At 70.6% G+C, this 193,874-nt stretch carries 192 protein-coding genes and 5 tRNA genes; 119 read left to right on the forward strand and 78 right to left on the reverse strand.

Annotated elements, in window-relative coordinates:
• Nucleotides 1-140: hypothetical protein (locus tag BGO15_RS14785; protein WP_353743565.1), on the forward strand; the 140-nt coding region annotated here is incomplete at its 5' end.
• 14 nt (nt 141-154) lie between these two features.
• On the opposite strand, the gene BGO15_RS03125 is transcribed toward BGO15_RS14785, so the two are convergent.
• Nucleotides 155-856: a helix-turn-helix domain-containing protein gene (locus BGO15_RS03125; protein WP_082483256.1), complete on the reverse strand. Its 702-nt coding sequence runs from the start codon at nt 854-856 to the stop codon at nt 155-157.
• A gap of 163 nt (nt 857-1,019) precedes the next feature.
• Between BGO15_RS03125 and BGO15_RS03130 the strand changes: the two genes are divergently transcribed.
• On the forward strand, nt 1,020-2,402 hold the full coding sequence (locus tag BGO15_RS03130; RefSeq protein WP_056519155.1) for a M24 family metallopeptidase: 1,383 nt from the start codon (nt 1,020-1,022) through the stop codon (nt 2,400-2,402).
• A 3-nt stretch (nt 2,403-2,405) separates the two neighbouring features.
• Complete coding sequence (locus tag BGO15_RS03135; RefSeq protein WP_056210265.1) at nt 2,406-3,113, forward strand: SDR family NAD(P)-dependent oxidoreductase; 708 nt, start codon at nt 2,406-2,408, stop codon at nt 3,111-3,113.
• A 9-nt stretch (nt 3,114-3,122) separates the two neighbouring features.
• Here the strand turns inward: BGO15_RS03135 and BGO15_RS03140 are convergent, their stop codons facing one another.
• Genes BGO15_RS03140 through BGO15_RS03150 form a run of 3 tightly spaced genes read right to left on the reverse strand, consistent with a single transcriptional unit; the run spans nt 3,123 to nt 5,298 of the window.
• On the reverse strand, nt 3,123-3,986 hold the full coding sequence (locus BGO15_RS03140) for an NAD(P)-dependent oxidoreductase (protein WP_056210263.1): 864 nt from the start codon (nt 3,984-3,986) through the stop codon (nt 3,123-3,125).
• Nucleotides 3,987-4,043: 57 nt separating this feature from the next.
• Nucleotides 4,044-4,748, reverse strand: a complete 705-nt coding sequence (locus BGO15_RS03145) for a GntR family transcriptional regulator (RefSeq protein ID WP_056519153.1) — start codon at nt 4,746-4,748, stop codon at nt 4,044-4,046.
• A gap of 22 nt (nt 4,749-4,770) precedes the next feature.
• Nucleotides 4,771-5,298, reverse strand: a complete 528-nt coding sequence (locus BGO15_RS03150) for a VOC family protein (protein WP_056210262.1) — start codon at nt 5,296-5,298, stop codon at nt 4,771-4,773.
• A gap of 147 nt (nt 5,299-5,445) precedes the next feature.
• On the opposite strand from BGO15_RS03150, the gene BGO15_RS03155 reads away from it, so the two are divergent.
• From BGO15_RS03155 to BGO15_RS03165, 3 genes are all read left to right on the forward strand, one after another.
• A complete protein-coding gene (locus BGO15_RS03155) occupies nt 5,446-7,635 on the forward strand; it encodes an alpha-ketoacid dehydrogenase subunit alpha/beta (protein WP_056210259.1) in 2,190 nt (729 codons plus the stop codon).
• On the forward strand, nt 7,635-9,053 hold the full coding sequence (locus BGO15_RS03160) for a 2-oxo acid dehydrogenase subunit E2 (RefSeq protein ID WP_056210258.1): 1,419 nt from the start codon (nt 7,635-7,637) through the stop codon (nt 9,051-9,053). Before BGO15_RS03155 ends, BGO15_RS03160 begins: the two co-directional genes overlap by 1 nt.
• Nucleotides 9,054-9,135: 82 nt before the next feature.
• Complete coding sequence (locus BGO15_RS03165; RefSeq protein WP_056210383.1) at nt 9,136-9,774, forward strand: NAD(P)-dependent oxidoreductase; 639 nt, start codon at nt 9,136-9,138, stop codon at nt 9,772-9,774.
• 14 nt (nt 9,775-9,788) lie between these two features.
• On the opposite strand, the gene BGO15_RS03170 is transcribed toward BGO15_RS03165, so the two are convergent.
• Together BGO15_RS03170 and BGO15_RS03175 are read right to left on the reverse strand one after the other, a co-directional pair.
• The gene (locus tag BGO15_RS03170; RefSeq protein ID WP_056210255.1) at nt 9,789-11,099 is read right to left on the reverse strand and encodes a DUF4032 domain-containing protein; all 1,311 of its coding nucleotides are present in this window, start codon (nt 11,097-11,099) and stop codon (nt 9,789-9,791) included.
• Nucleotides 11,100-11,168: 69 nt separating this feature from the next.
• Entirely contained in the window at nt 11,169-12,272 is a 1,104-nt protein-coding gene (locus BGO15_RS03175; RefSeq protein WP_045246746.1) for an ABC transporter ATP-binding protein, read from the reverse strand.
• A gap of 268 nt (nt 12,273-12,540) precedes the next feature.
• On the opposite strand from BGO15_RS03175, the gene BGO15_RS03180 reads away from it, so the two are divergent.
• From BGO15_RS03180 to BGO15_RS03200, 5 genes are all read left to right on the forward strand, one after another.
• Entirely contained in the window at nt 12,541-13,485 is a 945-nt protein-coding gene (locus BGO15_RS03180; protein ID WP_045246745.1) for a DsbA family protein, read from the forward strand.
• 33 nt (nt 13,486-13,518) lie between these two features.
• Nucleotides 13,519-13,594, forward strand: a tRNA-Thr gene (locus BGO15_RS03185).
• A gap of 117 nt (nt 13,595-13,711) precedes the next feature.
• Nucleotides 13,712-15,682, forward strand: coding sequence for an alkyl/aryl-sulfatase (locus BGO15_RS03190; protein WP_056210253.1), 1,971 nt, complete (start codon nt 13,712-13,714; stop codon nt 15,680-15,682).
• A 107-nt stretch (nt 15,683-15,789) separates the two neighbouring features.
• Nucleotides 15,790-16,377 carry a DUF3558 domain-containing protein gene (locus tag BGO15_RS03195; RefSeq protein WP_056210252.1) on the forward strand — a complete coding sequence of 196 codons (588 nt, stop codon included), beginning with the start codon at nt 15,790-15,792 and terminating at the stop codon, nt 16,375-16,377.
• A 22-nt stretch (nt 16,378-16,399) separates the two neighbouring features.
• Nucleotides 16,400-17,365 carry a DMT family transporter gene (locus tag BGO15_RS03200; protein WP_442922658.1) on the forward strand — a complete coding sequence of 322 codons (966 nt, stop codon included), beginning with the start codon at nt 16,400-16,402 and terminating at the stop codon, nt 17,363-17,365.
• Here BGO15_RS03200 and BGO15_RS03205 read toward each other — a convergent pair.
• Nucleotides 17,353-17,880 (reverse strand): nitroreductase family protein, encoded by a 528-nt coding sequence (locus BGO15_RS03205; RefSeq protein ID WP_056210381.1) that lies wholly within the window; start codon nt 17,878-17,880, stop codon nt 17,353-17,355. The two genes, BGO15_RS03200 and BGO15_RS03205, sit on opposite strands and share 13 nt — an antisense overlap.
• A 14-nt stretch (nt 17,881-17,894) precedes the next feature.
• Nucleotides 17,895-18,302 (reverse strand): peptide-methionine (R)-S-oxide reductase MsrB, encoded by a 408-nt coding sequence (gene msrB, locus BGO15_RS03210; RefSeq protein ID WP_045246743.1) that lies wholly within the window; start codon nt 18,300-18,302, stop codon nt 17,895-17,897.
• Nucleotides 18,303-18,376: 74 nt separating this feature from the next.
• Between msrB and BGO15_RS03215 the strand changes: the two genes are divergently transcribed.
• From BGO15_RS03215 to groL, 5 genes are all read left to right on the forward strand, one after another.
• Nucleotides 18,377-19,378: a DUF2332 domain-containing protein gene (locus BGO15_RS03215; RefSeq protein WP_056519151.1), complete on the forward strand. Its 1,002-nt coding sequence runs from the start codon at nt 18,377-18,379 to the stop codon at nt 19,376-19,378.
• A 9-nt stretch (nt 19,379-19,387) separates the two neighbouring features.
• Nucleotides 19,388-19,639, forward strand: a complete 252-nt coding sequence (locus tag BGO15_RS03220) for a DUF3263 domain-containing protein (protein ID WP_056210249.1) — start codon at nt 19,388-19,390, stop codon at nt 19,637-19,639.
• A 56-nt stretch (nt 19,640-19,695) separates the two neighbouring features.
• Nucleotides 19,696-20,289 (forward strand): LytR C-terminal domain-containing protein, encoded by a 594-nt coding sequence (locus tag BGO15_RS03225; RefSeq protein ID WP_056210247.1) that lies wholly within the window; start codon nt 19,696-19,698, stop codon nt 20,287-20,289.
• Nucleotides 20,290-20,432: 143 nt separating this feature from the next.
• Nucleotides 20,433-20,636 carry a cold-shock protein gene (locus BGO15_RS03230; protein ID WP_045246739.1) on the forward strand — a complete coding sequence of 68 codons (204 nt, stop codon included), beginning with the start codon at nt 20,433-20,435 and terminating at the stop codon, nt 20,634-20,636.
• 185 nt (nt 20,637-20,821) lie between these two features.
• Nucleotides 20,822-22,441, forward strand: a complete 1,620-nt coding sequence (gene groL / locus BGO15_RS03235) for a chaperonin GroEL (RefSeq protein WP_045246738.1) — start codon at nt 20,822-20,824, stop codon at nt 22,439-22,441.
• Between the two features lie 97 nt (nt 22,442-22,538).
• On the opposite strand, the gene BGO15_RS03240 is transcribed toward groL, so the two are convergent.
• From BGO15_RS03240 to BGO15_RS03265, 6 genes are all read right to left on the reverse strand, one after another.
• Nucleotides 22,539-22,826, reverse strand: a complete 288-nt coding sequence (locus BGO15_RS03240; protein WP_056210245.1) for a WXG100 family type VII secretion target — start codon at nt 22,824-22,826, stop codon at nt 22,539-22,541.
• A gap of 115 nt (nt 22,827-22,941) precedes the next feature.
• Entirely contained in the window at nt 22,942-24,690 is a 1,749-nt protein-coding gene (locus BGO15_RS03245; protein ID WP_082483255.1) for a sensor histidine kinase, read from the reverse strand.
• Nucleotides 24,691-24,727: 37 nt separating this feature from the next.
• Nucleotides 24,728-25,420, reverse strand: coding sequence for a response regulator transcription factor (locus BGO15_RS03250; RefSeq protein ID WP_045246736.1), 693 nt, complete (start codon nt 25,418-25,420; stop codon nt 24,728-24,730).
• Nucleotides 25,421-25,495: 75 nt separating this feature from the next.
• The gene (locus tag BGO15_RS03255) at nt 25,496-27,148 is read right to left on the reverse strand and encodes a DNA repair helicase XPB (RefSeq protein WP_056210242.1); all 1,653 of its coding nucleotides are present in this window, start codon (nt 27,146-27,148) and stop codon (nt 25,496-25,498) included.
• Between the two features lie 42 nt (nt 27,149-27,190).
• Nucleotides 27,191-28,912, reverse strand: a complete 1,722-nt coding sequence (locus BGO15_RS03260; RefSeq protein ID WP_056210241.1) for a helicase-associated domain-containing protein — start codon at nt 28,910-28,912, stop codon at nt 27,191-27,193.
• A gap of 3 nt (nt 28,913-28,915) precedes the next feature.
• Nucleotides 28,916-29,191 (reverse strand): hypothetical protein, encoded by a 276-nt coding sequence (locus BGO15_RS03265; protein ID WP_045246733.1) that lies wholly within the window; start codon nt 29,189-29,191, stop codon nt 28,916-28,918.
• A gap of 106 nt (nt 29,192-29,297) precedes the next feature.
• On the opposite strand from BGO15_RS03265, the gene BGO15_RS03270 reads away from it, so the two are divergent.
• The 3 genes from BGO15_RS03270 to BGO15_RS03280 are packed head-to-tail and all read left to right on the forward strand — an operon-like array spanning nt 29,298 to nt 31,022.
• Nucleotides 29,298-29,681, forward strand: coding sequence for a cold-shock protein (locus BGO15_RS03270; RefSeq protein ID WP_045246732.1), 384 nt, complete (start codon nt 29,298-29,300; stop codon nt 29,679-29,681).
• Nucleotides 29,674-30,516, forward strand: coding sequence for a DUF3027 domain-containing protein (locus BGO15_RS03275; RefSeq protein WP_082483254.1), 843 nt, complete (start codon nt 29,674-29,676; stop codon nt 30,514-30,516). Before BGO15_RS03270 ends, BGO15_RS03275 begins: the two co-directional genes overlap by 8 nt.
• Nucleotides 30,517-30,560: 44 nt before the next feature.
• Entirely contained in the window at nt 30,561-31,022 is a 462-nt protein-coding gene (locus BGO15_RS03280) for an SRPBCC domain-containing protein (RefSeq protein WP_045246731.1), read from the forward strand.
• Nucleotides 31,023-31,046: 24 nt separating this feature from the next.
• On the opposite strand, the gene serC is transcribed toward BGO15_RS03280, so the two are convergent.
• Nucleotides 31,047-32,159: a phosphoserine transaminase gene (gene serC / locus BGO15_RS03285; RefSeq protein ID WP_056210239.1), complete on the reverse strand. Its 1,113-nt coding sequence runs from the start codon at nt 32,157-32,159 to the stop codon at nt 31,047-31,049.
• Between the two features lie 133 nt (nt 32,160-32,292).
• On the opposite strand from serC, the gene BGO15_RS03290 reads away from it, so the two are divergent.
• The 3 genes from BGO15_RS03290 (at nt 32,293) to BGO15_RS03300 (ending at nt 34,968) form a co-directional block, all read left to right on the forward strand.
• Entirely contained in the window at nt 32,293-32,994 is a 702-nt protein-coding gene (locus tag BGO15_RS03290; RefSeq protein ID WP_056210237.1) for an iron-dependent transcriptional repressor DtxR, read from the forward strand.
• Between the two features lie 248 nt (nt 32,995-33,242).
• On the forward strand, nt 33,243-34,145 hold the full coding sequence (locus BGO15_RS03295) for a M23 family metallopeptidase (protein WP_235557421.1): 903 nt from the start codon (nt 33,243-33,245) through the stop codon (nt 34,143-34,145).
• Nucleotides 34,146-34,470: 325 nt separating this feature from the next.
• Complete coding sequence (locus BGO15_RS03300; protein WP_045246728.1) at nt 34,471-34,968, forward strand: HNH endonuclease; 498 nt, start codon at nt 34,471-34,473, stop codon at nt 34,966-34,968.
• Between the two features lie 72 nt (nt 34,969-35,040).
• Here BGO15_RS03300 and BGO15_RS03305 read toward each other — a convergent pair whose 3' ends face one another.
• On the reverse strand, nt 35,041-35,574 hold the full coding sequence (locus BGO15_RS03305) for a MarR family winged helix-turn-helix transcriptional regulator (protein ID WP_056210236.1): 534 nt from the start codon (nt 35,572-35,574) through the stop codon (nt 35,041-35,043).
• Nucleotides 35,575-35,631: 57 nt separating this feature from the next.
• Between BGO15_RS03305 and BGO15_RS03310 the strand changes: the two genes are divergently transcribed.
• The 4 genes from BGO15_RS03310 (at nt 35,632) to BGO15_RS03325 (ending at nt 42,419) form a co-directional block, all read left to right on the forward strand.
• The gene (locus BGO15_RS03310; RefSeq protein ID WP_235557420.1) at nt 35,632-36,507 is read left to right on the forward strand and encodes a DMT family transporter; all 876 of its coding nucleotides are present in this window, start codon (nt 35,632-35,634) and stop codon (nt 36,505-36,507) included.
• Between the two features lie 124 nt (nt 36,508-36,631).
• Nucleotides 36,632-37,363 (forward strand): DnaE2-dependent mutagenesis accessory factor ImuA', encoded by a 732-nt coding sequence (gene imuA' / locus BGO15_RS03315; protein WP_200934398.1) that lies wholly within the window; start codon nt 36,632-36,634, stop codon nt 37,361-37,363.
• Entirely contained in the window at nt 37,363-38,925 is a 1,563-nt protein-coding gene (locus BGO15_RS03320; protein ID WP_056210232.1) for a DNA polymerase Y family protein, read from the forward strand. The genes imuA' and BGO15_RS03320 overlap by 1 nt, the downstream gene beginning before the upstream one ends.
• Nucleotides 38,925-42,419, forward strand: coding sequence for an error-prone DNA polymerase (locus BGO15_RS03325; RefSeq protein ID WP_056210230.1), 3,495 nt, complete (start codon nt 38,925-38,927; stop codon nt 42,417-42,419). Before BGO15_RS03320 ends, BGO15_RS03325 begins: the two co-directional genes overlap by 1 nt.
• Nucleotides 42,420-42,476: 57 nt before the next feature.
• On the opposite strand, the gene BGO15_RS03330 is transcribed toward BGO15_RS03325, so the two are convergent.
• The 3 genes from BGO15_RS03330 to BGO15_RS03340 are packed head-to-tail and all read right to left on the reverse strand — an operon-like array spanning nt 42,477 to nt 44,337.
• Nucleotides 42,477-43,208, reverse strand: coding sequence for a hypothetical protein (locus tag BGO15_RS03330; RefSeq protein WP_056519150.1), 732 nt, complete (start codon nt 43,206-43,208; stop codon nt 42,477-42,479).
• Nucleotides 43,205-43,693 (reverse strand): DUF6114 domain-containing protein, encoded by a 489-nt coding sequence (locus BGO15_RS03335; RefSeq protein WP_200930936.1) that lies wholly within the window; start codon nt 43,691-43,693, stop codon nt 43,205-43,207. Before BGO15_RS03335 ends, BGO15_RS03330 begins: the two co-directional genes overlap by 4 nt.
• A 47-nt stretch (nt 43,694-43,740) precedes the next feature.
• Complete coding sequence (locus BGO15_RS03340; RefSeq protein ID WP_045246099.1) at nt 43,741-44,337, reverse strand: DUF6230 family protein; 597 nt, start codon at nt 44,335-44,337, stop codon at nt 43,741-43,743.
• A 199-nt stretch (nt 44,338-44,536) separates the two neighbouring features.
• On the opposite strand from BGO15_RS03340, the gene BGO15_RS03345 reads away from it, so the two are divergent.
• The 3 genes from BGO15_RS03345 (at nt 44,537) to BGO15_RS03355 (ending at nt 45,710) form a co-directional block, all read left to right on the forward strand.
• Entirely contained in the window at nt 44,537-45,151 is a 615-nt protein-coding gene (locus tag BGO15_RS03345; protein ID WP_045246100.1) for a TetR/AcrR family transcriptional regulator, read from the forward strand.
• A 24-nt stretch (nt 45,152-45,175) separates the two neighbouring features.
• Nucleotides 45,176-45,247: transfer RNA gene (locus tag BGO15_RS03350), tRNA-Arg, on the forward strand.
• 19 nt (nt 45,248-45,266) lie between these two features.
• Complete coding sequence (locus tag BGO15_RS03355; protein ID WP_056210226.1) at nt 45,267-45,710, forward strand: nuclear transport factor 2 family protein; 444 nt, start codon at nt 45,267-45,269, stop codon at nt 45,708-45,710.
• 110 nt (nt 45,711-45,820) lie between these two features.
• Here the strand turns inward: BGO15_RS03355 and BGO15_RS03360 are convergent, their stop codons facing one another.
• From BGO15_RS03360 to BGO15_RS03380, 5 genes are all read right to left on the reverse strand, one after another.
• Nucleotides 45,821-46,630, reverse strand: a complete 810-nt coding sequence (locus BGO15_RS03360; RefSeq protein WP_056519148.1) for an aldo/keto reductase — start codon at nt 46,628-46,630, stop codon at nt 45,821-45,823.
• Nucleotides 46,627-47,019 (reverse strand): nuclear transport factor 2 family protein, encoded by a 393-nt coding sequence (locus tag BGO15_RS03365; protein WP_056210221.1) that lies wholly within the window; start codon nt 47,017-47,019, stop codon nt 46,627-46,629. The genes BGO15_RS03360 and BGO15_RS03365 overlap by 4 nt, the downstream gene beginning before the upstream one ends.
• A gap of 20 nt (nt 47,020-47,039) precedes the next feature.
• Nucleotides 47,040-47,870: a MoaF C-terminal domain-containing protein gene (locus BGO15_RS03370; RefSeq protein WP_056210219.1), complete on the reverse strand. Its 831-nt coding sequence runs from the start codon at nt 47,868-47,870 to the stop codon at nt 47,040-47,042.
• Complete coding sequence (locus BGO15_RS03375) at nt 47,870-49,000, reverse strand: zinc-dependent alcohol dehydrogenase (protein WP_056210217.1); 1,131 nt, start codon at nt 48,998-49,000, stop codon at nt 47,870-47,872. The genes BGO15_RS03370 and BGO15_RS03375 overlap by 1 nt, the downstream gene beginning before the upstream one ends.
• A 128-nt stretch (nt 49,001-49,128) precedes the next feature.
• On the reverse strand, nt 49,129-50,079 hold the full coding sequence (locus BGO15_RS03380) for an AraC-like ligand-binding domain-containing protein (protein ID WP_056519145.1): 951 nt from the start codon (nt 50,077-50,079) through the stop codon (nt 49,129-49,131).
• A gap of 212 nt (nt 50,080-50,291) precedes the next feature.
• Here BGO15_RS03380 and BGO15_RS03385 point away from each other — a divergent pair, with 212 nt between their 5' ends.
• The 8 genes from BGO15_RS03385 to BGO15_RS03420 are packed head-to-tail and all read left to right on the forward strand — an operon-like array spanning nt 50,292 to nt 58,665.
• Complete coding sequence (locus tag BGO15_RS03385; RefSeq protein ID WP_056519143.1) at nt 50,292-51,608, forward strand: ABC transporter substrate-binding protein; 1,317 nt, start codon at nt 50,292-50,294, stop codon at nt 51,606-51,608.
• A 7-nt stretch (nt 51,609-51,615) separates the two neighbouring features.
• A complete protein-coding gene (locus tag BGO15_RS03390) occupies nt 51,616-52,491 on the forward strand; it encodes a branched-chain amino acid ABC transporter permease (RefSeq protein ID WP_056210215.1) in 876 nt (291 codons plus the stop codon).
• Nucleotides 52,488-53,522 carry a branched-chain amino acid ABC transporter permease gene (locus BGO15_RS03395; protein ID WP_056210213.1) on the forward strand — a complete coding sequence of 345 codons (1,035 nt, stop codon included), beginning with the start codon at nt 52,488-52,490 and terminating at the stop codon, nt 53,520-53,522. Before BGO15_RS03390 ends, BGO15_RS03395 begins: the two co-directional genes overlap by 4 nt.
• Entirely contained in the window at nt 53,519-54,229 is a 711-nt protein-coding gene (locus BGO15_RS03400) for an ABC transporter ATP-binding protein (protein WP_056210211.1), read from the forward strand. The genes BGO15_RS03395 and BGO15_RS03400 overlap by 4 nt, the downstream gene beginning before the upstream one ends.
• Nucleotides 54,226-54,957 (forward strand): ABC transporter ATP-binding protein, encoded by a 732-nt coding sequence (locus tag BGO15_RS03405; protein ID WP_056519141.1) that lies wholly within the window; start codon nt 54,226-54,228, stop codon nt 54,955-54,957. The genes BGO15_RS03400 and BGO15_RS03405 overlap by 4 nt, the downstream gene beginning before the upstream one ends.
• Nucleotides 54,954-56,498, forward strand: a complete 1,545-nt coding sequence (locus BGO15_RS03410; protein WP_056519138.1) for a GMC family oxidoreductase — start codon at nt 54,954-54,956, stop codon at nt 56,496-56,498. The genes BGO15_RS03405 and BGO15_RS03410 overlap by 4 nt, the downstream gene beginning before the upstream one ends.
• 20 nt (nt 56,499-56,518) lie before the next feature.
• Nucleotides 56,519-57,925 carry an aldehyde dehydrogenase family protein gene (locus BGO15_RS03415; RefSeq protein ID WP_045248589.1) on the forward strand — a complete coding sequence of 469 codons (1,407 nt, stop codon included), beginning with the start codon at nt 56,519-56,521 and terminating at the stop codon, nt 57,923-57,925.
• A gap of 5 nt (nt 57,926-57,930) precedes the next feature.
• The gene (locus BGO15_RS03420) at nt 57,931-58,665 is read left to right on the forward strand and encodes an SDR family NAD(P)-dependent oxidoreductase (RefSeq protein ID WP_235557419.1); all 735 of its coding nucleotides are present in this window, start codon (nt 57,931-57,933) and stop codon (nt 58,663-58,665) included.
• Nucleotides 58,666-58,780: 115 nt separating this feature from the next.
• Here BGO15_RS03420 and BGO15_RS03425 read toward each other — a convergent pair whose 3' ends face one another.
• Nucleotides 58,781-59,227 carry an SRPBCC family protein gene (locus BGO15_RS03425; protein WP_056210206.1) on the reverse strand — a complete coding sequence of 149 codons (447 nt, stop codon included), beginning with the start codon at nt 59,225-59,227 and terminating at the stop codon, nt 58,781-58,783.
• Nucleotides 59,228-59,241: 14 nt separating this feature from the next.
• The gene (locus tag BGO15_RS03430) at nt 59,242-59,799 is read right to left on the reverse strand and encodes a TetR/AcrR family transcriptional regulator (protein WP_056210204.1); all 558 of its coding nucleotides are present in this window, start codon (nt 59,797-59,799) and stop codon (nt 59,242-59,244) included.
• Nucleotides 59,800-59,917: 118 nt separating this feature from the next.
• On the opposite strand from BGO15_RS03430, the gene BGO15_RS03435 reads away from it, so the two are divergent.
• The 4 genes from BGO15_RS03435 (at nt 59,918) to BGO15_RS03450 (ending at nt 63,275) form a co-directional block, all read left to right on the forward strand.
• Nucleotides 59,918-60,880, forward strand: coding sequence for an alpha/beta hydrolase (locus BGO15_RS03435; RefSeq protein WP_056210202.1), 963 nt, complete (start codon nt 59,918-59,920; stop codon nt 60,878-60,880).
• Between the two features lie 82 nt (nt 60,881-60,962).
• Nucleotides 60,963-61,931, forward strand: a complete 969-nt coding sequence (locus BGO15_RS03440; protein ID WP_056210200.1) for a hypothetical protein — start codon at nt 60,963-60,965, stop codon at nt 61,929-61,931.
• An 85-nt stretch (nt 61,932-62,016) separates the two neighbouring features.
• Complete coding sequence (locus BGO15_RS03445) at nt 62,017-62,475, forward strand: DUF6069 family protein (RefSeq protein WP_056210198.1); 459 nt, start codon at nt 62,017-62,019, stop codon at nt 62,473-62,475.
• Nucleotides 62,476-62,513: 38 nt separating this feature from the next.
• Complete coding sequence (locus BGO15_RS03450; protein ID WP_056210197.1) at nt 62,514-63,275, forward strand: potassium channel family protein; 762 nt, start codon at nt 62,514-62,516, stop codon at nt 63,273-63,275.
• A gap of 4 nt (nt 63,276-63,279) precedes the next feature.
• Here BGO15_RS03450 and BGO15_RS03455 read toward each other — a convergent pair whose 3' ends face one another.
• The 3 genes from BGO15_RS03455 to BGO15_RS03465 form a co-directional block, all read right to left on the reverse strand.
• Nucleotides 63,280-64,509: an LCP family protein gene (locus BGO15_RS03455; protein WP_056519136.1), complete on the reverse strand. Its 1,230-nt coding sequence runs from the start codon at nt 64,507-64,509 to the stop codon at nt 63,280-63,282.
• Nucleotides 64,510-64,634: 125 nt separating this feature from the next.
• Nucleotides 64,635-64,979: a histone-like nucleoid-structuring protein Lsr2 gene (locus BGO15_RS03460; RefSeq protein WP_056210377.1), complete on the reverse strand. Its 345-nt coding sequence runs from the start codon at nt 64,977-64,979 to the stop codon at nt 64,635-64,637.
• A gap of 413 nt (nt 64,980-65,392) precedes the next feature.
• Nucleotides 65,393-65,911: a methylated-DNA--[protein]-cysteine S-methyltransferase gene (locus BGO15_RS03465; RefSeq protein ID WP_056210195.1), complete on the reverse strand. Its 519-nt coding sequence runs from the start codon at nt 65,909-65,911 to the stop codon at nt 65,393-65,395.
• A gap of 130 nt (nt 65,912-66,041) precedes the next feature.
• Between BGO15_RS03465 and BGO15_RS03470 the strand changes: the two genes are divergently transcribed.
• Both BGO15_RS03470 and BGO15_RS03475 read left to right on the forward strand, forming a co-directional pair.
• A complete protein-coding gene (locus tag BGO15_RS03470; protein ID WP_416361449.1) occupies nt 66,042-69,800 on the forward strand; it encodes an AAA family ATPase in 3,759 nt (1,252 codons plus the stop codon).
• Nucleotides 69,801-69,804: 4 nt separating this feature from the next.
• A complete protein-coding gene (locus BGO15_RS03475; protein ID WP_045248597.1) occupies nt 69,805-69,993 on the forward strand; it encodes a hypothetical protein in 189 nt (62 codons plus the stop codon).
• A gap of 16 nt (nt 69,994-70,009) precedes the next feature.
• On the opposite strand, the gene mscL is transcribed toward BGO15_RS03475, so the two are convergent.
• From mscL to BGO15_RS03490, 3 genes are read right to left on the reverse strand one after another with little or no spacing between them, the layout of a single operon-like run.
• Nucleotides 70,010-70,438 carry a large conductance mechanosensitive channel protein MscL gene (mscL, locus tag BGO15_RS03480; RefSeq protein WP_045248598.1) on the reverse strand — a complete coding sequence of 143 codons (429 nt, stop codon included), beginning with the start codon at nt 70,436-70,438 and terminating at the stop codon, nt 70,010-70,012.
• 33 nt (nt 70,439-70,471) lie between these two features.
• Complete coding sequence (locus BGO15_RS03485; RefSeq protein ID WP_056210193.1) at nt 70,472-70,747, reverse strand: FmdB family zinc ribbon protein; 276 nt, start codon at nt 70,745-70,747, stop codon at nt 70,472-70,474.
• A gap of 15 nt (nt 70,748-70,762) precedes the next feature.
• Nucleotides 70,763-71,359: a 5-formyltetrahydrofolate cyclo-ligase gene (locus tag BGO15_RS03490; protein ID WP_056210192.1), complete on the reverse strand. Its 597-nt coding sequence runs from the start codon at nt 71,357-71,359 to the stop codon at nt 70,763-70,765.
• Nucleotides 71,360-71,398: 39 nt separating this feature from the next.
• Here BGO15_RS03490 and galU point away from each other — a divergent pair, with 39 nt between their 5' ends.
• From galU to BGO15_RS03515, 5 genes are all read left to right on the forward strand, one after another.
• Complete coding sequence (gene galU, locus BGO15_RS03495; protein WP_056210190.1) at nt 71,399-72,286, forward strand: UTP--glucose-1-phosphate uridylyltransferase GalU; 888 nt, start codon at nt 71,399-71,401, stop codon at nt 72,284-72,286.
• Between the two features lie 31 nt (nt 72,287-72,317).
• A complete protein-coding gene (locus tag BGO15_RS03500; RefSeq protein WP_056210188.1) occupies nt 72,318-72,947 on the forward strand; it encodes a GNAT family N-acetyltransferase in 630 nt (209 codons plus the stop codon).
• A gap of 65 nt (nt 72,948-73,012) precedes the next feature.
• The gene (locus BGO15_RS03505) at nt 73,013-73,942 is read left to right on the forward strand and encodes a hypothetical protein (RefSeq protein ID WP_056210186.1); all 930 of its coding nucleotides are present in this window, start codon (nt 73,013-73,015) and stop codon (nt 73,940-73,942) included.
• 80 nt (nt 73,943-74,022) lie between these two features.
• Nucleotides 74,023-74,098 (forward strand) — tRNA-Ala (locus tag BGO15_RS03510).
• A gap of 83 nt (nt 74,099-74,181) precedes the next feature.
• Nucleotides 74,182-75,267, forward strand: coding sequence for a zinc-binding metallopeptidase family protein (locus tag BGO15_RS03515; protein ID WP_273190474.1), 1,086 nt, complete (start codon nt 74,182-74,184; stop codon nt 75,265-75,267).
• Between the two features lie 12 nt (nt 75,268-75,279).
• On the opposite strand, the gene BGO15_RS03520 is transcribed toward BGO15_RS03515, so the two are convergent.
• Nucleotides 75,280-75,648, reverse strand: coding sequence for a response regulator (locus BGO15_RS03520; RefSeq protein WP_045248612.1), 369 nt, complete (start codon nt 75,646-75,648; stop codon nt 75,280-75,282).
• A gap of 103 nt (nt 75,649-75,751) precedes the next feature.
• Here BGO15_RS03520 and BGO15_RS03525 point away from each other — a divergent pair, with 103 nt between their 5' ends.
• Both BGO15_RS03525 and BGO15_RS03530 read left to right on the forward strand, forming a co-directional pair.
• A complete protein-coding gene (locus BGO15_RS03525) occupies nt 75,752-77,794 on the forward strand; it encodes a sensor histidine kinase (protein ID WP_056210185.1) in 2,043 nt (680 codons plus the stop codon).
• Nucleotides 77,791-78,561 carry an MBL fold metallo-hydrolase gene (locus tag BGO15_RS03530; RefSeq protein ID WP_200930933.1) on the forward strand — a complete coding sequence of 257 codons (771 nt, stop codon included), beginning with the start codon at nt 77,791-77,793 and terminating at the stop codon, nt 78,559-78,561. Before BGO15_RS03525 ends, BGO15_RS03530 begins: the two co-directional genes overlap by 4 nt.
• Nucleotides 78,562-78,579: 18 nt before the next feature.
• On the opposite strand, the gene BGO15_RS03535 is transcribed toward BGO15_RS03530, so the two are convergent.
• From BGO15_RS03535 to BGO15_RS03570, 8 genes are all read right to left on the reverse strand, one after another.
• Nucleotides 78,580-80,172: an AMP-binding protein gene (locus BGO15_RS03535; protein ID WP_056519130.1), complete on the reverse strand. Its 1,593-nt coding sequence runs from the start codon at nt 80,170-80,172 to the stop codon at nt 78,580-78,582.
• Nucleotides 80,173-80,308: 136 nt separating this feature from the next.
• Nucleotides 80,309-80,770 carry a SixA phosphatase family protein gene (locus tag BGO15_RS03540; protein WP_045248615.1) on the reverse strand — a complete coding sequence of 154 codons (462 nt, stop codon included), beginning with the start codon at nt 80,768-80,770 and terminating at the stop codon, nt 80,309-80,311.
• Entirely contained in the window at nt 80,767-81,120 is a 354-nt protein-coding gene (locus tag BGO15_RS03545; protein ID WP_137878005.1) for a gamma-glutamylcyclotransferase family protein, read from the reverse strand. Before BGO15_RS03545 ends, BGO15_RS03540 begins: the two co-directional genes overlap by 4 nt.
• A 9-nt stretch (nt 81,121-81,129) precedes the next feature.
• A complete protein-coding gene (locus BGO15_RS03550) occupies nt 81,130-82,404 on the reverse strand; it encodes a DUF445 domain-containing protein (protein ID WP_056210180.1) in 1,275 nt (424 codons plus the stop codon).
• Nucleotides 82,405-82,409: 5 nt separating this feature from the next.
• Nucleotides 82,410-83,567, reverse strand: a complete 1,158-nt coding sequence (locus BGO15_RS03555; RefSeq protein ID WP_056210178.1) for an acyl-CoA dehydrogenase family protein — start codon at nt 83,565-83,567, stop codon at nt 82,410-82,412.
• On the reverse strand, nt 83,564-84,319 hold the full coding sequence (locus BGO15_RS03560; protein ID WP_056210373.1) for an alpha/beta fold hydrolase: 756 nt from the start codon (nt 84,317-84,319) through the stop codon (nt 83,564-83,566). The genes BGO15_RS03555 and BGO15_RS03560 overlap by 4 nt, the downstream gene beginning before the upstream one ends.
• A 74-nt stretch (nt 84,320-84,393) precedes the next feature.
• Nucleotides 84,394-85,308 (reverse strand): intradiol ring-cleavage dioxygenase, encoded by a 915-nt coding sequence (locus tag BGO15_RS03565; RefSeq protein WP_235557418.1) that lies wholly within the window; start codon nt 85,306-85,308, stop codon nt 84,394-84,396.
• A gap of 88 nt (nt 85,309-85,396) precedes the next feature.
• Nucleotides 85,397-86,629: an MFS transporter gene (locus tag BGO15_RS03570; protein WP_056210176.1), complete on the reverse strand. Its 1,233-nt coding sequence runs from the start codon at nt 86,627-86,629 to the stop codon at nt 85,397-85,399.
• Nucleotides 86,630-87,044: 415 nt separating this feature from the next.
• Here BGO15_RS03570 and nrdH point away from each other — a divergent pair, with 415 nt between their 5' ends.
• From nrdH to nrdF, 4 genes are read left to right on the forward strand one after another with little or no spacing between them, the layout of a single operon-like run.
• On the forward strand, nt 87,045-87,278 hold the full coding sequence (nrdH, locus tag BGO15_RS03575; protein ID WP_045248621.1) for a glutaredoxin-like protein NrdH: 234 nt from the start codon (nt 87,045-87,047) through the stop codon (nt 87,276-87,278).
• A gap of 3 nt (nt 87,279-87,281) precedes the next feature.
• Nucleotides 87,282-87,749 (forward strand): class Ib ribonucleoside-diphosphate reductase assembly flavoprotein NrdI, encoded by a 468-nt coding sequence (nrdI, locus tag BGO15_RS03580; RefSeq protein WP_045248622.1) that lies wholly within the window; start codon nt 87,282-87,284, stop codon nt 87,747-87,749.
• Complete coding sequence (nrdE, locus tag BGO15_RS03585; RefSeq protein ID WP_056210174.1) at nt 87,731-89,887, forward strand: class 1b ribonucleoside-diphosphate reductase subunit alpha; 2,157 nt, start codon at nt 87,731-87,733, stop codon at nt 89,885-89,887. Before nrdI ends, nrdE begins: the two co-directional genes overlap by 19 nt.
• Nucleotides 89,888-89,921: 34 nt before the next feature.
• Nucleotides 89,922-90,896, forward strand: coding sequence for a class 1b ribonucleoside-diphosphate reductase subunit beta (gene nrdF / locus BGO15_RS03590; protein ID WP_045248624.1), 975 nt, complete (start codon nt 89,922-89,924; stop codon nt 90,894-90,896).
• A gap of 67 nt (nt 90,897-90,963) precedes the next feature.
• On the opposite strand, the gene BGO15_RS03595 is transcribed toward nrdF, so the two are convergent.
• On the reverse strand, nt 90,964-91,443 hold the full coding sequence (locus BGO15_RS03595) for a hypothetical protein (RefSeq protein WP_056210171.1): 480 nt from the start codon (nt 91,441-91,443) through the stop codon (nt 90,964-90,966).
• A 143-nt stretch (nt 91,444-91,586) separates the two neighbouring features.
• On the opposite strand from BGO15_RS03595, the gene BGO15_RS03600 reads away from it, so the two are divergent.
• Both BGO15_RS03600 and BGO15_RS03605 read left to right on the forward strand, forming a co-directional pair.
• On the forward strand, nt 91,587-92,015 hold the full coding sequence (locus tag BGO15_RS03600) for a MarR family winged helix-turn-helix transcriptional regulator (RefSeq protein ID WP_045248626.1): 429 nt from the start codon (nt 91,587-91,589) through the stop codon (nt 92,013-92,015).
• A gap of 64 nt (nt 92,016-92,079) precedes the next feature.
• Nucleotides 92,080-92,547 (forward strand): DUF3817 domain-containing protein, encoded by a 468-nt coding sequence (locus BGO15_RS03605; protein ID WP_056210169.1) that lies wholly within the window; start codon nt 92,080-92,082, stop codon nt 92,545-92,547.
• Between the two features lie 81 nt (nt 92,548-92,628).
• Here BGO15_RS03605 and BGO15_RS03610 read toward each other — a convergent pair whose 3' ends face one another.
• Nucleotides 92,629-92,781, reverse strand: coding sequence for a hypothetical protein (locus BGO15_RS03610; protein WP_048808808.1), 153 nt, complete (start codon nt 92,779-92,781; stop codon nt 92,629-92,631).
• Between the two features lie 84 nt (nt 92,782-92,865).
• Between BGO15_RS03610 and BGO15_RS03615 the strand changes: the two genes are divergently transcribed.
• On the forward strand, nt 92,866-93,654 hold the full coding sequence (locus BGO15_RS03615) for an LLM class flavin-dependent oxidoreductase (RefSeq protein WP_056210167.1): 789 nt from the start codon (nt 92,866-92,868) through the stop codon (nt 93,652-93,654).
• 47 nt (nt 93,655-93,701) lie between these two features.
• On the opposite strand, the gene BGO15_RS03620 is transcribed toward BGO15_RS03615, so the two are convergent.
• On the reverse strand, nt 93,702-95,069 hold the full coding sequence (locus BGO15_RS03620) for an MFS transporter (protein WP_056210165.1): 1,368 nt from the start codon (nt 95,067-95,069) through the stop codon (nt 93,702-93,704).
• A gap of 166 nt (nt 95,070-95,235) precedes the next feature.
• Here BGO15_RS03620 and BGO15_RS03625 point away from each other — a divergent pair, with 166 nt between their 5' ends.
• Complete coding sequence (locus BGO15_RS03625; protein ID WP_045248630.1) at nt 95,236-95,619, forward strand: DoxX family protein; 384 nt, start codon at nt 95,236-95,238, stop codon at nt 95,617-95,619.
• 48 nt (nt 95,620-95,667) lie between these two features.
• Here the strand turns inward: BGO15_RS03625 and BGO15_RS03630 are convergent, their stop codons facing one another.
• Complete coding sequence (locus tag BGO15_RS03630; protein WP_056210163.1) at nt 95,668-96,528, reverse strand: NYN domain-containing protein; 861 nt, start codon at nt 96,526-96,528, stop codon at nt 95,668-95,670.
• Nucleotides 96,528-97,511 carry a Gfo/Idh/MocA family protein gene (locus tag BGO15_RS03635; protein WP_056210160.1) on the reverse strand — a complete coding sequence of 328 codons (984 nt, stop codon included), beginning with the start codon at nt 97,509-97,511 and terminating at the stop codon, nt 96,528-96,530. Before BGO15_RS03635 ends, BGO15_RS03630 begins: the two co-directional genes overlap by 1 nt.
• Before the next feature lie 53 nt (nt 97,512-97,564).
• Here BGO15_RS03635 and BGO15_RS03640 point away from each other — a divergent pair, with 53 nt between their 5' ends.
• Complete coding sequence (locus tag BGO15_RS03640) at nt 97,565-98,893, forward strand: M20/M25/M40 family metallo-hydrolase (protein ID WP_056519128.1); 1,329 nt, start codon at nt 97,565-97,567, stop codon at nt 98,891-98,893.
• 78 nt (nt 98,894-98,971) lie between these two features.
• On the opposite strand, the gene BGO15_RS03645 is transcribed toward BGO15_RS03640, so the two are convergent.
• The 3 genes from BGO15_RS03645 to BGO15_RS03655 are packed head-to-tail and all read right to left on the reverse strand — an operon-like array spanning nt 98,972 to nt 104,752.
• On the reverse strand, nt 98,972-100,276 hold the full coding sequence (locus tag BGO15_RS03645) for an O-acetylhomoserine aminocarboxypropyltransferase/cysteine synthase family protein (RefSeq protein WP_056210159.1): 1,305 nt from the start codon (nt 100,274-100,276) through the stop codon (nt 98,972-98,974).
• A 54-nt stretch (nt 100,277-100,330) separates the two neighbouring features.
• The gene (gene hrpA, locus BGO15_RS03650; protein WP_056210157.1) at nt 100,331-104,245 is read right to left on the reverse strand and encodes an ATP-dependent RNA helicase HrpA; all 3,915 of its coding nucleotides are present in this window, start codon (nt 104,243-104,245) and stop codon (nt 100,331-100,333) included.
• Between the two features lie 12 nt (nt 104,246-104,257).
• Nucleotides 104,258-104,752: a MarR family transcriptional regulator gene (locus tag BGO15_RS03655; protein ID WP_056210155.1), complete on the reverse strand. Its 495-nt coding sequence runs from the start codon at nt 104,750-104,752 to the stop codon at nt 104,258-104,260.
• Nucleotides 104,753-104,845: 93 nt separating this feature from the next.
• Between BGO15_RS03655 and BGO15_RS03660 the strand changes: the two genes are divergently transcribed.
• From BGO15_RS03660 to BGO15_RS03670, 3 genes are all read left to right on the forward strand, one after another.
• Complete coding sequence (locus tag BGO15_RS03660) at nt 104,846-105,232, forward strand: DUF7882 family protein (RefSeq protein WP_048808811.1); 387 nt, start codon at nt 104,846-104,848, stop codon at nt 105,230-105,232.
• A gap of 29 nt (nt 105,233-105,261) precedes the next feature.
• Nucleotides 105,262-105,789, forward strand: a complete 528-nt coding sequence (locus BGO15_RS03665; protein ID WP_056210153.1) for a MarR family winged helix-turn-helix transcriptional regulator — start codon at nt 105,262-105,264, stop codon at nt 105,787-105,789.
• Nucleotides 105,790-105,887: 98 nt separating this feature from the next.
• A complete protein-coding gene (locus BGO15_RS03670) occupies nt 105,888-106,136 on the forward strand; it encodes a three-helix bundle dimerization domain-containing protein (RefSeq protein ID WP_056210151.1) in 249 nt (82 codons plus the stop codon).
• A gap of 60 nt (nt 106,137-106,196) precedes the next feature.
• Here the strand turns inward: BGO15_RS03670 and BGO15_RS03675 are convergent, their stop codons facing one another.
• Complete coding sequence (locus BGO15_RS03675; protein WP_045248638.1) at nt 106,197-107,738, reverse strand: dolichyl-phosphate-mannose--protein mannosyltransferase; 1,542 nt, start codon at nt 107,736-107,738, stop codon at nt 106,197-106,199.
• 23 nt (nt 107,739-107,761) lie between these two features.
• Here BGO15_RS03675 and rsmI point away from each other — a divergent pair, with 23 nt between their 5' ends.
• The 3 genes from rsmI to BGO15_RS03690 are packed head-to-tail and all read left to right on the forward strand — an operon-like array spanning nt 107,762 to nt 111,097.
• Nucleotides 107,762-108,580 carry a 16S rRNA (cytidine(1402)-2'-O)-methyltransferase gene (gene rsmI / locus BGO15_RS03680; RefSeq protein ID WP_056210149.1) on the forward strand — a complete coding sequence of 273 codons (819 nt, stop codon included), beginning with the start codon at nt 107,762-107,764 and terminating at the stop codon, nt 108,578-108,580.
• Nucleotides 108,581-108,632: 52 nt separating this feature from the next.
• A complete protein-coding gene (gene metG, locus BGO15_RS03685; protein WP_056210147.1) occupies nt 108,633-110,207 on the forward strand; it encodes a methionine--tRNA ligase in 1,575 nt (524 codons plus the stop codon).
• Nucleotides 110,204-111,097: a TatD family hydrolase gene (locus tag BGO15_RS03690; RefSeq protein WP_056210144.1), complete on the forward strand. Its 894-nt coding sequence runs from the start codon at nt 110,204-110,206 to the stop codon at nt 111,095-111,097. Before metG ends, BGO15_RS03690 begins: the two co-directional genes overlap by 4 nt.
• 37 nt (nt 111,098-111,134) lie before the next feature.
• Here the strand turns inward: BGO15_RS03690 and BGO15_RS03695 are convergent, their stop codons facing one another.
• Together BGO15_RS03695 and BGO15_RS03700 are read right to left on the reverse strand one after the other, a co-directional pair.
• Nucleotides 111,135-112,466 (reverse strand): ABC transporter ATP-binding protein, encoded by a 1,332-nt coding sequence (locus BGO15_RS03695; protein WP_056210142.1) that lies wholly within the window; start codon nt 112,464-112,466, stop codon nt 111,135-111,137.
• A 32-nt stretch (nt 112,467-112,498) separates the two neighbouring features.
• Nucleotides 112,499-114,244: an ABC transporter permease gene (locus BGO15_RS03700; RefSeq protein ID WP_056210140.1), complete on the reverse strand. Its 1,746-nt coding sequence runs from the start codon at nt 114,242-114,244 to the stop codon at nt 112,499-112,501.
• A 213-nt stretch (nt 114,245-114,457) separates the two neighbouring features.
• On the opposite strand from BGO15_RS03700, the gene BGO15_RS03705 reads away from it, so the two are divergent.
• Nucleotides 114,458-114,838 carry an ArsR/SmtB family transcription factor gene (locus BGO15_RS03705; RefSeq protein ID WP_056519125.1) on the forward strand — a complete coding sequence of 127 codons (381 nt, stop codon included), beginning with the start codon at nt 114,458-114,460 and terminating at the stop codon, nt 114,836-114,838.
• 34 nt (nt 114,839-114,872) lie between these two features.
• Here BGO15_RS03705 and BGO15_RS03710 read toward each other — a convergent pair whose 3' ends face one another.
• Nucleotides 114,873-116,318, reverse strand: coding sequence for a sugar porter family MFS transporter (locus BGO15_RS03710; RefSeq protein ID WP_056519123.1), 1,446 nt, complete (start codon nt 116,316-116,318; stop codon nt 114,873-114,875).
• Nucleotides 116,319-116,386: 68 nt separating this feature from the next.
• Between BGO15_RS03710 and rsmA the strand changes: the two genes are divergently transcribed.
• The 9 genes from rsmA (at nt 116,387) to BGO15_RS03755 (ending at nt 124,250) form a co-directional block, all read left to right on the forward strand.
• Entirely contained in the window at nt 116,387-117,244 is an 858-nt protein-coding gene (gene rsmA / locus BGO15_RS03715; protein WP_056210138.1) for a 16S rRNA (adenine(1518)-N(6)/adenine(1519)-N(6))-dimethyltransferase RsmA, read from the forward strand.
• Nucleotides 117,241-118,308: an aldo/keto reductase gene (locus BGO15_RS03720; protein WP_056210136.1), complete on the forward strand. Its 1,068-nt coding sequence runs from the start codon at nt 117,241-117,243 to the stop codon at nt 118,306-118,308. Before rsmA ends, BGO15_RS03720 begins: the two co-directional genes overlap by 4 nt.
• Nucleotides 118,296-119,234: a 4-(cytidine 5'-diphospho)-2-C-methyl-D-erythritol kinase gene (locus BGO15_RS03725; protein ID WP_056210370.1), complete on the forward strand. Its 939-nt coding sequence runs from the start codon at nt 118,296-118,298 to the stop codon at nt 119,232-119,234. Before BGO15_RS03720 ends, BGO15_RS03725 begins: the two co-directional genes overlap by 13 nt.
• 29 nt (nt 119,235-119,263) lie before the next feature.
• On the forward strand, nt 119,264-120,580 hold the full coding sequence (locus BGO15_RS03730; protein WP_056210134.1) for a GNAT family N-acetyltransferase: 1,317 nt from the start codon (nt 119,264-119,266) through the stop codon (nt 120,578-120,580).
• Between the two features lie 132 nt (nt 120,581-120,712).
• Complete coding sequence (locus BGO15_RS03735) at nt 120,713-121,015, forward strand: DUF427 domain-containing protein (RefSeq protein WP_056210132.1); 303 nt, start codon at nt 120,713-120,715, stop codon at nt 121,013-121,015.
• An 11-nt stretch (nt 121,016-121,026) separates the two neighbouring features.
• Nucleotides 121,027-121,857: an ABC transporter ATP-binding protein gene (locus tag BGO15_RS03740; protein WP_045248646.1), complete on the forward strand. Its 831-nt coding sequence runs from the start codon at nt 121,027-121,029 to the stop codon at nt 121,855-121,857.
• Nucleotides 121,854-122,540 carry an ABC transporter permease gene (locus tag BGO15_RS03745; RefSeq protein WP_056210130.1) on the forward strand — a complete coding sequence of 229 codons (687 nt, stop codon included), beginning with the start codon at nt 121,854-121,856 and terminating at the stop codon, nt 122,538-122,540. Before BGO15_RS03740 ends, BGO15_RS03745 begins: the two co-directional genes overlap by 4 nt.
• Nucleotides 122,540-123,262 carry an ABC transporter permease gene (locus tag BGO15_RS03750; protein ID WP_056210128.1) on the forward strand — a complete coding sequence of 241 codons (723 nt, stop codon included), beginning with the start codon at nt 122,540-122,542 and terminating at the stop codon, nt 123,260-123,262. Before BGO15_RS03745 ends, BGO15_RS03750 begins: the two co-directional genes overlap by 1 nt.
• Nucleotides 123,263-123,341: 79 nt before the next feature.
• Nucleotides 123,342-124,250, forward strand: a complete 909-nt coding sequence (locus BGO15_RS03755) for an ABC transporter substrate-binding protein (RefSeq protein ID WP_045248649.1) — start codon at nt 123,342-123,344, stop codon at nt 124,248-124,250.
• A 94-nt stretch (nt 124,251-124,344) separates the two neighbouring features.
• Here the strand turns inward: BGO15_RS03755 and BGO15_RS03760 are convergent, their stop codons facing one another.
• Both BGO15_RS03760 and BGO15_RS03765 read right to left on the reverse strand, forming a co-directional pair.
• A complete protein-coding gene (locus BGO15_RS03760; RefSeq protein WP_056210126.1) occupies nt 124,345-126,144 on the reverse strand; it encodes an ABC-F family ATP-binding cassette domain-containing protein in 1,800 nt (599 codons plus the stop codon).
• A gap of 31 nt (nt 126,145-126,175) precedes the next feature.
• The gene (locus BGO15_RS03765; protein ID WP_045248652.1) at nt 126,176-126,673 is read right to left on the reverse strand and encodes a MarR family winged helix-turn-helix transcriptional regulator; all 498 of its coding nucleotides are present in this window, start codon (nt 126,671-126,673) and stop codon (nt 126,176-126,178) included.
• Nucleotides 126,674-126,773: 100 nt separating this feature from the next.
• On the opposite strand from BGO15_RS03765, the gene BGO15_RS03770 reads away from it, so the two are divergent.
• The 6 genes from BGO15_RS03770 (at nt 126,774) to BGO15_RS03795 (ending at nt 132,351) form a co-directional block, all read left to right on the forward strand.
• Nucleotides 126,774-126,845: transfer RNA gene (locus BGO15_RS03770), tRNA-Gln, on the forward strand.
• 1 nt (nt 126,846) lies between these two features.
• Nucleotides 126,847-128,322: a bifunctional UDP-N-acetylglucosamine diphosphorylase/glucosamine-1-phosphate N-acetyltransferase GlmU gene (glmU, locus tag BGO15_RS03775; protein WP_056519121.1), complete on the forward strand. Its 1,476-nt coding sequence runs from the start codon at nt 126,847-126,849 to the stop codon at nt 128,320-128,322.
• Nucleotides 128,291-129,325 (forward strand): ribose-phosphate diphosphokinase, encoded by a 1,035-nt coding sequence (locus tag BGO15_RS03780; protein ID WP_056519119.1) that lies wholly within the window; start codon nt 128,291-128,293, stop codon nt 129,323-129,325. Before glmU ends, BGO15_RS03780 begins: the two co-directional genes overlap by 32 nt.
• A 130-nt stretch (nt 129,326-129,455) precedes the next feature.
• The gene (locus BGO15_RS03785) at nt 129,456-129,929 is read left to right on the forward strand and encodes an FMN-binding protein (RefSeq protein ID WP_045248654.1); all 474 of its coding nucleotides are present in this window, start codon (nt 129,456-129,458) and stop codon (nt 129,927-129,929) included.
• A complete protein-coding gene (locus BGO15_RS03790) occupies nt 129,926-130,783 on the forward strand; it encodes an FAD:protein FMN transferase (RefSeq protein ID WP_056519117.1) in 858 nt (285 codons plus the stop codon). The genes BGO15_RS03785 and BGO15_RS03790 overlap by 4 nt, the downstream gene beginning before the upstream one ends.
• 11 nt (nt 130,784-130,794) lie before the next feature.
• Entirely contained in the window at nt 130,795-132,351 is a 1,557-nt protein-coding gene (locus tag BGO15_RS03795) for an FAD-dependent oxidoreductase (protein WP_056210124.1), read from the forward strand.
• Nucleotides 132,352-132,381: 30 nt separating this feature from the next.
• Here BGO15_RS03795 and BGO15_RS03800 read toward each other — a convergent pair whose 3' ends face one another.
• Together BGO15_RS03800 and BGO15_RS03805 are read right to left on the reverse strand one after the other, a co-directional pair.
• Nucleotides 132,382-133,896, reverse strand: a complete 1,515-nt coding sequence (locus tag BGO15_RS03800; RefSeq protein ID WP_045248657.1) for a sensor histidine kinase — start codon at nt 133,894-133,896, stop codon at nt 132,382-132,384.
• Complete coding sequence (locus tag BGO15_RS03805; protein WP_045248658.1) at nt 133,896-134,633, reverse strand: response regulator transcription factor; 738 nt, start codon at nt 134,631-134,633, stop codon at nt 133,896-133,898. Before BGO15_RS03805 ends, BGO15_RS03800 begins: the two co-directional genes overlap by 1 nt.
• A 174-nt stretch (nt 134,634-134,807) precedes the next feature.
• Between BGO15_RS03805 and BGO15_RS03810 the strand changes: the two genes are divergently transcribed.
• Both BGO15_RS03810 and BGO15_RS03815 read left to right on the forward strand, forming a co-directional pair.
• The gene (locus BGO15_RS03810; RefSeq protein ID WP_045248659.1) at nt 134,808-136,283 is read left to right on the forward strand and encodes an ABC transporter permease; all 1,476 of its coding nucleotides are present in this window, start codon (nt 134,808-134,810) and stop codon (nt 136,281-136,283) included.
• 38 nt (nt 136,284-136,321) lie between these two features.
• On the forward strand, nt 136,322-137,050 hold the full coding sequence (locus tag BGO15_RS03815; protein WP_045248660.1) for an ABC transporter ATP-binding protein: 729 nt from the start codon (nt 136,322-136,324) through the stop codon (nt 137,048-137,050).
• A 66-nt stretch (nt 137,051-137,116) separates the two neighbouring features.
• On the opposite strand, the gene gnd is transcribed toward BGO15_RS03815, so the two are convergent.
• The gene (gnd, locus tag BGO15_RS03820; RefSeq protein ID WP_056210369.1) at nt 137,117-138,520 is read right to left on the reverse strand and encodes an NADP-dependent phosphogluconate dehydrogenase; all 1,404 of its coding nucleotides are present in this window, start codon (nt 138,518-138,520) and stop codon (nt 137,117-137,119) included.
• 138 nt (nt 138,521-138,658) lie between these two features.
• Between gnd and BGO15_RS03825 the strand changes: the two genes are divergently transcribed.
• Entirely contained in the window at nt 138,659-139,156 is a 498-nt protein-coding gene (locus BGO15_RS03825) for a gluconokinase (RefSeq protein WP_056210122.1), read from the forward strand.
• Here BGO15_RS03825 and BGO15_RS03830 read toward each other — a convergent pair.
• On the reverse strand, nt 139,135-140,556 hold the full coding sequence (locus BGO15_RS03830; protein ID WP_056210120.1) for a PepSY-associated TM helix domain-containing protein: 1,422 nt from the start codon (nt 140,554-140,556) through the stop codon (nt 139,135-139,137). The genes BGO15_RS03825 and BGO15_RS03830 overlap by 22 nt on opposite strands.
• A 92-nt stretch (nt 140,557-140,648) precedes the next feature.
• Here BGO15_RS03830 and BGO15_RS03835 point away from each other — a divergent pair, with 92 nt between their 5' ends.
• From BGO15_RS03835 to mfd, 4 genes are all read left to right on the forward strand, one after another.
• Nucleotides 140,649-141,248: a DUF5134 domain-containing protein gene (locus BGO15_RS03835; RefSeq protein ID WP_056519115.1), complete on the forward strand. Its 600-nt coding sequence runs from the start codon at nt 140,649-140,651 to the stop codon at nt 141,246-141,248.
• Nucleotides 141,249-141,634: 386 nt separating this feature from the next.
• Entirely contained in the window at nt 141,635-142,252 is a 618-nt protein-coding gene (locus tag BGO15_RS03840) for a 50S ribosomal protein L25/general stress protein Ctc (RefSeq protein WP_045248733.1), read from the forward strand.
• Between the two features lie 90 nt (nt 142,253-142,342).
• Nucleotides 142,343-142,927 (forward strand): aminoacyl-tRNA hydrolase, encoded by a 585-nt coding sequence (gene pth, locus BGO15_RS03845; RefSeq protein WP_056210117.1) that lies wholly within the window; start codon nt 142,343-142,345, stop codon nt 142,925-142,927.
• Between the two features lie 41 nt (nt 142,928-142,968).
• A complete protein-coding gene (mfd, locus tag BGO15_RS03850) occupies nt 142,969-146,571 on the forward strand; it encodes a transcription-repair coupling factor (RefSeq protein ID WP_056210116.1) in 3,603 nt (1,200 codons plus the stop codon).
• A gap of 46 nt (nt 146,572-146,617) precedes the next feature.
• Here mfd and BGO15_RS03855 read toward each other — a convergent pair whose 3' ends face one another.
• The gene (locus tag BGO15_RS03855) at nt 146,618-146,980 is read right to left on the reverse strand and encodes a VOC family protein (protein WP_056210368.1); all 363 of its coding nucleotides are present in this window, start codon (nt 146,978-146,980) and stop codon (nt 146,618-146,620) included.
• A gap of 88 nt (nt 146,981-147,068) precedes the next feature.
• Between BGO15_RS03855 and BGO15_RS03860 the strand changes: the two genes are divergently transcribed.
• Complete coding sequence (locus BGO15_RS03860) at nt 147,069-147,668, forward strand: gamma carbonic anhydrase family protein (protein WP_045248734.1); 600 nt, start codon at nt 147,069-147,071, stop codon at nt 147,666-147,668.
• Nucleotides 147,669-147,841: 173 nt separating this feature from the next.
• Here the strand turns inward: BGO15_RS03860 and BGO15_RS03865 are convergent, their stop codons facing one another.
• Complete coding sequence (locus BGO15_RS03865; protein WP_416361460.1) at nt 147,842-150,445, reverse strand: phosphoenolpyruvate carboxylase; 2,604 nt, start codon at nt 150,443-150,445, stop codon at nt 147,842-147,844.
• Between the two features lie 204 nt (nt 150,446-150,649).
• Here BGO15_RS03865 and BGO15_RS03870 point away from each other — a divergent pair, with 204 nt between their 5' ends.
• Genes BGO15_RS03870 through BGO15_RS03885 form a run of 4 tightly spaced genes read left to right on the forward strand, consistent with a single transcriptional unit; the run spans nt 150,650 to nt 154,649 of the window.
• Nucleotides 150,650-151,822: a Na+/H+ antiporter NhaA gene (locus tag BGO15_RS03870; protein ID WP_235557416.1), complete on the forward strand. Its 1,173-nt coding sequence runs from the start codon at nt 150,650-150,652 to the stop codon at nt 151,820-151,822.
• The gene (locus tag BGO15_RS03875) at nt 151,819-152,478 is read left to right on the forward strand and encodes a nucleoside triphosphate pyrophosphohydrolase (protein WP_045248666.1); all 660 of its coding nucleotides are present in this window, start codon (nt 151,819-151,821) and stop codon (nt 152,476-152,478) included. The genes BGO15_RS03870 and BGO15_RS03875 overlap by 4 nt, the downstream gene beginning before the upstream one ends.
• A 33-nt stretch (nt 152,479-152,511) precedes the next feature.
• Nucleotides 152,512-153,765 carry a histidine--tRNA ligase gene (locus tag BGO15_RS03880; RefSeq protein ID WP_056210366.1) on the forward strand — a complete coding sequence of 418 codons (1,254 nt, stop codon included), beginning with the start codon at nt 152,512-152,514 and terminating at the stop codon, nt 153,763-153,765.
• A 44-nt stretch (nt 153,766-153,809) separates the two neighbouring features.
• Nucleotides 153,810-154,649, forward strand: coding sequence for an SGNH/GDSL hydrolase family protein (locus tag BGO15_RS03885; protein ID WP_056210110.1), 840 nt, complete (start codon nt 153,810-153,812; stop codon nt 154,647-154,649).
• Between the two features lie 32 nt (nt 154,650-154,681).
• On the opposite strand, the gene BGO15_RS03890 is transcribed toward BGO15_RS03885, so the two are convergent.
• Both BGO15_RS03890 and BGO15_RS03895 read right to left on the reverse strand, forming a co-directional pair.
• Nucleotides 154,682-155,938 (reverse strand): APC family permease, encoded by a 1,257-nt coding sequence (locus BGO15_RS03890; RefSeq protein ID WP_056210108.1) that lies wholly within the window; start codon nt 155,936-155,938, stop codon nt 154,682-154,684.
• A gap of 99 nt (nt 155,939-156,037) precedes the next feature.
• Nucleotides 156,038-156,508, reverse strand: a complete 471-nt coding sequence (locus BGO15_RS03895; protein ID WP_156454751.1) for a DUF4442 domain-containing protein — start codon at nt 156,506-156,508, stop codon at nt 156,038-156,040.
• A gap of 131 nt (nt 156,509-156,639) precedes the next feature.
• On the opposite strand from BGO15_RS03895, the gene BGO15_RS03900 reads away from it, so the two are divergent.
• The 9 genes from BGO15_RS03900 to BGO15_RS03940 all read left to right on the forward strand — a co-directional run bounded on the left by BGO15_RS03900 (nt 156,640) and on the right by BGO15_RS03940 (nt 165,276).
• On the forward strand, nt 156,640-157,662 hold the full coding sequence (locus BGO15_RS03900) for a DUF1648 domain-containing protein (RefSeq protein WP_056210106.1): 1,023 nt from the start codon (nt 156,640-156,642) through the stop codon (nt 157,660-157,662).
• 82 nt (nt 157,663-157,744) lie between these two features.
• A complete protein-coding gene (locus BGO15_RS03905; protein WP_045248668.1) occupies nt 157,745-158,440 on the forward strand; it encodes an O-methyltransferase in 696 nt (231 codons plus the stop codon).
• 110 nt (nt 158,441-158,550) lie between these two features.
• Nucleotides 158,551-159,831, forward strand: a complete 1,281-nt coding sequence (gene eno, locus BGO15_RS03910) for a phosphopyruvate hydratase (protein ID WP_056210105.1) — start codon at nt 158,551-158,553, stop codon at nt 159,829-159,831.
• 29 nt (nt 159,832-159,860) lie between these two features.
• Entirely contained in the window at nt 159,861-160,394 is a 534-nt protein-coding gene (locus BGO15_RS03915) for an FtsB family cell division protein (RefSeq protein WP_235557415.1), read from the forward strand.
• A 41-nt stretch (nt 160,395-160,435) separates the two neighbouring features.
• A complete protein-coding gene (locus BGO15_RS03920; RefSeq protein WP_056210103.1) occupies nt 160,436-160,963 on the forward strand; it encodes a DUF501 domain-containing protein in 528 nt (175 codons plus the stop codon).
• Nucleotides 160,963-162,321, forward strand: a complete 1,359-nt coding sequence (locus BGO15_RS03925) for a S8 family serine peptidase (RefSeq protein ID WP_056210100.1) — start codon at nt 160,963-160,965, stop codon at nt 162,319-162,321. The genes BGO15_RS03920 and BGO15_RS03925 overlap by 1 nt, the downstream gene beginning before the upstream one ends.
• 4 nt (nt 162,322-162,325) lie before the next feature.
• Complete coding sequence (locus BGO15_RS03930) at nt 162,326-163,726, forward strand: NAD(P)/FAD-dependent oxidoreductase (RefSeq protein ID WP_045248672.1); 1,401 nt, start codon at nt 162,326-162,328, stop codon at nt 163,724-163,726.
• Between the two features lie 170 nt (nt 163,727-163,896).
• Entirely contained in the window at nt 163,897-165,171 is a 1,275-nt protein-coding gene (locus tag BGO15_RS03935) for an ATP-binding protein (RefSeq protein WP_045248673.1), read from the forward strand.
• Between the two features lie 32 nt (nt 165,172-165,203).
• Nucleotides 165,204-165,276: transfer RNA gene (locus BGO15_RS03940), tRNA-Leu, on the forward strand.
• Between the two features lie 82 nt (nt 165,277-165,358).
• Here the strand turns inward: BGO15_RS03940 and BGO15_RS03945 are convergent.
• Nucleotides 165,359-165,892, reverse strand: coding sequence for a DUF6328 family protein (locus BGO15_RS03945; protein ID WP_235557414.1), 534 nt, complete (start codon nt 165,890-165,892; stop codon nt 165,359-165,361).
• Between the two features lie 107 nt (nt 165,893-165,999).
• On the opposite strand from BGO15_RS03945, the gene BGO15_RS03950 reads away from it, so the two are divergent.
• The 5 genes from BGO15_RS03950 (at nt 166,000) to ilvA (ending at nt 171,440) form a co-directional block, all read left to right on the forward strand.
• Nucleotides 166,000-167,226: an alanine racemase gene (locus tag BGO15_RS03950; RefSeq protein ID WP_056210098.1), complete on the forward strand. Its 1,227-nt coding sequence runs from the start codon at nt 166,000-166,002 to the stop codon at nt 167,224-167,226.
• Nucleotides 167,223-168,536: a D-arabinono-1,4-lactone oxidase gene (locus BGO15_RS03955; protein WP_045248676.1), complete on the forward strand. Its 1,314-nt coding sequence runs from the start codon at nt 167,223-167,225 to the stop codon at nt 168,534-168,536. Before BGO15_RS03950 ends, BGO15_RS03955 begins: the two co-directional genes overlap by 4 nt.
• Nucleotides 168,537-168,617: 81 nt before the next feature.
• Nucleotides 168,618-169,184, forward strand: a complete 567-nt coding sequence (locus BGO15_RS03960; RefSeq protein ID WP_056210096.1) for a LemA family protein — start codon at nt 168,618-168,620, stop codon at nt 169,182-169,184.
• 18 nt (nt 169,185-169,202) lie between these two features.
• Nucleotides 169,203-170,096, forward strand: coding sequence for a M48 family metalloprotease (locus BGO15_RS03965; RefSeq protein ID WP_056519113.1), 894 nt, complete (start codon nt 169,203-169,205; stop codon nt 170,094-170,096).
• A 117-nt stretch (nt 170,097-170,213) separates the two neighbouring features.
• Nucleotides 170,214-171,440, forward strand: a complete 1,227-nt coding sequence (ilvA, locus tag BGO15_RS03970; RefSeq protein WP_045248679.1) for a threonine ammonia-lyase — start codon at nt 170,214-170,216, stop codon at nt 171,438-171,440.
• Nucleotides 171,441-171,492: 52 nt separating this feature from the next.
• Here ilvA and greA read toward each other — a convergent pair whose 3' ends face one another.
• Together greA and BGO15_RS03980 are read right to left on the reverse strand one after the other, a co-directional pair.
• Nucleotides 171,493-171,981 (reverse strand): transcription elongation factor GreA, encoded by a 489-nt coding sequence (greA, locus tag BGO15_RS03975; protein WP_045248680.1) that lies wholly within the window; start codon nt 171,979-171,981, stop codon nt 171,493-171,495.
• Nucleotides 171,982-172,050: 69 nt separating this feature from the next.
• Nucleotides 172,051-172,446 carry a DUF4307 domain-containing protein gene (locus BGO15_RS03980; RefSeq protein ID WP_045248740.1) on the reverse strand — a complete coding sequence of 132 codons (396 nt, stop codon included), beginning with the start codon at nt 172,444-172,446 and terminating at the stop codon, nt 172,051-172,053.
• A gap of 70 nt (nt 172,447-172,516) precedes the next feature.
• On the opposite strand from BGO15_RS03980, the gene BGO15_RS03985 reads away from it, so the two are divergent.
• Nucleotides 172,517-172,780, forward strand: coding sequence for a FeoB-associated Cys-rich membrane protein (locus BGO15_RS03985; RefSeq protein ID WP_045248681.1), 264 nt, complete (start codon nt 172,517-172,519; stop codon nt 172,778-172,780).
• Nucleotides 172,781-172,794: 14 nt separating this feature from the next.
• Here the strand turns inward: BGO15_RS03985 and trhA are convergent, their stop codons facing one another.
• Complete coding sequence (gene trhA, locus BGO15_RS03990) at nt 172,795-173,505, reverse strand: PAQR family membrane homeostasis protein TrhA (protein WP_056210092.1); 711 nt, start codon at nt 173,503-173,505, stop codon at nt 172,795-172,797.
• 80 nt (nt 173,506-173,585) lie between these two features.
• On the opposite strand from trhA, the gene BGO15_RS03995 reads away from it, so the two are divergent.
• Nucleotides 173,586-174,368 (forward strand): isoprenyl transferase, encoded by a 783-nt coding sequence (locus tag BGO15_RS03995; protein ID WP_056210090.1) that lies wholly within the window; start codon nt 173,586-173,588, stop codon nt 174,366-174,368.
• Nucleotides 174,369-174,580: 212 nt separating this feature from the next.
• Nucleotides 174,581-175,936: an RNA 5'-3' helicase PhoH2 gene (phoH2, locus tag BGO15_RS04000; RefSeq protein WP_056519110.1), complete on the forward strand. Its 1,356-nt coding sequence runs from the start codon at nt 174,581-174,583 to the stop codon at nt 175,934-175,936.
• Nucleotides 175,937-176,208: 272 nt separating this feature from the next.
• Here the strand turns inward: phoH2 and BGO15_RS04005 are convergent, their stop codons facing one another.
• The 7 genes from BGO15_RS04005 to xseA form a co-directional block, all read right to left on the reverse strand.
• On the reverse strand, nt 176,209-176,868 hold the full coding sequence (locus BGO15_RS04005) for a response regulator transcription factor (RefSeq protein ID WP_045248685.1): 660 nt from the start codon (nt 176,866-176,868) through the stop codon (nt 176,209-176,211).
• On the reverse strand, nt 176,865-178,322 hold the full coding sequence (locus tag BGO15_RS04010) for a sensor histidine kinase (RefSeq protein WP_235557413.1): 1,458 nt from the start codon (nt 178,320-178,322) through the stop codon (nt 176,865-176,867). The genes BGO15_RS04005 and BGO15_RS04010 overlap by 4 nt, the downstream gene beginning before the upstream one ends.
• 69 nt (nt 178,323-178,391) lie before the next feature.
• A complete protein-coding gene (locus tag BGO15_RS04015) occupies nt 178,392-179,786 on the reverse strand; it encodes a class II fumarate hydratase (protein ID WP_045248686.1) in 1,395 nt (464 codons plus the stop codon).
• A gap of 32 nt (nt 179,787-179,818) precedes the next feature.
• Nucleotides 179,819-180,454: a carbonic anhydrase gene (locus BGO15_RS04020; RefSeq protein ID WP_045248687.1), complete on the reverse strand. Its 636-nt coding sequence runs from the start codon at nt 180,452-180,454 to the stop codon at nt 179,819-179,821.
• Nucleotides 180,451-181,083, reverse strand: coding sequence for a DUF4245 family protein (locus tag BGO15_RS04025; protein WP_056210084.1), 633 nt, complete (start codon nt 181,081-181,083; stop codon nt 180,451-180,453). Before BGO15_RS04025 ends, BGO15_RS04020 begins: the two co-directional genes overlap by 4 nt.
• Nucleotides 181,083-181,316 carry an exodeoxyribonuclease VII small subunit gene (locus tag BGO15_RS04030; RefSeq protein WP_045248689.1) on the reverse strand — a complete coding sequence of 78 codons (234 nt, stop codon included), beginning with the start codon at nt 181,314-181,316 and terminating at the stop codon, nt 181,083-181,085. Before BGO15_RS04030 ends, BGO15_RS04025 begins: the two co-directional genes overlap by 1 nt.
• Nucleotides 181,317-181,326: 10 nt before the next feature.
• Nucleotides 181,327-182,625, reverse strand: coding sequence for an exodeoxyribonuclease VII large subunit (gene xseA, locus BGO15_RS04035; protein ID WP_045248690.1), 1,299 nt, complete (start codon nt 182,623-182,625; stop codon nt 181,327-181,329).
• Between the two features lie 73 nt (nt 182,626-182,698).
• Between xseA and BGO15_RS04040 the strand changes: the two genes are divergently transcribed.
• The 3 genes from BGO15_RS04040 to BGO15_RS04050 are packed head-to-tail and all read left to right on the forward strand — an operon-like array spanning nt 182,699 to nt 184,909.
• Nucleotides 182,699-183,736, forward strand: coding sequence for a 4-hydroxy-3-methylbut-2-enyl diphosphate reductase (locus tag BGO15_RS04040; protein WP_056210357.1), 1,038 nt, complete (start codon nt 182,699-182,701; stop codon nt 183,734-183,736).
• Nucleotides 183,729-184,325, forward strand: coding sequence for a DUF6264 family protein (locus tag BGO15_RS04045; protein WP_056210355.1), 597 nt, complete (start codon nt 183,729-183,731; stop codon nt 184,323-184,325). The genes BGO15_RS04040 and BGO15_RS04045 overlap by 8 nt, the downstream gene beginning before the upstream one ends.
• Before the next feature lie 11 nt (nt 184,326-184,336).
• Entirely contained in the window at nt 184,337-184,909 is a 573-nt protein-coding gene (locus BGO15_RS04050; protein ID WP_156454749.1) for an MOSC domain-containing protein, read from the forward strand.
• 146 nt (nt 184,910-185,055) lie between these two features.
• On the opposite strand, the gene fbaA is transcribed toward BGO15_RS04050, so the two are convergent.
• Complete coding sequence (fbaA, locus tag BGO15_RS04055) at nt 185,056-186,087, reverse strand: class II fructose-bisphosphate aldolase (RefSeq protein WP_045248692.1); 1,032 nt, start codon at nt 186,085-186,087, stop codon at nt 185,056-185,058.
• Between the two features lie 158 nt (nt 186,088-186,245).
• On the opposite strand from fbaA, the gene glpX reads away from it, so the two are divergent.
• Nucleotides 186,246-187,235, forward strand: a complete 990-nt coding sequence (glpX, locus tag BGO15_RS04060; protein ID WP_045248693.1) for a class II fructose-bisphosphatase — start codon at nt 186,246-186,248, stop codon at nt 187,233-187,235.
• Between the two features lie 111 nt (nt 187,236-187,346).
• Complete coding sequence (locus tag BGO15_RS04065; protein ID WP_045248694.1) at nt 187,347-187,568, forward strand: hypothetical protein; 222 nt, start codon at nt 187,347-187,349, stop codon at nt 187,566-187,568.
• A 45-nt stretch (nt 187,569-187,613) separates the two neighbouring features.
• Here the strand turns inward: BGO15_RS04065 and BGO15_RS04070 are convergent, their stop codons facing one another.
• Both BGO15_RS04070 and BGO15_RS04075 read right to left on the reverse strand, forming a co-directional pair.
• Nucleotides 187,614-188,798 (reverse strand): DNA recombination protein RmuC, encoded by a 1,185-nt coding sequence (locus BGO15_RS04070; RefSeq protein WP_056210082.1) that lies wholly within the window; start codon nt 188,796-188,798, stop codon nt 187,614-187,616.
• Nucleotides 188,799-188,829: 31 nt separating this feature from the next.
• Nucleotides 188,830-189,417: an exonuclease domain-containing protein gene (locus tag BGO15_RS04075; protein ID WP_056210079.1), complete on the reverse strand. Its 588-nt coding sequence runs from the start codon at nt 189,415-189,417 to the stop codon at nt 188,830-188,832.
• A 102-nt stretch (nt 189,418-189,519) separates the two neighbouring features.
• Between BGO15_RS04075 and BGO15_RS04080 the strand changes: the two genes are divergently transcribed.
• Genes BGO15_RS04080 through BGO15_RS04095 form a run of 4 tightly spaced genes read left to right on the forward strand, consistent with a single transcriptional unit; the run spans nt 189,520 to nt 192,470 of the window.
• The gene (locus BGO15_RS04080; RefSeq protein ID WP_056210077.1) at nt 189,520-190,272 is read left to right on the forward strand and encodes a class I SAM-dependent methyltransferase; all 753 of its coding nucleotides are present in this window, start codon (nt 189,520-189,522) and stop codon (nt 190,270-190,272) included.
• A gap of 7 nt (nt 190,273-190,279) precedes the next feature.
• Complete coding sequence (locus BGO15_RS04085) at nt 190,280-190,918, forward strand: dihydrofolate reductase family protein (RefSeq protein WP_056210076.1); 639 nt, start codon at nt 190,280-190,282, stop codon at nt 190,916-190,918.
• A gap of 11 nt (nt 190,919-190,929) precedes the next feature.
• Nucleotides 190,930-192,000: a redox-regulated ATPase YchF gene (gene ychF / locus BGO15_RS04090; RefSeq protein WP_056519107.1), complete on the forward strand. Its 1,071-nt coding sequence runs from the start codon at nt 190,930-190,932 to the stop codon at nt 191,998-192,000.
• A gap of 20 nt (nt 192,001-192,020) precedes the next feature.
• Nucleotides 192,021-192,470 carry a DUF4279 domain-containing protein gene (locus tag BGO15_RS04095; protein ID WP_156454748.1) on the forward strand — a complete coding sequence of 150 codons (450 nt, stop codon included), beginning with the start codon at nt 192,021-192,023 and terminating at the stop codon, nt 192,468-192,470.
• 217 nt (nt 192,471-192,687) lie between these two features.
• On the opposite strand, the gene BGO15_RS04100 is transcribed toward BGO15_RS04095, so the two are convergent.
• Complete coding sequence (locus tag BGO15_RS04100; protein WP_235557412.1) at nt 192,688-193,641, reverse strand: tyrosine-type recombinase/integrase; 954 nt, start codon at nt 193,639-193,641, stop codon at nt 192,688-192,690.
• Nucleotides 193,642-193,874 lie beyond the last annotated feature (233 nt).

Here is a 193,874-nt window from a genome sequence, read left to right on the forward strand (position 1 = left end):
CAATCACGAACGCGCTGGCCTACCTCTCGCTGGGCCTCGCCTGGCAGTACTGGGTGCAGGGCGTGTTCGTGCTGATCGCGGCGATCCTGCCGATGATCGCGCAGCTGCGCCGCCGGTCCGCCCCGCCACGGGGACTGTGATGGATGCCGCGGGCTCAGCCGTGCAGGTCGTCCATCGCCCGCAGCACGTCGACGGCCGACGCCAGCTGCTCGCCGCGCCCGGCCTCTCCGGGAGCGGTCGGCATGGCCTGGTTCTGCTGGCGTCGGCCGACGACGAACCAGATGCCGCGGGCGGGGACGTCGCCGCGGTTCGAGTAGAGGTGCGGGCGCACCGAGTCGAACTGCAACGAGTCGCCGGCGTGCAGCGTGAAGGTGTCGAAGTCGAGCTGCAGGGTGAGCTCTCCCTCGATGAGGTAGGCGTACTCGATGCCCGAGTGGCGCATCAGTTTGCCCTCGATGGAGCTGGTCGCGCCGGGTGCGTAGGTCACGAGCAGCGCGTCGGCGGGCCCGCCCTCGCCGACGGCGAGTCGCTCCCAGATGACGCCGTTCTCCATCTCGAGCACGGGGTTCTCGTCACCGCGCTGCACGGCGGGCTTGACGGTGCCGGACGGCCGGAAGATCGGCGTGACCGGAGCCTCGTCGACGGCGGTCGCGCTCACGCCGAGCAGCTCGTCCATCGAGACGCCCAGGTGGCTCACGATCGCGTAGAGGGTGGACACGCTGGGCTGGGTCTTGCCCGTCTCGACCTGCGAGATGAGAGATGCCGAGACGCCGAGGGCCTGGGCCACGCTGCGCAGGCTGAGGCCTCGTTCGAGTCGGGCGTCGCGGATCCGCGCGCCGATGTCCTCGGTGGTCATACGTCCTCCAGGGGGTGCTCATCGCGTCGGCGGTGGCCGCGGCATCCAGTCATGGCGTACACGAGCCGATGCGCCCGACAATACACCGCATAAGCGTTAACTTAAACTGCACAATGTACACTTTTACTAAACACTGTGTGTTTGCAACTGACAGGAGAACTCGATGAAGAGTACGGGCACGACGGGTACCAACGCCGTCGACTGGGAGCAGCGCGTGGACTTCGATCGGCTTCGCGACGCGCGACTCGCGCGTCTGCGCGCCGAACTCGACCGCAGCGACGTGGGTGCGGTGCTGGCGTTCGACTTCTCCAACATCCGGTACATGACCGCGACCCACATCGGCACGTGGGCCATGGACAAGCTCATCCGCTTCTCGTTGCTGACCCGCCGCACCGACCCCATCTCGTGGGACTTCGGCTCCGCCGCCAAGCACCACCAGCTCTACAACCCCTGGCTCGACGTCACGAGCATGGAGATGGACGCCGACCCCAATGCCCCGCACGAGGGTGCGAAGCGCCCGCGACTGGAGTCCGGCGCGCGCGCCGGCATCTCGACCCTGCGTGGCGCGTTCAGCCCCGATGCGGAGATCGCCGAGAAGGTCGCGAAGAAGATCAAGCGCGAGTTGGAGAAGTTCGGTCTCGCCCACGAGCCGCTCGGCGTCGACGTGATCGAGCTGCCGATCCTCTTCGCCCTCCAGCGCGAGGGCATCCAGGTCGTCGACGGGCAGCAGATCTTCATGGAGGCCCGACGGGTCAAGACGGGAGACGAGATCCGGCTCCTCACCCAGGCCGCCTCGATGGTGGATGCGGCCTACGACGAGCTGTACCGGTTCCTGCGGCCGGGCGTGCGCGAGAACGAGGCCGTCGGGCTCGTGGCGAAGACCCTCTACGACCTCGGCTCCGAGTACGTCGAGGGAGTGAACGCGATCTCGGGCGAGCGCTGCTCGCCGCACCCGCACGTCTTCTCCGACCGCATCATCCGGCCGGGCGACCCCGCCTTCTTCGACATCCTGCACAGCTTCAACGGCTACCGCACCTGCTACTACCGCACCTTCGCGGTCGGGTCGGCCTCGTCGGCGCAGCGGGATGCTTACACGCGTGCCCGGGAGTACATGGATCGCGCGATCGCCCTCGTGCGCCCGGGCGCGACCACCGCCGACATCGTGTCGGTGTGGCCGACCGCGCAGGAGTTCGGCTTCCCCGACGAAGAGGCGGCCTTCGCGCTGCAGTACGGACACGGCGTGGGGCTCTCGATCTGGGAGAAGCCGATCTTCAGCCGTCTCGTGTCGCTCGATCACCCGGAGGTGCTCGAGGAGGGGATGGTCTTCGCCCTCGAGACCTATTGGCCCTCTGCCGACGGCTGGGGTGCGGCCCGCATCGAGGAGGAGGTCGTCGTCACGGCCACCGGCTGCGAGGTCATCACGAAGTTCCCCGCGGAGGAGCTCATCGTCGCGGGCAAGCGCTACTACTCCGTCGACGGCATCCTGCCGACCGTGCGCGACCCGCAGTCGCACCTCAACACGGTGTGGGGTCGGGGAGAGGCGTAGGCGATGTCGCAGCGCACCATCCTCGTCGTCGGCGGCACCTCGGGCATCGGCCTCGAGCTCGCGCGCACCCTCCTCGCCCGCGGCGATCGCGTGATCATCACGGGGCGTGATGCGGCCCGGGCGGCCGAGATCGCCGAGGGTCTTGGACAGGATGCCTCGTCCCTCGCCCTCGACATCTCGGAGCCCGAGCAGATCGCGCCCGCGCTCGCCGGAGTCAGTGCGATCGACGGGCTCGTGCTCGCCGCGATCGAGCGCGACGCGAACACCATCGCGGACTACGACATCGCGCGGGCGCGACGCCTCGTGACCCTCAAGCTCGTCGGCTACGCGGAGACCGTGCACGCGCTGCTGGATCGGCTGACCCCGAGCGTCGGCACCGGCATCGTGCTCTTCGGCGGTCGCGCGAAGGACCTGCCCTATCCCGGCTCGACCACGGTGTCGACGATCAACGGCGGCGTCGAGGGACTCACGCACACCCTCGCTCTCGAGCTCGCCCCGATCCGTGTGAACGCGCTGCACCCGGGGATCATCGGCGACAGCCCGTTCTGGGCGGGCAAGCCCGACGGCGTTCTGGACGCCTACCGGTCACGCACGCCGGGCGGCGAGCTCGCCACGGTGGCCGACGTGGTCGGCACCGTCGAGTTCCTGCTCGACAACCGCGGGGTCTCCGGTACCAGCCTTTACGTCGATCGGGGCTGGACCCTCACCTGAACCGGGAGGTCACGCCGAGCGCGTGACCTCCGCGATCGCCGACCAGTCGAGGTCTCGCAGCGACGGGTCGGCGATCGCGCTTTCGAACACTCCGTGCAGCGCGGCCGCGGTCGGCATCTCTAACCCGACGGATGCGGCGGCGGCCTCCGCCAGGCGCAGGTCCTTGAATCCGAGCGACATGTGGAAGCCGGGCGGGGAGTAGCGGCGCTGGGCGATCACGTCGCCGTAGATCGAGTACGCGGGCGCGGCGAACAGCGAGTGGGTGAGCAGGTCGACGAACGCGGATGCCTCGACCCCGTGCCGTTCGACGAGTGCAACGGATTCGCCGATGGCCTGCATCGCATGGATGAGGTCGTAGTTGACGGCGATCTTGACGATGTTGGCGGTGCGCGGGACGGCTCCGAACTCCCAGATGCGGGCCGCGAGAGATGCGAGCGCGGGGCGGGCGGTCTCGATCGCCGCGGGATCGCCGGCCGCGAGGATGTTGAGCTGTCCCGCCGCGGCCACCGGGTAGCGTCCGAGCACGGGCGCCGACACGTAGCCGGCGCCGGCCGCTGCCGCCCGCGCCGCGAGCAGGTCGGCCGTGTCGGGGCTCAGTGAGGCGGCGTTCACGTGCACGTGGCCGCGTGCGGCGCCGAGCGCGTCTTCGGTGAGCACGGCCTCGGCGGCCGCGTCGTCGGCGAGCATCGAGATCGACACGGGGGCGCCGAGCGCCTCGGCAGGGGATGCCGCGGCCACGGCGCCGGCGGCGACGAGCTCGGCGACCGGGGCATCCGATCTGTTCCAGACGGTCACGCGGTGCCCGGTCTCGAGGAGGCGGCCGGCCATCGCGCGGCCCATCGTGCCGAGTCCGAGGAATCCGATGTCGGTCATGGTGTGCGTCTCCGTGGGCGTCGGGCGGGCGGCGCGCGACTGCGCGACCGGCCGCGGTCAGGGGGTGGGTCGGAAGATGTCGGGGGTGCGGGCGAGCTGGCGACGGGTGCGGCGGATGTGACCCGCGAGCACACGTTCGGCCTCTTCGATGTCGTCGTCGCGCAGGGCCGCCACGATCAGGTGGTGCTCCTCGTAGGCGATGCGGCGTGACTCGGGCTCCCACGACGTGACGTACGCGCGGCGGTACGGCGCCGTGGTGTTCCAGAGCTTCTGGATGAGGGCGCCGAGCTGCACGGTGTCGGCGGCCGCGTAGGTGCCGAGGTGAAAGGCGCGATCGAGTTCGAGGAACGCGTCGGTGTCGGCGCCGACCACACTGATGCGGTGGGCGAGGGCGGAGAGCTCCTCGATGGCGCCGGCGTCGAGTCGGGGCGCCGAGTACCGCAGCAGGAGGGGTTCGAGACGCTCGCGCATCTCGTACACCTCCTCGCATTCGGCGAGGGAGAGGTGGGAGACCCACGCGCCGGCGTTCGCGACGACCGTGACGAGCCCCTCGTACTCGAGCTGCTGCAGCGCCTGCCGCACCGGCACACGGCTCGCACCGAAGCGGGCGGCGAGATCCTCCTGGCGGATACGCATGCCCGGCGGATAGTCGCCGCCGACGATGCCGCCGCGGATGCTGTCGGCGATGCGCGGTCCGGCGTCTCCGTCGCGGGGGCGGGCGTGCGTGTCGTCGGCATGCGTCGACGCGGTCTGTGCGGTCATCGATGATCCCCTCGGCTCGCCTTCATTCTGCCGGGCGGGCCGGATGCCACAGGATGACGGGGGAGTCGGCCTCGTAGGCCTTGCCGTCGGGGTAGCTGACCAGTTCGAACTGCATGCCCCAGGGGGCTCGGAAGTACAGCCATCGCTGACCGGCGGCGGCACCGGCGCTCGCGATCGGGTCGCCCATGATCTCGACGTCGTACGCGCGCAGGTGGGCGATCGCGGCATCCATGTCGTCGACGTAGAGCGCGAGGTGGTGTCCGCCGATGTCGCTGTTGCGCGGGGGAGGCGACTGCCCGTCGGGCGTCTCATAGGCGAAGACCTCGAGATTGGTGCCGTTGCCGAGACGGTAGAAGCGGATCTCGGTGATCACGGCCCGGGGGTGAACCCCGAGCTGGCGCGACATCCAGTCGTCGTCGGCGCGCTTCGCGCCCAGCGTGTAGACGGGCACGGCGCCGAGCACGTCCACCAGGAAGCGCTCGGCCTCCTCGAGGTCGGGCACGGTGATGCCGAGGTGGTCGGAGCCGCGCAGACCGGGGATTCCTGTCATCGATCGACCTCCTCGTCGTCTGGATCCAGTTTCGGCTCCAGTGTGCGTCAATTCCCGGTTTGAACGCAAGAAGTTCTTGAAATTGGATCCAAACGTGCGTTACCGTGAGTGAGCGCTGACGAGCGGCGCACTGTCGAAGGAGATGGGATGCCCCAACGTCGTCGTCTGCAGACGGGAGTCGACTGGATCTCGCTGTCGACCACCGCCGCCGACTGGAAAGCCGCCGACCCGGAGCTGCTGACAGCCATGTACGGCGAGCTCCACCTCATCCGTGCCTTCGAGGAGGCCGTGCTCGACCTCGCCGCCGCCGGCCTCGTGCACGGTCCCGCGCACTCGAGCATCGGTCAGGAGGGCGGCGCCGTCGGCTCGATCATCGGCCTGCGTCCCACCGATGCCGTCAACGGCTCCCACCGCGGACACCACCAGTTCCTCGCGAAGGCGATCACCTACGTCGCCGGCGGCCGGCTCGACCTCGGTGCCCTCGTCGACCCGGCGCTGAACGCGCTGCTCCAGCGCACGCTCGCCGAGATCCTCGGCCTCGCACCGGGGTTCTCGGGCGGACGCGGCGGGTCGATGCACCTGCAGTGGCTCGAGGCGGGCGCGCTCGGAACGAACGCCATCGTCGGCGGCGGCGCCCCCATCGCCGCCGGCCACGCGTGGGCGCAGAAGCACGCCGGCACGACGGACGTCTCGGTCAACTACTTCGGCGACGGCTCGAGCCAGATCGGCTCGGTGCTCGAGTCGTTCAACCTCGCCGCGACCTGGCACCTCCCGGTCGCGTTCTTCATCGAGAACAACCTCTACGCGGTCTCGACCCATGCCTCGGAGGCCAGCGCCGACGCCCGCTTCTCGGTGCGCGGGCAGGGGTTCTCCATCCCGTCGTGGCGGGTCGACGGCATGGACCCCCTCGCCGTGCACCTCGCGATGACCGAGGCGACCGAGCGGATGCGCGCGGGCGACGGTCCTGCGATCGTCGAGGCGGAGGTCTACCGCTTCTTCCACCAGAACGGCCCCTACCCCGGGAGCGCCTTCGGCTACCGCACGAAGGACGAGGAGGCCAGCTGGCGCGAGCGCGATCCGATCGCCCTCCTCGGCGGCAGGCTCCGTTCGCTCGGCATCGCCTCCGACGCCGAGCTCGAAGCCGTGCGCGACCAGGCCGTCGCGGCGATGGTCGACGCCGTCGCGGCGCTCGTCGAGGACGACCCCGACAACGCCGGTCGTCGTCGCATCCGCCCCGAGCTCTGGCCCGACCCGGCAGTGGTCGACACCGGCATCCGCGGCGACGAGTCCGAACTCGCGGATGCCGCGGCATCCGACCCGATCGTGTTCGACGGGCCGTGGCGGGACATCCGCTTCGTCGACGCCGTCGCCGCGGTGATGGACCGGCGCATGTCCGAGGACGAGCGCATCGTCGTGCTCGGCGAGGACGTCCACCGACTCAACGGCGGTACGAACGGCGCCACGAAGGGGCTCGCGAAGGCATATGGACCCGAGCGGGTCATCGGCACCCCCATCAGCGAGAACGGGTTCTTCGGGCTCGCCGGAGGCATCGCGCTCGACGGCAGGTTCCGGCCGGTCGTCGAGTTCATGTACCCCGACTTCATGTGGGTCGCGGCCGACCAGGTGTTCAACCAGGTCGGCAAGGCCCGCCACATGTTCGGCGACAACAACACGGTGCCGCTCGTGCTGCGCACCAAGGTCGCCATGGGATCCGGCTACGGATCGCAGCACCTGATGGACCCCGCCGGCATCTTCGCGACCCAGCCCGGCTGGCGCATCGTCGCCGCCTCGACCGCGGCGGACTACGTGGGCCTCATGAACGCGGCGCTGCAACTCGATGACCCCGTGCTCGTGATCGAGCACGTCGATCTCTATGGCCAGGCCGACCGCGTGCCCGATGCGCCGCTCGACTACGTCATCCCGCCTCGCAGCGCAGCCGTGCGCCGGGAGGGCGCGGAGCTCACCGTGCTCACCTACCTCTCCATGGTGCAGTCCTCGCTTGACGCCGTCGCCGAGACCGGCGTCGATGCGGAGGTGATCGATCTGCGCTGGCTCGACCGGGCCTCCTTCGACTGGGACACGGTGGGGGAGAGCATTCGCAAGACCAACAACGTGCTCATCGTCGAGCAGGGCTCGCGCGGCCCGTCGTATGGCGCGTGGCTCGCCGACGAGATCCAGCGGCGGTTCTTCGACTGGCTGGACCAGCCCGTCGAGCGGGTCACCGGCGGCGAGGCGAGCCCGAGCATCTCCCGCATCCTCGAACGCGCCGCGATCGCGGGGACCCCCGAGATCGTCACCGAGATCGACGCCATGCGTCGCGCCTGGGGCGGTCGCTGATGGCCGCCGTGATCCGCATGCCGGAGGTCGCCACGGGCACCGGCGAGGCGGCGATTCAGACGTGGCTCGTCGAGATCGGGACGGCCGTCGCCGCCGGCCAGCCGATCGTCGAGATCGAGACCGAGAAGGCCGTCGTCGAGTACGAGACCGAGGTCGCCGGCGAGCTCGCCGCGATCCTCCTCCCGGCCGGGGAAGCGGGCGCCGTCGGTGCGCCGATCGCCGTCGTCGCCGAGGCGGCCGAGTCCCGCGCCGATGCCCTCGCCGCCGCGGAGGCGGAGGGTGTCGTCGTCGGTGGCCCGCCCGCCGACGCGGTTCCCCCTGTGCCTGCACCGACGACGCCGACGACGGCGGCCGCACCCGTCACGGCGTCCGAGGCCGCACCCGTCACGGCGTCCGAGCCCGTGCCGACGGCGGTCACCGAGCCCGTGCCGACACCGGAATCGGCTGCCGAATCGGTGCCCGCACCGCCTGCGCCCGATGCGCCGGCGGACGATGACGCAGGCCCCGATTCCTCGGCTGGGCGCGTGTTCGCCTCCCCGCTCGTGCGTCGACTCGCGGGCGAGCGCGGCATCGATCTCGCCGCCGTGCGCGGCTCGGGCCCGCGCGGTCGCGTCGTGCGGCGCGACCTCGACGATCTGCCCGCGCCGGCGCCCGTGGCCCCGGCGGCGACGGCCCCTGTCTCGACGCCCGTGCCGCCCGCCCCCGCGGGAGCTCAGGCTCCCGCACCGGCCGGCGCTGAGGACATCCCGCACACCGGCATGCGTCGCGCCATCGCGCGTCGGCTCACCGAGGCGAAGACCGAGATCCCCCACATCTACCTGCGGGCGGACTGCCGGGTGGACGCCCTCCTCGATCTGCGCGCACGCATCAACGAGGGTCGTGCCGCCGATGCGCGCGTGTCGGTCAACGACCTCGTCGTCAAGGCGGTCGCCGCCGCGCTCCTCGACGTGCCCGAGGCCAACGCCATCTGGCTCCCGGAGGTCACCCGGCGCTTCTCCGGCGTCGATCTCGCGATCGCAGTCTCGATCCCGGGCGGACTCGTGACCCCGGTCGTCCGCGGGGTCGACACGCTTCCGGTCGGGCGTCTCGGCGCGGTCATCCGCGAACTCGCCGAGCGGGCGCGGGCGGGGCGCCTCAAGCAGAGCGAGCTCGAGGGCGGATCGTTCTCGGTCTCGAACCTCGGCATGTACGGCACCGCAGAGTTCGCGGCCATCATCAATCCGCCGCACTCGGGCATCCTCGCCGTCGGCGCCGCGACGCGGCGGCCGGTCATCGACGATGACGGCGAGCTCTCGGTGGCGACGGTCATGACCGTGACGCTGTCCGCCGATCATCGCGTGCTCGACGGGGCGCTCGCCGCCCAGTGGCTCGCCGCATTCGTCCGGAGGATCGAGCACCCGCTGTCGCTGCTCGTGTGACATGCCGACGGATGCCGCGGCCCCCGGAATGATGGATCCCGCGGGCGCGTTGCGCCTGTCGAACCACACCGAAAGGAACGTCATGGCCCGCATCGCCGTCATCGGAGGAACCGGCTACGCCGGAAGTCACATCGTGCGCGAGGCGGTGAGCCGTGGACACACCGTCATCTCCGTGGCCCGCTCCGTGCCGGCCGAGCGCGTCGAGGGCGCGACCTACGTCGAAGGGACGTTGCTCGACGTGCCGTCGCTCGTCGCCGAGCTGCAGGGCGTCGACGTGGTCGTGTCGGCCGCGGCGCCGCGCGGCGACATGGCGGGCAAGCTCCGGCCCGCGACGGCCGAGCTGCTCGCGGCGCTGCCGGACTCCGTGCGGCTGGGCGTCATCGGCGGCGCGGGCGGCAGCCTCGTCGCCCCGGGTGGCCCGCGCCTGATCGACAGCGGGTTCCCCGAGGAGTACAAGGCGGAGGCGTTCGAGGCGATCGGCATCCTCGAGGACCTCCAGGCGACGGATGCCGCGAAGGACTGGTTCTTCGTGCACCCGGCTGCAGAGTTCGGCGCGTGGGCGCCGGGCGAGCGCACGGGGGCCTACCGCGACGGCGGCGACGTGCTCGTCTCGGACGAGAACGGCAAGTCGTACATCTCCGGCGCCGACCTGGGTGTCGCGGTGGTCGATGAGATCGAGACGCCGGCGCACCACCGCGGGCGCTTCACGATCGGGTACTGACCGACGCCTCCGGGTCAGACGAGGTCGCGCCAGTCGATCTCGTCTGACCCGTCGTCATCCTCATCGTCGTCGTTGAGACGGATGACGGGAAGCGACATCGTCTCCGTCGGCGGACCCATCACGGTGGCCTCGTCGCGGCGATGACGCAGCACGTCGTCGATGTACGACGACACGACCTCCGCGAGGGGGACCGACGCCCCCCGTGCCTGCGACATGTACCAGCGATGCTCGAGCACCTGGTGGAACACCTCGGCGGGCTCGAGCTTCGCGCGCAGATCGAACGGGATCGAGGTCACGACCGGCTCGAAGATGCGGGTCAGCCATTCGTGGGCGACCATGTCCTCGTCCTGCCCGGGGCGGGCGGCCCGCGCGCGGAACTCGTCGAGGTCGTTCAGCAGCCGCCGTGCCTGGTTCTCCTCGACGTCGAGGCCCGTCAGGCGCAGCAGACGCCGCTGATGGTGTCCCGCGTCCACGACCTTCGGACGGATCGCCACGCGAGTGCCGTCGCCGGTGGTCGAGATCGACATCTCTCCGATGTCGAAGCCGAGCGCGTTGAGCTTGTGCACCCGCTCGGTGATGCGCCAGGACTCGCTCGCGCTGAAGCTCTCCTGATCGGTGAGGGCGGCCCACAGCGACCGGTACGACGAGAGGATGCCATCGGCCACCGCGACCGCGTCGATGCCGCCCTCGAGCCGCCCGCCGGCGGCGAGATCCATGATCTCGCCGGCGATGTTGGTGCGCGCGACGTCGAGGTCGTGCTCGCGCTGTCCGCGGGTGAGGCCGCTCTCGTGCAGCTCGCCGGTCTCGGCGTCGACGAGATAGGCCGCGAACGCGCCCGCGTCGCGCCGGAAGAGGGTGTTCGAGAGCGACACGTCGCCCCAGAAGAAGCCGACGTTGTGCAGGCGCACGAGCAGCACGGCGAGCGCGTCGACGAGTCGTGTGGCGGTGTGCGGGCGCAGCACCTGCGTGAACAGCGCCCGGTAGGGGAGCGAGAACTTCAGATGCGCGGTCACGAGGGCGGCGGGAAGCGGTGCGCCGGCGGCATCCCGTCGCCCGCCGATCACTGCGACGCGCTCGACACAGGGCACGTCGAGCCGCGCGAGGTTGCCGAGCATGTCGTACTCGCGGCGCGCCATCCCCTCGGTGGTCTCTTTGATGGCCACGACGCGACCGGACAGGTTCGCGAACCTCACCAGGTGCCGTGAGAGGCCCTTGGGGAGGTACACGATCGAGGACGACGGCCAGTCCGACAGCGGCAGGCTCCAGGGCAGCGACAGCAGCCCCGGGTCGATGTCGCTCGCGGTGATGCTCAGGTACTCCGGCACGGATGCCCCTCAGAAACGGCAGCGGCGCGGGAGCATGCCCCCGCGCCGCTGCACTGCGGTGTGATGCGATCAGGCCGCGGCGATGGCCTTGTCGGTCAGGCGCTCGCCGGACTCCAGGTCGAACACGTGCACGTGGCCCGGAACGGGAGCGAGCACGACGGTCTCGCCGGCGTTCGGGTGACGACGTCCGTCGACGCGGGCGACGATGTCGGTGCGCTTGCCGGCGATGTCGGCGTGGCCGTACAGGTAGCCGTCGGCGCCGAGTTCCTCGACGAGGTCGACGGTGACCGACAGGCCCTTCTCGCCGGCGCCGACGATCTGGATGTCCTCGGGGCGCACCCCGATCGTCACCTCGCTGCCGTGGGCCTTGCCGATCGTGTCGGCCTCGACCGGCACCACGAGGTCGCCGAAGCGCACGCCGCCCTCGGTGAGGTCGACGGGGAACAGGTTCATCGCGGGCGAGCCGATGAAGCCGGCCACGAACACGTTGTTCGGCTTCTCGTACAGGTCGCGCGGGGTGCCGACCTGCTGCAGCAGGCCGTCCTTGAGCACGGCGATGCGGTCGCCCATCGTGAGCGCCTCGGTCTGGTCGTGGGTGACGTACACGGTGGTGACGCCGAGGCGCCGCTGCAGCGAGGCGATCTGCGTGCGGGTCTGCACACGCAGCTTCGCGTCGAGGTTCGACAGCGGCTCGTCCATGAGGAACACCTGCGGCTGGCGCACGATCGCACGGCCCATGGCGACGCGCTGACGCTGGCCACCCGAGAGGGCCTTCGGCTTGCGGGTGAGGTACTGCTCGAGGTCGAGCAGCTTCGCGGCCTCGAGCACCCGCTGCGCCCGCTCCTCCTTGCCGACGCCGGCGATCTTGAGCGCGAAGCCCATGTTCTCCGCGACGGTCATGTGGGGGTACAGGGCGTAGTTCTGGAAGACCATCGCGATGTCGCGATCCTTCGGGGGCACGTCGGTGACGTCGCGGTCGCCGATGCGGATGTGACCGGAGTTGACCTCCTCGAGGCCGGCGAGCATGCGCAGCGACGTGGACTTGCCGCATCCCGACGGGCCGACCAGCACGAGGAACTCCCCGTCGCCGATCTCGAGGTTGAGCTTGTCGACCGCGGGGCGGGTGCCTCCGGGGTACAAGCGGGTCGCGTTGTCATAGGTGACGGACGCCATGTTCTCTTCTCCTTCACCGGCAGGCACGTGCCGGACGATCCGTAGTGATGGAATGAGCGGGGGCTTGTCCCGCACGCCCTCCGTTGGGCGTGATTCGAGTATGGCACGCGACGCTTCGACCCCGCGAGGTGCGCACATAGTGCAGGATGAGCATTCGTTGGTGTTCCGTCTGGGCATTTCACAGGGTGCCTGACTAGCATCGACGAGGTCGCGAATCCCGCGTGACTGCCCCCGGTTGACGCCGGTTCTTCGTGTGTGCAGAGGTGTGATGTCCAGCAACGATTCTTCGGATGCCGCGGTGCCCGCCGATTCGTCGGTGGACCGTCGCAGCGCAGTCCGTGAGAAGGCGCAGCTGGTCCACGCCCGTCAATCCCGTGCGCGCCGGTGGCGCATCGCACTGCTCAGCGCCCTCGCCGTCGTCGTCGTCGCCGCCATCGGCGCCGGTATCGCGATCGCCCTGGTGACGCCGTCGGGCAAGCCGCAGCTCACCCCGCCGAATGCGACGGACTCCGGGTTCCGGGTGTCCGACGTCAGCGCGCGGGCGGCCATCGCCTCGACGGCCAGCCCCTCGCCCTCCACGGACGCAGCGGCCGCTGCGGCGAGCCCGTCGCCGAGCTCCTCGTCGGCGTCGAACGTCGACATCCGCATCTACATCGATTACCTGGCACCGGGGTCGAAGGAGTTCCAGCTCGCCAACGCGCAGCAGCTGTCGACCTGGGTCTCGCAGGGGGCGGCCACGCTCACCTACTACCCGGTCGCGATGCTCGCCGCGAAGTCGAACGGCACCAAGTACTCCCTCCGTGCAGCCAGCGCCGCGGTGTGCGTGGCGACGCAGCAGCCGGATTCGCTCTTCAGCTTCACCCAGAGCCTGCTGAGCCAGCAGCCGTCCGTCGACTCCGACGGACTGAGCGATCAGCAGCTCGCGAGCGTCGCCGTCGGCGCCGGATCCGACGACACCGTCAGCGACTGCATCGAGAACGAGAAGTACATGGCCTGGGTCAAGGACGCGACCGATGCCGCGTTGAAGTCGCTGCCGGCGACCGATGGACTCAAGCTCACCGCCGCGCCGACGATCCTGGTCAACGGCAAGCCGTACACCGGGGCGCTCGACGACCCGAAGGAGTTCGCGCAGTTCGTTCTGACCAGCGCGAGCGAGAAGTACTACAGCACGCCCACGCCGACACCCAGCCCGAGCTCCACGCCGCTCGACTGAGCTCGCCGGCCCCACGGATAGACTGTGGGCTCTGCCGACATGGCGCAATTGGTAGCGCACCCGACTTGTAATCGGGCGGTTGCGGGTTCAAGTCCCGCTGTCGGCTCCATTCCTGATTCCCGCACTGTTTTTCCCTGCTCCTGCGGTGGCTGTCCGTGCGCGGGTGCGCCATCATTCGGAGGGCTATCCTGCGCAGCAGGGGCTTTGTGGGAGAGGGGAACCCGACATGACGCACGACCACGCCCATCCGCGGGGAAAGCAGCCGACCGACGCGACGCTGCGCCGACGCCAAGAGGTGGCGGCACAGCTGCCGTTCGACGACGACCGCGATCTCGCGGAGGCTCGACGCGGGTTCCTCGCCGCTCCCGAGTATCGGCAGATCCTCGCCGAGGCGGGGCACGTGGCATGGAACATCGGGGACTACGACTTCCTGCTCGGCGATGAGGACTTCGCCTCCATCCACCCGTCGCTGCAGCGTCAGGCGCGGCTGAACATGGAGTACGGCCTGTTCGAGGTGGTGCCCGGCCACATCTACCAGGTGCGCGGGTTCGACCTGGCGAACATCTCGTTCATCCGCTCCGACACGGGCTGGATCGTGTTCGACCCGCTGACGGCGAAGGAGACGGCCGCCGCCGCCCTCGCTCTCGTCAACGAGCACCTAGGCGAGCGTCCGGTCGTCGCCGTGGTCTACTCCCACTCGCACGGCGACCACTTCGGCGGCGCTCATGGCGTGGTGGATGTCGCGGACGTGCACAGCGGTGCGGTACCGGTCATCGCCCCCGTCGGCTTCCTCGAGCACGCGGTCTCGGAGAACGTGTACGCGGGCAACGCCATGGTGCGGCGCATGTTCTACCAGTACGGCACGCTCCTCGAGCGCGGACCGTTCGGTCACGTCGACCAGGCGATCGGGAAGGGCGTCGCCGCGGGCACCGTCGGCCTCATCGCACCCACTGTCGACATCGTCGACGACATCCAGGAGCTCACGATCGACGGCGTGCGCATGGTGTTCCAGAACACGCCGGGCACCGAGGCTCCCGCCGAGATGAACACCTGGTTCCCCGACCTCAAGGCCTTCTGGGCGGCGGAGAACATCGTCGCCACGATCCACAACATCTACACGCTGCGCGGGGCCCTCGTGCGCGATGCGCTGGAGTGGTCGCGTCAGATCAACCGGGCGCTGCACCTGTTCGGGCAGGAGGCGGAGGTGATGTTCGCTTCCCACAGCTGGCCGCGCTGGGGCAACGAGCGCATCCAGGAGGTCATGCGCACCCAGCGCGACACGTACGCGCACCTCAACAACGGGGTCATGCACCTCGCCAACCAGGGCGTGACGATCAACGAGATCCACCGGGTCTACCAGGTGCCCGACTCGCTGCAGCGCAGTTGGGCGGCGCGCAGCTACCACGGCTCGGTGGCGCACAATGCGCGCGCGGTGGTGAACCGCTACCTCGGCTACTGGGACGGCAACCCCTCGACCCTCATCCCGCTCACGCCCCGCGAGTCCGCGCCGCTGTATGTGGAGCTCATGGGCGGTGCGGAGCGCATCCTCGCGCGCGCCCACGAGCTCATCGCCGCGGGCGACGACCTCCTGGCCGTCGAGATCCTGAACAAGCTCGTCTACGCGGAGCCGGCGAACGAGGCCGCGCGCGATCTCCTCGCCGACGCGTTCGAGCAGATCGGCTACCAGCAGGAGAGCCCGAGTGTGCGTAACAGCTTCCTGGCGGCGGCGTTCGAGCTGCGCTCGGGCATCCCCGAGGGCCAGACGGCGAACGCGACGAGCCCCGACCTCGTGCGGGCGCTCAGCACGCAGCAGTTCCTCGACTACCTCGCCATCCGACTCGACAGCACCGCGGCGGGCGAGGCTCGCGGCATCCTGAACCTGCGGGTGACCGACATCGGCGAGGAGTTCGTCGTCGAGGTGAGCAACGGCACGCTCACCAGCGTCGAGGGATTCCAGTCGGCGTCGCCGGATGCGACTCTCACGGTCACGCGCGCCGCGCTCGAGGACCTCATGGTCGGTGCCACGACCGCCCCCGAGCTGCTCGCCGCCGGTCGGGCGACGCTCGAGGGCGACCCGAGCGCGTTCCTCGCCCTGGGGGGAGCGCTCGTCGAGTTCGCTCCCGGCTTCCCGATCATGCCGGGCACCACCCCGTCGGGTCCCGCAGTGCCGGCGGACGGGTTCGGCTACCACGCGTGACCGTGCCGTCCGGGGGAGCCGGCCGGCGCAGGCCGTGCGCTCCGCCTCTTGACGGCGACAGGCGTGTCGCGCCATGATCCGAGCACCTGCACACCTCGGAGTCACCTATGCGCGCACGCAACGCCGCGGCATCCGCTGCTCTCGTCCTCATTCTCGGTCTCGCCGGATGCGGAGGGCCGAGCGGGGGCGCCGTGACGCCGACGCCGACGACGACGGCATCCGCCGGCACGTCGGCATCCGCGACCCCGAGCGCCTCGCCCACCGCGACCGCGTCCCTGCCGACCGACTGCGCGAAGGTCGGCTCCGATGCCACCCGGGCGTCGACGCTCGACCAGATGTCGCTGCAGGGCGACGGCAAGGGCTTCGTCCGCCCGGCGCCGACGGGCGCGACGCTCGCTCTCGGCTGCAACTGGATCGAGGGCGACGCGACCGGGGTGCTGCTGCTGATCAGCACGGTCGACCCGGATGCCGCCGTCTCGTATGCCCAGTCGACCCTTCCGGGGCAGGGCTACACGTGCACGGTCGGGGACGTCGGCGAAGAGGTCTGCCAGCTGTCCAAGGAGAGCACGCAGTACCCGGTCACCGTCACGCAGACCGCGTATGCGCGCGGAGACGTGTGGATCTACCTCGAGACGTCGAACGTCGTGCCCGAGCAGCTCCTCGACGACCTCGTCGCCGAGATCTGGGGCAGCTGAGCGCACCGCCTACGATCGGAGGGTGAGCGCGACGCAGCCGGTGATCCCCGAACACCGGCGGATGCCGCGGGCCGTCGCCCTCGGCGGAGCGGTCGCGGTCGGCATCCTCACGGCCCTGCAGGCCCGCGTCAACGGCTCGCTCGGTCACGAGATGGGCGACGGCTTCGTCGCCGCGTTCGTCTCGTTCTCGTCGGGGTTCGTGATCCTCGTCGTGCTCTCGCTCGCCCTCCCCGCGGGCCGTGCCGGCCTTCGGCGTCTCGCGACCGGCGTGCGACACGGTCACGTGCCCATATGGATGCTGCTCGGTGGCCTCGCCGGCGCCCTCACCGTCGCGACGCAGGGCCTCACCGTCGCGATCATCGGAGTGGCGCTGTTCACTGTCGGCGTCGTCGCGGGGCAGACGGTCAACGGACTCGTGCTCGACCGGGTCGGCTACGGTCCCGCCGGGGTCGTCCCCCTGACATGGGGGCGCATCGTCGGCGGCGCCGTCGTGCTCGCGGCGGTCGTGGTGCTGGTGAGCTCGGAGGGAACGACGGCCGTCCCCTGGTGGATGCTGCTCCTCCCGTTCGTCTCGGGCGCCGGGATCGCGTGGCAGCAGGCCACGAACGGGCGCCTCCGTCAGGCCGTGGAGTCTCCGCTCACGGCGACGCTGGTGAACTTCGCCGGCGGCACGGCCGCCCTCGCGATCGCGGGCGGCGTGCACGGGGCGCTCTCGGGGCTGCACGTCACGGTTCCCGGGGCGGGCTGGCTCTACCTCGGCGGTGCGATCGGCGTCGTCTACATCTTCCTGTCGGCCGCACTCGTGCGGCACACGGGGGTGCTGCTGCTCGGTCTCGGATCGGTCGTGGGACTGCTCGCGACATCCGTCACGCTCGATGCGATCTGGCCCCCGGAGTCGGGTCCGAACCCGGCGATCGCCCTCGCCGGTGTCGTGGTGGCTCTCGCCGGTGTCGTGATCGCCGCCGCGCGCCGCCGTCAGCGGGCCTGAGGCAGCGCGGACAGAACCTCGGCGGGGTCGACGCCCCGCTCGTGACCGGTGCGGTCACTCGCCTCGGGCTTGCCGCCGACGTACAGCCAGCCGAGCAGGTGCTCCTCGGGACCGAGCCCGTGCAGGGCCGCGACCTCCCGGGAGCGCGTGTAGCCGCCCGTGCGCCAGATGACGCCCCAGCCCGCTTCGTCGAGCAGCAGCGAGAGGGCGTGTCCGACACCGGATGCCACGGCCTCCTGCTCCCACGCCGGCACCTTCTCGCTCGCGCGCACGCTCGTCACGACCGCGACCAGCAGCGGCGCGCGCAGGGGCTTCGGCGACGGCTCGTCCGCCCCGGTCGCCGCCGCGATCGCTTCGCCCAGGCGCACACGGTCGTCGCCGCGCAGGGTCACCAGGCGCCACGGCCGCAGGGACGCGTGGTCGGCGACGCGTCCCGCGGCCGACACGAGGGCGGCCAGCTCCTCGTCGGAGGGGGCCGCCTCGGTCAGCTTCGACCAGCTGCGCCGCGCGAGCATCGCCTCGCGCGCGCTCACGCCTCCTCGGCCGGAGTGAAGTCGAGGGCGATGGAGTTCATGCAGTACCGGTCGCCGGTGGGAGTGCCGAACCCGTCGGGGAAGACGTGGCCCAGATGCGATCCGCAGTTCGCGCAGCGCACCTCGGTGCGCACCATGCCGTGGGTGCGGTCCTCGATGAGCTCGACGGCCTCGGGCCGCACGGACTCATAGAAGCTCGGCCACCCGCAGTGCGAGTCGAACTTGGTGCCGCTCTGGAAGAGCTCCGCACCGCAGGCTGCGCAGGTGTAGAGGCCGGCGCGGTCCTCGTCGAGCAGCTCGCCGGTCCACGGCCGCTCGGTCGCGGCCTGGCGCAGCACCGCGAACTGGGTGTCGCTGAGCTCCTCGCGCCACTGCGCGTCGGTCTTGTTCACGTTGTACGACATCGGGTTCTCCTTGCGTCACCTCATTCAACCGCGTCGGCGCCAGGGCTGTTCCGCGCGTGCCTGAGAATGTGACCATGTCCGACCAGACCGATGCCGTCGTCGACCGCTACGGTCGGTTCGCCCGCGACGAGGCCCCCGGCCGGTCGGCGCTGTACGAGGAGTGGGCGCGCGGCATCGCGGAGGATCGTCGTGTCGCGGCGCTGATCGCCCGCATCCGTGACACCCGTCGGCAGCCGCCGCTCGTCTTCGCCGTCTCCCGTCTGCTCGGCGCCCCCGAGTCGGGGTTCGCGTCGTGGGCTGAATGGGTGAGGGCGCACATCGAGGACCTCGTCGTGGGCTGCGAGAGCCGCAGCATCCAGACCAACGAGCCGTTGCGCTGCGCGGCGCTGCTCCCGGCCCTCAGCGCCGTCGACGGCCCCATCGCGCTTCTGGAAGTGGGGGCGAGCGCCGGGCTCTGCCTCTACCCCGACCGCTACTCCTACCGCTACGAGGCGCCCGACGGGGTTGTCGCCGTCGATCCCGCCGGCGGCGAGAGCCCCGTCCTCCTCCGCGCGTCGTGGCGGGGGAACATGCCGCGCCTGCGCCTGCCCGAGGTCGTCTGGCGGGCAGGGATCGACCTGAATCCCCTGGATCCTCGGGATACAGCCACCCGCCGCTGGCTGACCGCGCTGGTCTGGCCCGGCGAGAGCGGGCGTGCGGAGCGCATCGAGCGGTCGCTCGACATCGCCGCCGCCGATCCGCCCCTGCTGCGCGCCGCCGATGCCGCGGACGGCGCCATCGGCGAGCTGGCGGCGCTCGCGCCGACCGGTGCCACCCTCGTCGTCACGACCCCCGGGGTGCTCGCGCACGTGCCGCGCGCTCGCCGAGGTCTCGTCATCGATGCGGCTCGGGCCGCGGGCACCTGGATCACCCTCGACGACCCCGGGCTGCACGACGGCTGGAACGCGCCGATCGATCCCGCCACGTGGCCCGCCGGCCGGTTCGCGCTGTCCCGAGACGGCGAGGTGCTCGCGGCCGTCGACCCGCTCGGCGGGTTCGTGGAGTGGCGGGCGGATGCCGCGGCATCCGCGTCGTAATCTGACGCCGTGCCCCTCTCCGAACGCGACCGGTCGATCCTCGACTTCGAGGCGCGGTGGCTGCGGCACGGAGCCGGCAAAGAGGAGGCGATCCGAGCGGAGCTCTCGCTCGCCCCGGCGCGCTACTACCAACTCCTCGGGCGCCTGATCGACACCGACGACGCGATCGCCGCGGAGCCCATGCTGGTCGCCCGACTGCGGCGCCTGCGCACAGCCCGGGTCGATGCCCGGGCCCGGCGCACCTCCGGGCTGTCGGCCTGACGTTCGCACGGCGAACGTCGAGCGGAGTGAGGGCACCGTACTTGTACGATGCACTGGTGTCCAGGCAGACCTACCCTCGCGATCGCTTCGACGGCGTCTCCGCCGCGTCCGGCCGCGTCGGCGCTCACCGCGCCGAGAACCCGCGCATGCGCGCCGGCCTCGTGCTCTTCTGGGCCGCGATCGCAACGGTCGTCCTCCTGGTCGCCGGCATCTTCGCGTCGATGGTCTACACGGGCCGCATCGACCTCACGCCGCAGACCGCGCCGAGCTACTCCGACACCCCCGAGGTTCCCGCCGTGCGCGACACGTCGTACTCGATCCTGGTGCTCAACGGCACGGCCAATCCCGCTGCGTCGACGGATGCTGTCGCCCGGCTCGAGGCCGCCGGGTGGACCGCCGACAAGGTGATCGCCGGTGCCGCCTCCACGACGAGCTTCGCCACGACCACCGTCTACTACTCATCCGACGCGGACCTCGGTGCCGCCAAGGGCCTCGCCGATCTCCTCAATGCCGGCTCCATCGTGCAGAGCAACGCCTACACCGGTGCCTCCGGCACGCCGAGTCCCGGTGCGACCTCGGCGAGCACCAAGCAGCTCACGATCGTGCTCGGCGCCGATTATCAGCTCGGCACGGCCACGCCCGCGCCCTGAGGCCGTCGAGCGGCGGTTCCCGGGCCGTGTTTCCGCGGCGTAAACACTTCGATGCGCGCGTGTAAGCAGTTGCGTTCTCCGCGAATCCGCGCCTATCGGCGTGGATACGATGGCCGCGTCACACAGCTTCAGGAGTACGCATCATGGCCCATGGCACTGTCAAATGGTTCAACGCTGAGAAGGGGTACGGCTTCATCACCGTCTCCGACGGCCAGGACGTGTTCGTGCACTACTCCAACATCGAGATGAACGGGTTCCGTGTGCTCGAAGAGGGGCAGGCGGTCGAGTTCACCGTCGGTTCCGGCCAGAAGGGCCCGCAGGCGGAAGCCGTGCGCGTCGTCGCCTGAGCCGCGGCATCCCCGTCACACTTCTCACATCGACGCCGTCCTTCGGGGCGGCGTCGACGCATGTCGGGAGGTGTGACGCCCCGTTCCGACCGGCTTGCACTCCCCGGGGGCGAGTGCCAGAATGATTTAGCACTCGATCAGACTGAGTGCTAAAGACCTAGCCCGTCCGGGAGGGACGACACACAATGGCAAAGATCATTGCTTTCGACGAGGAGGCCCGCCGCGGCCTCGAGCGCGGCCTCAACACCCTGGCCGACGCCGTCAAGGTGACGCTCGGCCCCCGCGGTCGCAACGTCGTGCTCGAGAAGAAGTGGGGCGCCCCCACGATCACGAACGACGGTGTCTCGATCGCCAAGGAGATCGAGCTCGACGACCCGTACGAGAAGATCGGCGCGGAGCTCGTCAAGGAGGTCGCGAAGAAGACCGACGACGTCGCCGGTGACGGTACGACCACCGCGACCGTGCTCGCTCAGGCGCTCGTCAAGGAAGGCCTGCGCAACGTCGCGGCCGGCGCCGACCCCATCAGCCTGAAGAAGGGCATCGAGAAGGCCGTGAAGGCCGTCACCGACGCTCTGCTCGCCTCGGCCAAGGAGGTCGAGTCGAAGGAGGAGATCGCCGCCACCGCGTCGATCTCGGCCGCCGACCCGGCGATCGGCGAGCTCATCGCCGAGGCCATCGACAAGGTGGGCAAGGAGGGCGTGGTCACCGTCGAGGAGTCCAACACCTTCGGCACCGAGCTCGAGCTCACCGAGGGCATGCGCTTCGACAAGGGCTACATCAACCCCTACTTCGTCACGGACCCCGACCGCCAGGAGGCGGTCTTCGAGGACCCGTACATCCTCATCGCGAACCAGAAGATCTCGAACATCAAGGACCTTCTGCCCGTCGTCGACAAGGTGATCCAGGACGGCAAGGAGCTCCTCATCATCGCTGAGGACGTCGAGGGCGAAGCTCTCGCGACGCTCGTGCTGAACAAGATCCGCGGCATCTTCAAGTCGGCCGCCGTCAAGGCCCCCGGCTTCGGCGACCGCCGCAAGGCCCAGCTGCAGGACATCGCCATCCTCACCGGTGGCCAGGTCATCACCGAGGAGGTCGGTCTCAAGCTCGAGAACGCCACCCTCGACCTGCTCGGCCGCGCCCGCAAGGTCATCATCACCAAGGACGAGACCACCATCGTCGAGGGTGCCGGCGACCCCGCGCAGATCGAGGGCCGCGTGACCCAGATCCGTCGCGAGATCGACAACACCGACAGCGACTACGACCGCGAGAAGCTCCAGGAGCGCCTCGCCAAGCTCGCCGGCGGCGTGGCCGTCATCAAGGCGGGTGCGGCGACCGAGGTCGAGCTCAAGGAGCGTAAGCACCGTATCGAGGACGCCGTGCGCAACGCGAAGGCGGCCGGCGAGGAGGGCATCGTCCCCGGCGGCGGCGTCGCGCTCATCCAGGCCGGCAAGATCGCGTTCGCGAGCCTCGAGCTCACGGGCGACGAGGCGACCGGTGCGAACATCGTCAAGGTCGCCATCGAGGCCCCCCTCAAGCAGATCGCGCTCAATGCCGGTCTCGAGCCCGGTGTCGTCGCGAACAAGGTGGCGGAGCTCCCCACCGGTCACGGCCTCAACGCCGCGACCGGCGAGTACGGCGACCTCTTCGCGCAGGGCATCATCGACCCCGCCAAGGTGACCCGCTCGGCTCTGCAGAACGCCGCGTCGATCGCGGGCCTGTTCCTCACGACCGAGGCCGTCGTCGCCGACAAGCCCGAGAAGGTCTCCGCTCCGGCGGGCGACCCGACCGGCGGCATGGACTTCTGAGTCCTGACGCCTGCGAAACGGCGGATGCCCCGGACCTCACGGTCCGGGGCATCCGCCGTTTCGCATCGGTGGCGAGCGAATGTGGCTCGTCGCCCGCTCAGCGGAAGAGTGCGAGGTTGAGCTGTTCGGTCTGGGCGTAGGCCTGGCCGGCCTGCACGAGCGAGGCGTTGATGCCGGCGAGGCTCTCCTCCACCGTGCGGTACGTCGCTTGCCATCCATCGATGCTGCCCTGGAAAGCGAGGGCGGCCGAGCCCGTCCAGCTGGACTGCAGGTGCGTGAGCTGGGCGAGAAGCGTGGCCGCCTCGCCCTGCAGCCGGTCGATGGTGCCGCGCACGGCACCGGTGGCGGCGAGGATCTGGTCACTGTCGGCGGAGAACACGGCCATGGGAGGCTCCTTTCGTCTGGTGCCCCCACGCTAGGGCGCCGCGGCAGCGCGGCCGCTGACGGGACGACCACGCGGGGGAGAGCGCATGCGCACGCCCGCCTGGGGAGGACGCGCGTCAGTCCGCGCGGCTGAGACGGGGGAGAGGTTGGGTCTCGATCAGCAGGTGCGCCGCGACATCCTGATGCACAGCGAGCGGCAGCGACACCCGGAATGTCGCGCCCCCGCCCGCGCTGTCGCTCACCTCGACCGAGCCGTGCAGCGCATCGACGATCGACGCGACGATCGACAGTCCGAGACCCGACCCGCCGGTCTCGCGCGCGCGGGAGGTGTCGGCCCGCCAGAACCGCTGGAAGATCTGCTCGCGGATCTGCTCGGGGATGCCCTCGCCGTGGTCGATGACCTCGATCCACCCGAGGCCGGCCGTCTCGTCGGTGCCCACCCGCAGTTCGATCGGCGAGTCAGGGGCGGAGAACCTCTGCGCGTTTCCGAGCAGGTTCGCCACGACCTGTCGCACGCGATTCTCCTCGCCCATCACGATCGGCGGCATCGCGTACACCGGCTCGGTCATCACCGCGAGCTCTCCCGTGCCGACGTCCTCGCCGGTGCGGGGTCGGCGGCGCAGGCGTGCCAGCGTTCCCGCGGCTCGGGTGCGAGCGGATGCCGCAGCCCGCCCGCGCCGCTTGGCGGCGGGAGTCTCCGGCTCGGGCGCCTCGCCCGGCGTCGGATGCGCGGCATCCGGGATCCGCGTGTGCGCCGCCGTCGTGTCGATCACCGTGACCGTGCGCTGGGGGGCCGACGCCCCGACGTCGAGCGCGGCGTCGCGAGCGATCGGGCGCAGGTCGAGTGGCACCACCTCGATGTCGCGGCGCTCGTCGAGCCGGGCGAGCGCGAGGAGATCCTCGACCATGGCGCCCATGCGCATGGCCTCCTTCTCGATGCGTTCCATCGCCTGCGCGGTCGATGCTCCCTCGGGGATCGCTCCCATGCGGTAGAGCTCCGCGTAGCCGCGCACGGTCACCAGCGGAGTGCGCAGCTCATGGCTCGCGTCGCCGATGAAGCGGCGCATCTGCCGCACCGTGGCGTCGCGCTGCGACAGCGACTCGTCGACTCGGCCGAGCATGGCGTTGAGCGCGCGTTTGAGACGCCCGACCTCCGTTGTCTCCGACTCGACGTCCGACATGCGCTGGCTGAAGTCGCCGGCGGCGATGAGCTCGGCCGTGCGCTCCACGGCGCCGAGGCTTCGGAAGGTGAGGGTCACGACCCAGCGCACCAGGAACGCGCTCGCGATCACGATGAAGATCGCGAGCAGGGAGAAGATGCCGAGGTAGGTCGCCACGACACGGTCGGTCGGAGCCAGCGGCATCACGACCATCTGCGTGTAGAAGGCGCTCGTGCCGGGCACCTGGGTGACCGAGACCGTCGCGTGGAAGTGCGTGTCGTCCTCGCCGGTCAGCTCGAAGACCGTCTCCTGCTGCGTGTAGGCGGTGTCGAGCGCGAAGGTCGCCGGGAAGTTCGGCTGCGGCGCGCCGGGCTCGCCGCCGGCGGTGATGAGCCGCTCGCCCGTGCCCGGGGCGTAGATGGCGACGAAGTAGTCGGTCGCGACGGCGCTCTTGTTGCGCTCGAAGGTCGCGGCGCCGTCATCCGTCGTGACCGTGATGAGCTGGTTGACGCCGGTGGGCCCGACGAGCTGCAGCAGGGTGGTGTCGAGGTTCGTGAGCAGCGTCGTGCGCAGGAACACCATCGTGCCGAAGCCGGCGGCGACGAGCCCGATGACGAGCACGGCGACGGTGACCCCGGTCACCTTCGCCCGCAGGCTGATGTTCCGCCACCAGGCGGTGAGCGGATCCCTCTTGGCGGCGCTCATCTGACGATCACGCCGCCGCGTGCGCAGCGCGCACCGGTCAGGCCGACTTGCCGGCCTTCAGCATGTAGCCGAAGCCGCGCTTGGTCTGGATGAGCGGCTCGCTGGCGTGCGGGTCGATCTTGCGGCGCAGGTAGGAGATGTAGCTCTCCACGATGCCGGCGTCGCCGTTGAAGTCGTACTCCCACACGTGATCGAGGATCTGGGCCTTCGAGAGCACGCGGTTGGGGTTGAGCATGAGGTAGCGCAGCAGCTTGAACTCGGTGGGGCTGAGCTCGATGGTGGCGTCGCCGACGAACACGTCGTGGGTGTCCTGGTCCATGGTGATCTCCCCGGCGCGGATGACCGACTCCTCGTCGGCCTGCATCGTACGGCGCAGGATCGCCTGGATGCGCGCGACGATCTCGTCGAGAGAGAACGGCTTCGTGACGTAGTCGTCGCCGCCGACGTTGAGGCCGGTGATCTTGTCCTCGGTGTCGTCCTTGGCGGTCAGGAACAGGATGGGGGCCGTGTAGCCGGCCTCGCGCAGGCGCTTGGTGACGCTGAAGCCGTTCATGTCGGGCAGCATCACGTCGAGCACGATGAGGTCGGGCTCCTCTTCGAGGACGGCCGAGATGGTCTGCGCCCCGTTGGCGACGGCCCGGACCTGGAAGCCCGCGAAGTTCAGGCTCGTGACCAGCAGATCGCGGATGTTGGGCTCATCGTCGACGACGAGGATGCGTGCAGCAGTCATGCCCCCATTATGGTGATCTGCGCCCGTGCGGGGGCTGAGACATCCGGAAACACGCCGATGCGCGCCCCGAACGTCTCAGGCCGCGATGCCGTGGGCGTCGAGGATCGTGTAGGCGTAGCCCTGCTCGGCGAGGAAGCGCTGACGGTTCTGGGCGAAGTCCTGGTCGACCGTGTCGCGCGCGATGAGCGTGTAGAAGCTCGCCGTGTGACCGCTGGTCTTCGGGCGCAGCAGGCGGCCGAGCCGTTGGGCCTCCTCCTGGCGGGAGCCGAACGACCCCGACACCTGGATGGCGACGGATGCCTCGGGCAGATCGACCGAGAAGTTGGCGACCTTCGAGACCACGAGGAGCGGGATGCGGCCTTCGCGGAAGTCGGCGTAGAGCCGTTCGCGCTCGTCGACAGGGGTCGCGCCGGTGATCTTCGGGGCGTCGAGCGCCTCGGCGAGGGTGTCGATCTGATCGAGGTACTGACCGATCACGAGGATCTGCTCGCCCACGTGCCGGTCGGCGAGGCGACGCACGACGTCGATCTTGGCGGGCGCGGTCGCCGCGAGACGGTAGCGCTCCTCATCGGCGGCCGCCGCGTACTCGAGCCGGTCGCCTGCCGGAAGGTCGACCCGCACCTCGTAGCAGGCGGCGGGGGAGATGAAGCCCTGCGACTCGATCTCCTTCCACGGCGCATCGAAGCGCTTGGGGCCGATGAGACTGAAGACGTCGCCCTCACGGCCGTCCTCGCGCACGAGGGTGGCGGTGAGGCCGAGGCGTTTGCGGGCCTGCAGGTCGGCGGTGAGCTTGAAGACCGGGGCCGGCAGCAGGTGCACCTCGTCGTAGACGATGAGGCCCCAGTCGAGCGCATCGAGCAGGGACAGGTGGGCGTACTCGCCCTTCCGCTTCGCGGTGAGGATCTGATAGGTCGCGATCGTGATCGGCTTGACCTCCTTGACCTGCCCGGAGTACTCCCCGATCTCCTCGGCGGTGAGGGTCGTGCGCTTGAGAAGCTCGTCGCGCCACTGCCGGGCGCTGACGGCGTTCGTCACGAGGATGAGGGTGGTGGTCTTGGTCTCGGCCATCGCCGCCGCGCCGACGAGCGTCTTACCCGCGCCGCAGGGGAGCACCACGACGCCCGACCCGCCCTCGGCGAAGGTCGTGACGGCCTTGCGCTGGTAGGGGCGCAGATGCCACGGGCCCTCATCGAGGTCGATGGGATGCGGCGTGCCCGGCGTGTAGCCGGCGCGGTCCTCCGCGGGCCATCCGATCTTCAGCAGCTCCTGCTTGATGTGCCCACGCGCCCACGCGTCGATCACGTACGTGCCGGCGTCGGGGTGGGAGATCAGCAGCGGCTGGATGCGCTTGTTGCGGGCCACCTCGGTGAGCACCGCGGCATCCGTCGACCGCAGCACCAGGGCGTCCTCGTAGCCGGGCACGTCGTCACGCTCGATCACCAGGCGCCCGTAGCGCTCGACGGTCTCGCGGATGTCGGTGGACACCGACGGCGGAACCGGGAACCGCGACCAGCGGTCGAGGGTCGCGAGCATGTCGGATGCCGCGTGCCCCGCGGCGCGCGCGTTCCACAGCCCGAGGCGGGTGATGCGATAGGTGTGGATGTGCTCGGGTGCGCGTTCCAGCTCGGCGAACACCGCGAGCTCGTGCCGCGCGTCCTCCGCGGCGGGATGCGCCACTTCGAGGAGCACGGTGCGGTCGCTCTGCACGATGAGGGGGCCGTCTGACATAGCCGCTCAGTCTACCGCCCGGAGCAGGTGCGGCGGCTGCGTTCAGACGGGGCGCGCGCTGCGGATGCTCGAGACGGGAAGTGTGCGCTCGACGTCGACGGCGCGGTCGCGGCCGCGCAGCCGCCCGCCGCCGAGGCCCGTCGCCTCGATCGTGAACGAGCGCAGGTCGCCACCCGGAAGCTCGACGGCGACCTCGATCGTCGCCCGTGTCTTGACGGCCTGTTCGAGCTCGCGCTCGAGCCACGCGGCATCCGCGTTCTCGCTGTGGGCGGCGCGCAGCCGGGCGATGAGGGGCGCGTAGCGCTCGGCCGGGGCGACGGCCGCGACCGGTGCCGGGCTCGCCGTGCGGCGCCGCAACCGCTCGACATCGCCGTCAGCGTCGATCGCGGCGGCGGAGTAGCGGGCGTCGACGAGGGTCCAGAAGACGGCGTCGCGCGAGACGCGGGACACGAGCCGATCGCCGTCGCGCACGAGGCCGACCGGTCGCACCGCCTGGTCGACGGCGATGGTGGCGAGCACCTGCGGGTCGTCGGCGGAGACGATCGTGTTCCCCGACACGGGGTCGATGCCCACGCGCGCGACCGTGCGGCGGTCGGCGGCCTCGTCGATCAGGTAGTCGAGCGGCTGCGGGATGCCGGTCAACGAGATGCCGGCGATGAATGCGCGGAGGCTGTCGGCCGTCTCGCCGGCGGCGACGGCGGCACGCAGCGTCTCGGCGCTGAACCGGTAGGTCGAGGCCTGCGCGCGCGTCTCGCGGTGGGCCATGGCGCGCAGGCGCAGCTCGACGGACGGCACCAGCGTGCCGGGCGCGATCACCGACAGATCGGCTTGCACATAGACCCGGTCGATCTCCGGGGCGAGATGCTGGGCGAGTGCGGCGACGTCGGCGGGAGCGCCGGCGCGCAGCGGCGCGGCCCACGCGGGCTCCGAGCCGTCGGCGGCGATCAGCCCCCATCGGGTGGCCTGCGAGACGAGGGACGCCGCGGCGGCGGGCCAGGCGGTGTCGCGCGGGTAGGCACCCGGCCACACCGTGGATGCCGCGTATCCGCCGTCGGGTGAGCGGATGCCGCGGGGCAGGGCCCGCGCGAACGCCTCCGCCACGCGCCGCCACCGGTCGACGGTGCCGAGCTCGAGCCATTCGGCGCCGTCGGGGGTCGCGAGCCATTCGCGGTCGACGGCCGTGAGGAGACCGGCCGTCGCGCCGAGCGCGACCAGGTCGTCGAGCTCGGCGGCGTCGGTGATCGCGCCCGCCTCGATGAGTCGCTTTCGCTCCGTCGCGGTGACAGCCCCCGTCGCCGTGCGGGCCAAGGGGTTCGACGAGGACCAGACGACGAGGTCGGCGAGGGCGGCTGCGGAGGTCATCGCCTGCTCGGCCGCCGTGCCCGTCGCCAGGGCGCCGCTCGGCGCCGGTGCGTCCGTGAGGGAGAAGGGGGCGGCATCCGTCGCCTCGGCGGCCTTGGCCGCCACGGAGGAGAGCGGGGCGCCGTCGGCGTCGAGAAGGGCCAGCTCCCGCAGGCGCGGTGAGGCGGTGGTCGGCAGCGGGGAGGTGCCCGCCGCGTGGAGGTCGTGCAGTTCGGCACGGGTGAGGGCGGCGAGGGTGCGGGTCACGGCGGCGTCGTCGAGGAGGGTGTCGGCGAGGTCGAAGAAGTCGTCCCAGGACCCCGCGGCAGGCAGCTGCCGGGCGTCGAGCACAACGACCAGCTGGGCATCGGTCAGCTCTGCGAGGGCGCTCGCGAGCGCGCGTTCGTCAGAGGACCGAGGCACGGGTCACTTCCCCCGGTTGGCCCGAGCCCTCCGCACGAACGACATGATGATGACGACCATCATCAGCACGAAGGCGATCGGCAGCCCGATGAGGGGGAGGACCGCGACGACCGGCCATGCGCCCGTCAGGAAATCGGCCTGGTGCATGCCGAGCCACGTGCCGATGATCACGGCGAAGAAGCACAGGATCGACAGCACAAGGATGCCGAGCGACATGAACACAAGGACCCGGTCGATCCTGCGGACGGGGACGTCGTTCCCCTGAGTGCGATTGCTCATCGGCATCAGCCTAATGGGTACGCGTGGCCTAGGCTGAGGGGATGGCGCACCGCGCCAGCACACGTTCCCACCCCGCCCTGCGGGGCCGATTCAGCGAGGTTCTCCCATGCCCACCGGCAAGGTCAGGTTCTACGACGAGGAGAAGGGCTTCGGCTTCATCCAGACCGACGACGGTCAGGACGTCTTCCTCCACGCCACGGCGCTGCCGGCGGGTTCCGCGGCGCCCAAGACCGGCACCCGTGTCGAGTTCGGCGTCGCCGACGGCAAGCGCGGACCGCAGGCACTGTCGGTGCGTGTGCTCGAGGCTCCTGTGAGCCTCGCCAAGCGCTCGCGCAAGAACGCCGACGACATGGCGGTCATCGTCGAGGACCTCGTGAAGCTGCTCGACGGCATCGGCGCCGATCTGCGTCACGGCCGCTACCCGAGCGGCTCGCACGGCAAGAAGGTCGCCGCCGTGCTGCGCAAGGTCGCGGACGACCTCGATGCCTGACATCGAGGGCGTCGACGATCGGGATGCCCCGATCCCGACCGATGCGGTGGTCGAGCCGACCGGCGCGGCCGAGCCTGAGCTCGCGGCCGAGCCTGATGTCGTGGTCGAGCCGGAGCACAGTGCCGAGCTGGCCGCGGAGCCGGACGTCGACCCCGATCCCGAACTGCTGAACAGCGTCGAGTTGGCCCGCGCCGCGCTCGCCGAGATCACCCCGGCCGCGAACATCGGCGAGCCTGCGGGATATCGTGCGGAGCCCGGCGGCGTGATCACACTGCTGTTCACGACGACGCAGCCGGGCTATCCGGGCTGGTTCTGGAATGTGTCCCTCGCCCGCGTCGCCGACACCGAGCCGACCGTGCTCGAAGTCGAGCTGCTTCCGGGCGATGACGCGCTGCTGGCGCCCGACTGGGTGCCGTGGGCGGTGCGCCTCGCCGAGTACAAGGAGCAGCAGGCGCAGCTCGCCGCGGCATCCGATGCCGACGAGCTCGACGAGGCCGATGACGATGCCGATCTCGACGACGACCTGGATGACGACGACGACCTCGATGAGGACGCGGACGACGACGATGAGGACGACGACTTCGACGCCGACGAGTCGTTGCTGCACGCCGGCGACGTCGACGGCGTGGACATCGACGAGGACGATCTCGACACCGACGACCTCGACGGCGACGACGACCTCGAGGGCGACGACGACACCGACGAGCTCGAAGACGACACCGACGAGCTCGAAGACGACACCGACGACGATCTCGACATCGACGACGCGGATGACGCCGACGACCAGGATGACGACGCCGATGCGGCGACGTCCGCCGACGAGGGCCGCGACTAGAACGAGCTGACCCGCGGCGCGAGCGTCGCGAGTAGCCTGCGAGCATGCGGCGCACCGATCGCGCGAGCCTGCTCGTGCATGTCTCCCCGGCCGAGGCGTTCCGGGCGCTCATCGACCCCGATGCACTGCTCACCTGGCTGCCGCCGGCCGGAATGCGCGGCCGGTTCGAGCGCTTCGATCTGCGCGCCGGCGGCGGCTACCGGCTCGTGCTGACCTACGACGATCCGTCTGGCGCGCCGGGCAAGACGACGGCGGATGCCGACGTGAGCGACGTGCGCATCATCGAGGTCGTGCCCGGCGAGCGGATCGTGCAGGCGGTCACCTTCGTCGGAGACGACACGGGGATCGCCGGCGTCATGACCATGGAATGGCGCGTTCGGGACACTCCCGAGGGCGCCGAGGTCACGATCGAGGCGCGCGACGTGCCGCCCGGCATCCGCGCGCGCGACCACGCGACGGGGATCACCTCGTCGCTGGCCAACCTCGCCGCCCACCTCGAACCCTGACGTGCCGTCGGGGCACGCCCCGGATCAGAGGTGCTCGAGCGTGTAGTCGATGCTGCGGATCAACTGGCGCACGTCGTCCGGCTCGATCGAGACGAACGTCGCGATGCGCAGCTGGTTGCGGCCGAGCTTGCGGTAGGGCTCGGTGTCGACGATGCCGTTGTGGCGCAGGCTGTCGGAGATCGCCGCGGCATCCACCCCCTCGACGAAGTCGATCGTCGCCACCACCGGCGAGCGGTCGGCGGGGTTCGCGACGAACGGGGTTGCGACCTCGGATGCCTCGGCCCAGTCGTAGAGCGCCTGCGACGACTCGTGGGTGCGGGCGTCGGCCCACTGCAGCCCGCCGTTCTCGAGGATCCACTCCAGCTGGGAGTCCAGCAGCAGCAGAGTCGAGACCGCGGGGGTGTTGAGCGTCTGCTGCAGGCGCGAGTTGTCGAGTGCGTTCTTCAGGCTCAGGAACTCCGGGATGTAGCGGCCCGAGGCGGCGATGCGCTCGATGCGCTCGATCGCGGCGGGCGAGACCGCCGCGTACCAGAGCCCACCGTCGGAGCCGAGGTTCTTCTGCGGCGCGAAGTAGTAGACGTCTGCTTCGGCGACGGAGAAGTCGATGCCGCCCGCGGCGCTCGTCGCGTCGATGACGGTGAGCGCGCCCTCGTCGCCGTGCACACGACGGATCTCGGTGGCGACGCCCGTGGAGGTCTCATTGTGCGGCCACGCGTAGACGTCGACGCCCGTGACCGCCTCGGCGACGAGCGACGTGCCGGGCTCCGCCTTGCGCACATCGGGCGCCTCGAGCCACGGTGCCGCGGCGGCGCTCGCGAACTTGCCGCCGAACTCGCCGAACACGAGGTTCTGCGCCCGGCGCTCGATCAGACCGAATGCCGCGGCATCCCAGAAGGCGGTCGATCCGCCGTTGCCGAGGATGATCTCGTAGCCGGCGGGCAGGCGCAGCAGCTCCGCAAGGCGGGCGCGCGTGCTGCCGACGAGGTTCTTCACCGGCGACTTGCGGTGCGAGGTGCCGAGGATGCTCGCACCGGGGCCCACAAGGTGCTCGAGCTGGGCGGCGCGGATCTTCGACGGCCCGCAGCCGAAGCGTCCGTCGGTGGGCAGGATCTCGCGGGGCAGCACGACATGGGGCATGACACCGATCCTAAAGGCGCGACGGATGCCGCGACGCCCCCATGACGCACGCGATCGCCCCACCGCGCGGCCCGGTGTCGGCGGGGATTGGATAGGGTTTCCTCATTCCCTTCTTGCGCCCCGAGGACTCCGCATGACCGATCTCATCGACACCACCGAGATGTATCTGCGCACGATCCTCGAGCTCGAGGAGGAGAACATCATCCCGCTGCGTGCCCGCATCTCGGAGCGGCTCGGGCACTCCGGACCCACGGTCTCGCAGACGGTCGGGCGCATGGAGCGCGACGGCCTCGTCGTCGTCGCCGACGACCGGTCGCTCGAGCTCACCGGCGCGGGGCGCCAGAAGGCCGTCGACGTGATGCGCAAGCACCGTCTCGCCGAACGCCTCCTCTCCGACGTGATCGGCCTCGACTGGGCCTATGTGCACGAAGAGGCCTGCCGCTGGGAGCACGTGATGAGCGAGCAGGTCGAGCGTCGACTGGTGCAGCTGCTCGGTCACCCCACCGAGTCGCCCTACGGCAACCCGATCCCCGGCCTCGATCAGCTCGGCGACAGCCCGGCGACCACGTTCGAGCAGGGTGTGGTCGGACTCGTGCGCCGCCTCGGCGACAGCGACGAGCCCGTCACCGGCACCGTGCGCCGACTCGCCGAGCCCGCCCAGGTCGACCCCGAGCTGCTGCAGCAGTTGCGCGGCGCGGGCGTCGTGCCCGGAGCATCCGGCACCTATCGCTACAGCGAGGGCTACGTGCTCGTGCAGATGGACGGCACCGACGAGGGGCTGGAGCTGCCGATCGAGGTCGCCGCGCACATCTTCCTCGTCGACGACCGCGCCTGATCGTCGGCGCCCGGGGGCGCCGACGCCGCGGGTCGGGATGCCGCGGCATCCGCACGCGCCGTCAGATCGACGTGACATGTTCGTTACCGTCGGGTAGCCTGTCACAGTCCACAGGCGACAATCCCGCCGACGGACCCGGAGTGAATCGCCCCATCGGCTCGTCCTTCCCTCCGCGACCCGCACCACGTGCCCGAAACACACAGTGCCGACGAGCCGGGCGCACGCCGCCAGGGGCGCCGGAGGATTGAGTGACCGACAACGAGATTTCGCCTACCCCCGAGAGCGGTGAGACCGCGACGGCCCCCGCCACGAGGCGCAGCACCCGAGAGGGCGCACGTCTTGCCGCAGAGGCGGCCAAGGGAAAGGTGAAGCAGGTGGCGAGCGCCGTGCGCCCCACTTCCAGCGCTCCCCGCCGCAAGGGCGCGGCCGGCCCCGTGCGCAGCGTCGTCATCCTGACGATGGTCGGCGGTCTGGTCGCGACCGTCGCCCTCCCCGCCTACGGCGCGTTCTCCTCGGGCGATGGAACCCAGACCGTGCAGCAGCTCGCCGCCGAGAACGCCCAGTCGCTCGTGATCGCCTCGGATGCCTCGCAGTCGAGCATCACGCGTGACAGCTACTCGGCCACGACCGCCGATGAGCTCGCGAAGAAGAAGGCCGCCGAGGCGGCCGCTGCCCGCGCGAAGTCGGCGAGCGTCGTCAGCCGCGTCGCGTCGGTCAACCTGAGCCTCGTCGCCCCCGGCAGCGGGATCGTGCGCTGGCCGGTCGACATGGCGGGCACCAGGGTCGGCGACGGCTTCCTCTCGCGCGGCGGCACCCACATGGGCGTCGACCTGCTCAACGCCCAGGGCACCCCGATCTTCGCCGCCGCCGCAGGAACCGTGCGCGTCGCGGCCGCGGGCAACTACTACTACGGCTACGGACACGCGATCGTCATCGACAGCGTGATCAACGGCCAGCAGGTCAGCACCCTCTACGGCCACCTCGAGGACGGCGGCGTGCTCGTGCAGCCCGGCCAGCAGGTGCAGGTGGGACAGATCATCGGCCTCATGGGCTCCACCGGGCAGTCGACCGCCAACCACCTCCACTTCGAGGTGAAGATCAACGGCAACTACGTCGACCCGTACGCCTGGCTGCAGCAGAACGCGGGCTGAGCGAGGCATCCGCTCTCTCGTTCCCCGACACGCAACCTCGTGTTCAGGGCCGTTGTGCGCCCGGGCGTGTCGTGGTGGGTTATTCTCTGACTCGACGCCGAGAGAGATTCGGAGGAAGCCGATGGGCTGCATACCTCGCATCCGCACCACGGACGCGCTCGGTCTGCTCGTCCTTCGGCATCATGTGAGCGGATGCCACGGGGTCGCCGTGCGTCCAAGGCGCTGTCTGTGAGACAGCGCCTTTTTTCATGCCCTGAAGACTCTCCCTCGCGTCACGAATCGAATATCCGCGAAGCCGTCCCGGCGATTCGAGAGGACACGAGATATGCGCACCCTGGTGCTGAACGCCGGCTATGAGCCATTGGCCGTGGTCTCCTTCAAACGAGCCCTCGTGCTCGTGATGAACGAGAAGGCCACGGTCGTCGAACGCGTCGAAGGAGACCCCGTCGTGGGGCTGCGCGGCGCGTGCGACAGACCCGCCGTGATCATCCTGAGCCGCTATGTGCGCGTGCCCGGCGCGCGCCGGGTGCCGGTCACCCGCCGAGGCGTGCTGCGTCGCGACGGCAACCGCTGCGCCTACTGCGGGAAGGCGGCGTCGACGATCGATCACGTGCAGCCGCGGTCGCGCGGGGGCAAGGACACGTGGGAGAACCTCGTGGCCTGCTGCCTGCGGTGCAACAACGTGAAGGGCGACCGCACGCCGCAGGAGATGGCGTGGACGCTGCGCATGGAGCCGGGCGCCCCGCGCGGCGCGCAGTGGACCGTGCGCGGCACCGAGCGGGCCGATCCGCGGTGGGAGCCGTACCTGGCGCTCGCCGCGTAGCCCCGCACGGGCGGGTGCGGCCACCGGGGGTGGCCGCGTCGTCCCGCGCGCTCGGGTCAGCGTGCGCTCGGGTCAGCGTGCCGGGAGAGCGCCCGGGGTGGTCGGATCGTCGCCGCCGAGCGCGGCGAGCCAGTGCGTGAGGGCGGACTCGAGGGCCGCGGCATCCGTGTCGCTCAGCAGCTGCACGAGGCGGCGCTCGTTGTGCATGTGGTCGGTGAAGGCGGCGTTGATGAGGGCGACGCCCGCGGGGGTCAGGCGCACGAGGCGGCGGCGGGCGTCGGTGGCGGAGCCGGTGCGGGCGACGAGGCCGCGCTGCACGAGCCGGTCGACGCGCTTGGTGAGTCCGCCGGTGGTGACCATGGTGTGGGCGGCGAGCTCTCCGGCGGGCAGCTCGTAGGGGGCGCCGATGCGGCGCAGGCTCGCGAGCAGGTCGAACTCGGCCTCGGTGAGGCTGTGGGCGGCGTAGACCGGCACGAGCTCGGCGGTGAGGGCGAGCGCGAGGCGATGCAGGCGTCCGATGACTCCCTGTGGCGACGGGTCGAGATCGGGTCGCTCGCGCCGCCAGTCGGCCTGGATCTGCGCGACGCGGTCGGGGGCGGCATCCATGACGCGACCTTATCTTCCATGGAAGGGGAACGTCGAGATCGCGGTAGATTATCTTCCGTGGAAGATAAAAGATGGCGCTGGATCCTCCTGACCGCGATCGCGCCCATCGCCTGGGGGAGCACCTACGTCGTCACCCGGCATCTGCTGCCGCCCGACATCCCGCTCTGGGGCGGGGTGATCCGATGCCTCCCCGCCGGCCTCGTCGTGCTCGCGTTCGTGCGGGTGCTGCCGCGCGGCTCGTGGTGGTGGCGCTCGCTCGTGCTCGGCACCCTGACCGTCGGCGGCCTGAACGTGCTCGTCTACATCGTCGGCCAACGGCTCCCCTCGAGCCTCGCTGCGACCCTGATGTCGACGTCGGCCGCCTTCATGATCCTGCTGTCGTGGATGCTGCGGGGCCAGCGCCCCCGGGTGATCGCCGTCGTCGGCGCCCTCGTCGGCATCGTCGGCGTCGTGATCATGCTCGGGCCGGGCGGCGGCCCGGTCGACCCCTGGGGTGTGGTCGCCTCGATCGGGGCGATGCTCTCGTCGACCCTCGGATTCGTGCTGACCGCGAAATGGGGTGCGGGGGTGCCGCCGGTCACGATGACCGCCTGGCAGCTCGTGGCGGGATCCATCGTCGTGCTGCCGTTCGCGATCCTCGTCGAGGGGGCGCCGCCGGTGCTCGACCCGCCCGCCATCGCGGGCTTCGCCTACGTCATCGTGGTGGCCACCGTGCTCGCGTACGCCGCCTGGTTCACGGGGCTCGCCCGCCTGCCCGGCAGCGTCGTCGGGGTCGTGGGACTGCTCAACCCGGTGACCGGGGTCGTGCTCGGGGTGGCGCTCGCCGGCGAGGCCTTCGGCCTCGCGCAGATCGCCGGTCTCGTGCTCGTGCTGGGCGGGGTCGTGATGGGGTCGCTCCCGCCGAGACGCCGTCGTGTCCCGGCTCTGACGTAGGGTCGAGCCGCCCACGTCGGGGTCTCCTCGGGGCGCGACGCGGTGGGGCGAGCGGATGTCGGTGGTCGCTCATATCTTCGAAAACGACGTTGAAGGAATGGAACATACGTTCTAATCTGTCGGAGTGAAGGTCATCGTGCGAGAAGACGCCGCCGCCGAGGTGCTGCGGCTCCGCGCGCAACTCGACCGCATGCAGGGTCGCTCGCTCGACGCCCCGATCCTGCCCACGCATTCCGCCCTCGCCGGGCTCCTGCCCGGCGGCGGACTCCGTGCCGGCGCAGCCTATGCGCTCGGCCCCTCCACCTCACTCCTGCTCTCCCTGCTGGCCGCGCCCTCGCGGACGGGGTCATGGTGCGCGGTGGTGGGGGTTCCCGAATTGGGGGCGGAGGCGGCATCCGATCTCGGCGTCGACCTGTCGCGACTCGTGCTCGTGCCCGACCCGGGGCCGCGCTGGCTCGCCGTCGCGGCCACCCTCGCCGACGTGCTGCCGGTCGTCGCGGTGCGCCCTGCCGGGAGGGTGTCCGACGCCGACGCGTCGCGGTTCGGCGCCCGGCTGCGCGAACGCAACGCGGTGCTGCTCGTGCAGGGGGTGTGGCCGCAGGCCGCGGCATCCATCGGTCTCGAATCCCCCGAGTGGAGCGGGCTGGGTGCCGGTGACGGCTATCTGCGCTCGCGTGCGCTCACCGTGTCGGTGCAGACCCGGCAGGCGGGCGTGCCGCGGCGGGCGCGGCTGTTGCTGCCCGACCCCGCCGGCGCGCTCGCCGGCATCGCGCCCGAACGGGCGGTGGCCGCACCCGACGGGGTGGTCGCAGAGCGGGAGCCGGCGGCGGTGCCGCTGCTGCGGGCGGTGGGATGATGGCGGCCCCCGCGCGCAGCCTCGTCCTGTGGGTCCCCGACTGGCCCGTCGCCGCGCTCGCTCGCGAGGAGGGCACTCCGCCCGGGGAGGAAGGGGCCGTCGCGATCGTCGCCGGCAACCTCGTCGTCGCCTGCTCGGCGGCGGCCCGCGCCGACGGGGTGCGTCGGGGGATGAAACGGCGCGACGCCCAGGCGCGGTGCCCCGCGCTGCGGGTGGCCGCCGCCGACGACGCCCGCGACAACCGGCTGTTCCTGCCCCTCGTGAGCCGCGTCGAACAGCTCGCCCCCGGAGTGCAGATCGTGCGGGCGGGGCTGTGCGCGCTGCGCGCCCGGGGCCCCGCGCGCTACTACGAGGGCGAGGAACGGGCCGCGCAGGTGCTGCGCGCGGCCCTCGGTGAGGCGGGCGTCGCCGACGTGCGCGCCGGGGTCGCCGACGGTCCCTTCACCGCTGAGCGGGCGGCCCGCGCGGCGACCACGGCGCGCGACCCGGTGCGGGTGGTCGCCGCCGGGGCCGCCGCCGCCTTCCTCGCCCCGCTGCCCGCGACGGTGCTCGCCGACGCCGCCGACACGGGCGCCGAGATCGTGCACCTGCTCGCACGCCTCGGGGTGCACACGCTCGGAGAGTTCGCCGCGCTCGAGGTCGAGCGGGTCGCGGCACGCCTCGGTCCCGTCGGCGAGAGGCTGCACGCGCTCGCCGCCGGGCTCGACTCCCGGGTCGTGCAGCCGCGCACACCGCCCGCCGAGCTGCACGCCGAGATCGCCTTCGACCCGCCGCTCGAGATCGCCGAGCAGGTCGGCTTCGCGCTGCGCCGCACCGCCGACGCGTTCATCGCCCGCCTCGACGACCAGCGTCTCGTCTGCACCGAGCTGCGGGTCGCGCTCACCGGCGACCGCGGCGAGCACGGCGAGCGGGTGTGGCTGCACCCGGGGTCGTTCGACGCCGCGGCGGTCATCGACCGGGTGCGCTGGCAGCTCGCCGAAGACGACGCCCTCGCGAGCGGGGTCGTGCTCGTGCGGCTCGAGCCCGCCGCCGTCGAACAGGCCTCCCACCATGCGCCGCGCCTCGCCGGGTTCGGCTCGGGTCCCGACGAACGGGTGCACCACGCGCTCTCGCGCGTGCAGGCCATGCTCGGCCACCGCGGCGTGCTCACCCCGACGCTCGGCGGCGGGCGCTGGCTCGCCGAGCGCGAGGTGCTCGTGCCGTGGGGCGACCGGGTGGTGCTCGCTCGTGAACGGGGGCGCCCCTGGCCGGGGTCGCTGCCCTCGCCGCTGCCGGCGACGGTCTATCGTCCCGAGCGGGCGGCGGCCGTCGTCGACGTCGACGGTGAGACGGTCGGCGTCGACGAGCGCGGCATCCTCTCCGCCGTTCCCCACCAGCTCACGGTCGAGGGGCGCCGACTCGGAGTGACGTCGTGGGCGGGGCCGTGGCCGGTGATCGAACGCGAATGGGATGCCGCACGCCGCCGCATCGCGCACCGGTTCCAGATCGTCGACGCCCGCCAGAGCGCGTGGCTGCTGGTGTGCGAGGCGGGGGTCTGGTCGATCGAGGGGCGGTACGACTGATGGGCTGGCACAACCCGGCCGTGCCCTGGTCGGAGCTCGAGCGGGCGCTGAGCGACCGGCGGCGCCCCCGCGACACCCCGGCCGGCGCCGACGGCGGTGACAGCCCGGCGTGGTCGCACAAGCGCGGGCCCTACGTCGCCCCGCCGATCGAGCGGCCCGAGGCGGTCGTGCCCTACGCCGAGCTGCACGCGCACTCCTCCTACTCCTTCCTCGACGGCGCCTCATCGCCCGAGGAGCTCGTCGAGGAGGCGGAGCGGCTGGGGCTGCACGCGCTGGCGATCACCGACCACGACGGCTTCTACGGCATCGTGCGGTTCGCCGAGGCCGCCGAGCAGCGCAGCGTGCGCACCGTGTTCGGGGCCGAGCTGTCGCTCGAGCTCACCGCGGTGCAGAACGGTCGCGCCGACCCCGAGGGCACCCACCTGCTGGTGCTCGCGCGCGGACAGGAGGGCTACCACCGGCTCGCCGCCGCCCTCACCCACGGTCAGCTCACCGGGGCCGAGAAGGGCAAGCCCGTCTACGACCTGCCGACCCTGGCCGAGCAGGCGGACGGCGCCTGGACGATTCTGACCGGATGCCGCAAGGGCGCCGTGCGCTCCGCACTCGCCGCGGGCGGTGCACGGGCGGCGGCCGACGCCCTCGACACGCTGGTCGACCTGTTCGGCGCCGACCAGGTCGTCGTCGAGCTGCTCGACCAGGGCGGGGTGCGCGACAGCGCCGACAACGACCTGCTCGCCGCGCTCGCCGCCGACCGGTCGCTCGCGACGGTCGCGACCGGCAACGTGCACTACGCCGACCCTCGCACCCGCACCCTCGCGGCCGCCGTCGCGGCGGTGCGGGCGAACCGCAGCATGGACGAGCTCGACGGCTGGCTGCCGGCGCACGGCGGCGCGTTCCTGCGGTCGGGCGCCGAGATGGCGACCCGGTTCGCCCGGTACCCCGGTGCGGTCGCCCGCTCGGTCGTGCTCGCCGACGAGCTGGCGTTCCCGCTGCGTCGCGCGAAGCCGGCGCTGCCGAAGCTGCCGGTGCCGCCCGGACACACCCCCATGTCGTGGCTGCGGCAGCTGGTGTGGGATGCGGTGCCCGTCATCTATCCCCGGCTCGGCGACGACGACCGCCGCCGCATCGAGAACGAGCTGGCGGTCATCGAGCAGAAGGACTTCCCGGGCTACTTCCTCATCGTGCACGGCATCGTGCAGGAGGCGCGTCGCCGCGGCATCCTCTGCCAGGGTCGCGGCTCCGCGGCTAACAGCGCCGTCTGCTATCTGCTCGGCATCACCGCCGTCGACGCGATCTTCTACCGGCTGCCGTTCGAACGGTTCCTGTCGAGCCTGCGCGACGAGGAGCCCGACATCGACGTCGACTTCGACTCCGATCGGCGCGAGGAGATCATCCAGTGGGTCTACGCCACCTACGGACGTCACAACGCCGCCCAGGTCGCGAACGTCATCCAGTACCGGCCGAAGAACGCGGTGCGCGACATGGCCCGCGCCCTCGGCTACTCGCCGGGGCAGCAGGACGCCTGGTCGAAGCAGGTCGAGCGGTGGGGTGCGTCGCTCGACACCGGCGAGGGGCACGACATCCCCGATCAGGTCATCGAGTACGCCTCGGCGCTGCTGAAGGCGCCTCGCCATCTCGGCATCCACTCGGGCGGCATGGTGCTCACCGACCGTCCGGTGGGCGAGGTGGTGCCGATCGAGCATGCGCGGATGCCGGGGCGCACCGTCATCCAGTGGGACAAGGACGACGCCGCGTGGATGGGGCTCGTCAAGTTCGACCTGCTGGGGCTCGGCATGCTCGCGGCCCTGCAGTACTGCTTCGATCTGATCCGCGCCTCGACGGGGGAGGAGTGGACGCTCGCGACCCTGCCGAAAGAAGAGGCGGCGGTCTACGACATGCTGTGCCGGGCCGACTCGATCGGAGTGTTCCAGGTGGAGTCGCGGGCGCAGATGGGGCTGCTCCCGCGGCTGCAGCCGCGCTCGTTCTACGACCTCGTCGTCGAGATCGCGCTCATCCGGCCGGGGCCGATCCAGGGCGGGGCGGTGCATCCGTTCGTGCGCCGCAAGCTGGGCCGCGAGAAAGTGACCTACCCGCACCCGAAGCTCGAGCCGGTGCTCGCGCGCACGCTCGGCATCCCGATCTTCCAGGAGCAGCTCATGCAGATGGCCATGGCCGTCGGCGGGCTCACCGGCGAGGACGCCGACCTCATGCGGCGGGCGATGGGGTCGAAGCGGGGTCTCGAACGCATCGACTCGCTACGGGAGAAGCTCTACGCCGGCATGGCCGAGCACGGGCTCGTGGGCGACGATGCCGATGCGATCTACGCGAAGATCCAGGCGTTCGCGAACTTCGGGTTCGCCGAGTCGCACTCGCTGTCGTTCGGGCTGCTGGTCTACGCCAGCTCGTGGATCAAGCTGCACTACCCGGGGGCGTTCCTCGCCGGGCTGCTGCGCGCCCAGCCGATGGGGTTCTACTCGCCTGCGACCCTCACCGCCGACGCCCGGCGTCATGGCGTCGAGGTGCGCAAGCCCGACCTGCAGCTCTCGGGCGTCGAGGCAGGGCTCGAGCCGCTCGCCGGGGCGGATGCCGCGCCCGCCGCGCCCCCGGGTGACGCCGGGGCGGATGCCGCGCCCCGCCCCCTACCCGCCGACGATCGCATGCCCGCCGCACCGGCCGCGCGTCCCGCGCCGACCGGGCGCCCCGCGTGCGCCCACCGTGACCAGCCGCCGGTGGCGCCCTTCGACCCGGCGGCCCCCGATGAGAGCGCCGCTCATCGTCGCGACGGCGGGTTCGCGGTGCGGCTCGGGCTCGCGGCGATCCGCGGGATCGGCGCCGACGTCGCCGGGCGCATCGTGGCCGCCCGCGACGCCGGGGGGCTGTTCCGCGACATGCGCGACCTGGTGCGCCGCACGAGCATTACCGAGGCGCAGGTCGAGGCGCTCGCCACAGCCGACGTGTTCGCCTGCTTCGGGATGTCGCGGCGCGACGCCCTGTGGAGTGCGGGCGCCGCCGCGCAGGACCGCCCCGAGTACCTGCCCGACTCGATCGTCGCCGTGCAGCCGCCGCTGTTCTCCGACCCGTCGAGCTACGAGACGCTCGCCGCCGACCTGTGGGCGACGGGCATCTCGACCGACGACCACCCGATGACCCACTACCGTTCCGGACTCGACGCGCGCGGAGTGCTCACCTCCGCCGAGCTGCGCACCCACGAAGACGGTCGCCGAGTCGAGGTGGCGGGGCTCGTGACCCACCGGCAGCGTCCCGCGACAGCGTCGGGGGTGACCTTCCTCAACCTCGAGGACGAGCACGGCCTCGTCAACGTCATCTGCTCGGTCGGCGTCTGGAACCGTCACCGCACGCTCGCGCGCGACGCTCCCGCCCTCATCGTGCGGGGCATGCTCGAACGGTCGCCCGAGGGCGTCGCGAACATCCTCGCCGACCGTTTCGAAGACCTGAGAGTCGGCGTCGAGCATCGGTCCCGCGACTTCCGGTGACACCACGAGGGGGCGGATGCCGCGGCATCCGCCCCCTCGCGTCCCTCCCGGGGCGACTCAGCCGTCGGTCAACGACTGGTGGGTGTTGGGGTAGGTGATGTTGTGAGCCGTGGCGCCCAGCAGACCGAACGTCACCCGCAGCAGCGAGGTGATGCCGTCGGCGGGTGGCGGCGTGTCCTGCCCGATCGTGATGGCCTGACCCGTCGGCAGCACGGCCGTCAGTGAGCTCAGGTAGACCTGGGCGTCGCCGCTGAGCGTCATGCTGTCGGCGGTGGTCGCGAGCGACGGGCCGGTGAACTGGCGCACCGTGAGCGAGAAGCCCTGCACCGTGACCGAGTCGGCGCTGATGCGGATGGCCGGCTCGAGCGTTCCGTCGACCGTGCGCACCGTGACGAGTGCGATGCCCTTGAGCCCCGTGAACGAGAGACCCTGCGCGCCCAGCTGCGCCGGGTACTTCGTGAGGGTCGGTGCGCCCTGGTCGAAGATCGCCTGTCCCCATGACGCGTTGGTCTGCGTCGGGGTGGTGGGCGTGCCCGGGGAGGTCGGCGTCGTCGGTGAGGTGGATCCGCCGCCGAGACCCGGCAGTGACGGCAGACCCGGCAGCAAGCTGCCCGAGGTCTGCGACGGCGACGGGGTCGGCGTCGGCGTCGGCGTGCTGCAGTTCATCAGCAGTGGGATGCACAGGCCGGTCGGGGCTTCGGGGGAGCGGGCGGCACCGACGGTCGCGGCGCCGACCACGAGGCATCCGACCACCGCGGCGGCCGCGATGGCAAGGCGATGGCGGATCATGATGCGCTCGCCGCCGTGATCTCGTCGATCGTCAGATCGGCGGTGGCGCCGTCCGCATCGCCCTCCTCCGCCGCAGCCTCCTCGTCCTGGCGGGTGGCCCGCTTCGCCTCGCGGCGGCGCAGGCGACGCTCACCGTCGGCGGGCACCCATGACACGGCGATCACGCCACCGACGGTGGAGACCACCATCCCGATGATGAAGCCGCCGAGGTTGACGCCGACGAGTGAGTAGATCGAGATCGCCAGAGCGATCACACCGTAGAAGATGCGATGCATGGGCATCGCGACGATCAGCACGCCCAACAGCACCAGGGCGACCGGGATGATGGTCGCCTGCAGCCCCGAGAAGCCGAGCTGCACCTGGATGTTGCCGAGGTCGAGCTGACCGGAGAAGAACATCTCCACGCCGCCGACAGCGATGAGGATCGCGCCGACGAGGGGCCGCCGGCGGGACCAGGCGGCGAAGCGGGCACGTCGAGTGGACATGGCAGCAGCCTCCGATCGGGTTCGAGGAACGGTGGTCATGGGGCTGCTCAGAAGCAGCCCTTCGACCCGTCGGTGATCTGCACGTGCATGTTGGCGAGGTTGAAGACGCCCGCCTGGGTGCTCCACGCGATCTGCTGCAGGTTCTTGATCGTGATGGTGTCGGCGTCCTGGGCGAACTCGCCCGCCGTGCCCTTCGCGTTCGTGTTCACCTGCGAGGCGTCGACGCCGATGCGGATGTTGCCGAACGACGAGTCGCCCTTGAGGTCGGTCATGCCGATCTGCAGGTCGGTCGCGGTGGCAGGGGTGCCCTCGCCGCCGGCGGTGACCAGCAGGCCCACCTTGCCGAGCGGGGTGTCGGTGATGACGGCCTGGCAGAGCGCCGTGAGCGACGCCGACTTGATGTTGGCGATCGCGACGCTGTGCTGGCCGCCCTTCGCGTCGGTGGCGACGCCCGAGTACTGGGAGAAGCCAGTGCCGGCGAGCTCGGTGGCGGAGATCTGGAACGAGCTGCCCGAGACCGAGAACGAGACGGGCACCTGGCCCTGGGCGACGCCGCCGGCGAGCACCGAGGTGACGACGGCGACCGGGACGGCGACGATGGCGATACGTCCTGCGCGCGAGCGCGCGATGTTGCGGAACTTCATTGTGTCCTCCGGGGGGTGAGGTGCAGCGTCATTGCTGCGGGGTGCAGCGGCTGTGCTGCGGGTGGTTCTGACACGATGATAGACACCATTGACTAATTGTCAATAAGGTGGACACGTTGGTGAGAAAGTCCTCACAGTCCGGGTGCGACGCCGATGGCGCGCCCGGAGGAGGGGAGGTGTCGACAGTATGGTCATAGCCATGGTCGGGGTGCGTCGTACGCGGTTGACGCCCGAGGAGCGACGGGAGCAGCTCACCGCCCTCGGTGTGGCATTCCTCGCCACGCGCCCCCTCGACGAGCTGACCATCGAGGTGCTCTCGGAGCAGGCCGGCGTCTCCCGCGGCCTCGTCTTCCACTACTTCGGCTCGAAGCAGGGCCTGCACCGCGACGTCGTCACCCTCGCCCGCGACGGCATGCTGCACGCGACCACCCCGCGCCGCGACCTCGCCCCGCGGGAGCGCCTGCACGACACCCTCACCCGCATCGTCATGTTCGTGCGCGAGCACAGCGGCGTCTTCGCCTCCCTGGTGCGCGGGTCGTCGAGCCGCGACGCCGAGGCGAGCCGGGTGGTCGACGAAGCCCGCGATGCGCAGGCCGCCCGCCTGCTGGAGGTCTACGGCGAGCTCGGCTATCGCGACACCCGGATGCTGCGGGTCGCCCTCCACTCCTGGGTCGTGTTCGCCCAGGAAGTGCTCCTCGACCTCGCCCTCGGCACCGGCACCCCGGTCGAGCAGATCGTGGCGTTCCTGGAGCAGAGCGTGGAAGGCGTCGTCGCGGCCGCACAGGGGGCCGCGGCATCCGAATCCGGCGGGTGAGGCGCCGCTAGACTCGGAGGGCCAGCCTCTGTAGCTCAATGGAAGAGCAGTTCCGTCCTAAGGAAACGGTTGGGGGTTCGAGTCCCTCCAGGGGCACCGCCGAAAAGAGGTCCGCATGACCCTGCCGCACCACCACGAACCCGCCGACCGCTCGCACCCTGCGTTCCGGCCGAACGCCGATCCGTTCTACGCGGTCGTGCGGGAGGGGCTGGGTGATCTCGTCGACGGTGAGCACTTCTGCGACGCCGTGGCGGAGGACGCCGAGTTCGAGTTCCGTTACGTCTTCGCCGGGTTCGGGCCCGTCATCCGCGGGCGCGCGGCCTACATGGACTGGTTCGCCGGCTACGACATGCAGATCGAGCGGGCCGACGGGCTGCAGGTCGCGCACGACGCCGACCGTGGCGTCGTGACGCTCGAATACGAGGTGCACGGACGCACGGCGGCGGGCCGCGCGCACGACAACCGGTTCTGCTCCGTCGTCACCCTCGTCGATCGACGCATCGTCGGCTGGCGCGACTACGTGGACTCGCTCGCCGTCGTCACGGCTCTCGGCGGCTGACGCGGGGCCGCGGCATCCGCCATGGGGATGCCGCATACCTCGCGCGCTGCGGCGGGTTCACCAGCGAGGTTGCGATGCGAACCCTCACTGCGCGACGACCCCGGCGCCGCTCACCCGGCGATCGTCTCGATCCGCGACGGGCCGTCGGGGCACACGCGGTCGATGACGGCGAGCGTCGACTCCGCCAGCGGTCGATCGAGCGCGGCGAGGTTCTCGCGTTGCCGGGCCGGGAATCTCGCCGTCGGCAGCGGGATCATCCCCCGAGCCGCCGACCAGGCGATCGCCAGCTGCGCCGGGGTGAGACCCTCCTCGCGTGCGGCGCGCACGAGCACCGGATGCCGCAGCATCCCGTCTCCGAGGCCCGTCGGATGCGCGGCGAGCACCCTGACGCCTCGGCCATCGAGGTCGCGCCGCAACTCGCGCTGGGGAGCGAGCGGGTGCACGACGATCTTGTCGACGGCCGGCCGATCTCCGGTCGCCTCGAGAAGGGCGTCACTCTCCGCCGCGCCGAACCCCGCGACACCCACGCGGCTGACGAGGCCTCGCACCCGGGCCTTCGCGAGAGAGTGCCAGGCCGCCAGCGAGCGCGCCGCCCCGATCCACGGCACCAGCATGAGATCGATGTGCTCCAGCTGGGTGCGCAGCAGAAACTCCTCGACGAACTTCGTCGCCTCGTTCGCGCTCGTGCGACTCGCGGGCAGCCGGGTCGCGACCGTGACGAGATCACGCGGGACGGCTGCCGCGGCAATCGCCGCGCCGACCGTGCCGTCGTTGTCGTAGTCAGGGTCGGTGACGATCAGGCGGAAGCCGTCGTCGATCGCCGCTGAGACGACATGGATGCCGCCGCTGCCCCGCACGCCCGCGACCGCCAGTCCGATCGGGGGGATGCTCGCCGAGGCGGGACGGGCGGGTGCGCTCATGGCGTCATCGCTGTCCGAACCTGCGCGCTGTCGACGATCTGCTCGAAGCTGACCACCCGGTCGGATGCCAGCCGCCAGATGTGCGCGACCCGCGCGGTGAACGGGCGCCCCGTCTCGCGGAAGGTGCCCGAGTACGTGCCGATGCCGACCTGCACATCGCCCGCGTCGACGAGCTCGTCGAGGTCGAAGCGATAGCCGTCGAAGTCGCGGGCGAGTGCGTCGAACACGTGGACGCGCACGGCGTCGGGGCCGACGTAGGTGCCCGCACGCGGGAACCCGGCCGCCTCGGTCCAGGTCGTGTCGGGCTCGATGGGGGCGAGCATCCCGGCGAGATCGCCGCCGGCGCTGGCCTCGTAGTGTCGCGTGATGATGTCGTGAGCGCGGCTCATGCGGGTGTCCTTTCGGTGGGTCAGACGGGCTCGACGTCGGGGTACACGACGTTGCCGAGCGGATAGATGTGGCCGCCCGCGAGGCGGTGGTCGGCGCCGCCGCCGGGCGCGGTGCCGAGGAAGATCCCCGTCGTGCGCAGCGCGTAGCCGAGGTCGTGCAGCCAGACGCTCGCGACCGGGATCACGAACTCGCGGAACGTGAACAGGTAGAGGCCGGAGTCGTCGAACTTCCACACCGACGACATGTCGACGTCGCCGTGCCCGCGCTGCTCGCCGTGGAGGCACTGCCAGCAGTAGCGCTCGCTCGAGAGGAACACGTGCTCGTACAGGTGCACGGGGCTGTAGCGCACGAGCTCGCGGAAGCCGATCAGATCGCGCGACGGCGCGGGCTTCACCCCCGTCACATCTTGTCCGACGACACGCCCCGCGGCGATCGTCTGCTGCACCTGCGGCATTCCCGGTCGCGGCTCGCCGATCACGGAGTGGATGATCAGTGCGCGACCGGTCGTCTCCGACCAGAACACCGTGATCGCGTCCTGAGACCGCGACGTGAGGGGCAGGTTGAAGAACACCACGTCGTCGCGCACACGCACCGCGTCGTACGGGTCCACCGTGCCATCCGGTGTGCTCAGAAGGGCTGCCGACCGCCACCGGGCGGTGCCATCGGCCAGGACGTCCACGGCGAGACCGATGCCGCCGTCGAACTCCCAGGCGATCGATCGTCCGGCGAGGTCGGCCTGCGGCATCCGATAAGTGTCGATTCCGGTCGCGAAGTCGTCGTATGACTTCCACGTGCCCTGGTCGGCATCGTGGGTCGTGCGCGAGACGGTGACGTTCTCGGAATGGGACATCAGTGACCTCCGGTGAGAGTGGGTGAGGGGGAGGGGATGAGGAGTACGGCCTTGATCAGCCCCTCCGTACGACCGCGAACGGCGGCGAGCGCGGTGCTCGCCTCATCGAGCGGGAAGATGTGGGTGATGAGCGAGGCGAACGGGAATCGCGCCTGATCGAGCAGCGTGATGGCGCGTTCATAGCCGCCCGCGGCAAGGAACGACGGCAGGATGTCGATCTCCCGGGTGAGGAGGTCCTCATCCGGTGCGATCGTGAGCGCCGCGCCGCCGCCACATGCCCCGGCGAGCACAACCCGACCGCCGCGCCGGACCAGACGGATCGCGTCCTGCTGCGCCGTGGGATTCCCGGCGCACTCGATGACCACGTCCGGACCGCCGGGGAGCAGGTGGCGAATCCGCGAGTGGAGCTCGGCCCCGCGCTCTGCGAGGGTGTCCGTCGCGCCGAACGAGCGTGCGAGCACCCGCCGCTCGGGGCGACCGCCGACGACGATGACGTGCCGGGCACCGGCCGCCGACGCAACCGCTGCGACGAGCAGACCGATCGGGCCCGGGCCGATGATCACGACGTCGTCGCCGAGGCCGACGCGACCGCGCTCGACCGCCCGCACCGCGACCGCGAGAGGCTCGGTGAGCACCGCGACGTCGTTCTGGAGCGTGGGCGGAAGCACGTGGATGACGCCCTCAGGGGGAACCACCAGGTGGGTGCCGTACCCGCCGGTGAAGGGCGAGAGCGTGCGGGGGATGTTCACGCCCATCTGGCGCCCCGCCGCAGGTGAGACCGCGGGATCGTCCCGCTCACAGAGGTTGCGACGACCCTCGCGGCATCGCGCGCACCGCCCGCAGGCCAGCAGCATCTCCACCACGACGCGATCACCGACGCGCAACCCCGGGCGGGCCGCCTCGGTGCCGATAGAGATCACCGTTCCGACGAACTCGTGACCGGGCACCAGCGGGAACGGGTCACCGATCTCGCCGTCGAGCAGGTGCAGATCGGTTCCGCAGATGCCGACGCGGTCGACGGCGACCACGACATCGGATGCCGCGGGCACGGGTGCCGGGCCGGTGACCGTGTCGATCATGCCGGGAGCGACGAACAGGACCTGCGTCGCCGTGCCGGTCGCGTCGTTCATGCGAGTGTCCTTCCCCGCGGCGCATCGTCGTGCCGCTGTGTGAAGGCTCGCGTGCCCGGACGCGGGGCGGTTGCGTCGGAGCGCGCAGATGTTGAATCGGCGCGCAGTGTGTCCCTCCCGGGGCGACGTCAGCGGCGGGTCATCCGGGACCGGAACTCGGACGGGGTCTCGCCGTAGACAGACTTGAACGTGCGCGAGAAATGGGCCACGTCGGCGAACGACCAGCGGGCGGCGATCGCCGTCACGGTCATGTCCGCGAAGTCCGGGTCGGCGAGTTCGTCGCGGCATCGCTCGATGCGGCGCAGCCGGATGTAGGAGCCGACGCTCATCCCCTCGGACTGGAACAGCGAATGCAGATAGCGCACCGAGATGAAATGGGCGTCCGCGATGAGCGACGGCGTGACGCCCGGGTCTTCGAGCACTGCGTCGATGTACGAGTAGATCCGATCGATCAGCCGTTCGCCGCCAGCGCCCTCCGTCGCCGGCAGCGAGTCTCGCAGCAGGATATTGACGAGGTCGACCGCATTGCGCGCCAATCGCCAGCCTGTCGCGGTGCTGACCGCCTCGAGTCGCCCGGCCAGTTGCAGGAGCACGCCGCCGACCATGCTCCCCAGGTGGTCGTCCTTGCCCAGCGCAGTCGCCGTCAGCCGGGCGATGCGATCGTCGGACAGGTCGACGAGCCGCTTGGGGAACATGGCGACGATCGTGCGGATCGATGAGTCGTCGAATGCGAGCGTGTACGGACGAGTCGTGTCATAGACGGCGATGTCGCCCGGTGACAGCACGACGTCGCGGCCGTCCTGGCAGATGAAGCCGGAGCCTTCGACCATCAGGCTCACCTTGTAGCTCGGTTCGGACTCCGACTCGGCGACGAGGCGGCGTGTGCGCTCGACCACATGCGGATCGGCGGCGATCTCGACGATCTTCAGGTCGCGCAGCTCGGCGCTGCGCGCCGCGGCGTGGAAATGGTGCGGGCGCCGACTGGAAACCTGCAGGGGGACGAACGTATCGCGCACGCTCTCACGGAAGGCCGTGAACGAGTCGATGTGGTGGAGCGGGCTCGGGGTGGCGTGGAGCATTCGGGGTTACCTCCAACGAGTCGCGGTCGCCGGTGACCGCGTGGTCTGCATCGTATATGACCGACGACGTCGCGGCTACGGCGCCTGGAAGACGTTGTGCACGCACGTGCAATGCGGGTGCCTCGCCGTTCAACGGCCCCCGCGCCGGTATTGCGAGGCTGTCCGCGACGCAGCTGTCCCTCGCGTCGCATCTCGTACGAAGGAGTACACCCATGAATCGCACCATGCGGGCACTGCTCGCGGTAGCGGCGACAACAGCTGTCATCGCTCTCGCGGGATGTGTTGCCGACACCTCTGCGTCCCCCACATCCGGCGGCTCGGCGGCCGCCGGGACGGCCGCGTGCGGCCTCGGCAACGGCCAGAAGGCCACCGGAACCCCGATCAAGGTCGTCGCCATCGCCACCGAATCCGGCGGCGTCGACTTCTCGTCCTCCCCGAATTCGGCCAAGGCCTACTTCGACTGCATCAACGACAACGGCGGGATCAACGGCCGCCCGATCTCCTACCAGGTCGGAGACGACGCTCTCGACCCCACCAAGACGGCGCAGATCGCGACCGGCTATGCGTCCGACTCCTCGATCGTGGCCTCGGTGGGCGACGCCTCGTTCGTCGGCTGCCAGCAGCAGAACGACGCCTACAAAGCGGCGGGGCTCTACTCGATCCTCGGCGTCGGGGTTCCGCAGTCCTGCTTCTCGTCGTCGAACCTCGCGCCCGTCAACGCCGGACCCCGCATCTCCGCCCTCGCCACGCTGCAGTACTTCGAGCGCGCCGGGCAGGCCGGCAAGTTCTTCGCGATCGGCATCAACACCCCGGGCAACGGCGACTGGGTGGCATCCGGAATCTCGGCCTACGCGAAGTCGAAGGGTATCGATCTCGTCGGCAATGTGCTCTCCGACCCGAACGAGAGCAACTGGCTTCCGCTCGTGAGCCAGATCTCCTCGAGCGGCGCGACGAGCCTCGTCATCGCGGACCCGGCGCCGATCACCGCGTCGATCCTCACCGCGGCCGAGCAGCAGGACGCGAAGGGGTCGATCCAGTGGTCGTGCACGGCATCCTGCTACGACAAGCAGTTCGGGCAACAGATCGGCCAGTACTGGGACGGCTTCGTCGCCAACTCCGAGCTGCAGCTCGTCACGACCACGACCGGCGCCGACCAGACCCTCTGGAAGGCCGTGATGGACAAGTACGCGGCCGCCGACGCGCCGCGCGACACGTTCAGCCAGGCCGGCTTCCTCGCCGCCAAGATCTTCACCGACACCCTCATCAAGCAGTTCCCGGATCCGTCGAAGATCACCCGCGACACCGTCTCGCAGGCGCTCCTCGGAATCAAGGGCTTCTCCTCCGACCTCCTGTGCGCCCCGTGGTACTACGGCGTCGCCGACCAGCATCACGCCAACCACGCGACCCGCATGGCAAAGCTCGTCAACGGCGAGTGGCAGGAGCTCGAGGGCTGCCAGAACGTGACGGACCCCGAACTGACCTCGATCGAACAGGCCGAGCAGTCCCAGGGTCTTCTGACGGGGAACTGATCACACCATGAATCTGCTGCCCTTCCTCGTCGCCGGCCTCGTGATCGGTTCGGTGTACGCCCTGTCCGGAGTCGGGGTGCTCGTGCTCTACCGCACGACCGGCGTCCTCAACTTCGCCCACGGCGCCATCGGTGCGTTGGCCGCGATGCTGCTGTGGCAGCTGGTTCCCACCCAAGGACGTCTGCAGCCCGCGATCGGGATCGCCGTGTGCATCCTGATCGCGGCTGCGGCCGCCCTGCTGTTCGGGCTGCTCGCCGGCCCCTATCTCGCGCGCATCGACGAGCTGCGCAAGGCGATCGCCACCCTCGGTTTCGCCCTCGTCATCATCGGCGTGCTGCTGTTCACCTGGAACGACAAGGCCCGCACTCTGCGGCTCGACACCAGCTCGATCGCGATCAACGTCGGCGGCAGCCGCGTGAACCTCACGCAGATCATCTGCCTCCTGCTCGCCGTGCTCGTCGTCGTCGCCACGGTGCTGGCCTTCCGCTACACGAGCATCGGCATGTCGATGCGAGCGCTCGCCAGCGACCGCGAGCTCGCCTCGGTCGTCGGCACGAACGTGCGACTCGTCGAGAACGTCGCCTGGGCGCTGTCGGGCGCGATCGCCGGAGCCTCCGGCATCCTTCTCGCCAACCAGACCCGCCTGGAGCCCGCCTTCCTGACCTTCCTCATCATCCCCGAGCTCGCGGCCGTCGTGATCGGACGCTTCTCCTCACTGTGGCTCACGCTGGTCGGCGGACTCGTGATCGGTGTCCTGCAGACCCTCGCGTCGGCGTGGGAGCCGATCACCGCCTACGCGACGATCGTCCCCTTCCTCATCGCCACCGTCGTCATCCTCATCGGCCGACGTCGCGTGCTGACCATCGGAGTGGTGCGCTCATGATCTCCTTCCTCGCCCGCCGAAACACCCGTGTCGGCGCGATCGGCCTCCTCGTGGGCCTCGCGCTGGCGGTGGTCATCCCGTTCCTCCCCGGTATCGGCCAGGGGTCCGGCCTCTTCGCGCTCACCGCATGCGCGATCTACTCGCTCGCCGCCCTCGCCGCCGGCATCCTCTACGGGCGCCTCGGACTCGTGTCGCTCATGCAGATCGCCCTCGTCGCTGTCGGCGGATGGGTGACGCTGCGCCTCTACTACGCGACCGATCTGCCGTTCGAGCTGGTCGCGGTGGCGGCGGCCGTCGTCACGGCGCTCATCGGAACGCTCCTGAGCCTTCCCGCTCTCAAGCTCTCGGGACTCTCCCTCGCGATCGTGACCCTCATGATCGCGGGCGGCATCCAGGTCGTCATCACGGCGACCGGGTTCCCGAACGGCGGAACCGGGTTCCTCGGGCGTCTCCCCGCCGGCACGGTTCCCGACACCATGCCGCGGCCGACCTGGGGTGCCTCGGACGATGCCTACTTCCGGTATGTCGCGGTGGTCGTCGCGGTCGTGTTCCTCGCTGTCTGGTGGCTCCTGTCCTCCCGGGTGGGACGCGCCTGGGCGGCGATCCGGCAGGGTGAGGCGGGCGCCATCACCCTCGGCATCCCGGTGACGCGTTATCGCATTCTGGCCCTCCTGATCACCAGCTTCATCACCGGTCTGTCGGGGGCGCTCCTCGCGGCCAACACGGGGGTGCTCGACTCCACCGGGACGACCTTCAGCGCGCAGCAGTCCGTGCTGCTGTTCGCGACGGTGCTCATCGGCGGCACGTTCTCACTGAGCGGCGCCGTGATCGGCGGCATCTTCTTCTACGGCGTGCCCGTGCTGCTCCAGGCCTGGGGAGTGAGCGGCGATCTCGTGTTCATCATCCTGGGCCTCGGCACGATCCAGGCCATCACGACCAATCCGATCGGCATCGCCGGCTCGGTCGCCGCGCTGGCGCGTCGATGGCGAACACCGCGCCGTGCCTCACGTGCACGCGAGGTGACCGCATGAGCCGCCTCGTCATCGATCGCGTCACCGTGCGCTATGGGGGCGTCACCCCGCTCGACGCGGTCAGCCTCGAGTTCGAGGACGGCGTCTGCGGGATCATCGGACCGAACGGTGCCGGCAAGACCACGACCTTCAACGTGCTCTCCGGGTTCGCCATCCCCGCGGAGGGGAGTGTGCACATCGACGGGGAGTCGCTGCTGGCCGTGCCGCGGCATCGTCGCGCCCGCTGGGGGCTGCGCCGATCGTTCCAGCAGGAGCAGGTGATCCGGTCGTTGACCGTGCGTGAGAACCTCCTCCTCGCGGCGGAGAACTCGGGCGCGACCCGAGCGTCGGTCGACGCCGCGCTCGACTACGTGGGCCTGGATGGGCGGGACCGACTCGGGAGCGACCTCACGATCCTCGAACGGCGTCTCGTCGAGATCGCCCGCTGCGTCGTCGGCGAGCCGCGTCTCGTGCTGCTCGACGAGCCCGCCGCCGGTCTCGATCCGGCCGAGTCGGAGATGCTCCTCGGGGTGATCACCGGGATTCCGGCGACGACCGGCGCGCTGGTCCTCCTCGTCGACCACGACATGGATCTCGTGCGTGCCGCGTGCGCGACCGTCGCGGTGCTCGACTTCGGGCGCCGCATCGCGGCCGGGTCAACGGCCGAGGTGCTCACGTCCCCCGACGTCCGCAAGGCGTATCTCGGTATCGAGGAGGAGAAGGCATGAGCGAGCAGCTGGCGATCCGCGACCTCACGATCCGTCGTGGCGGGCGCGAGGTGGTGCGCGGTGTCGATCTCACCGTCCCGCGCGGCGAGGTGACGGCGCTGCTCGGGGCGAACGGGGCGGGGAAGTCCTCGCTCGTGCTGGCGGTCGCGGGGCTGCTGCGCGACATCCGCGGCGACATCGAGCTCGACGGCCGGGCGATCCGCGGGCTGCGTCCGAACCGGGTGCGGCGGGCGGGTCTCGCGACCATGCAGGAGGGCCACCGCGTCTTCACCGACATCTCGGTCGCCGACAACCTGAAGATCGCGGCTGTCCTCCTGCCGCGGCGCGACCGCGGTGCCGCCGTCGAGGAGATGCTCGACATCTTCCCCGAGATGCACGGGTTCGCCGACCGTGCGGCGGGCTCGCTCTCGGGCGGACAGCAGCAGATGCTCGCGCTCGCAAGCGCGCTCGCCGCCCGCCCCGAATACCTCGTCATCGACGAGATGTCGCTCGGACTGGCGCCGGTGATCGTCGCGCGTCTCGTACCGGTCCTGCGCAGCGTCGCCGCGCGCGGCGTCGGCATCCTTCTCATCGAGCAGTTCACCCATGTCGCGCTCGATCTCGCGACCTCGGCCGTCGTGCTCGCGCAGGGGGAGGTCACCCTCCGTGAGAGCGCGGCGACGCTGCGCGATCAGCCCGAGCAGCTCGCGGCCGCCTACCGACTCACCGAAGCAGAGGAGCAATCATGACCCACTACCCCTACATCGTCGTGGGCGCGGGGACCTCCGGATCGATCGTCGCCCGCCGACTCGCCGACGCCGGCAAGCGGGTGCTGATCGTCGAGGCGGGCCCCTCCAACCGCACCGAGCTCGTGCAGGACCTCAGTCACATCCCCGACCTCTGGCACACCGAGCGTGACTGGGACTACTACACGGCACCGCAGGCGCACGCGGCGGGCCGCCGCATCCATCTGCCGCGCGGGCGGGTGCTCGGCGGGTCCCATTCCCTGAACGCCGCGATCTGGGTGCGCTGCCTGCCGTCCGACTTCGATGGCTGGGCGGCGGACGGATGCCCCGGCTGGGCCTGGGCGGACGTCGAACCGGTCTACCGGCGCATCGAGGGCTGGCGCGGCGCGCCGGATCCCGCGCGCGGCACAGAGGGGTTGCTCCCGATCGAGGAGAACCAGCCGATGCATCCGATTCAGGAGTCGATCATCGACGCCGCCGTGGAGTGGGGGCTCGAGCGCAACCCCGACTACAACTCGGGGTCGATCGAGGGTGTCTCCCGTCAGCAGGTGACGGTCGAAGACGGCGACCGGGTGAGCACGTGGGACGCCTACGCGCACCCGGCCGTCGCTGCCGGAACGCTCGATGTGCGCACCGGGGTCGTCGTGCGGCGGGTCATCGTGGCGGACGGCCGTGCCACGGGGCTCGAGATCGAGTTCGACGGTCAGCTCGAGGTTCTGACGGCGGATGAGATCGTGCTGGCCGGGGGAACGTTCGGCTCGGCCGAGGTGCTGCTGCGCAGCGGCATCGGCCCGGCCGAGCAGCTCGCCGACCACGGCATCCCGCTGGTCGCCGACCTTCCCGTAGGCAAGAATCTCCACGACCACTATCTGGTGCCCGTCATCTTCGGCACCGAGCGGCCGGTCGAGGCGCCCGCCCCCCATCGCTCGGTCACGCAGAGCCACTGGTTCTGGAAGTCGGATCCCGCCCTCGCGGTGCCCGACACCCAGCCGATCACGTTCAGCGTGCCGATGCTCGAACCCGACATGTCGTTCGAGGGCACCGGGTTCACGCTCATGGCCGGGCTCGTGACGACCCACAGCCGTGGCGAGGTCACGCTCGCCGACGCCGGGGACCCTGCCGGCATCCGCATCGATCCGCACGTGCTGGAAGATCCGCGGGATCTCGCGAGCATCCTCGCCAGCGTGCGCCAGTGCCTCGAGGTGGGTGCGCAGCCCGCACTCGCCGACGCGTGGGGGGCGGCGGTCGTCTACCCTGCACCCGGCGCCGGCGACGATGCGCTGATCGCCTACATCCGCGAGCACGTCATCACCTACCACCACCAGGTCGGCACGTGCCGGATGGGCTCCGACGACCGTGCCGTGGTCGATCCGACGCTGCGCGTGCGCGGCGTCGCCGGTCTCACCGTGGCCGATGCGTCGGTCATCCCGACGGTCACCACCGGCAATACCAACGCTCCGGCCGCAGTCATCGGCGAGAAGGCGGCAGACTTCCTGCTCGCGTCAGCCGACGCGCCCGTCGCGGTCACCAACGCCGCCGTCTGAGCGCACCCGATCTCGAGGAGATGAGAACGATGAACCCCCTTCTGCAGCGCGTCAGCGTCGACGGCGGACGCCCGATTCCGGATGCCGCGACCGGCGAGACCATCGGCTACGCCCCCGAGCACGTCGTGAACGACCTCGAGGCGCTGATCACGAGGGCACGCATCGCGCAGCCGGCATGGGCAGCACTACCCGCCAGCGAGCGCGGCGCGCTGCTGCATGCGGCGGCCGAGCGGGTCGCGCTCGTCGCCGACGAGCTGGCCGACGCGGTCTCGCGCGAACAGGGAAAGCCGCTCAACGGCATCGGCGCCCGCGTCGAGGTGGGGGCGGTGCAGGGCTGGCTCCATGTGAACGCCGACCTCGAGGTGGCCCCCGAAGTGCTCGTCGACGACGCCGAGAACTACTCCGAGCTCATCTACAAGCCGGTCGGTCTCGTCGGCGCGGTGGGTCCGTGGAACTGGCCGCTCATGATCACGATCTGGCAGATCGCCCCGGCGCTGAAGATGGGCAACGCGGTCATCGTGAAGCCGTCGGAGTACACACCGCTGAGCGTGCTGGCGCTCGTCAGCATCTTGAACGAGGTGCTTCCCGAGGGGGTGCTGCAGGTCATCTCGGGCGGCCGGGCGGTCGGTGCGGCGCTGACGTCGCACCCCGCCTTCGGGAAGATCATGTTCACCGGTTCGACCGCGACGGGCAAGGCTATCGCCGCGGCATCCGCTCAGAACCTCACTCGGCTCACGCTCGAACTCGGCGGAAACGACGCCGGCATCGTGCTTCCCGGCACCGATATCGACGCCCACCTCGACGCGCTGTTCTGGGGCGCGTTCATCAACACCGGGCAGACGTGCGCCGCGCTCAAACGCCTGTACGTGCATGAGTCGCAGTACGAGCAGGTGCTCGACGCTCTCGCCCGCAAGGCCGCCGCAACCCCGATGGGGCGCGGCGTCGACGAGTCGAACGAGCTCGGTCCGCTGCAGAACGCGATGCAGTTCGACATCGTCGCGCGCCTCGTCGACGACGCGCGCGCCCGCGGACGCCGCATCGTGACCGGCGGCTCGCCCGCGCCACATCTCGGGCGCACGTTCTTCGAGGCGACGATCGTCGGCGACGCTGTCGACGGCGACCCGATCGTCGACGAGGAGCAGTTCGGGCCGGTGCTTCCGGTGATCCGCTACGACACGGTCGAGTCGGCGATCGCGTCGGCCAATCGACTGGATGCCGCACTCGGCGCGTCGGTGTGGGGCGACGATCCCGCGCAGACCCGTGAGGTGGCGCTGCGGCTCGAGGCCGGCACCGTGTGGATCAACAAGCACGGCGGGATCCACCCGATGGTGCCGTTCGGCGGCATCAAGGGATCGGGATACGGCATGGAGTTCGGGTTCGAGGGGCTGAAGTCCGTGGCGGTGCCGGTCGTCATCACGTCGCGATGAGCGTCATGCGCACCGCTCTCGTCACCGGCGCGGGCCGGGGCATCGGCCGCGCGTGCGCGCTCGCGCTCGCCGAGACGGGGGTGGCGGTGCTGGTGACGGACCGCGATGGCGATGCCGCGGACGCTGTGCGTGCGGAGATCGCGGATCGGGGCGGCGTGGCGCTGGCCCAGGCGCTCGACACGACTTCGACTGAGGAGCACGCGCGCGCCATCGACCTCGTGCGCGCGCACTGGGGCGGGCTGGACGTGGCGGTGAACAACGCCGGGATCACGCAACCGGCGACGGACACGGCGGACATCTCGCCGGCGCAGTGGCGCCGCGTGCTCGACGTCAACCTCGATGGCGTCTTCTACGGCGTGCGCCTCCAGCTCCCCGCCCTGCTCGAGCGCGGCGGGGGAGTGATCGTCACGATCTCCAGCCTCGGCGGTGTGCGGGGGCTCGTCGGGATGTCTCCCTATGCGGCCGCGAAGCACGCGATCAACGGCCTGATGAAGACGGTCGCACTCGAGTACGGAAGTCGCGGTGTCCGGGCGTTGGCTGTCGGGCCGGCCTACGTCGCCACCGGTCTCGAGCGCAACCTGCCCGCGGACGTGCAGGCGAGCCTGCCCGGCCTGCACGCACTCAACCGCATCGGCCAACCGGAGGAGATCGGGGCGGCCGTCGCCTGGCTCGCCAGTCCGGCGGCAAGCCTCATCACAGGGTCGTACATCCCCGTCGACGGCGGCTACCTGGCGCGCTGATCGGCTGAGCGCCGCCAGAGAGCGCACGGCGGGTCGCCGCGAACCCGGCATCGCGCGTCGGCATCGATGATCGCCGCTGACGCGCGGGATGGCCCGGCGCCCGCGTGCCTCCCGCTCAGCCCCCGCCCGCCTGCAGGAGGTGCGCGTTGCGCTGCCGGATGAGTCGGCGCAGGTACGGCACGAGCACGAGGCGCTCGGCGACCGCGCCGAAGACGGGGGAGGTGACCTCGATCACGTCGGTCATCACCGTCCCCGCGCCGTCGTGCTCGAAGAGGTGTTCGTGCCGGAACCGCCGGAACGGCCCGCTGACCTGTTCGTCGACGAATCGGTGCGGTCGATCCAGCGAGCTGATCCGGGAGGTCATCGTGATCCATACGCCGAAGTGGCGTGCGCGCCATGTCACGGTCTCGTCGAGCCCGATGCGTCCGGAGGTGGTTCCGGCGATGGCGCGCTCACCGGCGTCCGCCATCGACGCGAGGTGCAGGTCGATGCTGAGGGAGAGGTCGAAGCGGTCGTCGACGGGCACATCGGTGCGAGTGACGATGGTGAATCCGGATGCCACGTCCCGCCGCCCGCTCAGCCCGCCAGGGCGGCGTCGATGAGGGTCGCCGCCGCGGCGCGGGCCTGCGCCGCGGCATCCGTTGTTCCGGCGATGGCGGCTGTGGTCTGGGCGCCCTCGGCGAGGATCGCGAGCTGCGGGGCGAGGGTCGCGGGCGCACCGGCGTCGGCGACGAGCTCGGCGACGTACCGCTGGAAGTCGATCTTGTGCTCGCGCACGGTCCGGGCGACGGCCGGGTTGGCAGCTCCGAGCTCGGCGAACGCGTTGATGAACCCGCACCCGCGGAAGTCGGCCTCGTCGAACCAGCCGGCGAGGTAGTCGTAGACCGCGAGCAGCCGCTCGCGCGGGTCGCTGATCGCGTCGACCGCGCCGGTGACGCCGTCCGTCCACATGCCGTGGCGCTTGTCGAGCACGGCGAGGATCAGGTCGTCCTTCGACGCGAACTCCTTGTAGAGGGCCCGCAGTGAGACACCGGCGGCGTCGCGCACGGCGTCCATGCCGACCTGGCCGATGCCGCGCGTGTAGAAGAGGCCGTCCGCGGCGTCGACGATGTGCCCCCGAACCTCATCGCTCATGAGGGCAGTCTACTTGACAGTGAGAACGAGCGTTCTCTACAGTGGGGATCACGCGATGAGAACGAGCGTTCTCACTCTCTCGACCCCGAGACGCGCCCCACGAAGGAGACACCGGATCATGGCTGGAAACCCCCACAAGCTCGCCCTCGAGCCCGCCGCGCAGGCGTTCGTCGACGCCACCAGCGAGCCCCCGTTCCTCTACCAGCTCGCCCCCGCCGACGGTCGCGCCGCCGTGGACGGCGTGCAGGACGAGCCCATCGAAGAGCCCGAGATCGACGAGGAGTGGGTCGAGATCGCCGGCGGACCCTCGGGTTCGGTGAAGGTTCGCATCGTGCGCCCCGCCGGCGCCACCGGTGTGCTGCCGGTCGTGCTCTACACGCACGGCGCGGGCTGGGTCTTCGGCGACGCGCACACCCACGACCGTCTCGTGCGCGACCTCGCCGTCGGTGCCCGTGCGGCCGTCGTGTTCCCCGAGTACGACCGTTCGCCCGAGGTGCGCTACCCGCACGCCATCGAGCAGGTCTGGGCGACCGCGCAGTGGATCGTCTCCGACGGGGCATCCCATGACCTGGATGCCGCCAAGCTCGCCGTTGCCGGCGACTCGGTCGGCGGCAACATGACCGCCGCGCTCACCCTCCTCGCCAAGCAGCGCGGGGGCGTCTCGCCGGTCGCGCAGGTGCTCTTCTACCCTGTCACCGACGCCGCGTTCGACACGCCGTCGTACGAGACGTTCGCCGAGGGATACTTCCTCGCCCGCGACGGCATGCGCTGGTTCTGGGACCAGTACACGACGAGCGAGAGCGACCGCGCCCAGATCACCGCGTCGCCGCTGCGCGCCGAGCTGTCCGACCTCGCCGGCCTTCCGCAGGCGCTCGTCATCACGGCAGAGGCCGATGTGCTGCGCGACGAGGGCGAGGCCTACGCGGCGAAGCTCCGCCAGGCGGGCGTTCCCACGACCGCCGTGCGCTACCAGGGCATCGTGCACGACTTCGTCATGGTGAACTCCCTGCACGCCACGCAGGCCGCGACAGCCGCGGTCGCTCAGGCGGTCTGGTTCCTGCGTCAGGCGTTCTCGGCGTAACGCGGGGGAGGTTCCGACGGATCGCAGTAGAGTCGGCGGTGACCAACGGAGGTTTCCGGGCGGGGGGATCGAAGGGGGACGCATGGACACGGTCGTGCTCATCGCCGTTCTCTTCGTCGTCAGCGCCGTGGTCTTCGCGATCGTCGGAACCTCCTCGACCCGCGCCGCGGGAGCCGCAGCGGATGCGCAGCGGCTCATCCGGGCGGCCGGCGCAGCCGGCGTCGCCGCCGTCGCGTCGACGCTGCTCTATCTGCTCTACGCGGCCACTCCGGCTCTCACGACACTGATCCTCGGTGACGTGGCCATGGTCACCGCTCCGGCGCTGATCTGGTTCGCGCTGCCGGCACCGAGAGCGGTGCGCACTGCGCGTGCCGCCGTCTCGGTGGCGTTGCTTCTCACGGTGTGGATGACGTCGGCCACGGCGCCGGTCGCCACCTCGGTGCTGGTCAAGACGATTGCGCTCGTCGTGATCACGGCCGGGGTGGCGATCGCCGTGCGGCGACGCGAGATGCGCGGCCGGCCCGGCGCGACGACGCTGTTCGCCACATTCGCGGGGTACGCCCTGTACTCGCTCGTGCGTGTGGTGCTCGGGATCGTCGCCGTCACCGGCGCGGCCCCGATCTCGAGCGACCTGTCGACGAACCTCACCAGCCTCGCGGGTGTGGCCGCGGTCATCGGAACGGGCATCGGATGCGTGCGCTTCGCGCGCACGAACCCCTCCTCGCGGGTCGCGCGGCCGGCGGCGCGGCTCGCCGGTGACGCAACGGCGACCGCGTGGACCGTGCGCGTCGCCGCTCCCGGGTCGCCCGATGAGCCTCCCCTCGGAGCAGCCGAGCTGCTCGGAGCCGTGAAGGACCTGGATGCCGCGGCCACCCCGCACCCGAGCGGCCACGTCGTGTTCCGCTCGACGCTTCCGCCCGACGCCGTGCGCGACATCCTCGTTCAGCGACTGGCACTCGCCGCGCACATCCCGCGCAGCGACGTGGCGAGCAGACTCACGATCGAGGCCGGGCCGGAGCCCGGCGCTGCGGGGGGTTCCGCCCCGGAGTGAGGCGCGACATCCTCAGTCTCATCTGGGAACCGCGCCGCTACCGTTCGCCGAGGACGCGCACGGGGCGCGACGGAAGGGACCTGTCATGAGCGCAGGATCGACGCGTACGGCACCGTTCGGACTCGACCTCCCGATGGGGCGTGCTCAGCCGTCGGCGGTGCGCACGGTGATCGCGATCGTCGTCGCCGTGGTCGGCTCGATCGCCGCATGCGCCGTGCTCGCCGCGCTCGGGCCGATCGTGTTCCCGCGCACCGCCGGCTATGAGCACTACGCCTTCGCGGACTACGCCAAGCTCACGACGATCGGCGTGATCGGGGCCGGCATCGGCTGGCCGATCGTGACCCTCTTCTCGACCCGCGCCGCGCGGCTCTATCTCTGGCTCGCGATCATCGTGACCGTCGTCTCCTTCGCCCCCGATCTCTGGATCTGGTGGAAGGGTCAGGACGGCCAGGCGGTGTTCGTGCTGATCGTCATGCACGTGGCCGTCGCGGCGGTCACCTACCCGGCGATGGTGCTCATCGCGCCGCAGCGCCGCCGCGCCTGACGACGCGAGGTCATCCGCAGGCGCGCGATAATCGCCGCATGTACGGGGAACGGTATGAACGCTGGCGGCGACTGACGGAGTGGCCGCTCACGGCGGGCGGGAGCCTCTTCCTGCTGCTGTACGCCATCAATGTGCTCGCGCGCCCGACGGGCGGAGTCGCGATCGGTGTCACCGCGTTGCTGGTGGCGACGTGGCTGTTCTTCTTCGTCGACTACGTCGTGCGACTGGTGCTCGCCGAGCAGCGACGCCGGTGGTTCGTGCGACATCTGCTCGATCTCGCGGTCGTCGTGCTGCCGATGTTCGGCACGCTGGAGGTCATCCGGTACCTCATGGTGTTCGCGCTGATCCAACGAGGCACGGGGTCGATCCTGCGGGGGCGCGTGATCGTGTACGCGGCGGGCACCACGGCGCTGACGGTGTTCGTGAGCGCGCTCGCCGTGTACGACGTCGAACGCGGAAGCCACGGGCCGATCGTCACGTTCGGCGACGCGATCTGGTGGGCGTGCACGACGATCACGTCGGTCGGCTACGGCGACTACTACCCGGTGACGACCACCGGTCGCATCGTGGCGATCGCGCTGATGGTGGGCGGCATCGCGCTCATCGGCGTCGTGACCGCGACCATCGCCTCGTGGATCATCGAACGCGTGGCGGCGTCCTCTCTCGCACCTCCCGTGCCGGCAGAGCTCGTCGCGCAGCTGCGGGACGAGATCGCGGCGCTCCGCGCCGAGCGACAGGCGGATGCCTCGGCCGCGCCGCCGTCCGCCGGCGTCACGCGGGTCGTCGACCCGCCGGCATGAGCGGTCAGTTCACGCAGGGGAGCACGCCGGATTCCATGGGCTGCTGCGAGTTCGTGTAGGTCTGCGAGGTCGGCGCCGGAGTGGGCGCGGCGGATGCGGTCGAGCTCGACGTCGCCGTGGGCGCGGGGGTCGCTGTGGCGGTGGGCGGGTTGATGAGGTTCTGCACGATGGCGGCGATCTTCGTCTGGTCGACGATGTTGACGCTCTGACCGTCGATGGTGCCGAACTTCTCGATCGGGAGGGTCTGGAACGTGATGTCGCCTCCGGCCAGCCGCTGCGCGTCGCTCGCGAGACTCAGCAGGTCGAACCCGGAATCGAGTGCGACGTACTGCTTCGCGGTGTCGATGAGCGTCTGCAACGTGCCGAGGTTCGTGAAGGTCTGCGTCTGCTTGAGCTTCAGCGCGAGCGAGACCATGAACGCCTGCTGGCGACGTGTGCGGTCGAGGTCGGTGAGGAAGACGTTCTTGTACTGCGTATCGCGGCGCTGGCGCACGAAGGCCATCGCCTGCGAGGCATCCAGCTGCTGCACGCCAGCGGGGAAGTTCGCGCCCGAGTAGTAGTCGGCGGTCGCGTGGTTGAGGCAGACGGTGATCGGCTGAACGGCCTGGGCGACGCGATAGAACGCCGCCATCGTCACCTCGACGAAGTGGTCGATGCGCACCCCGCCGAGGAACTGCGAGACGGTCTGGATCTCTGCTTCGCGGGCGTCGTCGCGCGCCTGCTGGTAGGCGGTCGCCTTCGGCGTGCCCTTCGCGAGCAACGCGTTGTACGAGGCATCCAGTGTGCGGCCGTAGTCCTCCTTGATCTTGCCGTGCGTGACGCCGGCGGGCTTGTTCGCGTAGGCCACGTAGTCGTCGCGGGGGATCGATACACCGACCGCGGGGCCGCCTCCGGCGGGGATGTGGATGTACATCAGCACGTTGGTGTTGTAGCCGCCGACGCTCTCGTCCTCCGCGTGGATGGCGTTGTAGATGTCCTGCGGGTAGGGGTTGCCATCCTCATCGACGCGGCTGTCGAGGCCCATCACGAGGATGTTGACCTCGCCGGTGTTCTGCGCGACGCCGCCGTCGGGCATCGAGATGTCCGATCGGTGGATGCCGTTCAGGTCGGCGAGGGTCATCACGATGCCGACCGCGGCGACGATCACGGCGATCGTGACGACGGCGAGGGCGCTGAAGATGATCCGGCGGCGGATGATCACTCGACGGGAGACGGGCTTCGAACGGCGTGACACCGCCTCATCGTGACGGCGTGCGCTTATCTACCGCATGTGAATGTGCTGTCGGGAACCTGGATGCCGCGGCGCGAACGCCGAACGCCGGGTCGCACCTCGTGCGGCCCGGCGTTCGTGGGGTGGAGTCAGTGTGCGGCGTCGTACGCGTCGAGAACCTGAGCGGGAACGCGCCCGCGCTCGGAGACGGTGAAGCCGTTCGCTGCGGCCCACGCGCGGATCGCGGTGTAGTCGCGCTGCGCTCCGGCCGACTTCCGCTTGCGGGCGCCCGCGGATGCCGACGACGTCGATGTCGACCGGCCGGCGCTCACGTACGGGGCGAGGATGTCGCGGAATGCCGCGGCGTTCGCGTCGGAGAGGTCGAGTTCATATGCGCGACCATCGAGAGAGAAATTCACGGTCTCTCCCTCGCCGATTTCAAGGACGGTTCCGTCGATATCGTCGACGAGTTGATGCACAATTCTGCGAGCCATGGTCATAACAGTACGTTCTTTGCTCGTGTTATTCGGCGACGCGCCCGAAATGTCAGAAAATCCATCGATCTCGACACGACCGCCCGCGTGATCACCGTCGACGGTGCGGCGCTGCCGTCCGTAGCCCCCGGAATACCGCGAGTTTCGGCGGCTGAGTGAATGCGCCGGCCGTGATGTTCCCCCATTCGACGACGCGGATATTCCGGAGGAATGGCGGATGCCGCCCGCCGCCCGTCGCTCCATCGGAAGGACCGAAATGCATGTGCCGTGCCGAATGCGTGAATTCGACTCTTGTCGCGGAAGCGCCACAGAATCGCGCGCGGGGTGAAAAGAGTCCACGGCGGTCTGTGCGCTGTCGCCGACGTCGACGTAGATGGCGACGACGTCGAAGAAGAGCCCGGGCGGCGGCCGGCCTACACGGACGCGCCGGCCCGGGAGCGTTCGAGATCGATGAGCTGCTGCTTGATCTCGGGATGTCCGCCGTAATCGCCGATCGAGCCGTCGGCGCGCACGACGCGGTGCACGGGTACGACGATCGAGAACGGACTGAGCCGGCACGCGGTTCCCACCGCGCGGTGAGCGCGCGGGCGACCGGCCATCACGGCGACCTCGCCGTAACTCGCCGTCTCGCCGTAGGGGATGTCACCGACGGCCTGCAGGGCCTCGCGGGTGAAGCCGTCGGTGAGGCGCCAGTCGAGAGCGAGCCGACACGGGTCGCTTCCGCCGTCGAAGTATCCGTCGAGCCATGCGGTGAGCTCGGCGGCGGGTCGCTCGTCGTGCACCGGTTCGGCGTGAAGCGCGAGCGAGATCTCGGCGATCGCGACATCGAGCGGTCGGTGCAGCACCTCAAGGGCGACGAGCCCTTCAGACGTGTGCACCATGAGCACTTCGCCGACGGGTGTCGGGTGAGTCGAGAAGGTCGGGTCCGTCATGGCTCCATCATGACGAGCGGCGACAGGGGAGTGGCATCCGACCGCTCGGTCTGAGGGAGCTGCCGCTCGTCGGCGCGCGGGGGAGGAGGCGCCGTGCGGCGTGTCGCCAATCCCGCGAAACCCGCCGGGAATGCCGGGAACCGCGGATTTGCGCCCGTATGGTGACCGTGTGTGGCGAGGCGACAGAACGGCGACGGCGAGCGAGAGCATCGCGGCGCGCGGTGAGGAACAGCCGGAGGCGGTGGCCGCGGCATCCGATGTGTTCTCCCTCGACGAGGCTCGTGCGCGGTTGCGCGCGCAGGCGACGCTCGTGGGCGGGCGGTCGACCCTGCTGCACTACGACGACACCGCCGAGAGCGGTATCGACATCACCAAGGCCCACCCCGGGAGCCTCCCGCAGTTCCTGACCGGTCGGGCGACGCTCCTGTCGAATCTGTTCCGCGACGAGGTCGCAGGCCGCACGGCGCGCATCGCCGGCGCGCGGGTCACCACCAAGCACGTCGAACTGCGCACCGCGCGCGGCCTCGACAGCGTCTTCCTCGCCGTCGGCATGGCGTCGTGGCGCATCGGTGGGCTGGTCTGCATCGCACCCGTCCTGCTGCGCCCGGTCGCGATCCGCCGCAACCAGGCCGACTTCGAGCTGAAGCTCCACGGATCGTTCGTGGTCAACCCCGAGCTGGTCGCCGCCCTCGGCACCCACTTCGGCATCCGGCTCGACGGTGCCGCGCTGGCCGCCCTCGCCATCGAGGACGGCGTCTTCAAGCCGCAGCCGGTCATCGACCACCTGCGGGCGCTCACCGCGCACATCCCGTCGTACACGGTGAAGCCGCGCCTGGTGGTCTCCAACTTCGCCGACGTCGGCTCGGCGCTGGCCCGCGACATCCCCGAGACAGGTCATCTCGCCCTCGACGCCCTGCTCGGCGAGCCCGTCTCGCGTGACCGTCTGCGCGTTCCGCGGGAGCTTCCCGCGCAGGTCGGCCCCGACGAGCGCGCGCCGTCCGCCGACCTACTGCTGCTCGACGCCGACGCGGAGCAGGAGCGCGTGCTCGCCCGCATCGGCGCGGGGCACTCGCTCGCGGTGCACACCCTGCCGGGCACCGGCGGCACCCAGACCGTCATCAACGCCCTCGGCGTGCTCGTGCGCCAGGGCAAGCGGGTGCTGGTCGTGAGCGCCCGCCGTTCGACGCTCGACGGCATCCGCCATCGCCTCGCCGGCATCGGTCTCGACGCACTCGCCATCTCTCCGCGCCACGTGCGGCGCGACCTCATCCGCGCGATCGGACGCAACGAGAAGTCGACCGCGCCGCAGGTGGCCGACATCGACGACGCGCTGCTGCGATTGCGCACGGTGCTGCGCGACTACCGCGGCGCCCTCACCGTCGACCATCCGTCACTGGGGGTCACCGCCCTCGACATCGTGCGGGAGCTCACCCGCCTCGCGCAGCTCTCGCCTGCCCCGTCGACGTCGGCCCGCTTCGATGTGGCCACCCTCGAGCGCCTCCGTGACAAGCGCCAGGCGGCGGCCGAGAAGCTGCGCGCCGTCGCACGTCTCGGCGAGTTCCGCTTCGGCCCCGACGACTCACCGTGGTACGGCGTGACGTTCTCGACCACGGATGCCGCGCGCGACGCGCACGCCCTGGCGGGCAAGCTCAGCCGTCAGGCCGTGCCGAGCCTGCTCGAGCGCGGCTACGAACTCATCGCGCAGACGCGGATGCGTCCCTTCCGCACGATCGACGAGCTGGGCGAGTTCCTGCGGCTGCTGCAGGGCATCCGCCAGTCGCTCGAGCGCTTCACGCCGACCGTGTTCGACCGGCCGCTCGTCGAGCTCATCGCCGCCCACTCGCCCCGTCGCGACGTCGGGATGTCGAGCGCGAACCGTCGCCGCCTGAAGAAGCTGTCGCGCGAGTACGTGCGACCGGGCGCGCACGTCACCGACATGTACGAGGCGCTGCTGCGCATCCAGCAGCAGCGCACCGAGTGGGCGCGGCTCACCGAGGCGGGCGTCATCCCCGAGGTTCCGGTGGGGCTCGCCGACGTGCACGTCGCGTGGCAGCACGTCGACGCCGAGCTCGGCGACCTCGACCGCATCCTGCAGCGTGACGAGGCCCACCGCCTCGCCGCCCTTCCGCTGCCTCAGCTGCTGCGCACCCTGGCGGGGCTCGCGGCCGAGTCGGCGTACTTCGACAACCTGGTCGAGCGAGCCGGCATCCGCACCGATCTCGCGCGCGGCGGACTCGAGCCGCTGATGACCGACCTCTCGGTGCGTCACGTTCCCGAGGGCCAGGTGGGCGCCGAGCTCGAGTTCGCCTGGTGGCAGTCGGCGCTCGAGCACCTGCTGCGCACCGACCGGGCGCTGCTCGGCGCGAACACGTCGGTCGTCGATCGTCTCGAGCGCGACTTCCGGTTGGTCGACGAGGCGCACGCCGCGGCATCCGGCCCGCTCCTGGCGGCGCAGCTGGCGACTCAGTGGCGCATCTCGCTCGTCGACGAGCACGACGAGGCGGTCGCGCTCAAGCAGGCGCTGCGCGACGGCGTGAACAGCGCGGGCGCGCTGGCCCGCACCGCCCCGAGCCTGATGCGCACGCTCGCACCGGTGTGGCTGGCGACCCCGTACGACGTGCCGCTGCTGCGCGACGTTCCCGACGTCGACGTCGTGATCGTGGCGGATGCGGCGGCCCTCTGCCTCGCCGAGGCGGCCCCCGCCATCCGCCGCGGCCGTCAGCTGGTGCTGGTGGGCGACCCCGTCACGCAGAAGCCCACGCCGTTCACGGTCGGGTCGGCGGCCGCGGTCGAGGCGGATGAGTTCGACGAGCCCTTCGACGAGACGTCGCTGTTCGACCGGGCCGAGGGACTCGTCGACGTCGAGACGCTCACCCGCAGCTACCGCGCCGGCGGCGAGGACCTCGCGAGCCTCGTCAACGACGCGTTCTACGGCGGCGAGATCTCGTCGCTGCCGTGGGCCGGCTCCTATCTCGGACGCGGCAGCCTCAGCGTGGACTACGTCGAGGGCGGCGTCGGCACACCCGATCCCATCTCGGGTGCCGTCGAGAGTCCCGAGGTCGAGGTCGCCCGCGTCGTGACCCTCGTCACCGAGCATGCGATCAACCGCGGCACCGAGTCGCTCATGGTCATCACGGCCTCCAAGCGCCACGCCGAGCGGGTGCGCGCGGCGGTCGAGGCCGCGTTCGCCGGTCGCTCGGATGTCGCCGACTTCCTCTCCCGCGACACCGCCGAGCCGTTCGCGGTGCTCACCCTCGAGGAGTCCGTCGCCGAGAGCCGCGACCGCGTGGTCTTCTCGCTCGGCTTCGGACTCACCCGCCACGGCCGTGTGCTCAGCGACTTCGGCGACCTGTCGACCCCCGACGGCGAACGCCTCCTGACGGTCGGGATGACCCGTGCCCGCCGCTCGATGGTGATCGTCTCGTGCATCCGGCCCACCGCCTTCGACGAAGGGCGGCTCGCGCACGGTGCGGCGACGCTCATGTCGATCCTCGGCGGTATCGCCGACCGCACCCGTCACGCCGTGTTGGAGGATCTCGCCGACCCGCTGACGAAGGTGCTCGCTCGCGAGCTGCGCGCCCGCGGCCTCGCGGTCGACGTGCACTACCGCGGGCTGCTCACCCTCGTCGCCCACCACGAGGGCAAGGCCGTGGTCGTCGAGAGCGACCCCGAGACCCAGGGGGACTCGCTGCGCGAGTCGCTGCGGCTGCGCCCGCAGATCCTGCGTCGCCTGGGTTGGCACTACGCCCGTGTGCATGCGTTCGACCTCTACAGCGACCCCGCGGGTGTCGCCACCCGTATCGCGGCGATGCTCGGCATCGCGCCGGGCACCGGCGAAGCACCCGTCATCGAAGAGGCACGCACCGCGCCGCTCGACGACCTCGGGTGAGCCGGTGAGCGGGGCGGACGACGAGCGCCAGCGCGTCGTGCGGGTGCGCGGTGCGCGGCGCGCGCGACTGACGGCGGCGCCGGGCACGAGCGGCGAGCCCGCGGCATCCGCGAACGACGACGCCGCACCCGCCCGGTCGGACGACGGTCCGAACGACGAGCGGATGCGGCGTGAGGTGCCGCCGCACTACTGAGGCGACGGTCGGGTGCTCAGGCCTTCGACTGCTGCTTCTCGAGCAAGTCGCGGATCTGCACCAGCAGCTCGGTCTCGGTGGGCAGCGGCGCCTCTTCGGCCTCGGGCTCCGCACCGATCTTGCGGCGTGCGTCGGCGCGCTCCTTGAACGAGTTCATCGGGAAGACGAAGACGAAGTAGACGACGACCGCCACGGCCAGGAAGTTGATGATCGCGCCGATCACCGCGCCGAAGGCGAAGGTGACCTCGCCGCCGCCGAGGGTCGGCACGGGAACCGCCAGCGCGTCGTTCAGGCTGTCGGCCTTGAAGAGGAGCCCGATCAGGGGGTTGATGACCGAGGCGACGATCACATTGACGATGGCGGTGAACGCAGTACCGATGACGACCGCGACGGCCAGTTCGATGACGTTGCCGCGAAGGATGAAATCTCTGAAGCCCTTGATCACGCGTGATCTCCTCACTTGCCCCGGGGGAGGCGACTAAGAGGCCGCGGGAGCGGCCGAAGACGACGTCTTCGAGTCCGATGATGGCGAAGCGCTGGTCGACCCGCCACTCTCCGCGCCGCTCGCGCTCGATCCCGAGCGCGAATCGGTGCGGTAGAAGCCGCTGCCCTTGAAAGCGACGCCGATCGACCGGTAGTCCTTGCGCAGCAGCCCGCCGCACTCGGGGCACTCGGTGAGAGAGGCGTCGGAGAACGACTGCACGGCGTCGAAGCGGTGACCGCACTGCGTGCAGGCATAGGCGTAGGTGGGCATGGAGTGAGGCCTTCCTCAGCGGCGCGCGGCCGCGAACGTGATGGTGCGGGTGGGGGTGACGACGCCGTCGACGGGTTCGTCGTGCCGGTCGCGCGGCACCTCGTCGAGGATCTCGCTGTCGAAGACGACCGCGTACACCGGCGGGCACTTCTCCATCGAGCCGATCGTCTTGTCGAAGTAGCCACGACCCCAGCCGAGTCGCATCCCGGTGCCGTCGACGGCGGCAGCCGGCACGATCATGAGGTCGACGTCGTTGACCGCGATCGGGCCGAGCAGCTCGCCGGTCGGCTCCGGCAGCCCGAACAGACCCTCGGCGACGTTCTCGTCGTCGGTGGCGACCGCCCAGTCGAGCAGTCCGTCGACGCGGGTCACGGGAAGCAGCACCCGGATGCCGCGCCGTACCGCCGCGGTCAGGAAGTCGCGGGTTCCCGGCTCGGTCGGGGTGGAGATGAAGCACGACACGCTGTGGGCGTCGACCGATGCCACGAGGGCGTCGAGCTGGTCTGAGACCCCCTGGGCCGCGGCATCCCGAGCCGCTTGCGGCAGCTGGGCGCGGCGCTCGCGCAGCTCCGCGCGCAGGGCCCTTTTCTGCGTATCGACGGGGTCGGTCATGGTCACGATTGTAGGCAGGGTGGCCGATAGGATCGGCCCATGTCTGCGCACAAGCCGTTCAAGGCTGTCATCCCCGCTGCGGGTCTGGGCACTCGCTTCCTTCCGGCGACGAAGGCCATGCCGAAGGAGATGCTGCCGGTGGTCGACAAGCCGGCCATCCAGTACGTGGTCGAGGAAGCGGCCGGTGCGGGCATCGACGACGTGCTCATCATCATGGGGCGCAACAAGACGAACATCGAGAACCACTTCGACTCGGTGCCCGAGCTCGAGCAGAAGCTGCGCGAGAAGGGCGACCTCGACAAGCTCGCGAAGGTGGAGCACTCCAGCGACCTCGCGAACATCCACCTCGTGCGCCAGGGCGAGCCGAAGGGCCTCGGCCACGCGGTGCTGTGCGCCAAGGCGCACGTCGACGACCACCCGTTCGCGGTGCTGCTGGGCGACGACCTCATCGACGAGCGCGACCCGCTGCTCACCACGATGCTGCGCGAGTACGACAAGCGCGGCGCGACGGTGATCGCGCTCATGGAGGTCGACCCCGACAGCATCCACCTCTACGGCGCGGCCTCGGTCGAGCCGACGGAGGACGCCGGAGTCGTGAAGGTCACCGGCCTCGTCGAGAAGCCGAAGAAGGAGGATGCCCCCTCCAACCTGGCGGTCATCGGGCGCTACGTGCTGAGCCCCGACGTGTTCGAGATCCTCGAGCGCACGGCGCCCGGCAAGGGCAATGAGATCCAGCTCACCGACGCGCTCGAAGAGCTCGCCGCCAACCCGGCGCAGGGCGTCTACGGCGTCATCTTCCGGGGACGCCGCTACGACACCGGCGACCGGCTCGACTACATCAAGGCGATCGTGCAGCTCGCGAGCGACCGCGACGACCTGGGCCCGTCGCTGCGCTCCTGGGTCAAGGACTTCGCCGCGACCCTGTGACGGCCGCGCACGAGACGATCGGGTCGCCGGCGTGGACCTGAACATTCCGCGGGAGCACGGAGCCATCGGGCTCCGGCTGGTTCGCCAGCGCGATGCGCGCGCCCTGCAGGACCTCCTGCTCGGCAATCGGTCGTGGCTGCGCCCGTGGGAGGCGACGAGCCCCGACGGCATCGTGTCGCTCGACATGCGGGTCGGCGTGCGCCGGCTGCTGCAACAGTACCGCGACGGCCAGGGCGTGCCGTTCGTGATGGAGTACGACGGCGAGGTCGTCGGCCAGTTGAACGTGTGGGGCGTCGCGCGGGGATCGTTGGCCTCGGCGACGATCGGCTACTGGATCGGCGAGCAGTTCGCCGGGCACGACATCACCCCGACCGCGGTCGCGATGGCCACCGACATCTGCTTCACCGAGCTGCGACTGCACCGCATGGAGATCTGCATCAGGCCCGAGAACCACGCGAGCCTTCGGGTGGTCGAGAAGCTCGGGTTCCGCTACGAGGGGCTGCGCCGCCGCTACATCCACATCAACGGCGACTGGCGCGACCACTACGCGTTCGCGCTCGTCCGTGAGGACGTCCCCGAGGGAGTGCTCGCCCGGTGGGCGGCGGGTCGTGCCCCGCAGGATGCCGCCGACATCCCTCCGCAGGACCGACTCGAGCCCTGACTGCTCCGGCTCGACACGCGCGCGCGTGACGGGGGAGCGGCAGCACTCTCCCTTACCGTGGTGCCATGGACGGGCAGTGGCTGGGTGGCGGAGTGATCGTGCTCGTCGCGGCTGCCCTGTGGCTGCTGTACTTCGTGCCCTCCTGGCACTCCACGCACCGATACAACGCCGCCGAGCGCAATGCCGTGCGCTTGGGTCAGGCGCTGCGCATCCTGGCGGAGACGAGCGACACCCCTGACGAGGTGCGCATCGAGCTCGGCGCTCGCGCGAGCCACGCGCAGCAGCGCCTCGCCCGCAAGACGATCGCCGAGCAGCAGGAGCTCGAGGCGGTGCGCGCCCAGCGCGAGCTGGACGAGACGCGCGCCCTCCTGAAGGCCGAGCGCGAGGACGCCGCCGAGCGCGCCCGCGCCGACCGACTCGCCGCCCGCATGCGGCCGGCCGCGCGACGCCGTCGTGCGCGCGTGGTCGCCTCCACGTTCGTGCTCGCCGCGCTCGCGCTCGCCGGCGTCGGCGTCTGGCAGTTGCTGACCGCGGGCACGCAGATCTACCTCTGGGCGGCGGCAGGTGTCTTCGCCGTGTCCCTGCTCGTGCTGCAGCGCATCGCGATGCTCGCGACCCGGTCGCGCCGCGTCGAGGCCGCACCCGTCGTGTCGGCACCCGTCGTGAGCGAGAGGGTGCCGGTGCCGGTGACGGATGCCGCGGCATCCGCGACCTGGGAGCCCCGCACCCTGCCCAAACCCCTCACCGCCTCGGCCGGATCGCAGGCTGCGGCCATCGTCGCCGCCGAGGAGGCGCGCGCGGCCCTGCGCCGCGCCGCGGTGGACGAGGCGAAGCGTCAGCGCGCGGCACAGGCCGCTCCGCCCTCGATCGACGTGGCGCGCGTCGCTCGCGTGGAGGCCCCCGCGCCGTCGCAGTACGCCGGCATGGGCTACGTCGACGACGCCGAGATCGAGGCGCATGTGCGCTCGCTGCTCGACGCCCGCCGCGCCGGCTGACACGACACGCGCGACGCGCCCACGGGGCCGCCTCGATGCGAGGCGCGGCCGGGCCGCGTGGTAATGTATCGGAGGTTCACGGGCCTGTGGCGCAGTTGGTAGCGCGCTTCGTTCGCAATGAAGAGGTCAGGGGTTCGAATCCCCTCAGGTCCACCACACCAGCCGAGACGCCCCCTCCAGGGGCGTTTCGCCGTTTCGGCGGAGTCGCCCTGATCCCCGCCGACCACTAGCGTGAGCACGTGAGCTCACAGCCCCGGTGCCCCCACTGCCGGCACTTCGTCTACCTCGACGCCCTGACTTGCCCGGAGTGCGAGGCGGAGCTCGGGTATCAGCTGCTCACCCAGCAGTTCTACGGGCTGCGCGACGGTCGCGTCATCATCGACGGGGAGACCTGGTACACCTGCTCGAACCGTGGCTGGCAGTGCAACTGGCTCGTGCGCGAGGACGCGCCGACCGGTCTCTGCTTCTCCTGCCGCCTCACCCGTACGCAGCCCGATGCCGACGACACCGTGGCCCTCGAGAAGCTCGCCAAGACCGAGGAGGCGAAGCGCCGTCTTGTGCTGCAGCTCGGTCAGCTGGGGCTGCCGATCGTCGGCTGGGACGTGCAGCCCGGCGGGCTCGGTTTCGATCTGCTTTCGAGCCTGTCCGACGGCAAGCGGGTGATCATCGGGCACGCGAACGGCATCATCACCATCGATCTCGCCGAGAGCCTCGACGACCGTCGTGAGGCGCTGCGGGTGCGGCTCGGCGAGCCGTACCGCACCATGCTCGGGCACCTGCGTCACGAGGTCGGCCACTACTACCAGAACGTGCTCATCACCGACGACGCCACGTGGGATCGCTGCCGTGAGCTGTTCGGTGACGAGCGCGAGAGCTATCAGGATGCCATCGCCCGCCATTACCGGTTCGGCGCGCCCGACGACTGGAACGAGTCGTATCTTTCCGAGTATGCGACCATGCACCCGTGGGAGGACTTCGCCGAGACCTTCGCCCACTACCTGCACATCACCGGCACCCTGCAGACGGCGGCGGCCATCGGCATCCATCTCGACGCCTCGGTCACCAACCTCCGCGACATCGACGTGATCCCTCGCGAGTCCTACCTCGACCAGCCGGTGCAGCCTCTGCTCAACGACTGGACCTGGATGTCGCAGGCGTTCAATCGCATCAATCGGTCGATGGGACTCGGCGACCTCTACCCGTTCGAGCACCCCGCGGCCGTCAAGCGGAAGTTCGCCTTCGTGCACGAGCTCGTCACCCGATCGCCGCTCACCCTCGACATGCAGATCGCGCTGGCTCGCCCCACCGAGGAGGCATCCGCCTGAGCGGGGGCGCCGTCAGCACTCGGCGCACAATGCCGCGACCGCGGCCAGAAGGTCCTGTCGCGAGACCGGCTTGATCATCACGCGATCGAGGCCGTGCTCGTCGGCGAAGCCGGTGCGTTCGGCGTCCGGTCGGGCGGTCATCAGTGCGAGGCGCGTGCCGGCGATCTCGGGATCGGCGCGCACCGCCTCGGCGACCTGCAACCCATCCAGGCCCGGCATCATCCAGTCGAGCAGTGCGACGTGCGGTCGGTCGCGACGGATCGCCGCGAGACCCGCCTCGCCGTCGGCGCAGGTCGTCACCTCGTACCCCGCCCTGGTGAGGCGAATCGAGGTGAGGGTGAGGATGTCCTGGTCGTCGTCGACGAGCAGCACTCGGGACATTCCGCATCCGTTCGTCCGGGTCGCGGCCGGGGCCGAGCGCGACATCCGCTTCCTCCGGCGATCATACGCTCGAACAGTGCGACCCCTGGGGTAACCTCAGCCCATGACCCGCCCGAGCCTTGCGCTGATCATGCGCAGGCTCCCTTTCGCGGCGCGTCTGATCACGGTGATCGGCCTTGTGCTGCTCTCGGGCGTTCTCGGGGCCGTGTTCGCCGGCATGCAGAGCGGTCCGGCGGCCACGGCGTGGTGGTGGCCGGCCGCCGGTGTCGCGGTCGCCGCTGTCGTCACGGCCGACCGCCGCAGCCGCTTCTGGGTGCTGCTGGGCATCGCGGCGGTGACCGCCGCGGCATCCGCCAGCGCCGGTCGCGGACCCGCTTTCGTCGTGCTGGGCGCGATCGGCGCGGCCTTCGAGGTGTGGATCGTCGCGACCGCCGTCGCCCCCGGCGACGACGAGCCGCGCCTGTCCACCCTGCTGGACGTCGGGCGATTCCTCGCCGCTGCCGCCGTGGGCGCCCTCGTCGTCGGCGGATGCCTCGGCCTCGGCGCCGCACTGTCGGGTGGCGCATTCCTGCCCACGCTGCTCTCGACCAGCGCCTCCCACATCTCCGCGGTCGTGCTGATCACCCCGTTGGCGCTGCTCAACCGCCTGCGCAAGCGCACCGCGTCGGCCCAGACCGTGGTGCTCCTCAGCCTGGCGCTGCTGGCGGCGGTCGTGGCCGCCTTCTCGCCGCTGAACGCGAACCCGCTCGCCTTCCTGCCCGTGCCGATCCTGGCGTGGGCCGCGTTCAGCGAATCCATGTTCGTGGCCTTCACCCAGTTCGTCGGCACGATCGTCGCCGTGGTCGCGCTCACGGCGATCGGCGGTGGGCCGTTCGCTCATCCGGCCGGCGGGATGAGCACCGGAACGCTGCTGCAGATCTACTCCTTCGCGCTCGCTGCCACGACGCTCGGCATCGGTGCCACCCGAAACGAGCGACGCCTACTGCAGGACCAGACCGAGGGTCTGCTGCGGCTTCTGCGCGATGCGTTCGAGCGCGCCAACAACGGGTTCGCGATCCTCCAGGAGGTCGAGGGCGGACGCTACGCGGTCATCGAGATCAACGCGGTCGCCTCGACGATCCTCCGCAGTTCGTTCGCGCAGCTGCAGAAGCACGACTGGATCGTCGTGCCGCGTTCTCCGCTGCACCGGCAGCTCGCGTCCCTCGGGGCGGACGAGGCGCGGGTGCTCGACTGGGAGCTCGTCGAATCGGACAGCATCCCGGCGACCGTGTCGATCGAATCTCTCTCGCGCTCGGGCTACGGCCGCGTCTACCTCATCTCCGTCGTCGATCTCCGGCCGCTCCGCGATGCCGAGGCAGCGATCGAGCGGCGACTGCAGCGGGAACGTCAGGTCGTCGACACGCTGCGGGCCCTCAACCGTGAGAAGGACGACTTCGTGGCGAGCGTCAGCCACGAGCTGCGCACCCCGGTCACCTCGATCATCGGCTTCACCGAGGAGCTCGCCGACCTCATCACCGACCCGGTGCAACGCGACTTCGTGCTCATCGTCCACCGCAACGCCGAGCGACTGCTCGACGTCGTCGAGAACATCCTCGCTCTGTCGAAGGAGCGTCGGGCGGCCGAACGCGAGAGCGACAGCGTCGCCGTCGATCTCGAGCAGCTGCTGCGGGAGTGCATCTCAGACCTCACGATCAACCTGCGCGGCCAGAAGGCGACGATCTCCGCCGACCTGACCCCCGGAATCGTCGTGCACGGCCGTCCCGGCGACCTCGCACGCCTCTTCCTGAACCTCCTCACCAACGCGGTGAAGTTCTCGCCGCCCGGTGGTCTGGTCGAGGTGTCTGCGCAGCGGTCGTCGGGCCAGGTGACGGTGCAGATCCGCGACCAGGGCCCGGGCATCGATGAGGTCGACCTGCCTCGTGTGTTCGACCGCTTCTACCGCAGCTCGTCGGCGACAGCGGCGGGGGTGTCGGGCACGGGCCTCGGGCTCGCGATCGTGCAGGAGCTGGCCGCCGAACTCGGGGCCACCGTCGCGCTCACCCGTGGCCACGACGACGTCGGCACGGTCGCCACGGTCTCGCTTCCCGCTCTCGACCCGGTGCGCCACGCGGAGCCGGTCGGTCCCACGTCGGCGAAGGGCGCGTGAGCGCCGGCAGTCTGCGAGTCATCCACATCGGCGGACCGACTGTTCTGCTGCAGCTCGGTGGCCTTTCGCTGCTCGTCGATCCCACCTTCGATCCGCCGGGCGAGGTGGGCTCCGCGACCCGCACGCTCACCAAGCTGCGCGGGCCGGCGCTCGAGGCCACCGCGCTCCCGCCGCTCGACGCGGTGCTGCTCTCCCACGACCAGCACGCCGACAATCTGGATGCCGCGGGTCGCGCCGTGCTCGCCACCGCACCGATCGCGCTCACGACGCCGCTGGCCGCTGAGCGACTCGGTCAGCCTGCCCGCGCGCTCGAGCCGTGGGAGTCGGTCACTCTTGTCGGCGAGAGGTCCGAGGTCACCGTCACCGCCGTGCCGGCCCGCCACGGCCCGATCGGCAGCGAGCCCGTGATCGGCCCCGTGACCGGTTTCGTGCTCACCGGCGACGGTCTCCCGACGGTCTACGTCAGCGGCGACAACTCCGCGCCGGAGCTCGTCGAGGAGATCGCCGCCCGCGTGCCGCCGGTCGACGTCGCCGTGCTCTTCGCCGGAGCCGCGCGCACGCCGTCGGTCGACGGCGCCCTCACCCTCACCGCGACCGACGCGGTCGCCGCCGCCCGAGCCATCGGCGCGCCGGTCGTCGTGCCCGTGCACACCGAGGGGTGGGCGCACTTCAGCGAGAGCACCGACGACCTCGTGCAGGCGTTCGCGGCGGCAGGGCTGGGCGCCCTCCTGCGGGTGCCGGAGCGCGGCATCCCGTTCGAGATCTGACCCGCGCTCCGGATCGCCTCAGGCCCCGACGGACTCCCGCGCGCGCAGATCCTTGCGCAAGATCTTCCCCGACGTCGACTTCGGGATCTGGTCGATGAACTCCACCCGCCGCACCTTCTTGTGCGGGGCGACGTGCTCGGCGACGAACGCCTTCACGTCGTCCTCGGTGAGCCCCGAATCGGGCGCCGCGACAACGAACGCCTTCGGGATCTCCTCATGCTCGTCGTCGAGCACACCGATGACCGCGGCATCCATGATCTTCGGATGGCTCAGCAGAAGCGCCTCGAGCTCCGCCGGAGCGATCTGGTAGCCGTGGTACTTGATGAGCTCCTTGGCGCGGTCGACGATCGCGTAGTAGCCGTCGCGATGAACGACGGCGACATCGCCGGTGTGCAGGAACCCGTCGGCATCCAAGGTCTCGGCGGTGGCATCGGGACGGCCGAGGTACCCGAGCATCACGTTCGGACCCTTGACCCACAGTTCGCCCCGTGCGGTGAACCCGTCGGCGCCGAACTCGGTGATCTCCTCGCCCGTCTCGGTGTCGACGAGCTTGCAGTCGATGTTCGGAAGCGGCACGCCGACGGAGCTGATCGGCACGTCGGTGCGGTCGACGGGGGTGGCGTGCGACACGGGGCTGAGCTCGCTCATGCCGTATCCCTGCAGCATCCTCGCGTGCAGTCGGCGCGCGGCCGCGGCACCCGTCTCGGCGTCGAGGGGTGCGGCGCCCGAGAAGATCGAGTGCACGCTCGAGATGTCGTACTGGTCGACGATCGGATGCTTCGCGAGCGCCACCGCGATGGGCGGCGCGATGAAGATGAACGTGCACCCGTAGGTCTGGATGTTCGAGAGGAACTCGACCAGATCGAACCGCGGCATCGTGACGAGGCTCGCGCGCTGCTTGAGGGCCATGTTCAGCAGCACCGTCATGCCGTAGATGTGGAAGAACGGCAGCACCGCGAGCACACGGTCGTCGTGGCCGAGCTCGATGATCACCCGCGACTGGGCGACGTTCGCGACCAGGTTGCGGTGCGTGAGCATGACGCCCTTGGGCACGCCGGTGGTTCCCGACGAATAGGGGAGCGCTGCGACGTGCGTCGCGGGGTCGAACGTCACCTCCGGCGCGGGCTCGCCGGCCGTCAGCAGATCGCGCAACGACGGATGCCGCGGCGCACCGTCGAGCACGACGAGATGCTCGTCGTCGATGCCCACCGCGGCGGCGGCGGCGCCACCCGAGGGAAGGAGCGGGCCGACGGTGAACAGCCACGTGGCGCCGGCGTCGCGCAGCTGCTTGGCGACCTCGTCGGCCGTGTACAGCGCATTGATCGTGGTGACGGTGGCGCCGGCGCGGAGCGCTCCGTGGAAGACGGTCGCGAACGCCGGGATGTTCGGGCTCAGCAGCCCCACGACCGAACCCACGCCGACCCCGCGCGCCGCGAGCGCACCGGCCACCGCATCGACCTGATCGCGCAACCCGCCGTAGGTCGTCTCGGTGCCCGACGCCGGGTCGATGAGGGCCACACGCTCGAGCTCGTCGTCGGTGAGTGAGGCGAACAGGTAGTCGTAGACGCTGAGATCAGGGATGTCGATCGGATCGAACGGGCTGTGGAACACGGGCTTCTCCTTCGAAGACGTGCGGTGCGGTGGCGGCGTCGCCGGCGCGTGGTGAGGCCATCATGCCATTCCCGCCGCGGGCTGTGGGACTGAGTTCCCCGAGCGTTGGGACTGCGTTCCCTCTCCGGCGGCGGCATCACTCCGGATGTCGGAACCAGATGCGATCGGGGTCGGTCGCCGATGCGACATCCCAATCGTCGTCGTCCCACGAGAACGCGGCCACGGCGCACGGCACCATCCCGCCGATCTCGTTCGACGAGAGGCTGCGCGCGAGCATCGCGATACCCGGGTTGTGGGCGACGATCATGACGGATGCCACGCCGAGCCCGACGGCGGCGTCGAGTAGCGTGCGCGGCCCCGCACCGTAGAGCGCCGGCGCGGTGCGCACCGGTGCGCCCAGCGCGGCGCCGAACATGGCCGCGGTCGCCCGGGTGCGGCGGGCGGTGCTCGCAAGGATCAGATCGGGCTGCCAGCCGGCCTCGAGGGTGGCGGCCGCCATCGCCTCCGCCTCGAGCGCCCCGCGGGCCGTCAGCGGTCGATCGTGATCGTCGGGGCCGTCCGCGGCACTCGCGTGCCGCACGAGCAGGAGGGTCGTCATGCCGACACGTAGACCCAGGCCGTGCGGCCGCTCGACAGGCGTGCCGGGACCCGGCGGTACAGCGGCGATTCGTACTCGTCGGCGGCATCGACCTCCGCGGGCGTCAGCGCGTAGGCCAGACCCGTCACCTTGTCGCCGAGAGAGCCGGTCGGGCGTACGACCGGCTGCACCGACACGCGCGCGGATCCGCGTCCGCGGGTGTCGAGCACCTCGAGATAGTCGACCGTGTAGCCGGGGAGGAGATCGGGCTCGCCGTCGGGCGCGCGTCCGAAGACCTCCAGCTGCACCCCCCGCTGCTGCAGCGTGCCGTAGCTGAAGACGATGTCACCGACGACGGATGCCTCGCCCATGACGTCAGGCTAGTGGCCGACGAGCGCCTGGGCCACGGTGAAGATGCCCAGACCCGCCAGAGCACCCACGATCGTGCCGTTGAGGCGGATGTACTGGAGGTCGCGCCCGACCATCAGCTCGATCTTCTCGGTGGTCTCGGCCGGGTCCCAACGTTCGACCGTGTCGGTGATGATGGACGCGATGTCGTGGCGGTAGCGCTCGACGAGGAACACGGCCGCGTCGGTGATGAAGCCGTCGACGCGGCGCCGGAGCGCGTCATCCGTCGCGAGTCGCGCGCCCAGGTCTGCGATCGCGAGGGCCGCGCGCCGCCGCAGACCGCTGTCGGGATCGGCGAGGGCCGCGAGCAGCCCGCGCTTGGCGGTCGCCCATGCCTCACCCGCGAGCTCGCGCACGCGCGGCGAATCGAAGACCGCCGCCTTCGCGCCTTCGAACCGTGCGATCGTGTCGGGATCGTGCTGCAGACGGTCGGCGAGCCGGCCCAGGTATCCGTCGATCGCATGCCGGGCGGGATGCTCGGGGTCGGCGCGCACCGCGGCCACGAACTTCACCGCCTCCGAATACGCCGCGTCGTCGACGAGGCGATGGGCGATGCGTGGCACCCACCCCGGCAGTCGACGCGACAGCAGGCCCTCGAAGCTCTCGCGGTGCTCGGTGAGCCACTCGCCGATGCTGTCGGCCGCGAGGTCGACCGCGGCGTGGTGCGCACCCGTCTGCGTCAGCCGCTCGAGCCAGCCGCCCGTCGGCGCCGCCCACTCGGGGGCGATGAGATGCGTGCGAGCGAGGTCCTCGATGATCTCGCGCACATCGTCGTCGCTGAGCGCGCGCACGATTCCGGCGACCATCGTGGATGCCTCCGCCACCACACGCTCCGCGTGCGCGCTCTCGCGCAGCCACGCGCCCGCGCGCTCGGCGATCCGGGTGCTGGTGAGCTTCGTGCGCACGATCTCGCCCGACAGGAAGTTCGTCTCGACGAACTCGCCCAGCGTGCGGCCGATCTCGTCCTTGCGCGTCGGGATGATCGCCGTGTGGGGGATGGGGAGCCCGAGCGGGCGGCGGAACAGTGCCGTCACCGCGAACCAGTCGGCCAAGGCCCCGACCATTCCGCCCTCGGCGGCCGCGCGAACATAGGCGAGCGCGGGCACCGTGGCCTGCAACGGGAAGGAGATCGCGAACAGCACCGCCATCGCCAGCAGCGCCGCGAGCGCCACCGCCTTCATGCGCCGCAGCGCCCGCCTCCGCGCCTGATCGGCGGGGCTCAGCGCCGCGAGGGGGGTGCGCGGCATCCGTCTCAGCTCTCGAGTGGGCCGAGCCAGGCGCTGGCGGCCGTCGCGTGTGCCGACTCGGGGTCGGACGGGTGGAACTGACCGGCGAGTACGTCGCGGTAGAGCCGGCCGAGCTCGGAACGCGTGAAGTACGACGAGCCGCCCGCGACCAGGATCGCGTCGTCGACGACCGACTTCGCCATCACGACCGCGCGGTGCTTCACCCCCGACAGCAGCGTGAACCACCGCGGCCCGTGCGGGGCGTTCGCATCGACGTCTCGGGCGATCGAGGCGAGCTCGGTCGGCAGGGCGTCGTAGCGCAGCCCCATGTCGGCGATGCGCCAGCGGATGTCGGGATCCTGCGCATAGGTCGTGCCGCTCTTCTTCGACGTGCGGGTCTTCGCGGTCGCCACCGCGAGGTCGAGCGCCCGTCGGGCCAGTCCGGTGTAGACCGAGCCCAGCAGGATCTCGAAGACGCTGAAGATGCCGAACACGATCGGGTCGGGGTTGGGTCCCGGCGCGACCCGGCGCACCACGCGGTCGGCGGGGGCGACGGCGCTGTGCAACTCGGTCGTGCGCGACTGGGTGCCGCGCATCCCGACGGTGTCCCAGTCGTCACGGGTGACGACAGCGTCCGAGCGCGGGACGAACGCGTAGACGAGTTGTGGTGCGTCCGCGGACGTGGTGTCGAGACCGTGCAGCCCGAGATTCGTCCACACGGCGGCGAGCGAGGTGAAGATCTTGGTTCCGGTGAACGCGTAGCCACCGTCGGCCAGCGGCTCGGCGACCGTGTCGCTGCCGAACAGCACGAGATCGTTGCCGGCCTCGCTGATGCCGAACGCGAAGACCTCGCCGCGCACGGCGCCCTCCTGCACGAACCGCAGGTCGTCGATGCCGCGGTCGGCGAGCACCTTCGCCACACCCGTCCAGACGAGGTGCATGTTGATCGCGAGGGCCGTGGCGGGCGCGGCCGTCGCGAGCCGCTGCTGCAGCAGGGATGCCTCGGCGAGCCCCAGCCCGCCGCCGCCGAGCGCGCTCGGCACCAGGATCGACAGGTAGCCGGCCGCCGCCAGCTCGTCGAGGTCCTCCTGAGGGAACACGTTGTCGTGATCGACCTGCGCGGCGCGCCCGCGGATGCGCTCGATCAGGTCGTCCGGAAGCCAGGCGGCCGCATCGAAGGTCATGATGCGAGCCCGTCGAACAGCGCCGCGAGCGTCTCTGCCGGCTTGTCGCGATGCAACGAGTGCCCGGCGCCCTCGATGACCCGCACGCTCACGTGCGGGTTGGCCGCCACGAGCTCGTCGATCGCCGGGCCGGTGAACAGGCTGTTCACGGCGGGGTCGGCGGCCAGCACGAGGGTGGGCACGGTGAGGGCGAGGAACGCCTCGCGCACGTCCCAGTCGGGGTTCTGCACCGCGGTCTGGTCGGTACCCCACGTCGACGCCTGTCGCAGCGATGTCACCTTGGCTTCGACATCGTTCGGATGCCACGTCGGGTTCGCCGCCCGCACGCCCTCGACGGTTGGCGCGGCGAACGAGGCCGCGTTGCCGGCCTGCACGGCGGCGCGCTGCTCGGGCGTGAGGTGGATGGCCGGGTCGACCAGCACGAGGTGACGCGCCCAGCGGGGGTGGGTCGCCTGGGCGAGGGTCGCCGAGGCGCCGCCGAGCGAATGGCCGATCACGAGGTCCCAGCCGCCCTCGCGGCGCACGTGCGCGACATCCGTGCCGTAGGCCGCCAGGGTGTAGTCGGTCGAACGGGGTGCGAGGCCGTGGCCCCGGAGATCGACGGCGACGGCGTACCAGCCGGCCTCGGCGAGGGCCGTGCCGAACAGCCACATGAGCGGGCCGTTGGATCCGAGTCCGTGGATGAGCAGCGCGTGGCGCTCGGCTCCGGGATCGCCCCACGCAATGCGGGGGAGGGTGACGGGTGCGGGCATGATCCGAGCGTACGGCCTCGACGTGCCGGGGCTGCCCGGTCGCGTCACCTGCCGACCGCGGCCGCCCCGGCCGGTCACACGCCGATCGTGAGGGCCGCGGTGTAGCCCGCGGCGACGTCGCCCGACATGGTCGCGATCTGGTGGATGCCGCCGTCATCGCCGAACACGTTGTCGCTTTTCAGAGAGACCTGCGATGCGTTGCGCACGCTCTGCTCGTAGCCGCTCGTCGCGTAGACGACCACGTTGGTCTCCTCGGGCAGCGCGATCTGAGACGTCTTCACGATCGGTCCTGAGGCGACCGCGGTCGCGACGTCGTCGTAGACCTCGAAGTGGATGTGCGGCCACCGACCCGAGTAGCACGCTGGGTAGATGGAGGTGAAGGAGACCGTGCCGGCGGCATCCGTCTCCTGCACCCCGCGCAGATAGTTCTCGTCGGTGATGCCCCGGCTGTACAGGGAGTAGTTGCCGTCGCGGTCGCAGTGCCAGAGATAGACGCCCTTGCCGGAGAGCGCAGCGCCCGTGTCGGCGTCCCGCACGGTGAGACGGATCGTGAGCGGCACGCCGTCGGCGACCGTCGTCGACGACCCGAAGCTCGCCCGGATGTCGCTGCGCACGATGCCCGAGGCCGTCAGCACGTCGATGCCGTTCGAGCCATCGGCGGGATACGGGCCCGCCGTCTCGTCGGGAACCTCGTCGAGCGAGTCGGATGCCGCGGCATCCGTCGTGGCCGATGCCGTCGCCTGCGGGGTGGCGGTCGTCGACGACGCGGCGCCCGACGACGAGGCCGACTGGATGCCGCACGCCGTCAGCAGCGACGTCATCGCGAGGCCGCCGAAGATGCCGAGCGCGCGCCGTCGGTCGACGAGGGTGCGGATGTCGTAGACGAGGCCGCGGTGGTCCTCGTCGATGGGAGCGCCGTCGGCGTCGAGCCAGCGGTCGGGATCGGCGGTGCGGGCAGAGATGTCGGCGTCGGGGGTGCGGTCGGCCACGGGGCATCCTCTCGTCGGGGGTGATGCCCCCAGTGGAACCGACGCCGGTTGGTCGCGCCTACGTGGATGCTGTGTGTCGTCTATGCGCTCAGGTGATGATCGCGTTCGGCTCGGTGTCGGGCAGCGGGCTCGGATCGCGGTGTCTCAGATCGGGGAACGCCCGCACGAACACCGCCGCCACGATCGCGCCGAGGAGCGCGAACGCACCGGCCGCGGCGTACGCGCCCACCGCGCCGGTGCCGTCGATCAGGAAGCCGGCGATGGCGGAGCCCGCGGCGCCGCCGATGAGCTGCCCCGTGCCGATCCAGCCGTACGCCTCGGCCGTGTCGCTGAACTTCACGCTCGCAGAGGTCATCGCGAACAGCACCGCGAGGGCGGGCGCGATGCCGATGCCCGCGATGATCAGCGTCGCGCTCGTGCCGACGGGGGAGAGGATCGGGTCGCCGCTGAACAGGGCGAAGGCGATGACCGTGAGCACGAGACCGGTCGCCACGACCGTGAGGCGCCGGGCCATCGCCCACGGCGCCATCGGGGCGTGGCCGAGGGAGAGACCGCCCGCGAGGCTGCCGATCGAGAACACGGCGAGCACGATGCCCGCCTCGAACCCGCCGTGGCCGTAGGAGGCGACGACGCTCGCCTCGACCGCCGCGCACGCACCGATCAGCAGGAACCCGATCACCGTCGCGAGCAGCACCGTCGGACGCGCGAGCACCTTGCCGAACCGGCGCTTGCTGCGCGGGATGCGCACGCGCCCGACTTCGGGCGACAGGATGAACCACGATCCGCCGCCGACGAGGATCACGACGATCAGCAGCAGCGCGGGCACGGTGCCGACCTGCGTCGCCACGAGGGTGATCGCCACCGGGGCGACGATCCAGATGATCTCCTGCAGCGACGCGTCGAGCGAGTAGAGCGGGGTGAGCTGACGTGAGGTCACGAGCTTCGGATAGATCGTGCGGGCGGCCGACTGGATCGGCGGCGTCGACAGACCCGTGATGAGTCCGAGGGCGACGTAGGCGGGCAGCACCATCTGGCCGAGCGCGATGACCGTGAGACAGATCGCGCAGATCGTCATGGTGAGGGTCAGGACCTTGCGCATGCCCCACATGCCCATCCAGCGGCTCGTCACCGGACCCGACACCGCCTGACCGATGGATGTCGCGGCCAGCACGAGGCCCGCGGCGCCGTAGGAGCCGGTCACGTGTTCGATGTGCAGGAGGATCGCGAGGCTCGTCATGCCGTTCGGGAACCGCGCCGTCAGCTGCGCGGCGATGATGCGGATCACGCCCGGAGTGCGCACCAGTTCCCGATATCCCGCCACCCCTCCACGCTATCGCCCGCGGCAGACGTTCTCGGCGCCCCGGGTGGCCGCCGCCGGGGCGGTGTGCTCCGCCGTGGAGGGTCTGCCGGGCGCGATGCGCGACACGCCGACACGGCGTGTCGGATCCATCCCCAGTGTCGGAGGTGCCGCCTACGGTCGTCGCTGTGGACAGTCGGCGTTCACAGCCTGCTGATGCCCGGAATTCAGCGGTTCTTCAGGGTCTGGACACCTCGTCGGCCTGTGGATGAATCGGTGGACAACCTGTGATCGGAGTGGGGAGTGCGGTGGAAAATCACACGGTTGTAACTACTACCCCTTGTGGTTGACCCCAATGTCGGCACCCATATGTAGTATTGAGGTCCCGGCGCCGGTGGGTGCTGGATTACTGGGGATTTGAGGGGAGAACAGGGTTCACATGGCCATCACCGTTTACACGAAGCCGTCGTGCGTGCAGTGCACCGCGACCTACCGCGCGCTGGACTCGAAGGGCATCGCCTACGAGGTTCACGACCTCTCGCAGGACCCGGAGGCGCTCGAGCAGGTCAAGGCGCTCGGCTACCTCCAGGCTCCCGTCGTCGTCACCGACGAGGGCCACTGGTCGGGCTTCCGTCCCGACAAGATCGACGAGCTCGCGTCCCGCCTGGCGTGAGTCATGGCGACCGCGACGCTCCATGGCAGCAGCGCGGTAGCCGCCGCGGATGACACCGCGCCCCTGCTCGTCTACTTCTCGAGCGTGTCCGGCAACACGGCGCGTTTCATCGAGAAGCTCGGCAGGCGGTCCGTCCGCATCCCCCTGAGAGCAGGCGAGCCGACGCCCCGCGTCGATGAGCCTTTCGTCCTGGTCACCCCCACCTACGGGGGAGGCCAGGGCCGGGGCGAGGAACACGGCGCCGTTCCGAAGCAGGTCATCCGCTTCCTGAACGACGCCCACAACCGCTCCTACATCCGCGGAGTCATCTCCGCGGGCAACACCAACTTCGGCGAGTCGTTCTGCCTCGCCGGCGAGATCATCAGCCGCAAGTGCCACGTGCCGCACCTGTATCGGCTGGAGCTTTTCGGCACGCCAGAAGACGTCGAGCGCATCAGCGAAGGACTGGAACGATGGTGGACACAGCACTGACCGAGACCCACTTCAAGACCGAGCCGAAGTTCGAGGGGATGGATTACCACTCCCTGAACGCGATGCTCAACCTGTACGACGCCGACGGGAAGATCCAGTTCGACGCCGACAAGCGCGCTGCGCGGGAGTACTTCCTGCAGCACGTGAACCAGAACACGGTGTTCTTCCACTCCCTCAAGGAGCGCCTCGACTACCTCGTCGAGAAGGAGTACTACGAGCCCGAGGTGCTGGGCAAGTACCCGTTCGCGTTCGTCGAGGAGATCCACCACCGCGCGTACGGCAAGAAGTTCCGGTTCGACACCTTCCTCGGTGCGTTCAAGTACTACACGAGCTACACGCTGAAGACGTTCGACGGCAAGCGCTACCTCGAGCGCTTCGAGGACCGTGTCGTCATGACCGCCCTCGGACTCGCCGACGGCGACCAGGACCTGGCGAACAACCTCGTGGACGAGATCATCTCGGGTCGCTTCCAGCCCGCCACGCCGACCTTCCTCAACACCGGCAAGGCCCAGCGCGGCGAGCTCGTCTCGTGCTTCCTGCTGCGCATCGAGGACAACATGGAGTCGATCGCCCGCGGCATCAACTCCGCGCTGCAGCTGAGCAAGCGCGGTGGCGGCGTCGCGCTGCTGCTGTCGAACATCCGCGAGGCCGGCGCCCCGATCAAGCAGATCGAGAACCAGTCCAGCGGCATCATCCCCGTCATGAAGCTCCTCGAAGACAGCTTCAGCTACGCGAACCAGCTGGGTGCGCGTCAGGGTGCGGGTGCCGTGTACCTCTCGGCGCACCACCCCGACATCATGAAGTTCCTCGACACCAAGCGCGAGAACGCCGACGAGAAGATCCGCATCAAGACGCTGTCGCTCGGTGTCGTCGTGCCTGACATCACGTTCGAGCTCGCCAAGAACGACGAGGACATGTACCTCTTCTCGCCGTACGACGTCGAGCGCGTCTACGGTGTGCCGTTCGGTGACATCTCGGTCAGCGACAAGTACCGCGAGATGGTCGACGACCCGCGTATCAAGAAGTCGAAGATCAACGCCCGCGAGTTCTTCCAGACCCTCGCGGAGATCCAGTTCGAGTCGGGCTACCCCTACATCATGTTCGAGGACACGGTGAACCGGGCCAACCCCATCAAGGGCCGGATCAACATGTCGAACCTGTGCAGCGAGATCCTGCAGGTCAACACCCCCACGACCTACAACGAGGACCTCTCCTACGCCCAGGTCGGCAAGGACATCTCGTGCAACCTAGGTTCGCTCAACATCGCGCTCGCGATGGACGGCGGCGACCTCGCCCGCACGGTCGAGACCTCGATCCGCGGCCTCACCGCGGTCAGCGACCAGAGCCACATCCGTTCAGTGCGCTCGATCGAGGACGGCAACGACCGGTCGCACGCGATCGGCCTCGGCCAGATGAACCTGCACGGCTTCCTCGCCCGCGAGCACATCCACTACGGCTCGCCCGAGGGTCTCGACTTCACGAACATCTACTTCTACACCGTGCTCTTCCACGCACTGCGGGCGTCCAACCGCATCGCGATCGAGCGCGGTCAGACGTTCGAGGGCTTCGCCGACTCGACCTATGCGTCGGGCGAGTTCTTCGACAAGTACATCGACCAGGAGTGGGCGCCGCAGACGGCTCGCGTCGTCGAGCTGTTCGACGGCCACCACATCCCGACGCAGGACGACTGGCGCGAGCTGAAGGCCTCGGTGCAGCAGCACGGCATCTACAACCAGAACCTGCAGGCCGTGCCGCCGACCGGATCGATCTCGTACATCAACAACTCGACGTCGTCGATCCACCCGATCGCCTCGAAGATCGAGATCCGCAAGGAGGGCAAGCTCGGGCGCGTCTACTACCCGGCACCCTTCATGTCGAACGAGAACCTCGAGTACTACCAGGACGCCTACGAGATCGGCTACGAGAAGGTCATCGACACGTACGCCGCCGCCACGCAGCACGTCGACCAGGGGCTCTCGCTGACGCTGTTCTTCAAGGACACCGCCACCACGCGCGACATCAACAAGGCGCAGATCTACGCGTGGAAGAAGGGCATCAAGACCATCTACTACATCCGTCTGCGCCAGATGGCCCTCGAGGGCACCGAGGTCGAGGGCTGCGTCAGCTGCACGCTGTGAGCCCCCGCGACGAGAAGACGAGGAAGAACGGACGATGAGCGAGAAGCTCCAGCTCCTGAACAAGGTCCAGGCCATCAACTGGAACCGCATCGAGGACGACAAGGACGTGGAGGTGTGGAACCGCCTCACGGGCAACTTCTGGCTGCCCGAGAAGGTGCCGCTCTCCAATGACGTGCAGTCGTGGGCGACGCTGACCCCGGAAGAGCAGCAGCTCACGATGCGGGTGTTCACCGGCCTCACCCTGCTCGACACGATCCAGGGCACGGTGGGTGCGGTCTCGCTCATCCCCGACGCGCTGACCCCGCACGAGGAGGCCGTCTACACGAACATCGCGTTCATGGAGTCGGTGCACGCCAAGAGCTACTCGTCGATCTTCTCGACGCTGTGCTCCACGAAGGAGATCGACGAGGCGTTCCGCTGGTCGATCGAGAACGAGAACCTGCAGCGCAAGGCTCAGATCGTCATGGACTACTACCGCGGCGACGAACCCCTCAAGCGCAAGGTGGCCTCGACGCTGCTCGAGTCGTTCCTCTTCTATTCGGGCTTCTACCTGCCGATGCACTGGTCGAGCCGCGCGAAGCTCACCAACACCGCCGACATGATCCGCCTCATCATCCGCGACGAGGCCGTGCACGGCTACTACATCGGCTACAAGTTCCAGCGGGGACTCGAGAAGGTGGACGAGGCAACCCGTCAGGAGCTGAAGGACTACACCTTCTCGCTGCTGTACGAGCTTTACGACAACGAGGTGCAGTACACGCAGGACCTCTACGACGGCGTCGGTCTCACCGAGGACGTCAAGAAGTTCCTGCACTACAACGCCAACAAGGCGCTCATGAACCTCGGCTACGAGGCCATGTTCCCCTCGACGGTGACCAACGTCAGCCCGGCGATCCTCTCGGCACTGTCGCCCAACGCCGACGAGAACCACGACTTCTTCTCCGGCTCGGGCTCGTCGTATGTCATCGGCAAGGCTGTCGCGACCGAGGACGACGACTGGGACTTCTGATCCCGTCCGAACGGCGAGGGCCCCGCGAGTGTGACACTCGTGGGGCCCTCGCCGTCGGCGGAGGCACTCAGGATGACGCCTTCGCGACCACGTAGTTCGCCACGAACGCTCCGCTCGTCGAGGGGTCCGGACCCCACGTGATCACGACGCTCCACTGCGATGAGGCGAGGTGCTGCACGTGATTGCCGTCGGAGGAGAAGTCGCCGTCGAGTGAGTAGCCGGCGGACTTCAGCTTGTCTACGGCGCTGGTGATCGCGGCTTCGCTCGACGTCTGCACGATGATCGAGTAGCCGCCGTTGACGGAGACCGAGGTCGTGATCTTGCCCTCGGGTGCGGGGATGTCGCTCGGCCACCCGGAGGGCAGAGAGCCGCTGGTGGAGACGTTGACGCCCGCATCGGCGGCGGCGGATGCGGCGGCGCTGGCGACTCCCGCAGCCTGGCTGGCGACGGCGGCTCCCTGCTGGACGAGCGCGGACACCTGTCCGCAGCCGGCGAGGGCGAACGCCACGGCGACGGTGGCGGGGAGGACGAGATAACGGGGTGACATCGGGACTCCTCATGCGTGTGGTGACGGGGGTGACGAGGCCGAGTGTTCCATGGGTGCACGGATCGCGCATGGGGAGAGTGGCGACTTCCGTCTGCCCGCGGGGCACCGTGCCACGGGCCGCGGGCCGGTCTAGCATGGCTGTCATGTCTGAACGCCCCCCCTTCAGCCCGGTGATCTCCCTGTTGACGATGTCGTCGATCTGGGACGGGCAGCTCGGCGCGGCGCTGAAGGACCTGGGTCTCACCACGCGGAAGTACGGTCTGCTGGCGCACATCCGGGCGACGCCGGGCATCTCGTTCAGTGAGCTGGCCCGCCGCTCCCAGATCACGGTGCAGACCGCCCACACTGCCGTCCGCGCGCTCGCCGATGACGGCATGGTCGCCGACGGCACGGCTCATGCCGGCTCGGCGTCCGATCTGCGCGTCACGGAGAAGGGTGACGCGGCCCTCGATGAGGCCGATGCCCGCCTCGCCCGCCTCGACCGCGACTTCGCGGCGGCGTTGCCGGCGTTGACGGACGCGCTGCAGGGGCTGCACGAGGAGCCGTTCGCAGGGATCCTTCAGGGTTCCTGAAGCCCTTCAGATAGACTGAAGGATGTCGCGGGAGCCGCGGCATCCGATCTCTGCTGGAGGACCCGTGTTCCGCACCCCGTCCGCACTGTTCCGCGTGCTTGCGATCGCCGAGGCGATCACCTGGACGCTTCTGATCACCGCCCTGATCGTGCGGGCGACCACGGGGGTCGCGGTCGCGGTGACGGTCGCCGGCGGCGTGCACGGCTTCGTCTTCCTGGCGTATGGCGCGACCGCCGTTCTCGTTGCGAAGAACCAGCGCTGGCATCCGCTGCGCGCCGTCGTGGCGATCGGGAGCGCGGTGATCCCCTACGCGACCATCCCGGCGGAGATCTGGTGGCTGCACCGCACCGGCGCGCTCGCGGGGGACTGGCGGCTGCACGCGGGGAGCGACCCGCGCGACGAGCGGTGGCACGACCGCCTCATGCGTGCGATGCTTCGTCGCCCCGGACTTCTTGCGGCTCTGCTCGTGGTGGCGGTCGTCGTTATCTTCACGGGGCTGCTGATCGTCGGCCCGCCCGGCGGAAAGGCCTGAGTCGGGCGAAGCGCCTGAGCCGGGCGAGCCGGCGGCGCGTCGGGCGGAGCGCCTGAGCCGGCCGGAAGACCCGCGCTGGGCCTACTTGGCGCGGGCGTGGATCGGGAGTGCGATCGCTGCCGACACCAGCAGGATGCCACCGAAGAAGATGATGGCCTGCAGGCCCGGCACCGCGAACGCGATACCGAAGCAGAACATGCCGAGCAGGAACAGCAGCAGCGCCACGATGAACATGGGTCTCCTTCGGGGGGATGGGACTTCCGACAGGATATCGGGCGCACGGCCCGCGCCGTGACCGGCGTGAGGCAAGCTTCCCCCATGACGACTCGACATGGAGACCTCTCCCTGGGCGTCGCAGGTGCCCTTGGCGCTGCGCGCATCGCGGACATCGCGGTGCGCGCGGAAGCCGCCGGCTTCGCGCGCCTCTGGGTGAACGACACCCCCGGCGGCGACGCGCTGGCGGGCCTGGCTGCGGCCGCCGAGCGCACGAGCAGCATCGGGCTCGCGACCGGCGTCGTGCCCATCGACCGGGTTCCCGCTCGCGGCCTTGCCGAGCGGGCGACGCAGATCGCCGGTGCCTCCGGCCGCCTCACGGTGGGGATCGGCTCGGGACGCCTGCGCGAGGGTGCGCTCGCGCAGGTCGCCGCGGCGATCGGCGAGTTGCGCGAAGCCGGGGTGCCCGTGCTCGTCGGCGCGCTGGGACCACGGATGCGGCGGCTCGCCGTGACCGCCTCCGACGGCGTGCTGCTCAACTGGCTCACGCCACGAGCCGCGGCGGATCAGACCGCTGCGCTGCACGAGATCGCGCCCGACGCGCACGTCGCGCTCTACGTGCGGTGGGCGCTCGAGCCGGCCGCCCGCGCCCGGCTCGACGACGAGGCATCCCGGTACGACCAGGCGCCGGGATACGCCGAGAACTTCGCCCGGCTCGGGTTCCGCGCCCACGACACCGTCCTCGCACCCGACTCGGCCGATGCGCCGGGGCGGGTGAGGGCCTATCGCGAGGCGCTGGACGAGGTGGTGCTGCGTGCGATCACCCCGACCGACGCTCCCCATGAGTTCGCGGCGCTCATCGATCGCGCGGGGCGATGGCTGGCAGACGCGTGACGGGGTGAGGGGGCGGATGCCGCGGCATCCGCCCCCTCACCCCGTTCTCAGACCCGCGCGCCCGCCGCGGGTGCCGCCGCCCGCCGCGCAGCGTCGATGCGGTCGAGCTCGTGGAGCGAGGTGCCGCGGGTCTCCCGCATCGTGAGCACGGTCACGAGCGTCACGATCGCGGCGATACCGAGGTAGATCGCCACCGGCAGGGGCGAGCCGAACGACGTCAGCAGCGCGGTCGCGATGATCGGTGCGAGCGACCCCGCGACGATCGAGGTGACCTGGTAGCCGAGCGACACCCCCGAGTAGCGCATGCGCGTGGGGAAGAGCTCCGCCATGATCGCGGGCTGCGGGGCGTACATGAACGAGTGGATGACGAGACCGAGGCAGATCGCGAGCACGATGACGAACGGGTCGCGCGTGTCGAACATCGGGAACGCGATGAATCCCCACGCGATCGCGAACACGGCGCCGATCGCGTAGACGGGCTTGCGGCCGATGCGATCCGACAGTCCTCCCACGATCGGGATGACGATCGTGTGCACGATGTGGGCGACGACCAGCAGGGTGAGGATCTCGGCCGTGTCCATGCCGAGCGCCACCTTGAGGTAGGTGATCGAGAAGGTCACGACGAGGTAGTACATGATGTTCTCCGCGAAGCGCAGGCCCATCGCGGTCAGGACGCCACGGGGGTACCGACGCAGCACCTCGAACACGCCGTATCGCGTGTCATCGGCCGCTGCCGCCTCACGCGCCTGCACGAAGATGGGAGCGTCGTCGACGCGGGTGCGCACGTAGTACCCGATCGCGACGATCACGACCGACAGCCAGAACGAGACGCGCCAGCCCCAGCCGAGGAACGCCTCGGGCGTGAGCGTGCGGCTGAGCACCAGCAGCACGATCGTGGCGAGCAGATTGCCGATCGGCACGGCCGCCTGGGGGAACGACGCCCAGAAGCCGCGGCGACGGTCGGGGGAGTGCTCGGCGACGAGCAGCACGCCGCCGCCCCATTCGCCGCCGACGGCGAAGCCCTGCAGGAATCGCAGGATCACCAGCAGCGCGGGAGCGAGGTAGCCGACCTGCTCGAAGGTGGGGAGGCATCCCATCAGGAACGTCGTGACGCCGACGAGGATGATCGCGAGCTGCAGCAGCTTCTTGCGGCCGTACTTGTCGCCGAAGTGTCCGAAGACGATGCCGCCGAGAGGGCGGGCGATGAAGCCGATCGCGTAGGTCACGAAGGCGGAGATGATGCCCGCGTACGGGTCGTTCGACGGCGGGAACATGACGACGTTGAACACGATCGTCGCGGCGGTGGCGTAGAGGAAGAACTCGTACCACTCGGCGACGGTGCCCGCCATCGATGCGGTGACGACCTTGCGTAGTCCGCTGGTCTTCGGTTCTGCGGGGGATGCGGCAGATGCCATGCGCTGATACCTCCTTGTAGGCGCAGGTGCGACGGATGTCGCGGCCCGAAGTTACCTGAAAGTCAATTCAGGTTTCAAGACCGGATGCCGCGTGTCGCCGTCCCCTGGATGAGAGTTCTCTCATCGACCCCTCGACATCGGCCGCTCGCCGCAGTGGAATGGGGTCATGCGCGTTGCAGCCCGATGGCTCCTCGGCGTCGCGATGGTCGTCGCCGGCGTCTCCCACCTCACGTTCCTGCGGTCGGACTTCCGAGCCCAGGTGCCCGAGACGATCGCCGAGCTGTCTCCGCTCGACGAGGATCAGATCGTGCTCGCATCGGGCGTGGTCGAGATCGCCCTCGGCACCGCCGTGCTCGCGGCCCGGCGCCGACGCGGACTCGTGGGCGCGGTGCTCGCCGCCTTCTTCGTGGCCGTGTTCCCCGGCAACCTCGCCCAGTTCGCCAACCAGCGCAGCGCGTTCGGGCTCGACACCGACGCGAAGCGGTTCATCCGACTTCTCTTCCAGCCGGTCCTCGTGGTCTGGGCGCTGTGGGCGACGCGCCGCGGGTGAACGGGGGCGCCGCACCCATCGGCCGAGCGGCCGGCGCTCGGGGGCGGATCAGCGCTTCGCGTCGACCAACCGGATACGCACGATGTTGTCGGTCTCGTCGAGTTCCGCGATCTCCGGATGCGCCAACACGAACTCGCTGAAGCTGCGGTGTCCGAGCGCCTTCTCGCTGAACGACGGGTCGAGGCGCAGCAGCAGCGCCTTCACGGCCGACGCGTGCTGCCACTGCGACGGGTCCTTGTCGTTCTCGAGGCGCAGCGCGCGTTCGAGCAGCTCGGCGGCCGGGTCGACCTGGCGCTTGCGGGCGCGCGGGCGTGAGGGAGCGGCATCCTTCTTCTGCTCGGGAGCCGCGACCCCCGGAAGCGAGTCGTACGAGTCGAAGCGGTCGCACGCGGCGGCCAGAGACTTCGCGGTCGATCCCGCCACCCCGACGCCGACCACGAAGCGTCCCAGGCGCTTGCAGCGCTGCGCGAGCGGCACATAGTCCGAGTCGCCCGCCGCGATCACGACGTGGGTGAGGTCGGGCAGGCGGAACATGTCCTCGACGGCGTCGACCGCGAGCCGGATGTCGGCGCCGTTCTTGCCGTAGGCGGCCGCGGGGAACAGCTGCACGAGATCGACCGCGCGCGCGACGAGCTGCGAGCGATACTCGGCGTTCACCGGGGCGGACCAGTCGGCGTAGGCGCGCACGAGCACCAGCGTGCCGAAGGACGTCGCATAGTCGATGATCGCGCCGATGTCGACGGTGGCGGCGGCGAGACGTTCGGCGACCTCGGTGTCGCCCGTGCCCTCGGCGATGCGGGTGCGGTCGCGGCTGTACGAGCCGCGGCCGTGCACCCGGTCGTACCAGCTGATGACGATGTTGTCGAAGTCGAGGTACACCGCCACGCGGGGCGTCGTGGAGTCGGGCATCAGCTCTCCCCGGGGTAGCTCACGCCGAGCTGCGAGCGGATGTCATCGAGCGCCGCCATGATCGCCACCGTCTCGTCGATCGGCAGCAGATCGCTGTCGCGCCCGCCGTCCGCGATGATGCGCTCGGCGGCCAGTGCCTGGTACTGCATGCCGCGCCCCGTGACGCGGTTCTCCCACGTCTCGGCGACCGTTCCGTCGGGGAGGGTGAGGCGCGCGGTCGTCGGCGTGTACCAGACGTGGTCGATGTCGATGCGGGCATCGGTGCCGATGACGTGCGCGACGTTCGGGCCGGCGGCCCGCGACGACGACAGCGTCGTCGCGATCGCGCCGCCGGCGTGGGTCGAGATCGTGGCGACCTCGGTGTCGGCGCCCGTCTCGCCGAGGCGTCCGCGGGCGACGAGGGATTCCGGTGCGCCCAGCAGATCCCACGCGAACGAGATCGGGTAGATGCCGAGGTCGAGCAGGGCGCCCCCGCCGAGCGCGAGCGCGTTGATGCGGTGCGACGGATCGGTCGGCAGCGACTGCGTGTGGTCGGCCGTCACCGTGCGCACCTCACCCAGCCGGCCGCCGCGCACGAGCTCGCGCACCCAGGCCATGTGGGGCAGATAGCGGGTCCACATGGCTTCCATCGCGAGCACGCCCGCCGAGCGCGCCGCGTCGCGCACGGCCGCCGCCTGCGCGGCATCCTGGGTGAACGCCTTCTCCACCAGCACGTGCTTGCCGTGCGCGATCGCCGCGAGGGCGTTCTCGGCGTGCAGCGGATGCGGCGTCGCGACATAGACGATGTCGACGTCCGGGTCTGCGACCAGCTCCTCATAAGACCCGTGCGCCCGCGGGATCTCGAACCGCTCGGCGAACCGCGCCGACGACTCGGCCGAGCGCGAGCCCACAGCCGCGACGTCCAGGCCCGCGTGCCGAAGGTCGGAGGTGAAGGATGTCGCGATCCCACCGGTCGCGAGGATGCCCCATCGAAGCCCGCTCATGCGTCGAGCGTAGCCCTGCGGCATCCTCTGGCGCGCGGTCGTAGGCTCGGGGGGTGACCACTGCGATCGACAGGTTCATCGAGCTGCTGCGCATCCCGACCGTGTCGTCGGTCGACGAGGAGAACGTCGACTGGGGGGTCTTCGCGACGTTCCGCTCCGCACTCGTCAAGCTCTACCCTCTCGTGCACGAACGACTCGAGGTGGAGCTGGTCGCCGGCCACGCGCTGCTGATCCGCTGGCCGGGACTCAGCTCCGGCGCCCCGCTCGTTCTCATGGCGCACCAGGACGTCGTGCCCGCAGACCCCGCCGAGTGGACGACCCCGCCCTTCTCTCCGACGGTGTTCGGCGAGGGCGAGGACGAGACGATCCGTGCGCGTGGCGCGATCGACGACAAGGGGGCGCTGGTCGCGATCCTCGAGGCCGTCGAGGCCCTGCTTGCCGACGGATTCTCGCCCGCGCGAGACGTCTACCTCGCCTTCGGGCACAACGAGGAGACCGCGGGCGACGGCGCCGGCGCGATCGTCGCCGTGCTCGACGAACGCGGCGTGCGGCCCGGCCTGGTGCTCGACGAGGGCGGCGCCGTCGTCGAGGGCGTGCTGCCGGGCGTCACGCGGCCGACCGCGATGATCGGCGTCGCCGAGCGCGGCGTCATGACCCTCACGCTCACCGTCGCCGAGGCCGGCGGGCACGCCTCCACACCGACGCGGATGCCCGCGACCGCTCGGCTCGCGCGCGCGATCGATCGTCTGCGCCGAACCCCGTTCCGCACTCGCATCACCCCGCCCGTGCGCGCGATGTTCGCCACGGCCGCGCAGGCGGCGCCGCCGGCGCTCGCCGCCGTGTTCCGCTCGCTCGGGTGGACGGGGCCCGTGCTTTCCCGGGCGCTGGCACTCCTCGGCCCCGAGACGAACGCGCTGGTTCGCACCACGGCCGTCGTCACCGAGCTGAGCGGGGCGACGGGCGAGAACGTGCTCGCCACGCGCGCCAGAGCGGTCGTCAACATCCGCCTTCTCCCGGGCGACACGGTCGAGGGAGTCACCCGGCACGTGCGGCGCGCCGTGCGCGACGACCGGGTCGAGGTCGAGGTGTTCCGCGCGTCGAACCCGTCGCCGGTCTCGCCGTGGCGCGGTGAGCCGTGGCAGCGTCTCTCGGCCGCCGTCCGGTCGGCTCTCGGTGACGACGTGCTGGCGACCCCGTACGTGCAGTTGGGGGCGAGCGACTCGCGGTTCTTCACCGCGATCAGCGAGCACGTCTACCGGTTCACGCCGTTCCACCTGACGCGCGCGGAGCGCGACTGCCTGCACGCTCCCGACGAGCGCATCCGCGTGCAGGTCTGGCTGCGCGGGATCGAGTTCTACCGCGACCTGCTGCGCGCGAGCTGACGTCGAAGCCGGCGGCGGGATCGCACCGGAGGCTGCGCGGCCGCCCGGCCGGGCCCGGGTCGCCGCGGCGGTCGGGTCTCAGCCGAGCGCCTGCACCAGGTCGGCGATGATCTCGTCGGGATCCTCGAGGCCGATCGACAGTCGCACGGTGGTCTCGGAGATGCCCGCCGCGGCTCGCTGATCGGGCGTCAGGTGGCTGTGGGTCATGGACGCCGGGTGGGCGACCATGCTGCGCGCGTCGCCGATGTTCGCGACGAGCCGCAGCAGCCGCAGCCGCTCGACGAACTGCTCGACGAGGGCGAAGTCGCCGTCGGCGTCCCCGGTCGAGACGAGGTCGACGGAGAACACGGATGCCGCACCCCGCGGAAGGTACGCGAGGGCCGCCGCGTGCCACGGGCTGTCGGGGAGCGATGGATGGTGCACCTTCGCGATGCGTGGGTGGTCGGCGAGGGCGGACGCGACCTTCTCGGCGCTCTCGCTGTGCCGGCCGAGCCTCAGGTCGAGGGTCTCGACGCCCTGCAGCAGCTGGAACGCGCTCGCCGCCGACAGCGTCGGACCGAGGTCGTGCACGTACTTCGTCTTGATCAGTGCGATGAAAGGCGACCCCCGCTCGCCGAACCGTTCGACGAGGCTGTCGCCGCCGGTGCCCGCGTAGGGCGCGGTCAGCTGCGGCCAGCGCTCGGGGTGCGCCGTGAAGTCGAACGTGCCGAGGTCGACGATCACGCCGCCGAGGGTCGAGCCGTGACCGCCGAGGAACTTCGTCGCCGAGTGCACGACGATGTCGGCGCCGAATTCCTTCGGGCGCTGCAGGGCCGGGGTCGCCACGGTGTTGTCGATCACGAGCGGAAGCCCCGCCGCGTGGGCGACCTCGGCGACCTCGCTCACCCGCAGCACCTGGGCGAGGGGGTTCGCGACCGACTCCGCGAACAGCACGCGCGTCGTCGGACGGATGGCCGCGCGCCAGGCGTCGATGTCGTCCTGGTCGACGAACGTCACCTCGATGCCCCAGTCGGGGAACGTGTCGTGCAGCAGGTCGACGGTGCCGCCGTAGAGCTGGCTGGCGGCGACGATGTGCTGTCCCTGGTGCACGAGGGCGAGGAGGGAGAGAGCGACCGCGGCCTGTCCCGAGGCGACGCCTGCGGCAGCGATGCCGCCCTCGAGAGCTGCGATGCGCTCCTCGAGCACGAGCACGGTGGGGTTTGCAGCGCGCGAGTAGATGTCGCCGTTCTTGCGCAGTGCAAACAGGTCACGCGCTTCGGCGAGCGAGGAGAACGCGAACGCGGCGGACTGGTAGATCGGCGGCACGGCGGTGTGCACCTCGGTGCGCGGGTCGTAGCCCGCCTGCACCTGGGCCGTCGCGAGCGAGCGTTCGGGGAGCGTCATGCGCTCATTGTCGCGGCTCGATCTTTGTGCCGCACCTTCGTGTGTCCGCGCGTGTCAGGAGTCGCCGGCGAGGGCTTTGACGATGCGCGGGAGAGAGACCGACTCGGCCGTGCCGAGGCGCTGGGCGAACAGGCTCACCCGCAGCTCCTCGAGCAGCCACCGCGCCCGCACGAGCGGGGCCGGCGCACCGGGCGGCAGCGGTAGCGTCCCGCCCGCCTCGGCGTATGCGGTTGCCGCGCGCTCGAACTCGGTCTGGCGCTGCCGGTCGCGGCCGGGATTGTCGCCGAGGGCGGCGAGGCGGTCGAGAGACCCCTGGAGGTAGCGGGGGAGGTGGGCGAGACGGTCGAGGCCGGTCGCCGAGACGAACCCGGGGTGCACGAGGCCGGCCAGCTGGCCGCGCACATCGGCGAGCGGGGCGATGAGGGTGATCGACGTCTGCGCCTTGAGCGCCCGCTCCACGTCGCGCGCGAGCACCAGGATGCGCGCGGTGAGCGAGACGGCGGCGAACAGCGCATCGGTCACCTCGGACGAGAACGCGTCGCGCGCGGCGGTGAAGGCCTCGCGGGTGCGGATGCCGCCGGGGTGCCGCGCGATCACGGCGTCGGCGACGGCGCCGCGGGCATCCTCGACGAGCGCCCGGGCGCTCGGGTAGGGCGATGCGGCAAGGGCGAGCTTCTCGGTGGCGGTGAGGTGCTCGAGCACGTAGGCGGCGGGGGAAGGCACGGCGAGCAGCAGCAGGCGCCGCACACCGTCACGCGTGGCGCGGGCGGCGGCCTCCGCGGTCGCCTGGATGCGCAGCGCCACGCTCTCGCCCTCATCGACGAGCGCGGGGTAGCCGCGCACCGTGCCACCGGCGACCCGGCTGTCGACGAGCTCGGGCAGGACGTCGAGGTCGAAGTCGGTGAGACCGGCGCGTTCGACGAAGCCGCCCGCGACGGGCCCCGTCTGGCGGGGTCCGGGAACGGGTGCGGATGCCGCGGCCTGCGGCCCGCGCGCGAGGGATCGCGCGACCGAGGAGCGCGCGCGGTCGGCGAGGCGGGACTGCAGGTCGGCGAGGTCGCGTCCGCTGCCGACCGCGCGGCCGCGATCGTCGACGACGCGGAACGACACGGCGAGGTGGGCGGGCACGCGGTCGAGCTCGAAGTCGGCGCCCGACACCGGCTGGCTGGCGACGCGTCGGATGCGGTCGGCGAGCGCCTCGGCGAGGGAGCGCGCCGGGAGTCCGTCGTGGTGTTCGGGGGCGTCGGCGGCGATCTCCTCGGCGAACCGCGCGGCGAAGTCGGCGGCCGGCACGACGTGGCGGCGGATGACCTTGGGGAGGGCACGGATGAGGGCCGCGATCAGCTCGTCGCGCATCCCGGGCACCTGCCAGTCGAAGCCCGCGGGCTGGAGCGAGGCGAGCAGGGCGAGTGGCACGATCGCCGTCACGCCGTCGTCGGGAGCCCCCGGCTCGAAGCGGTAGGCGAGCTGCAGCACCTGGTCGCCCTGCGTCCACCGCGCGGGGAAGTCGCCGGCGGCGGCCGTGCCCGACCCGTCGAGCAGGTCGTCCTCGCGCAGGTCGAGCAGGTGCGGCGTGCGGGACGCGGCATCCTTCCACCACGTCTCGAACGAGCGCAGGTCGAACACGTCGCGCGGGATGCGGGCGTCGTAGAACGCGAACACCGCCTCGTCGCCGGCGAGGATGTCGCGTCGACGCTCGCGCTCTTCGACCTTCTCGAGTCGGCGTCGCAGGTCGAGGTTGCGTCGAGCGAAGGCGGTGAGCGTCTTGCCCAGGCGTGTCGGGTCCCAGTCCTCCTCGACGAGCGCGTGCCGCACGAAGAGCTCCCGGGCGAGGTCCCGATCGAACCGGGCCAGCTGCACCCGGCGGCGCGGGATGATCTCGACCCCGAACAGCGTCACCTTCTCGGCTGCGACGGCGGCGCCGGCGTCCTTCGACCAGTGCGGGTCGCTGAGCTGACGTTTCGCGAGGTCGCCCGCGAGGGCCTCCGCCCAGGCGGGATCGATCGCCGCGGCCGTGCGGGCGTACAGCCTGCTCGTCTCGACCAGCTCGGCCGCCATGACCGCGTCGGGAGCCTTGGCCCTCACGCCCGAGCCGGGGAAGATCGCGAAGCGCGCCCCCCGCGCCCCGCGGTACTCGGCCGCCGGGCGGCGTCCCTTCGGCGGTGCGGAGCCGGCGAGCCGGTCGTCGCGGATGCCGATGTGGGACAGGAGCCCCGCGAGGATGGCCGTGTGCACAGCCACCGGGTCGGCCGCGGCATCCGTCGTCCTGTGCGTCCCGCCGATCTGCGCGCTCAGCTGCCGGTGCACGTCGAACCACTCGCGCACCCGCACGTAGTTCAGGAACTCGGCCCGGCACGCGCGGCGGAACGCGCTCGAGCCGAGCGCGGACTGCTGGGCCCGCAGGTGGCGCCAGAGGTTCAGGAGCGTGAGGAAGTCGCTCGTCGGGTCGGTGAAGCGGGCGTGCTGCCGGTCTGCCTCCTCGCGGCGCTCCTCGGGGCGTTCGCGGACATCCTGGATCGACAGGCCCGCGACGATCGGCAGCACGTCGGCGACGACGCCGGTGCGCTCCGCCTCGATGAGCATGCGGGCGAAGCGCGGGTCGATCGGGAGGCGGGAGAGCCGGGTGCCGACCTTCGTGAGACGGATGCCGTCGCGGGACCGGGTCACGGCACCGAGCTCGACGAGCAGGTCGACCGCCGCCGTGACCCCGCGGGAGTCCGGCGGGGTGAGGAACGGGAACTCGGCGATGTCGCCGAAGCCGAGCGCCAGCATCTGCAGCACGACCGACGCGAGCGAGGTGCGCAGCACCTCGGGTTCGGTGAACTCGGGCCGACGGTCGAAGTCGGCCTCCGCGTAGAGCCGGATGGCGACGCCCGGCGCCGTGCGGCCCGCGCGGCCCGAGCGCTGCTGCGCCGACGCCTGCGAGATCGCCTCGATCGGCAGCCGCTGCACCTTCGAGCGGGCGCTGTAGCGCGAGATGCGGGCGGTGCCGGTGTCGACGACGTAGCGGATGCCCGGAACGGTGAGGCTCGTCTCGGCGACGTTGGTCGAGAGGATGACGCGGCGTCGGAGTCCTGCGACGGTCGACGGCTCGAACACCCGGTGCTGCTCCGCCGCCGACAGACGCCCGTACAGCGGCAGCACCTCGGTCGGCGAGCGGTCGCTCGCGAAGGCGGCGCGCACGGCATCGGCCGCATCGCGGATCTCCGCCTCGCCGGGGAGGAACACGAGCACGTCGCCGCGGGGCTCGGCATCGAGCTCGCGCAGTGCCGCCACGATCGCGGACACCTCGTCGGCGTCGCCGGGGGGAGAGGCCGCATCCTCGTCGTCGGCATCGTCCGCATCGTCGGGGAGTTCCGCGACGAGAGGGCGGTACCGCACCTCGACCGGGTAGGTGCGGCCGGACACCTCGATGACGGGCGCGGGGGAGCCCGTGGCATCCGAGAAATGACGCGCGAAGCTCTCGGGGTCGATCGTCGCCGACGTCACGATGACCTTCAGGTCGGGACGCTGCGGGAGGATGCGCCGCAGGTAGCCGAGCAGGAAGTCGATGTTGAGCGAGCGCTCGTGCGCCTCGTCGATGATGATCGTGTCGTAGCGGCGCAGCAGCCGGTCGCGGTGGATCTCGTTGAGCAGGATGCCGTCGGTGACGAGCGCGATGCGGGTGTCATCGGTCACCTGGTCGGTGAAGCGCACCTTGTATCCGACGAGACCGCCGACCTCGACCCGCAGCTCCTGCGCGATGCGTTCGGCGATCGTCCGCGCCGCGAGCCGGCGGGGCTGCGTGTGGGCGATGCTCTCGCGGCCGAGCTCGAGGCAGATCTTCGGCAGCTGGGTGGTCTTGCCGGAACCGGTCGCGCCCGCGACGATGACGACCTGGTGGTCGCGGATCGCTGTTGCGATCTCGTCCCGCGCGGCGCTGACGGGCAGCTCGGCCGGGTAGACGATGACGGGCTGCGCGGGGGGCATGGCCGTCACATCCTACCGGCGGGGACGCCCGCCGCCGGCGGGGTCGTCGTCGTCGACCACGCCTTCGTTCAGTGCAGCGACGAAGCCGTCGAGTGCGCGGGCGAGGGCGTCGCGCTCGACGTCCGAGAGGCTGGCCGCGGCCTCGAGCTGGTGCTCGTGCGCGGCGCGCAACACCTTTCGCACGGGAGAGTCGGCGGGAATGGTGGGTTCCAGCACGATGCTGCGCCGGTCGCTCGGATGCGCCGCGCGGCGGAGCAGCCCGGTGTTCTCGAGCCGGTCGATGATGGCCGTCGCTGCCGCGCTCGATGCGTCGAGGGTGCGGGCCACCTCGCTCGGGGTGACAGCGTGCCGCACCTCCTCCGCGTCGAGCAGCAGCCGCACGAGATCGAGGTCGCGGCCGCCGAGCCCGAGGCGCCGCCGCACGTCGCGCTCCGCGTCGCCGAGTGCGCGCTGCATACCCGCGAGCGAGCGCAGCAGTCGCTCGGGGTCCGTCGTGTACGCGCTCACGTCGCCGCCTCCTCGCGGAGCAGTCTACCCGCGATGGTTTGCTGATTTAGCTAATCTAGTGAGATACTCAGCCAGCGAACGAAAGGATGACTCATGGGCACCATGTTCTACGGCAACGGGGGCGGCATCCAGGTCGACGACCGCACCCTCGAGCACCTGCGACTCGCCGTCGCCACCCGTCTGAGACGTGGGGAATCGTTCATGGTGAGCATGCCGGTGGATGAACCCGGCCTCGGATCTCGGCGCAATCTCTGGGTGTCGCCGGCCATCCCGCTGCAGTTCATCGCGGCCGGCAGCAGGATGCCCTCCCTCAACCGGCTCTGGATCCAGGCGATGGGCGAGAGCGAGGACTCGACCGGCACTCTGACGGTGATGCCGGAGGCCGAGGCGGCGTCGTACCTCGAGCGCAAGCACCTGCGCACCATGAACCAGCTCGCGCCGCACGACGACGCGCCACGCGAGATGCGCGTCGCCGGGTGAGACGCATCCCTCGCCTCTATCATCGGAGCATGCCCTCCAGCGAGTTCGACGACAGCGGGTACTGGTACGCCGACACGGAGGACGCGCGTCGCGCGCGGGCCGTCCACCTGCTGCAGGCGTTCCGTCTCTACCGCGCCGCCGAGGTCGCCATGCGTCGTCGCACGCGCGACGCGATGTCGATGGGCGAGAACGACCTGCTCGTGCTGCGCTACCTGCTCAAGGCCCAGCAGGAGGGTCGTTCGGTCTCGCCCGGTGAGCTGTCCCGCTACCTCGGCACCTCGACCGCCGCGGTCACCGCGATCATCGACCGACTCGAGCGCTCGAACCATGTGCGGCGGGAACGCCATGAGAGTGATCGCCGCAGCATCTACGTCGTGCCGACCGCGGAGAGCGACGACGAGGTGCGTCGCACCCTCGGTGACATGCACGACCGCATGCTCGACGCGGTCATCGACCTCAGCCCCGACGACACCCTCGTGGTGCTCGACACGCTCGCCCGCCTGCAGGCGGCGGTCGATCAGGTGCAGCCGGGAGCCCACGCGGGCGCCCGACGCTGAGAACGCGGCCCGCGGGTCGTTCACGAGGCGTGTAGCCAATCCAGTTTCCTACCCGACGGACATTCGACCCGCGACAGGCGGGCTGGGAGGATGACAGCGTGACCCCCGATTCCGAGCTGCCGTTCGTCGTGGACGGTTACGAGCTCACCTCCTACGCGGGCAGCGTCGATCGACTCCTCGCCCGCCACCCGGCGAGGTCCCGCACCGAGATCGAGGCCGTTCTGGCGCGCGAGCACGACGCGTTCACGGGCGGGCGCCCTGTCGCCATCCCCGTCGCCGTGGAGAACGGTGCCGACGAGGTGCTCTCGCTCCGCGAAGACGACGCGGCCGACGGCGCCGTCGCCTGACGGTCGCGCCGCGGCATCCGATCCACCCGCGTCGAGCCCCGCGGGTTCATCCGTGCCGGGTCAGATCCAGCTCTGCATCCAGTTGTGCAGGCGCCAGAAGTCGTAGGGCACCGGCATGGCCGTCCACACCGGGTACCAGAAGGCCGACAGCACGACGGCGACCCCGAGGAAGACGAGGACCACGCCCTGCCCCGAGCGTCGCCGGGCGGGAGAGGCATCCGGACCGCCCGCGATGTCGCGCGCGGCCAGGGCGACCGCGATGACGAGGAAGGGCAGCATCACGATCGTGTAGAACTGGAAGATCGTGCGGTCGGGGTAGAGCAGCCACGGCACATACGTCGCGATGATCCCGACGAGCACGAAGCCCGCCGCCGCATCCGGTCTCCGAACGAACCGCACCAGCAGATAGATCGCGGCGGCGATTCCCGCCCACCAGATGAGCGGGTTCGGGATGCTCGAGATCGCCTGCACGCCGTTCGCCCCCTGCTCCCAGTACATCGAGGTGGGGCGGATGAGCAGCGGCCACTCCCAGGCCGGGCTCTGATAGCTGTGCGGGGTGTGCAGGTTCACGTTGAAGCCGTACATCGCGCCGTGGTAGACCCACAGGTTCTGCAGCGGCTGCGGCAGGAGGGCGGCGAGCCCCGCAGGCGGCGCGCCCGAGTACTGCCGGTCGTAGCCGCCGGCGGTCACGAGCCACCCCGTCCACGAGACGACGTAGACGACGAGGGCGACAGGCAGCATCAGCACCGCAGACCAGAGCCCCTGCCGCACGGCGTCCAGGTGCCACATCCGGATGCCGAGACGCCACCGGGCGACGGCGTCGGAGATGACCACGTAGACACCGAGCGCGGCGATGACGTACAGCCCCGACCACTTCACGGCCGTCGCCGCGCCCGCTGCGGCACCGGCCGCGAGCAGCCACGGGCGGTTCCACAGCAGCCGGCCCCACGCGCTCGGCCGGTCGGGATCGCGGGCCCCCAACCGGCGATCGCACCACGCGCGGTCGAGGAGGACGAACCAGAACGCGAGGATCACGAAGAACGTGAGGATGCCGTCGAGGAGCGCCACCCGGCTCATCACGATCGCGAGCCCGTCGATCGCCATCAGCAGCGACGCGATCGTGGCCGCGGCCACCGACCGGGTGAGCGCCTTCGTGACGAGGTAGACCAGCAGCACGGTGGCCGTGCCGAGCAGCGCGACCGAGAATCGCCAGCCGAACGACGACGCCGGGCCGAAGATCCACATGCCGAGTCCGATGATCCACTTGCCGAGCGGAGGATGCACGACGAAGCTGCCGGACGTCTCGTAGTCGTCGGTCACGCCCTGCTCGAACGCGCCGTTCGCGTTGGCGGGCCAGTTGGCGGGGTAGCCCAGGTTCCACTGGCTCCATGCGTCCTTGACGTAGTAGGTCTCGTCGAAGACGATCGCGTGCGGGTTCTGCAGGTTCCAGAAGCGCAGCACGGCCGCGAGGAGGGTCACCAGCAGCGGCGCCAGCCACGAGATCCGACGCTGCAGGGCGGCATCGGCCCGCACGCGCATCGCCCACCGGTCGTAGCGGGAGAGGGGTGCGTTCTCGAGGAGGGGCGGCGCGGTGCGGCTCACGGGCACCAGCCTATGCTGGGGCGGTGTTGAAGCTCGCGGCGACTCCGATCGGCAACCTCGGCGACGCGTCGACGCGGCTGCGAGAAGTGCTCGAGGCCGCCGAGGTCATCTGCGCAGAGGACACCCGCACCGCCCAGCGCCTGCTCGCCGGCCTCGGCATCGAGAACCGCCCGCGGCTGATCGCGGTGCACGACCACAACGAGAAGCAGAAGGCCGCCGAGGTCGCGGCGCTCGCCGCGACCCGAGAGGTCGTGCTGCTCAGCGACGCGGGTATGCCGACAGTGAGTGACCCGGGCTACGCCGTGGTCGCCGAGGCCGTCGCACAGGGCGTCGAGATCACCGTCATCCCCGGTCCGTCCGCCGTCGTCACCGCCCTCGCGCTCGCCGGCCTCCCGACCGATCGGTTCACCTTCGAAGGCTTCGTGCCGCGAAAGAGCGGGGAGCGGGCGTCGGCGTTCGGCGCGCTCGCCGGCGAGCGTCGCACGATGGTGTTCTTCGAGGCGCCGACCCGCCTGGCCGCGACGCTCGCCGACATGGGCGCGGCGTTCGGCGGAGACCGCCGCGCGGCCGTGTGCCGCGAGCTCACGAAGCTGCACGAGGAGGTCGTACGCGGCGGCCTCGCCGAGCTCTCCGCCTGGGCGGAGGCGGGCGTGCGCGGGGAGTGCGTCGTGGTGGTCGCGGGTGCGGTGCCGGTCTCCGTCTCCCTCGAGGACGCCGTCGCGCGGGTGGTCGAGCTCGACCGGGCGGGAACCCGATTGAAGGATGCCGCGACCGCCGTCGCCGCCGAGACGGGACTCGCCTCCCGCGACCTGTACCAAGCGGCCCTCGCGCGCCGCGGCTGAAGAGGCCGTCACAACGGCGAGGAGGGGCATCCGGCCCTTCTAGAATCTATGGGTGACGTCCGGTTCCTCCTTCTACATCACGACGCCGATCTACTACCCGAGCGATGTGCCGCACATCGGCCACGGGTACACGACCGTCGCGGTGGACACCCTTGCCCGCTGGCACCGCCAGGCGGGCGATGACACCTGGATGCTGACGGGCACCGACGAGCACGGGCAGAAGATGCTGCGCGCCGCGGCCGCCAACGGCGTCACCCCGCAGGAGTGGGTCGACAAGCTGGTCGGCGAGGCGTGGTTCCCGCTGCTGACGACCCTGGACGTCTCGAACGACGACTTCATCCGCACCACCCAGGAGCGGCATGAGGAGGGCGTCAAGCGTTTCGTGCAGGCCATCTACGACCGCGGCTACATCTACGCCGGCGAGTACGAGGCGCTGTACTGCGTGGGCTGCGAGGAGTTCAAGCCCGAGAGCGAGATCGTCGACGGCACCGGTCCGTTCGAGGGTCTGAAGGTCTGCGCGATCCACTCCAAGCCGCTCGAGCTGCTGCAGGAGAAGAACTACTTCTTCAAGCTCAGCGAGTTCACCGAGCCCCTGCTGAAGCTCTACAAGGACAACCCCGACTTCATCCGTCCCGAGTCGGCGCGCAACGAGGTCATCTCCTTCGTGCGCTCGGGCCTGAAGGACCTGTCGATCTCGCGCTCCGCGTTCGACTGGGGCATCAAGGTGCCGTGGGACGACACCCACGTCATCTACGTGTGGGTCGACGCGCTGCTGAACTACGCGACCGCCGTCGGCTACGGCGCCGACGAGACCCAGTTCGAGCGCCGGTGGCCGGCGTTCCACGTGGTCGGCAAGGACATCCTGCGCTTCCACGCGGTCATCTGGCCGGCGATGCTGCTCGCGGCGGGTCTCGAGGTTCCGCGCGGCGTGTTCGCGCACGGCTGGCTGCTCGTCGGCGGCGAGAAGATGTCGAAGTCGAAGCTCACCGGCATCGCGCCGACCGAGATCACCGACACGTTCGGCTCCGACGCGTACCGCTTCTACTTCCTGTCGGCGATCGCGTTCGGCCAGGACGGCTCGTTCTCGTGGGAGGACCTCTCCGCCCGCTACCAGGCCGAGCTCGCCAACGGTTTCGGCAACCTCGCCTCCCGCACGATCGCGATGATCGAGCGCTACGTCGAGGGCATCGTGCCGCCGCCGGCCGCGTATGCGGAGGGCGATCTCGCGATCCAGAAGATCGTGGCGGATGCCGCGGCGAACGCCGATGCGGCCATCGAGCGGTTCCGCATCGATGAGGCGATCGCCGCCATCTGGACCATCGTCGACGCCCTCAACGGCTACATCACCGAGAACGAGCCCTGGGTGCTCGCCAAGGAGGACGGCGACCGCGAGCGGCTCGGCACCGTGCTCTACACGGCGGCCGAGGGGCTGCGGGCCCTCGCCGTGCTGCTGAGCCCGGTCACCCCGATCGCGACAGAGAAGCTCTGGATCGCACTCGGCGCCGCGGAGAGCCTGGGGCGCCTGGTCGACCAGCCGCTGCGGGCGGCGGGGAGCTGGGGCATCCTTCGTCCCGGCACATCTGTCAACGGGCTGTCTCCTCTCTTCCCGCGGGTCGAGACCGCGTGAACGCGCAGGTTCCGAGCGATCCCAGCCAGTACGTGCGCGAGCGCACGGCCGACGGGCGCAAGGACCTGCGCTATCCCGACGCGCCGGAACCCCTCGCCGTCGCCGTCTACGACAACCACACGCACCTCGAGATCGCCGACGGCGACTCCCCGCTGACGCTCGGCGAGCAGCTCGACCGGGCCGAGGCCGTCGGCATCGCCGGCGTCGTGCAGGTGGGCGGCGACATCGAGTCGTCGCAGTGGTGCGCGTGGGCTGCTGAGCAGGACCGCCGGGTGCTCGCCGCCGTCGCCCTGCACCCGAACGAGGCGCCCGAGTACGCCGCCGCCGGACGCCTTGCTGAGGCGATCGAGGTCATCGACACCCTCGCCGCCCAGCCCCGGGTGCGCGCGGTCGGCGAGACCGGACTCGACTTCTTCCGCACCGGCGAGGACGGCATCGCGGCCCAGATCGAGAGCTTCGAGGCGCACATCGCGATCGCGAAGCGGCACGGCATCGCCATGCAGATCCACGACCGCGACGCGCACCAGGCCGTCTTCGACACCCTCGACCGCGTGGGCGCCCCGGAGAAGACCGTGTTCCACTGCTTCTCCGGCGACGCCGACATGGCGCGGGTCGCGAGCGACCGCGGCTACTGGCTGAGCTTCGCGGGCAACGTCACGTTCAAGAACGCCGAGAACCTGCGCGACGCCCTCCGCGTGGCTCCGCGCGATCGCATCCTGGTCGAGACGGATGCCCCGTTCCTCACGCCCGCGCCCTACCGCGGTCGCCCGAACGCCCCGTACCTCGTGCCGCTGACCGTGCGGTTCATGGCCGAGACGCTCGAGACCGACCTCGACGAGCTGTGCGCACAGCTCGCGGCGAACACGCTCGCCGTCTACGGCGAGTTCTGAACCGGCTCCGCAACAGCGGTGCGCCGCTCGGTCGGGGTCACACCCCGAACGCGGCGGCGACCTCGCCGAGCACGAGCTCGCCCGAGTCGGCGTCGTAGTCGAAGAGCTCCGCGTAGCGACCCCACTGGATCGCGATGTCCAGCTGCACCCGCGCGTCCGCCCCCGAGAAGCCGCGTCGCAGCAGGTCGAGGAAGAAGTCGTCGCGCAGGGCGCCGTCGTCGCTGTTCTCGAGCGCTTTGAGGATCGTGCGCACGAGCGGGGCGTGGGCCGCGCTGAGGCGTGCGAACAGCTTCTTCGACTCCTGGATGTCCGCGCGTCCCCAGGCGCGACCGTCCTCGGTGAGGAAGAGCTGCGCCCCGTCGACCTCGATGAATCCGAGCAGGGCGGCCGCGTCGACGAGGGGAAGGAGGTCGTCGACCTCGAAGGACAGCTCGTCGGCGAGGTCGGGCAGGTCGGTCTGGCCGTTGTGCGAGTGCACGATCTCGACGAGGCCGGCGAGCCCGCCCACGGACACGTCGGGCAGCGGCGCGCTGAGCGGAGTGGCGGCGACAGGCGCGGCCGCCGTGCCGGGAGCACCGGGGCCGGTGCCGGTCAGCAGGGCGTAGAGCCGATCGACGGTCTGGGCGAAGAGCGGATGCCGCCGGTCGCGCGGGCGGGGGAGCGGCACCCCGACCTCGGCGCGCACGTGCCCGGGGTTCGAGCCGAGGACGAGGACGCGGTCGGCCATGAGCACCGCCTCCTCGATGTTGTGGGTCACGATGCAGACCGACTTCGTCGGGAAGTCGGGCTGCGCCCACAGCGACATCACCTCGTTGCGCAGGTTCTCGGCGGTGAGCACGTCGAGAGCCGAGAAGGGCTCGTCCATGAGCAGCGCGTCCGGGCGCAGCACCAGGGCGCGCGCGATCCCCACGCGCTGGCGCATGCCGCCGGAGAGCTCGCGCGGGTACGCCGACTCGAAGCCGTCGAGACCGATCAGGTCGATCGCGTCGAGGGCGCGCTGACGGCGCTCCGCGGCCGACACCGAGCGGGCGGCCAGTCCCAGCTCGACGTTGCCCTGCACGGTCAGCCACGGCATGAGCGCGAACGACTGGAACACCATCCCGACGCCCGGGTTCGCACCGTTGATCGGCCGGCCGCGGTAGCGCACCTCGCCGCTGGTGGGGGCGATGAGACCGGCGACCGTGCGCAGGAGGGTGGACTTCCCCGACCCGGACTTCCCGAGGAGTGCCACGATCTCGCCTTCTCGGAGGGTCAGCGACACCTCGTCGAGCACCGTGAGGGTGCCGCCGTCGCTCGAGGGGAAGGCTGTCGTGACGTCGTCGACCTCGACGATCGCGGTGTCGCGGACGGAGGCGGTGTTCTGTGCCATGGGGCACCTCCTTCGCGGAGTGGGCGGGTGGGTCAGGTCAGGGAGAAGCGACGTTCGGCGAGCCGGTACATCCGCCGCCAGAACAGCCGGTTGAGGCCGACGACGAACAGGCTCATCACGATCACCCCGACGTACACGCGGGGGCTGTCGCCGGTGGCGGTGGCGTTCGCGATGTACGCGCCGAGGCCGACGGCGGTGAGGGTCGTCGACCCGTAGGTCACGACCTCCGAGACGATCGACGCGTTCCAGGCGCCGCCGGCCGCGGTGATGCCGCCCGTCACCCACGACGCGAAGATGGCCGGCAGGATGAGGCGCGTCCAGCGCTGCCAGCGCGACAGGCGCAGGGATGTCGCGGCGTCCCGCAGGTCCGCCGGGATCGCCGAGGCGCCGGCGATGACGTTGAAGAGGATGTACCACTGCGCGCCGAGCGCCATCAGCAGGATTCCGCCGATGTTGAGCGAGATGCCGGTGTGGATGAGTGCCAGCGTGACGAACGGGAAGAGGAAGTTCGCCGGGAAGCTCGCGAGCACCTGCACGACGGGCTGAGCGAAGCGCGTCACCCGCGGGTTCATCCCGATCCACACGCCCACCGGCACCCAGATGATGGTGCCGAACACGAGCAGCACGAGCACGCGCCCGAAGGTCACGAGCCCGAGGCCCGCGGCATCCGCGAACTCCCACAGGCCGACGCTCGACTGCACGAAGATGATGACCTGCACGGTGCCCCACGTGAGGGCGACGGCGACGACCACGGCGAATGCGAGGTCGCCGATGCGCCGCCGGCGCGGGTCGACGCGCAGCGGCACGTCGGCGACGCCGAAGACCGCCATGGCCCGGTCGAGGCCGCGCCCGAGCGGTGCGAGCGCGCGGCCGATCAGGCGGGGCACCCCGGAGTGGCGCAGCACGTCGAGCACGACACTGCGCTGCGGCACCTGGCTCGACGTGTCGCCCATACGGAAACGCTCCGCCCACGCGGTCAGCGGCCGCCAGAACAGCGCGTTCACCCCGACGACCATGACGATCATGACGGCGATGGCCCACAGGATCGCCGGGATGTTCTCCTCGGCCGTCGCGCTCGCGACATACGATCCGATGCCGGGTAGGGCATACGTGTGGTTGTTGACAGAGATGACCTCGCTCGCGACGAGGAAGAACCAGCCCCCGCCGAAGCTCATCATGCCGTTCCAGACGAGCGGGATCATGCCGCTGGGCACGTCGAGCTTCCAGAAGCGCTGCCAGCGGGTCAACCGCAGCAGGCGCGCCGCCTCGTCGAGATCGCGCGGCTGCGTGGTGAGCGAGTTGTAGAACGCGAACGTCATGTTCCACGCCTGGCTCGTGAAGATCGCGAAGATCGAGGCGCACTCGACGCCGAGCTCGGAGTTCGGGAAGATGACGATCCAGACGGTGAGCGTCACCGACAGGAACGCGAGCACCGGCACCGACTGCAGGATGTCGAGGATCGGGATCAGCACCTTCTCGCCGCGCCGCGACCGCGCGGCGGCCGTCGCGTAGACGAAGGTGAACACCACGGATGCCGCGAGCGCGATGAACATGCGCAGCAGCGACCGGGCGGCGTCGTAGGGCAGCTGTGACGGGTCGGTGGAGACGGCGTCGATGTCGCGAGACGGGTCGAACGGCGCGGCGATCCCCTGCGAGAGGTGGATGAGCAGCCACAGCACTGCGGCGAAGCCGATGAGGACGACGGCGTCGGCGGCGAGACGGGTGCCGGAGCGGGCGCCGACGGTGGTGTGGCCGGCGAAGGTGGTGGGCGTCGACATGGCGCGCTCCTTGCGGATGGGCGCGCTCCGGGCCTCCCGCGAGGCGGGTCAGCCGAGGGTGCGCGTGGCGGAGGGGAGTCGGGGACTGTCACTGGGAGAACTCATGTCCCTCACCTCCTCGCGCTCGTCGCGTCGCCCGCGGCATCCGGGCCTCGGATACCATACGCAATAGTCAATCAATTGCGCAAATGAACGGTGAACGAGGGGAGACGCATGAGCGACCGGGTGACGGATGACTCGGGCGCACCCTCGGTCGCGCAGCTCGCCGCCGCCGCCGACACGTTCGACCTCCTGTCGGTTCCGGGCCGCCTGCACCTGGTGTGGCTGCTCTCGGACGACGAATCGGATGTCACGACCCTCGCTGAGCGCACCGGGGCGACGATCCCCGCGACGAGCCAGCAGCTCGCGAAGCTGCGCGCCGCCGGTGTCGTCAGCGCACGCCGGCAGGGACGCCGGCAGCTCTATCGGGTCGACGATCCGCACATCGTCGCGGTGGTCGCGGCGATGCTCGACCACATCGCGCCCGACGGCACGCTCGCCGCGCCCCCGGACCCTCGGCGCCCACCGCGCCAGCCGCGCTTCGTGCGGGCGTGACCGCGAACCGGACGGCACCGGGCCGCGGCATCCGTCACCTCTTGGGTGCCGCCACGAACAGCGTCTCGGTCTTCTCGAGCTCCATGCCCTTGGTCTCCGGCACCTTCAGCAGCACGTAGACGAAGGAGAGGGCCGCGAACACGGCGTACATGCCGTAGGTGAGCGGCAGCGACCACGCCGACATCGAGGGGAACGAGACCGTGATGACGAAGTTCGCGATCCACTGCGCCGCGGCCGCGACGCCGAGCGCGCGACCGCGGATGCGGCTCGGGAAGATCTCGCCCAGCAGCACCCACACGAGCGGACCCCACGACGCGCCGAACCCGATGACGAACAGATTCGCGGCGACGAGCGCGATCGGGCCCCAGGCGCCCGGGAGGGACACCTCGCCGTTCACCGTCACCGAGAAGGTGAACGCGAGCGCCATGATGCCCAGCGACAGGGTCATCAGCACCGAGCCGACCAGCAGGATGGGCTTTCGGCCCACCCGGTCGACGAGGAAGATCGCGACCAGGGTGACGACGACGTTCGTGACCGAGGTGATGACGCTGATGACCAGGGAGTCGCCCTCGGTGAACCCGACCGCGCGCCACAGCGTCGTCGAGTAGTAGAAGATCACGTTGATGCCGACGAACTGCTGGAACACCGACAGGATGATGCCCACCCAGACGATCGGCTGAAGTCCGAGCACGTGTCCGCGCAGCGACGCCTTCTTGGTGGTGCGGTCCGCGCTGATCGCGTTCGTCAGCTCGCGCAGGGTCTGCTCCAGGTCGGCCGGCGGCACGAGGCGGGCGAAGACCGCGCGCGCCTCGTCGGTGCGGCCGGCGGCGAGAAGGAAGCGCGGGGACTCGGGGAGGGTGAGAGCCAGGATCCCGTAGACCGCCGAGGGGATCACCCCGACGATGAACATCCAGCGCCAGGCCTCCAGGCCGAGCCAGAGCGTGTTCGCGGCGCCATCGGCCCACGTCGCGAGCAGCGCGTCGGACAGCAGTGCCCCGAAGATGCCGAGCGTGATCGCGAGCTGCTGCAGCGACGCCAGCGATCCGCGGATCTGACGCGGTGCGATCTCTGCGATATAGGCCGGCGCGACGACAGAGGCGATGCCGATGCCGAGACCGCTCACCACGCGCCACAGGATCAGGTCGGGAACGCTGAAGGTGAGGCCCGCGCCGATCGAGGAGACGAAGAACAGGCCGGCGCCGAGCAGCATGACGCGCAGGCGCCCCCAGCGATCGGAGAGCGAGCCGGCGATCATCGCGCCGACGGCGCACCCGAGGAGCGCCACCGCGACGACGAAGCCCGTCAGTGCCGAGCCGAGGGAGAAGTGCCCGCCGATCGAGTCGACCGCGCCGTTGATGACCGACGAGTCGAAGCCGAACAGGAAACCTCCGACGGCCGCCGCGACCGACAGCCCCACCGCCCGTCGCCCGAAGGGGCTGCGCAGAGAGAAGGCGTCGGCGGGGATCGTTCCAGTGCTCACCGCACCACCCTAGTGGCGCCCGGAGGGGCGGGTCGGGGGTTGACGCCGCGCCTCGTTAGGGTGAGGGGGTGACCGTGCATCTGCTCGGCGCGGCCGAGATCCGCGCCCTCGCCGCCGAGCTCGACGTCACCCCGACGAAGAAGCTCGGTCAGAACTTCGTGCACGACCCCGGCACCGTGCGCAAGATCGTGGCCGCGGCATCCGTCACGGCCGACGACCGCGTCGTCGAGGTCGGCCCGGGGCTCGGGTCGCTGACGCTCGCGATCCTGGAGACCGGCGCCCGGGTGACCGCGGTGGAGATCGACCACCGCCTCGCCGCGCGACTTCCGCAGACCGCCGCCGACCACGGTGTCGAGGACGGCGCCCTCACCGTGGTCGACGCCGACGCGCTCACGATCTCCTCGCTGCCGGGGGAGCCGACGGTGCTCGTCGCGAATCTGCCGTACAACGTGTCCGTGCCCGTGCTGCTGCACTTCATGGAGGCCTTCCCGCGTCTCGAGCGGGGCGTCGTGATGGTGCAGGCCGAAGTCGGCGAGCGGCTCGCCGCGGGGCCGGGTTCCAAGGTGTACGGCGCCCCCAGCGTCAAGGCGTCGTGGTACGGCGACTGGCGCCTGGTCGGCACGGTGTCGCGCATGGTGTTCTGGCCCGTGCCCAATGTCGACAGCGTGCTCGTGGGATTCGCCCGCGCGCACGAGGCGCGTGGCACCGAGGCCGAGCGGCAGGCGACGTTCCGCATCGTCGACGCGGCCTTCCAACAGCGCCGCAAGATGCTGCGCCAGGCGCTCTCCGGGGTGCTCGGCGGGTCGTCCGCGTCGGCCAGTGCGCTGCTCGAGAGTGCGGATGTCGCCCCCACCGCCCGCGGTGAGGACCTCACCGTCGAGGACTACCTGCGCATCGCCCGCGCGGCGGCTAGCCTGGGCGGGTGAGCACAGAGCCGCGTATCCGACCCTCCGTCCCCGACATCCACCGGCCCTACACGGCGGCCCCGGATCGGTACGACCTCACCGAGTACCGTCAGGTCGGGACATCCGGTCTCTACCTCCCGCCGATCTCGCTCGGCCTGTGGTGGAACTTCGGCGACAACGTCGCCTTCGACACGCAGCGTGGCATCCTCCGGCACGCCTTCGACCACGGCATCATCCACTTCGACCTGGCCAACAACTACGGTCCTCCCTACGGCGCCGCGGAGACCAACTTCGGACGCATGCTGCGCGAGGACTTCAAGCCCTACCGGGACGAGCTGGTCGTGTCGTCCAAGGCGGGGTGGGACATGTGGCCCGGGCCGCACGGCGACCTCGGCAGCCGCAAGTACATCCTCGCGAGCGCCGAGCAGTCGCTGACGAGGCTCGGGCTCGACTACGTCGACATCTTCTACTCCCACCGGGTCGATCCCGACACTCCCGTCGAGGAGACCATCGGCGCGCTCGACACGCTCGTGCGCCAGGGCAAGGCGCTCTACGTGGGCATCTCGTCGTACTCCGCGGAGCGCACCGCGGTCGCCGCGGCGGTGGCCCGCAGCCTCGGCACGCCGCTGATCATCCATCAGCCCGCCTACTCGATCCTCAACCGGTGGATCGAGGACGGTCTGACGGGCGTCCTCGCCGAAGAGGGCATGTCGGCTATCGCCTTCACGCCGCTCGCCCAGGGGCTCCTGACCGGCAAGTACCTCGGCGACGGCAAGGCCAAGCGCTCGCAGCCGCGCGACAGCCTGCCCGACCGGGCGCTGTCGCACCAGGCGATCGCGTCGCTGCGATCACTGAACACGATCGCGAAGGAGCGCGGTCAGACGCTCGCGCAGATGGCGATCCAGTGGGTGCTGCGCGAGCCCACCGTGTGCTCGGCGCTCATGGGGGCCTCCAGCATCGAGCAGCTCGACGAGAACCTGGCCGCCCTCACCGGACCGGCCTTCGACACCGACGAGCTCGAGCGCATCGACGCGCTGTCGGATGTCATCGACGTCAACCTGTGGGCAGAATCATCGAAGCTGTGATCCTCCCCGCCCCGACCGTGCACGTGCGCGCCCCGGGCAAGATCAACCTCTTCTTCGAGGTCGGCGCGCTCGGCGCCGACGGGTACCACGACGTCGCCTCGGCGTACCAGGCCGTCTCCGCGTACGAGGACGTGTGGGCCTCGGCGTCTGACGACCTGACGATCGAGGTCACCGGATCGGTGGATGTCGCGGGTGTCCCACTCGACGCCCGCAACCTCGCCGTGCGCGCCGCGCAGCTGGTCGCGGACGAGGCGGGCATCGACGCGGGCGTGCACCTGCGCATCGTCAAGGATGTGCCCGTCGCAGGTGGGATGGGCGGAGGATCCGCGGATGCCGCAGCCGCCCTCGTCGCGTGCGACGCGCTGTGGGGAACCGGCATCTCGCCGATCCGGCTGCGGGAGCTGGCGGCCGAACTCGGTGCCGACGTGCCGTTCGCGCTCTCCGGCGGCACGGCGATCGGGCTGGGGCGCGGCGACGACCTGAGTCCTGCCCTGGCGCGCGGGCGTTTCGACTGGGTGATCGTCACGAGCGAGGACGGCCTGTCGACTCCGGCCGTTTTCGCCGCCCTCGACGCGCACCGCGACGACGCCTCGCTCGACATCGTGCCCGCGCGTCGGCCGATGGTCGATGACGCCGTTCTGCATGCGCTGCGCGCGGGCGATGCGCACATGCTCGCCGCGAGCCTTCGCAATGATCTGCAGCAGGCCGCGCTCGCGCTGCGACCTGACCTCGCCGACCTGCTCGAGACGGGTCGCGCCGCCGGCGCCCTCGAAGGGATCGTCTCGGGTTCGGGTCCCACGGTCGCGTTCCTCGCGGCGGGCCCCGAGGCCGCCATCGACCTGCAGATCGGGCTCTCGGCCGCCGGGCACGTCGCGCACCACGTGCACGGCCCGGTGCCGGGGGCACGCGTCATCCACGACGACTGATCGGGCGCACCGCGCCGCTGGAGGAGATCATGAACGACACCGCCGTCGCCGCCTTCCTGGCGGCCCCGCTCGATGAGCGTCAGGCGCGCCGGCTCGGCGACCTGGGGCTGCGCGCCGACCTCGTCACGGACGAGGACCGTGCCGCCTCGGACGGCTGGATCGAGGCCGTCTCCCGCGGATTCCTCGGCACCGAGCGCTCCGAGGTGCAGCGCCAGGCCGCGTTCGACGGGCTGCGGGCGCGTCGCCGGTTGGGCGTCTACGACGACTCCGCCCCGGTGCCCGGCACCCCTGTCGCGACGTTCGCGTCGTGGCTCGCCGAGCTCACCGTCCCCGGGCCGGCGCTCATCGACACGGCCGCCATCAGCTCCGTCACCGTCGCCCCCACCCATCGACGGCGGGGTCTCGCGCGGGCGATGATGGAGGGCGAGTTGCGGGCCGCGGCATCCGCCGGCGTGCCGGTTGCGACCCTCACCGTGAGCGAGTCGACGCTCTACGGCCGGTACGGCTTCGCCCCCGCCGCAGAGGCTGCGCACTGGCGGATCGAGGCGAAGCGCGCCGGATGGATCGGTCCGGTCTCGCCGGGACGCGTGGACTTCGTGCCGAGAGTCGACGCACGCGCCCTGATCGAGCCGCTGTACGACCGCGTGCGCCTCGCCCGGCCGGGCGAGATCACGATGCCGGCCGGGCACTGGGACCGCTTCCTGCGCACGCGTCCTGACTCGGAGAAGGGCGAAGAGCTGCGCACCGTCGTCTACACGACGGTGGCGGGGGAGGTGACCGGCGTGGCGCTCTACAGCGTGACGGAGTCGCACGACGACTTCGCGCGCTCGACCCTCGAGCTCGTGTACCTCCTCGCGCTCGACGACGAGTCCTACGCGGGTCTCTGGCGCTTCTTCCTCGAGATGGATCTGATCGGCTGGATCGAGGCGCCCGAGCTCTCGGTCGACGAGCCGCTGCTCTGGATGATCGCCGACCAGCGTGCCGCACAGCGCACGGTGCGCGATCACCACTACGTGCGCATCCTCGATGTCGTCGCCGCCCTCGAGGCCCGTCGCTACAGCGGCGCCGGGCGCGTGGTGATCGAGATCGCCGACCCGCTCGGGTTCGCCGCCGGCCGTGTGCTGCTCGATGTGGACGAGCGCGGCGTCGGTTCGGTGCGCCACGCCGACGAGACGACGGATGCCCCGTCCCTCCGCCTCGGCATCGCCGAACTGTCGGCCGCCTACCTGGGAGGGGTGCGTCTCGCGACCCTCGCTGCGGCGGGACGGGTCACGGGTGACGGGGTGGCCGCGGCATCCGCTCTGTTCGCCGCGCCGCAGGCGCCCATGCTGAGCTTCTGGTACTGATGCGGGCATAGCGCACGACATCCGGCGTCACAATCCCGTCCGAAATGTCCGCCGCTGCGAATAGCGTGTGCGTGAGCGGTGATCGCCGCCCGCGATGCGAGCGGCCGGCGGCCGCCCCGAACGGAGGACGCAATGCAGGCGCGACTGGGCGACACCGTGATCGCCGAGGCCGATGAGGCCGATCTGATCCGTATCGAAGGCAACTGGTACTTCCCGCCGGCGGCGGTGCGTGAGGGTGTACTCACCACCAGCCCGACGCCGTACACGTGCCCCTGGAAGGGCGCGTGCCAGTACTTCACCGTGACCGTCGACGGGAATGAGCTCACCGACCGGGCATGGAGCTACCCCGAGCCCTACCCCACCGCGATCGAGAAGGTCGGCGCCGACTTCTCCGGCTATGTCGCGTTCTGGAAAGAGATCGAGATCACCGACTGAGAGGACGACCGATGATCGAATTCTCGGCCGTATCCAAGACCTTCCCCGACGGCACCCGCGCCGTCGCCGACTTCTCCCTGCAGCTTCCCGCACGGTCCACCACCGTGTTCGTGGGCTCCTCGGGCTGCGGCAAGACCACCCTGCTGCGCATGATCAACCGCATGGTCGAGCCGACCGCCGGGCGCATCGAGATCGATGGAGAGAACATCGCCGATCGGTCGGCCGTGGCCCTGCGCCGCAGCATCGGCTACGTCATGCAGAACGCGGGGCTGCTGCCGCACCTCAGCGTCGTCGACAACATCGCCACGGTTCCGCGGCTCACCGGTGCCACCCGCCGTGCCGCGCGGGCGCGGGCGCTCGAACTGATGGACACGGTCGGGCTCGATCGCGCGCTCGCCGCGCGGTATCCGAACCAGCTCTCGGGCGGTCAGCAGCAGCGCGTGGGCGTCGCGCGAGGACTCGCGGCGGATCCGAACATCCTCCTGATGGACGAGCCCTTCGGTGCCGTCGACCCCATCGTTCGTGCCGAGCTGCAACAGGAACTCCTGCGTCTGCAGCGCGACATCGGCAAGACGATCGTGTTCGTCACCCACGACATCGACGAGGCGTTCCTGCTCGGCGACCAGGTCGTCATCCTCGCGAAGGGTGCCGCGATCGCCCAGGTCGGCACGCCCGACGAGATCATCGAGGCGCCGGCCGACGACTTCGTGCGATCGTTCATCGGAGCTGACCGGGGTAAGCGTGCGCTGTCGCTGCGACCGACCGCGGGCGGCGGAACGGCCGTCGTCGACGCCGACGGCCGCACCCAGGGCATCCTCGCGACCGAGGGCGCGTCGTCGTGATCTGGGTCGGCGACAACCTCGGCCTCATCGCGGGGCTCGCGGTCTCGCACCTGCGCCAGAGCCTGATCGCCATCGTGCTCGGACTCGTGATCGCCATCCCGCTCGGCTGGGCGGCGTGGCGCTACCGCCTGCTGCGCGGCTGGCTGATCACCGTGACCGGGCTGCTCTACACGATCCCCTCGCTCGCGCTGCTGATCATCCTGCCGTCTGTGTTCGGATACTCCGCGCTGAGCGAGACGAACCTCATCGTGGCGCTCACGATCTACGCCGTCGCGATCCTCGTGCGCTCGGTGGTCGACGGCTTGCAGTCGGTCGACCCGTCCGTGCGGCAGGCGGCTGTCGCGCTCGGCTACGGCGGTGCGCGTCGCTTCTTCACTGTCGACCTGCCGCTCGCCGGCCCGGTGATCCTCGCTGGGCTGCGGGTGACGTCCGTCTCCACGATCGCGCTCGCCACCGTCGGCATCCTCGTCGGCGTCGAGAACCTCGGCTACCTGTTCACCAACGGCCTGCAGCGCCGCATCACCGAAGAGGTGCTCTCGGGTGTCGTCGCGGTGATGGTCATCGCGCTGCTGATCGACGCGCTGCTGGTGCTCGGGGGGCGCCTGCTCATGCCCTGGGCTCGACGCTCCCGCACCGTCCGCGCACGTACCCGCCGGGTGCTCGCCGGGGCAGAGGTCGCCTGATGGACCTGTTCACCGGGGCCCTCGCCTGGATCTTCTCGCCCGATCGACTGACCGGAACGGACGCGCTGCCCATCCTGTTCGCGCAGCAGTTGTACTACACGTTCCTCTCGGTGCTCATCGCCGCGCTGATCGCGGTGCCGCTCGGCTGGCTCATCGGGCACACCGGCCGCGGTCGCGAGCTCGCCGTAGCCATCTCGGGCGCCGCCCGTGCCATCCCGTCCTTCGGACTTCTGATCTTCCTCGTGCTGCTGCTCGGCGTGCTGCACAAGCCCGAGGCCGCGGTGATCACCTTCGTGCTGCTCGGCATCCCGCCGCTGCTCGCCGGCGCCTACACCGGCTTCGAGGCGATCGACCGCCGCACGATCGACGCGGCGCGCGCGGTCGGCATGACCGAATGGCAGATCCTCTGGAAGGTCGAGGTTCCGCTCGGGCTGCCGCTGCTGCTGGGAGGACTGCGCTCGGCCGTGCTGCAGGTCGTCGCGACGGTGACGATCGCCGCCTACGTCAACCTCGGCGGACTCGGGCTGCCGATCATCACCGCGCTGAACCTCCGCCAGTACGACGTCGTGCTCGGCGGGGCCATCCTCGTCGCCGCGTTGGCGCTCGTCCTCGACGCGATCCTGGCGCTCGCCCAGTGGGCCTCGGTGCCGCGTGGCGTGCGTCAGCACGGCACCTCACGCCGGGAACGGCGCGCCGCGGCATCCGCTCTCGCCGTCACGTGACGTCACACCGTCTTGCTCCATCCCCCTCCACCCCCAAGAATCGCCCAGAACCTCGGTTCACGCACCCAGAGAGGACACCATGTCTACAGCACGCACGGCACGCGTCATCGGCGCCGCCGCCATCGCCGCTGTCGCCGCACTCGCCCTGAGCGCCTGCGGCTCCAGCAGCTCGATCGCCGGCCCCACCGCGACGAGCGCGGGAGGCTCGATCGTCATCGGATCGCAGGCCTACTACTCGAACGAGATCATCGCCGAGATCTACGCCCAGGCCCTCGAAGGCGCCGGCAAGACGGTCACCCGCCAGTTCAACATCGGTCAGCGCGACGCCTACATCCCGCAGCTCAAGAGCGGCGCGATCACCCTGTTCCCCGAGTACTCCGGCAACCTGCTGCAGTACTTCGACGCGAACACCACCGCCCGGTCGGCCGACGACGTCTACGCCGCCCTGCAGACCGCCCTGCCGTCGAACCTCACGGTGCTGAACCAGTCGACCGCGACCGATCAGGACTCCTACACGGTCACGAAGGCGTTCGCCGACAAGTACGGGCTCACCACCATCGCCGACCTCTCGAAGGTCACCGAGCCGCTCACCCTCGGCGGACCGCCCGAGCTCGCCGAGCGTCCGTACGGTCCGACCGGCCTGAAGTCCACCTACGGCGTGACCGTCGCGTTCTCGGCGACCGGTGACACCACCGTGCAGGACCTCGTCGCCGGTACCGTCAACGTCGCCAACGTGTACACGGCCGACCCGAGCATCCAGACCGACAACCTGGTCGTGCTGAAGGACCCGAAGGCGCTCTTCCTCGCGTCGAACGTGGTGCCGGTCGTCGCCAAGAGCATCGAGAGCGACGTCGCCGACGTCATCAACCAGGTGAGCGCCGCGCTCACGCCCGAGAAGCTCGTCGCCCTCAACGTGCAGAGCACGGTCGACAAGCAGTCGCCGGCCGACATCGCGAAGGCGTTCCTCGCGGCGAACAACATCAAGTAGGCGGTGCACGACGGGCCCGGCGCGTCAGCGCCGGGCCCGTCGTGCGTGCGGTCGAGGGGTGAGGGGGCTGCGCGGTGATCGACGCCGGTCGTTCTCAGCCCACCGATTCGCCGAGCTCGAGCCAGCGCTCCTCGAGTTCGACGGTCTCGGTAGTGAGCTGATCGCGCTCGGTCTGCAGCGCCACGAGCGCGGCGTAGTCGTCGTGCGCGTCGGCGAGCCGCACATCGACCGCCGAGATCTGCTCCGCCAGCTTCGCGAGCCGCCGGTCGATGGCGGCGAGCTCCTTCTCGGCCGCCCGGCGTTCGGCGCCCGAGAGGGCCGGGGTCGACGCGGCGGGGGTGGATGCCGCGGCTCGGGGCGCGGCGGTCGCGGGGCGTGACGCGGCATCCGTCATCGCGGCCCGCAGGCGCAGGTACTCATCGACGCCGCCGGGCAGGTGGCGGAAGCGGTGGTCGAGCACGGCGTACTGCTGATCGGTGACGCGCTCCATGAAATAGCGATCGTGGGAGACGACCAGCAGGGTGCCCGGCCACGTGTCGAGCAGGTCCTCGAGGGCGGCGAGCATGTCCGTGTCCATGTCGTTGGTCGGTTCGTCGAGGATGAGCACGTTCGGTTCGCCCATGAGCACCAGCAGCAGCTGCAGGCGCCGCTTCTGACCGCCGGAGAGGTCGCCGACGGGCGTCGACAGCTCCGATGCGCGAAAGCCGAGCCGTTCGAGCAGCTGGGCGGGCGTGAGCTCCTTGCCGCCGGCGACGTAGGTCGTCTTCTGCTCGGCCAGCACCTCGCGCACCCGCAGGCGTTCGACCGGCTCGAGCTCGGTGAGCCGCTGCGTCAGGTGCGCGACCTTGACGGTCTGCCCCCGCTTGACGCGCCCGGACGTGGGGGCGAGGGTGCCGGCCACGAGTGCGAGCAGGGTCGACTTGCCCGCGCCGTTCGCCCCGAGGATGCCGGTGCGCTCGCCGGGGGCGATGCGCCACTCCACTCGATCGAGCACGGGCTTCTCGTCGAACGAGACGGAGGCGTCGACGAGGTCGACGACGTCCTTTCCGAGTCGGGCGGTGGCGAGCTTGGTCAGCTCGATGCCGTTGCGCGGGTCGGGCTCGCCCTCGATCAGCTGGGTCGCCGCATCGATGCGGAACTTCGGCTTGGACGTGCGCGCCGGGGCCCCTCGGCGCAGCCACGCGAGCTCCTTGCGCAGCAGGTTGCGGCGCTTGTCCTCGGCGACGGCGGCCTGCCGGTCGCGTTCGACGCGCTGCAGGATATACGCCCCGTACCCGCCCTCGAACGGCTCCACCTCGCCGTCGTGCACCTCCCACATGCGCGTGCAGACGGCGTCGAGGAACCAGCGGTCGTGCGTGACGACCAGAAGGGCTCCGGATGCCGCGCTCCACCGCGCCCGCAGGTGCTCCGCGAGCCAGGTGATGCCTTCGACGTCCAGGTGGTTGGTGGGCTCGTCGAGGGCGACGACATCCCAGTCGCCGACGAGCAGACGCGCGAGCGCGACCCGGCGACGTTGGCCGCCGGAAAGCGTGTCGACGTCGGCGTCGAGGGCGAGATCGCCGACGAGCCCCTTGAGCACGTCGCGCACCCGGGCGTCCCCGAGCCACTCGTGCTCCGGCCGGTCGCCGACGATCGTGTGCTGCACGCTGCCGGACTCCGGCAGGTCGTCGTCCTGGGCGAGCATGCCGACGCGGATGCCGCCGCGCACCGTCACCTTGCCGGCATCCGGCGCGTACCGCTGCATGAGCACGCGCATGAGGGTCGACTTGCCGTCGCCGTTGCGGCCGACGATGCCGATACGGTCGCCGTCGGCGACACCGACGGTGACGTCGTCGAGCACGACCTTCGCGGGGAATTCGACGTGCAGATGCTCGCCGCCGATGAGATGGGCCATCAGTCGTTCCTGTCCGTGTGCGCCGCGTGCCTCACGCGTCGAATCCGAGGCTGAGCTTGCGCAGCAAAGACGCGAGGCGTTCGCGATCGGTGCGCGAGAGCCGCTCGAGCAGGTGCGCCTCGGCATCGACGAGACGTGTGATCGCGGCGTCGACGCGCACGCGACCGTCGTCGGTGAGGGTCACCAGGATGCTGCGCCCGTCGGCCGGGTCGGCCTCGCGCTGCACGAGGCGGCGCCCCACGAGCCGGTCGATGCGGTTGGTCATGGTGCCGCTCGAGACGAGAGTCTGCTGCAGGAGGGTCTTCGGGCTCAGCTGGTAGGGCTCGCCGGCGCGGCGCAGCGCCGACAGCACGTCCCACTCCCACGGTTCGAGCTCGCTGCGGCGGAACGCCTCACGCCGGGCGCGGTCGAGGTGGCGGGAGAGCCGGTCGACGCGGGAGAGCACTTCGAGAGGCGAGAAGTCGAGGTCGGGGCGCTGGGTCATCCAGGCCTCGACGATGCGGTCGACCTCGTCGCTCTCGGGTGCCATCCGCCCATTATCGCGCGCCGTGTCTCCGGTCCCGGGCGCGGGGCGGCGAGGTGGCAGACTTGGGGGCGGTTCCCGACGGCGCAGGCCGTGGGCGGGCCGGTCCGCCGTGGTGTAATGGCAGCACGACAGCCTTTGGAGCTGTGAGGTTCAGGTTCGAGTCCTGGCGGCGGAGCATGAACGAGCAGAACGCCACCGGCCTCGCCGTCGTCATCCTCGCCGCCGGTCAGGGCACCCGCATGAAGTCGTCGCTGCCGAAGGTGCTCCATCAGCTGGGCGGGCGGTCGCTGCTCGCGCATGTGCTCTCGACGGCGATCGAGCTGGAGCCCGACCGGGTCGTGGTGGTCGTGCGGCATGAGCGCGACCTCGTCGCCGCGGCGGCGCTCGACGCGCTGCCGGCCGTGCAGGTCGTCGATCAGGACGACATCCCGGGCACGGGGCGCGCGGCCGAGCTCGCCGTTGATGCGCTCGATGACTTCGACGGCGATGTGCTCGTGCTCTCCGGCGACGTGCCGCTGCTCGAAGCGCCGGTGCTCGCGGGGTTCGTGACCTCGCACCGGCTGGCGGATGCCGCGGTGTCGGTGCTCTCGGCCCAGGTCGACGACCCGACCGGCTATGGGCGCATCGTGCGCGGCGCCGGGGGTGGTCTCGAGCGCATCGTCGAGCAGAAGGATGCGGCGGCCGCCGAGCTCGCGATCACCGAGATCAACGCCGGTGTCTATGTCGTCCGGGCCGCGACGCTGCGCGCCCATCTGCCGGGTCTCACGGCTGCCAACGCGCAGGGTGAGCGGTACCTCACCGACGTCGTCGCCCTCGCGCGCGCTGCGGGGGAGCGGGTGGCGGCGTACGGTGCCCCCGACGCATCCACGGCCCTCGGCATCAACGACCGCGTGCAGCTGTCGGATGCGGCGCGCACGCTCAACGCGCGCACGGTGCGCCGGTGGCAGCTCGACGGTGTGAACGTGCTCGATCCGGCGACGACGTGGATCGATGTCACCGCGACGCTCGCCCCCGATGTGACCCTGCTGCCGAACACGCTCGTGCTGCGGGCGACGACGATCGGCGAGGGGGCGATCATCGGTCCCGACACGAGTCTCGTGGACTGCGAGGTCGGCGCCGGGGCGACCGTTCGTCGTTCGGATGCGACGCTCGCGGTCATCGGCGAGAAGGCCAACGTGGGTCCGTTCGCCTACCTCCGCCCCGGTGCGGAGCTGTCCCGCGGAGCGAAGGTGGGCACGTTCGTGGAGGTGAAGAACTCCACGATCGGCGAGGACAGCAAGGTGCCCCACCTGTCGTACATCGGCGACACGACGATCGGGCGCGGCGTGAACCTCGGGGCCGGCGCGATCACAGCGAACTACGACGATCTGGTCAAGCACCGCACGGAGATCGGCGACGAGGTGCACTCGGGCTCGCACAACGTCTTCGTCGCGCCCGTTAGGATCGGTGATGGCGCGAAGACCGGAGCCGGCGCCGTCATCCGCAAGGACGTCCCGGCCGGCGCCCTGGCCCTCAGCGTCGCCCCTCAGCGCAACATCGAGGGGTGGGTCGAGAAGAATCGCTCGGGCACCCAGGCCGCGCAGGTCGCGGAGCGGGCCCGCCACGCACAGAAGGCAGACGATGGCGCGCAAGGACAAGACGGTCGATCTTGATCGGGAACGCGGCATAGCGCCGGGGCTGGTCGCCAAGACCAAGAAGCGACTCGTCGTCGCCACCGGCAGCTCGCACCCCGAGCTCGCCGCCGCCGTCGCCGCTGAGCTCGGCACCGAGCTCGTGCCGACCGAGTACCGCACATTCGCGTCGGGCGAGATGCTGACGCGGTTCGAGGTCTCGATCCGTGGGTGCGACGTGTTCCTGCTGCAGTCCTTCGGCCCGCCGGTCAACGAGTGGCTCATGGAGCTGCTCATCATGCTCGACGCCGCCAAGCGCGCCTCGGCGAAGCGCATCACGGTGGTGGCGCCGTACTACCCCTACTCCCGTCAGGACAAGAAGGGGCGCGGGCGTGAGCCGATCTCGGCGCGCCTGGTCGCCGACCTCATGAAGACCGCCGGCGCCGACCGCGTCATGAGCGTGGACCTGCACGCCGCGCAGATCCAGGGCTTCTTCGACGGACCCGTCGACCACCTCTTCGCCAAGCCCGTGCTGCTCGAGCACTTCCGCACCACGCTGAGCCCCGAGGACCGCGAGCTGCTGACCGTCGTCTCTCCCGACACCGGTCGCGTGCGGGTCGCCGACACATGGTCGGACAGCCTCGACGCACCCCTCGCGATCATCCACAAGCGCCGCGACCCGAATGTCGCGAACCAGGTCACGGTCAACGAGATCGTCGGCCGGGTCGACGGCCGTGTGTGCCTCCTCGTCGACGACATGATCGACACCGGCGGCACGATCGTGAAGGCCGCCCAGGCGCTCAAGGCGAACGGCGCGCGCCGCGTCATCGTCGCAGCGACCCACGCGGTCTTCAGCGATCCCGCGACCACCCGGCTGCAGGACTCGTCGATCGACGAGGTCGTGGTCACCGATTCGATCCCGCTCGCCCCCGAGAAGCGGTTCCCGGGGCTCACGATCCTGCCGATCTCGCCGTTGCTCGCCCGCGCGATTCACGAGGTGTTCGAGGACGGCTCCGTCACGAGCATGTTCGACGGGGCTGCCTGACCGGGCGGATGCCGCGGGCCCGCGTCATCCACAACCGGTTGCCCGTTCTGCACGATCGTCCAGATTCATTCGCAAGGATGGATGAGCCCGGAGCTCCGGGCGGCCCCGGAACCGACGCAGGAGGACCTTCATGATCCGCACCACCGCCGTACCCCGCACCGTCCGCACCTCCGCAGCCCTTCTCGGCATCGCCGGCATCGCCGTGCTCGCCGGCTGCTCCACGACCTCGACGACCTCGACCACGGGCTCCGGCTCGCAGTCCGGCACCAGCGGCTCGTCGACCTCGTCGGGATCGACGTCCTCGGGCTCCTACAAGGACGGCACGTTCAGCGCGACGGGCTCCTACCAGACCCCCGAGTCTGTCGAGACGATCGACGTCACCGTCACGCTCGCGTCCGGTGTGATCGAGAGCGTCGAAGTCACCGGAAACCCGCAGGCCCGCGAGTCGCAGCAGTACCAGTCGCAGTTCATCGGCGGGATCTCCGCCGAGGTCGTCGGCAAGAGCATCGACAGCATCTCGGTGAGCCGTGTCGCGGGCTCCTCGCTGACCAGCGGCGGCTTCAACAAGGCGATCGCCGAGATCAAGACCGAAGCGGCGGCGTGACCTTCTCCGCCCGTTGGGAGTTCGACGCGATCGGCACCCGGTGGGCGGTCGAGACCGAGGCTCCGGTCTCCGGGCGGGTGCGCACGAGGGTCGGGGCGCTCGTCGCGCAGTTCGACGAGCAGTGGTCCCGCTTCCGGTCGGACTCGCTCGTCGCGCGCCTGTCGGCGGGGGGTTCGGCGCCGCTCCCTGCGGACGGCGCCTCGATGCTCGACCTGTACGCCCGGCTCTCGGACGAGACCGGGGGAGCGGTGAACCCGCTCGTGGGCCGTTCTCTCGACGCCCTCGGCTACGACCCTGCCTATTCGTTCCTCGCGGGTGCGGCGATGCCCGCTCCGGCGGCGTGGCGCGACATCCTGCACTGGCACGACGACACGCTCTCGCTCGACGCGCCTGCCGTGATCGATGTGGGCGCCATCGGCAAGGGACGCCTCGTCGACCGGGTGTCGGCGGTGCTCGCCGAGACCCATGACGCGCACGTCGTCGACGCGAGCGGTGACATCGCCGTGTACGGCGTGACCGAGCGCATCGGCCTCGAGCACCCCTACGATCCGTCCCGCGCGATCGGGGTGGCCACGGTCGCGTCCGGGGCGCTGTGCGCCTCCGCCGTGAACCGTCGGGCGTGGGGCGACGGCCTGCACCACGTGCTCGATGCACGCACCGGCGAACCGGTGCGCACGGTCGCGGCGACGTGGGCGATCGCCTCCGATGCGATGACGGCGGATGCTGCGGCCACCGCGCTGTTCTTCGACGAGGGGCCGCGGGCCGCGGCATCCCTCGACGCGCACTGGGTGCGCATGACGACCGACGGTCAGGTCGAGTGGTCACCCGACGCGCCCGTCGACCTGTTCTTCTGAAAGGGGCTCCGATGAACGCTCAGCTCTCCGCGCTCTGGAACCGCGTGTTCGCGGTGCTGGGGCGCGTGTCGATGTACCGACTCGTGCTGCTCTCCCTCGCCGCGCTCGCGGTGATCTCGCTGGCGCTGTCGTTCGCCGGGCTCGTCGGCCCGACCCCGGGCGAGCTCGCCGCGACGGCAGCGGTGCTGGTGGTCGTGTGCGTCGCGACGGATGCCGCGGCTCAGCGCCTGCTGCGCCTCGGTGGTCGCATCGAGTCGTCGCTCATCACGGCCGGCATCCTGCTGTTCGTGCTCTGGCCGACACTCGACCCGGCGGGACTCGGCGGCATCGCGATCGCGGGCGCGGTGGCCGCGGCATCCAAGTACGTGCTCGTGTGGCGGGGACGTCACGTGCTCAACCCGGCCGCAGCCGGGGCGACAGCGCTGACACTGCTCGGCATCGCCGTGCCGGCGCTCGGCGCCTCCGGCTGGTGGGTGGGAGCGCCCGCGCTCGCGCTGCCGGTGGCGCTGTTCGGCCTTGCCGTCGTCTGGCGCACCGAGAAGGTTCGGGTGGTGCTGCTGTTCCTGGTGCTCGCCGTCGGGGTCTCGGTCGTGCGCCAGGCCGTGCAGTATGCCACCGCCGGCTTCGCCTTCGACCTCGGCACGGCGCTGCAGTTCGCGCTGCTGCAGAGCCCGTTCCTCTTCCTCGGCGCGTTCATGCTGTCCGAGCCCCTGACCCTTCCGCCACGTCGGTGGCAGCAGTTCGCGGTCGCCGCGGTCGCGGGTGTGCTGGCCGGCTGGCCGATCCCGCTCGGTGAGATCACCCTCGGCCAGGAGCGGGCGCTCGTCATCGCCAACCTCGTCGCCTTCGCGTTCGCGCTGCGTCAGGCGGTGCGGCTCACCCTGGTCTCCCGCGAGCAGCTCGCCCCGACGCTCGCCGCGCTCACCTTCCGCGCGAAGCGGCGCTTCCGGTTCGAGGCGGGGCAGTACCTCGAGCTCGACGTGCCGCATCGGCGACCGGACGCCCGTGGCACCCGCCGCGAGTTCAGCATCGTGTCCGCTCCCGAGGACCTTCCCGAGGTGCGCATCGCGTTCCGCGACGGTCGGGGAGCGCAGAGCTCCTACAAGCGCGCTCTCGCCGAGGTCGAGCCGGGAGACGTGCTCGCCGCCACCGGCGTCTGGGGCGACTTCGTGCTGCCACGCACGCCGGCCCCCGTCCTCCTGGTCGCGGCGGGGATCGGGGTGACACCGTTCGTGTCGCAGCTGCGCCACGACCACCTCGCAGGCATCGCGCGCGACACGGTGCTCGTCTACGTCGCCGCAGGCGCCGACGACGTCGTGTTCCGCGACGAGCTCGCGCGCACCGGCGTCCCGGTCGTGGTGTTCACCCGAGAAGACCCGGGCGCGCTTCCGGCGGGCTGGCGCTGGGCTGGCGGATCCCGATTGGATGCCGCGGCTCTTCGCAGCGCCGTTCCCGATCTGTCCGCGCGCCACGCGTACATCTCCGGCCCGGCGGCGCTGATCGCCGACCTCGCGCCGGCGCTCGCGAGCGCGAAGTCGGTCGCGACCGACGCCTTCAGCGGCTACTGAGCGGGCGGGCGCGGAGCCCACCCGCCCGGCTCACGCGGCGTCGGCGCGGGCGATCTGCTCGGGACGAGCGGGGAGACGCACGGTGAACGTGGTGTCGCCCGGCTTCGACGACACCACGATGGAGCCGTGATGCGCGTGCACGATGGCGCGGGCGATCGAGAGGCCGAGCCCGGTGCCGCCGGTGCGGCGGGCGCGTGAGGAATCGGCGCGCGCGAAACGCTCGAACAGCTCGTCGGCGATCTCCGGGGCGATGCCCGGACCGTCGTCGTGCACGGACAGCACCGCCTCGCCACCCTGCTGCTGGAGGGTCAAGGTCACCGTGGTGCCCGCCGGGGTGTGGGTGCGCGCGTTGGCGAGCAGGTTGACGATCACCTGGCTGAGCCGCGCGGCGTCGCCGGCGACAACGATGGGCTCCGCCGCGACATCCATCACCCAGGTGTGATCGGGTCCGGTGTGCTGTACGTCGCCGAGCGCCTCGACAGTGACCCGGGTGAGGTCGACGCCGCTGTAGACGAGTTCCTGGCCCTCTTCCAGGCGCGCCAGGAGCAGCAGGTCCTCGACGAGGGCCGACATGCGCAGCGACTGCGCCTGGATGCGCTCCAGCGCCTGCTCGGTGTTCTCGATCGCCATCGCCGGTGCCTGACGCATCGCGCGCAGCGACAGCTCCGAATAGCCGCGGATGGAGGCGAGGGGTGTGCGCAGCTCGTGGCTCGCGTCGGCGACGAACTGCCGCATCCGCTCCTCGTTGCGATGGCGCGCGGCCAGGGACTCGTCGACGTGATCGAGCAGCGTGTTCAGGGCGAGTCCCACGCGCCCGATCTCGGTCGTGTCGTCGGTCTGCCCGTTCGGCACGCGTTCAGAGATCGACACGTCACCCTCGGAGAGCGGGAGCGCGGCGACGCGCGTGGCGGTGTCGGCGACGGCACGCAGCGGAGCGAAGCTGCGCCGGATCACGAAGGTCAGGATGATGGCGAGCAGCAGGAGGCCGCCCACCGTCACCCCGGCCACCGTCGTGAGGATGGGGGTGACGGTCTGGGTGAGCGTCGATGTCGGGATGCCGATGATGACGTAGGTGCCTCCGGGCGCCGTCGCCGCCATCAGGCGGTACTTGCCCAGCGTTCCCGCGGTCGCCTCGGTCACCGCGCCGCTGTCGGGATCGCCCGGTGTGCGCAGGTCCGCGATGAGCGCGGACTGGTCGGCCGAGGTCATCGTGTGCACGGTGAGGTCGCTGCCGACGTAGGCGCCGGTCACGGTCTGGGGTGACGTCGGCCCGTTCGAGAAGTTCTGCACCACCAGGAGGAAGCCGGCCTCCTGGCGTCCGCCGGTGAGGATCTCGGCCGCGGTCGAGGTCTGATCGACCCGCAGCAGCTGCATCTCGTTCGTGAGGCGCGCGGTGAGATTGTCCTGCAGGATGTGATTCAGGATCGCACCGGTCGCGAAGCCGATCGCCACCAGCAGAACCGAGACGAAGCCGATCACTGTGACCATGAGGCGCGTCTGCAGAGACCAGCGGCGTCGCAGCCACTGCCGGGGGGAACGGGCCATCACTGCGAGGCTTTGATCATGTAGCCCACGCCGCGCACCGTGTGGATGAGGGCCTGGGTCTCGCCCGCGTCGATCTTCTTGCGAAGGTACGAGATGTACAGCTCGACGACGCTGGAGCGTCCGCCGAAGTCGTAGTTCCAGACGCGGTCGAGGATCTGCGCCTTCGACACGACGCGACGCTGGTTGCGCATGAGATAGCGCAGCAGCTCGAACTCGGTCGCGGTCAGCTCGATCTCGCGTCCCGCGCGTTCGACCTCGTGGCTGTCCTCGTTGAGGGACAGGTCGCCGACCCGCAGGATGGGTTCGGCGTCGCTCGCCTGGGCGGTTCCGGCGCGACGCATGAGACCACGAAGGCGCGCGACGACCTCCTCGAGGCTGAACGGCTTCGTGACGTAGTCGTCGCCGCCGGCGGTGAGTCCGGCGACCCGGTCGCTGACCGAATCCTTCGCCGTGAGGAACAGCACCGGCACATCGCTGCCGGCCTGGCGCAGGCGGTGCAGCACCGACATCCCGTCGAGGTCGGGCATCATGATGTCGAGCACCATGGCGTCGGGCTCGAAGTCGCGGGCCGCCTGCAGCGCCTGGAAGCCGGATGCCGCGGACTTCACGTCCCAGCCCTCCATGCGCAGAGCCATCGACAGCAGATCGGTGAGCATCTGCTCGTCGTCGACGACGAGCACACGCGGGGGAGTCCCGTCGGCGCGGGTGAGGGCGGGTGCAACGGTGGGCGTGGTCATACCTCCGATTCTGCGCGCCTGTCTATGAGTCGACTATGGCAGATCCTATGTCCCTGCTGTGAGTTTCGGAAGGCTCTCCCTTCATCGGCGGCACATAGGCGACAGATGTCGCGCACATCATCCCGGTGCCTACCGTCCCAGGCGGGACACAGACCCCGAGAGGAGACCTTCCACATGTATCTGAGATACCTGCGCCGCGAGCTCGGTGGGCGCAAGAAGCAGACGGCGATCGTCGCGGCCGGACTCGCAATCGCCATCGCGCTCGTCGTCATCGTGAACTCGCTCGCCGCAGGCGTCAAGGACGCGCAGAGCCAAGCGCTCGCGTCCGTCTACGGCGTCGGCACCGACCTGACCGTCACCGGAGCAGTGAGTCAACCCGGATCATCCACCGATTCGAGCAACGGCCGCTTCCAGTTCGGCAGCGGCGACGGCTCGACCTCCGACGGCACGACGACCCTCAGCCAATCGCGCCTGGTCACCGACATGCGCCGCGGCACGCTCGACGCCACCGCGCTGTCGACGGTCACCTCGACGACCGGGGTGGCCGCGGCATCCGGCGCGCTCAGCCTCACCAACATGACCTTCTCGGGGCAGATCCCGTCGCAGAGCTCGTCGAGCGGGTCGACCGGCACCCAGGGTCAGCCGCCGTCGGGCGGCGAGAGCGGGGGCGCGGGCGGCCCCAGCTCGTTCGACGTGAACTCGTTCACGGTGCTCGGCATCGACCCGTCGAACGCCACTGTCGGCCCCCTCTCGGCGGTCACCGTCAGCTCCGGCCGTCTGCTCACCGCGAGCGACAAGGGCACCGACGTCGCGGTCGTCGACTCGACGTACGCCACGAGCAAGAGCCTCGCCGTCGGCAGCACGATCTCGGTCGGCGGCACCGACATGACCATCGTCGGGATCGTCGCCTCGAGCACCTCGGACTCGTCATCGGCCGACACGGCCAGCGACGTCTACATCCCCTTGGATGTCGCGCAGAAGCTCGCGGGCGTCGGCGACGTGGTTTCGACGATCTATGTGCAGGCGACCTCCGCCGATGCGATCTCGAGCATCAAGACGGACCTCAGCGCCGCGATCTCGGGTGCGACCGTGAGCTCGCAGAGCGACCTCGCCTCGACCGTGTCGGGCTCGCTGTCCAGCGCCACCTCGCTCATCACCAACCTCGGCACCTGGCTCTCGGTCATCGTGCTGGTCGTCGCCCTCGCGCTCGCCGTGCTCTTCACCATCTCGGGCGTCTCACGACGCACGCGGGAGTTCGGCACCCTCAAGGCGATCGGCTGGTCGAACGGCCGAGTCGTGGGGCAGGTCGCGGGGGAGACCCTCGTGCAGGGCCTCATCGGCGGCGTCGTCGGACTCGTGATCGGCCTCGCCGGGATCATCATCATCAACATCGTCTCCCCGACGATCTCCTCCGCCCCGTCGACCTCGACCGGCGGTCAGGGCGGTCCCGGCGGCGGTGGCGGCGCACCGGGCGGCTTCGGTCAGACGACCCAGGCGGTCAGCAACATCGTCCTCCACGCGCCCGTCACCGTCTGGGTGATCGTGGCGGCCATCGGCCTGGCCGTGCTCGGCGGTGTCGTCGCAGGCGCCTTCGGCGGCTGGCGCGCAGCGCGGCTGAGCCCTGCCGAAGCCCTCCGTTCGGTCGCGTGAGCCGCGGCATCCCTTCGACACAGGTCAGGACAGGACACATGGACACCACCATCGACACCACACCGGAATCGGTCGAGGCGCCCGTCGCCGCGGCCGGCTACCGACTCAGCGCCGTCGTGAAGACGTACGCGCAGAAGAAGCGCACCGTCACCCCTCTCAAGGGGGTGGATCTGGAGATCGGCGCGGGCGAGTTCGCGACCATCCAGGGCCCGACGGGCGGCGGCAAGTCGACCCTGCTGCAGCTGCTCGGGGCGCTCGACCGCCCCACGAGCGGCAGCGTGAAACTCGGCGACATCGACATCGCGACGGCGTCGAACGCACAACTGGGACGCCTTCGCGCCACGCAGATCGGGTTCGTCTTCCAGGGCTTCAACCTCATCCCCACGCTCACCGCCCAGGAGAACGTCGAGATGGGACTCGCCCCGCTGGGCCTTCCCGCGGCCGAACGGCACGCGCGGGCGGTCGAGGCGCTCACCCACGTGGGCCTCGCCGACCGGCTCGACCACAAGCCGGGCGAGCTGTCGGGAGGTCAGCAGCAGCGTGTCGCCATCGCGCGCGCCACGGCGAAGCGCCCCGCTGTGCTGCTGGCGGACGAGCCCACCGGCAACCTCGACGAGAGCATGCGCGACGAGATCCTCGTGCTGCTGGAGTCGCTGAACGCGGAGGGGCTCACCCTCCTCGTGGTGACCCACGACTCGGCCGTCGCGAAGCGCGCGCATCGGCGTCTCCGCCTCGAGAAGGGCGAGGTGCGCGACATCACGCGCTGACCCCGTACACGCGAACGGCGCGCGGTCCCGGATGCCCCGGGGCCGCGCGCCGTTCGTCGTGCGGGGTCAGTGCGTGTCGACGGCCTCGATCTCGGTGCGGTCGCCCGACCACTGCGTGTGGAAGGTGCCGTCGCGGTCGACGCGCTTGTAGGTGTGGGCGCCGAAGAAGTCGCGCTGTCCCTGGATGAGGGCCGCCGGCAGCCGGTCGGCGCGCAGGCCGTCGTAGTACGACAGCGACGACGAGAACGCCGGGCTGGGGATCCCGGATGTCGCGGCCACCCGCACGATCTCACGCCACGCGCTCTGCGCGCGCTCGAGGGCGTCGACGAAGTACGGGGCCGTGAGCAGGACGGGGAGCGTCGGCTGCTCGTCGTAGGCCTCGGTGATGCGGTTGAGGAACTGGGCGCGGATGATGCACCCGCCGCGCCAGATCGAGGCGACCTTGCCGAGGTCGATCGACCAGTCGTACTGCGCGGCGCCGGCGCGGATCTCGTCGAACCCCTGCGAGTACGCCACGATCTTCGACGCGTAGAGCGCGAGGCGCACCTGCTCGACGAACGCGTCGGCGTCGTCGACCGCGATCTCGCCGCGCGGGCCGGGCAGGTTCTGCGACACGGCGCGCTGCTCGGGGTGGCTCGACAGCGAGCGGGCGAACACGGCCTCCGCGATACCCGACACGGGCACCCCGAGGTCGATCGCCGTCTGCACGGTCCAGCCGCCAGTGCCCTTCGCTCCGGCCTGGTCGAGGATGACGTCGACGAGCGGGCGACCGGTGGTGGCATCCGTCTGTCGCAGCACCTCCGCCGTGATCTCGATCAGGTAGGACTGCAGCTCGCCCTCGTTCCACGCCGCGAAGATGTCGGCGATCTCGGCCGGCGACTTGCCGGTGCCGCGACGGATGAGGTCGTAGGCCTCGGCGATCAGCTGCATGTCGGCGTACTCGATGCCGTTGTGCACCATCTTCACGAAGTGGCCGGCACCGTCGTGTCCGACGTGCGTCACGCACGGCTCGCCCTCGGCGATCGCGGCGATCGAGCGCAGGATCGGCCCGAGCGTGGTCCACGACTCGTCGGAGCCGCCGGGCATGAGCGAGGGGCCGTTGAGCGCGCCCTCCTCGCCGCCGGAGACGCCCATGCCGACGAAGTTGATGCCCGTCTCGCGCACGCGCTTCTCGCGGCGGATCGTGTCGGTGAAGAGGGCGTTGCCGCCGTCGACGATGATGTCGCCCGGCTCGAACACCGAGATGAGGTCCTCGATGACCGCGTCGGTCGGGCCGCCGGCCTTGACCATGATGATCGCGGTGCGCGGCTTCTGCAGCGACGCGGCGAACTCGGCGTAGTCGCGCGCGGGCACGAATCCGGCCTCGGGGTGCTCGGTGAGCAGCTCCTCGGTCTTGGCGTAGGTGCGGTTGAAGATCGCCACGGTGTTGCCCTCGCGGCTGGCGAGGTTGCGGGCGAGGTTCGACCCCATGACGGCGAGTCCGACGACTCCGATGTTGGCTGCTGCCTCGGTCACTGATGCTCCTTGGATGCGCGGCGAACGCCGCAGAAACGTGCGCTTCCAGCCTAGAGGGCGCGGGGCCGCCCGGCGGGGCGTCAGACTGGGGCGATGGGGATCGTCGTGGCCGGGCCGAGCGGTGTCGGCAAGACCGTCGTCGGCGAGGCGCTCGCCGCTCGCCTGGGCGCGCCGTTCGTCGACGGCGATGTGCTGCATCCGCCCGAGAACATCGCGAAGATGTCGGCCGGGGTGCCGCTGACGGACGCCGACCGCTGGCCGTGGCTCGACCGCGTCGCTGCGGCCGCTCGGGAGGGCGCGGTGGTCGCCTGCTCCGCCCTCGCGCGCCGCTACCGCGACCGGCTGCGGGCTGGCGACCCGGCGGTGCGATTCATCGTGCTGAGCGCCGATGCGGCGGTGTTGGAGGAGCGGATGCGGGCGCGCACCCACTTCATGCCGCCGTCGCTGCTGGCCTCCCAGCTCGCGCTCGTCGAGCCGCTCGATGCCGACGAACCCGGGGTCGCACTCGTCTCCGACCTGTCGCCTCAGGCGACCGCCGAGCGCGCGCTCGACGCGCTCGGCGGCACCGCTCAGACTGAGCCGAAGAACTGACGCAGCGCCGGCACGCGCCGGATCACGAGCAGGTCGAGCGCGAGGATCACCAGCAGCGACAGCCCGAACAGCGGCAGGAAGAGCCCGAGTGCCACGACGGCGGCGAGCAGCACGATGTTCGTGAACAGGGGGAGTCGCCCGCGTGGGGCCGCCATGCCCGTCGCGCCGCCGCGACGCTTCCACCAGAGGACGGGGCCTGTCACGCACAGGAAGATCACGCCCAGGCAGAACGCGGTCGTGATGACGGTGTTGAGCGGGCCGAAGCGGCGCCCCTCGTGCCCGGCGATGCCCTGCGACACGATCTTCGCGAGCGTGCTGTAGTCGGCGTAGCCGTACTGTCCGACGACCGCGCCGGAGTACTGGTCGACGTGCACGGTGGTCTCGAGCGAGACATCCGACTCGGCCGGATTCCCGTTGTTGTGCCACTGATCGCCGAAGACGCTGTAGACGCCCGTCTCACCTTCGGGGTAGGCGACGAAGTACGGCTCGGGCGCGCCCTGCGCGCGGGCGGTGGCCACGGCGGTGTCGATCGAGATCACCGAGCCCGCCCCCGTCGAGGTGCCCGTGCGCCCCTCGGAGATCGCCCACCCGGCCGGTCCCGACGATCCGTCGGTGCGCTCGATGAGGTCTCCGACGGTCGAGGATGCCCCGGGGTCGTCGCCCCAGAGCCCGGTGCCGTTCTGCGCCGCGACCTGCTGTGCCTGTGCGCCCCAGAACCCCGTCCAGGGCAGGCCCGAGACGACGAGGAACAGGATGCCGACGCCGACCCCGAGACCGACCCAGGCGTGCGTGGAGCGCACGCCCGACATCGACAGGCGCTTACGCCGGGCGCCGACGCGCGGCTTGCGTCCGAGGAAGAAGATGATGCCTCCGGTGATCGACAGCACGATCGCCCAGCAGGCGCCGAGCTCGATGACGCGATCGCCGAGGTCGCCCGCGAGCAGCGTGCCGTGGATGCGCAGAGCCCAGTCAGAGACGAGGTCGTCGGTCGACAGGTCGCCGGTGACGCTCGCGCGGAACGGGTCGACGTAGACGTTGCGGGTGGTGTCGCCGACGGCGGTGACGAACATCGTCGACCGGTCGCCCGAGTTGTCGGTGACCGAGAGGATGTCCCGGTCGGGGTAGGCGGCGCGCACGGCGGCCTCCTGCGCCGACAGCGGGGCGCGCTCCGCGCCCGCGGATGCGCTCACGGTGAGCACGCCCGGGTGGGTGAGGGCGTCGACCTGGGCGCGGTAGAGATAGGTGAGCCCGGTGATCGCGAGGACGAGCAGCACGGGGATGACGATCGCCGAGCCGTAGAAGTGCCACCGCCAGAACGCCGCGAACCAGTTGATGCGCCGGCGGCGCGGAGCCGGTGCGGGGGTGGCGGCCTCGAGCGGAGGCGCGTCGGCGGTGGTCATGGCGGTGCTCCCGGGGTTGTCAGCAGATATGTCTACAAATCGTAGAGTAATCTCAGGGATCGTCTCACCCGACCCCCGACCGCTGGAGTGCCATGTTCTCGCCGCTGTGGAGCGCCGTCTTCACGATCCTGTTCTCGGTGACGGGTCTCGTCTCCCTCGTCTCGCTCGTGCGTACCCGCCGGGCGGCACCCGCGGGGGCGCCCTTCGGCACCGCCGAAGTCGTCGAGGTGGCGCACCTGCTGATGAGCATCGCCATGGTCACGATGGTGTGGTGGGCTGCGGGCGCCGAACTCACCTGGGCGCAGATCGCCGTGTTCGCGGTCGTCGCGATCGCGCTGCTGGTGTCGCTTCCGCAGTCCCCCTCACGCGCGGGGCGGGTCGACCTCGCCGGACACGTCGTCGTGACCGGCGCGATGGTCTGGATGCTGGTCGCCATGCCGGCGCTCATGGGCTCCGGTGGGGACGGGACATCCGGTCATCATCACGGCGGCGGAGCGACGGATGCCGCGGCGCCGGCCGCGACCCCGGAGTGGATCGTCGTGCTCAACGGCGTCGTCATCGCGGTCGTCGCCGCCTTCGCGGTGTGGTGGATCGTGGGTCTCGTGCGCTCGTCCCACCATCGGGCGCGGCACGTGTGCCACGCGCTGATGGCGGGTGGGATGGCCGCGATGCTCGCGGTGATGGCGGTGTGACCGCCGTAGCGAGGAGGGCCCGAGGAGCGTCGACGGGCGGCGCGACTACTTGCGGTAGGACGAGCGGCCGACGGCCCAGAACGCGCCGACCACGGTGATGAAACCGCCCAGGCTGATGAGGCCGATGACCCAGAGAAGGATGTCCGAGGCGAGGGTCGGCTGCATGGCGGTCCTTTCGGAGATGACGGGCGATTCCCATGCTACCGGCGTCGCTGGTAGGCTTGTGGACTGAACTTCGGCGAGGGATGCCGCCGTGCCGCTTCGGCGGCGAGGCATCCGTGATCGACGCAGTGATCAAGGCTCACGGCTTTCCTCACGCGCTCGCGTTCGAGTCGAAAACGCTCACCCGCTCATCGGGCCCGTGCGCCCGCATAAAGGAGAACATCATGTCCGACGACTTCAAGGTCGCCGCCGAGCTGCGCGAGCAGTTCGGCAAGGGCTTCGCCCGCCGTCTGCGCGCCGCAGGCAAGATCCCCGCCGTGCTCTACGGCCACGGCACCGCTCCGGTGCACATCGCCCTGCCGGGCCACCAGGTGGGTCTGCTCATCCGCCGCGCCAACGCGGTGCTCGAGCTCGACATCGCCGGCACCGAGCAGCTCGCGCTCGTCAAGGACGTGCAGAAGGACCCGGTGCTGCAGATCATCGAGCACATCGACCTCCTCGTCGTGAAGAAGGGCGAGAAGGTCCAGGTCGAGGTCCCCGTCGTGCTCGTGGGCGAGTCCGCCGCCGGCACCCTGGCCAACCTCGACGCCACCACGATCTCGCTCGAGGTCGAGGCCACCCACATCCCCGAGAACGTCGAGGTCGACATCGAGGGCCTCGAGGACGGCACGCACATCACCGCTGCCGACCTGACGCTCCCGCGCGGCGCGTCGCTGGTCGCCGACGGCGAGACCCTCATCGTCGCGATCTCGATCCCGGTCGACACCCTCGCCGCCGAGGAGGAGATCGCCGAGGCCGACGCCGAGGCCGCCGCCGAGCAGGCCGAGGAGGCCGCCGAGTAATCGGACACCGCCACACGCGAGGGGATGCGGTTCGCCGCATCCCCTCGCGTCGTCTGCGGGGGTGCGTCCCCGCTGCGAGAGGATGAGCGCATGGTCGACACCTGGCTCGTGATCGGACTCGGCAACCCCGGGCCGCGGTACGAGGCGACCCGCCACAACGTCGGCCAGATGGTCGTCGACGACCTCGCCCGCCGCCGCGGCGAGACCTTCAAGGCGCACAAGGCGAACGCGCGCGTCGTCGAGACGTGGCTGCGTCCCGGGGTAGCGAAGCTCGTGCTCGCGAAGTCCAACTCGTACATGAACACGTCGGGCGGACCCGTCGCCGCCCTGGCGAGGTTCTACGGCGTGCCGGCGGAGCGAGTCGTCGTCGTGCACGACGAGCTCGACATCCCCTTCGACACCCTCAAGCTCAAGGTCGGCGGCGGCCACGGCGGTCACAACGGCGTGCGCGACATCGCCAAAGCGCTCGGCACGCCCGAGTTCCCCCGGGTGCGCGTCGGCATCGGGCGGCCCGTCGGCCGCCAGGATCCGGCCGACTGGGTGCTCGACCCGTTCTCGTCGGCCGAGCGCACGACGCTGCCGATCCTCGTCGGCGATGCGGCCGACGCCGTCGAGCAGCTCGTCGACGAGGGTCTGATCGCCGCCCAGCAGCGCTGGCACGCCCCGCGCGACTGAGACCGCGACCGGATGTCCCGGGCTCGCCGTAGGATCTTCGGGTGACAGTTCCCGGGATCGTTCGCGCCCTCGTACCGTCCGAGACGTTCGCCGGCGCCCTCCGTTCGGCGACGACAGACACCGACTTCTCCGTCGTCGACGGACTCGACGCCCCCCTCATCGCCGGCCTCCTCGAGAAGCGCCGCGAGCAGGGGGCGCCCGCGGTGGTGCTCGTCGTCGCGCCGACCGGTCGCCGCGCCGAGGCGCTCGGCACGGCCCTCGATGCGCTCGTGCCGGGCGCCGAGGTGCATCACTTCCCGGCATGGGAGACGCTGCCCCACGAGCGGCTGAGCCCCAGCGCGGAGACCGTGGGGCGTCGCCTCGACGTGCTCCGCCGGGTGGCCGCGTGGGACGGCACCCATCCGCTCGTCGTCACGGCATCGGTGCGCGGCGCGGTGCAGCCGCTCGCTGCCGGCCTCACCGATCTCGAACCGATCCGGCTCGTCACCGGCGGGCGCGGCTACGACCTCGCCGCGGTCAGCCTCGGTCTCGTCGAGCGCGCCTACCACCGGGTCGACATGGTGTCCCGACGCGGCGAGTTCGCGGTGCGCGGCGGCATCCTCGACGTCTTCCCGCCGGTCGCCGACCACCCGTCGCGCGTGGAGTTCTTCGGCGACGAGGTCGATCAGATCCGTGCGTTCTCGGTCGCCGACCAGCGGTCGCTGCCGGGCGAGATCACCGAGGTCGAACTGGTCGCGAGCCGGGAGCTGCTCCTCACCGCGGACGTGCGGGCGCGCGCCGCGCTCCTCGCCGAGCAGTTGCCGGGCCTGCAGACGATGCTCGCCCGCATGGCCGAGGGAGTGCCGACCGAGGGGATGGAGTCGCTGACTCCCGCGCTCGTCGACGACCTCGTCACCCTCGTCGATTACCTGCCCGAGCGCACCGCCGTCGCGCTCGTCGACCCCGAGCGGGCCGTCACCCGTGCGATCACGCTCGCCGAGACGAACCGCGAGTTCCTCGACGCCGCGTGGAACGCCGCGGTCGCCGGCGCGTCGACCCCTGTCGACCTCGGCGCGGGCGACTTCGTGTCGCTCCCGCACCTGCACGAGCGTGCCCGTGAGCGCGGGGGCGTCTGGTACACCCTGTCGGCGTTCGACTCCGGCGAGGCGGATGCCGCGGCCGAAGGCCTCGTCGAGGCATCCGGGTCGCACGTGGAGCGGGTGGCGGCATCCGCCGTGCCGTCGTTCGCGGGTAACGTCGACGGCGCGATCGCGCACGTCGCGGCCCTCGTGCAGGACGGGTGGAAGGTCGTCGTCACGGCGTCCGGTCCGGGGCTCGCCGACCGCGCACGCGACGTGCTCGCCGACCGCGGTGTCGCGGCGCGCCGCGTCGACGCGGTGCACGAGGCACCCGAAGCAGGGGTCGCGCTCGTCGTCGCCGCCGTGCTCGAGCGGGGGTTCGAGGCATCCGGTGCCCGTCTCGCCGTGCTCACCGAGACCGAGTTCTACGGGCGCACGATCGGCGGCGACGGCCGGGTCGTCAAGAAGCTCGCCTCGCGCCGGCGCAACGTCGTCGATCCGCTGCAGCTCAAGCCTGGCGACGTCGTCGTGCACTCCACGCACGGCATCGGCAAGTTCGTCGAGCTGACCCAGCGCGAGGTCTCCAGCGGCGGGCGCAACCCGGTCAAGAGCATGCGCGAATACCTCGTGCTCGAATATGCGCCCACCAAGCGCGGCTACCCGGGTGACAAGCTCTTCGTTCCCACCGACCAGCTCGACCAGCTCAGCCGCTACGTCGGGGGTGAGGCGCCGGTGCTCTCCAAGATGGGCGGCAGTGACTGGGCCGCGGCCAAGGGCAAGGCTCGCAAGGCGGTGCGCGACATCGCGGTCGAGCTCGTGAAGCTGTACTCCGCCCGGATGGCCGCCAAGGGGCACGCGTTCGGCCCCGACACCCCGTGGCAGCGTGAGCTCGAAGAGGCGTTCCCGTTCGCCGAGACCCCCGACCAGCTGCAGACGATCGACGAGATCAAGGCCGACATGGAGAAGCCGATCCCGATGGACCGGCTGCTCTCGGGCGACGTCGGCTTCGGGAAGACCGAGGTCGCCGTGAGGGCGGCGTTCAAGGCGATTCAGGACGGCAAGCAGGTCGCGATGCTCGTGCCGACCACCCTGCTCGTGAAGCAGCACCTCGAGACCTTCACCGAGCGGTTCGCGGGCTTCCCCGTGAAGGTGCGGCCCCTGTCGCGCTTCCAGAGCGACAAGGAGGCCCGCGACACCCTCAACGGCCTCACCGACGGCACCGTCGACATGGTGATCGGCACGCACCGCATCCTCACCGAGAAGGTCGTCTTCAACGACCTCGGGCTCATGATCATCGACGAGGAGCAGCGGTTCGGCGTCGAGCACAAGGACGCGCTCAAGAAGCTCAAGACCAACGTCGACATCCTCGCGATGAGCGCCACCCCCATCCCGCGCACCCTCGAGATGGCGGTGACCGGCATCCGCGAGATGTCGACCCTCGCGACCCCGCCCGAGGACCGCCACCCGATCCTCTCGTTCGTCGGCCCCCGCAACGACAAGCAGATCGCCGCAGCGATCCGCCGCGAGCTGCTGCGCGAGGGCCAGGTGTTCTACGTGCACAACCGGGTGCAGTCGATCCAGCGGGTCGCCGCGCAGCTCGGCGAGCTCGTCCCCGAGGCGCGCATCGTCGTCGCCCACGGGCAGATGGGCGAGCACCAGCTCGAGCAGGTCGTCGACGACTTCTGGGAGCGCCGCGCCGACGTGCTCGTCTCGACGACCATCATCGAGACCGGCCTCGACATCTCCAACGCCAACACGATCATCATCGACCGCGCCGACAAGTACGGACTCTCGCAGCTGCACCAGCTGCGCGGCCGCGTCGGCCGTGGTCGTGAGCGCGCGTACGCCTACTTCCTCTACGACGAGCTCAAGCCGCTCAGCGAGACGGCAGCCGACCGGCTCGAGACGATCTCGGTGAACAACGACCTGGGCTCGGGCATGCAGGTCGCGTTGAAGGACCTCGAGATCCGCGGCGCCGGCAACCTCCTCGGCGCCGAGCAGGCCGGCCACATCGCCGGCGTCGGCTTCGACCTGTATCTGCGCATGATCGGCGAGGCCGTCTCGGCGTTCCGCGGTGAGGAGACCGAAGGTCCGACCGAGCTGCGTCTGGAGTTGCCCGTGCAGGCGCGCATCCCCGAGAGCTACATCGACAGCGAGCGGCTGCGTCTCGAGGCCTATCAGAAGCTGTCGGCGGCGGCCGCGGCATCCGCGAAGCCCGATGCCATCGACCTCGTCATCGACGAGCTGCGCGACCGCTACGGCGAGCCGCCCGCCGACGTCGAGGGGCTGCTGCGGGTCGCGCGGTTGCGCCGCCGCGCGGCACAGGCCGGGCTCGCCGACGTCGTCGCGATGGGTCCGAACCTGCGCGTCGCGCCGGCGCACCTCCCCGATTCGCTGCGCGTGCGGATGCAGCGGCTCTACCCGAAGGCGAAGCTCGTCGCCTCCGGGGAGGCGCTCGTCGTGCCGTTGCCGGGCGACGGAGACCCGGTGTCGGACACCGACCTGGTGGCGTGGGTCGGCCAGCTGCTCGACGCGCTCTTCCCGGTCTCCGAGCCGGCGTCCGCGGCGGCCGACGCATCCGCCTGAGACCGGCGCGGCCCAGCGGCGTCGACAGCCCTGCTGCCCGACGCGGTCAGTCGCGCGGCGCCGTGTCGATCACGCAGAACCGGGTGCCCTCCGGATCCTCCATCACGATGTAGTCGGCGTCGTCGGGCCGCCCCGCCCACGGCACGACACGGGCGCCCAGGTCCTCGAGCCGCGCGACCTCGGCGGCCTGGTCGTCGGCGTAGAGGTCGAGATGGATGCGCGGCGGCAGTGCGCGCTCGCTAGGCAGTTGGTCGAGCCCGACGTTCGGGCCCCGGCCGTCGGCCGAGCGCAGCAGCACGAAGTCCGTATCGACCGCTTCTCGCACGGTGTAGTCGAGCGCCGCAGACCAGAACGCGACCTGCGCCTCGAGGTCGGTGACGCGGATGACGACGGATCCGAGGGTGAGCATGGCGGCAGTGTCGCACACCCGTGCCGGGAGCGGCGGCGGGGTGGCGGCATCCGTCTCGCTGAGTACGCTGACGATCGAGGAGCACACCATGCGCTACGCACATCTCGGCCGCGAGCCCCGTATCGATCCGACCGCCGTCGTGGCGCCGACCGCGGTGATCAGCGGCGACGTGACGATCGGGCCCGACTGTCAGATCCTGCACGGCGCGGTCATCACCGCGGAGGGCGGTCCGATCACCCTCGGCCGCAGTGTCATCGTGATGGAGAACGCCCTCGTGCGCGCGAGCGCCACTCATCCCGTGCACATCGGAGACCACACGCTCGTCGGACCGATGGCGAGCATCTCGGGTGCGACGGTGGGCGACGAGGTGTTCCTCGCGACGGGCGTGCGGGTGTTCAACGGTGCGCGCATCGGCGACCGGAGCGAGGTGCGCATCAACGCGGTCGTGCACCTGCGCACGGTGCTCCCCGAGCGCAGCGTCGTGCCGATCTCGTGGGTCGCGGTGGGTGACCCGGCGATCGTCGTCTCACCCGACAAGCACGACGAGATCTGGGCGCGCCAGCAGGAGCTCGACTTCCCCGGCTACGTGTTCGGGCTCGACCGCGACACCCCCGACCTCATGGTGCAGCTCACCGAGCGCTACGGGCGCTCGCTCGCGCGGCACGCGGACGACACCCCGGTCGACTGAGCGGATGCCGCACCCCGGCGCCGATGCGCCGGAGCCGGGCGCGCGGGAGCCGGGCATGCCAGGCCGGGCGCGCCGGAGCACCGCGCGCCGGGGCAGGTCATCGCGTGTGCGCAGGACGCTACGGCGCGCATCGACCTGTTCTCGCGGGCGCTCCTGTTCTCGCGAGCCGGGACTCAGCCGGTGTTCTGCAGGCCCGCCGCGACGCCCGAGACCGACAGCAACAGCAGGCGCTGGAGCTCGGGGTCGGCCGGCACCTCGTCGGGCGCGTCGCGCAGTGCCCGCAGGGCGCGCAGCTGCAGCAGTGACAGCGCGTCGACGTACGGGCTCCGCAGCTTCACCGCCCGCTGCAGCACCGGCTTGTTCGAGAGCAGTCCGTCGCCGCCGGCGATGCGCACCACCCACGAGCGGGTGAGGGCCATCTCGTCGATCACCAGCTGCGCGAGATCGTCGCGGTCGCCGAGCTCCAGGTAGCGGCGCGCGATGCGGTCGTCGGCCTTCGCGAGACTCATCGCGACGTTGTCGATCATCGCGCGCAGCAGCGGCCACTCGCGGTACGCCTCCTGCAGCAGCGCGAGGTCGCCGACCGTCTCGAGGGCGGTGCCGAGCCCGAACCAGCCGGCCAGGTTGATGCGGGCCTGCGTCCACGCGAACACCCACGGGATGGCGCGCAGGTCTTCGAGCGACTCGACCGACAGCCCGCGGCGGGCGGGACGCGACCCGAGCGCGAGCAGGCCCACCTCCTCCATCGGGGTGACCGTCGCGAACCACGGTGCGAAGCCGGGCGCCTTGACGAGCTCGAAGAACCGCGCCCGCGAGGCGTCCTCCATGCGCTGTGCCACGTCGGCGAAGCGCTCGGCGGCCGCACGGTTGCGCTGCTCGTTCGAGGGGGCGGAGGCGGTGAGGATGGCGGCGGCCACCTGGTCGATGTGACGCATCGCGATCGCCGGGTCGCCGTAGCGCGCGAAGATCACCTCGCCCTGCTCGGTGAGCTTGAAGCGGCCGTCGACCGAGTGCGGGGGCTGGGCGAGGATCGCCGAGTTCGCCGGTCCGCCGCCGCGGCCGAGCGCACCGCCGCGGCCGTGGAACAGGGTCAGCTCGATCTCGCTGCGCTGCGCCCAGTCGGCGATCTGCGCCTGCGCCTCGTAGAGCGCGAGGTTCGCGGCGACGGGGCCGACATCCTTCGACGAGTCGGAGTAGCCGAGCATGACCTCGAGGCGGCGTCCGGTCTCGGCCAGACGGGCCGCGAAGGCGGGGTGCTCGACGATCTCCGCGAGGATCGCGGGGGCGGCCTGCAGGTCGGCGAACGTCTCGAAGAGAGGGATCACATCGAGAACGGGCGGGGTGCCGTCGGGGCCGACAGCGTAACGCGCGAGCCGGTGCACGGCGGCGAGGTCGTCGGCCGATCGGGTGAACGAGACGATGTAGCGGCCCGCGGCGCGCGGACCGAAGCGCTTCTGCACGTAGGAGATCGTGCGGTAGACCTCGAGCACCTCCTCGGTCAGCTCGCTGCGCTCACCGCCCGCGTCGAGCTCGGCGAGCACCTTCGCGTGCACGGCCGAGTGCTGGCGCACCTCGAGCTCGGCGAGGTGGAACCCGAAGGTCTGCACCTGCCAGACGAGCTGCTGCAGGTGACCGTAGGCCTGGCGCGGGGCGCCGGCCGCGACGAGCGAGGACTGCACGGTGAGCAGGTCCGCGAGCAGGTGCTCGGGATCGGCGTAGGCGAGGTCGGCGTCGCGCTCGCGCGTCGCCGTGATCTTGCGGGCGATGAGCAGCACGGCCTGACGGTGCGGCTCGCCGGGCGAGCGCTTCACGACGTCGGCGGCCCCCTCGTCGTCGGCGCTGAGCAGCCGCTCGGTGAGAGCGGTGAGGGCCGGGGTCGGCGGGGTGGTGGCGGCATCCAGAGTCAGTCCGCGGCCGATGCGGGCGGAGGCCCGCTCGAGTCCGCGCAGCACGTGCTCGCTGGCGATGCCTGCGGCGCGCTTGGTGACCTTCGCGGTCACGAACGGGTTGCCGTCGCGGTCGCCGCCGACCCAGGTGCCGATGCGCACGAACGGGCGCACGACGGGCTCGCGGGCACCGGCGGCCTCGCCCTGCAGGGCGTCGTCGATGCGGCGGTAGACGTGCGGCACGGCGGTGAACAGCGTCTCGTCGAAGACGGCCATCACCGAGCGCACCTCGTCGACCGGCGACGGCTTCTCCTGGCGAAGCGGCGCCGTGCGCCACAGCGTGTCGACCTCTTCGAGCATGCGACGCTCGGCGCGGCGCTGTGCGGGGCCGCCGTCCTCGGCGGCGTCGTAGTCGTCGAGCAGACCCGACAGGCGGCGGATGCTGGTCGAGATCGCCCGGCGCCGCGCCTCGGTGGGGTGGGCGGTGAACACCGGGTGGAAGCGCATCTGGTGCAGACGCTGCAGCGCGGTGTCGTCGCCGACCTCGCCGGCGAGGCGTTCGAGCGCGACGGTCACCGAGTCGGCCGCCTCCTCGTCGCGGGCGGCGCGCTGACGCAGCACGCGCACGCGCTGGTGCTCCTCGGCGAGGTTCACGAGATGGAAGTAGCAGGTGAACGCGCGGGCGACCTCGTCGGCGCGGGCGACGGTGAACCCGTCGGCGATCTGCGCGGCCCGCTCGAATGCGGCATCCGTCTCGTCGGTGTAGGCCTGGATGGTCGCGACGCGCAGCCGTTCGACGTCGTCGAACAGGCCCGGGGAACCGCTCTCGCGCAGCACGCGCCCGAGGATTCCGCCGAGCAGTCGCACGTCGCCGCGCATCTGCTCGGGCATCCCATGACTGGCCTCGTAGCGGCCGACGAGATCGATGGCTTCGGTGGGGGTGGGATCCTGCACGCCTCCACGGTAGTCCCGCTCGTGTTACTGGATTGTCACGGCGGGGCGGCCGCGCCGTCGCGGCTAGAATGGTCGGAGGAGTGCCGGGAAGTCTGGTCGGCCCGTCGAGTATGTCGCCGCCGGCATGCACGAGATCGACGGATGCCGCCCCTGACCCTGGAGTGTCCCGTGCACGTGCTGCGTTCCGCCCGTCTTCCCGCCCTGTTGTTGCTGCTCGCCGCGATCGCCGGCCTCGTCGTCGCGGCGACCCCCGCCGGCCCCGCCGTCATCGCCGCACGCGACGCGCATCTCGCCGTCGCCGGCATCGATCTGTCGGTGGGGCATTGGATCACCGACGGTCTGCTGGCACTGTTCTTCTTCGTCGTCGCGGTGGAGCTGCGGCACGAGCTGACCGTCGGATCGCTGCGCAGCCCCCGCGCCGTGCTCGTGCCGGCGATCGCCGCGCTCGGCGGCGTGGTCGTGCCGATCGCGCTCTACCTCGTGATCGCGAACGGCACCCCGTCGGCGTCGGGCTGGCCGATCCCGACGGCTACCGACATCGCGTTCGCGCTCGGCGTGCTCGCCGTCGTCGGCCGCGGGCTGCCGTCCGGGGTGCGGGTGTTCCTGCTGGCACTGGCGATCCTCGACGACATCGTCGGCATCGTGCTGATCGCGGTCGTGTTCACCGCGGACATCGACTTCGTGGCGCTGGCGGCCGCGCTGGCGCTGACGGTCGCCTTCGGGGCGCTGTCGCTGCTGCTGCGTGGTCGGGCCCGCGTGCCAGTCGCCGTGCTGATGGTGGTGGTGGCCATCGCGGTATGGGTGCTCGTCCACGAGTCGGGCGTGCACGCGACGATCGCGGGCGTGCTGCTGGGGCTCGCGATCGCGCCGGGTGCCGGGGCGCGTGCGCGGCACGCGCTCGAGCCGTGGGTCAACGTGATCGTGCTGCCGCTGTTCGCGTTCGCCTCCGCTCTGATGCCGATTCCGCAGGTGTCGCCGGCCGCGTTCGCGCCGGCGTTCTGGGGCACCGTGCTGGCGCTCCCGGTGGGCAAGTTCGTCGGGGTGATCGCCTTCGGGTCGCTGGCGATGGCACTGTTCTCACGAGGCTCCCGTCCACTCGCGTTCGGCGACCTCGCCGCGGCGGGGGCGCTCAGTGGCATCGGGTTCACCGTGTCCCTGCTGATGTCGGAGCTGGCGTTCGCGGGCGCGGCGGATCTGCGCGACCAGGCGATCCTCGGCGTGCTGGGCGGATCGGCGATCTCGTTGCTCGCGGCGGTGGTGCTCGTGTCGCTGCGCGCCCGGCGCTACCGTCGGGTGCGGGAGGCGGCGGCATGACGGACGACGGGATGACGCGGGCGATCGAGGCGATGCGCGCGGTGCGGGACGAGTGCGTCTGGACGCAGCAGATCGACCACCGCGACCTGGTGCCCTATCTCGTCGAGGAGTCGAGCGAGCTCGTCGACGCCGTGGAGTCCGGCACCCGCGCCGACCTGCGAGAGGAACTCGGCGACGTGCTCTGGCAGGTGCTGTTCCATGCCGAGATCGCCTCGCGGGACCCCGACGATCCGTTCGACGTGCAGGATGTGGCATCCGATCTCGCCGACAAGATGATCCGCCGGCACCCGCACGTCTTCGGCGGCGAGAGCGCCCGCACCCCCGAGGAGGTGCTCGTGCTGTGGACCGCCGCGAAGGCAGCCGAGAAGCGCGAGCGCACCAGCGTGCTCGACGGCATCCCGGCGGGCCTGCCGGCGCTCGCCCGCGCCCAGAAGGTGCTCGGCAAGGCCGCTCAGGTGGGGCTGGTGCCCGCGATGACGGATGCCGCGGCCCCGACCGACGAGGCGCAGCTGGGCGACGCGCTGCTCGCCCTCGTCGTCGCCGCCCGCGCGGCGGGTATCGATGCGGAGCGGGCGCTCCGGGAGCGGGTGCGGGGCGTGGAGTCGGCGGTGCGCGCGGCGGAGGCCGCGGCGCGCGGCGGCGACCTGGAACAATAGACCCCCGTGGCACAGGTCAACCCGCCGCGCGGCATGCGCGATTTCCTCCCTCAGGACAAGGCTCGGCGCGAGCGCGTGCTCGCCGTCATCCGCGAGCGCTACCGCGCGCACGGGTTCGACGAGATCGAGACGCCGGTGGTCGAGGACTACGACCGGCTGCACGCCGGCATCGGCGGCGACAACGAGAAGCTCGCATTCAACGTGCTCAAGCGCGGCCTCGACGCCGAGGCGATCATCGCCGCCGCCGACGACCCGGCGGCCCTCAGCGACCTCGGGCTGCGGTATGACCTGACGGTGCCGCTCGCCCGGTTCTACGCGACGCACCGCGCGGAGCTCCCGACGGTGTTCCGGTCGCTGCAGATCGCGCCGGTGTGGCGCGCGGAGCGCCCGCAGAAGGGGCGCTACCGACAGTTCGTGCAGTGCGACATCGACATCATCGGCGACGGCTCGGCGCGCGCCGAGGCCGAGCTGATGGTCGCGAGCCTCGATGCGCTCGACGCGCTCGGACTCGAGGGCGGCGTCATCCGCGTGAACGACCGGCGGGCCCTCGACGGCATGCTCGACGTGTTCGGCTTCGCCGCGGAGGAGCGACCCGGCGTCCTGATCACGATCGACAAGCTCGACAAGATCGGCATCGACGGCGTCGCCGCCGAGTTGCGCGAGCGTGGAGCGACGCCCGCGGCCGCCGACGCCTTCGAGGCGTTCGGTCGTCGGCCGACGCCCGAAGCCGACCTGCCGTTCGGTGAGGCGCAGATTCGCGCGGCCCTGCCCGAGGGTATCGATGACGCGGTGGTCGCCGGACTCGTGGCGCTCGGCGATGCGGTCGCGGCCGCCCGGGGCGGCGAGGTGCCGCTCGCGTTCGACCCGTTCCTGGTGCGAGGCATGGGCTACTACACCGGCACGATCTTCGAGCTCGCCCACCCGAGCGTCGGCTACTCGCTCGGCGGCGGCGGCCGTTATGACGGCATGATCGGCAGGTTCCTCGGCCAGAGCGTGCCGGCGGTCGGCTTCTCGATCGGCTTCGAGCGCATCGTCGACCTCGTCGCCGACGGGGTGGATGCCGCATCCCGCACGCTCGTGCTGGTGCACGACGCCGACGTTCCGGTCGGCGAGCTCGTCGCCCACAAGGCCGCGCTCATCGCGACCGGCGCCCGGGTGCGCCTCGAGCGCCGCACCAAGAACCTCACCGCACTGCTCGCGCGCTCGGCGGCCGACGGCTACGGCGAGTTCACGACGGTCTCAGCGGGTGCCGACACAGCCGCACTCGAGTTCAAGCCGCTGGCCTGAGCCGCGTTCATCCCGGGTTCACCTCGGCGAGGTGCAATCGCGGCATGAGGGGTCTGCGCACCGCCGCCGTCATCGGCGCCTCGACGCTCGTCGGAGCCGCCGCGGCGGTGTTCTCGATGCGGGAGCTGCTGCGACGTCAGGCCGCCATCGCCCGGCGACGCATCGGCAAGCCGTTGGGGGAGGACGCCCTCGACGCCGACCGTGTCTGGCGGGCGAAGCTCGACGGCGACCCGGTCGAGCTGCTCGTGCTCGGCGACTCGATCGCGGCGGGGTTGGGAGTCACCAGGCGCAAGGACACCCCCGGTGCGCGAATCTCCAAGGGCATCGCCGAGACGCTCGGGCGCCCCGTGCGCCTGGTGACCGCGGCGAAGGTCGGGTCGGAGTCGTCGGCGCTTGCGGCGCAGCTCAACGCCCTCCCCGCACGCTACGCTCCGGATGTCGCGATCATCATCGTCGGCGGCAACGACGTCACTCATCGTGTCCCCGTGACCGTCGCCGCCGCCCATCTGCGCGCCGCCGTCGAGCGTCTGCGCGAGCGGGGTGTCGCCGTCGTCGTCGGGACGTGCCCCGACCTCGGCGCGCTGCGTCCGGTGCCGCAGCCGCTGCGCTCACTCGGCTCACGGCAGTCGCGCCAGCTGGCCGACGCTCAGGCCGAGGCGGCGCTCGCCGCCGGCGCGCACGTCGTGTCGCTCCGACGTGTCGTCGGGCCCTTCTTCATCTCGCAGCCCGACGAGATGTTCAGCCTCGACCGGTTCCACCCGAGCGCGCTCGGCTACCGGCGCACCGCCGACGCGCTGCTGCCGTCGGTGCTGCTCGCCCTGGGAGGCGACGGGCCCGTGCCCGACGGGCACGCGGTGCCTGCGGCATCCGCTCTCGCCCTCTGAGGGGCCGCGGCGACCCGCACGCACGCAGCGGGCTATCCCGCGCTGCGTGCCCGGTCGATGCGCAGGCGGATGCCGCGTGCCGCGAGTCCGATCGCGAGCACGACGGCGCCGGCGACGACGGAGGCCCACGGGAGGGAGGCGGCGAGCACGAGGCATCCGATCGCCCCGATGATCTGGAGTGCACGGGGGTACCGGCGGGCGTCGCCGTGCTGACGGAACGCCGCGAGGTTGGCGACGAGGTAGTACAGCAGCACGCCGAACGAGGAGAATCCGATCGCGCCGCGAAGGTCCACCAGCGCGACCGCGCCGATCACGACTACACCGACGGCGAGCTCGGCCCGGTAGGGCACACGGTGGCGCGCGCCGATCGCGGCGAGTGCGGCGGGGAGGTCCCGCTCGCGGGCCATGGCGAGCGTCGTGCGGCCGATCCCCGCGACCAGTGCGAGCAGCGCACCGAGGGACGCCGCCGCCGCCGAGACTCGCACCACCGGGTTCGCCCACGTCCATCCGGCGGCGTGCGCGACGTCGGCGAGCGGCGCACTCGACGCCGCCGTCGCGGACGCTCCCAGCACCACCACGGTGAGCGTGCCGACGATCGCGTAGACGATGAGGGCCGCCGCGAAGGCGATCGTGATCGCCCGCGGGATCGTGCGGGTGGGATCCCGCACCTCCTCGCCCATTGTGGCAATGCGCGCGTACCCTGCGAAGGCGAAGAACAGCAGGCCGGCCGACTGCAGCACCCCGTAGGCGTCGACCGGGGCCGCGCTGCCGAGGCCCGCCCAGGTCGACGATGAGCTCGCGCCGGCGGCCGTGACGACGGCGAGTCCGAGGAGCGAGACGACGACGATCGCCTTGGTGAGCGCGGCGGTGCGGGTCACGCCGAGCAGGTTGACGCCGACGAGCACGGCGACAGCCACGACCGCGACCGGGCGCTCCCATCCCGCAGGCGCTGCATACGCGGCGAACGTGATGGCCATCGCGGCCGCGCTCGCGAGCTTGCCGATGACGAAGCACCACCCGGCGGCGAATCCCCACCACTCACCGAGCTCGGCGCGCCCGTAGGCGTAGGTGCCGCCCGAGGTCGGATACGTCGCCGCGAGCTGGGCGGACGAGGTGGCGTTGCCGTACGCCACGACGGCCGCGAGCGCGAGGCCGGCGAGCAGCCACGGGCCGGCGGCAGCCGCGGCCGGCGCCCAGACCGAGAACACGCCGGCGCCGATCATCGACCCGAGGCCGATCGCGACGGCATCGCCGAGGCCGAGCCGGCGGGCGAGGGAGGGCGAGGTCACGCGCGAATCGTAGTCGGCGGGCGTGAACGCTCCGGTGCCCCGACGCGCGGACGCCGCGCGACCGGTCGTCGCCCCTGGCGGCATCGGCTCGCCCGGCGGTCAGCCCACCGCGACCCGGTCGCGGCGCTTCTCGCGCACATAGACCTCGCGACGCACCCTCGCGACGATGTCGCCCGTGGCATCCGTGATCTCCGTCTCGAACCACTCGAGCACCTTCGCGCCGCCGCGGGCGCGCTCGCGCAGCTCTTCGGCCCTCTCCCGCGGCACCTCGAACCGGGCCGTGAGCACGCCGCGGCCGGGCTTGACGAACTCGATCTCGCCGCGCGTGTCCCACACGACGTAGTCGCGGCCGAGCTGATGCATGACGAGCATGAAGTAGTACGGATCGGTCATGGCCGACATGGCACCGCCGAACGCGACGCCGACGATGTTGCGGGTGAGCAGCGTCACCCGCAATTGCACGACGCAGTGCGTGAAGTCGGGGGCGATCTCGCGCACGCGGATGCCGTTGCAGAGATTCGGGATCCACAGGCTCATGCCGATCGCGAGCTGCCGGGGGGAGTAGGCCACGGATCGAGTGTGGCCTTCGCCACTCGTTCCTGACAATCCGTTATCGATGATCGACAACGAGCGGGCCGCGGGCGCCGCCGAACGCCAGAATCGAGGGAGCCGCGATCGGCGGCCGAAGGGGGGCGGGTCACATGGCCGAGGCATCGCAGCGACGGGTGGTCAGGTCGTACGTCCTGGTGGGCGCCGTGCTGCCGGGTGTGCTGTGGCTCGCGAATGTCGTGCTGCAGCTGGTCGCGCTGCCGCACCTGCCCGCGACGGTCGCGACCCATTGGGATGCCTCGGGCGCGCCGAACGCGTACGGACCGCCGTGGGTGCTGGCTCTCGTGACCGGCCTCATCGGACTCGTCGTTCCCGGAACCCTGTTCGCCGTGTCGCTGCCCGGGCTCCTCCGCGGCCACCGGGGACTCGTTTTCCGCCTGTTGGGGGCGATCGGCCTCGGGGTCGCCGGCATCCTGACCGCCGCGGGTATTAGCTCGACACTCGCGAACCTCCGTGCGGCCGATGGGGGCAGCGCGCACGCGGGCGGGTCGTGGTGGGTGCTGCTCGCCGGTCTCGCGCTCGGTCTGATCGGTTGGTTCGCGCAGCCGTCGCAGGGCGGGCTCCCGTTCTCCGCACCGATCGCGCCGACGTCGCCCGCCGCGCCCGTGGGTGAGACCGCCTCCGGTGCCCTCCCGCGCGCGTGGACGGCCACGACCGCGCTTCCTCGCGGAGCGGTCGTGCCGATCGTCGCGGCGCTGCTGCTGGTCGGACTCATCACCGTCGACGCGTGGTTCACCGGCGGCGGTGGCGCCGTCGCGTGGATCACGACGATCGCGTTCGTGCTCCTGCTGGTCGCCTCGGCGACGCTCGCGGCCTACCACGTGCGGGTCGACGCCGGCGGATTCATCGTGGTCTCGGCCCTCGGCCTGCCGCGCTTCCGCATCCCGCTCGACGACATCGCCCGTGTGCGCACGGTGCAGGTCGAGCCGCTGCGGGACTTCGGCGGCTGGGGGCTGCGCGGACTCCCGGGACGCCTGGGCGTCGTGCCGCGACGAGGCGACGGCATCGAGGTCACGCGCCTCGACGGCCGCCGCCTGACCGTCACCGCGCCCGACGCTTCAACCGGTGCAGCCGTGCTCACCTCGCTCGTCGCGGAGCGCCGCGCGGCGTCCTGACCCCGCCTCCCGACGTCGCCGCGATGCGGGCGACCCGCCCGCCGCCCTTGACGCTCGCCGCGCCGCCCGGGAGGCTGTCGCCATGACCGACGACGCCCTCCCGACCCCCGCGGTGTGGCGCCGGGTCGACACCTACCTCGCGGAGACCCTTGTGGGTCACGACGCCGCCCTCGAGGCGGCCGTGCACGAGCAGGATGCCGCCGGTCTCCCCGCGATCGAGGTCGCGCCGCTGAACGGCAAGCTGCTGCACCTGCTCGCGCGAGCGATCGGCGCCCGGCGGGTGCTGGAGATCGGCACGCTCGGCGGCTACTCCACGATCTGGCTGGCACGCGCGGTCGGTGATGGCGGCGAGGTGGTGACGATCGAAGCGGAGCCCGCGCACGCGGCCGTCGCCCGCGGCAACCTCGACCGTGCCGGCGTGGGGGAGCGGGTGCGCATCGAGATCGGCCGCGGGGCCGACGTGCTCCCCGGTCTCGAGCCGGGGTTCGACCTCGTCTTCATCGACGCCGACAAGCAGTCCAACGCGCTCTATCTCGACCATGCTGCGCGGCTCTCCCGCCCGGGCGCCCTCGTGATCGTCGACAACGTCGTGCGTTCCGGTCGTCTCGTCACCACCGACGAATCCGACGAGCAGGCCGAGGGGGTTCGCCGGGGGCTCGCGCTCCTCGCCGCCGACCCACGATTCGAGGCGACAGCGCTCCAGACCCTCGACGCGAAGGGATGGGACGGCATCGCCGTGGCGATCGTGACGGATGCCGCATCCCGCTCGGGTTCGTGACGCGCCGGTGGCGGCGGCATCCGTCGTCACTAGAGTGGTGGAGGACCGATGACGCTCCGCATGCACCTGTTCCCGGAATGGGAACTCTTGATTGAACCAGGGAGTCCTCAGTGGCACTGATCGAGGCTGTAGGCGCGCGCGAGATTCTTGACTCGCGCGGAAACCCGACCGTCGAAGTGGAGGTGCTCCTCGACGACGGCATCGTCCAGCGGGCGGCCGTCCCCTCCGGTGCGTCGACCGGCGCGTTCGAGGCGTACGAGCTGCGCGACGGAGACAAGAGCCGATACGGCGGCAAGGGCGTGCTCAAGGCCGTCGACGCCGTCATCGACGAGCTCGGCCCCGCGATCGAGGGTGTCGAGGCGAGCGAGCAGCGCGTCATCGACGAGATCCTCATCGAGACCGACGGCACCGAGAACAAGTCGCGCACCGGCGCGAACGCGATCCTGGGCATCAGCCTCGCGGTCGCGAAGGCGGCGGCCGACTCGGCCGACCTCCCGCTGTTCCGTTACCTCGGCGGCCCGAACGCCCACGTGCTTCCCGTGCCGCTGTTCAACGTCATCAACGGCGGCTCGCACGCAGACAACGGCATCGACTTCCAGGAGTACTTCCTCGCCCCGATCGGCGCGGAGACCTACGGCGAGTCGCTGCGCTGGGGCACCGAGGTCTACCACGTCCTCAAGGGCGAGCTGAAGGCCGCAGGCTTCGCGACCGGTCTCGGCGACGAGGGCGGTTTCGCCCCTGATCTCCCCAGCAACCGCGAGGGCCTGGACTTCCTGCTGAAGGCGATCGAGAAGGCCGGCTTCACCCCGGGCGCCGACATCGCCGTGGGCCTGGATGTCGCGGCGACCGAGTTCTTCGCCGACGGCGTCTACACGGTCGAGGGCAAGCCGTGGACGGCCGCGCAGCTGACCGACTACTTCGCCGACCTCGTCGCGAACTACCCGATCGTCACGATCGAGGATGCCCTCGCCGAGGACGACTGGGACGCCTGGAAGGACCTCACCGAGGCGCTGGGCTCGAAGGTGCAGCTCGTCGGCGACGACCTGTTCGTCACCAACCCGATCCGCCTGCAGAAGGGCATCGACCTGGGCGTCGCCAACGCGTTGCTCGTGAAGGTGAACCAGATCGGCACCCTGTCCGAGACGCTCGACGCGATCTCGCTCGCCACGCAGAACGGCTACCGCTCGATGCTGTCGCACCGTTCGGGTGAGACCGAGGACACCACGATCGCCGACCTCGCTGTCGCCGTCAACGCGGGTCAGATCAAGACCGGCGCGCCCGCCCGCAGCGAGCGCGTCGCGAAATACAATCAGCTTCTGCGCATCGAGGAAGAGCTCGGCGACGCGGCGGTCTTCGCCGGTCGCGGTGCCTTCCCCCGCTTCAAGGGCTGAGCGCAGCTGATCTACCGGAAGGGGGAGTCGTGGCCAAGAGACCGACTCCCCCTTCCGCATCTCCGGAGGAGACCCCGCGGGCTCGGCGACTTGCCGCACGCGATTGGCTCGGCGGCATCCGCCTGTCGGGCTTCATGGTGATCATGCTGGGCCTGGTGGTGCTGGCCGTCGGAGTTCTCGTGCCCACGGTCGGCACCTACCTCGCCCAGCAGCAGAAGCTCTCCGCCGCCCGTGCCGCGGTGCAGCTCACCCAGCAGCAGATCGATGCGCTCCAGGCCGAGAGCGACCGCCTCGGCGACCCGGCGTACATCGCCACGCAGGCGCGTGAACGGCTCTACTACGTGACACCGGGTCAGGTGCTCTATCTGGTCGACAACGATCTTCCCGCCGACCAGCAGCCGCGCGACGCGGCTCCCGTGAGCGCGCAGCTCACGCAGACCCGCAACGACTGGATGTCGGGATTCGTGCGATCGCTGGCCGCCGCCGGGGCCGCCGTGACGGCCACGGCGCCGACCGACGGATCCACGCCGAGCCCCACCTCGGACGCCACACCGAGTCCGTGACGCCCGGCGTCTACCGAGTCGCGCCCCGGTAGCCTTTCGGGGTGACGACGCCGCCCTACCCTGCCGTGACCGACGCCGAGCTGGCCGTGCTGCGCGCCCAGCTCGGACGCCCCGCGCGAGGGGTGCTCGGCATCGCGGCGCGCTGCATCTGCGGCAACCCCACGGTCGTCGCCACGGCGCCCCGGCTCGACGACGGGTCGCCCTTCCCGACGTTCTACTACCTGACCCATCCGGCCGCGACGGCGGCCATGTCGACCCTCGAGGCCGAGCACGTCATGCCCGAGCTTGCGGGGCTGCTCGACGACGCGGATGTCGCGGACGCCTACCGCGCCGCGCACACCAGCTACCTCGCCGATCGCGCCGCGTACGGCGAGGTGGACGAGATCGCCGGTATCTCCGCCGGCGGCATGCCGACCCGCGTCAAGTGTCTGCATGCACTGGCCGGCCACGCTCTCGCGGCAGGGCCCGGCGTCAATCCGATCGGCGACGCGGCGCTGGCCCGGTCGACCTGGTCGCCTTCGCGCTGCGTCTGCGCCGATCCCGGGGCCGCCCGGGGCGAGGCGGCCTGATGCGTGCTCGCCGGGTCGTCGTGGCCGCCGTGCTCATCGCCGGTGGGTTCGTCGTCGCCCCGGCGGCCGCCGGCATCCCCGCCGTCGCGGCCTCGGGCGCGCAGCCGGCGTCGACCGGCATGGCGAACGCAGCGACCGAGGACGCGGCCCGGGCGGCGGAGTACTGGCTCACCGACTACGGAATCGAGCAGGCCTGGCAGACGACACAGGGCGCGGGCGTGAAGATCGCGATCATCGACACCGGTATCGGTGCCGCGCCGCAGCTCAACGCCGCGGTCGTCGGCGGCGCCGATTTCTCGGGCGAGGGATCGGCGAGCGGCCGCACGCCGGTCGGCTCGAGCGACACCGGTCACGGCAGCTGGGTGGCCTCCCTCGCAGCGGCCCGCCCGCTGTCGGACGGCACCGGCATGATCGGCGTCGCTCCGCAGGCACAGCTGCTGTCGGCATCCATCTCGTTCGGCAGCGAGGTGAAGGTGCCGTTCGTGACCCAGGTGGCCTCGGCCATGAAGTGGGCCGTCGACAACGGCGCGAAGGTGATCAACCTGTCGTTCACGACCAACACGCTCGACTGGGATCCGTCGTGGGACACGGCCTTCCAGTACGCGTTCTCGCACGATGTCGTCGTCGTGGTCGCCGCCGGCAACCGGGGAAGCGGGACGACCCGCGTCGGCGCGCCGGCGACGATACCCGGTGTCTTGACGGTCGCCGGGGTCACTCCGTCGGGCCAGGCGAGTCAGGAGGCCTCCACCCAGGGGATCACCATCGGCGTCGCCGCGCCCAGTGAACAGCTTCTCGGGGTCTCGCCCGGCGGGTCGCTGGTGCGGTGGAACGGCACGAGCGGCGCCGCCCCGATCGTCGCGGGCATCGTCGCGCTCGTGCGCGCCGCGCACCCCGACCTCGACGCGGCGAACGTCATCAACCGCATCATCGCCACCGCGACCGCCCCGCCCGGCGTTTCGCTCGGCACGGTGCCCAACGCGCTCTACGGGTACGGGCTCGTCAACGCCGCCGCGGCCGTGTCCGCCGACGTGCCCACGGTGACCGCGAACCCGATGGGATCGCTCTCCGACTGGATCACGCTGCACCGTCGCGCGAACGCGTCGCCGGCGCCGGAGGACTCCGCCACACCGGTCGCGCTGCCGGCGCTCCCACCGGCCGACGCCGCCACCCCGCGCGGGTCCCTGCTGCTGCCCTCGCGGGACACGCTGCTGTACGGCTCGCTGCCGCTTCTGGGGGTGACCGTCGCGACTATACTGGTGGCGCTCGGCGTCACCGCTGCTGTCCGACGCATCCGATCGGCGCGTGACTCCCGCACGCCGAGCATCAATTCGCCAAGGAGTTCCGTTCACCGTGACTAACACCGTGCCCAGGATCTTGATCGTCGGAGGCGGCTACGCCGGCTTCTACACCGCGTGGAAGCTCGAGAAGCACCTCCGCAAGGGTGAGGCTCAGGTCACCGTCGTCGACCCGCTTCCCTACATGACCTACCTGCCGTTCCTCCCCGAGGTCGCGGCCGGGTCGATCGAGGCGCGTCACGCGGTGGTCGCCCTGCGTCGCCACCTGGCGTCGACCGAGGTCGTCACCGCCCGAGTGACGAAGATCGATCACGCCCACAAGGTCGCCACCATCACCCCGTCCGAGGGCGAGGCGTGGGAGCTCGAGTACGACCAGATCGTCGTCACCGCGGGCTCGGTCTCGCGCACCTTCCCGATCCCGGGCATCGCCGACAACGCGATCGGCATGAAGGCGATCGAGGAGGCCGTCTGGGTTCGTGACAAGCTCCTCTCGAACTTCGACAAGGCCGCAGCGCTGCCGCCCGGACCCGAGCGGGAGCGTCTGCTCACCGTCGTCGTGGTCGGTGGCGGATTCGCCGGCATCGAGACCTTCGCCGAGCTGCGCAACTTCGCGTCGTCGCTGCTGAAGAAGTACCCGCAGCTGACGTTCGACGAGACGCACTTCCACCTCATCGAGGCGATGGGCCGCATCATGCCCGAGGTGTCGCTGAAGACGAGCGAGTGGGTTCTGAAGGACCTCGCGAAGCGCGGTGCGTACGTGCACCTCGACACCCAGGTCACCGGGGCCGTCGACGGCAACGTCGAGCTCTCGACCGGCGAGGTCATCTCGACCGACATCATCGTCTGGACCGCGGGCGTCATGGCCAACCCGCAGGTCGTCAAGGGCAGCGACCTGCCCAGCGAGCAGCGCGGACGCATCACGACGCAGGGCGACCTGCGCGTGATCGACGCCGACGGCAACGTCGTCGAGGGCGCGTGGGCGGCGGGCGACGTCGCGGCGGTGCCCGATCTCACCGGTGGCGGTGTCGGCGGCTTCTGCGTGCCGAACGCCCAGCACGCGGTGCGTCAGGCCAAGCAGCTCGCGAAGAACCTCACCGCGGTGCTGCGCGGCGAGCTGCCGAAGGACTACATCCACAAGAACCTGGGCGCCGTGGCCGGTCTCGGCCTCTACAACGGTGTCTTCCAGTCGGGCAACATCGCCCTCAAGGGCTTCCTCGCCTGGGGTGCGCACCGCGGCTACCACGGTCTCGCGATGCCGTCGTGGGAGCGCAAGTGGCGCGTGCTGTGGGGCTGGTGGAACAACTTCTGGCTCGGTCGCGACGTCGTGAACCTCGAGGCCGTGCAGACGCCGCGCCGCTTCTTCGACGAGTTCGCGTCTCGCCCGCGTCCGCCGCAGCCGGCTGAGGCGCCCGCGAAGCCGGCCGCCGAGAAGGCGCCGGTCGCCGAGAAGGCCGCCGCCGCGAAGTAGGCGCACGTCTCACGGAACGCCGCGACATCTTCGGATGCCGCGGCGTTCCGCATTCTTCGGATACTCCCGGCCGCACCGCTGGCGGGGTGCGCGTGCCGTATGCCACACTGGGCTTCCCGCCGCGGGGCACAGGTGCCTCGGGTCCGGCGGCTGCGCCCGAGGAGGCCCGAGTGACCAAGGTGCACATCCGCGACTTCCACGGCGACGATCTCGACCAGCTCGTGCGGTTGTGGGGCCACGTGACGGGCGAAGGTGCAACGCCGATCTACTCGCTCGCCGAGGTCGTGGCCTCCTGTCAGGCCGACCACGCGGTGGTCGCGGTGCGCGGTGACGACATCGTCGGGGCCGCTGTCGGCCGTGCCGCCCACGCGCAGGGATGGGTGGTGTTCTTCGGAGTGCGCGAGACGGATGCCGCGGGCGAGATCAGCGGCGCCCTGCTCGATGCGCTCGAGCGCCGGATGGCGCCGCTCGGGCTCGGCACACTGTCGGTGCTGGTGCCGGAGGGGCAGCGGGTCGAGCCGTTCACGCAGAACTCCTTCGTCGTGCATCGAGCGGTGCGCTACCTGGAGCGTCAGCTCCCCGTGCAGCGCCGCGAGCTCGACGTGCTGAAGGAGCTGGGTGGTCGCATTCTGCCGCGCCACCTCTGGAACGCGGTCGCGGGCATGACGACGGAGAAGACGATCCTCGAGGAGCGGCTCGTGACGCCGCTCGCGCAGCCGGAGCTCGCCGAGCGCTTCGGGGTGGTGCCGCCGCGGGCGGTGATGCTGTTCGGGCCGCCCGGCACCGGCAAGACGACCTTCGCGCGGGCCGTGGCATCCCGTCTCGACTGGCCGTTCGTCGAAGTCTTCCCCTCGCGGCTCGGCGACAGCGCGCGGGGGATGGCCGGCGCCCTGCGTGCCACGTTCGAGGCGATCGACCAGCTCGAGCACGCGGTCGTCTTCATCGATGAGGTCGAGGAGATCGCGGCTCATCGGGGCGGCACGCCGCCCTCGCCCACGCAGGGGGTCACGAACGAGCTGCTGAAGCTCGTCGCGGAGTTCCGTGAGCGGGACGGCCGGCTGCTCATCTGTGCGACGAACTTCATCCGCGCACTCGACGCCGCGTTCCTGCGGCACGGACGCTTCGACTACGTGCTGCCGATCGGCCTGCCCGACGCGGAGGCGCGCCGCGCGATCTGGGGTCGGTACATCCCTGTCGACGTCGCGGGCGACGTGGATGTCTCGGCTCTCGTCGACGCCAGCGACGGACTCACCCCCGCCGACATCGAGTACGCCGCGCGGCGCGCATCGCAGGAGGCTCTTGCGCGCGCCCTCGCCTCCGGCGACACGGGCGACGCGGTCGGCACGGACGACTACCTGCGGGCGCTCGGCGGCACCCGCGCCACGGTCTCGCGCGAGGTGACGACCGAGTTCGAGGAGGACATCGTCGCGCTCGCCCGCCTCTGACGGCGCGTGTCGCTGTCCTAGGGTGGGGGCGGGCCCCCGTAGCCCAATGGCAGAGGCAGGCGACTTAAAATCGCTTCAGTCTGGGTTCGAGTCCCAGCGGGGGCACACCCCACCGTGCTCCGGCATCGGGGGCGCCGGGTCGTCGCTGCCCGCCGATCGGCAGTCGACGGATGCCGCGCCCCGCCGCTCAGCTCGGGGTGCGCCCGAGTCGCGGCACGGCGAACCAGATGACGGCCACCGCCACGAGGGTCACCCCGAGGGCGACGGCGCCGGCGGGCAGCCCCGCCGTCACGCCGAACAGGAACGCGGCGACCCCCGCGACGAGCAGCGAGACGACCGCGAGGGTGGCGAGCAGGAAGACGTTGCCGATCACGACGAGCCGCGCCTTCTCGTGATGGCGGAAGAGGCGGCGGTGCATGATGATCGGCGTGAGACCCAGCAGCGTGGCGACGCCCGCGAGGGTCACCAGGCACAGGTAGAACGTGCGGGCGAACGCGTCGAGCGTCTGGAACATCGGCTGGAACGCGACCGCGAGCAGGAAGCCGGTGAGGATCTGCGTGCCGGTCTGCGTGGCGCGCAGCTCCTGCAGGATGTCGGTCCAGTTGCGATCGGACTTCTCGGTGGCCGTCTCGAACCGGCCGTCGCCCGGAACGGCGTCGTCGGCGTCGCTCACTCCGTGCCGGCTCTCGATGCGCTGCGGCGCGCCCTCATCAGTGCTCACGTGCACAGCGTAGGCACGACGCACCCGCACGGCACGCACGTCACGGTGCGCGTCGCCGCGGCCTAGGCTGAGCGCATGCGGCCACCGGCGACGAGGAGCAGGGCACGATGACGATCGATCTGCTCGCGGCGCCCGCCGGGGAGCCGTGGCGTGAGCCCGCGGCCTATTGGCCCTCGCTCACCGCCGCCACCGCCGACCGCTCCGCCCCCGTCGCCGTGCTCGGGCTCGAAGCGCTGCGCTACAACGCGCTCGACATGATCGCGCGCGCCGGCGGTATGCCGATCCGCGTCGCCAGCAAGTCCCTGCGTGTGCGCGAGGCGCTCGATGCGCTCCTCGCCCTACCGGGCTATCGCGGCATCCTCGCGTTCACTCTCGCCGAGGCGCTGTGGCTCGCCGACACCCACGACGACGTCGTCGTCGGATACCCGACCGCCGATCGGGCGGCGCTCGCCGCGCTCGTCGCCTCGGAGGCGGCATCCGCGCGCGTGACGCTCATGGTCGACGGCCCGGCCCAGCTCGACCTGGTCGACGCGGTCGCATCTCCCGCGACGCGACCCGAGGTGCGGGTGGCGATCGACGCGGATGCCTCGTGGCGCAGCCGCGCACTCGGGCACATCGGGGTGCGGCGCTCGCCGCTGCACGACGCCGACGACGTCGCCCGGTTCGCCCGGCACATCGCGGCGCGACCCGGCTTCCGCCTGACCGGAGTCATGATGTACGAGGCGCAGATCGCCGGCCAGCCCGACGCCGAGGGGCCGTCGGACCCCGTGATCCGCTGGATGCAGCGCTCCTCGGGAGACGAGCTGCGCGAACGGCGGCAGGCCATCGTGGCGGCGGTCACGCGCGTCGCGCCGCTCGAGTTCGTCAACGGCGGCGGCACCGGGTCGCTGGAGTACACGTCATCGGATGCCGCGGTCACCGAGCTCACCGCCGGCAGCGGCCTGTTCGCGGGGCATCTGTTCTCGCGCTACCGCGCGTTCGACCCGGCGCCGGCGGCATCCTTCGCCCTCGACGTGGTCCGTCGGCCGACCGACGACATCGCGACGCTGCTCGGCGGCGGCTGGGTCGCCTCGGGCCCGCCGGTCGCGTCGCGGCAGCCCGCGCCGGTGTGGCCGGAAGGACTGCGCACCCTCGGTCGCGAGGGCACCGGCGAGGTGCAGACCCCGGTGCAGGGGCCGGCGGCGCGCACGCTGCGGGTGGGCGACCGGGTGTGGTTCCGGCACGCGAAGAGCGGTGAGCTGTCGGAGCGCGTCGAACGATTCGCGATCGTGGCGGCGGGAGCCGTCGTGGGGGAGGCCGCGACCTACCGCGGTGAGGGAAAGGCGTTCCTGTGACACGACCCGGCGGCACCTGGACGAACTGGGGGCGCACCGAGAGCGTGCGCCCGGCGCGGGTCGAGTACCCCGCGACGCCCGACGCCGTACGCCGCTCGGTGCTCGCCGCCCGCACACGCGGCCTGCCGGTGAAGGCCGTCGGTGCCGGGCACAGCTTCAGCGGCATCGCCGTCGCGCCCGGCGTGCTGCTCGACCTCAGCGACCTCACCGGGCTCGTGCGGGTCGACCGCGAGCGGCGGCTCGCGACCTTCCGCGCCGGCACCCGCCTGCACCGCATCCCGAAGCTGCTCGCGCCCTACGGCCTCGCCATGGCGAACCTCGGCGACATCGACCGGCAGTCGATCTCCGGGGCGATCTCCACCGGCACCCACGGCACCGGCGCCGCGTTCGGCGGCATCGCGACCCAGGTCGCGGGGGTCACGCTGGTCACCGGCGAGGGTGAGTTCCTCACCGTCGACGACACCGAGAACGCCGATCTGCTTCCGGCGGTCGCACTCGGACTCGGCGCGCTCGGCATCCTCGTCGAGGTCACCCTGCGACTCGTGCCCGCGTTCGTGCTGCACGCCGTCGAGCACCCCGAGCCGATCGACGACGTCGTGGCGACGTTCGCCGACCGGGCCGCGGCATCCGATCATGTCGAGTTCTACTGGTTCCCGCACACCGACGTGGGACTCCTGAAGACCAACACCCGCCTGCCGGAGAGCGCCGTGCGCCATCCGCTGCCCCGCGTCGCGAAGTTCCTCGACGAGGAGCTGCTCTCCAACGGCGTCTTCACCGCCGTGTGCGCTCTCGGCCGCGCCGTGCCGGCGATCACCCCGCCGCTGTCGCGCCTCGCAGCGAAGGTCACGGGGCGACGCGAGTACACGGATGCCTCCACCGCCGTGTTCACGCAGCACCGGGGCGTGCGGTTCCGCGAGATGGAGTACGCCGTGCCCGCCGAGCGCCTTGCCGAGGCATTCGACGCCGTGCGCGCGCTCATCGACGAGCGCCGGTACCGGGTGTCGTTCCCGATCGAGGTGCGGATCGCGGCATCCGACGACCTCTGGCTCTCGACGGCTTCGGGCCGCGCCACCGGCTACATCGCCGTGCACCGCTACTGGCGGGAGAACCCGGCCACCTACTTCGAACCGATCGAGGAGCTGCTGCGCACCTTCGACGGGCGTCCCCACTGGGGCAAGATGCATACGCGCACCGCCGATGACCTGCGCCCCGCCTACCCTCGGTTCGACGACTTCACGGCCCTGCGCGACCGGCTCGATCCCGATCGGGTCTTCCGCAACCGCTACCTCCGACGCGTCCTCGGGGAGTAGACCCAGAGTCTGCCGCGAGCGCATCATCACGCCCGAGGGCGCCACTAGTATGAGGGCACTACGCGAACGGAGTCGATCGAGATGGAATGGCTCATCCCGGTTCTGATCATCGTCGCCCTGCTGGTGATCGTGGGGATCTACCTGTGGGCGACCTACAACGGGCTGGTGCAGCTCGGAGTGCGCGTCGATGAGGCGTGGAGCGACATCACGGTGCAGCTGAAGAGACGCGCCGACCTGCTCCCGAACCTGATCGAGACCGTCAAGGGCTATGCGGCCCATGAGAAGGCGGTGTTCGAGAACGTCACGCAGGCGCGGGCCGAGACGATCAGCGCCTCCTCGCCCAGTGAGGCCGGCGTGGCCGAGGGGCACATGCAGCAGGCGCTGAAGTCGATCTTCGCGGTCGCCGAGGCCTACCCGCAGCTGCAGGCGAGCCAGAACTTCCTGCAGCTTCAGCAGCAGCTCGTCGACACCGAGGACAAGATCCAGGCGTCCCGCCGGTTCTACAACGGCGGCGTGCGAGAACTGAACACCAAAATCAAGGTGTTCCCGAACAACCTGTTCGCCCGCAACCTCGGCTTCACGCCGCGCGAGTTCTTCGAGGTGGTCGACGGCGCGTCGATCGCCGAGCCGCCCCGCATCCAGTTCTGATCCCGGCGCGAGGCACGCGTGTATTCGGCGATCGCCGCGAACAAGCGCAACACCTGGTTCATCCTCGTGGGCTTCGTCGTCTTCATCGGGCTGATCGGTCTGGTCGCCGGCTGGCTGATGTCGGGCAACTGGTGGGTGACGGCCTTCCTGCTCGTCTTCGCGGCCGGGTACGCCGGCATCCAGTACTTCGCCGCCAGCCGTGAGGCACTCGCGCTCTCGGGTGCGTTCGAGGTCACGCGCGAGCAGGCGCCGCGGTACTACCGGCTCGTCGAGAACCTGTGCATCACGACAGGCACGCCGATGCCGACGCTCTACGTCGTCGACGACCCGGCGCCGAACGCCTTCGCCACGGGCCGCTCGCCCGACAAGGCCGCGATCACCGTGACCACCGGGCTCTTCGAGCTGATGACCGACCGTGAGCTCGAAGGCGTGCTCGCGCACGAGCTCGGCCACATCCGCAACTACGACATCCGGGTGTCGCTGCTCGTCTTCGGTCTCGTCGTCGCCGTCGGCCTCATCGCCGACATGCTCATGCGCATGGCGTTCTTCGGAAGCATGCGCCGCAACAACAGCAACAACGCGCAGGCCCAGGCGCTGTTCCTCGTGTTCGGGCTCGTCGCCGCGATCGTCGCGCCGCTGCTCGCGGCGGGCGTGCAGGCCGCGATCTCCCGTCAGCGCGAATACCTCGCCGACGCGACCAGCGCCCTCACGACCCGTGACCCCGAGGGTCTCGCATCGGCGCTTGAGAAGCTCGAGGGCGCGAGCACCGTGCTGCAGAAGCCGAACACCTCCATGGCGCATCTGTGGATCGCGAATCCGCTGCGCGGCGGAGGGATGTCGCGCCTGTTCGCGACGCATCCGCCCATCCCCGATCGGGTCGAGCGCCTGCACGAGATGGGCGGAAAGTTCTGACCAGGACGGCGCCCAGACGCACGCCCGAAGCGGAATGCACCCGACCCTAGACTGAGTCGATGGGCGCTCGCAGCCGCGGCGTCAGGTCGACGGGCCGTGCCCGAGGAGGACTCCCGCGTGAGCGAGCCGACACTTGCCGAGTTCGAGGATGCCGCAGCCACCCTGGCTCCGCTGATCGCCACCACCCCCGTGGACAGCTCGCACTTCCTCTCCGAGGTGCTCGGCGCCCCGGTGCACCTGAAGCTGGAGAACCTGCAGCGCACCGGCTCGTTCAAGATCCGCGGCGCCGCCTACCGGCTCTCCCGGTTGAGCGAGGAGGAGCGGGCCCGCGGCGTCGTCGCTGCATCGGCCGGAAACCACGCGCAGGGCGTGGCGCTCGCCGCCCAGCGCCTCGGCATCCCGGCGACGATCTTCATGCCTCTGGGCGTCCCCGTGCCCAAGCTCCTCGCCACCCGCGGCTACGGCGCCGACGTCGTGCTCGACGGGCCGACCGTCGAGACGCCGCTGCGCCTCGCCGCCGAGTTCGCCGAGCGCACCGGGGCCGTGTTCATCCACCCCTTCGACCACCTCGATGTGATCCTCGGGCAGGGCACACTCGGCCTCGAAGTATTCGACGCGGTGCCCGACGTCCGGACGGTCGTGCTCGGCATCGGCGGGGGAGGCCTCATCTCGGGTGTCGCCGCCGCCATCAAGCTGCGTGCGGCCGCCGAAGGCCGCGAGGTGCGGATCATCGGCGTGCAGGCCGAGAACTCGGCCGCCTACCCCTCGTCGATCGCGGCGGGCGAACCGCTCGAGGTCGACACGACGCCGACGATCGCCGATGGCATCGCGGTCAAGCGCCCCGGTGACATCCCCTTCGCGCTCGTGCAGCGCTACGTCGACGAGGTCGTCACCGTCAGCGACGACGACATCGCCCGGGCCATCCTCGTGCTCCTCGAGCGCGCGAAGCAGGTCGTCGAGCCCGCCGGCGCGGTCGGCGTCGCCGCCATCCTCACCGGAAAGGTGCCCGCCGACGGACCGACCGTCGCCATCCTCTCGGGCGGCAACATCGACCCGCTGCTGCTGCAGCGCGTCGTCGCGCATGGGCTCGCGGCATCCAATCGCTACACGAGCCTGCGCATCCCGCTGCCCGATCGTCCCGGCCAGCTCGCCCGCGTCTCCGAACTGCTCGCCCTCGCGGGCGCCAACGTCATCGAGGTGCTCCACACCCGCCACGGGCAGGGGCTGCTCATCAGCGAGGTCGTGCTGCAGCTCAGCGTCGAGACGCGCGGTGACGAGCACCGTGCGCTCGTGCTGCGCACGCTCGAAGAGGCCGGCTTCCAGCCCACGATCGTCGCCGACTGAGACGACGACGGGCCGGCCCCCGAGGGGACCGGCCCGTCTCACGTCGGTGCGTTCAGCCCGTGAACGTGTCGACCTTGATGATCTCGACGGCGATCTCGCGGCCGTTCGGCGCGGTGTAGGAGGTCTTCTCGCCCTCCTTGAGGCCGAGGATCGACGAACCCAGCGGGGAGACCTCGCTGTAGACGTCGAGGTCGGTGCCTCCGGCGATCTCCCGGTTGCCGAGGAGGAAGACCTCTTCGCCGCCCGCGACCAGCGCGGTGATGACCGTGCCGGGCTCCACGACGCCGTGGCTCTCGGGCGCGTCGCCCACCTTCGCGCTCTTCAACAGCGCCTGCAGCGTGCGGATGCGCGCCTCCTGCTTGCCCTGCTCGTCCTTGGCGGCGTGGTAGCCGCCGTTCTCCTTCAGGTCGCCCTCTTCGCGGGCGGCCTCGATGCGCTTGGCGATCTCCTCGCGGCCCGTCGTGGACAGGTGCTCGAGTTCGGCGACGAGGCGGTCGTACGCCTCCTGGGTCAGGAAGGTCACCTGGTTTTCCGTGGACACGGTGTCTCCTTCGTCATACGGCACGACGCCCCGGCTCCCGCCAGGGCGTCGTCATTCGATCCCGACAGGCTACGGCACCCAGCAGGTGTTGACAAAACCCGTGGTCGCGATGCCCGTCACGGGGATCTGCTCGGTGAACGCCTGCGCGTGGGTGCCCGAGGCGGGGTACTGCACGACCTTCCAGCCGACCACGCCGTGGTCGGCGTCATCGGCCTCGAGCACGCAGGCGATCGCCTTGTCGGCGGGACCGGTGATCTGGAAGGTCACGGTCACCGTGTGGTCGTCGACCAGGTGGAATGCGGTCGTCGTCGTGTCCACGGCGTCGGCCGCGGAGGCGAACGCGTACCACGCGATCACTCCCACACCCGCAGCGATCGCCGCTCCCGCGCCGAGCGTCCACCAGCGCCGCGAACGGCGCGAGCGAGTGCGCCCGTAGCGCTCATCGAGCAGCTCCTGCGTCGTCATGAGGGTCACGGCTTTCGTTGATTAGGCTGGTGCTTCAAGGCTATGCGCTCGCGCGCGGAACTGAGGACAGATGCACCCGGTGATCTGGTGGCTGGCGGCGACCGATACCCCCACCCCGACCCCCTCGCCGAGCGACGTCGACCCGATCCTCGTCACACCGGGACCGGCCGGATTCATCGTCGGCGGCGTTCTCGCCGTCGCCGTCTTCTTCCTCGTATGGGACATGCTGCGCCGCATCCGCCGCGGAAACTACCGCGCGCAGATCAACGAAGAACTCGACGCCGCAGAGGATGCCGCGGCATCCGGCGACGACGACGGGTCGCCCCGCGCCTGACGACGGCCGCCCGCTCAGGCGTTGAAGGCCGGACGGAGGCAGATGAGCAGGCTCGCCGCCCAGTGGCACAGGAACGCGAGCACGGTGCACACGTGGAAGATCTCGTGGAAGCCGAACGCCCCGGGCCACGGGTTCGGCCGCTTCAGCGCGTAGACGACGGCGCCGGCCGTATAGAGCAGCCCGCCGACGACGACCAGCACCATCATCGCGACGTTCGCCGCGACCAGATCGCCGATGTACATGACCGCCGCCCAGCCGAGCACTATGTAGAGCGCGACGTAGAGCCAGCGCGGCGCGTTGATCCAGAGCACGCGGAAGAGGATGCCGAGGAGCGCCCCACCCCACACCAGGGACAGCAGGAGCGTCGACTTCTGGGGAGGGAGGGCGAGGAGACCGAGCGGCGTGTACGTGCCCGCGATCAGCAGCAGGATGTTCGCGTGGTCGATGCGCTTGAGCGTCGCCTTGACGCGCGGTCCCCAGTTGAAGCGGTGGTACACGGCGGAGTTGCCGAACAGCAGCAGCGAAGTGGTCATGAAGATCGCCGCCGCCCACTTCGCGACGGTGCCGTCTGCGAGGCAGATGAGCACGATGCCGGCGGCGAGGGCCACGGGGAACGTGCCGGCGTGGATCCAGCCGCGCCAGGTGGGCTTGAGATCCGTGTGCGCGGCAACCGCTCCTGCCTCGAGGAGCGGGAGCTGAGGGACGTCTCGCGAAGAACGGCTCATCGGAACGAGACTACGGGCGTGCCCATGCCAGCCGTCGTACATGGGGTGAATACGCAGCAGAGCGATAGCGTAGGACGGTGATGTCGAGCCGAACGCAGGAGGGCCGCGGTCCGCTGTACCGCCTCTACATCAACAGTCTGCTGCGTCAGATCCCGCCTGCCCAGGTGCCGCGTCACGTCGCGATGATGATCGACGGCAACCGGCGGTGGGCGAGACAGCTCGGTTACGACTCGGCCGCACACGGGCATCGTGCCGGCGCGGCCAAGATGCGCGAGTTCCTGCGCTGGTGCGACGACGTGGGCGTCTCGGTGGCCTCGCTCTACCTGCTCTCTGTCGACAACCTCCGTAAACGGGACAGCGGAGAGCTCACCGACCTCATCGAGATCATCGGCCAGCTCGCCGACGATCTGTCCCATGAACGGGACTGGCGCGTGCAGCCCGTCGGTCGACTCGACCTCCTTCCCGACGAGCTGCAGCGCGTGCTGAGAGATGTCGCCTACCGCACCGCCGCGCACACGGGCATGCACGTCAACCTCGCGATCGGGTACGGCGGACGCGGCGAGATCGTCGACGCGGTGCGCAGCATCATCACCCAGCACGACGAGCGTGGCGGAACCCTCGAGGAGCTCGCCGCGAGCCTCACGCCCGAGCAGATCGCCGAGCATCTCTACACCGGAGGGCAGCCCGATCCCGACCTGGTCATCCGTACCTCGGGGGAGCAGCGCCTCAGCGACTTCCTGCTCTGGCAGAGCGCCCACAGCGAGTTCTACTTCGTGGAGGCGCTCGGCCCCGACCTGCGCGAGGTCGACTTCCTGCGCGCCATCCGCGACTTCGCCTCACGTGATCGCCGTTTCGGCGGCTGATCAGGTACTTCTCGCGCGTATCACGACGGACGCGGGCTGTTCACGAAGCGGTAACGCGAGACACGCCGCGTCGAATGCGGGTGATGCAGCCGTTGGTCGTAGGTTGTGCTCATCGGGCAAGGCGCCCGGTCGAGTCGGCCACCTGGATCGCGACTCGTGGCCCAACGGTCGACTCGCGAGTCACCGGGACACGTCCCGGGTCGGGAGCGGTTGTGACCACACGAGCACCACGCCAGCAGCAGCGAGTCACCGAGCACCAGAGCGCAGATCAGTTCACTGACCTGCGCTCTTATGTTTTGGACACCTCCGTCCTGCTGAGCGATCCACGCGCGTTCTTCCGGTTCGCGGAGCACTCCGTCGTGATCCCCGTCGTGGTGATCACCGAACTCGAAGGGAAGCGGCACGATCCCGAACTCGGCTACTTCGCCCGGCAGGCTCTTCGCCACCTCGACGAGTTGCGCGTCGAGCACGGCAGACTCGACTTCCCGGTCCCGGTCGGCGAGGGCGGAACGCTCCGCGTGGAGCTGAACAACACTGATCCGACGGTGCTCCCCTCGGGCCTGCGCCTGGGAGACAACGATTCGCGCATCCTCGCTGTCGCGCTGAACCTCATGTCCGAGGGTCACGACGTGACCGTGGTCTCCAAAGACCTCCCGATGCGCGTGAAGGCGTCCTCCCTCGGCATCATCGCCGAGGAGTACCTGGCCGAGCAGGCCGTGGACTCGGGCTGGACGGGGATCGCCTCGGTGAATCTCACGGGCGATGAGATGAGCGACCTCTACGAGACGGAGATCGCGGTGAGCGAGGATGCCGCAGGCCTCCCCGTCAACACCGGTCTCATCATCCACTCCGAGCGGGGCTCGGCACTCGGCCGGGTTTCGGGTGACGGCTCGTTCCGCCTCGTGCGTGGCGATCGCGATGTCTTCGGCCTCCACGGTCGCTCCGCCGAGCAGCGCATCGCGATCGACCTGCTCACCGACCCCGGCGTCGGCATCGTGTCCCTCGGTGGGCGCGCCGGCACCGGCAAGTCGGCGCTCGCCCTCTGCGCGGGTCTCGAGGCAGTGCTCGAACGGCAGCAGCAGCGCAAGATCATCGTGTTCCGGCCGCTGTTCGCGGTCGGTGGCCAGGAGCTCGGCTACCTTCCCGGTGACCAGGCCGAGAAGATGAACCCCTGGAGTCAGGCGGTGTTCGACACGCTGGGCTCGGTGGTCTCTTCCAACGTGCTCGAGGAGGTCACCGAGCGCGGCATCCTCGAGGTCCTCCCGCTCACCCACATCCGCGGTCGCTCGCTGCACGACGCGTTCGTGATCGTCGACGAGGCGCAGTCGCTCGAGCGCAACGTGCTTCTGACCGTGCTCAGCCGCATGGGGCAGAACTCCCGCGTCGTGCTCACCCACGACGTCGCCCAGCGTGACAATCTGCGCGTCGGACGGCACGACGGCGTGGCCTCGGTGATCGAGACGCTCAAGGGGCACGAGCTGTTCGGTCACGTCACGCTCCAGCGCAGCGAGCGGTCGGCGATCGCGGCCCTCGTGACCGATCTGCTCGAGGCCGGCGAACTGTCCTGAGGCATCTCGAGCGCCCCCCTGAAAGATGAGAACACTCTCATCTGGAAAGGGGGGCGTTCGGCGCCTGGACGCGTCAGGATGGATGCAGCGGCGACGAGGTTCGCCTGCCGCATCGGATCGGCTCCCCCCACCCCCCCCATGTCGATCCGGTGGATAACTGAGTGATCGCGACGGACCCCCCGGTTGTCGCGACCGAGGATCGGACGGTTCGGGTTCCGAGTCTCCTCGTCAGCCCCCGGTGCCCCCACACCGGGGGCTTCTCTCATGAGGGGTCAGTCCCACCGATAGCCGGCTCCGCGCACCGTCGTGATGCGATCGGCGCCGAGCTTGCTGCGGAGGTAACGAACGTAGACATCGACCACGTTCGAGCCGGGATCGAAGTCGAGACCCCAGACCTTGCTCAGCAGATACTCGCGGCTCAGCACCTGGCCGGGGTGCCGGAGGAACTGCTCGGCGAGCGCGAACTCCCGCGCTGACAGATCGAACTCCCGTCCGTCGACGGCGGCCCGTCGGGTCATGACGTCGAGGGCGACCTCCCCGCGCACGATCGTCACGGGCGTCGTGGGCGTGGTGTTCTCGCGCAACCGAGAGCGCACCCGAGCCAGCAGCTCCTCGAACGTGAAGGGCTTCGCGACGTAGTCGTTCGCGCCGGCATCCAGCCCATCCACCGTGTCGCGTGTCGACGTGCGGGCGGTCAGCATGATGATCGGCACGGAGGAGCCCTGCCCGCGCACCTGACGCAGGACCTCGAAGCCGTCGATGCCGGGGAGTCCGACGTCGAGGAGGACGAGATCGATGTCGGGGGAGAGCGCACGTTCCGCGCCGTCGAAGCCGTTGTCCACGATCTCCGTCTCGTAGCCGGCGGTCTCCAATCCCCGCTGCACGAAGGTCGCGATACGGGGTTCGTCTTCGACGATGAGGATGCGGGTCATTCGGAGGCCTTCCGCTGGTGCAGCACGTCTTCGGCGCGCACCGGAGTCGGCAGCGCGGGGGCACTGCGGTGCAGGGGGAGTTCGATCGTGAGCGTGGCGCCGCCGCCCGGCGTCTCCGTCACGACGCAGGAACCGCCGTGAGCCCGGGCGATCGCGTCGACGATCGCGAGGCCCAGGCCCGAACCGTTCACGCCGCGCCCCGCCTGCGCCCTGTCGAACCGTCGGAACACGCGCCGCCGGTCCGCGGGTGCGATGCCGGGTCCGTGATCGCGCACCCACAGCCGAGCGACGTCGTCCACGACCGCGCTGCCGATCTCGATCGTGCTGCCCGCGGGTGCGTACTTCGCCGCATTGTCGGCCAGCTGCAGCCATGCCTGGCGCAGACGCGCGTCGTCGCCCACGACGACGCCCGAGCCTCGGTCGGTGACGACCCAGAGATGATCGGGGATGGCCGTGACGAGCCCGCCGACCCGAAGGGTCAGATCGAACACGTCGATGTCCTGGCGCTGGAACTGGTCGCTGTCCTCCGCGGACGCGAGGAGGTCGATGTCATCGACGAGCTGGGTCATGCGGTCGAGCTCGGACAGGCCGAGCTGACGGACGCCCTCGACATCGACGGGGTCGCGCGGATTCATCATCTCGAGATGGCCGCGCATGATCGTCAGGGGTGTCTTCAGTTCGTGCCTGACGTCGTCGAGCAGTTGCCGCTGGGTGTCGACGGAGGCCTCGAGACGGTCGAACATAGAATTCACCGTGCGCGTGAAGTCGGCGATCTCGTCATCGCCGTCGGTCTCGACCCGGTCGCCGAAGTGGCCGAGTGTCACGGCTTCCGCGGTCTCCTGGAGTCGACGCAACGGTGCGAGCAGTCGTCCGGTCAGGAACCAGCTCATGAGCGCGACGGCGGCGAGCACTGCGACTCCGGCGATCGCGTAGCTGATCACCGAGGCGCGGAACGGCAGCAGCTCGGCGTCGAGCCCGACGATCCGCACGTAGGCGCCGGTGCGCCCGTCGCCCGGCACCGAGACCGGCTGCACGATGTAGCGCACGGTGCCGGCATCGGCGGTCGTGACCGTGCCCAGCACGGTGTGCCCGTCGGCACCCGGTTGGGCGAGGGCGGCGGAGACGATCTCCTTCTCGTCGCCCTCACCGAACTCCGTGCCGGCGGCCGGAAACACAGCCGCCTGTCCGTCGACGATGCCGAAGACCGCCTCGTTGGGCACCGGCAGGAAGCCGGTCACGACCGACTCGAGGTACGCGGACACCGACGTAGCCGTGGCCGGTGACGGCAGGCTCTTCACCTTCTCGGTGAGCTTCGCGTCGATGCTCGCGAGCGTGCGCTCGTACTGCAGGAAGAAGCTGATGGCGCCGGTCAGCAGCAGTCCGAGCGTCGTGACGGCCACGAGAGCGCTGAGGATCCGCATGCGCGCGGACGTGACTCGCCGTGACTGCTCCACGCTCCGATTATGGCGCGACCCGCCTGCGGCCCCTCGGAAGAGGCCACAGGCGGGTCGGATGCCGCGGGGTCAGCCGGCGTGCGTCATCGAGAGCAGGTCGAGCTTCTCGTCGAGCTGCTCGAGGGTGATCTCGCCGCGCTCGACGTAGCCGAGGTCGATGACCGCCTCGCGCACCGTGATGCCCTTCTTGACCGAGTGCTTCGCGATCTTGGCGGCGGCCTCGTAGCCGATCACCTTGTTGAGGGGCGTGACGATCGACGGCGACATGCCGGCGAACGCGGCGGCACGCTCGAGGTTCGCCTCGAGGCCGTCCACCGTCTTGTCGGCGAGAACGCGGGTCGCGTTCGCGAGCAGACGGATCGACTCGAGCAGCGCCGTGCCCATGACCGGGATCGCGACGTTCAGCTCGAACGCGCCGGATGCCCCGGCCCACGCGACCGTCGCGTCGTTGCCGATGACCCGCGCGGCGACCATGAGTGTCGCCTCGGGGATGACGGGGTTGACCTTGCCGGGCATGATCGAGGAGCCGGGCTGAAGGTCGGGGATGTGCAGCTCGCCGAGGCCCGTGTTCGGGCCGGAGCCCATCCACCGCAGGTCGTTGTTGATCTTGGTGAGCGACACCGCGATGGTGCGCAGGGCGCCGGATGCCTCGACGAGGCCGTCTCGCGCGCCCTGGGCCTCGAAGTGGTCTTCGGCCTCGGTGATCGGCAGGCCGGTCTCGGCGGCGAGCAGGGCGATGACCTTCTGTGGGAAGCCGAGCGGGGTGTTGATGCCGGTGCCGACGGCCGTGCCGCCGAGGGGCACCTCGCTCACGCGGGGGAGCACGGCATCGATGCGCTCGATGCCGAGACGCACCTGGCGTGCGTAGCCGCCGAATTCCTGCCCGAGGGTGACGGGCGTGGCATCCATCAGGTGGGTGCGGCCCGACTTGACGGCGTCCTTCCAGAGCACGGCCTTCTTCTCCAGTGCCACCGCGAGGTGGTCGAGGGAGGGCTGCAGGTGCTCGATGAGCGCCTGCGTGACGGCGATGTGCACGGAGGTGGGGAACACGTCGTTCGACGACTGCGAGGCGTTGACGTGATCGTTCGGGTGCACGGGGGAGCCGAGTCGCGCCGTCGCGAGGGTGGCCAGCACCTCGTTCATGTTCATGTTCGACGAGGTGCCGGAGCCGGTCTGGTAGGTGTCGACGGGGAACTGGTCGTCGTGGGCGCCGGTGATGACGTCGTCGGCCGCCGCGGCGATCGCGTCGGCGATTCCCGCGTCGAGGGTGCCGAGCTCCTTGTTCGCGAGCGCGGCCGCCTTCTTGATGCGGGCGAGGGCGGCGATCTGCGCGGACTCGAGGCCGGTTCCCGAGATCGGGAAGTTCTCGACGGCGCGCTGCGTCTGTGCGCCGTAGAGCGCCGCGATGGGTACGCGCACCTCCCCCATGGTGTCGTGCTCGATGCGGTACTCGGTCTCGGTCACAGCGTTGTCCCTTCCCAGTGCGGTGTGTGCGGTCAGTTCGTCTCGCCGCCGACGACCACGACGGGCACGGCGGTTCCTTCGGCGAGACGGTAGTTGGCGCCGACGATCGCGAGAGTGCCGGCGGCGACGGCGGTGGAGATGAGCTCGGAGGACTGCAGCAGCGCGTGCACGGTGTTGCGCAGGTGCTCTCGGCCGACGTGCTCGGGGTCGGCGTGCGCGGCCGGAACGTGCTCGGCGCGCATCACTGTGCGCACGGCCGGCACGATGGGCGCGATCTGGTGCCAGATGTGCGTCGGCAGCTCCGGGGCGTCCTCGCCGGTGGAGTCGATCGCGGCCTGCACGGCGCCGCAGGCGTCGTGGGCGAGCACGACGATGAGGGGAACGTTGAGCGCGGCGACCGCGTACTCGAGGCTGCCGACGACGGAGTCGGAGATCACCTGGCCGGCATTGCGCACGACGAACAGGTCGCCGAGCCCTTCGTCGAAGATGATCTCCGCCGCGAGGCGCGAGTCGGCGCAGCCGAAGAGGGCGGCCCGCGGGCGCTGCGCGGCGGCGAGCTCGTGGCGGCGCTCGACATCTTGACGCGGATGCTGCGGCGCGCCCGTCACGAAGCGGGCGTTGCCCTCGAGCATCTGGTTCCAGATGGTGAGCGGAGCGGTGTCGGTCATTGCGCGGCTTCCCGGAGTGTGCGGATCTGTGCAGTGAGGTTCTGTGCGAGCTCGGCGGTCTGCGCCGCGGTCGCAGTGCCGTAGAGGAGGATCGTGTCCTTGCCCGCCGATGTCGCGAGCGCGTACGACACGTTCCCGGCCTTGCTCGGATCGGAGATGTCGTATCGCGTCCAGTCGATGCCGTCGATCGCGAGCGTTCCGTCGGAGGCGGCGCCCGACAGGGTGCGCACCACCCATCCCGAGTCGGCGTCGAACCCCTGGGCGGCACGCAGGTAGCCGGCGGAGTCCGGCACGTAGACGATCGTCCACGCGCTGACGCTGTCGCCCTCGACCTGAGCCTGGTTCACCGCCCAGCCGGTGGGGGTGGCGGGTGCGATGACCGCACGGTTCATGCTGGCCGAGAGGCTCTGCGCGAGGGCGGCCACGTCGGGCGCGGGCGTCGCGGCGAGCTGTCCGCGGGGCACGGCGAGCACGACGACCACGACGATCGCCATCGTGGCGAGCAGGGCGGCGAGGAGGTTCCGGAACGTCTTGCTCGACCGGTAGGCCCGCGACGACTCGGCCTTGCGGTCGGCGGTCTCCTGCGGGGTCTCGGGGCGGCCGAGCTCGGCGACGATGCGCTCGGTCATCAGCTCTCGTCGCCTTCGGCGGTGGACCGTGCCGCGTCGAGGCGCCGCTTGGCCCCGCGCAGCCACTCTTCGCAGCGGGCGGCGAGCGCCTCGCCGCGTTCCCACAATGCGAGGGAGTGCTCGAGAGTGGGGGCGCCCTGTTCGAGCTCCGCGACCACCCGCACCAGTTCGTCGCGCGCCTGCTCGAACGAGAGTTCGGCGACGTCAGACGGGCGCGCGTCCGAGTCGGTCATGCCCACCATCCTAATCTCCGGCGGTCGCCGCCGACGGCCCCTCGGCGAGCTCGCCCTCGCTGCGCGCGGCGAGCGAGCCGCGTCCGACGGTGACGACCAGGGCGCTCCCCGTGGGGGCGTCGGCGGCGTCGCGCAGCACGCGCCCGTCGGGGTGGTAGGCGATCGCGTAGCCGCGCGCGAGTGTCGCGCCGGGGGAGAGCGCGCGCAGCGCGGCGCGCAGTTCCGCGCTCTGGCGAGCCGCGGCATCCCATCGTCTGTCGACGGTGTCGCGACCGCGCGCGGTCAGCAGCACGAGCTCGTGCACCCGCGGGTCGAGCAGGGCGTCGGGCGTGCGGAGGACGGGACGCGAGCGCAGCTGCTCGAGCTGGGCGATGTCGTGCTGCACGCGCTGGGTCAGCCGCAGCGTCGCGCGGGCGCGCAGCTGCTGCACGATGGCGCGCTGCTCGCCGACGTCGGGCACGACGCGCTTGGCGGCATCCGTCGGCGTCGAGGCGCGCAGGTCCGCGACATCGTCGAGGATCGGATGATCGTTCTCGTGCCCGATCGCACTGACGACGGGGGTGGATGCCGCGGCCACCGCGCGCACGAGGCGTTCGTCGCTGAATCCCAGAAGGTGCAGCGGGTCGCCGCCGCCGCGGGCGATGACGATGACGTCGACGTCCGGGTCGGCGTCGAGCAGCTCCAGGGCGGCGACGATCTCGCCGACGCTGCGCTCGCCCTGCACCGCTGCGTGCTCGACGCGGAACCGCACGCCCGGCCAGCGCAGCTCGGCGTTGCGGAGCACGTCCTTCTCGGCGTCGGAGCGCTCGCCGGTGATGAGGCCGATGCGCTGGGGCAGGAACGGCAGCGGCCGCTTGCGGGACGCGTCGAACAATCCCTCGGCGTAGAGGGCGGCGCGCAGGCGCTCGATCCGCTCGAACTGGTCACCGAGACCGAGCGGATGCATCGCCGAGACGATGACGCTGAAGTCACCCGACTTGACGAAGTAGTCCGCCTTCACCGACGCGACGACGTGGTCGCCGACCTTCAGATCGTCGGCGAGACGGCTGCGGACGCTTCCCCAGATGCGGAACGCGATGCTGGCGTCGGAGTCGGGATCGGTCAGACGTCCGTACACGTTGCCGGCCCGCAGGTTCCAGGAGGTGATCTCGCCCTCGACCCAGACCGACCCCCAGGCCGACACGAAGTCGCGGATGGTCTGGTTGAAGCGCCCGACGGAGGTCGGGGCATCCTTCGTGGCATCCCTCGGGTGCACGGACGCCGGCGGAGGGGTCTCGCCGGGGGCGAGCTCGGGCTCGAACCTGGCCATGCGATCCTCCCGCGCCCTCCCAGGCGTCGATCATTAGACTCGACGGGTGACCTCCGCCGCCGTCTCCCTGCCTGTGCCCCGTGTTCCGGGCCGTCGCGGGCGCCTTCAGGATAACCCGGTCGACGGCGTCAAGAAGGTGCTGCTCGCCGCCCCGCGCGGCTACTGCGCGGGTGTCGACCGCGCCGTCGTGGCCGTCGAGAAGGCGCTCGAGCGGTTCGGCGCCCCGGTCTACGTGCGCAAGCAGATCGTGCACAACATCCATGTCGTGCGCGAGCTCGAGAGCAAGGGGGCGATCTTCGTCGACGAGGTCGACGCGGTGCCCGAGGGGGCGCACGTCGTCTTCAGCGCGCACGGTGTGTCGCCCGCCGTGGTGAACGCGGCATCCGATCGCGGTCTCGTCGCGATCGACGCGACATGCCCGCTGGTCACCAAGGTGCACCGCGAGGCGGTGCGGTTCGCACGCGACGACTTCGAGATCCTGCTGATCGGCCACACCGGTCACGAGGAGGTCGAGGGGACCGCCGGCGAGGCGCCCGACCACGTGACGATCGTGAACTCGCCCGCCGACGCCGCCGCCGTCGAGGTGCGCGACCCGTCGAAGGTCGTGTGGCTGTCGCAGACGACGCTGTCGGTCGACGAGACGATGGAGACCGTGCGGCGTCTGCGCGAGCGCTTCCCCGAGCTGCAGGATCCGCCGTCGGACGACATCTGCTACGCCACCCAGAACCGCCAGGTCGCCATCAAGAAGGTCGCGCAGGGCGCGGACCTCGTGATCGTCGTCGGATCGGCCAATTCGTCGAACAGCGTGCGGCTGGTCGAGGTCGCCCTCGAGCACGGCGCGAAGGCGGCGTACCGCGTCGACTACGCGTCGGAGGTGCAGCAGGAGTGGCTCGACGGCGTCGCGACCGTCGGGGTGACCAGCGGGGCATCCGTTCCCGAGGTGCTCGTGCAGGAGGTGCTCGACGAGTTGTCGGGCGCCGGCTACTCCGACGTCGAAGAGGTGCGTACGGCCGAGGAGGACCTGCTGTTCTCGCTGCCGAAGGAACTGCGTCAGGATGCCACGGGTCGCCGCGACGCCCGGGCACTGGGAGGGCGATCCGGCCGTGAGTGACCCGCAGGAGTCCCCCGAGGAGCGCCCGCGCCCGCAGTTCGGCGAGTACGCGACGCCCGAGGAACAGCGCGCCCGCATCCGTCAGCCCTCCGTCACCGACCACCTGTCGGACGGCATCGCGCCGCCGCCGCCGCCGGCCGCGCCTCCCGTCCTTCCGCCCCCGGCGCCGGTCAGCGGCGCGGCGGTGCGGCGGCCTCGACTCATCGACCGCGTCGCGACCTTCGTGCTGCTCGGCTACGGGCTGGTCACCGTGCTGAGCGCCATTCCGCAGTTCGTCGACTTCACCGGTTTCGTCAGTACGCTCTCGCAGGTCATGGGTCTTCGATCGGACCTTCCGGTGCCCGCGTCGGGTCGCGCCTGGGGCATCGCCGCCGCCGTCGTGCTCGGGGTCGGTTGGCTCGCCACGTTCGTGCTCTCCTGGGCCGTGACACGTTCGGGGCGCCTCGCCTTCTGGATCCCGCTCGTCGCGGGAGCCGTGATCAACATCCTCGCGTCGTTCCTGGTCGTCGTGCCGCTGCTGTCGGACCCGGCCTTCCTCACCGCCATCCAGAGCGTCGGCGTCATCGCGCCGAGTCCGACCGCCACCTGAGGGAGACCGCCATGCCTCGCGTCATCGCCGTCTGCGTCGTGCACGACCTGCGTCCCGATGCGGGCACGGTGGGCGTGACGGCGATCGACAAGCGGCCCGTCGAGGGCCCCGTGAAGGTGGGTCCCTACGGCGTCTACGCCGATGTGCAGGCGGATCGCAAGCATCACGGCGGCCTCGACCAGGCCGTCTACGTCTACGCCGAAGAAGACGCGCGGTTCTGGGAGGGCGAGCTCGGCCGAGAGCTCGCGCCCGGCTTCTTCGGGGAGAACCTGCGGGTCGAGGGGCTGGATGTCAACGCCGCGCGTGTCGGCGAGGTCTGGCGCATCGGCGCGACCCTCGAAGTACAGGTGACGTCGCCGCGCAAGCCCTGCCAGACATTCGCGCGGTGGGTCGGCGGTGACGACGAGCGCGGCTGGGTCAAGCGATTCACCCGCGAGGGGCGTCTCGGCCCCTACCTGCGCGTGCTCACGCCGGGCGAGATCGCGGCCGGAGATGAGATCACGGTGCTGTCGGTGCCGGATGATGCCCCCACCGTGATCGACGGGGTGCCGGGCGTCGCGCGGGCCGCGGCATCCGCTCTCTGACGGCCGGTCGCTCCGCGGTCACCCGGCTCGGCGCCGGAGCGTGACGCACCCCGGCGATGGGCAGGGCTGCGTGCACCGTCGACGGGGGAGCCGGAGACGCGACGACGCCCCGCCCACCGAAGTGAGCGGGGCGTCGCGGGATCGTGTCAGGCGCCGAGCGACTTGCCCGCCGAACCGAGCTGCTGCGTGGCCTCGACGACGCGCACGGCCATCGCCGACTCGGCGACCTTGCCCCAGGCGCGCGGGTCGTAGGCCTTCTTGTTGCCCACCTCGCCGTCGAGCTTGAGCACGCCGTCGTAGTTGGAGAACATGTAGCCGGCGATCGAGCGGGTGAACGCGTACTGCGTGTCGGTGTCGATGTTCATCTTCACGACGCCGTTCGCGACCGCGAGCGCGATCTCCTCGGGGGTCGAGCCCGAGCCGCCGTGGAAGACGAGGTCGAGCGGCTTGGGGCCGGTGCCGAACTTCTCGGCGATGCCGGCCTGGATCTCGCCGAGGAGCTCCGGGCGCAGCTTGACGTTGCCGGGCTTGTAGACGCCGTGCACGTTGCCGAAGGTCAGGGCCGAGATGTAGCGGCCCTTCTCGCCGAGCCCGAGGGCCTCGACGGCCTTGGTGACGTCACCCACGGTCGTGTAGAGCGCGTCGTTGGTGCCCTCGTGCTTGACGCCGTCCTCTTCGCCGCCGACGACGCCGACCTCGATCTCGAGGATGGCGTGGATGTTCTTGAGGCGGGGGAGGAGTTCGGCGGCGATGTCGATGTTCTCGTCGAGGGGCACCGCGGAGCCGTCCCACATGTGGGACTGGAAGATCGGGTTGCGACCGGCGCGCACCTCTTCCTCGGACGCCTCGAGAAGGGGCAGCACGAAGCCGGGGAGCGCGTCCTTCGGGCAGTGGTCGGTGTGCAGGGCGACGGTGATGTCGTAGTTCTTGGCGACCTCGGTGACGTACTTGGCGAAGGCCAGTGCGCCGGTGGCGCGGGCCTTGACGGTCTGGCCGGCGAAGTAGTCGGCGCCACCGGTGGTCACCTGGAGGATGCCGTCGGAGCCCGCCTCGGCGAGGCCCTGGAGGACGGCGTTGATCGTCTGCGAGCTCGACACGTTGATCGCGGGGTACGCGAAGCCGCCGGCCTTCGCGCGGTCGAGCATGTCGGCGTACTGATCAGGGGTGGCGACGGGCATGGGGGCTCCTTGAGTGAGGCGTCGTTTCCATGCGCAACTCTAGCGAAGGGGCCCGGATGCCGCGGCTCCGCCGCCGTGCGAAAGAAGCGGCGATCTTTCGGGGCTCAAGCGCCGAAAACGGCGGGGTTCGACACACTTCGATCGATAGGCTGGCGTCCATGGTGAGTCTGACCGCGGACATGAGCCCGCTGCATCCCGATCGAAACCTGGCTCTCGAGCTCGTCCGTGCCACCGAGGCCGCCGCCATCCGGTCGGTGCCGTTCATCGGCCGCGGGGCGAAGGAAGCGGCCGACGGTGCCGCCGTCGACGCGATGCGCGCGTTCCTCGGCACCGTCAACTTCGACGGCGTCATCGTCATCGGCGAGGGCGAGAAGGACAACGCCCCCATGCTCTTCAACGGCGAGCACGTCGGCACCGGTCGCGGCCCGCAGTGCGATGTCGCCGTCGATCCCATCGACGGCACGTCGCTGACGGCCGCGGGACGCAACAACGCGCTGTCGGTCATCGCCGTGTCCGACCGCGGCGCGATGCTCGACGCGTCGAGCGTGTTCTACATGGACAAGCTCGTCACGGGCCCTGCCGGCGTCGGCGTCGTCGACATCCGCCTGCCCATCGGCGAGAACATCCGCCGCCTCGCGAAGGCGACCGGCAAGCCGGTGGAGGAGATCGTCGTCTCGGTGCTGCACCGCGATCGTCACGAGCGTCTCATCGAGGAGATCCGCGAGGCCGGTGCGGGCACCCGCCTCATGTCGGACGGCGACGTCGCCGGCGGCATCAACGCGGCGCGGCACAACGCACGCACCGACATCTGCGTGGGTGTGGGCGGCAGCCCCGAGGGCATCGTCACGGCCTGTGCGATCAAGGCGCTCGGCGGCCACATCCAGGGGCGCCTCTGGCCCCGCAACGACGACGAGAAGCAGCGCGGTCTCGACGCCGGGCTCAAGTTCGACGATTTCGTCTACGAGGCCGACGACCTGGTCAAGGGAAACAACACGATCTTCGTGGCGACCGGAGTCACCGACGGCCAGCTCGTCGGCGGTGTGCGTCGCGAGGGCGACCACATCTACACCGAGAGCGTCGTGCTGCGCGGCGCATCGGGAACCCTCCGCCGCATCTCCTCGGAGCACCTCACCTCGAAGTGGCTCTGACGGTCCTCGACGACGTTTGCCACGGCGACACGACCCGGTGCGTCGGCGGCGGTCTGGCAGAATGAGACCGTCGCCCGCGCACGCGGGCGGGCTTGCGTGAAGGGACAGAGGATGTCGGCACCCACCGGTTCCACTCCCGATTCCGCGACTCCGCAGACAGGTGCGATGAAGGTCGTCGCCGCCGCGGTCGACCCGGCGCGACGGCCGGACGTGCTGCTGCGCAAGCGGCGCCCCGAGGGCGAGCAGATGAGTGCGTGGTGGCCCATCGGCGCATTCGTCGTGATCTCGGCGATCGTGATCGCGCTCATGAACTTCGTGCCCGGCGGAGCCTGAGCCACTCGTCGCCAGCTGCTCGGACGGTCGCTTCGGCGGGCGCCGTCAGTCGTCGATCGCCGCGAGCAGTTCAGGTGCGGTGAGCCGACGCGGCGACTTCTCGATCGGTGCCGGTGCGATGACGGCGTCGCGCTTGGTCTCGTCGATCCCGGGGAACCTGCGCGCTGTCACGAGCACCCGCGACTCGAGCGAACCGGCGAAACCGTTGTAGGCGTCGACAGTGCGCTCGAGGGCTCGGCGGAGCGAGTCGGCGTGCCCGGCGAGACCGCCGAGCCGCTCGTAGAGCTGCGATCCCAGGTCGAACAGGGTGCGTGCCTCGGCGGAGACCTCCTGCTGCGTCCAGGTGAAGGCGACCGTCTTCAGCACCGCCCACAGGTTCACGGGCGACGCGAGCGCGACCCGTCTGGTGAACGCGTAGTCGAGCAGGGCGGGGTCTTCATCGAGGGCCGAGGCCAGCAGAGACTCGCTCGGCAGGAAACAGATGACGAACTCGGGGCTCGCGTCGAGGCCCGCCCAATATGCCTTCTTCGCCAGGGCGTCGATGTGGGCGCGCACCGCGCGGGCGTGCCGCGTCATGAGCGTGCGGCGGCGTTCGCCGTCGTCGCCGGTCGCGGTCAGCGCGATCACGGATGCCTCGAGGTAGGCGTCGAGCGGAACCTTCGCGTCGAGGGCGAGGGCCTTGCCGCCGGGAAGGCGCACTACCATGTCGGGACGGCCCGCACCGGCATCCGAGGACAGCGAACTCTGCAGGTCGAAGTCGACGTGGCGGGTGAGGCCCGCTGCCTCGACGACGCGACGCAGCTGCGTCTCGCCCCAGACGCCGCGTGTGGCGCCCGAGCGCAGCGCGCTCGCGAGCGACTCGGTCGTCGCGCGCAGCGCCTCATCCGATTCCTGTGCGCGGCGCAGCTGCTCGGCCAGGGAGCCGTATTGCGTCTGACGCTCCCGCTCGAGCTCGTCGACCCGGCGCCGCATCACGTGCAGCGTCTCGCTGACCGGCGCGAGCGCGCGCAGCACCGACTGGTCACGGCGCTCGCGATCGTCGCGCGTCTCGAGCTCGGCGCGCGCGTGTGCGAGCTCCTCCCGCGCCGCCGCGGTGGCGGCCTCCGCCGCTGCCACCCGCGCCCGCTGGTCGCTCTGGGCGCGGGCATGCCGGGCGGATGCCACGGCCCACGCGACGACCGCGCCGATCACGGCGGCGACGATCGCGATCACGACGGTGGCGACATCCATGGTCACAGTGTGGGGGAGGGTGCCGACATCGTCAGGCGGCGACGGCGGCGGGCTCGGCGAGGGTGCCGATGCGCACGCCCGCGAGCGCGGCGAGCTCGTCGATGTCACCGGCGCCGAGGCGTCGGGCGGCGTCGACCATGATGTGCGCGCAGGCCGCGGCATCCGCTGTCGCATCGTGGTGGGGGAACGGGCCGAACCCGGTCGCGTCGGCGACCGCCGGCAGACGGTACGACGGCAGGTCGTAGACGCGGCGCGCGACCTGCACGCTGCAGGCGTAGCGGGCCGGAGGGCACGCGTCACCGGTGGCCTCGCAGGCGCGCCGGATGACCGCCATGTCGAAGCCCGCGTTGTGGGCGACGAGCACGTCGTCGCCCGTGAAGCGCGCGAGAGCGGGCAGCTGCTCGGTCCAGGTCGGCGCGCTCTCGACATCGTCGGGGTGGATGCCGTGGATGCCCACGTTGATCTCGAAGAACCGGTCGTGGCCGGCGGGCGGGCGGATCAGCCAGCCCGCGGTCTCGACGATGCGTCCGTTGCGCACGCGTGCGAGCCCGACGGCGCACGCCGACGCACTGGAGGAGTTCGCCGTCTCGAAGTCGATCGCGGTGAAGTCCAAGGCCACGCTCCTACCGTGCGCCCGCGCGCCGGGACGTCCGGTGCGCCACGCCGACGACGGGCGGATGTCGCGCTGCGGCCGTCGTGCCCCCGGCGTAGGGTCGCAGACATGGCAGGCAGAGACCAGATGTCGACCTCGTTCGGTGCGGTGGCGGGGACCTATGAGGCCGGGCGACCCGACTATCCGTGGGAGGCGGTCGGGTGGATGCTCGAGCCCGCGCTCGACGGCGACCGCCCGCTGCGCGTCGCCGACGTCGGCGCTGGCACCGGGAAGCTCACCCGCGTCGTCGCGGCCGGTCGCGCCGAGGTCGTCGCGATCGACCCCGATCCGGCGATGCTCGCGCAGCTGCGCGACACCGTCCCCGGGGTTCCCACGTTCGTCGGCACCGCCGAGCAGCTGCCGCTGCCCGAGGCATCCGTCGACGCCGTCGTCCTGGGGCAGGCCTGGCACTGGGTCGACGTCGCGCCCGCCTCGGCCGAGATCGGTCGGGTGCTGCGCTCCGGAGGTGTGCTCGGACTGGTGTGGAACCTGCGCGACGATCGCGACCCGTGGGTACGTCGCATGACCGAGGTGATGCACGGCTCGAACGCCGAGAACATGATGGATGCCGGCGGCCCCAGGGTCGAGGCGCCGTTCGACGGTCTCGAATCCGAGGTGTGGGACTGGGCTCGGCCGATGACCGCCGAGCAGCTGTGGGCGATGATGCGCTCGCGCAGCTACATCATCACTGCCAGCCCGGCCGATCGCGGGGCCATCGAGGAGCGCTTCGCCGCGGTGCTCGCCGAGCGTCCCGAGCTCGCCGCGGGCGGCACCATCGACCTTCCGTACCGCACGCACGCGTTCCGCGCGCGACGGCCGTGAGCGCACGATGACCGGCCGCCCTCTCACCGTCTGCAACTTCGTGACCGTCGACGGGCGCTACGAGGACGACACGCACGACATCGCCTCGTTCTTCGCGCACCAGCACCCCGACTACGCGGGCGCCGACACGTTCGACCATTACACGACCGCGCTCATGCGGGCCAGCGACACCCTGCTGCTCGCGGGACGGCGGTCGGCGCTGCAGAACCTCGCGTACTGGCGGTCGGTCGAATCGGATGCCGCCGCCACCGCGATCCGGCGGGAGTTCGCCGCGCTCATCCGTACGATCGAGGTGGTCATCGTCTCCGACACCGTGTCCGAGGCGGACCTCGCCGATCATCCGCAGGCGCGGGTGGTGCGTCGGGCCGAGGCCCGTGCGGAGGTTGCCGCACTGAAGCGACGGGACGGGCGCGGCATCCTCGTGCTGCTGTCGCGGCTGCTGTGGAACGACCTGATGCACGCCGGTCTCGTCGACGAGCTGCACCTCGTCACCTTCCCGCTCATCGCGGGCACCGGCGTGCCGCTGTTCGATGCCAAGCCGGCCGTCGCGCTGAAGCTGCTCGAGACCCGCACGTGGACCGGAAGCGGCAACGTGCTCATGCGCTGGCGGGTCGATGCCGCCGAGTCGCGGCATCCGCGCCCGTAGACTGAACTCCCGTGGCTCTCACCATCGGAATCGTCGGACTCCCGAACGTCGGCAAGTCGACCCTCTTCAACGCCCTGACCAAGAACCAGGTTCTCGCCGCGAACTACCCGTTCGCGACGATCGAGCCGAACGTCGGCGTGGTGAACCTGCCCGACGTGCGCCTGCAGCAGCTCGCGGATGTGTTCCACAGCGAGCGGCTCGTGCCCGCCTCGGTGTCGTTCGTCGACATCGCCGGCATCGTGCGCGGCGCGAGCGAAGGGGAGGGGCTCGGCAACCAGTTCCTCGCGAACATCCGCGAGGCCGACGCCATCGCGCAGGTCGTGCGCGGCTTCGCCGACGCCGACGTGGTGCACGTCGACGGAAAGGTCGACCCGCAGGCCGACCTCGAGACGATCGGTGCCGAGCTGATGCTCGCCGACCTGCAGACCCTCGAGAAGGCGATCCCGCGCATCGAGAAGGAGGTCAAGGGCAAGAAGACCGATCCCGGTGTTCTCGATGCCGCGACCGCCGCGAAGGACGCCCTCGAGCGCGGCGTGCTGCTGTCGGCATCCGCACTCGACCTCGCGCCCATCAAGGAACTCGGGCTGCTCACCGCCAAGCCCTTCATCTTCGTCTTCAACGTCGACGAGTCGGTGCTGACGGATGCCGCACGTCTCGCCGAGCTCGCAGCCCTCGTCGCCCCCGCGAAGGCGGTGTTCCTCGACGCGAAGATCGAGTCCGAGCTCATCGACCTCGACCCCGAGGATGCCGCTGAGCTGCTGGCCTCCACCGGTCAGAGCGAGTCGGGTCTCGACCAGCTCGCGCGCGTCGGCTTCGACACGCTCGGGCTGCAGACCTACCTGACCGCGGGCCCGAAGGAGGCCCGCGCGTGGACGATCGGCAAGGGCTGGAAGGCCCCGCAGGCCGCCGGAGTGATCCACACCGACTTCGAGAAGGGCTTCATCAAGGCCGAGGTGATCTCGTTCCAGGACCTGCTCGACGCGGGGTCGGTCGTCGAGGCGCGCTCGCGCGGCAAGGCCCGCCTCGAGGGCAAGGAATACGTCATGCAGGACGGCGACGTCGTCGAATTCCGTCACAGTTAGGCATTTGGCGAAAGGGCAGGATGATCCGCTACAACCGCTCGACAATGTCGATCTACAGCGACGTGCGGACTGCGGCCGAGATCACGTCCGTTCTCGGCCTCGAACCGCACGACAGCCACGACATCGGCGAGCCGACGAAGGCTGCGCTGCGAGGCATGGATCTGAAGCCAGGAGCCATGTCCTATCAGCAAGCCCACTGGTCACTCAGCGCTGATGATGCTCTTGTCGATCCTGAGGACGAGACAGGCTTTGCATCGCTGAGGGTTCTCGTCGACTCTTTTCGAGATCGCGCAGAGGCACTCGCTGCGCTGCGCGCGGACTGCGAGACGATCATTTGGTGGTCGGGTGATTCGGATAGTTCTCAGGGAGGCTTCGTCATCCCCGCCGATCTCCTTGCCGATTTGGCGCGCCTGGGTTGCGACCTTTACGGAACCGCTTTCTTGGATGACGACGACGATGACGATGCCTAGCGGCGACGTGGTGGAGTTCCGCTTCAACAACTGAATGGGCCGTTTTGCCGCGGAATTACGCGGAATTTGGCGAATCAGTCCGCACAGACTCCGCAAAAGTCCGCAGAACACTTTCGACGAGAGTGCTCGTCGCGGCCCGTGTGCGGTCGTCGGCGGTGGGCCACAAATGGCTGTACGTGTTGAGCGTTGTGGTCGCTTTCGCGTGCCCGAGAGCGCGCTACACGGTGACGACATCGCGCCCCGCGGCGATCAATCCCGAGGCGTAGAAGTGCCGGAGATCGTGTAGCCGCACGCCTTCGATACCAGCACGCTGAAGCGTGGTCTTCCACCAATAGTGGATCGTGTTCTGGTGCGGTGGTTCGTTGTTCCTGCCGTAGAAGATCCACCGGTCGGCGCCGAACGTCTTCCAGGTGGCGATGTGCTCGCTCAGCAGGTTCAAGAGTTCGTCGGGCGCCGGGATGTCGCGCTCGGAGCCGTACTTGGGCGGGCGCAGATCGACGAGGCCGCCGGGCTTGCGTTGCACCTGCCGCCGCACGCGGATCTGGCGGTGCAGAAAGTCGACGTCGGGGAGCTGCATCGCCGCAGCCTCGCCGAGACGTAGCCCCGCGAACGCGCAGAATGCGATGAAGGGCCGGAACCACTCCTCGGCGGCGCTCATGATCTCCGCGACCTCTTCCGGCGTGGGGATCCGCATGGCCATGTCGGCCTTCCGCATGCGGGGGAGTGTCACCCCGAGTGACGGGTCCGTGGCGGTCAGCCGGTCGCGGACGGCCGCGCGGAGTACCGCGCGGATGTTGTTGACGCGTATCTTGATCGTTCCGGGTGCGTAGCCGCCGGCGTGCATCTGCTTCACCCACGCCTCGACCTGAGATCGGCGGATGCTGCGCAACTCCACCTCGCGGAACGCGCACTTCGCGACCGTGAGCTTCATCGCGACGGTGGTCGTCGGCGCCCACACCTGTCGTTGCGACCAGTCGGCGAAGTACGAGGCCAGCGAGATCGCACCGGCCTTCGGATCGACGTACATGCCGGTGACCACTTGCGAGGTGACCTCATCGAGCCACCGCTGAGCGTCGCGCTTCGTGCGGAAGTGTCGTGAATGCTCGCGGCGCATCTCGTCCCGGTAGCGCGCTCGCCAGGTGCCGTTGGGACGTTGCTTGATGCTCGCCATCGCTCACCTCCGAGGCCACCATTGTCGCTCAGTGGGTCGTCGACCTGCCAGAGCCGACCCCGCTCCGGTGCCGCGTTGGAGATCGAGCGCGCCGAACCGCTTGCGTATCAAAGGGCGTTGCGGTTGCCGGTGGCGTGGAGCGATATCCCTTCGAGATGGTGAGCCGCCCCCTTCATTCGGTCCGGACGTTCTGTGAGTCGTCGGTTTCCATTTGATGGGTGCACTGTCGAGCG

Origin of the sequence: Microbacterium sp. 71-23 (genome assembly GCF_001897265.1) — a bacterium.
Classification (GTDB): Bacteria; Actinomycetota; Actinomycetes; order Actinomycetales; family Microbacteriaceae; genus Microbacterium; species Microbacterium ginsengisoli.

Coding starts and splice junctions, on each gene's coding strand:
- fbaA (WP_045248692.1), bottom strand. CDS start 186,087: ATGCCCGTCGCCACCCCTGATCAGTACGCCGACATGCTCGACCGCGCG.
- BGO15_RS03785 (WP_045248654.1), top strand. CDS start 129,456: ATGATCCGCACCACCGCCGTACCCCGCACCGTCCGCACCTCCGCAGCC.
- BGO15_RS03470 (WP_416361449.1), top strand. CDS start 66,042: ATGCCGGGAACCGCGGATTTGCGCCCGTATGGTGACCGTGTGTGGCGA.
- nrdE (WP_056210174.1), top strand. CDS start 87,731: ATGGTGGACACAGCACTGACCGAGACCCACTTCAAGACCGAGCCGAAG.
- xseA (WP_045248690.1), bottom strand. CDS start 182,625: ATGGCCAGGTTCGAGCCCGAGCTCGCCCCCGGCGAGACCCCTCCGCCG.
- BGO15_RS03265 (WP_045246733.1), bottom strand. CDS start 29,191: ATGAGCAATCGCACTCAGGGGAACGACGTCCCCGTCCGCAGGATCGAC.
- BGO15_RS03215 (WP_056519151.1), top strand. CDS start 18,377: ATGTCCGACCAGACCGATGCCGTCGTCGACCGCTACGGTCGGTTCGCC.
- galU (WP_056210190.1), top strand. CDS start 71,399: ATGTCTGCGCACAAGCCGTTCAAGGCTGTCATCCCCGCTGCGGGTCTG.
- BGO15_RS03985 (WP_045248681.1), top strand. CDS start 172,517: ATGCACCCGGTGATCTGGTGGCTGGCGGCGACCGATACCCCCACCCCG.
- BGO15_RS04030 (WP_045248689.1), bottom strand. CDS start 181,316: ATGACCGACTCGGACGCGCGCCCGTCTGACGTCGCCGAACTCTCGTTC.
- BGO15_RS03365 (WP_056210221.1), bottom strand. CDS start 47,019: ATGAGCCGCGCTCACGACATCATCACGCGACACTACGAGGCCAGCGCC.
- BGO15_RS03230 (WP_045246739.1), top strand. CDS start 20,433: ATGGCCCATGGCACTGTCAAATGGTTCAACGCTGAGAAGGGGTACGGC.
- BGO15_RS04065 (WP_045248694.1), top strand. CDS start 187,347: ATGTCGGCACCCACCGGTTCCACTCCCGATTCCGCGACTCCGCAGACA.
- groL (WP_045246738.1), top strand. CDS start 20,822: ATGGCAAAGATCATTGCTTTCGACGAGGAGGCCCGCCGCGGCCTCGAG.
- BGO15_RS03860 (WP_045248734.1), top strand. CDS start 147,069: ATGCGCTACGCACATCTCGGCCGCGAGCCCCGTATCGATCCGACCGCC.
- BGO15_RS03340 (WP_045246099.1), bottom strand. CDS start 44,337: ATGAAGTTCCGCAACATCGCGCGCTCGCGCGCAGGACGTATCGCCATC.
- BGO15_RS03980 (WP_045248740.1), bottom strand. CDS start 172,446: ATGACGACGCAGGAGCTGCTCGATGAGCGCTACGGGCGCACTCGCTCG.
- BGO15_RS03375 (WP_056210217.1), bottom strand. CDS start 49,000: ATGAACGACGCGACCGGCACGGCGACGCAGGTCCTGTTCGTCGCTCCC.
- BGO15_RS03280 (WP_045246731.1), top strand. CDS start 30,561: ATGCGGCGCACCGATCGCGCGAGCCTGCTCGTGCATGTCTCCCCGGCC.
- BGO15_RS04095 (WP_156454748.1), top strand. CDS start 192,021: ATGATCCGCTACAACCGCTCGACAATGTCGATCTACAGCGACGTGCGG.
- BGO15_RS03755 (WP_045248649.1), top strand. CDS start 123,342: ATGTCTACAGCACGCACGGCACGCGTCATCGGCGCCGCCGCCATCGCC.
- BGO15_RS03615 (WP_056210167.1), top strand. CDS start 92,866: ATGACGACTCGACATGGAGACCTCTCCCTGGGCGTCGCAGGTGCCCTT.
- BGO15_RS03465 (WP_056210195.1), bottom strand. CDS start 65,911: ATGACGGACCCGACCTTCTCGACTCACCCGACACCCGTCGGCGAAGTG.
- BGO15_RS03190 (WP_056210253.1), top strand. CDS start 13,712: ATGACGCACGACCACGCCCATCCGCGGGGAAAGCAGCCGACCGACGCG.
- BGO15_RS03560 (WP_056210373.1), bottom strand. CDS start 84,319: ATGCCCGCACCCGTCACCCTCCCCCGCATTGCGTGGGGCGATCCCGGA.
- BGO15_RS03275 (WP_082483254.1), top strand. CDS start 29,674: ATGCCTGACATCGAGGGCGTCGACGATCGGGATGCCCCGATCCCGACC.
- BGO15_RS03705 (WP_056519125.1), top strand. CDS start 114,458: ATGAGCGACCGGGTGACGGATGACTCGGGCGCACCCTCGGTCGCGCAG.
- BGO15_RS03270 (WP_045246732.1), top strand. CDS start 29,298: ATGCCCACCGGCAAGGTCAGGTTCTACGACGAGGAGAAGGGCTTCGGC.
- BGO15_RS03810 (WP_045248659.1), top strand. CDS start 134,808: ATGTATCTGAGATACCTGCGCCGCGAGCTCGGTGGGCGCAAGAAGCAG.
- BGO15_RS03160 (WP_056210258.1), top strand. CDS start 7,635: ATGGCCGCCGTGATCCGCATGCCGGAGGTCGCCACGGGCACCGGCGAG.
- BGO15_RS03730 (WP_056210134.1), top strand. CDS start 119,264: ATGAACGACACCGCCGTCGCCGCCTTCCTGGCGGCCCCGCTCGATGAG.
- BGO15_RS03410 (WP_056519138.1), top strand. CDS start 54,954: ATGACCCACTACCCCTACATCGTCGTGGGCGCGGGGACCTCCGGATCG.
- BGO15_RS03625 (WP_045248630.1), top strand. CDS start 95,236: ATGCGCGTTGCAGCCCGATGGCTCCTCGGCGTCGCGATGGTCGTCGCC.
- BGO15_RS03795 (WP_056210124.1), top strand. CDS start 130,795: ATGAACGCTCAGCTCTCCGCGCTCTGGAACCGCGTGTTCGCGGTGCTG.
- BGO15_RS03255 (WP_056210242.1), bottom strand. CDS start 27,148: ATGTCAGACGGCCCCCTCATCGTGCAGAGCGACCGCACCGTGCTCCTC.
- BGO15_RS03395 (WP_056210213.1), top strand. CDS start 52,488: ATGATCTCCTTCCTCGCCCGCCGAAACACCCGTGTCGGCGCGATCGGC.
- BGO15_RS03545 (WP_137878005.1), bottom strand. CDS start 81,120: ATGGGCGAGGCATCCGTCGTCGGTGACATCGTCTTCAGCTACGGCACG.
- BGO15_RS03165 (WP_056210383.1), top strand. CDS start 9,136: ATGGCCCGCATCGCCGTCATCGGAGGAACCGGCTACGCCGGAAGTCAC.
- BGO15_RS03325 (WP_056210230.1), top strand. CDS start 38,925: ATGGGCTGGCACAACCCGGCCGTGCCCTGGTCGGAGCTCGAGCGGGCG.
- BGO15_RS04070 (WP_056210082.1), bottom strand. CDS start 188,798: ATGGATGTCGCCACCGTCGTGATCGCGATCGTCGCCGCCGTGATCGGC.
- BGO15_RS04025 (WP_056210084.1), bottom strand. CDS start 181,083: ATGACCGAGCGCATCGTCGCCGAGCTCGGCCGCCCCGAGACCCCGCAG.
- serC (WP_056210239.1), bottom strand. CDS start 32,159: ATGCCCCATGTCGTGCTGCCCCGCGAGATCCTGCCCACCGACGGACGC.
- BGO15_RS03825 (WP_056210122.1), top strand. CDS start 138,659: ATGGGGATCGTCGTGGCCGGGCCGAGCGGTGTCGGCAAGACCGTCGTC.
- BGO15_RS03735 (WP_056210132.1), top strand. CDS start 120,713: ATGCAGGCGCGACTGGGCGACACCGTGATCGCCGAGGCCGATGAGGCC.
- BGO15_RS03995 (WP_056210090.1), top strand. CDS start 173,586: ATGTCGAGCCGAACGCAGGAGGGCCGCGGTCCGCTGTACCGCCTCTAC.
- BGO15_RS03870 (WP_235557416.1), top strand. CDS start 150,650: ATGCCGCCCCTGACCCTGGAGTGTCCCGTGCACGTGCTGCGTTCCGCC.
- BGO15_RS03300 (WP_045246728.1), top strand. CDS start 34,471: ATGCGCACCCTGGTGCTGAACGCCGGCTATGAGCCATTGGCCGTGGTC.
- BGO15_RS03760 (WP_056210126.1), bottom strand. CDS start 126,144: ATGGCCCATCTCATCGGCGGCGAGCATCTGCACGTCGAATTCCCCGCG.
- BGO15_RS03125 (WP_082483256.1), bottom strand. CDS start 856: ATGACCACCGAGGACATCGGCGCGCGGATCCGCGACGCCCGACTCGAA.
- BGO15_RS03320 (WP_056210232.1), top strand. CDS start 37,363: ATGGCGGCCCCCGCGCGCAGCCTCGTCCTGTGGGTCCCCGACTGGCCC.
- BGO15_RS04050 (WP_156454749.1), top strand. CDS start 184,337: ATGCCTCGCGTCATCGCCGTCTGCGTCGTGCACGACCTGCGTCCCGAT.
- BGO15_RS03405 (WP_056519141.1), top strand. CDS start 54,226: ATGAGCGAGCAGCTGGCGATCCGCGACCTCACGATCCGTCGTGGCGGG.
- BGO15_RS03245 (WP_082483255.1), bottom strand. CDS start 24,690: ATGAGCGCCGCCAAGAGGGATCCGCTCACCGCCTGGTGGCGGAACATC.
- BGO15_RS03360 (WP_056519148.1), bottom strand. CDS start 46,630: ATGAGCGCACCCGCCCGTCCCGCCTCGGCGAGCATCCCCCCGATCGGA.
- BGO15_RS03800 (WP_045248657.1), bottom strand. CDS start 133,896: ATGGCCCGTTCCCCCCGGCAGTGGCTGCGACGCCGCTGGTCTCTGCAG.
- BGO15_RS04005 (WP_045248685.1), bottom strand. CDS start 176,868: ATGACCCGCATCCTCATCGTCGAAGACGAACCCCGTATCGCGACCTTC.
- BGO15_RS03380 (WP_056519145.1), bottom strand. CDS start 50,079: ATGCTCCACGCCACCCCGAGCCCGCTCCACCACATCGACTCGTTCACG.
- trhA (WP_056210092.1), bottom strand. CDS start 173,505: ATGAGCCGTTCTTCGCGAGACGTCCCTCAGCTCCCGCTCCTCGAGGCA.
- BGO15_RS03355 (WP_056210226.1), top strand. CDS start 45,267: ATGACCCTGCCGCACCACCACGAACCCGCCGACCGCTCGCACCCTGCG.
- BGO15_RS03385 (WP_056519143.1), top strand. CDS start 50,292: ATGAATCGCACCATGCGGGCACTGCTCGCGGTAGCGGCGACAACAGCT.
- nrdH (WP_045248621.1), top strand. CDS start 87,045: ATGGCCATCACCGTTTACACGAAGCCGTCGTGCGTGCAGTGCACCGCG.
- BGO15_RS03370 (WP_056210219.1), bottom strand. CDS start 47,870: ATGTCCCATTCCGAGAACGTCACCGTCTCGCGCACGACCCACGATGCC.
- BGO15_RS03485 (WP_056210193.1), bottom strand. CDS start 70,747: ATGCCCACCTACGCCTATGCCTGCACGCAGTGCGGTCACCGCTTCGAC.
- BGO15_RS03430 (WP_056210204.1), bottom strand. CDS start 59,799: ATGAGCGATGAGGTTCGGGGGCACATCGTCGACGCCGCGGACGGCCTC.
- BGO15_RS03805 (WP_045248658.1), bottom strand. CDS start 134,633: ATGACCACGCCCACCGTTGCACCCGCCCTCACCCGCGCCGACGGGACT.
- pth (WP_056210117.1), top strand. CDS start 142,343: ATGGTCGACACCTGGCTCGTGATCGGACTCGGCAACCCCGGGCCGCGG.
- BGO15_RS03900 (WP_056210106.1), top strand. CDS start 156,640: ATGGCCGAGGCATCGCAGCGACGGGTGGTCAGGTCGTACGTCCTGGTG.
- BGO15_RS03550 (WP_056210180.1), bottom strand. CDS start 82,404: ATGCCGCGCACCCCCCTCGCGGCGCTGAGCCCCGCCGATCAGGCGCGG.
- gnd (WP_056210369.1), bottom strand. CDS start 138,520: ATGGGGTCGAACCTCGCCCGCAACCTCGCCAGCCGCGAGGGCAACACC.
- BGO15_RS03620 (WP_056210165.1), bottom strand. CDS start 95,069: ATGGCATCTGCCGCATCCCCCGCAGAACCGAAGACCAGCGGACTACGC.
- BGO15_RS04020 (WP_045248687.1), bottom strand. CDS start 180,454: ATGACCGACACCGCTCCGCTCACCATCTGGAACCAGATGCTCGAGGGC.
- BGO15_RS03630 (WP_056210163.1), bottom strand. CDS start 96,528: ATGCCCGACTCCACGACGCCCCGCGTGGCGGTGTACCTCGACTTCGAC.
- BGO15_RS03540 (WP_045248615.1), bottom strand. CDS start 80,770: ATGACGACCCTCCTGCTCGTGCGGCACGCGAGTGCCGCGGACGGCCCC.
- BGO15_RS03695 (WP_056210142.1), bottom strand. CDS start 112,466: ATGGCACAGAACACCGCCTCCGTCCGCGACACCGCGATCGTCGAGGTC.
- BGO15_RS03600 (WP_045248626.1), top strand. CDS start 91,587: ATGTCTGAACGCCCCCCCTTCAGCCCGGTGATCTCCCTGTTGACGATG.
- BGO15_RS03960 (WP_056210096.1), top strand. CDS start 168,618: ATGGAATGGCTCATCCCGGTTCTGATCATCGTCGCCCTGCTGGTGATC.
- BGO15_RS03305 (WP_056210236.1), bottom strand. CDS start 35,574: ATGGATGCCGCCCCCGACCGCGTCGCGCAGATCCAGGCCGACTGGCGG.
- BGO15_RS03665 (WP_056210153.1), top strand. CDS start 105,262: ATGCCCTCCAGCGAGTTCGACGACAGCGGGTACTGGTACGCCGACACG.
- BGO15_RS03175 (WP_045246746.1), bottom strand. CDS start 12,272: ATGGCGTCCGTCACCTATGACAACGCGACCCGCTTGTACCCCGGAGGC.
- BGO15_RS03635 (WP_056210160.1), bottom strand. CDS start 97,511: ATGAGCGGGCTTCGATGGGGCATCCTCGCGACCGGTGGGATCGCGACA.
- nrdF (WP_045248624.1), top strand. CDS start 89,922: ATGAGCGAGAAGCTCCAGCTCCTGAACAAGGTCCAGGCCATCAACTGG.
- BGO15_RS03345 (WP_045246100.1), top strand. CDS start 44,537: ATGGTCGGGGTGCGTCGTACGCGGTTGACGCCCGAGGAGCGACGGGAG.
- BGO15_RS03490 (WP_056210192.1), bottom strand. CDS start 71,359: ATGACCGACCCCGTCGATACGCAGAAAAGGGCCCTGCGCGCGGAGCTG.
- BGO15_RS03330 (WP_056519150.1), bottom strand. CDS start 43,208: ATGATCCGCCATCGCCTTGCCATCGCGGCCGCCGCGGTGGTCGGATGC.
- BGO15_RS03440 (WP_056210200.1), top strand. CDS start 60,963: ATGGACACGGTCGTGCTCATCGCCGTTCTCTTCGTCGTCAGCGCCGTG.
- BGO15_RS03130 (WP_056519155.1), top strand. CDS start 1,020: ATGAAGAGTACGGGCACGACGGGTACCAACGCCGTCGACTGGGAGCAG.
- BGO15_RS03290 (WP_056210237.1), top strand. CDS start 32,293: ATGACCGATCTCATCGACACCACCGAGATGTATCTGCGCACGATCCTC.
- BGO15_RS03140 (WP_056210263.1), bottom strand. CDS start 3,986: ATGACCGACATCGGATTCCTCGGACTCGGCACGATGGGCCGCGCGATG.
- BGO15_RS03435 (WP_056210202.1), top strand. CDS start 59,918: ATGGCTGGAAACCCCCACAAGCTCGCCCTCGAGCCCGCCGCGCAGGCG.
- BGO15_RS03240 (WP_056210245.1), bottom strand. CDS start 22,826: ATGGCCGTGTTCTCCGCCGACAGTGACCAGATCCTCGCCGCCACCGGT.
- BGO15_RS03250 (WP_045246736.1), bottom strand. CDS start 25,420: ATGACTGCTGCACGCATCCTCGTCGTCGACGATGAGCCCAACATCCGC.
- BGO15_RS03840 (WP_045248733.1), top strand. CDS start 141,635: ATGTCCGACGACTTCAAGGTCGCCGCCGAGCTGCGCGAGCAGTTCGGC.
- BGO15_RS03875 (WP_045248666.1), top strand. CDS start 151,819: ATGACGGACGACGGGATGACGCGGGCGATCGAGGCGATGCGCGCGGTG.
- hrpA (WP_056210157.1), bottom strand. CDS start 104,245: ATGCCCCCCGCGCAGCCCGTCATCGTCTACCCGGCCGAGCTGCCCGTC.
- BGO15_RS03420 (WP_235557419.1), top strand. CDS start 57,931: ATGCGCACCGCTCTCGTCACCGGCGCGGGCCGGGGCATCGGCCGCGCG.
- BGO15_RS03145 (WP_056519153.1), bottom strand. CDS start 4,748: ATGACCGCACAGACCGCGTCGACGCATGCCGACGACACGCACGCCCGC.
- BGO15_RS03450 (WP_056210197.1), top strand. CDS start 62,514: ATGTACGGGGAACGGTATGAACGCTGGCGGCGACTGACGGAGTGGCCG.
- BGO15_RS03740 (WP_045248646.1), top strand. CDS start 121,027: ATGATCGAATTCTCGGCCGTATCCAAGACCTTCCCCGACGGCACCCGC.
- BGO15_RS03885 (WP_056210110.1), top strand. CDS start 153,810: ATGAGGGGTCTGCGCACCGCCGCCGTCATCGGCGCCTCGACGCTCGTC.
- BGO15_RS04100 (WP_235557412.1), bottom strand. CDS start 193,641: ATGGCGAGCATCAAGCAACGTCCCAACGGCACCTGGCGAGCGCGCTAC.
- BGO15_RS03520 (WP_045248612.1), bottom strand. CDS start 75,648: ATGTCCCGAGTGCTGCTCGTCGACGACGACCAGGACATCCTCACCCTC.
- BGO15_RS03555 (WP_056210178.1), bottom strand. CDS start 83,567: ATGACCTTCGATGCGGCCGCCTGGCTTCCGGACGACCTGATCGAGCGC.
- BGO15_RS03610 (WP_048808808.1), bottom strand. CDS start 92,781: ATGTTCATCGTGGCGCTGCTGCTGTTCCTGCTCGGCATGTTCTGCTTC.
- BGO15_RS03905 (WP_045248668.1), top strand. CDS start 157,745: ATGACCGACGACGCCCTCCCGACCCCCGCGGTGTGGCGCCGGGTCGAC.
- nrdI (WP_045248622.1), top strand. CDS start 87,282: ATGGCGACCGCGACGCTCCATGGCAGCAGCGCGGTAGCCGCCGCGGAT.
- glmU (WP_056519121.1), top strand. CDS start 126,847: ATGAACGAGCAGAACGCCACCGGCCTCGCCGTCGTCATCCTCGCCGCC.
- BGO15_RS03135 (WP_056210265.1), top strand. CDS start 2,406: ATGTCGCAGCGCACCATCCTCGTCGTCGGCGGCACCTCGGGCATCGGC.
- BGO15_RS03335 (WP_200930936.1), bottom strand. CDS start 43,693: ATGTCCACTCGACGTGCCCGCTTCGCCGCCTGGTCCCGCCGGCGGCCC.
- msrB (WP_045246743.1), bottom strand. CDS start 18,302: ATGTCGTACAACGTGAACAAGACCGACGCGCAGTGGCGCGAGGAGCTC.
- BGO15_RS03925 (WP_056210100.1), top strand. CDS start 160,963: ATGCGTGCTCGCCGGGTCGTCGTGGCCGCCGTGCTCATCGCCGGTGGG.
- BGO15_RS03660 (WP_048808811.1), top strand. CDS start 104,846: ATGGGCACCATGTTCTACGGCAACGGGGGCGGCATCCAGGTCGACGAC.
- BGO15_RS03525 (WP_056210185.1), top strand. CDS start 75,752: ATGACCCGCCCGAGCCTTGCGCTGATCATGCGCAGGCTCCCTTTCGCG.
- BGO15_RS03835 (WP_056519115.1), top strand. CDS start 140,649: ATGTTCTCGCCGCTGTGGAGCGCCGTCTTCACGATCCTGTTCTCGGTG.
- BGO15_RS03815 (WP_045248660.1), top strand. CDS start 136,322: ATGGACACCACCATCGACACCACACCGGAATCGGTCGAGGCGCCCGTC.
- BGO15_RS03390 (WP_056210215.1), top strand. CDS start 51,616: ATGAATCTGCTGCCCTTCCTCGTCGCCGGCCTCGTGATCGGTTCGGTG.
- BGO15_RS03150 (WP_056210262.1), bottom strand. CDS start 5,298: ATGACAGGAATCCCCGGTCTGCGCGGCTCCGACCACCTCGGCATCACC.
- BGO15_RS03180 (WP_045246745.1), top strand. CDS start 12,541: ATGTCCAGCAACGATTCTTCGGATGCCGCGGTGCCCGCCGATTCGTCG.
- BGO15_RS03880 (WP_056210366.1), top strand. CDS start 152,512: ATGCGCGATTTCCTCCCTCAGGACAAGGCTCGGCGCGAGCGCGTGCTC.
- BGO15_RS03830 (WP_056210120.1), bottom strand. CDS start 140,556: ATGACCACCGCCGACGCGCCTCCGCTCGAGGCCGCCACCCCCGCACCG.
- BGO15_RS03780 (WP_056519119.1), top strand. CDS start 128,291: ATGGCGCGCAAGGACAAGACGGTCGATCTTGATCGGGAACGCGGCATA.
- BGO15_RS03750 (WP_056210128.1), top strand. CDS start 122,540: ATGGACCTGTTCACCGGGGCCCTCGCCTGGATCTTCTCGCCCGATCGA.
- BGO15_RS03195 (WP_056210252.1), top strand. CDS start 15,790: ATGCGCGCACGCAACGCCGCGGCATCCGCTGCTCTCGTCCTCATTCTC.
- BGO15_RS03400 (WP_056210211.1), top strand. CDS start 53,519: ATGAGCCGCCTCGTCATCGATCGCGTCACCGTGCGCTATGGGGGCGTC.
- BGO15_RS03765 (WP_045248652.1), bottom strand. CDS start 126,673: ATGGCACCCGAGAGCGACGAGGTCGACCGCATCGTCGAGGCCTGGATG.
- BGO15_RS03595 (WP_056210171.1), bottom strand. CDS start 91,443: ATGTCACCCCGTTATCTCGTCCTCCCCGCCACCGTCGCCGTGGCGTTC.
- glpX (WP_045248693.1), top strand. CDS start 186,246: ATGGTGAGTCTGACCGCGGACATGAGCCCGCTGCATCCCGATCGAAAC.
- BGO15_RS04085 (WP_056210076.1), top strand. CDS start 190,280: ATGACCGGCCGCCCTCTCACCGTCTGCAACTTCGTGACCGTCGACGGG.
- BGO15_RS03205 (WP_056210381.1), bottom strand. CDS start 17,880: ATGCTCGCGCGGCGCAGCTGGTCGAAGCTGACCGAGGCGGCCCCCTCC.
- BGO15_RS03950 (WP_056210098.1), top strand. CDS start 166,000: ATGACGATCGATCTGCTCGCGGCGCCCGCCGGGGAGCCGTGGCGTGAG.
- BGO15_RS03155 (WP_056210259.1), top strand. CDS start 5,446: ATGCCCCAACGTCGTCGTCTGCAGACGGGAGTCGACTGGATCTCGCTG.
- BGO15_RS03460 (WP_056210377.1), bottom strand. CDS start 64,979: ATGGCTCGCAGAATTGTGCATCAACTCGTCGACGATATCGACGGAACC.
- BGO15_RS03645 (WP_056210159.1), bottom strand. CDS start 100,276: ATGACGCTCCCCGAACGCTCGCTCGCGACGGCCCAGGTGCAGGCGGGC.
- BGO15_RS03505 (WP_056210186.1), top strand. CDS start 73,013: ATGGACGGGCAGTGGCTGGGTGGCGGAGTGATCGTGCTCGTCGCGGCT.
- BGO15_RS03445 (WP_056210198.1), top strand. CDS start 62,017: ATGAGCGCAGGATCGACGCGTACGGCACCGTTCGGACTCGACCTCCCG.
- BGO15_RS03865 (WP_416361460.1), bottom strand. CDS start 150,445: ATGCCCGAGCAGATGCGCGGCGACGTGCGACTGCTCGGCGGAATCCTC.
- BGO15_RS04080 (WP_056210077.1), top strand. CDS start 189,520: ATGGCAGGCAGAGACCAGATGTCGACCTCGTTCGGTGCGGTGGCGGGG.
- BGO15_RS03700 (WP_056210140.1), bottom strand. CDS start 114,244: ATGTCGACGCCCACCACCTTCGCCGGCCACACCACCGTCGGCGCCCGC.
- BGO15_RS03415 (WP_045248589.1), top strand. CDS start 56,519: ATGAGAACGATGAACCCCCTTCTGCAGCGCGTCAGCGTCGACGGCGGA.
- BGO15_RS03855 (WP_056210368.1), bottom strand. CDS start 146,980: ATGCTCACCCTCGGATCCGTCGTCATCCGCGTCACCGACCTCGAGGCG.